Source organism: Oceanobacillus sojae (assembly GCF_900162665.1).
In the GTDB taxonomy this organism is placed as follows: domain Bacteria; phylum Bacillota; class Bacilli; order Bacillales; family Amphibacillaceae; genus Oceanobacillus; species Oceanobacillus sojae_A.
In genome coordinates, this window is the sequence record NZ_LT727812.1 from 961,472 (window position 1) to 1,192,157 (window position 230,686).

221 protein-coding genes, 3 pseudogenes, 2 riboswitches and 2 other annotated features (2 of these 228 cut by a window edge) are annotated in these 230,686 nt (G+C 38.4%); of the genes and pseudogenes, 55 read left to right on the top strand and 169 right to left on the bottom strand.

What is annotated here, in order from left to right; genetic code table 11:
• The 3 genes from BN1068_RS15590 to BN1068_RS15600 all read right to left on the bottom strand — a co-directional run.
• Positions 1 to 225: the start of a GNAT family N-acetyltransferase gene (locus BN1068_RS15590; RefSeq protein WP_077603745.1), read on the bottom strand. It extends 231 nt beyond the left edge of the window; the window shows 225 of its 456 coding nt (coding positions 1-225); its start codon is at positions 223 to 225; its stop codon lies off the left edge, out of view.
• A 111-nt stretch (positions 226 to 336) separates the two neighbouring features.
• Entirely contained in the window at positions 337 to 2,268 is a 1,932-nt protein-coding gene (gene thrS, locus BN1068_RS15595; protein WP_077603746.1) for a threonine--tRNA ligase, read from the bottom strand.
• A 332-nt stretch (positions 2,269 to 2,600) separates the two neighbouring features.
• Positions 2,601 to 2,818, bottom strand: a binding site (T-box leader).
• A 118-nt stretch (positions 2,819 to 2,936) separates the two neighbouring features.
• Entirely contained in the window at positions 2,937 to 3,722 is a 786-nt protein-coding gene (locus tag BN1068_RS15600; protein ID WP_077603747.1) for a lytic polysaccharide monooxygenase, read from the bottom strand.
• A gap of 430 nt (positions 3,723 to 4,152) precedes the next feature.
• On the opposite strand from BN1068_RS15600, the gene BN1068_RS15605 reads away from it, so the two are divergent.
• Entirely contained in the window at positions 4,153 to 4,398 is a 246-nt protein-coding gene (locus tag BN1068_RS15605; protein ID WP_077603748.1) for a phage holin, read from the top strand.
• Between the two features lie 71 nt (positions 4,399 to 4,469).
• Here the strand turns inward: BN1068_RS15605 and BN1068_RS15610 are convergent, their stop codons facing one another.
• The gene (locus tag BN1068_RS15610) at positions 4,470 to 5,189 is read right to left on the bottom strand and encodes an IclR family transcriptional regulator (RefSeq protein WP_077603749.1); all 720 of its coding nucleotides are present in this window, start codon (positions 5,187 to 5,189) and stop codon (positions 4,470 to 4,472) included.
• A gap of 105 nt (positions 5,190 to 5,294) precedes the next feature.
• Between BN1068_RS15610 and BN1068_RS15615 the strand changes: the two genes are divergently transcribed.
• The 3 genes from BN1068_RS15615 to BN1068_RS15625 are packed head-to-tail and all read left to right on the top strand — an operon-like array spanning position 5,295 to position 9,234.
• Positions 5,295 to 6,689, top strand: a complete 1,395-nt coding sequence (locus BN1068_RS15615) for a sodium:solute symporter family protein (protein WP_077603750.1) — start codon at positions 5,295 to 5,297, stop codon at positions 6,687 to 6,689.
• A gap of 1 nt (position 6,690) precedes the next feature.
• Positions 6,691 to 8,046, top strand: coding sequence for a hydantoin-5-propionate amidohydrolase (locus BN1068_RS15620; protein WP_077603751.1), 1,356 nt, complete (start codon positions 6,691 to 6,693; stop codon positions 8,044 to 8,046).
• 15 nt (positions 8,047 to 8,061) lie between these two features.
• Positions 8,062 to 9,234 (top strand): M20 family metallo-hydrolase, encoded by a 1,173-nt coding sequence (locus BN1068_RS15625; protein ID WP_077603752.1) that lies wholly within the window; start codon positions 8,062 to 8,064, stop codon positions 9,232 to 9,234.
• Between the two features lie 109 nt (positions 9,235 to 9,343).
• On the opposite strand, the gene BN1068_RS15630 is transcribed toward BN1068_RS15625, so the two are convergent.
• From BN1068_RS15630 to uvrA, 8 genes are all read right to left on the bottom strand, one after another.
• Complete coding sequence (locus tag BN1068_RS15630) at positions 9,344 to 10,240, bottom strand: diacylglycerol/lipid kinase family protein (RefSeq protein ID WP_077603753.1); 897 nt, start codon at positions 10,238 to 10,240, stop codon at positions 9,344 to 9,346.
• 290 nt (positions 10,241 to 10,530) lie between these two features.
• The gene (locus BN1068_RS15635; protein ID WP_175637167.1) at positions 10,531 to 11,574 is read right to left on the bottom strand and encodes a hypothetical protein; all 1,044 of its coding nucleotides are present in this window, start codon (positions 11,572 to 11,574) and stop codon (positions 10,531 to 10,533) included.
• 95 nt (positions 11,575 to 11,669) lie between these two features.
• Positions 11,670 to 12,455: an ABC transporter ATP-binding protein gene (locus BN1068_RS15640; RefSeq protein WP_077603755.1), complete on the bottom strand. Its 786-nt coding sequence runs from the start codon at positions 12,453 to 12,455 to the stop codon at positions 11,670 to 11,672.
• Between the two features lie 86 nt (positions 12,456 to 12,541).
• The gene (locus tag BN1068_RS15645) at positions 12,542 to 13,831 is read right to left on the bottom strand and encodes an MFS transporter (RefSeq protein WP_077603756.1); all 1,290 of its coding nucleotides are present in this window, start codon (positions 13,829 to 13,831) and stop codon (positions 12,542 to 12,544) included.
• A gap of 284 nt (positions 13,832 to 14,115) precedes the next feature.
• Complete coding sequence (locus BN1068_RS15650) at positions 14,116 to 14,844, bottom strand: DUF998 domain-containing protein (protein WP_254846790.1); 729 nt, start codon at positions 14,842 to 14,844, stop codon at positions 14,116 to 14,118.
• A gap of 979 nt (positions 14,845 to 15,823) precedes the next feature.
• Positions 15,824 to 16,351, bottom strand: coding sequence for an ATP-binding cassette domain-containing protein (locus tag BN1068_RS15655; RefSeq protein ID WP_254846791.1), 528 nt, complete (start codon positions 16,349 to 16,351; stop codon positions 15,824 to 15,826).
• Positions 16,352 to 16,972: 621 nt separating this feature from the next.
• A complete protein-coding gene (locus BN1068_RS15660; protein ID WP_139344871.1) occupies positions 16,973 to 18,100 on the bottom strand; it encodes an ATP-binding cassette domain-containing protein in 1,128 nt (375 codons plus the stop codon).
• 416 nt (positions 18,101 to 18,516) lie between these two features.
• The gene (gene uvrA, locus BN1068_RS15665; protein ID WP_077603758.1) at positions 18,517 to 20,973 is read right to left on the bottom strand and encodes an excinuclease ABC subunit UvrA; all 2,457 of its coding nucleotides are present in this window, start codon (positions 20,971 to 20,973) and stop codon (positions 18,517 to 18,519) included.
• A gap of 259 nt (positions 20,974 to 21,232) precedes the next feature.
• Here uvrA and BN1068_RS15670 point away from each other — a divergent pair, with 259 nt between their 5' ends.
• Entirely contained in the window at positions 21,233 to 21,940 is a 708-nt protein-coding gene (locus tag BN1068_RS15670; RefSeq protein WP_077603759.1) for a MerR family transcriptional regulator, read from the top strand.
• A gap of 174 nt (positions 21,941 to 22,114) precedes the next feature.
• Here BN1068_RS15670 and BN1068_RS15675 read toward each other — a convergent pair whose 3' ends face one another.
• Genes BN1068_RS15675 through BN1068_RS15685 form a run of 3 tightly spaced genes read right to left on the bottom strand, consistent with a single transcriptional unit; the run spans position 22,115 to position 23,681 of the window.
• Complete coding sequence (locus BN1068_RS15675) at positions 22,115 to 22,342, bottom strand: helix-turn-helix domain-containing protein (RefSeq protein ID WP_077603760.1); 228 nt, start codon at positions 22,340 to 22,342, stop codon at positions 22,115 to 22,117.
• A gap of 11 nt (positions 22,343 to 22,353) precedes the next feature.
• On the bottom strand, positions 22,354 to 22,836 hold the full coding sequence (locus BN1068_RS15680; RefSeq protein WP_077603761.1) for a DUF2975 domain-containing protein: 483 nt from the start codon (positions 22,834 to 22,836) through the stop codon (positions 22,354 to 22,356).
• A 35-nt stretch (positions 22,837 to 22,871) separates the two neighbouring features.
• Entirely contained in the window at positions 22,872 to 23,681 is an 810-nt protein-coding gene (locus tag BN1068_RS15685) for a DUF817 domain-containing protein (protein ID WP_077603762.1), read from the bottom strand.
• Between the two features lie 308 nt (positions 23,682 to 23,989).
• Between BN1068_RS15685 and BN1068_RS15690 the strand changes: the two genes are divergently transcribed.
• The gene (locus BN1068_RS15690; RefSeq protein ID WP_077603763.1) at positions 23,990 to 25,093 is read left to right on the top strand and encodes a 5-methyltetrahydropteroyltriglutamate--homocysteine S-methyltransferase; all 1,104 of its coding nucleotides are present in this window, start codon (positions 23,990 to 23,992) and stop codon (positions 25,091 to 25,093) included.
• Between the two features lie 117 nt (positions 25,094 to 25,210).
• Here BN1068_RS15690 and BN1068_RS15695 read toward each other — a convergent pair whose 3' ends face one another.
• The 4 genes from BN1068_RS15695 to BN1068_RS15710 form a co-directional block, all read right to left on the bottom strand.
• Entirely contained in the window at positions 25,211 to 25,726 is a 516-nt protein-coding gene (locus BN1068_RS15695; RefSeq protein WP_139344850.1) for a methylated-DNA--[protein]-cysteine S-methyltransferase, read from the bottom strand.
• Entirely contained in the window at positions 25,716 to 26,291 is a 576-nt protein-coding gene (locus BN1068_RS15700) for a bifunctional transcriptional activator/DNA repair enzyme AdaA (protein WP_077603765.1), read from the bottom strand. Before BN1068_RS15700 ends, BN1068_RS15695 begins: the two co-directional genes overlap by 11 nt.
• Positions 26,292 to 26,374: 83 nt before the next feature.
• Positions 26,375 to 26,791, bottom strand: a complete 417-nt coding sequence (locus BN1068_RS15705) for a DUF5367 family protein (RefSeq protein WP_077603766.1) — start codon at positions 26,789 to 26,791, stop codon at positions 26,375 to 26,377.
• On the bottom strand, positions 26,788 to 27,375 hold the full coding sequence (locus BN1068_RS15710) for a TetR/AcrR family transcriptional regulator (protein ID WP_077603767.1): 588 nt from the start codon (positions 27,373 to 27,375) through the stop codon (positions 26,788 to 26,790). Before BN1068_RS15710 ends, BN1068_RS15705 begins: the two co-directional genes overlap by 4 nt.
• A gap of 141 nt (positions 27,376 to 27,516) precedes the next feature.
• On the opposite strand from BN1068_RS15710, the gene BN1068_RS23725 reads away from it, so the two are divergent.
• A complete protein-coding gene (locus BN1068_RS23725) occupies positions 27,517 to 27,690 on the top strand; it encodes a hypothetical protein (RefSeq protein ID WP_175637168.1) in 174 nt (57 codons plus the stop codon).
• A 182-nt stretch (positions 27,691 to 27,872) separates the two neighbouring features.
• Here the strand turns inward: BN1068_RS23725 and BN1068_RS15715 are convergent, their stop codons facing one another.
• A complete protein-coding gene (locus BN1068_RS15715; RefSeq protein ID WP_077603768.1) occupies positions 27,873 to 28,835 on the bottom strand; it encodes an NAD(P)-dependent oxidoreductase in 963 nt (320 codons plus the stop codon).
• Between the two features lie 344 nt (positions 28,836 to 29,179).
• On the opposite strand from BN1068_RS15715, the gene BN1068_RS15720 reads away from it, so the two are divergent.
• Positions 29,180 to 29,371, top strand: coding sequence for a DUF7832 domain-containing protein (locus BN1068_RS15720; protein ID WP_077603769.1), 192 nt, complete (start codon positions 29,180 to 29,182; stop codon positions 29,369 to 29,371).
• Between the two features lie 122 nt (positions 29,372 to 29,493).
• Here the strand turns inward: BN1068_RS15720 and BN1068_RS15725 are convergent, their stop codons facing one another.
• The 5 genes from BN1068_RS15725 to BN1068_RS15745 all read right to left on the bottom strand — a co-directional run bounded on the left by BN1068_RS15725 (position 29,494) and on the right by BN1068_RS15745 (position 35,519).
• Positions 29,494 to 31,179, bottom strand: coding sequence for a 2-isopropylmalate synthase (locus BN1068_RS15725; RefSeq protein WP_077603770.1), 1,686 nt, complete (start codon positions 31,177 to 31,179; stop codon positions 29,494 to 29,496).
• 64 nt (positions 31,180 to 31,243) lie between these two features.
• Positions 31,244 to 31,507 (bottom strand) — a binding site (T-box leader).
• 99 nt (positions 31,508 to 31,606) lie between these two features.
• Positions 31,607 to 33,508 carry an endonuclease MutS2 gene (locus BN1068_RS15730; protein ID WP_077603771.1) on the bottom strand — a complete coding sequence of 634 codons (1,902 nt, stop codon included), beginning with the start codon at positions 33,506 to 33,508 and terminating at the stop codon, positions 31,607 to 31,609.
• Between the two features lie 562 nt (positions 33,509 to 34,070).
• On the bottom strand, positions 34,071 to 34,445 hold the full coding sequence (locus BN1068_RS15735; RefSeq protein WP_077603772.1) for a hypothetical protein: 375 nt from the start codon (positions 34,443 to 34,445) through the stop codon (positions 34,071 to 34,073).
• A complete protein-coding gene (locus BN1068_RS15740) occupies positions 34,442 to 34,825 on the bottom strand; it encodes a DUF2089 domain-containing protein (RefSeq protein WP_077603773.1) in 384 nt (127 codons plus the stop codon). Before BN1068_RS15740 ends, BN1068_RS15735 begins: the two co-directional genes overlap by 4 nt.
• 160 nt (positions 34,826 to 34,985) lie before the next feature.
• A complete protein-coding gene (locus BN1068_RS15745; protein ID WP_077603774.1) occupies positions 34,986 to 35,519 on the bottom strand; it encodes a GrpB family protein in 534 nt (177 codons plus the stop codon).
• A gap of 186 nt (positions 35,520 to 35,705) precedes the next feature.
• Between BN1068_RS15745 and BN1068_RS15750 the strand changes: the two genes are divergently transcribed.
• Entirely contained in the window at positions 35,706 to 37,718 is a 2,013-nt protein-coding gene (locus BN1068_RS15750) for a copper-translocating P-type ATPase (RefSeq protein WP_077603775.1), read from the top strand.
• Positions 37,719 to 37,843: 125 nt separating this feature from the next.
• Complete coding sequence (locus BN1068_RS15755; protein WP_077603776.1) at positions 37,844 to 38,431, top strand: YdhK family protein; 588 nt, start codon at positions 37,844 to 37,846, stop codon at positions 38,429 to 38,431.
• A gap of 69 nt (positions 38,432 to 38,500) precedes the next feature.
• On the opposite strand, the gene BN1068_RS15760 is transcribed toward BN1068_RS15755, so the two are convergent.
• Both BN1068_RS15760 and BN1068_RS15765 read right to left on the bottom strand, forming a co-directional pair.
• Entirely contained in the window at positions 38,501 to 39,835 is a 1,335-nt protein-coding gene (locus tag BN1068_RS15760; protein WP_077603777.1) for a D-serine ammonia-lyase, read from the bottom strand.
• 90 nt (positions 39,836 to 39,925) lie between these two features.
• Complete coding sequence (locus BN1068_RS15765; RefSeq protein WP_077603778.1) at positions 39,926 to 40,495, bottom strand: GNAT family N-acetyltransferase; 570 nt, start codon at positions 40,493 to 40,495, stop codon at positions 39,926 to 39,928.
• 29 nt (positions 40,496 to 40,524) lie between these two features.
• Here BN1068_RS15765 and BN1068_RS15770 point away from each other — a divergent pair, with 29 nt between their 5' ends.
• Positions 40,525 to 40,863: an SDR family oxidoreductase gene (locus BN1068_RS15770; RefSeq protein WP_260053203.1), complete on the top strand. Its 339-nt coding sequence runs from the start codon at positions 40,525 to 40,527 to the stop codon at positions 40,861 to 40,863.
• Positions 40,864 to 40,917: 54 nt separating this feature from the next.
• Here the strand turns inward: BN1068_RS15770 and BN1068_RS15775 are convergent, their stop codons facing one another.
• The 3 genes from BN1068_RS15775 to BN1068_RS15785 form a co-directional block, all read right to left on the bottom strand.
• Positions 40,918 to 41,304, bottom strand: a complete 387-nt coding sequence (locus BN1068_RS15775) for a hypothetical protein (RefSeq protein ID WP_077603780.1) — start codon at positions 41,302 to 41,304, stop codon at positions 40,918 to 40,920.
• Positions 41,305 to 41,480: 176 nt separating this feature from the next.
• Positions 41,481 to 43,001, bottom strand: a complete 1,521-nt coding sequence (locus tag BN1068_RS15780; RefSeq protein ID WP_077603781.1) for a hypothetical protein — start codon at positions 42,999 to 43,001, stop codon at positions 41,481 to 41,483.
• Positions 42,994 to 43,512, bottom strand: a complete 519-nt coding sequence (locus tag BN1068_RS15785) for a hypothetical protein (protein WP_077603782.1) — start codon at positions 43,510 to 43,512, stop codon at positions 42,994 to 42,996. Before BN1068_RS15785 ends, BN1068_RS15780 begins: the two co-directional genes overlap by 8 nt.
• A 447-nt stretch (positions 43,513 to 43,959) precedes the next feature.
• Between BN1068_RS15785 and dps the strand changes: the two genes are divergently transcribed.
• The 3 genes from dps to BN1068_RS15800 all read left to right on the top strand — a co-directional run bounded on the left by dps (position 43,960) and on the right by BN1068_RS15800 (position 45,730).
• Complete coding sequence (gene dps / locus BN1068_RS15790) at positions 43,960 to 44,445, top strand: DNA starvation/stationary phase protection protein Dps (RefSeq protein WP_077603783.1); 486 nt, start codon at positions 43,960 to 43,962, stop codon at positions 44,443 to 44,445.
• Between the two features lie 98 nt (positions 44,446 to 44,543).
• Positions 44,544 to 44,840, top strand: coding sequence for a helix-turn-helix domain-containing protein (locus tag BN1068_RS15795; RefSeq protein WP_077600812.1), 297 nt, complete (start codon positions 44,544 to 44,546; stop codon positions 44,838 to 44,840).
• Between the two features lie 8 nt (positions 44,841 to 44,848).
• A complete protein-coding gene (locus BN1068_RS15800; RefSeq protein WP_077600811.1) occupies positions 44,849 to 45,730 on the top strand; it encodes an IS3 family transposase in 882 nt (293 codons plus the stop codon).
• A 148-nt stretch (positions 45,731 to 45,878) separates the two neighbouring features.
• Here BN1068_RS15800 and BN1068_RS15805 read toward each other — a convergent pair whose 3' ends face one another.
• The 10 genes from BN1068_RS15805 to BN1068_RS15850 all read right to left on the bottom strand — a co-directional run bounded on the left by BN1068_RS15805 (position 45,879) and on the right by BN1068_RS15850 (position 52,873).
• Positions 45,879 to 46,259, bottom strand: a complete 381-nt coding sequence (locus BN1068_RS15805; RefSeq protein WP_139344851.1) for a hypothetical protein — start codon at positions 46,257 to 46,259, stop codon at positions 45,879 to 45,881.
• Positions 46,260 to 46,346: 87 nt separating this feature from the next.
• On the bottom strand, positions 46,347 to 46,544 hold the full coding sequence (locus BN1068_RS15810) for a hypothetical protein (RefSeq protein ID WP_077603785.1): 198 nt from the start codon (positions 46,542 to 46,544) through the stop codon (positions 46,347 to 46,349).
• 18 nt (positions 46,545 to 46,562) lie between these two features.
• Positions 46,563 to 46,742, bottom strand: a complete 180-nt coding sequence (locus BN1068_RS15815) for a hypothetical protein (RefSeq protein ID WP_077603786.1) — start codon at positions 46,740 to 46,742, stop codon at positions 46,563 to 46,565.
• Between the two features lie 3 nt (positions 46,743 to 46,745).
• Positions 46,746 to 47,246, bottom strand: a complete 501-nt coding sequence (locus BN1068_RS15820) for a hypothetical protein (protein WP_077603787.1) — start codon at positions 47,244 to 47,246, stop codon at positions 46,746 to 46,748.
• Between the two features lie 197 nt (positions 47,247 to 47,443).
• On the bottom strand, positions 47,444 to 48,592 hold the full coding sequence (locus tag BN1068_RS15825) for a GGDEF domain-containing protein (RefSeq protein WP_077603788.1): 1,149 nt from the start codon (positions 48,590 to 48,592) through the stop codon (positions 47,444 to 47,446).
• A 379-nt stretch (positions 48,593 to 48,971) separates the two neighbouring features.
• Positions 48,972 to 49,433 (bottom strand): VanZ family protein, encoded by a 462-nt coding sequence (locus tag BN1068_RS15830; RefSeq protein WP_077603789.1) that lies wholly within the window; start codon positions 49,431 to 49,433, stop codon positions 48,972 to 48,974.
• Positions 49,434 to 49,740: 307 nt separating this feature from the next.
• Positions 49,741 to 50,394, bottom strand: coding sequence for a vWA domain-containing protein (locus tag BN1068_RS15835; RefSeq protein WP_077603790.1), 654 nt, complete (start codon positions 50,392 to 50,394; stop codon positions 49,741 to 49,743).
• A 91-nt stretch (positions 50,395 to 50,485) separates the two neighbouring features.
• Entirely contained in the window at positions 50,486 to 51,478 is a 993-nt protein-coding gene (locus BN1068_RS15840) for an O-acetyl-ADP-ribose deacetylase (protein WP_077603791.1), read from the bottom strand.
• Between the two features lie 269 nt (positions 51,479 to 51,747).
• Complete coding sequence (locus BN1068_RS15845; protein WP_175637169.1) at positions 51,748 to 52,182, bottom strand: VOC family protein; 435 nt, start codon at positions 52,180 to 52,182, stop codon at positions 51,748 to 51,750.
• Positions 52,183 to 52,258: 76 nt separating this feature from the next.
• Positions 52,259 to 52,873 (bottom strand): PH domain-containing protein, encoded by a 615-nt coding sequence (locus BN1068_RS15850; RefSeq protein ID WP_077603792.1) that lies wholly within the window; start codon positions 52,871 to 52,873, stop codon positions 52,259 to 52,261.
• A gap of 280 nt (positions 52,874 to 53,153) precedes the next feature.
• Between BN1068_RS15850 and BN1068_RS15855 the strand changes: the two genes are divergently transcribed.
• Positions 53,154 to 53,852, top strand: coding sequence for a PD-(D/E)XK nuclease family protein (locus BN1068_RS15855; RefSeq protein ID WP_175637170.1), 699 nt, complete (start codon positions 53,154 to 53,156; stop codon positions 53,850 to 53,852).
• Between the two features lie 595 nt (positions 53,853 to 54,447).
• Here the strand turns inward: BN1068_RS15855 and rlmD are convergent.
• The 35 genes and pseudogenes from rlmD to BN1068_RS16040 all read right to left on the bottom strand — a co-directional run bounded on the left by rlmD (position 54,448) and on the right by BN1068_RS16040 (position 94,182).
• The gene (gene rlmD, locus BN1068_RS15865) at positions 54,448 to 55,836 is read right to left on the bottom strand and encodes a 23S rRNA (uracil(1939)-C(5))-methyltransferase RlmD (RefSeq protein WP_077603795.1); all 1,389 of its coding nucleotides are present in this window, start codon (positions 55,834 to 55,836) and stop codon (positions 54,448 to 54,450) included.
• 200 nt (positions 55,837 to 56,036) lie between these two features.
• The gene (locus BN1068_RS15870; RefSeq protein WP_077603796.1) at positions 56,037 to 56,951 is read right to left on the bottom strand and encodes a diacylglycerol kinase; all 915 of its coding nucleotides are present in this window, start codon (positions 56,949 to 56,951) and stop codon (positions 56,037 to 56,039) included.
• A gap of 480 nt (positions 56,952 to 57,431) precedes the next feature.
• Positions 57,432 to 58,862 carry an Asp-tRNA(Asn)/Glu-tRNA(Gln) amidotransferase subunit GatB gene (gene gatB, locus BN1068_RS15880; RefSeq protein ID WP_077603798.1) on the bottom strand — a complete coding sequence of 477 codons (1,431 nt, stop codon included), beginning with the start codon at positions 58,860 to 58,862 and terminating at the stop codon, positions 57,432 to 57,434.
• On the bottom strand, positions 58,862 to 60,328 hold the full coding sequence (gene gatA, locus BN1068_RS15885) for an Asp-tRNA(Asn)/Glu-tRNA(Gln) amidotransferase subunit GatA (RefSeq protein ID WP_077603799.1): 1,467 nt from the start codon (positions 60,326 to 60,328) through the stop codon (positions 58,862 to 58,864). The genes gatB and gatA overlap by 1 nt, the downstream gene beginning before the upstream one ends.
• 17 nt (positions 60,329 to 60,345) lie before the next feature.
• A complete protein-coding gene (gatC, locus tag BN1068_RS15890; RefSeq protein WP_077603800.1) occupies positions 60,346 to 60,636 on the bottom strand; it encodes an Asp-tRNA(Asn)/Glu-tRNA(Gln) amidotransferase subunit GatC in 291 nt (96 codons plus the stop codon).
• A gap of 358 nt (positions 60,637 to 60,994) precedes the next feature.
• Entirely contained in the window at positions 60,995 to 62,263 is a 1,269-nt protein-coding gene (locus BN1068_RS15895) for a transcriptional regulator (RefSeq protein WP_077603801.1), read from the bottom strand.
• 334 nt (positions 62,264 to 62,597) lie between these two features.
• Positions 62,598 to 63,710 (bottom strand): CamS family sex pheromone protein, encoded by a 1,113-nt coding sequence (locus BN1068_RS15900; RefSeq protein ID WP_077603802.1) that lies wholly within the window; start codon positions 63,708 to 63,710, stop codon positions 62,598 to 62,600.
• Between the two features lie 6 nt (positions 63,711 to 63,716).
• The gene (gene ligA / locus BN1068_RS15905; protein WP_077603803.1) at positions 63,717 to 65,726 is read right to left on the bottom strand and encodes an NAD-dependent DNA ligase LigA; all 2,010 of its coding nucleotides are present in this window, start codon (positions 65,724 to 65,726) and stop codon (positions 63,717 to 63,719) included.
• A gap of 6 nt (positions 65,727 to 65,732) precedes the next feature.
• A complete protein-coding gene (gene pcrA, locus BN1068_RS15910; protein ID WP_077603804.1) occupies positions 65,733 to 67,976 on the bottom strand; it encodes a DNA helicase PcrA in 2,244 nt (747 codons plus the stop codon).
• 21 nt (positions 67,977 to 67,997) lie between these two features.
• Positions 67,998 to 68,684 (bottom strand): heptaprenylglyceryl phosphate synthase, encoded by a 687-nt coding sequence (locus BN1068_RS15915; RefSeq protein ID WP_077603805.1) that lies wholly within the window; start codon positions 68,682 to 68,684, stop codon positions 67,998 to 68,000.
• A 95-nt stretch (positions 68,685 to 68,779) separates the two neighbouring features.
• A complete protein-coding gene (locus BN1068_RS15920) occupies positions 68,780 to 69,049 on the bottom strand; it encodes a hypothetical protein (protein WP_077603806.1) in 270 nt (89 codons plus the stop codon).
• A gap of 412 nt (positions 69,050 to 69,461) precedes the next feature.
• Positions 69,462 to 70,269, bottom strand: a pseudogene (locus tag BN1068_RS15925) (IS91 family transposase); the annotation flags it as partial.
• A gap of 116 nt (positions 70,270 to 70,385) precedes the next feature.
• The gene (locus tag BN1068_RS15930; protein WP_077603807.1) at positions 70,386 to 70,760 is read right to left on the bottom strand and encodes a RidA family protein; all 375 of its coding nucleotides are present in this window, start codon (positions 70,758 to 70,760) and stop codon (positions 70,386 to 70,388) included.
• 134 nt (positions 70,761 to 70,894) lie between these two features.
• Entirely contained in the window at positions 70,895 to 71,197 is a 303-nt protein-coding gene (locus tag BN1068_RS15935) for a YerC/YecD family TrpR-related protein (RefSeq protein WP_077603808.1), read from the bottom strand.
• Positions 71,198 to 71,322: 125 nt separating this feature from the next.
• Complete coding sequence (locus BN1068_RS15940) at positions 71,323 to 73,050, bottom strand: adenine deaminase C-terminal domain-containing protein (protein ID WP_077603809.1); 1,728 nt, start codon at positions 73,048 to 73,050, stop codon at positions 71,323 to 71,325.
• A 160-nt stretch (positions 73,051 to 73,210) separates the two neighbouring features.
• The gene (locus tag BN1068_RS15945; protein ID WP_077603810.1) at positions 73,211 to 74,485 is read right to left on the bottom strand and encodes a TRAP transporter large permease; all 1,275 of its coding nucleotides are present in this window, start codon (positions 74,483 to 74,485) and stop codon (positions 73,211 to 73,213) included.
• On the bottom strand, positions 74,482 to 74,979 hold the full coding sequence (locus tag BN1068_RS15950) for a TRAP transporter small permease (protein ID WP_077604099.1): 498 nt from the start codon (positions 74,977 to 74,979) through the stop codon (positions 74,482 to 74,484). Before BN1068_RS15950 ends, BN1068_RS15945 begins: the two co-directional genes overlap by 4 nt.
• 31 nt (positions 74,980 to 75,010) lie before the next feature.
• Complete coding sequence (locus BN1068_RS15955) at positions 75,011 to 76,042, bottom strand: TRAP transporter substrate-binding protein (protein ID WP_077603811.1); 1,032 nt, start codon at positions 76,040 to 76,042, stop codon at positions 75,011 to 75,013.
• Entirely contained in the window at positions 76,039 to 76,950 is a 912-nt protein-coding gene (locus BN1068_RS15960) for a hydroxymethylglutaryl-CoA lyase (protein WP_077603812.1), read from the bottom strand. The genes BN1068_RS15955 and BN1068_RS15960 overlap by 4 nt, the downstream gene beginning before the upstream one ends.
• The gene (locus BN1068_RS15965; RefSeq protein WP_077603813.1) at positions 76,950 to 78,152 is read right to left on the bottom strand and encodes a CaiB/BaiF CoA transferase family protein; all 1,203 of its coding nucleotides are present in this window, start codon (positions 78,150 to 78,152) and stop codon (positions 76,950 to 76,952) included. The genes BN1068_RS15960 and BN1068_RS15965 overlap by 1 nt, the downstream gene beginning before the upstream one ends.
• Before the next feature lies 1 nt (position 78,153).
• The gene (locus BN1068_RS15970) at positions 78,154 to 78,852 is read right to left on the bottom strand and encodes a GntR family transcriptional regulator (RefSeq protein ID WP_254846792.1); all 699 of its coding nucleotides are present in this window, start codon (positions 78,850 to 78,852) and stop codon (positions 78,154 to 78,156) included.
• A 128-nt stretch (positions 78,853 to 78,980) separates the two neighbouring features.
• A complete protein-coding gene (locus BN1068_RS15975) occupies positions 78,981 to 80,072 on the bottom strand; it encodes a glycerol dehydrogenase (protein ID WP_077603814.1) in 1,092 nt (363 codons plus the stop codon).
• Positions 80,073 to 80,403: 331 nt separating this feature from the next.
• Entirely contained in the window at positions 80,404 to 81,648 is a 1,245-nt protein-coding gene (gene purD, locus BN1068_RS15980) for a phosphoribosylamine--glycine ligase (RefSeq protein ID WP_077603815.1), read from the bottom strand.
• Between the two features lie 111 nt (positions 81,649 to 81,759).
• A complete protein-coding gene (gene purH / locus BN1068_RS15985) occupies positions 81,760 to 83,292 on the bottom strand; it encodes a bifunctional phosphoribosylaminoimidazolecarboxamide formyltransferase/IMP cyclohydrolase (protein ID WP_077603816.1) in 1,533 nt (510 codons plus the stop codon).
• Positions 83,292 to 83,867: a phosphoribosylglycinamide formyltransferase gene (gene purN / locus BN1068_RS15990; RefSeq protein WP_077603817.1), complete on the bottom strand. Its 576-nt coding sequence runs from the start codon at positions 83,865 to 83,867 to the stop codon at positions 83,292 to 83,294. Before purN ends, purH begins: the two co-directional genes overlap by 1 nt.
• A complete protein-coding gene (gene purM / locus BN1068_RS15995) occupies positions 83,864 to 84,883 on the bottom strand; it encodes a phosphoribosylformylglycinamidine cyclo-ligase (RefSeq protein ID WP_077603818.1) in 1,020 nt (339 codons plus the stop codon). The genes purN and purM overlap by 4 nt, the downstream gene beginning before the upstream one ends.
• Before the next feature lie 30 nt (positions 84,884 to 84,913).
• Entirely contained in the window at positions 84,914 to 86,320 is a 1,407-nt protein-coding gene (gene purF, locus BN1068_RS16000; protein ID WP_077603819.1) for an amidophosphoribosyltransferase, read from the bottom strand.
• Positions 86,296 to 88,524, bottom strand: a complete 2,229-nt coding sequence (gene purL, locus BN1068_RS16005; protein ID WP_077603820.1) for a phosphoribosylformylglycinamidine synthase subunit PurL — start codon at positions 88,522 to 88,524, stop codon at positions 86,296 to 86,298. Before purL ends, purF begins: the two co-directional genes overlap by 25 nt.
• Entirely contained in the window at positions 88,508 to 89,194 is a 687-nt protein-coding gene (gene purQ / locus BN1068_RS16010) for a phosphoribosylformylglycinamidine synthase subunit PurQ (RefSeq protein WP_077603821.1), read from the bottom strand. The genes purL and purQ overlap by 17 nt, the downstream gene beginning before the upstream one ends.
• 2 nt (positions 89,195 to 89,196) lie before the next feature.
• Positions 89,197 to 89,442, bottom strand: coding sequence for a phosphoribosylformylglycinamidine synthase subunit PurS (gene purS / locus BN1068_RS16015; protein WP_077603822.1), 246 nt, complete (start codon positions 89,440 to 89,442; stop codon positions 89,197 to 89,199).
• Positions 89,439 to 90,152 carry a phosphoribosylaminoimidazolesuccinocarboxamide synthase gene (purC, locus tag BN1068_RS16020; RefSeq protein ID WP_077603823.1) on the bottom strand — a complete coding sequence of 238 codons (714 nt, stop codon included), beginning with the start codon at positions 90,150 to 90,152 and terminating at the stop codon, positions 89,439 to 89,441. The genes purS and purC overlap by 4 nt, the downstream gene beginning before the upstream one ends.
• Positions 90,153 to 90,164: 12 nt before the next feature.
• On the bottom strand, positions 90,165 to 91,460 hold the full coding sequence (purB, locus tag BN1068_RS16025; protein WP_077603824.1) for an adenylosuccinate lyase: 1,296 nt from the start codon (positions 91,458 to 91,460) through the stop codon (positions 90,165 to 90,167).
• Complete coding sequence (gene purK / locus BN1068_RS16030) at positions 91,457 to 92,590, bottom strand: 5-(carboxyamino)imidazole ribonucleotide synthase (RefSeq protein WP_077603825.1); 1,134 nt, start codon at positions 92,588 to 92,590, stop codon at positions 91,457 to 91,459. The genes purB and purK overlap by 4 nt, the downstream gene beginning before the upstream one ends.
• Positions 92,577 to 93,068, bottom strand: a complete 492-nt coding sequence (gene purE, locus BN1068_RS16035) for a 5-(carboxyamino)imidazole ribonucleotide mutase (RefSeq protein ID WP_077603826.1) — start codon at positions 93,066 to 93,068, stop codon at positions 92,577 to 92,579. The genes purK and purE overlap by 14 nt, the downstream gene beginning before the upstream one ends.
• A 334-nt stretch (positions 93,069 to 93,402) precedes the next feature.
• Positions 93,403 to 93,503: riboswitch (purine riboswitch) on the bottom strand.
• Positions 93,504 to 93,567: 64 nt separating this feature from the next.
• Positions 93,568 to 94,182: a DUF2179 domain-containing protein gene (locus BN1068_RS16040; RefSeq protein WP_077603827.1), complete on the bottom strand. Its 615-nt coding sequence runs from the start codon at positions 94,180 to 94,182 to the stop codon at positions 93,568 to 93,570.
• Positions 94,183 to 94,526: 344 nt separating this feature from the next.
• On the opposite strand from BN1068_RS16040, the gene BN1068_RS16045 reads away from it, so the two are divergent.
• The gene (locus BN1068_RS16045) at positions 94,527 to 95,066 is read left to right on the top strand and encodes a DUF4269 domain-containing protein (protein ID WP_077603828.1); all 540 of its coding nucleotides are present in this window, start codon (positions 94,527 to 94,529) and stop codon (positions 95,064 to 95,066) included.
• Positions 95,067 to 95,202: 136 nt separating this feature from the next.
• On the opposite strand, the gene BN1068_RS16050 is transcribed toward BN1068_RS16045, so the two are convergent.
• The gene (locus BN1068_RS16050; protein WP_077603829.1) at positions 95,203 to 95,760 is read right to left on the bottom strand and encodes an MOSC domain-containing protein; all 558 of its coding nucleotides are present in this window, start codon (positions 95,758 to 95,760) and stop codon (positions 95,203 to 95,205) included.
• A gap of 95 nt (positions 95,761 to 95,855) precedes the next feature.
• Here BN1068_RS16050 and msrA point away from each other — a divergent pair, with 95 nt between their 5' ends.
• From msrA to BN1068_RS16065, 3 genes are all read left to right on the top strand, one after another.
• Positions 95,856 to 96,380 (top strand): peptide-methionine (S)-S-oxide reductase MsrA, encoded by a 525-nt coding sequence (gene msrA / locus BN1068_RS16055; RefSeq protein WP_077603830.1) that lies wholly within the window; start codon positions 95,856 to 95,858, stop codon positions 96,378 to 96,380.
• Positions 96,381 to 96,414: 34 nt separating this feature from the next.
• On the top strand, positions 96,415 to 96,858 hold the full coding sequence (locus BN1068_RS16060; RefSeq protein ID WP_077603831.1) for an SRPBCC domain-containing protein: 444 nt from the start codon (positions 96,415 to 96,417) through the stop codon (positions 96,856 to 96,858).
• A gap of 109 nt (positions 96,859 to 96,967) precedes the next feature.
• Positions 96,968 to 97,573: a GNAT family N-acetyltransferase gene (locus BN1068_RS16065; RefSeq protein WP_077603832.1), complete on the top strand. Its 606-nt coding sequence runs from the start codon at positions 96,968 to 96,970 to the stop codon at positions 97,571 to 97,573.
• A gap of 148 nt (positions 97,574 to 97,721) precedes the next feature.
• Here BN1068_RS16065 and BN1068_RS16070 read toward each other — a convergent pair whose 3' ends face one another.
• The 4 genes from BN1068_RS16070 to BN1068_RS16085 all read right to left on the bottom strand — a co-directional run bounded on the left by BN1068_RS16070 (position 97,722) and on the right by BN1068_RS16085 (position 102,286).
• Positions 97,722 to 98,435, bottom strand: a complete 714-nt coding sequence (locus BN1068_RS16070; protein ID WP_077603833.1) for a gamma-glutamyl-gamma-aminobutyrate hydrolase family protein — start codon at positions 98,433 to 98,435, stop codon at positions 97,722 to 97,724.
• Between the two features lie 300 nt (positions 98,436 to 98,735).
• Positions 98,736 to 99,419, bottom strand: coding sequence for a YehR family lipoprotein (locus tag BN1068_RS16075; protein ID WP_175637171.1), 684 nt, complete (start codon positions 99,417 to 99,419; stop codon positions 98,736 to 98,738).
• Between the two features lie 460 nt (positions 99,420 to 99,879).
• The gene (locus tag BN1068_RS16080; protein ID WP_077603835.1) at positions 99,880 to 101,184 is read right to left on the bottom strand and encodes an NCS2 family permease; all 1,305 of its coding nucleotides are present in this window, start codon (positions 101,182 to 101,184) and stop codon (positions 99,880 to 99,882) included.
• A gap of 158 nt (positions 101,185 to 101,342) precedes the next feature.
• Positions 101,343 to 101,443, bottom strand: a riboswitch (purine riboswitch).
• A gap of 264 nt (positions 101,444 to 101,707) precedes the next feature.
• Positions 101,708 to 102,286 carry an LOG family protein gene (locus BN1068_RS16085; RefSeq protein WP_077603836.1) on the bottom strand — a complete coding sequence of 193 codons (579 nt, stop codon included), beginning with the start codon at positions 102,284 to 102,286 and terminating at the stop codon, positions 101,708 to 101,710.
• Between the two features lie 158 nt (positions 102,287 to 102,444).
• Between BN1068_RS16085 and BN1068_RS16090 the strand changes: the two genes are divergently transcribed.
• Together BN1068_RS16090 and BN1068_RS16095 are read left to right on the top strand one after the other, a co-directional pair.
• Positions 102,445 to 103,287 carry an N-acetylmuramoyl-L-alanine amidase gene (locus tag BN1068_RS16090; protein WP_077603837.1) on the top strand — a complete coding sequence of 281 codons (843 nt, stop codon included), beginning with the start codon at positions 102,445 to 102,447 and terminating at the stop codon, positions 103,285 to 103,287.
• A 178-nt stretch (positions 103,288 to 103,465) separates the two neighbouring features.
• Positions 103,466 to 104,107 carry an alpha/beta fold hydrolase gene (locus tag BN1068_RS16095; protein WP_077603838.1) on the top strand — a complete coding sequence of 214 codons (642 nt, stop codon included), beginning with the start codon at positions 103,466 to 103,468 and terminating at the stop codon, positions 104,105 to 104,107.
• Between the two features lie 69 nt (positions 104,108 to 104,176).
• Here the strand turns inward: BN1068_RS16095 and BN1068_RS16100 are convergent, their stop codons facing one another.
• From BN1068_RS16100 to BN1068_RS16120, 5 genes are all read right to left on the bottom strand, one after another.
• Complete coding sequence (locus BN1068_RS16100) at positions 104,177 to 106,075, bottom strand: ABC transporter permease (protein ID WP_077603839.1); 1,899 nt, start codon at positions 106,073 to 106,075, stop codon at positions 104,177 to 104,179.
• A complete protein-coding gene (locus BN1068_RS16105) occupies positions 106,050 to 106,814 on the bottom strand; it encodes an ABC transporter ATP-binding protein (RefSeq protein ID WP_077603840.1) in 765 nt (254 codons plus the stop codon). Before BN1068_RS16105 ends, BN1068_RS16100 begins: the two co-directional genes overlap by 26 nt.
• An 87-nt stretch (positions 106,815 to 106,901) precedes the next feature.
• A complete protein-coding gene (locus BN1068_RS16110) occupies positions 106,902 to 107,903 on the bottom strand; it encodes a sensor histidine kinase (RefSeq protein WP_077603841.1) in 1,002 nt (333 codons plus the stop codon).
• Between the two features lie 75 nt (positions 107,904 to 107,978).
• Positions 107,979 to 108,416, bottom strand: coding sequence for a GNAT family N-acetyltransferase (locus BN1068_RS16115; RefSeq protein WP_077603842.1), 438 nt, complete (start codon positions 108,414 to 108,416; stop codon positions 107,979 to 107,981).
• Between the two features lie 24 nt (positions 108,417 to 108,440).
• Positions 108,441 to 109,139 (bottom strand): response regulator transcription factor, encoded by a 699-nt coding sequence (locus BN1068_RS16120; RefSeq protein ID WP_077603843.1) that lies wholly within the window; start codon positions 109,137 to 109,139, stop codon positions 108,441 to 108,443.
• A 188-nt stretch (positions 109,140 to 109,327) separates the two neighbouring features.
• Between BN1068_RS16120 and BN1068_RS16125 the strand changes: the two genes are divergently transcribed.
• Positions 109,328 to 109,690 carry a YxeA family protein gene (locus BN1068_RS16125; protein ID WP_077603844.1) on the top strand — a complete coding sequence of 121 codons (363 nt, stop codon included), beginning with the start codon at positions 109,328 to 109,330 and terminating at the stop codon, positions 109,688 to 109,690.
• Between the two features lie 167 nt (positions 109,691 to 109,857).
• On the opposite strand, the gene BN1068_RS16130 is transcribed toward BN1068_RS16125, so the two are convergent.
• From BN1068_RS16130 to BN1068_RS16160, 7 genes are all read right to left on the bottom strand, one after another.
• On the bottom strand, positions 109,858 to 111,426 hold the full coding sequence (locus BN1068_RS16130; RefSeq protein ID WP_077603845.1) for a PASTA domain-containing protein: 1,569 nt from the start codon (positions 111,424 to 111,426) through the stop codon (positions 109,858 to 109,860).
• Complete coding sequence (locus tag BN1068_RS16135) at positions 111,419 to 112,090, bottom strand: ABC transporter ATP-binding protein (protein WP_217697328.1); 672 nt, start codon at positions 112,088 to 112,090, stop codon at positions 111,419 to 111,421. The genes BN1068_RS16130 and BN1068_RS16135 overlap by 8 nt, the downstream gene beginning before the upstream one ends.
• Positions 112,091 to 112,105: 15 nt before the next feature.
• Positions 112,106 to 113,563 (bottom strand): ABC transporter permease, encoded by a 1,458-nt coding sequence (locus BN1068_RS16140; protein ID WP_077603847.1) that lies wholly within the window; start codon positions 113,561 to 113,563, stop codon positions 112,106 to 112,108.
• 1,150 nt (positions 113,564 to 114,713) lie between these two features.
• A complete protein-coding gene (locus tag BN1068_RS16145; protein WP_077603848.1) occupies positions 114,714 to 117,302 on the bottom strand; it encodes an ABC transporter permease in 2,589 nt (862 codons plus the stop codon).
• On the bottom strand, positions 117,299 to 117,982 hold the full coding sequence (locus BN1068_RS16150) for an ABC transporter ATP-binding protein (RefSeq protein ID WP_077603849.1): 684 nt from the start codon (positions 117,980 to 117,982) through the stop codon (positions 117,299 to 117,301). The genes BN1068_RS16145 and BN1068_RS16150 overlap by 4 nt, the downstream gene beginning before the upstream one ends.
• Positions 117,983 to 118,146: 164 nt before the next feature.
• The gene (locus BN1068_RS16155) at positions 118,147 to 119,148 is read right to left on the bottom strand and encodes a sensor histidine kinase (RefSeq protein ID WP_077603850.1); all 1,002 of its coding nucleotides are present in this window, start codon (positions 119,146 to 119,148) and stop codon (positions 118,147 to 118,149) included.
• Positions 119,135 to 119,836 carry a response regulator transcription factor gene (locus BN1068_RS16160; protein WP_077603851.1) on the bottom strand — a complete coding sequence of 234 codons (702 nt, stop codon included), beginning with the start codon at positions 119,834 to 119,836 and terminating at the stop codon, positions 119,135 to 119,137. Before BN1068_RS16160 ends, BN1068_RS16155 begins: the two co-directional genes overlap by 14 nt.
• A gap of 287 nt (positions 119,837 to 120,123) precedes the next feature.
• Here BN1068_RS16160 and BN1068_RS16165 point away from each other — a divergent pair, with 287 nt between their 5' ends.
• Positions 120,124 to 121,476 (top strand): MFS transporter, encoded by a 1,353-nt coding sequence (locus BN1068_RS16165; protein ID WP_077603852.1) that lies wholly within the window; start codon positions 120,124 to 120,126, stop codon positions 121,474 to 121,476.
• Positions 121,477 to 121,776: 300 nt separating this feature from the next.
• Positions 121,777 to 122,337 (top strand): biotin transporter BioY, encoded by a 561-nt coding sequence (locus BN1068_RS16170; protein ID WP_077603853.1) that lies wholly within the window; start codon positions 121,777 to 121,779, stop codon positions 122,335 to 122,337.
• 86 nt (positions 122,338 to 122,423) lie between these two features.
• Here BN1068_RS16170 and accC read toward each other — a convergent pair whose 3' ends face one another.
• The 11 genes from accC to BN1068_RS16225 form a co-directional block, all read right to left on the bottom strand.
• Positions 122,424 to 123,791 (bottom strand): acetyl-CoA carboxylase biotin carboxylase subunit, encoded by a 1,368-nt coding sequence (gene accC / locus BN1068_RS16175; RefSeq protein ID WP_077603854.1) that lies wholly within the window; start codon positions 123,789 to 123,791, stop codon positions 122,424 to 122,426.
• 13 nt (positions 123,792 to 123,804) lie between these two features.
• Positions 123,805 to 124,284: an acetyl-CoA carboxylase biotin carboxyl carrier protein gene (accB, locus tag BN1068_RS16180; protein WP_077603855.1), complete on the bottom strand. Its 480-nt coding sequence runs from the start codon at positions 124,282 to 124,284 to the stop codon at positions 123,805 to 123,807.
• 88 nt (positions 124,285 to 124,372) lie between these two features.
• Entirely contained in the window at positions 124,373 to 124,813 is a 441-nt protein-coding gene (locus BN1068_RS16185) for a RidA family protein (protein WP_077603856.1), read from the bottom strand.
• On the bottom strand, positions 124,810 to 126,024 hold the full coding sequence (locus BN1068_RS16190; protein ID WP_077603857.1) for a pyridoxal phosphate-dependent aminotransferase: 1,215 nt from the start codon (positions 126,022 to 126,024) through the stop codon (positions 124,810 to 124,812). Before BN1068_RS16190 ends, BN1068_RS16185 begins: the two co-directional genes overlap by 4 nt.
• A 153-nt stretch (positions 126,025 to 126,177) precedes the next feature.
• Positions 126,178 to 127,452 carry a TRAP transporter large permease gene (locus BN1068_RS16195; RefSeq protein WP_077603858.1) on the bottom strand — a complete coding sequence of 425 codons (1,275 nt, stop codon included), beginning with the start codon at positions 127,450 to 127,452 and terminating at the stop codon, positions 126,178 to 126,180.
• Between the two features lie 41 nt (positions 127,453 to 127,493).
• Entirely contained in the window at positions 127,494 to 127,970 is a 477-nt protein-coding gene (locus BN1068_RS16200; protein WP_077603859.1) for a TRAP transporter small permease, read from the bottom strand.
• An 85-nt stretch (positions 127,971 to 128,055) separates the two neighbouring features.
• Positions 128,056 to 129,132 carry a TRAP transporter substrate-binding protein gene (locus BN1068_RS16205; protein ID WP_077603860.1) on the bottom strand — a complete coding sequence of 359 codons (1,077 nt, stop codon included), beginning with the start codon at positions 129,130 to 129,132 and terminating at the stop codon, positions 128,056 to 128,058.
• Positions 129,133 to 130,098 carry a 5-oxoprolinase subunit C family protein gene (locus BN1068_RS16210; RefSeq protein ID WP_077603861.1) on the bottom strand — a complete coding sequence of 322 codons (966 nt, stop codon included), beginning with the start codon at positions 130,096 to 130,098 and terminating at the stop codon, positions 129,133 to 129,135.
• On the bottom strand, positions 130,095 to 130,820 hold the full coding sequence (locus BN1068_RS16215) for a 5-oxoprolinase subunit B family protein (RefSeq protein WP_077603862.1): 726 nt from the start codon (positions 130,818 to 130,820) through the stop codon (positions 130,095 to 130,097). The genes BN1068_RS16210 and BN1068_RS16215 overlap by 4 nt, the downstream gene beginning before the upstream one ends.
• A 30-nt stretch (positions 130,821 to 130,850) precedes the next feature.
• A complete protein-coding gene (locus BN1068_RS16220) occupies positions 130,851 to 131,609 on the bottom strand; it encodes a LamB/YcsF family protein (protein WP_077603863.1) in 759 nt (252 codons plus the stop codon).
• Between the two features lie 287 nt (positions 131,610 to 131,896).
• Positions 131,897 to 132,793, bottom strand: coding sequence for a LysR family transcriptional regulator (locus tag BN1068_RS16225; RefSeq protein WP_077603864.1), 897 nt, complete (start codon positions 132,791 to 132,793; stop codon positions 131,897 to 131,899).
• A 285-nt stretch (positions 132,794 to 133,078) separates the two neighbouring features.
• Between BN1068_RS16225 and BN1068_RS16230 the strand changes: the two genes are divergently transcribed.
• A complete protein-coding gene (locus BN1068_RS16230; protein WP_077603865.1) occupies positions 133,079 to 134,380 on the top strand; it encodes an aminotransferase class V-fold PLP-dependent enzyme in 1,302 nt (433 codons plus the stop codon).
• Positions 134,381 to 134,479: 99 nt separating this feature from the next.
• Here BN1068_RS16230 and BN1068_RS16235 read toward each other — a convergent pair whose 3' ends face one another.
• A complete protein-coding gene (locus BN1068_RS16235) occupies positions 134,480 to 135,037 on the bottom strand; it encodes a recombinase family protein (protein ID WP_077603866.1) in 558 nt (185 codons plus the stop codon).
• Between the two features lie 87 nt (positions 135,038 to 135,124).
• Between BN1068_RS16235 and BN1068_RS16240 the strand changes: the two genes are divergently transcribed.
• On the top strand, positions 135,125 to 136,561 hold the full coding sequence (locus BN1068_RS16240) for a SulP family inorganic anion transporter (RefSeq protein WP_077604101.1): 1,437 nt from the start codon (positions 135,125 to 135,127) through the stop codon (positions 136,559 to 136,561).
• Positions 136,562 to 136,575: 14 nt separating this feature from the next.
• Entirely contained in the window at positions 136,576 to 136,995 is a 420-nt protein-coding gene (locus BN1068_RS16245; protein WP_077603867.1) for a universal stress protein, read from the top strand.
• A 310-nt stretch (positions 136,996 to 137,305) separates the two neighbouring features.
• Here the strand turns inward: BN1068_RS16245 and BN1068_RS16250 are convergent, their stop codons facing one another.
• Positions 137,306 to 138,412, bottom strand: coding sequence for a transposase (locus BN1068_RS16250; protein WP_077603868.1), 1,107 nt, complete (start codon positions 138,410 to 138,412; stop codon positions 137,306 to 137,308).
• Positions 138,413 to 138,850: 438 nt separating this feature from the next.
• Between BN1068_RS16250 and BN1068_RS16255 the strand changes: the two genes are divergently transcribed.
• Positions 138,851 to 140,149: an arsenic transporter gene (locus tag BN1068_RS16255; RefSeq protein ID WP_077603869.1), complete on the top strand. Its 1,299-nt coding sequence runs from the start codon at positions 138,851 to 138,853 to the stop codon at positions 140,147 to 140,149.
• A 131-nt stretch (positions 140,150 to 140,280) separates the two neighbouring features.
• On the opposite strand, the gene cyoE is transcribed toward BN1068_RS16255, so the two are convergent.
• The 19 genes and pseudogenes from cyoE to BN1068_RS16350 all read right to left on the bottom strand — a co-directional run bounded on the left by cyoE (position 140,281) and on the right by BN1068_RS16350 (position 159,211).
• Positions 140,281 to 141,198: a heme o synthase gene (gene cyoE, locus BN1068_RS16260; RefSeq protein ID WP_077603870.1), complete on the bottom strand. Its 918-nt coding sequence runs from the start codon at positions 141,196 to 141,198 to the stop codon at positions 140,281 to 140,283.
• A gap of 280 nt (positions 141,199 to 141,478) precedes the next feature.
• Positions 141,479 to 142,921, bottom strand: a complete 1,443-nt coding sequence (locus BN1068_RS16265; RefSeq protein WP_175637172.1) for a sensor histidine kinase — start codon at positions 142,919 to 142,921, stop codon at positions 141,479 to 141,481.
• A gap of 4 nt (positions 142,922 to 142,925) precedes the next feature.
• Positions 142,926 to 143,615, bottom strand: coding sequence for a response regulator transcription factor (locus BN1068_RS16270; RefSeq protein WP_077604102.1), 690 nt, complete (start codon positions 143,613 to 143,615; stop codon positions 142,926 to 142,928).
• Positions 143,616 to 143,879: 264 nt separating this feature from the next.
• A complete protein-coding gene (locus BN1068_RS16275; protein ID WP_175637174.1) occupies positions 143,880 to 144,326 on the bottom strand; it encodes a DUF4064 domain-containing protein in 447 nt (148 codons plus the stop codon).
• 129 nt (positions 144,327 to 144,455) lie between these two features.
• Complete coding sequence (locus BN1068_RS16280; RefSeq protein WP_077603873.1) at positions 144,456 to 145,148, bottom strand: ABC transporter permease; 693 nt, start codon at positions 145,146 to 145,148, stop codon at positions 144,456 to 144,458.
• Positions 145,145 to 146,152 (bottom strand): LytTR family transcriptional regulator DNA-binding domain-containing protein, encoded by a 1,008-nt coding sequence (locus BN1068_RS16285; RefSeq protein WP_077603874.1) that lies wholly within the window; start codon positions 146,150 to 146,152, stop codon positions 145,145 to 145,147. The genes BN1068_RS16280 and BN1068_RS16285 overlap by 4 nt, the downstream gene beginning before the upstream one ends.
• A 66-nt stretch (positions 146,153 to 146,218) precedes the next feature.
• Positions 146,219 to 146,449: a hypothetical protein gene (locus BN1068_RS16290; protein ID WP_077603875.1), complete on the bottom strand. Its 231-nt coding sequence runs from the start codon at positions 146,447 to 146,449 to the stop codon at positions 146,219 to 146,221.
• Between the two features lie 206 nt (positions 146,450 to 146,655).
• Complete coding sequence (locus BN1068_RS16295) at positions 146,656 to 147,153, bottom strand: small multi-drug export protein (RefSeq protein WP_077603876.1); 498 nt, start codon at positions 147,151 to 147,153, stop codon at positions 146,656 to 146,658.
• A 361-nt stretch (positions 147,154 to 147,514) separates the two neighbouring features.
• A complete protein-coding gene (locus tag BN1068_RS16300; protein ID WP_254846815.1) occupies positions 147,515 to 148,270 on the bottom strand; it encodes an alpha/beta hydrolase in 756 nt (251 codons plus the stop codon).
• Between the two features lie 33 nt (positions 148,271 to 148,303).
• Positions 148,304 to 149,326 (bottom strand): FecCD family ABC transporter permease, encoded by a 1,023-nt coding sequence (locus BN1068_RS16305; RefSeq protein WP_254846793.1) that lies wholly within the window; start codon positions 149,324 to 149,326, stop codon positions 148,304 to 148,306.
• A pseudogene (locus BN1068_RS16310) lies at positions 149,323 to 150,326 on the bottom strand (FecCD family ABC transporter permease). The gene BN1068_RS16305 and the pseudogene BN1068_RS16310 overlap by 4 nt, the downstream one beginning before the upstream one ends.
• 22 nt (positions 150,327 to 150,348) lie before the next feature.
• Positions 150,349 to 151,335 (bottom strand): ABC transporter substrate-binding protein, encoded by a 987-nt coding sequence (locus BN1068_RS16315; RefSeq protein ID WP_077603878.1) that lies wholly within the window; start codon positions 151,333 to 151,335, stop codon positions 150,349 to 150,351.
• 58 nt (positions 151,336 to 151,393) lie between these two features.
• On the bottom strand, positions 151,394 to 152,305 hold the full coding sequence (locus tag BN1068_RS16320; protein WP_077603879.1) for an iron-hydroxamate ABC transporter substrate-binding protein: 912 nt from the start codon (positions 152,303 to 152,305) through the stop codon (positions 151,394 to 151,396).
• A gap of 39 nt (positions 152,306 to 152,344) precedes the next feature.
• Positions 152,345 to 153,379, bottom strand: a complete 1,035-nt coding sequence (locus BN1068_RS16325; RefSeq protein WP_077603880.1) for a FecCD family ABC transporter permease — start codon at positions 153,377 to 153,379, stop codon at positions 152,345 to 152,347.
• Entirely contained in the window at positions 153,376 to 154,410 is a 1,035-nt protein-coding gene (locus tag BN1068_RS16330) for a FecCD family ABC transporter permease (RefSeq protein ID WP_077603881.1), read from the bottom strand. Before BN1068_RS16330 ends, BN1068_RS16325 begins: the two co-directional genes overlap by 4 nt.
• Positions 154,411 to 154,456: 46 nt before the next feature.
• Positions 154,457 to 155,311 (bottom strand): ABC transporter ATP-binding protein, encoded by an 855-nt coding sequence (locus BN1068_RS16335; protein WP_077603882.1) that lies wholly within the window; start codon positions 155,309 to 155,311, stop codon positions 154,457 to 154,459.
• A 236-nt stretch (positions 155,312 to 155,547) separates the two neighbouring features.
• The gene (locus BN1068_RS16340) at positions 155,548 to 156,057 is read right to left on the bottom strand and encodes a PadR family transcriptional regulator (RefSeq protein WP_077603883.1); all 510 of its coding nucleotides are present in this window, start codon (positions 156,055 to 156,057) and stop codon (positions 155,548 to 155,550) included.
• Between the two features lie 6 nt (positions 156,058 to 156,063).
• Positions 156,064 to 158,523: an ABC transporter permease gene (locus tag BN1068_RS16345; RefSeq protein ID WP_077603884.1), complete on the bottom strand. Its 2,460-nt coding sequence runs from the start codon at positions 158,521 to 158,523 to the stop codon at positions 156,064 to 156,066.
• Entirely contained in the window at positions 158,492 to 159,211 is a 720-nt protein-coding gene (locus BN1068_RS16350; RefSeq protein WP_077603885.1) for an ABC transporter ATP-binding protein, read from the bottom strand. The genes BN1068_RS16345 and BN1068_RS16350 overlap by 32 nt, the downstream gene beginning before the upstream one ends.
• 204 nt (positions 159,212 to 159,415) lie before the next feature.
• Between BN1068_RS16350 and BN1068_RS16355 the strand changes: the two genes are divergently transcribed.
• From BN1068_RS16355 to BN1068_RS16370, 4 genes are all read left to right on the top strand, one after another.
• Positions 159,416 to 160,036, top strand: a complete 621-nt coding sequence (locus tag BN1068_RS16355; RefSeq protein ID WP_077603886.1) for a TetR/AcrR family transcriptional regulator — start codon at positions 159,416 to 159,418, stop codon at positions 160,034 to 160,036.
• Between the two features lie 68 nt (positions 160,037 to 160,104).
• The gene (locus tag BN1068_RS16360) at positions 160,105 to 160,842 is read left to right on the top strand and encodes an ABC transporter ATP-binding protein (RefSeq protein WP_077603887.1); all 738 of its coding nucleotides are present in this window, start codon (positions 160,105 to 160,107) and stop codon (positions 160,840 to 160,842) included.
• Positions 160,808 to 162,370, top strand: a complete 1,563-nt coding sequence (locus tag BN1068_RS16365) for a hypothetical protein (RefSeq protein ID WP_077603888.1) — start codon at positions 160,808 to 160,810, stop codon at positions 162,368 to 162,370. Before BN1068_RS16360 ends, BN1068_RS16365 begins: the two co-directional genes overlap by 35 nt.
• An 11-nt stretch (positions 162,371 to 162,381) precedes the next feature.
• On the top strand, positions 162,382 to 162,579 hold the full coding sequence (locus BN1068_RS16370; protein WP_186813584.1) for a DUF1648 domain-containing protein: 198 nt from the start codon (positions 162,382 to 162,384) through the stop codon (positions 162,577 to 162,579).
• Positions 162,580 to 162,637: 58 nt separating this feature from the next.
• Here BN1068_RS16370 and BN1068_RS16375 read toward each other — a convergent pair whose 3' ends face one another.
• From BN1068_RS16375 to BN1068_RS16395, 5 genes are all read right to left on the bottom strand, one after another.
• Positions 162,638 to 163,573 (bottom strand): YitT family protein, encoded by a 936-nt coding sequence (locus BN1068_RS16375; protein ID WP_077603890.1) that lies wholly within the window; start codon positions 163,571 to 163,573, stop codon positions 162,638 to 162,640.
• A gap of 391 nt (positions 163,574 to 163,964) precedes the next feature.
• Positions 163,965 to 165,383 carry a glycoside hydrolase family 1 protein gene (locus tag BN1068_RS16380; protein ID WP_077603891.1) on the bottom strand — a complete coding sequence of 473 codons (1,419 nt, stop codon included), beginning with the start codon at positions 165,381 to 165,383 and terminating at the stop codon, positions 163,965 to 163,967.
• A 23-nt stretch (positions 165,384 to 165,406) separates the two neighbouring features.
• Positions 165,407 to 165,757: a PTS lactose/cellobiose transporter subunit IIA gene (locus BN1068_RS16385; protein WP_246145088.1), complete on the bottom strand. Its 351-nt coding sequence runs from the start codon at positions 165,755 to 165,757 to the stop codon at positions 165,407 to 165,409.
• Positions 165,758 to 165,779: 22 nt separating this feature from the next.
• Positions 165,780 to 167,021 carry a PTS sugar transporter subunit IIC gene (locus tag BN1068_RS16390; protein ID WP_077603892.1) on the bottom strand — a complete coding sequence of 414 codons (1,242 nt, stop codon included), beginning with the start codon at positions 167,019 to 167,021 and terminating at the stop codon, positions 165,780 to 165,782.
• Positions 167,022 to 167,042: 21 nt separating this feature from the next.
• Complete coding sequence (locus BN1068_RS16395; RefSeq protein WP_077603893.1) at positions 167,043 to 167,357, bottom strand: PTS sugar transporter subunit IIB; 315 nt, start codon at positions 167,355 to 167,357, stop codon at positions 167,043 to 167,045.
• Between the two features lie 178 nt (positions 167,358 to 167,535).
• Between BN1068_RS16395 and BN1068_RS16400 the strand changes: the two genes are divergently transcribed.
• Positions 167,536 to 169,440, top strand: a complete 1,905-nt coding sequence (locus tag BN1068_RS16400) for a BglG family transcription antiterminator (RefSeq protein ID WP_175637176.1) — start codon at positions 167,536 to 167,538, stop codon at positions 169,438 to 169,440.
• Positions 169,441 to 169,500: 60 nt separating this feature from the next.
• Here BN1068_RS16400 and BN1068_RS16405 read toward each other — a convergent pair whose 3' ends face one another.
• From BN1068_RS16405 to BN1068_RS16425, 5 genes are all read right to left on the bottom strand, one after another.
• A complete protein-coding gene (locus BN1068_RS16405; RefSeq protein ID WP_077603895.1) occupies positions 169,501 to 170,499 on the bottom strand; it encodes an acrylyl-CoA reductase family protein in 999 nt (332 codons plus the stop codon).
• 22 nt (positions 170,500 to 170,521) lie between these two features.
• Entirely contained in the window at positions 170,522 to 170,680 is a 159-nt protein-coding gene (locus BN1068_RS23370) for a MerR family DNA-binding transcriptional regulator (protein WP_077603896.1), read from the bottom strand.
• Positions 170,655 to 171,581: a DUF2268 domain-containing putative Zn-dependent protease gene (locus BN1068_RS16415; RefSeq protein WP_077603897.1), complete on the bottom strand. Its 927-nt coding sequence runs from the start codon at positions 171,579 to 171,581 to the stop codon at positions 170,655 to 170,657. The genes BN1068_RS23370 and BN1068_RS16415 overlap by 26 nt, the downstream gene beginning before the upstream one ends.
• Positions 171,582 to 171,738: 157 nt before the next feature.
• A complete protein-coding gene (locus tag BN1068_RS16420; RefSeq protein ID WP_077603898.1) occupies positions 171,739 to 172,170 on the bottom strand; it encodes a DnaA N-terminal domain-containing protein in 432 nt (143 codons plus the stop codon).
• Between the two features lie 92 nt (positions 172,171 to 172,262).
• Positions 172,263 to 172,718, bottom strand: coding sequence for an 8-oxo-dGTP diphosphatase (locus BN1068_RS16425; protein ID WP_077603899.1), 456 nt, complete (start codon positions 172,716 to 172,718; stop codon positions 172,263 to 172,265).
• 144 nt (positions 172,719 to 172,862) lie between these two features.
• On the opposite strand from BN1068_RS16425, the pseudogene BN1068_RS16430 reads away from it, so the two are divergent.
• The 4 genes and pseudogenes from BN1068_RS16430 (at position 172,863) to BN1068_RS16445 (ending at position 176,062) form a co-directional block, all read left to right on the top strand.
• Positions 172,863 to 173,502 (top strand): annotated as a pseudogene (locus BN1068_RS16430) (pentapeptide repeat-containing protein).
• Positions 173,503 to 173,686: 184 nt separating this feature from the next.
• Positions 173,687 to 174,442, top strand: a complete 756-nt coding sequence (locus tag BN1068_RS16435; protein ID WP_077603900.1) for a hypothetical protein — start codon at positions 173,687 to 173,689, stop codon at positions 174,440 to 174,442.
• A gap of 72 nt (positions 174,443 to 174,514) precedes the next feature.
• Positions 174,515 to 175,447: an aldo/keto reductase gene (locus BN1068_RS16440; protein ID WP_077603901.1), complete on the top strand. Its 933-nt coding sequence runs from the start codon at positions 174,515 to 174,517 to the stop codon at positions 175,445 to 175,447.
• A 162-nt stretch (positions 175,448 to 175,609) separates the two neighbouring features.
• Entirely contained in the window at positions 175,610 to 176,062 is a 453-nt protein-coding gene (locus BN1068_RS16445; RefSeq protein WP_139344854.1) for a hypothetical protein, read from the top strand.
• Here the strand turns inward: BN1068_RS16445 and BN1068_RS16450 are convergent.
• The 6 genes from BN1068_RS16450 to BN1068_RS16475 all read right to left on the bottom strand — a co-directional run bounded on the left by BN1068_RS16450 (position 175,986) and on the right by BN1068_RS16475 (position 180,533).
• Entirely contained in the window at positions 175,986 to 176,894 is a 909-nt protein-coding gene (locus tag BN1068_RS16450; protein WP_254846794.1) for an IS3 family transposase, read from the bottom strand. The genes BN1068_RS16445 and BN1068_RS16450 overlap by 77 nt on opposite strands.
• A 20-nt stretch (positions 176,895 to 176,914) precedes the next feature.
• Positions 176,915 to 177,358 carry an HTH domain-containing protein gene (locus tag BN1068_RS16455; RefSeq protein WP_077603904.1) on the bottom strand — a complete coding sequence of 148 codons (444 nt, stop codon included), beginning with the start codon at positions 177,356 to 177,358 and terminating at the stop codon, positions 176,915 to 176,917.
• Between the two features lie 180 nt (positions 177,359 to 177,538).
• A complete protein-coding gene (locus tag BN1068_RS16460; protein ID WP_077603905.1) occupies positions 177,539 to 178,720 on the bottom strand; it encodes an aminotransferase in 1,182 nt (393 codons plus the stop codon).
• Positions 178,717 to 179,211 (bottom strand): Lrp/AsnC family transcriptional regulator, encoded by a 495-nt coding sequence (locus BN1068_RS16465; protein WP_077603906.1) that lies wholly within the window; start codon positions 179,209 to 179,211, stop codon positions 178,717 to 178,719. Before BN1068_RS16465 ends, BN1068_RS16460 begins: the two co-directional genes overlap by 4 nt.
• Before the next feature lie 229 nt (positions 179,212 to 179,440).
• Complete coding sequence (locus BN1068_RS16470) at positions 179,441 to 179,863, bottom strand: disulfide oxidoreductase (RefSeq protein ID WP_077603907.1); 423 nt, start codon at positions 179,861 to 179,863, stop codon at positions 179,441 to 179,443.
• A gap of 1 nt (position 179,864) precedes the next feature.
• A complete protein-coding gene (locus BN1068_RS16475) occupies positions 179,865 to 180,533 on the bottom strand; it encodes a thioredoxin domain-containing protein (RefSeq protein WP_077603908.1) in 669 nt (222 codons plus the stop codon).
• Positions 180,534 to 181,251: 718 nt separating this feature from the next.
• Between BN1068_RS16475 and BN1068_RS16480 the strand changes: the two genes are divergently transcribed.
• Positions 181,252 to 181,479: a helix-turn-helix transcriptional regulator gene (locus tag BN1068_RS16480; RefSeq protein WP_254846795.1), complete on the top strand. Its 228-nt coding sequence runs from the start codon at positions 181,252 to 181,254 to the stop codon at positions 181,477 to 181,479.
• Between the two features lie 7 nt (positions 181,480 to 181,486).
• The gene (locus tag BN1068_RS16485) at positions 181,487 to 181,954 is read left to right on the top strand and encodes a DUF2178 domain-containing protein (protein ID WP_084788515.1); all 468 of its coding nucleotides are present in this window, start codon (positions 181,487 to 181,489) and stop codon (positions 181,952 to 181,954) included.
• A 415-nt stretch (positions 181,955 to 182,369) separates the two neighbouring features.
• Here the strand turns inward: BN1068_RS16485 and BN1068_RS16490 are convergent, their stop codons facing one another.
• A complete protein-coding gene (locus BN1068_RS16490; RefSeq protein WP_077603910.1) occupies positions 182,370 to 183,002 on the bottom strand; it encodes a LysE family transporter in 633 nt (210 codons plus the stop codon).
• 181 nt (positions 183,003 to 183,183) lie between these two features.
• Here BN1068_RS16490 and BN1068_RS16495 point away from each other — a divergent pair, with 181 nt between their 5' ends.
• Positions 183,184 to 183,618: a YndM family protein gene (locus BN1068_RS16495; protein ID WP_077603911.1), complete on the top strand. Its 435-nt coding sequence runs from the start codon at positions 183,184 to 183,186 to the stop codon at positions 183,616 to 183,618.
• 112 nt (positions 183,619 to 183,730) lie between these two features.
• Entirely contained in the window at positions 183,731 to 184,297 is a 567-nt protein-coding gene (locus tag BN1068_RS16500; RefSeq protein WP_077604106.1) for a spore coat protein, read from the top strand.
• A 149-nt stretch (positions 184,298 to 184,446) separates the two neighbouring features.
• Here BN1068_RS16500 and BN1068_RS16505 read toward each other — a convergent pair whose 3' ends face one another.
• The 9 genes from BN1068_RS16505 to BN1068_RS16545 all read right to left on the bottom strand — a co-directional run bounded on the left by BN1068_RS16505 (position 184,447) and on the right by BN1068_RS16545 (position 194,119).
• Complete coding sequence (locus tag BN1068_RS16505) at positions 184,447 to 184,635, bottom strand: hypothetical protein (protein WP_077603912.1); 189 nt, start codon at positions 184,633 to 184,635, stop codon at positions 184,447 to 184,449.
• A 26-nt stretch (positions 184,636 to 184,661) separates the two neighbouring features.
• Positions 184,662 to 186,311 (bottom strand): gamma-glutamyltransferase family protein, encoded by a 1,650-nt coding sequence (locus BN1068_RS16510; protein ID WP_077603913.1) that lies wholly within the window; start codon positions 186,309 to 186,311, stop codon positions 184,662 to 184,664.
• Entirely contained in the window at positions 186,301 to 187,464 is a 1,164-nt protein-coding gene (locus BN1068_RS16515) for a CapA family protein (RefSeq protein WP_077603914.1), read from the bottom strand. Before BN1068_RS16515 ends, BN1068_RS16510 begins: the two co-directional genes overlap by 11 nt.
• Positions 187,465 to 187,475: 11 nt before the next feature.
• On the bottom strand, positions 187,476 to 187,925 hold the full coding sequence (gene pgsC, locus BN1068_RS16520; protein WP_077603915.1) for a poly-gamma-glutamate biosynthesis protein PgsC: 450 nt from the start codon (positions 187,923 to 187,925) through the stop codon (positions 187,476 to 187,478).
• Between the two features lies 1 nt (position 187,926).
• Positions 187,927 to 189,105, bottom strand: a complete 1,179-nt coding sequence (pgsB, locus tag BN1068_RS16525; RefSeq protein ID WP_077603916.1) for a poly-gamma-glutamate synthase PgsB — start codon at positions 189,103 to 189,105, stop codon at positions 187,927 to 187,929.
• Between the two features lie 616 nt (positions 189,106 to 189,721).
• Positions 189,722 to 190,270: a GNAT family N-acetyltransferase gene (locus BN1068_RS16530; protein WP_077603917.1), complete on the bottom strand. Its 549-nt coding sequence runs from the start codon at positions 190,268 to 190,270 to the stop codon at positions 189,722 to 189,724.
• A gap of 11 nt (positions 190,271 to 190,281) precedes the next feature.
• Positions 190,282 to 190,902, bottom strand: coding sequence for a TetR/AcrR family transcriptional regulator (locus tag BN1068_RS16535; RefSeq protein ID WP_077603918.1), 621 nt, complete (start codon positions 190,900 to 190,902; stop codon positions 190,282 to 190,284).
• A gap of 170 nt (positions 190,903 to 191,072) precedes the next feature.
• The gene (locus BN1068_RS16540) at positions 191,073 to 192,680 is read right to left on the bottom strand and encodes an amidohydrolase (protein ID WP_077603919.1); all 1,608 of its coding nucleotides are present in this window, start codon (positions 192,678 to 192,680) and stop codon (positions 191,073 to 191,075) included.
• Positions 192,680 to 194,119, bottom strand: coding sequence for a sodium:solute symporter family protein (locus BN1068_RS16545; protein WP_077603920.1), 1,440 nt, complete (start codon positions 194,117 to 194,119; stop codon positions 192,680 to 192,682). Before BN1068_RS16545 ends, BN1068_RS16540 begins: the two co-directional genes overlap by 1 nt.
• Positions 194,120 to 194,421: 302 nt before the next feature.
• Here BN1068_RS16545 and BN1068_RS16550 point away from each other — a divergent pair, with 302 nt between their 5' ends.
• Positions 194,422 to 195,159 carry a nucleoside phosphorylase gene (locus BN1068_RS16550; protein ID WP_077603921.1) on the top strand — a complete coding sequence of 246 codons (738 nt, stop codon included), beginning with the start codon at positions 194,422 to 194,424 and terminating at the stop codon, positions 195,157 to 195,159.
• Positions 195,160 to 195,197: 38 nt separating this feature from the next.
• Positions 195,198 to 196,445 carry an MFS transporter gene (locus tag BN1068_RS16555; RefSeq protein ID WP_077603922.1) on the top strand — a complete coding sequence of 416 codons (1,248 nt, stop codon included), beginning with the start codon at positions 195,198 to 195,200 and terminating at the stop codon, positions 196,443 to 196,445.
• Positions 196,446 to 196,548: 103 nt separating this feature from the next.
• On the opposite strand, the gene BN1068_RS16560 is transcribed toward BN1068_RS16555, so the two are convergent.
• Positions 196,549 to 197,214 carry a YoaK family protein gene (locus BN1068_RS16560; RefSeq protein WP_077603923.1) on the bottom strand — a complete coding sequence of 222 codons (666 nt, stop codon included), beginning with the start codon at positions 197,212 to 197,214 and terminating at the stop codon, positions 196,549 to 196,551.
• Positions 197,215 to 197,559: 345 nt separating this feature from the next.
• Entirely contained in the window at positions 197,560 to 197,817 is a 258-nt protein-coding gene (locus tag BN1068_RS16565) for a hypothetical protein (protein WP_077603924.1), read from the bottom strand.
• Positions 197,818 to 198,015: 198 nt separating this feature from the next.
• On the opposite strand from BN1068_RS16565, the gene BN1068_RS16570 reads away from it, so the two are divergent.
• On the top strand, positions 198,016 to 198,396 hold the full coding sequence (locus tag BN1068_RS16570) for a hypothetical protein (protein ID WP_077603925.1): 381 nt from the start codon (positions 198,016 to 198,018) through the stop codon (positions 198,394 to 198,396).
• Between the two features lie 144 nt (positions 198,397 to 198,540).
• Positions 198,541 to 199,605: an NAD(P)H-dependent flavin oxidoreductase gene (locus tag BN1068_RS16575; RefSeq protein ID WP_077603926.1), complete on the top strand. Its 1,065-nt coding sequence runs from the start codon at positions 198,541 to 198,543 to the stop codon at positions 199,603 to 199,605.
• A gap of 65 nt (positions 199,606 to 199,670) precedes the next feature.
• Here the strand turns inward: BN1068_RS16575 and BN1068_RS16580 are convergent, their stop codons facing one another.
• From BN1068_RS16580 to BN1068_RS16590, 3 genes are all read right to left on the bottom strand, one after another.
• Positions 199,671 to 201,167, bottom strand: a complete 1,497-nt coding sequence (locus tag BN1068_RS16580) for a DHA2 family efflux MFS transporter permease subunit (protein ID WP_077603927.1) — start codon at positions 201,165 to 201,167, stop codon at positions 199,671 to 199,673.
• 166 nt (positions 201,168 to 201,333) lie between these two features.
• Positions 201,334 to 202,221: a TetR/AcrR family transcriptional regulator gene (locus BN1068_RS16585; RefSeq protein WP_175637179.1), complete on the bottom strand. Its 888-nt coding sequence runs from the start codon at positions 202,219 to 202,221 to the stop codon at positions 201,334 to 201,336.
• Between the two features lie 337 nt (positions 202,222 to 202,558).
• Positions 202,559 to 203,452, bottom strand: coding sequence for a LysR family transcriptional regulator (locus BN1068_RS16590; protein ID WP_077603929.1), 894 nt, complete (start codon positions 203,450 to 203,452; stop codon positions 202,559 to 202,561).
• Between the two features lie 119 nt (positions 203,453 to 203,571).
• Here BN1068_RS16590 and BN1068_RS16595 point away from each other — a divergent pair, with 119 nt between their 5' ends.
• Both BN1068_RS16595 and BN1068_RS24320 read left to right on the top strand, forming a co-directional pair.
• Complete coding sequence (locus tag BN1068_RS16595) at positions 203,572 to 204,600, top strand: YeiH family protein (RefSeq protein ID WP_077603930.1); 1,029 nt, start codon at positions 203,572 to 203,574, stop codon at positions 204,598 to 204,600.
• 57 nt (positions 204,601 to 204,657) lie between these two features.
• The gene (locus BN1068_RS24320) at positions 204,658 to 205,071 is read left to right on the top strand and encodes a ribosomal protein L7/L12 (RefSeq protein ID WP_077603931.1); all 414 of its coding nucleotides are present in this window, start codon (positions 204,658 to 204,660) and stop codon (positions 205,069 to 205,071) included.
• Between the two features lie 57 nt (positions 205,072 to 205,128).
• Here the strand turns inward: BN1068_RS24320 and BN1068_RS16605 are convergent, their stop codons facing one another.
• Entirely contained in the window at positions 205,129 to 208,335 is a 3,207-nt protein-coding gene (locus tag BN1068_RS16605) for an efflux RND transporter permease subunit (protein ID WP_077603932.1), read from the bottom strand.
• Between the two features lie 122 nt (positions 208,336 to 208,457).
• On the bottom strand, positions 208,458 to 209,072 hold the full coding sequence (locus tag BN1068_RS16610; RefSeq protein ID WP_077603933.1) for a TetR/AcrR family transcriptional regulator: 615 nt from the start codon (positions 209,070 to 209,072) through the stop codon (positions 208,458 to 208,460).
• A gap of 216 nt (positions 209,073 to 209,288) precedes the next feature.
• On the opposite strand from BN1068_RS16610, the gene BN1068_RS16615 reads away from it, so the two are divergent.
• On the top strand, positions 209,289 to 209,708 hold the full coding sequence (locus tag BN1068_RS16615) for an NUDIX hydrolase (RefSeq protein WP_077603934.1): 420 nt from the start codon (positions 209,289 to 209,291) through the stop codon (positions 209,706 to 209,708).
• A 178-nt stretch (positions 209,709 to 209,886) separates the two neighbouring features.
• On the opposite strand, the gene BN1068_RS16620 is transcribed toward BN1068_RS16615, so the two are convergent.
• On the bottom strand, positions 209,887 to 210,900 hold the full coding sequence (locus BN1068_RS16620; RefSeq protein ID WP_077603935.1) for an NADP-dependent oxidoreductase: 1,014 nt from the start codon (positions 210,898 to 210,900) through the stop codon (positions 209,887 to 209,889).
• A 214-nt stretch (positions 210,901 to 211,114) separates the two neighbouring features.
• Here BN1068_RS16620 and BN1068_RS16625 point away from each other — a divergent pair, with 214 nt between their 5' ends.
• A complete protein-coding gene (locus tag BN1068_RS16625) occupies positions 211,115 to 211,825 on the top strand; it encodes a phosphatase PAP2 family protein (RefSeq protein ID WP_077603936.1) in 711 nt (236 codons plus the stop codon).
• A gap of 337 nt (positions 211,826 to 212,162) precedes the next feature.
• Here the strand turns inward: BN1068_RS16625 and BN1068_RS16630 are convergent, their stop codons facing one another.
• Entirely contained in the window at positions 212,163 to 213,485 is a 1,323-nt protein-coding gene (locus BN1068_RS16630) for a replication-associated recombination protein A (RefSeq protein WP_077603937.1), read from the bottom strand.
• A gap of 741 nt (positions 213,486 to 214,226) precedes the next feature.
• Between BN1068_RS16630 and BN1068_RS16635 the strand changes: the two genes are divergently transcribed.
• Positions 214,227 to 214,652 carry a hypothetical protein gene (locus BN1068_RS16635; RefSeq protein WP_077603938.1) on the top strand — a complete coding sequence of 142 codons (426 nt, stop codon included), beginning with the start codon at positions 214,227 to 214,229 and terminating at the stop codon, positions 214,650 to 214,652.
• Between the two features lie 277 nt (positions 214,653 to 214,929).
• On the opposite strand, the gene BN1068_RS16640 is transcribed toward BN1068_RS16635, so the two are convergent.
• Positions 214,930 to 215,889 carry a LacI family DNA-binding transcriptional regulator gene (locus BN1068_RS16640; protein WP_077603939.1) on the bottom strand — a complete coding sequence of 320 codons (960 nt, stop codon included), beginning with the start codon at positions 215,887 to 215,889 and terminating at the stop codon, positions 214,930 to 214,932.
• 23 nt (positions 215,890 to 215,912) lie between these two features.
• Positions 215,913 to 216,653, bottom strand: a complete 741-nt coding sequence (locus tag BN1068_RS16645; RefSeq protein WP_139344856.1) for a metallophosphoesterase family protein — start codon at positions 216,651 to 216,653, stop codon at positions 215,913 to 215,915.
• A gap of 376 nt (positions 216,654 to 217,029) precedes the next feature.
• Between BN1068_RS16645 and BN1068_RS16650 the strand changes: the two genes are divergently transcribed.
• Positions 217,030 to 217,365 (top strand): hypothetical protein, encoded by a 336-nt coding sequence (locus tag BN1068_RS16650; RefSeq protein ID WP_077603940.1) that lies wholly within the window; start codon positions 217,030 to 217,032, stop codon positions 217,363 to 217,365.
• 205 nt (positions 217,366 to 217,570) lie between these two features.
• Here the strand turns inward: BN1068_RS16650 and BN1068_RS16655 are convergent, their stop codons facing one another.
• Positions 217,571 to 218,533, bottom strand: coding sequence for a cation diffusion facilitator family transporter (locus tag BN1068_RS16655; RefSeq protein ID WP_077603941.1), 963 nt, complete (start codon positions 218,531 to 218,533; stop codon positions 217,571 to 217,573).
• A gap of 45 nt (positions 218,534 to 218,578) precedes the next feature.
• Positions 218,579 to 218,887 carry an ArsR/SmtB family transcription factor gene (locus tag BN1068_RS16660; RefSeq protein ID WP_371863287.1) on the bottom strand — a complete coding sequence of 103 codons (309 nt, stop codon included), beginning with the start codon at positions 218,885 to 218,887 and terminating at the stop codon, positions 218,579 to 218,581.
• Positions 218,888 to 219,145: 258 nt separating this feature from the next.
• Here BN1068_RS16660 and cax point away from each other — a divergent pair, with 258 nt between their 5' ends.
• The gene (cax, locus tag BN1068_RS16665; RefSeq protein ID WP_397334294.1) at positions 219,146 to 220,204 is read left to right on the top strand and encodes a calcium/proton exchanger; all 1,059 of its coding nucleotides are present in this window, start codon (positions 219,146 to 219,148) and stop codon (positions 220,202 to 220,204) included.
• A gap of 271 nt (positions 220,205 to 220,475) precedes the next feature.
• A complete protein-coding gene (locus BN1068_RS16670) occupies positions 220,476 to 221,681 on the top strand; it encodes a DUF418 domain-containing protein (RefSeq protein WP_077603944.1) in 1,206 nt (401 codons plus the stop codon).
• Positions 221,682 to 221,884: 203 nt separating this feature from the next.
• Here BN1068_RS16670 and BN1068_RS16675 read toward each other — a convergent pair whose 3' ends face one another.
• A complete protein-coding gene (locus BN1068_RS16675; RefSeq protein ID WP_077603945.1) occupies positions 221,885 to 222,718 on the bottom strand; it encodes an SDR family NAD(P)-dependent oxidoreductase in 834 nt (277 codons plus the stop codon).
• A gap of 111 nt (positions 222,719 to 222,829) precedes the next feature.
• Between BN1068_RS16675 and BN1068_RS16680 the strand changes: the two genes are divergently transcribed.
• Entirely contained in the window at positions 222,830 to 223,792 is a 963-nt protein-coding gene (locus tag BN1068_RS16680) for a helix-turn-helix transcriptional regulator (RefSeq protein ID WP_077603946.1), read from the top strand.
• A gap of 107 nt (positions 223,793 to 223,899) precedes the next feature.
• Positions 223,900 to 225,702, top strand: coding sequence for a cation:proton antiporter (locus BN1068_RS16685; protein ID WP_077603947.1), 1,803 nt, complete (start codon positions 223,900 to 223,902; stop codon positions 225,700 to 225,702).
• A gap of 191 nt (positions 225,703 to 225,893) precedes the next feature.
• On the opposite strand, the gene BN1068_RS16690 is transcribed toward BN1068_RS16685, so the two are convergent.
• The 5 genes in view from BN1068_RS16690 to BN1068_RS16710 are tightly spaced (at most 36 nt apart) and all read right to left on the bottom strand, a layout consistent with a single transcriptional unit that may run on beyond the window.
• Positions 225,894 to 226,910, bottom strand: a complete 1,017-nt coding sequence (locus BN1068_RS16690; protein ID WP_077603948.1) for a FecCD family ABC transporter permease — start codon at positions 226,908 to 226,910, stop codon at positions 225,894 to 225,896.
• The gene (locus BN1068_RS16695) at positions 226,907 to 227,908 is read right to left on the bottom strand and encodes a FecCD family ABC transporter permease (protein ID WP_077603949.1); all 1,002 of its coding nucleotides are present in this window, start codon (positions 227,906 to 227,908) and stop codon (positions 226,907 to 226,909) included. Before BN1068_RS16695 ends, BN1068_RS16690 begins: the two co-directional genes overlap by 4 nt.
• An 18-nt stretch (positions 227,909 to 227,926) precedes the next feature.
• Entirely contained in the window at positions 227,927 to 228,739 is an 813-nt protein-coding gene (locus BN1068_RS16700; protein WP_077603950.1) for an ABC transporter ATP-binding protein, read from the bottom strand.
• A 36-nt stretch (positions 228,740 to 228,775) separates the two neighbouring features.
• The gene (locus BN1068_RS16705; RefSeq protein WP_077603951.1) at positions 228,776 to 229,720 is read right to left on the bottom strand and encodes an ABC transporter substrate-binding protein; all 945 of its coding nucleotides are present in this window, start codon (positions 229,718 to 229,720) and stop codon (positions 228,776 to 228,778) included.
• A 31-nt stretch (positions 229,721 to 229,751) separates the two neighbouring features.
• Positions 229,752 to 230,686 carry the 3' portion of an NAD(P)/FAD-dependent oxidoreductase gene (locus BN1068_RS16710; protein ID WP_077604108.1) on the bottom strand. It continues 106 nt past the right edge of the window, so 935 of the gene's 1,041 nt are visible here — the last part of the coding sequence; the start codon falls outside the window, past its right edge — the gene reads right to left on this strand; it ends in the stop codon at positions 229,752 to 229,754.

Consider the following 230,686-nt stretch of genomic DNA (forward strand, 5'->3'; position numbering starts at 1 on the left):
ATCTTTATCATACTCTTCATCTGCCAGATAATAAGAATACATTAAAAATCCGACCATTTCCTCTTCATGATAAATAGCATATGGATGCTTCTCTTCCTCTTCATAAACGGCTTCCAAAACAGAATACCAATTTGGAGCTACAAAATCTTTTTGGTTATCATTTACCTTTAATAGCGAACATTTTTTATAGTTTGAGCTGTCAATTTTCTTAAATGTAATTGTCATCCTCACTCATCCCCTTCAGCTTTAGATGATAATTACATTTTATACTACTTAAACAAGAATGAATAGTAATTACGCAAATTCTTCCAGGCCTTTTTTCCTAACTCTTCATCATCATACATGCATTATTGCTTTTTCTGCAATCTCTTTTTGAAGGCTCTTTAACACTTCCATAATAGACAAGCTCTGACTCTGCTTCTCTCCATATTTCCGTACATTTATTGTTTGATTTTCTTCTTCCTCATCTCCAATAACAAAAATATAAGGGATTTTCTTCATTTGTGCTTCTCTTAATTTTAATCCCAGCTTCTCTTCCCGAGCGTCTGATTCTATACGGATACCTACATCTTTAAAAGTATCTTTTAGATGGTCAGCATAGGATTGATGCACAGATGAAACGGGCAAAATAACAGCCTGAACAGGAGCCAGCCATACAGGAAATGCACCTGCAAAATGTTCAATCAGAATTCCAAAAAAGCGGTCAATGGATCCGTAAATTGCTCTATGGATAACAACTGGACGCTGCTTTTCATTATCTGCATTAACATAAGTTAAATCAAATTTCTCCGGCATTTGAAAATCAAGCTGCAACGTTGCACATTGATGGCTCCGCCCTAAAGCATCTTTAATATGAAAATCAATTTTCGGTCCATAAAATGCTCCATCTCCTTCATTTACTTGATAAGGCAGGTCTATCCGCTCTAAAACATTTGCCAAAGCCTGCTCTGACATTTGCCAGGCTGCATCTTCCCCCATTGAATTTTCTGGACGGGTAGATAATTCAACAGTGTAAGAAAAACCAAACACACCATATATCTCATCAATTAAATGAATTGCTTTTTCCATTTCTGCTTCAATTTGATCTTCCCTTACAAAAATATGGGCATCATCCTGGCAGAAAGTGCGGACACGAAGCAATCCGTTTAAAGCTCCACTGTATTCGTGACGGTGCACCTGCCCAAACTCAGCCAGCCTGATCGGCAAATCACGGTAAGAGCGCAGCTTCTGTTTATAGATCAGCATATGTCCTGGACAATTCATCGGCTTTAATGCAAAATTTGTATGGTCAACTTCGGAAAAATACATGTTTTCATGATAATGATCCCAATGGCCGGATTCTTCCCAGAGCTGCTGATTCATCAGAAGCGGTGTACGTACTTCCTGATAACCCGCTTTCAACTGTGCTTCGCGGGAAAACTGCTCCAGCTCCTGACGGATAATCTGGCCATTTGGCAAATAAAATGGCATACCTGGTGCTTCTTCAGAAAACATAAACAGCTCCAGCTGCTTTCCTAATTTACGGTGATCTCTTTTCTCAGCCTCTTCTAAGAAATGCAAATGTGCATCTAAATCCTTTTTCTTCGCAAATGCAATTCCATAAACGCGCTGAAGCATCTCATTATTGCTGTCTCCACGCCAATATGCCCCTGCCAGTTTTGTAAGATGAAATGCCTTTACATAACCTGTTGACGGTAAATGAGGACCTCTGCATAAATCAGAGAAATCGCCCTGTTCATAGACAGTAATAGCTTCATTTGCAGGAATACTTTCTAACAGCTCTACCTTATAAGGCTGATTCTGCTTTTTAAAATAAGCCTGAGCATCCTCCAAAGAAAGCTCATATGAATGAATTGGAATATTATCCTGAATGATCTTCTGCATCTCTTTTTCAATTTTCACCAAATCAGATTGATTAATGGACACTTGACATTTCATATCATAATAGAAACCATATTCAATAACCGGTCCAATACCAAACTGAACATTTCCTTTTCCGTAGAGGCGTTCCACAGCCTGTGCCAAAATATGTGCAGCAGTATGCCGCATAACGTTTAATCCCTCCTCTGAATCGAGTGTCAAGAGTTCAATATGACTCTCTTCCGAAACAGAGTAACTTATATCCACCAGCTTCCCATTCACTTTTCCTGCAACAGCCTTCTTTGCTAAAACTATTGATATTTGTTCTGCAATTTCTCTTAAAGAAGTCCCTTTTTCTACATTTTTCTCTCTTCCATCTGGAAATATGATCTTTACTTCATTCTTCATTTTATCGCCACTCCTCCTATTAATTATCTTCAAACAATAAAAAAGCATATTCGTCCCTCTATAACAGAGGGACGAATATGCTTTTTCGCGGTTCCACCCAAATTCCCGCCAAATTAATTTGACAGCTTCATTTCTGCAGTAACGTTGCGTAATTACGTCGTCAGTTGTTACCCTGACGCAGCTCCTGAGGTGGTAAATTATCCTTCCGGTTAGAGAGCTCTCACCTGCTGCTCCCCTCTCTTTGAAACTTCCAAATAATTCATATCCTCTTCATCGCTTTTTCTATTCTAATAACTTTTATGATACTAAAAAAACACACCCTCCCCTTCCTAAGAAGGGGCGAATGTGTTATCTCCGCGGTTCCACCCAAATTTCCGTCAGGCATATTGACGGCTTCATTTTGCAGTAACGTTGCATGGTTACGGCGTCAGTTGTTACTCCAACGCAGCTCTGAGGTGGTAAATTACATTTCCTGGTTAGAAAGCTCTCACCTAATACTTTCCTCTCTTTAAACCTTCCAGATAATTCATGTCCTCTTCATTGCTTTTCAAAAATAAATTATAGATTATCATACTAGAATTTTTACATTTATGCAACATTCTTTTTTATTTTTAGTAAAATAATCTGTCCTGTTAATTTATTTAAACATTTCGATAATTTAAATCAAATTACTCTACAAGCTCCCATACTCCAGCACTTCCAGGTGTTTCTCCAGTAGTCCACCATTTTGCCTGATATACTTTTCCGTTATATGTGACCTTGTCTCCTCCAAGATAGACATGATTAGCATCCCACGCTGGATACCCTGGAACTTCTGGATTTGGTTCTCCCGGTCCGGGATCTGTTCCTTCACCGCCAAAATTAACATCAATTACATTATAGAAAGCATTCGCTGTATCATACACATCCCATACTCCTAAAATAACATGATAACCTGTCCGTTCCGGGATGGTTACTTGATGTGTCACCTTCTCACCCGGCCTTGCGCCTCCATCATAAACTTCATAGAATGGAACGAGTTCAAATTGATCCCTTGTCAGCGGCTTGTTCGGATTCCAATCTGGCTTGGTAATATAATAATGCCATTTTGTTGTAGCATGCTTCGCTGTTAAATGCCAGGTAAATGTGTTTACACCGGAATTCAAATTAACCTTTGCCCAGCGGTCAGCAGTTTGTGCGTCTAATTCTGGAAAAGTGCCTCCAGCGGAAGCAATTTCTCCATCCGGGATACTTGCCCCTGGAAATCCTTTTGGTGCTTCGAGACTTTGAGGCTCCCATTGAACGCCACCGCAATTCGTGTTCACCTGTTCTTTACATAATAATCCTCTCGATTGCGGCTGCTCGATATACCCATGTGCAGCAGCAGCCCCCAGTCCAACAAACATAAAAAAGACGAGTGAAACAATGGATGTTCCGAGATACTTCAACGACTTGTCCTGAAATAACTTTTGCATGAAACTCCTCCTTTATTTGTTTAGACAGTTATAGATCAAGAGCCAAAATTATCTAAGCTGCAAAGGTAAAATTGTCAATTTTGTATTTAATTTACAACCATCTTAACTTTATATTAGCATTAAAAATGAAAGCGTCAACAAAGATTATAACGTTTAACATTATTGTAATATTTTTAATATTTATGTAACATTTTCGTTTTTAATGTGTGTTCAAAAAGTCCGATGAATAGGACCAAGAAGTTCAAGGCGACGGGAGTTTTACAAACGGAGCGTATGCTTTTAAATACGTGAGTATTGCAAAACTCACGTCAACGCAGAAATTCGCCGTGTCATTTTTATTGGACTTTTTGAACATCCTCTTTTAATAGCAGCTGCTCCTTCTCATAATTATCCGCACTCTCCCATACCTTATAAAAAGGAGGCTTGGTCCATGAGTGAAAATTTAGCAAGAATAAATAATAAATGGGTGCGGCTGACTGTTTTAGTTATCGTGTTTATTAATACTGCTGCAATGCTGTTTGGTTATCGAATCATTCCTCTATCAAATGAAGATCTTGTTTCGGTGCTATCCCTTATCGCTTTACTCGTATCAGAAATCTGGAATCACTGGAAAAATAACAGCTATACGCCATCTGCAAAAGAAGCAGATAAACTGATGAAGAAGCTTAAACGCTAAAATAAAAAAGCTGATGGATAAGCTCTTGCTTCATCTCTAAATATGGTGAGCATGCTCTTATCCATCAGCTTTTAGAATATATTTTCATCATCTAGCAGCAATGAAATATCATATGCAGCCTCTTTAAGGCGTTCAATGTAATTATTAATTTTGTCTCCTTTGATCCTAAATGCAGGTCCCGCAATAGATAAGCCTCCTAGTATATATTTCCCTCTTCTAAGTATAGGTACTGATAAACCAATTGCATTTTCATCAACTTCTGAATTAGTAACTGCAAATTCGTCATTCCTGATCTTCTCTAATTCCTGATTTAATTTCACGCCACATTCAGGAGCAAAATTTGAATCTATAAGAAATTGACGATGATTTTCAGATAAATATGCCAACAATATTTTAGAAGAAGCTCCTTTAAAAATATCTAAGATTTGTCCTTCTTCATAAGAGTATTTTAAATTATGCTTGCTTTCTAAATGTGTTAAAACTCTAACCTTAGAACCTTTTACAGCTGTTAAGTTTACCGATTCACCGATATCCTCATTAATTTCCTGCATTAAAGGCAATGCTGTCTCAATCAATTTATTAACAGAATCCTCTTTAACTCTGGAAATTTCATCCGCTAACCATCCTGGCGCATATATTCCTTTTCCTACAGCTTCAATTAATCCAGCATTTATTAGTCCTTTGATTTGCCTGTAAAGAGAGCTTCTCGGAATATTTGTCTCTTCTAAAATCAGGTCGATATGCAGCGGGGAGCCATGTAAATGAAATAGAGGTAGTATTTTTAAATTCATGTAAACGCCTCCAAAAGTCTCATAATTTTAGACACTCAATTTGCCTTAATATTCTATATACTATAGGATTCTAAGTACATTATCAATATCTAAAGGAGTTTTGATATGAATACAAATTTAATTTTGTTCATCACAATTGCAATTGTGCTTTTAGGAATCATAACTTTTTCTTATTTATTAGGACGAAAGAAAAAGGGAATTGAAAACTGGTATATAGGAGGAAGATCATTACCGATTTATGTACAAATTGGAACACAATTCGCAACGGTAATGGGTGGTGCAGTAATTGTTGGACTTGTAGGAACTGCTTACTCAAGCGGGTGGTCAACTCTAACTTATGGTTTATTAACTATGATTGGTTTTATTCCATTTCTTTTCATGGCCAAATGGCTAAGAAATAGCGGATTTGAAACAATGCCAGATATTATACGGCATATATACGGACATCATCCGATATTATCTATGCTGGCAATCCTGTGTACTTTAATTGTTCCATTTGGTTGGATGATTACTCAACTCATCGGTTTTGGTAATATCTTTTCGACCATTACAGGAATTGACGCACCAATAATAGTTGCAATATTCGCACTTATAAGCTTGGCATTTGTTCTTCCTGCCGGAATGACATCTGTTGCATGGACAGATTTCATTTTCGGCTGTGCCATGGTAATCGGTGCAGTGATAGCATTCTTCATCGCTTTAAATTTAGGAGATGGCTGGCAGACTATTATGGCTAAAACTCCAAGCGAAATATCCGATTTTCCTGATGGCTTAGCGGCCGTAGGAACGGGAACAGTATTGTTTTGGATTTTTGGTGTTATGCCCGGTAACCTGACTAATCAGCAGCTATATCAAAGAATTTATTCTGCTGATAACTCTAAAAATGCAACCATTTCCATCGCTGTGACAGCAGCATTGTTTGCACTGGCAACCTTCTGGTCATCTACTATTGGTTTAACTGTACATTCACTTAACCCTTCATTAGATAATCCGGAAAGTGCTACAGGCTGGTTCCTGACTCAAACTCCTGATTGGTTCTTAATCATGTTTGCTGTATTTATTGTAGCAACAATCATGTCCACATTAAGCAGTGCAGTGCAATCTGTTGTAGTTACTATAACGAAAGATATCTACACAAATTATATTAATCCCGATATCGAAGAAAAGAAATTAGTTTCTGTGTCCAGATTAGTATCCATAGCTGTCCTTGTTTTGGCTGTTCTGATGGCAATATTATATCCACAAGCACTTGGATGGATTGTTGCATCCTTTGCTTATTCTGTCTCAGCTTTACTAGTACCTATATTAGGAGGGTTTGTCTTAAGGGATAAGAATTTATTGGATCAACGAGCTGGTATTGCCAGTATTTTATTAGGAATATTAGGATCTGCTTCTGCGCATGCATTAGGATCAGAGCTTTATGTAATGTACGGCTTAATAACATCACTAATTGGACTATTAGCCGTGGCAGGCTATAACAAAATTACAAAGGAGAATTGATATGAAATTCGAAACCGTATTAAAAGGTCATATTGTAAGCCCGGGAGAAGATTTTCCAGGTGAAGTAGGTATTTGCAATGGGAAAATAATAGAAATTTCAAAAACGAAAGGTAAATTAGATGCTGAAACAGTCCATGATTTTGGCGAGGACTATATTTTACCCGGCCTTATCGATACACATGTTCATTGCTACAGCAATCCAAATGAAGGAATAAAAAGAGCTTCTTCAGCAGCCGCTAAAGGAGGAATAACAACTTTTTTAGATATGCCTTATGACTTACCTGCTCCAATAACTAATGTAAAAGCATTGAAAAACAAAATTGATATAATTAATAATGAGTCTGTTGTTGATATAGCTTTATGGGGAACCGTACCTAAGGAAAATGGTGCCGAGGTGATTGATGAGCTGGCAGAACATGGTGTCGCCGGATTTAAACTATCTACATTTGAAACAGATCCATATCGATTCCCCCGCATAGCAGATGCTGATATATTAGAAGCTATGAAAAAAACTGCAAAGAAAGATTTAGTAATTGCATTTCACGCTGAAAATGATGAATTGTTAAATAGCTATATCCGTGATGCAATAGCTGAAAATAATCTTGACCCGATTTATCATAACTTAACAAGACCCCCGGTAACAGAAACATCTTCTGTGATCAAATTATTGGATATGGCTTCATGGACCGATGCAAAATTACACATTGTGCATGTCAGTCATGCACAAACGATTGATTATATCAATTGGTTTAAAGAACAAGGTGTCAATGTTACTGCTGAGACATGCTATAATTATTTACTATTATCAACCGAAGATTTGAAGAAATATGGGCCAAAAGCAAAAATTAATCCACCTTTGAGAAAACCGGAAGAGCTGAAAGCTTTAGAAGAACAATTATTCAATAGTGGAATCGATTTTATCACATCTGATCATGCACCTTGGCAAAAAGAAGATAAAGAAATTGGTAACGATAACATTTTCAAAGCAAAATCAGGAGCTCCCGGGTTGGAAATAATGGTCTCGTTACTATTTGATTATTTAATCAGTGATAAAAATATGCCCTTAAGCAGATTTGCTGCATTACTATCTTCAGCACCTGCAAAAAGATTTAATCTAAGTGATAAAGGTTCTATTGAAAAAGGAAAGGACGCAGATTTTACAATTATTAAAAACAACGCTCCATGGAAGATTGATGAAAATGATTTCCTTTCCATCTCTGATATTTCACCATTTCATGGACATACATTGAATAATCATATAGAGGCAACTTTTGTTAGAGGACATTCCGTTTATTCGCATAAAAACGGCATTGCAGATAAAGCAATTGGGCAATTTGTAAAGCCAGATAATGTATAAGGAGAGGGATTATTCGTGAAGATAAACAAACAACGGTTAATAAATATGTTAGATGAAGTCAATAATATCTCATCCGGCGGAGAGGGCATCACACGGCTGGCTTATACAGAATATGAGGAGGCAGCCCTTGAATGGTTCATAAAAAAATGTGAAGCATATTCTATAAAAACACACCGGGATAGTATCGGGAATGCTTTTGGCACAGTGGGTCCAACAAAAGGAGATGGGATTTTAATTGGTTCCCATTTAGATACTGTGAAAAATGGTGGAAGATATGACGGCGCATTAGGTGTAATTGCCGGACTGGAGGTTCTAATCACTTTGATAGAGAATGATATAAAATTAGAAAGGCCGGTAACCGTTGTCTCATTCCGTGGTGAGGAAGCTAACATACTAGGAGGAACTTTTGGCAGCCGTGCATTTTGTGAGCTCATTGATTATAATGAAAATTTCATCAGGAAATTAAAAAATACACCGTTTAATGAAAAACAGGTTAAAGACACAGCAGGATATCAATATTATAAAGATTATATAGAACTTCATATAGAACAGGGAAAAAAATTGGAGACAAACGAATTAAATATAGGTGTAGTAAATGCAATAGCCGGTATTAAACGTTTAGATATTACTGTTCATGGAGAGGCAGGTCATTCAGGCACGATCGGGATGAATGAACGAAATGATGCATTAACACACACAGCAAAAATTCTATTGGAATTTGATAGAATTGTTAAAGATTATGGAGAGCCAAACATCGGTACAGTAGGCGAATTATATGTTGAGCCTAATTTACCGAATGTTGTACCCGGCAAAGTGAACTTTATTCTTGAAGTTAGAGGAACCAAAATCGATACTATACGCGAAATCACAGAACAAATTTCGACATTTGCAGATAATAACTATCAAGTGACAATTAAGCCTGATGTCGAAAAGCATCCAGCCAGTTTATCAGAAAAAATAATAAATATAGCTGAAGAAGTCTGTAAGGAATCCAACATAAACTATCAGGTTATGATGAGCGGCGCGAACCATGATGCCAATTCGCTATCTAATGTAATGGATAGCGGACTCCTATTTATACCATGCTTAAATGGAATCAGTCATAATCCAAAGGAATTCGCAGAGCCTTCTGATATGGAAAATGGGGCAAATATCTTACTTGGAACTACTTTGAAGCTAATGTCTTGAGCACTGTAACAGTTTATTAGAAAAAGATATGTATGAGACAGAGTGAAAAACAAACAGCAAAAATAGATAAGAACTCCCCAGTTTACTAAAAAACTGAAGGAGTTCTTTCTTATTCCATATCTCCATAAATCATTTCCAGATGTTTCGGAAGCACCTCGACTATTGCTGGTGTTTTATCTAAAAATTCCCCATCACAATCAATATTCTGTTCCGGGGAAGCAGATACTTCTAATTTGCTGGTTCGGAAATAAATAATATCATCGTCTGTTTCGTTCTCCGGATAATCATTCTGTATTTTAGTCTCCAGCCATTTCTTTAGATATCTCAGCTTTGCTTCCTTGACAATCAATACATCGAATTTACCGTCTTGTACATCTGCATGAGGGAAAAAGGATTGAATTCCGCCGAGAAATGAGCCGTTTCCAATAACGAGCAGCTCTGCCTTTTCATCATAATCAAGCTCCTCACTATGTATTTTTAAGGAAAAGGCTTTATTTTGAAAAACAAGCTTTGATGTACTCAGATAATAAGAAATTCGCCCGAGCAGCTGCTTATTTGCCTCATCCATCTCCTCGGCAACCTTTGAAATAATGCCGATTCCCCAGAAATTTAAAAAGTAATGCTTATGATAGCTGCCTACATCAACGTAAATAGACTTCTGCATCATAATTTGCTCCAGTGCCTCCATCGGTTTTTGGCTGATACCGAGTGTCCGTGAAAAATCATTGCATGTACCACCCGGCAAAATAGCAAATGCGGGCCTATTTTCCAAAGGAACCAGGGCATTCATTATTTCAAAAATGGTGCCGTCTCCTCCTCCAGCTATCAACAGATCGACTTCTTCTGCATGCTGTTCTACCAATCGTTTCCCATCACCTTCCTGCTCGGTCTGATAAACGATAACTTCCCCAAACACTTCCGACAGTCTGGTTTCAATTTTATTTAATACCTTTTCTAATTTTTTCTTTCCTGCTTGTGGATTTATAATTAAAGCAACTTTTTTCACCTTTTCCGCTCCTTGTAAATAGCAATTTTTATTGCATCAAAATATTTGGGGACTGAAGTTGTAATTACTCATTCTGCTGAAAAGCGTGGCGTGCATTGTATACTTAAAAAGAATCTTTCTTTTACATTATACAATAATCTTTAAAACGAACGACTGTAAAGTAAAGGGAATATTTCCATCTGCTTATCATTACTAAATCATGTCTTTTACCGGATATAAAAAACTGGCGGGGGAATCTCTTTTTTTAAGATTCTCCCGCCAGCCTCTAACTTATTCACTATACTCTTTCGTTATTGCATCTGTTCCACTGCACCTGTTTCTTTATTCACGATAAACCAGCCAAAAGTGGAAGTATGGGAAGAATCCCCCTCCCCGACAACGGAATATACCTGAACCACATAATTCCCGTTCTCATCCTGATGATCAGTCACCACATTCAAATCATTGTCGTCAATACTTAAATACGCTTTAACAATGTTTTCAGCCTCTGACTCACTTATTGATCCTGATGCTTCTTCCGTATTCTCACCGTCATCCTCTGCCGAATCCGAATTCTGATCATCCTCTGAGGCATCCGTATCATTTGAGGTTCCTTTACTATCAGAATCGCCTTGACTGGAATTGGTTTCCTCACTATCAGAGCCTACTTGATTATCTTTCTCTTCTTCCACCGTGTTACCGGCGCTATCAATAGATTCATCTTCATCTGTTGCTTCATCTGTATCTCCGTTTGTTGCTTCATTATCTTCCTGCTCCGATTGATTAACATCTGTATCGGATCCCGATTCATCGTTGGAAGCATCACTTTCCTCAGATGGAATTTCTTCTGTCTCTACAGCTGAAACAATCCATTTCTCTTCATCCCAGAAAATAGAATAGGTAACGACCACCTGGTTTTCTTCCTGCTCCTGTTCCACCTCATACAAATTATCTTCCACTTTTTCAAATTCATATGCTTCTTCTTCATCAAACCAGACAGGAGCTTCTGATGTATCTATGTAGATGAGACCTTCTTCATTTTCTTCAAAATAAGTATCTATTACGTCATCAGCTAACTCCTCTGACATAATACTTAAAAATTCTTGCTGAACATCTTCCAGAGAATCAAAATCCGCTAATTCTCCATCTTCTTCCGCATTTTCAACTATATTCTGATAGGTTTCTTCATAGGTTTGTAATACTTCTTCCGCTTCTGCTTCCTCTAATTCAGGAATTTCTTCTGTCTGTTCTTCTGGTTCAGGAGCCGGCTCTTGCTCTTCTTCTTTGTCTTTGTTACAAGCTCCCAGCAATAATGCCATCGCAATGGCAATAACCATTAAAAATCTGCTTTTCACCTTATTTTCCCCCATTCGAGTTTCTTCTTCTTTATCATACACTTTTTCCTGGAAATTAGAAATATCTTTCAAAGGGGGAAGCTTCATCCATACCGTTATTTTCTTTTTTCAATTGTTAACCAGGGCCTGTCACTATCCCAATGCACTTGAACAGGAATTTTAAATGTTTCGCTTAACAAAGCATCGGTCAGGACATCATGTTTTTCTCCTGCAGCGACTAATTCACCGTCACGCACTAAGGCAACATGGGAAATGGCTTCTGTAATCTCTTCAATATGATGTGTGACATAAAGCAGATGGGTATTCTCTTTTAAATCATCCATTAATTCCAGCACTTCTTCACGCGATAAAATATCTAACCCGGAGCAAGGTTCGTCCAAAATCAAAATCTCCGGTCGGCTCATCAGCGCACGTCCAATAAGAACCCGCCTTCTTTCCCCCTGAGAAAGCACACTGTATTTTTTTCCTTTTAAATATTCTAATCGTAGGTCTGAAAGAATTTTAGAGGCCTGCTGCCAATCCTCTTCTGTCACCTCTTCATAAATACCAAAGGAAGCAAATTTTCCGCTGACAATCACATTTTCAACTGTTTCAAGCTGGATTGTCTCTTGAAAACGGTCCAGTGCACTGCTTACATAACCAATTGATTTTCGTAATTCAGATAAATCTGTCCTTCCGAAAAGCTGATCCAGCACTGTCATTTTCCCGGATGTTGGATAGTTATAGCCAGTGATAATGTTTAAAAGAGAGGTTTTTCCTGAACCGTTCAATCCTAAAATAGCCCACTGCTCTCCTTCTTTAATTTGCCAATCAATACCCTTTAAAATTTCCTGATTATTTCTTCGCCATGTTATCTGATTAAAATAAACAATATTCTCCATTTCTTATCCCCTCTATCTTATTGAAAAGTCTGTTAATTATTACGCTAGAATACTATATTCCAATCTTCTTTTCTAGTAAAATGCATTTAATGATTCCAGCGCCAGCCTCTTAAATAGCCCGCTGTTAGAATAACAACTGGAATAATGCTTACTGCCAGCAATGCTCCGGATAAAGTTAATGTCATATAGCTTGCCTTGGCGACAATCACTCCTGATAACCCACCGCCAATTGCTCCGGCAAGAGATATCCAGACATCCACTGACCCTTGTGATTTAGCACGCGTATTTGCAGGGGTTGCATCTACCAGCATCGCTGTTCCGCTAATCAGACCAAAATTCCAGCCAAGTCCAAGCAGTACTAATGCTGTCACGTGAGCCATCGTGGATTCTGCCGGTCCAAAAGCTGCTGATATCCCCGCCAGCATAAGTGTAATACCAGATGCAAAAGCCATGTTTACCCGTCCAATTTTATCCACCAGATAACCGGTAATTAGAGACGGCAGATACATCGCTCCGACGTGGAGACCAATGACAAATCCGACATCATTGAGTCCATGACCATAATGCCCCATATGTATTGGTGTCATGGTCATAATGGAGACCATCGTAAACTGACTGATAATCATAATAAAAGCACCAGCGAAAATTCCTCTTTTATCTTTTTCCAGAGATTCTGCTTCAGCCGCTGCAGACTGCGTATTGGCTAATGCCTCTGCCAGCCGGATTTCTTTCGCTACAATAAATGGATCCGGTCTTAATAAAATAAAGAAGATAAGTCCAGCAAAAAAATATGCAGCAGCAGCCAATATAAATGGACCTGCAAGAGCTGGTATTCCAATAGATTCTGCAATATTCCCCATCACACTAACTAAGTTAGGACCAGCTACAGCTCCCAATGTACTTGATACCATAGCCATACTTACTGCTTTTGCACGCTGGTTCAAATTAGCTAAATCCGTTCCCGCGTAACGTGCCTGTAAATTTGTTGCTGAACCAGCTCCATAGATCAGCAGCGTAAAGAATAACAGAATTATATTTTCAGAAACGGCAGCTATAATTATTCCAATAGCCCCGAGAGCCCCACCTAAAAATCCTGCAGTAAGACCAAACCGTCTCCCATAACGCTGGGATGCCCGTCCGACAAATAAGGCTGCCCCTGCTGCTCCCAGCGTAAATAACATAGAGGGTAAGCCCGTCGCACTGTCTGATCCTAATAAATCCTGCGCTAATAAAGCTCCCACCGTAACCCCGACGGCCAGCCCTGCACCTCCAAAAACTTGTGCAAGAATAACAACAATTAAAGTTCTTTTATACAGCTTTTGTTGTTTTTCAGGTGATTCTATGTATTCTTTTATTTGTTCTTTCTGTTTGTTCAAACTCTATTCTTCCTTCCTCCATCTATCTTTTAAAATTATCAGAATATGAAAATCATAGCACTAAGCATCTGCCAGTTCAATATAATTTAGTCATTCCAAAAGTTTTTGTTAATATGCAGATAGACGAGACCCTCCCGGAAATAATGATGATAAGCTGATTTGATTACTGTTGGCAGACTAAAAAATACTTCTAATTGGTATTTTTTAATTAAAAGACTCCTGTTCTTAAACGGAATTACTTCAGACAGGAGTCTTTTTGGTGCCTTAAGCTTCCTTTCTCCTTTCTAATGCACCTTATGAATTCGCCTGCTCCAAAGACCAATTGCAGTACCTGTCAGCCAGATATATACAGAAGCGCAGAGTATACGCTGAAGCAAACCGCCGGGAAGCCAAGTAAATACAGACTGTAAAAACAGACTTAAAAGAGCTGCTGCGTTAACGATTGTACAAATAATTGTCCACCAAAATATACGGGGCATCTTTTGATAAATAGCAATACTGATTAAAATCATGGCAGGAATCTGTACAACCATACCTGGAAGTGCAGTTATCGTGTGCCAGTAAAAATTAATATCAGCAGGGACAATTCCTGAGATGCCATAGCTTACTCCAAAAACACCAATGAAAATACTTGCTATTTTTATGGAACGAACCTTTGGCCAGAGTGGATAAAGCAACACAGCTCCAATCAAAATAAATAAGCCTGTTAAGAAAAAAGTCCAGTTCATCAGCCAGTGATATGGTGAACAAATCGTATAACTTGCAAGTACATAGGTATCTGTACCACAAGCAGTTACCCCTAAATCGCTCATTGGCTGGTTCAAGAAACTATAAGGTGCTGTAGTCGCCCGAATAACAATTGCTTCTATCATAAAATAGGCGCTTAGTGCAATCCAGCTAATCAGTCCAATTAGAATAGATTGCCTGCCGCTGGATTTACGCGATAAAAATATTGCCAATACAGCTGTAAGTCCAACAATAATCATCACTGCAGCATGAAACCCATAGCTCACTTTATTACACCTCCTCTTTACTACCTAGCCTTCATACAATCCTTTGACAAATATACTAATAAATATCCTTCTCTTCTATTTACGTTACTTCACCCCGCAAAGATTCATTCTACTTTATTGAAAATGTTCACTATTTTTATATAAAGTCCTCAACTTTCGCACCAGAGAATAAGCATCTATACCTTGCTATTCCAGGATGAACATGTTGTTAAATCATCCATCTATTGAAATGAAGATTGTGTATAGCTTCCGCTCCGGCCAACCACTCCGCTTTCCATGGGGACGGCTTCAGCTAACTTGAAAAGAAACCCGCTTTTCAAGTGGATCTTCAGCTCGCCCTGTTCCCATAGGAGTCTACGTGGTTGGCCTGCGCTCAGTTAGGCCTCTGCAGCGAATGAAAGAAGTCAAATCCTAATGGAGTTGGATGAAATCATCGCTTTTTGCTTAATGAAAAGATTATTTTAATGTTTCAAATGGTTGCTTTGGCAATTTAAATGATGACCCAGCATGGATAGTAAATATCGGGAATAGCTTTCATGGACAGAAAGACATCGTGACAGAATATTTTACCTTGAGTAAGGAAAAAATTTTATCTGATCTAACTTCTATTTAGTCAGCAATTTCAACCTGTATAGAACATCCTGCTAGCGGAGGCGGACCGTTTTGACTCCTGAGGGATTAGCACCATCTGAAGATCCACTTTTGCCAAGTGCTCTTCTTGGCAAAAGTTAGCTGAAGAGCGTGCCCCTAGGAAAGCAAAACGGTCCGCCGCAGCGGTGGCCATACACGTTAGCTAGCGTTTATGCTTTGTCAAGAGATAGATGGAAGGAACGGTCAACACATGTCTCAATGATAAGCAAGTTATTTTTTTAGGTGCGAAAGTTGAGTAAAGTCAATTTATTATGCAACGTCTTTGCAAGCTAAAAAGCCATCCTTTTTATAAGAATGACCTTTTAGTTTAAAAGATATAAAATTCAATTTATAAATACTGTCCCGTAAAAGAATCTTTATTTCCCCTAATCATTTCCGGCGTTCCTTCAGCTATTATCTGTCCCCCTTTTGCCCCGCCTTCAGGACCTAAATCAACTACCCAGTCTGCAGCTTCGATAACCTGGCTGTTATGCTCCACCATAATTACCGTATTTCCTGCATCTACTAATCTGTTTAGCAGCTTCAAAAGTTGGATTGTATCATTTGGATGTAAACCAGTGGTTGGTTCATCCAGTAAGTAAAGAGAAGTCTTTTTCCCCTGCTTCATTAACTCTTTCGCAAGCTTTAGCCTCTGTCCTTCTCCGCCTGACAGAGTAGTCAAGGATTGTCCCATTTTCAGATAACCTAAACCTATTTCTGTCAGAAGCCTTAAAATAGCTTGTATCTTTTTCTCACCTTCAAAGATAGAGAGGCACTCATGCACGGAGCATTCCAAAATATCGTTAATGGAATAGCCCTGATATTTTACTGCTAATACGTCCTGTTTAAATCTTCTTCCCTGACATTCCGGGCACACAACCTCTAAATCAGGANAGTTAGGCCTCTGCAGCGAATGAAAGAAGTCAAATCCTAATGGAGTTGGATGAAATCATCGCTTTTTGCTTAATGAAAAGATTATTTTAATGTTTCAAATGGTTGCTTTGGCAATTTAAATGATGACCCAGCATGGATAGTAAATATCGGGAATAGCTTTCATGGACAGAAAGACATCGTGACAGAATATTTTACCTTGAGTAAGGAAAAAATTTTATCTGATCTAACTTCTATTTAGTCAGCAATTTCAACCTGTATAGAACATCCTGCTAGCGGAGGCGGACCGTTTTGACTCCTGAGGGATTAGCACCATCTGAAGATCCACTTTTGCCAAGTGCTCTTCTTGGCAAAAGTTAGCTGAAGAGCGTGCCCCTAGGAAAGCAAAACGGTCCGCCGCAGCGGTGGCCATACACGTTAGCTAGCGTTTATGCTTTGTCAAGAGATAGATGGAAGGAACGGTCAACACATGTCTCAATGATAAGCAAGTTATTTTTTTAGGTGCGAAAGTTGAGTAAAGTCAATTTATTATGCAACGTCTTTGCAAGCTAAAAAGCCATCCTTTTTATAAGAATGACCTTTTAGTTTAAAAGATATAAAATTCAATTTATAAATACTGTCCCGTAAAAGAATCTTTATTTCCCCTAATCATTTCCGGCGTTCCTTCAGCTATTATCTGTCCCCCTTTTGCCCCGCCTTCAGGACCTAAATCAACTACCCAGTCTGCAGCTTCGATAACCTGGCTGTTATGCTCCACCATAATTACCGTATTTCCTGCATCTACTAATCTGTTTAGCAGCTTCAAAAGTTGGATTGTATCATTTGGATGTAAACCAGTGGTTGGTTCATCCAGTAAGTAAAGAGAAGTCTTTTTCCCCTGCTTCATTAACTCTTTCGCAAGCTTTAGCCTCTGTCCTTCTCCGCCTGACAGAGTAGTCAAGGATTGTCCCATTTTCAGATAACCTAAACCTATTTCTGTCAGAAGCCTTAAAATAGCTTGTATCTTTTTCTCACCTTCAAAGATAGAGAGGCACTCATGCACGGAGCATTCCAAAATATCGTTAATGGAATAGCCCTGATATTTTACTGCTAATACGTCCTGTTTAAATCTTCTTCCCTGACATTCCGGGCACACAACCTCTAAATCAGGAAAAAAGAGCATATTTGTGGTTACATAGCCAAGCCCCTGGCAATTTTCACAGCGGCCGCCTGCCGTATTAAAAGAGAAATGCTTGGCAGTCAGTTTCTTTTCCTTTGCTTCAGGTAATTTAGCAAAAAGCGTACGAATTGGTGTAAATAAATCAATATACGTCGCTGTATTTGACCGCTTCATTCTGCTGAGCGGTGACTGGCCGACAATAATCATCTGGTCAAAGGTATCCATGCCTGTTATCTTTTCAAAGCCTTCATGGATTGTCTCATTTGCTTTTGCCAGTACTTCAAATAACAGTGATGATTTACCCGATCCCGAAACACCTGTTACTGCTGTTAAACAGGCTCTAGGAAAGGTTACTGTCACATCCTGAAGATTATTTGCAACAGCATGATGTATCGTAATACCTCTCTCTTCCCCAGTCCGATAATTGGTCTTCCTTGGTTTTACTGTACGTAAATATTGTCCTGTAACTGACTTTTCTTCACCAATTAATTCTTGTAAGGTTCCTTGCCCGACCACAGTTCCTCCAAGCTTTCCTGCTCCCGGACCAATATCAACGATATAATCCGCTTCTTTCATCACATCCACATCATGCTCAATTAATAAAACAGTATTTCCTAAATCACGGAGATGCTTTANCAGCCAGTATAGAACATCCTGCTAGCGGAGGCGGACCGTTTTGACTCCTGAGGGATTAGCACCATCTGAAGATCCACTTTTGCCAAGTGCTCTTCTTGGCAAAAGTTAGCTGAAGAGCGTGCCCCTAGGAAAGCAAAACGGTCCGCCGCAGCGGTGGCCATACACGTTAGCTAGCGTTTATGCTTTGTCAAGAGATAGATGGAAGGAACGGTCAACACATGTCTCAATGATAAGCAAGTTATTTTTTTAGGTGCGAAAGTTGAGTAAAGTCAATTTATTATGCAACGTCTTTGCAAGCTAAAAAGCCATCCTTTTTATAAGAATGACCTTTTAGTTTAAAAGATATAAAATTCAATTTATAAATACTGTCCCGTAAAAGAATCTTTATTTCCCCTAATCATTTCCGGCGTTCCTTCAGCTATTATCTGTCCCCCTTTTGCCCCGCCTTCAGGACCTAAATCAACTACCCAGTCTGCAGCTTCGATAACCTGGCTGTTATGCTCCACCATAATTACCGTATTTCCTGCATCTACTAATCTGTTTAGCAGCTTCAAAAGTTGGATTGTATCATTTGGATGTAAACCAGTGGTTGGTTCATCCAGTAAGTAAAGAGAAGTCTTTTTCCCCTGCTTCATTAACTCTTTCGCAAGCTTTAGCCTCTGTCCTTCTCCGCCTGACAGAGTAGTCAAGGATTGTCCCATTTTCAGATAACCTAAACCTATTTCTGTCAGAAGCCTTAAAATAGCTTGTATCTTTTTCTCACCTTCAAAGATAGAGAGGCACTCATGCACGGAGCATTCCAAAATATCGTTAATGGAATAGCCCTGATATTTTACTGCTAATACGTCCTGTTTAAATCTTCTTCCCTGACATTCCGGGCACACAACCTCTAAATCAGGAAAAAAGAGCATATTTGTGGTTACATAGCCAAGCCCCTGGCAATTTTCACAGCGGCCGCCTGCCGTATTAAAAGAGAAATGCTTGGCAGTCAGTTTCTTTTCCTTTGCTTCAGGTAATTTAGCAAAAAGCGTACGAATTGGTGTAAATAAATCAATATACGTCGCTGTATTTGACCGCTTCATTCTGCTGAGCGGTGACTGGCCGACAATAATCATCTGGTCAAAGGTATCCATGCCTGTTATCTTTTCAAAGCCTTCATGGATTGTCTCATTTGCTTTTGCCAGTACTTCAAATAACAGTGATGATTTACCCGATCCCGAAACACCTGTTACTGCTGTTAAACAGGCTCTAGGAAAGGTTACTGTCACATCCTGAAGATTATTTGCAACAGCATGATGTATCGTAATACCTCTCTCTTCCCCAGTCCGATAATTGGTCTTCCTTGGTTTTACTGTACGTAAATATTGTCCTGTAACTGACTTTTCTTCACCAATTAATTCTTGTAAGGTTCCTTGCCCGACCACAGTTCCTCCAAGCTTTCCTGCTCCCGGACCAATATCAACGATATAATCCGCTTCTTTCATCACATCCACATCATGCTCAATTAATAAAACAGTATTTCCTAAATCACGGAGATGCTTTAAGACACTGATTAGCCCTGCAGTATCCTTAGGATGCAGACCTACTGTCGGCTCGTCCATAATATAAAGTACGCCTGTCAGCGCCGAATCCAGAAGAGCTGACAGCCTTATCCGCTGCGCCTCCCCACCGGATAAAGTAATTACTTGTCTGTCCAGCGTCAAATACCCTAATCCTATTTTAATAATTCGGGAGAGCTTTGTTTTTATATCTTGAATAAACGTTTCGACAAGCTGATAACTTGTTTGCTCCAATGACTCCTCCAGTTTGACTGCCCAGGCAGACATTTCTTCTAAGGAATCCACAACTAATTGCGGTATCGTCCAGCCATCAACAGTAACCGCTCTGCTTACCGCATTTAAACGATCACCATGACAGTCCGGGCAGGTTTGCGAATAAAAATAAGCTTCTGCTTCTGCCGAAGAACCGTCATGCTCTGCATAGCGGCGCCACATGGAGGTCAGAACACCTGGAAATTTTCCTTTCTCTACTGTTTTAGGAGGCTTCACATCTGGAAAAAGCTGCTTCACCTCATCACTTTCTACACCATAGTAAAGAATAGCCTTTTGCTCCTCATTAAAATCCTTGACTGGTACCTTATCTGCATCTGGCAATTTATAATAACGAAATGCTGCTTTTAAAACTGCAATTTGATATTCTCCGTAACGCCCGGCAAAAATATCTACAGCACCATCCTCCAAGGTAAGCTCCTCATGGAAAACAGATGGAAGATGAATATCCACTGTTTTCCCTAGTCCTTTACAGGTTGGACAGGCACCTTCTGTTGTATTATAAGAAAAATGGGTACGAGTCAGCTTTTCCATTTTTTCATTGCAGTTTGGGCAGAAGATATATTCTGTAAAGCTGTCTTCTTCTTTTTCCACCGCTCCTTCATATGTCATTGGATTGATTCTGTACTGACATTGAGGACACGCTCTTTCGCCCAGCTTTTCGAATACCATCCGCAAACTTGTGTACATATCCGTCATCGTTCCCACTGTCGAGCGTGGATTCCGGTTAGTAATATGCTGATTGATACTGATTGCTGGCGACAGACTACTGATCGAATCAACTTTCGGCTTGTTGATTCCCTGCATGCCCATCGATTCTAAATATTGACGCTGACATTCATTAAATAAGGTGTCCAGTGCCAGTGTCGATTTACCAGAGCCTGAGGGACCAGTAACAACAATCAGTTTATTTTTTGGGATAGACACAGAAAGATTCTTAAGGTTATTTTCCCGGGCTCCTTTTACTGTCATCATATTATGCATGTCGATATTCCTCCTCGATAACTTCTGTTTTGCTTATACTTTCTTTCTGCAAGTGCAATGTTCTTTTCATGGTGGCGTGATAAAATAGTGTTTTAATAACCAATTGCATCTTGGTATCCCTCCTTTTAAACATCTATTTCAATCATATAACATTTGTGCAAGTGCAAAGTTTTATGTAAAATGATAAGCTATAATAGCTCTCAAGAAAGAAAACCCGTCACGGGTCTATAAGGTTTTAATTTAATCTTTGGAGGTAATCATGGAGCTGAGGCCAATTGATATTGCAAAAAAACTGGATGTCGGAACAAGCGCACTTAGACATTATGAAGAATGGGGTATTGTACCAAAGGCAATCAGGAAAGCAAATGGCTATCGCGTATACACAGAGATTCACGAGGCCTATTTTCAATGCATCCGGGCCATGTATCCAGGCTTTGGGATGGGAACCGTTCGCAGAGTCATGCCTTTATTACAAGAATATAAGTTTATTGAAGCATTATGGATTGTGAATGAAGTGCAGGCTGAATTATTTGAGAGAAAACAGCAGGCACTGGACGCCGTTACCATCTTAAGCCCTGATAACATACAGGATTTCATGAAAAAACAGCAAAAGAAGTTTTATACAATTGGAGAGGTAGAAGAGGAATTGCATGTCGCTGCAACAACTCTCAGACATTGGGAAAAAGAAGGATTAATCATGCCTGAAAGAAACCCCGAAAATGGCTACCGGTTATACACGCGGGAAGATATGAGAAGAATATTAATTATCAAGACAGTACAGTCCTCTGTTTATTTATTGGATACCGTACGCGATATACTGGATAAAATACAGCATCACAGTTTAACTGATGCCAGAAAAATTGTTATTGATGCGCTGGATTATATGGATTATCAAATTGAACAGCAGTTAAGAGGAGCCTATTACCTTTATAAATTGATTGATTTGTTGAAGGCACAGGACAAATAATATAAAAAGTTACCCTATCTGTATAAAAAAATCTATTGACGATAAGGTAACTTCTTTATTTTTGTTAAACAAATGCCTTATAAGTTTATTTCGTAATTGAAGAGGTCATTAGCTGGCGGATAACCACATTCTCCAAGAAAATTCCCCGTATCGAAACATAAATAACGGGTTTATTTAAGTCACTTCTCCTTCTCCCTCATCCGGGACATACTCTAAAATATCCCCTGGCTGACATTCCAGCGCTTCACAAATCTTTTCCAGCGTTGAAAAACGAATTGCCTTTGCCTTCCCATTTTTTAAGATAGAAAGGTTCGCCATGGTAATACCAACTTTCTCTGTCAATTCTGTCACGCTCATTTTTCGTTTTGCCAGCATCACATCAATATGAATCACTATTGCCATATCATCACCTCTCACACAGTCAAATCATTTTCAGTTTTAATTTCATATGCGCTCTTAAACAGCTTCTGCAAAAGGGAAGCAAATACAGCAACAACAAATGATACAAACATTGGTACCATTCCAATTATAATTGCACCCGGAGCATCATCCTTTTCTGCAAACAGATAAATAAACGGCATGATCAAAATATAAATACCGGTAATGGTTAAAGCACATTGTTTGATCCTTTTCAGAGTAAAAACAGCTTCTTCTGAAAATGTCTGATTCTGATCAATCAGCCTTAATAGCTTTAAGGCCTGGTAAAGTGCCATATAAAATGGAATAGTTGTTAAGAAAACACCAATCATAACCGGATATATTATCCATTTAACCATAGAAGGTCCATCCGAGATATGGTTGACAATTTGTGGAATTAAAATAACTGATAAAGTAAGCATAATTATTCCCATTAAATAAATAACTGTTTTCAAAAATGCAGTCGAGCTTTTTGGCATAAACATCACCTCATTTATAAAATTCTTCTCTCTGATTAGTTTTTACTTCTGATAATTTCTTGATTATTCCCTTCCAGCAGTCCTTCAATTTTTGCCTGTGATTGCTTTAGCATTGCTACAATTAAGAAACTGACAATAACTAATAACAGCCAGGAGCTTACTTTTCCTAAGTGTACCATGCTCCATACTTCTGCCTGGTTTGGATATTCCCATGCCCGGAAATAAGTTGCTATATTCTCCGCAATCCAAATAAAGAAGCCTATCAGAAAAAAGGAAAGAACGATTGGCATACGATAACGTTTATTGCCGACCTTATAGTCCACCCATGCCCTTAAGAATACGATAAGCACTAATGCAGACAGCCACCATCTGATGTCCAGCCAATAGTGATGTGTAAAGAAATTCAAATAAATCGCAGCCGCCAGAGGACCTGCTAAAAAGATGGATGGCCATTTTACCAATCGAACATCTAATCTTCTCCAGGCCTGGCATAAATAGCTGGCTACACTTGCATACATAAATCCGCTATATAATGGTACTCCAAAAAACTTCGTATACGCTTCTTCCGGATAGACCCATGATCCCATATTCACCTTAAAAATTTCTAAAGTCAATCCAATTATATGAAATAATGTGATGACTACAAGTTCTTTTTTTGTTTCCAATCCGGAGGCTATCATAAAAACCTGTGCCATCAGACAAATGATTAATAACAAATCATACCTCGGCAGAAAAGGAATCTCAATAAACTTTGTAATCGCCAAGGATGCAAAAATAATGACTGGAAAGATACAGGATAATGCTTGTTCATAGCCGAATCGGATCAGCTGTTTCATTGCTCTCATTTTTTTCAATCTCCATCTAATAGTTTTATTATCACCATTGATTATAGATAATTATTTATCGAAAATCAATAAAAACATACTATAAAAGAATAAAAAATAAATATCTCCTCTGTAAAACCTGCCTTACTTTATATTTATCGAAATGCAAAATAAGCTGTCCTGAAAGACTTGTTCATTCAATCAGATAGTCTGCTATATTTTAAAACTATATCCAACAATATGTTTTAGCTATTTTACAAACTTTTCGATTTCAACATATAATTAACACTATTACTGTGTGTAAATATGTACTACAAGGAGATATAACTATGCTGGATATAAAATATGATATTGTAGGTTCTTTTTTAAGACCAGAAGAAATTAAAAATGCCCGTGCAAAATATTTCAATGGAGAAATTGAGTTAAAAGCACTGAGAGAAGTGGAGGATCAGGCCATTTCAGATCTAGTGGAAAAAGAAGTGGCACACGGTCTTAAGTTTGTCACAGACGGTGAGTTCAGACGCAGATGGTGGCATCTTGACTGGCTGAAAGAATTTGACGGCTTTACTACAAAGCATTTTGATAAGGTAATGAACGGTGTAACTAATAAAATTGAATTAGGCTATATTGAAGGAAAGATTTTTTATGATAAGAATAAAAGCCATCCGGAAATAGAGGCCTGGGATTATTTACAGAGTCTCGCTGAAAAATACGATGGCGTAGAAGCAAAAAAATCTATCTCCGGACCGAATATGATTCTGGTGGATCATTTTCTTCAGCTGGGCACCAAGGACACACCCTACTACGGCAACGATATTGATCTCGTTATTGAGGACATTGGAACAGCATATCAGGCAGCCATCCAGGATTTATATGATCATGGGTGCCGATATTTACAGATTGATGATACTTCATGGACCTATATGATTGATGATGCGTTCAACGAAAAAGTTACTGCTCTCGGCTACACAAAAGAAGAGGTCCTGGATTGGTTTAGAAGAGCTTCTGCAAAAGCTTTAGAGCAGAAACCGGAAGGAATGACAATTGCAACGCATTTCTGTAAAGGAAACTTTAAAGGAAATCCACTTTTTTCAGGGTTTTATGATTCTGTTGCAGAAGTCATCAGCACGATTCCTTATGACGGTTTCTTCGTTGAATATGATGACGCGCGTTCCGGTTCCTTCGCGCCTTGGAAAGTGCTGAAAGATACAAATGCTACATTTGTGGTCGGCCTTATTTCCACTAAAAACCCGGCACTGGAAGCACATGATGAACTTAAGAAAAGATACCTGGAAGCCAAATCTGTAGTTGGGGACAATATTGCGCTATCTCCACAGTGCGGTTTTGCTTCTGTGGAAGAAGGAAACTCAATTGATGAGGAAATACAGTGGAAAAAAATTGACCTGTTAGTTTCCTGCCAGGATTTCCTCTAAGATCCGGATAATCTTCATACGCAGTGAGATGGAAAAAGCATTAGAAAACTCAGCAATATGATATGCTGGGCTTCTAATGCTTTTTAGTCTCTGTGTTTACTAAAGTGCTCTAAGAACTTAGCTCCGTTCCAGCTCCAGTAACCTTTCCTTCATCGGAATACCTCCACGAAATCCTGTCAGCTTGCCATCTTTGGCAATCACACGATGACATGGAACCAGAATCATCACCGGATTTGCGCCAATTGCAGCACCAACAGCCCTTACTGCTTTCGGTTTCTCTATTTTCTCTGCTATATCCATATAAGAAACGGTTTGACCATAAGGAATATGCTGCAGCGCCTCCCAAACAGATTCCTGAAAAGCAGTCCCTTTTAAATCAATTGGCAAATCAAATTCTTTTCTTTCACCATTTAAATAGGAAATCAACTGCTTTTTGTAAACATTGATTTTCTCTTCATCGTAAACCAGTTGTGCATCTGCTCTTTTCTTATCTGCCCAGGCTTCTATTTCATCTAAATCTTTATCTTGAGACCCGACATAACATAATCCTTTATCTGTTGCTGCAAGATACATAGACCAGTTATTATGCTCTATTTTGCCATAATAAATCATTTCCTTCTGTTTATTTTTCACTGTATACACCCCTTCCATCGTATTCTTTTCTAAATTGACGTGGTGTCTGGTTATTTTTTTCCTTAAATAATGTTATAAAACGGGCTGGATTCGAAATTCCAACAAGCCCTGCTATCTCCTTCACAGCCATATCAGTTTCTATTAAATAGACTTTTGCTTTCTCCATCCGAATGTGCTGTTGATAAGCCAAGGGGGTTACCCCCTTTAACCTTTTAAACACGCGATGCAGGTGATAGGGGCTGCCATGACAAGCTTCTGCGAGATCACTTAATGTAAAAGACAAGGCATAATTTTCTTCAATATACGTTTCCACCTGCTTAACCCATTCTTCATCCGGCAAGCGGTCTCCTCCAGATTTACATCTCTTGCATGGTCTGTAGCCAGCTTGTAAAGCTTCTTCTGCCGTTCTAAAAATCGTTACATTATCGAAGTTAGGCACTCTTGATTTACAAGAAGGACGACAAAAAATTTTAGTAGTTTTCACAGCATAAAAGAATTGGCCGTCATACGTTTTATCATTTTCCATAATTGCCTTCCGCTGCTCTGCAGTTATTTTACTACTCATCGGCAATCACCTCTTCTCTTATTGTACACCTGAAGGATAAGAAAAAAAGATTTATCCAATTAAAAAGCAAGATATGAAAACTTCTATTTCCCTCTGACAGCTTCTTTTTGCCTGACTTTCTGTTGAAACAAAAAGGGAATCACTAAATATAAGGCATAAGCAAAAGACATCCAGGACGAAAAAGCAATAACCTGTGTCTCATTTAAGTTAGGGTATATTATTTGATAGTTTGAAAAAACAAAGCTATCCAATACTAACCCAATCATGGTTCCTACAATTCCAAATCTTATTGCTGCATAATCCTTTTTATCAAATAAAGTATAGAGATAAATAACCAGCGTTAATAAAATGGCTGTTCCAAGTAAAAGCATTGCGGTACTATACATAAATGCATCTGTACCAGGAGTGAAAAGAACATCCTCTCCAAAAATCCGGAAAAATAACGTAGCTGTTATCCAGACTATTACACCCCATACTGCTGTGAACAAATAGGTTTTCATTCTATTGTCTCCTTTTTGCCAAAACTAGTGAGTGCTCCTACAAGATGCTCCAATTCCTGATATACTTTTTCAACTGGAAAATCTTTTTGCAATAAGGCCTGCAGCGCTAATCCATCCACCATGGCATTAAACATAATCCCCCACGTATCCATAGAAACACCTTTGACAGGGGATTCCGGCCATATTTTTAATAAGTTCTCTGATAATGCCTGATTTTCTGCCTGTATTATTTCTGATAACTGATATCTTATTTTGTCATTTTTAAAACTTGCTGCTGTAACCAATATAAATAATTGATGAAAAAAAGAATCATAGGAGCAGCGGCTTTTTGCTGAAGAGATTGCCTGTTTTAATACATAGGTATTGCTTTTCGAAATTTCTTCCCAGCTTGTTTCACAAATATTCTCTACAATGCTTAACAGTAATTGCTCCTTTGTGCGGAAATGGTAATAAATCGTCCCTTGGGTTACTCCAGCAGTGTCTGCTACTGCTCTTAAAGTGAATTTCTCCATCCCCTTTTCGACCAGGCATTGCTTTGCATATTGAATTAATTCCTGTTTACTGACTCCATTTGGCTTAGCCATTTTCCCACCGTCCTTTTAGTTATTCAATTGACTAACTTCAAAATACCATAACTATAAAACGTTTACAAGATAAGAAATCATTTCCGATTTAAAATAACCCCATTTATCAAACTGGAAAATTTAGATGATATTCTAAAAGGAATGGCTTATTCACTAATTGACAGTACCAGTGTGCAAATTAAGAATCTAAGTGATATGAAGGAGCCGGCAGTGCATTCTGTGAAATTAGATGAAGATATAACCGTTGATTGGCTGGAGCATTTTTGCAGATTGAATCATGTGGAAGAGAAAACGGGCCTAAATACAGTTATTTAGCAGTTCTTTTAAATAATGAACCTGCGTTGAAGCTCTATTCCAAAATCGGCTACTCGGAAATTTATAAATATTGGTACAGGATAAAAGAATAAATAAGCTTTAAAAGGGATGACTACGCCTGCAACATGGCATAATCATCCCTTTTTAGAGTGAAGCATATCATTTATTTTTTATATACAGCTTTATTTTCGCTTCATCACATTCTGAGGCTTACCTTCTAAAAATGCCATCGTATTATCAAATGCAACTTGGGCACGAAGCTCCATTGCCTCATCTGTTAAAAATCCTACATGGGGTGTTAAAATAGCATTTTTTGCGTGTAATAGTCTGTAATCGCCTGGAATTGGCGGCTCCATATCGAATACATCGATACCCGCTCCAGCTATCTCTCCATTGTTCAGGGCATCCGCCAGTGCATCATTATCAACGATTGGTCCGCGTGCACAGTTGATTAGGACAGCAGATTCTTTCATTAACTTTATTTTCTCTTTAGAGATCAGACCTTCTGTACTCGGCAATAACGGTACATGTAATGTTACAATATCTGATTGAGATAAAACATCATCTAAATCCATATACTCTACACCCAGCTCCACTGCTTCCGGATTAATGCTGGCTTGATTGGAAGCAACTAATCTTGCTCTAAATGCTTTAAATAAACGGGCAACCTCGATCCCTATTTTTCCTGTACCGATGATACCGACAGTTTTTCCTTTAATTTCATTTCCCTGAAAAGCTCCTGGATAATCAGCGGCACGGACATCGCTATTTCCCTGTGTAATGCCGCGATATAAATCCATTACCAGACCGATGGTTAATTCTGTTACTGCCTGGTTTGCATATCCGGCTGCATTACATACCAGAATATCTTGATTTTTTGCATCTGCAATTCCTACATGATCGACACCTGTAAAGGCAACATTAATTAATTTTAAATTATCATTTTGATCAATTACTTCCGTTGGATACGGATTATTGGCAATCATCACAACATCTGCACCTTCACTGCGTTTTGCCAGCTCCGAGCTGTCTGTTGTTTTTTCATTGTAGTAAACAAATTCATGGCCATCCTGTTTAATTGGCTCTGCTAGTTTCTCAATGAGTGAATCTGGAACATTTAATGGTTCTAATAATTTAACTAACATCTTATCTATCCCTTTCTATTATGCATCTTACTACTATGCCGGCACTTTTTTTCTGTCTTAATCCATTGCTTATCCTAGCTCTTCTGCAGTACTTTATTCTGAATTATAATGAAACATTATAGTTCTACCAAAGAATAAAACTGCTGCTTAGAATAGTAATTATTTCATTATAATGGTAAACGATACTTTATCTCAAGAAATGAACATTTTTGTATCGATTTCATAAGCCCCTTATATCTTTAACAGCTTATACAACCGGGATCTGTATCCATAGATAGTTATTATATGATAAACTCATTAGACGGAAGCTTTGACGCGGAATTCAGACTCTAGGGGGATAGACAATGTATATTGACAGAATGGATTATCACCATGAACCTGCTTACGAACAGTATATGAACAAATTTAAAAAGGACGAGGAAGAGCTGACAGAAGAAGATTCAGATACGGTTGAATATTATGCCGGCAATCATATCGGCTTCTTTCTGAACTGGATTATTCAAAATCATTTTATGGGGAAATTTTCACGATTATAAGCCTTATTTAGATGACGCCTATCAGGACTACAAAGACCAAAAATTACATCCTGATTGAAAAAAGAGCTGTTTTGAGGCATATGCTTCAAAACAGCTCTTTCATTTATAGATTATTTATTATGTTACTTCACGACTTCCTTTTGGCTCGCCGCGAAATCCTTCAGTCTATTCACGGCCACAACTAAAGCATAAACCGATGCCGCTGTAATGTCCTCGTGAATTCCTGCTCCCCAATATATCTCTCCCTGATGGGAAATCCCGATTTGTGCACAGGCTTCAGCAGAGGAATCCTTACCTAAGGAATGCTGCTCATAAACCTCCAATGCATAATCAATATCAAAATAAGCTTTTAAGGCATTGCTGATGGCATCCAGGCTTCCGGCACCTTCTCCATACATTTCAATCTGCTCATTATCTTTTAAAACGGTTAAGGTGACTTCCTGCCCTGTTCCTTTATGGAAATGATAGTCTACCAATTCAAAGTATGGATGATATTCGATATAGTTCTCTCTAAAGACCTGATAGATTTCCGCAGATGAAAGCTCTCTGCTTGTTTCATCAGATACTTTTTTCGTTGCATAGCCCATTGCTTCATTCATTTTATACGGCAGCTTGATTCCAAAATTCGTTTCAAGCATATAACCGATGCCGCCTTTTCCAGACTGACTGTTAATCCGGATAACATCTGTTTGATAGTTTCTTCCAATATCCTGAGGATCAACCGGAATATATGGTACATCCCACTTTTCTGTACCCGTTTCCTGGCGATATTTCATCCCTTTGGAAATCGCATCCTGATGTGAGCCGGAGAAGGCTGTAAAAACAAGATCACCTGAATATGGATGCCTTTCATGAACTTCTGTCCTGGTTAACTGCTCATACTTTTCGCGAATTGCATTCATCTGACTGAAATCCAATTCAGGATCGAATCCTTGAGAATACATATTCATTGCCAAGGTAATCAAATCCACATTTCCTGTTCGCTCACCAATACCAAATAGAGTACCCTCTACTCGTTCTGCGCCGGCCAAGACACCGAATTCCGCATCACTTACGCCGCTTCCACGGTCATTATGTGGATGAATAGATAAAGTAACACCATCACGGTATGACAGGTTTTTATGAATGTACTCGATTTGACTGGCGAAAATATGCGGCATCGCAATTTCAACAGTTGTTGGAATATTAATGATTGCTTTATGATCAGGTGTCGGCTTCCAAATATCCAGCACACTGTTGCAAATATCCAGCGCATATTCTACCTCTGTTCCAGGAAAGCTTTCCGGGCTATATTGGAAATAAAAATTCCCTTCTGTCTGCTCAGCCAGCTCTTTTACTAAAATGGCTCCATTAACTGCAATTTGTTTAATTTCTTCCTGTGATTTTCTGAATACCTGTCTGCGCTGTGCTTCTGAAGTTGAATTATATAAATGGACAATAGCTCTCGGCGCTCCCTCAATTGCTTCAAAGGTCCGGCGGATAATATGCTCCCTCGCCTGTGTAATTACCATAATTGTTACATCATCCGGTATCATATTATCTTCAATCAATGTCCGAAGCAGCTTAAATTCCGTTTCTGAAGCCGCTGGAAAAGCAACTTCGATTTCTTTAAATCCAATATCTACTAACAGCTGAAACATCGCCAGCTTTTCTTCTAAATTCATTGGAATCGGCAATGCCTGATTTCCATCTCTTAAGTCCACGCTGCACCATGTCGGAGCTTTCTCTATCGTTTCCTTCTTCACCCAGTCATAAGATAATGTCGGTGGCATAAAATATTGCTTTCCATATTTTTGATGATTAAACATGATACATTCCTCCTCAGATTAAATTAAAAATAAAAAAGCCTTTCCTCTCCAGCAATTTTCTATGCTAGGAGACGAAAGACTTATTCTTACGCGGTACCACCCCGGTTTCATGATAAAACAATATTATCATGCACTTATCCAGATACAGACAAATCTGTCTTATATCCTTCCCGTGTAACGGAGGGGTTCCGTCCTTAATTACTGTAGCAAATTCATTTCACTAAGGCTGCTCTAAGGTGAGTTCCCTGCTTTCCTGCTGTTGCTTCTCATCAGCCAGCAACTTTCTGAAAACATTTCGGCAAGTACTATTCCTTATCTTCGCATTGCAATTTTTTATATTTTCACCATCTTATCAGATTTATCAGAGAATTGGAAGGGTAAATTTAAAAATATTTTTTGCTGCTTGTAATTTCGAGGTAAACTTTATTTATTTTTTACCCTTTCTAATTTCCTTCTCAATATTTCGCAATGCTTTTTTAGACCCCCGCTCCAAATCATGCTGCATTTTTCTGGAACTGTAATCCTCGAATAAAGAGTCTAAATCATAGCCTGCCGGATATAAATCCTTTCCTTTGACCTCCAGAGAAACCCGTTTTACATTTACCTCCATCAGCTCTTTATTGTAAAATACGGTCACATTTTTATTCGAATCCATTTCTTTATAGATAATCCCAAAATCATCATATTCCAATAACTTCACGCGGTCCCCTTTTTCATATCCGGTAAATATGTCTGATTTCTGCTTAACAGATTTTGGTTTCCTAATTTTACGATTATCGATCCGCTCTAAATCATATTCTTTATTGTTCATATACCCCTTCGCTCTTCGAAGGACCTGCTCTTTCATATTCATTTTTTGGGAGATCCATAAAGCATTACTTTCGCCAGACCTCCCCAATATCAATTTATACAGCGGCTCCAATGTTTCACTATTAAACTGCATCGCAGCATTCATGAAATCTGGATGCATTTCTGAAAAACGTTTAATTTCTCCATAATGCGTTGTTGCTACAGTAATGCAGCCCGTATGATAAAATTCTTCCAAAATAGAAATAGCAAGAGCCGCGCCCTCATTAGGCTCTGTTCCGCTCCCAAGCTCATCAAAGAGTAATAAAGAATGACTATTAACATGCTGCAAAATACTTGCAATATTTTGCATGTGAGAGGAAAAAGTACTTAACGCATTTTCGATACTCTGATTATCGCCAATGTCCACAAATATATTTTCAAATAAGCTGATTTCAGTTTCTTTATTGGCAGTAATATGAAATCCCGACATCACGGATAATGTTAAAAGCCCAATTGTTTTTAACACAACGGTCTTTCCACCTGCGTTAGGCCCGGTAATAATCAGGCTTCTGAAATCCTCTCCTATCTCAAAATTTAATGGGACCGCTTCACCTGGTAACAGTGGATGCTTACAATTAACCAGTTTAATAAAACCATGATCATTCAATTTTGGCTCTATTCCTTCCATCTGTTTACTGAATTTAGCTTTGGCAAACACCATATCATATTGACCAATTAATTCCATATTTATTTTTAATTCGCTGATATTTTCTAAAATCATACCGGATAAGGTTGCTAAAATCTGATATTCCTCCATCTGCTCCTCTGCTTTCAGTACTGCCAGTTCATTATTTAATTTGCTGACTGCAGCAGGTTCAATAAAAACGGTTGATCCTTTAGACGAAGTATCTACAATTACTCCATCAATATGGTGCTTATAAGCAGCTTTAATTGGAATTGTATATCGATCATCCTTTTTACTGATAAAAGCCTCTTGAATATATTTTTTATTTGCACTGCTTTTCAAAAATCGATTTAAACGCTCTTCCATCCTTGACTCCACAGCATGTAAATTATTTCGAATTCTTTTTAACTCTTTACTTGCCGCTGAATCAATTCGATTTCCTTTGATTGAAAAGTCAATCTCTTCTTCCACGCTTTGAAAGGTGGTCATTGAATTAGCATAAGAAGCTATAACAGGTGCAATAAATTCTTTATCGAGCATATAATTTTTTATTTTCCGGCAGCCCCGGAGAAAATCGGATACATTTACTAAATCATCCGGCTGTAAGATGATTCCTTTTTCAAGATTTTGCATGATGTTCTCAATGTTGGAAACACCCAGGAAGGGAACACGGCTATTTGTATTTAGTACTGCCACCGCTTCGGTCGTTTCATTTAAACGGCTTTTCACAATATTAATATTAGAGCTGGGTTTTAATTTATCCATTAACTGCTTTCCCAGCCCGCTGATACAATATGATCTGATAATTTGTTTTAATTCGTTATATTGTAATTTTTCATAGGTTATCTCATTCATTTTTTTGTTCTCCTTTATGATAGTCGTTGAAGTAACCACATTGCTCTCCCGCTCAAAAGGAAGATGATGAATGAAAATACCTGCTCATTAGATTTCAATGTGCATCTTCTAATCCATTTCGAATATGAATTTTCGCAAATAAAAAAAGCCGCAGGGATACCGCAGCTTTTTGATCATAATAATTCATCTGTCATGTACATCTACTAAAGAATAGCAGACAAAACAGCTGGACAAGATTATTATGATGAGGTGCTTATAAGTTCAGCAGGTATCTTCATAGGTAGAAATAAATACATCACAAATAAAAGGTCCATTAAACCTAATTATCTCCATATTTATTTCGTTTTAAATTATCCTATATAGAATCTGCGACAATACTCACACAGCACACTCCTTATTTAAATGTCATTGAAATCTAATCTATGTACAACAGTATACAACAGGATAGCCTGACCTGTAAACAGACTTCATCTTTAATTCTAAAAGCGTTCCCTAATAAATTGATATGTGGTAAGGAAACGCTCTAATTACATTTTTTTAAAGAATAATTCACTGAAGATAACTATTTAATGGAAATGGAGATAACATCCCCGTTATTTGATTCCACTTCAATAATGGAACCTTCTATTTCATTATCAATGGCATGAATAACTACATTCATATCAATTTCACTGCTATAGTTTACGGAAGCAGGAATTTTATCCATTAAATTACTCCCTAATTTAAGCATTGTCTTCACCATTTTAATAGGAATTTTCACATGGACGTCTTCTCTTGAAGCTGATTCAATATCAATCCGGAGGCTTTTTTTCAAATAATTGGCTGTGTTATTTGGCTTAGACTCTGTTTTTAGCGCTTCAATTAATTGACTTGCTTCATCCACATCTAAATTACCAAGCTGAACGGACTCGATAATTTTGCGAATATCTTCTTTCATTCTTCATCCCCTCTTTTCTTTTTTAATAATTCAATTGCTTCATCAATATTGATTTCTCCATTTTCAAACATCGTTACTACTTGAGATTTGTTTTGAGCCTCTGCTTTTTCCTGTTTCTTATGTCCGAGCTGCGCAATAATGTCATTTAATTTACCTCGGACAGTAGGATAGGAAATTCCCAGCTCCTTTTCAACCTCTTTGATGTTTCCTCTGCTTAGAAGAAACACTTCAATAAAATGCAGCTGTTCTTCATTCAACGTGGAAAAATTCGAGAATTCGAAGTGGTTTTCTATGGTAGTGTGGCAATTCGAGCATTCCAGCCGGGTTGCATGCAATGTGTGGTTACAGGTTGGGCAAGTTTGAATCATTGGATAAGGCATATGCTATTCTCCTTTCTATAGTTAAAAGAATAGCACATTATATTAATATAATCAATCATAAAAATTAAATATATTAACTTCCATTTTAAAATAATTAATTTATAACTTCTTTTTTATTCACATCATCAAAGTATTCTATACTTATTTTCACAATTCAATTTCACTCCCTAAATACCTTTTCCAGGACTCCCTCAATAAACGCTGTTTTCCCTGATGTATACTCCACCCTGCTTGAAGCTCTTTTAGCTAAGCTTCTTTTTATTTGTTCATATTCTTTAATTGCTTCAGGATGCTCTCTAAGATAATCACGAAAAGCTAAATGTCTGGCTAATTCTTTACTGTCTTTTGGACAAACATACAGATGATGCTCCATCCAGCTTCTTTTATCATTCTCCCAGGGTACAAAGCTGTCTTTCCTTCCAAAAGCTTCTCTTTTTTCAATTCCTTTATCACCTTCATGAAAATAGCCCAGCTCTTGCAGACGAGCTGTAACCTCAGATAAATCCTGATACTCATTAATAATCATATCAATATCTAAAATAGGCTTTGCAGAAAGTCCTTTTACAGACGTACTCCCCACATGTTCAATCGCTAATACAATATCTTCCGTTTGTTGATACAATATTCTTTTCAACTCTAAGAAACTTTCTTTCCATTCCGGACGGTAAACAACAATTTCTATCTTTTTTTCCAAAATAATCCCCCTGTTTTCATTAATTCTATTTATTCACTATATCACCTTCTGTACAAACAATAGTAATTTTTCTAATCACTGAAATTTTATAACCAGTCATTCGACAGCTAAATAAAAATAGTAATCTTATGTTTTGGAAATACCTTATAGGGGTATAATATTTATAAGAGAAAGGAGTAGATTAAAATGCACGAACATCAAAATCACCACGATGAGCATCATCAAGAGGATCATAGTTCTCATTCTCATCAGTACCATCATGAACATATGATTGCTGATTTTAAAAAGCGGTTCTACATTTCACTTATATTAGCTCTGCCGATTATTCTGCTTTCAGATATGATCCAGTCTTTCTTTAACTACTCACTATCTTTTGCAGGTGATCACTGGATAGAGCTCATACTGGCATCCATTATTTTCTTTTATGGCGGCTGGCCATTCCTGACAGGTGCCATTGATGAATTAAAACAAAAATCTCCCGGGATGATGACTTTAATTGGCTTTGCGATTACTGTAGCTTATGTTTACAGTGCGGCTACTGTCTTCGGGCTTGCAGGTCATGATTTATTTTGGGAATTGGCAACCCTGATTGCTATTATGCTGCTGGGCCATTGGGTGGAAATGAAATCTGTGAGCAAAGCTTCTGATTCCATGGAGTCTTTAGTGGAGCTGATGCCTCAGGAGGCAACAAAAATAGATCAAGAAGGCAACACGGAGGTTATTCAGGCTTCCGCGCTAAAAAAAGGTGACCATGTACTGATTAAACCCGGTGAAAAAATACCGGCTGACGGTATCATCATTGACGGGAAATCCTCGGTAGATGAATCCATGCTGACCGGAGAATCTGTCCCTGTTGAAAAACAGCTAAAAGATGAAGCAATCGGCGGTTCTATCAACACTTCCGGTTCACTAACTATTGAGGTTTCCAAAACAAATGATGAAGGCTATCTCTCCCAGGTTGTTCAGCTCGTCAAAGAGGCTCAGGAAAGTAAGTCAAAAACACAGAAACTTTCCGACCGTGCGGCTAAGCTGCTGTTCTATGTTGCTGTAGCTGCTGGAATCCTTACATTTATTATTTGGATTTCGCTTGGTTATGGCATAGAAGAAGCGATGACACGCATGGTCACCGTCTTAGTTATTTCTTGTCCGCACGCACTGGGATTGGCAATTCCATTAGTAGTTGCACGCTCCACTTATTTATCAGCACAAAACGGTTTATTTATCCGAAATCGGACCGGCTTTGAAGATGCAAGAAAAATAGATACGGTTGTGTTTGATAAAACTGGAACGTTAACCAAAGGAGCGTTTGCTGTAACGGACATTATTCCAAACGGTAGCACGACAGAAAATGAGCTCCTACAAAAAGCAGCTTCCATTGAATCTCAGTCTGAGCATCCTATTGCTGCAGGAATTGTTGCTTCTGCCAAGCAACAGAATATAAGCTTAACGGTTCCTGAAACCTTTGATTCGATTACAGGCGCCGGTGTAAAAGCTAAACTGGAAAATGCCTGGCTTTTAGCCGTAAGTCCCGGATATATGAATAAAAACAGCATTCCTTATGACAAGGATGCCTTTAACGAGTTATCTGAAGCGGGAAAAACGGTTATTTTTGTTCTCGAGGAAGATCAATTCATTGGCATGATAGCACTTGCTGATCAGGTCAAAGATTCTTCTAAAGAAGCCGTCCGCCGTTTACATGAGCTTGGCATTGAGGCACAAATGCTGACCGGTGATAACCAGACTGTTGCTAACGGCGTTGCCAAAGAAATTGGTATTGATCATGTTATTGCTGAGGTGCTTCCTGATCAAAAAGCGGATCAGATTAAACAGCTGCAGGCAAATAAGAAGCGAACAGCAATGACTGGTGATGGTATCAATGACTCTCCAGCTTTGGCTACCGCTGATTTAGGCGTTGCAGTCGGTGCCGGTACAGATGTTGCGATGGAAACAGCAGACATCGTATTGGTCAATAGTAATCCAGTAGACGTCGTTTCCATTATTGAGCTTTCCCGTTTAACCTACCGTAAAATGATTCAAAATCTCTGGTGGGCAGCAGGCTATAATATTATTGCTATTCCACTGGCGGCAGGAATTTTAGCCCCTTGGGGTATTGTTCTGGACCCGGCAGTTGGTGCAGTACTGATGTCACTCAGTACGGTTATCGTGGCATTTAATGCCAGATTGTTGAAAAGTAACTAATTCTAAATACGGTTTCTATCTTTTATCCCGCCTGAATACCGATTATAGTAAAAACTTCATTGAATCGCTTATAGATTTCCAAATATCGGGTAAATTAATCCGGACACAAACAACGGAGGGATAAAATGAAGCGAAATACGTTTTGTATCATTATTTTTGGAACCTGTCTGCTATTATTGTTAGCAGCATGTGGAAACAGTCCGGAAAATAAAAATGGCGAAGAAAATCCAGGTATAAAAACACAGGAAAAAACAGATGCTTCTGCACATGAAGGGCATCATAAGTCCGGTTCCGGAGAAGTTCCTGAAAACCTGAAGGAAGCTGAAAATCCAACCTATAAAATCGGGAGTCAGGCCATCATCGAAGCTGACCATATGGAGGGCATGAAAGGAGCTGAAGCAACGATTACAGGTGCTTATGATACAACATCCTATACGGTAACATATAAACCAACTACCGGTGGTGAAGAAGTAAAAAATCATAAATGGGTTATTCAGGAAGAAATTGAAAATGCCGGCGCTGCCCCTTTAGAGCCAGGCACAGAGGTTGTATTACTCGCTGATCATATGGAGGGTATGAAGGGAGCAACAGCAACGATTGATTCAGCGGAAAAGACTACTGTTTATATGGTTGACTTTGTCCCTACAACCGGCGGAGAAGAGGTAAAAAATCATAAATGGGTAACAGAAAGTGAGTTATCTCCTGTTGATTAATCATTCTGGTCATAAGAAAACGCAAATCAGGTGAAATGTCTGATTTGCGTTTTTATATAGTTATAGCTATTATGCATCAGGATTTATTTTATACTCCAACCCTTTCAGATACTCCGCTTCTTTAATTTCATCCGGCACCATACTTCCTCCGGTAGCCCAGATTAAGTGCGTATCTTCTTCTGTTACTTTTGGGTAATTTTGAACAACATATGAGGGCCCCATTAATCCCGTAACTGCAGATGGCTCAAGATGGATGTTTTCTGCATCCACCATTTCTGCAATTAAACGGAACATTTGCTCATCACTGACTGTATAGATTCCTTCTATCAGCGGTTCCATCACTTTTCCAACAAAACCGGATGGCCTTCCGACAGCCAGTCCATCAGCAGCAGTCCGATTATCTAAACCAAAATCACTTACGGAAATCTCATTATGCATTCCCGTCATCATTCCAATAAGCATACAAGGAGAATGTGTCGGTTCTGCAAAATAACATTTTACAGCATCACCAAAGATAGCTTTCAAACCAAAGGCAACACCGCCCGGACCTCCACCGACACCACATGGCAAGTAAACATGCAGCGGTTTCTCCGGACTTACTCGAATTTCCTGTTCTTCTAATTGCTTTTTCAAACGAATAGCTGCCACTGTATATCCCAGGAACAAGTCCTTTGAATTTTCATCATCAATAAAATAGCTTTTCGGATCATTTTCCGCTTCTTTTCTTCCCTCTTCCACAGCCTTGCTGTAATCTGATGGGTGCTCAACAACTTGAACGCCCCGTTCTCTTAATAAATCCTTTTTCCATTGCTTTGCATCTGCAGACATATGAACCACCACACGGAATCCAAGCTGAGCACTAATTACTCCAATACTTAGTCCCAAATTCCCTGTTGAACCCACAAGAATCGTATATTGCGAGAAAAATTCCCGATATTTATCTTCCGCAATTTTACTGTAACCATCCTTTTCCGATAATAGGTTATGCTCCAACAGCAATGTCTCCGCATATTTCAGTACTTCATAAATACCGCCTCTTGCTTTGATCGAACCGGAAATAGGTAAATGACTGTCCAGCTTGATGTATATAGCACCGGGAATCCTTTGTCCTGTAATCGTTTCCATTCTTTCTTTAATCTGATTCCCTTTTTTCAGTGGAGATTCAATAATTCCTCCTGTTTTTTCCGTCTCAGGATAAGCTTTGACAATAAATGGAGCAAAGCGTTTTAAACGTTCCTCCGCATCTTGTATATCTTTTAATTGAAGCGGCTGCCCCTGGAAAGCTGTTTTGTTATCCTTCACATACGGATTACTCCAATAAAACGGTGTATAATTTATGACAGGACCCAGGTCCGGAAACTCACTGATCCATTTCTCCATCGTTTTCCCCTTTACGGTTACCATTATTCTGTCACCTCTTCTTAAAAAATGTTCTGCTATCTACGATTATAACACTCTCCTACTGAAACAAATAACTTCATGATGGGTGTTCTATCATGTATTTTCTCTGCTTAGCCAGTTTTCTTTGGTTAATTTCATATTGATAGAGTCAATCCACCTTCCTTCAAATTTCAGCTCATTTTCATCGATACTATTCCTCACAAATCCGACTTTTTCATAAACATGCCGGGCTCTTGGATTGAAATCCAAAACACTTAGAGTCAATTGGTGAAGTGTTGTGTTTTTAAATACATAATCAATGATAAGCAGTGTTGCTTCTGTTCCTAAACCGCGATTCCTTCCCTTTGGCCCCATAAGAATCCGGAAATTCATACTATGATTTGTTTCATCGTATAAATTGATTACTGCTTCCCCTACTAAGATACCTTGTGATTGATCAACAACGGCAAGATCCAAGCGGTCAGTTTGTGTATGCCTTGTACGGTACCAATCAAGAATGATGTCCGCTTCCTCCTCAAAATCAAAATCCATATCACTTCCAGTCAGCTTTAACACTTCATAATCTGTTAAGCATTCTTTTATATAAGGAAAATCTTCTTCTTTAAAAGGTCTAAGTATAACTTTTTCACCTTCCAATACAGGTTTATGGCTTAAATCTATCATTCTGGTTCCCCTCTCCCTTTTTAATTAAGATACACGTATATGCTTCGAATTTTCAATTAATCGGATTTACAAAATCATTAGCGGTAGAATATGCAGCTAAAAATATTCGTGTGAATGCCATGCAATTAGGGTATGCCCGCACACCAATGGCTAAGAGTATTGCAAAAACTTCCAACCCTGATGATCCGGAATCCGTGCTTACAGAGATGGCAGCGGCTATTCCGATGCGCAGGCTTGGATTACCTAAGGAAGTTGGCGAGCTTGCAGCATTTTTAGGAAGTGATGAATCCAGCTATATGACTGGCGGCCAGTATGTTATTGATGGTGGAAGCACGCTGCCTGAATCTGTTTCGGTAGGAGTTGAATAAAGAATAATTTAAAAAAAGCACCTTGTTATCTGCTTGCTTAACAAGGTGCTTCACTTATTTCTTAAACGCTTTATAAATAAAGTAACCAATAATGCCGATCACTGCATAAACAGCAAAAAAGACAATAAATCCCCATAAACCCATAACCGCATCTGCAAATTCCATATTTCCCCGTTGTGTATAGGCCTGCTGAATCTCAACTGCAAACACAAGGACAATCATCACGGTAAATGTATAGAGAAAAGCTAAAATAGCAATACTCCACTTTATTTTTGATAGAATTTTAAATACAACATAGACAATAAAGAATGTTACAATACCCAAAATTCCAAAAATCCAGAAATGCAATTCTTTATCTGTCATACCAGCTCCGAATGTACCGGCAATTGCATCATGAATATCATTGATTAAATCTACTATTAACATAATTGCTTCTCTCATAGCAGGCTCCCCTCCGTCAAAAAGCTTGATAAGAATAGCCTACACGAAAATTAAAAATAATTCCTTTCTTATCTCTTCAGATTGATGGTAACTTACAATATTCAAATAATCCAAAGGGTCTTATTTTCCTTCAAACTCCAGGGTTTACATCACTATATTTTTTATACATATAATTCTTATTCTCCAGTCACCTTAAAGAACGTACGAATCGCAGGGATTCCAGTTCCCGGATGATCATCACGATACGTTAATTGCGGTTTTCTATAAATATCAGGTATCGGGTCCTGCCCCTGATAAATGGATGGATAGATGTCTATTATATGATAACCCGGTTCACCAGACGCAGTCAGTGGTAATTTAATCGTACCCTGACTGTTGAATCCGCAAATATACCCGATATAGGCATTATCATAGGTCACTCCGAGTGCATTATCAAATTCTGTCCAGCCGGCGCCTTTAATTTCAACGGTTATCGGTGTTCCAGCCGGTCCTTCTTCCGGTTCAATAGAGACAATAGATGGAAGTATCCGCAAGTATGCCTGTCCATATACTTCATCATCTGCTTTTACTTCAATGAGATGCGGTAAGCCTCCGAGATCATCCGGAATGGGAAATTCATGCGTGAACGATCCGTCTTCATCTGTCATAACTGTATCAAGCTCTATGGTTTCAGGCGCGAATCCCTCTGTAGAGACACGGTTTCCAACCATTGTATGCCAATCTAATGTCATTTCTTGATTTTCAGGCAGTCCTTCTCCGCTCAGCGTCACCATTTCATCTACTGTCCCCATATCCTTATCCAGAGAGAGGGTTACACCTTCTTTATTCTCTGGTTCAGGCATCTGAATACCCCCATCAGCAGGCTCAGGAGGGTCTTCCACATAAGCCATATCCGTATCTGTATCCGGTTCCTCATCCGTTACTGTAAAATCAAAGAAGTGTGTATCAATATAGTTAATCGCCGATGAATCTCTGCTTAAATATGGTGCACCGCTGGCTCCGCTTTCTATCGTAATGGTGTGTATACCAGGGGATCCCGCAGCTCGTACAACAGCTTCCGCCTTTCCATTTGTAGAAATAGCTGTAATCATACCCGAATAGGCATTATCATAATTCATATGCCATATACTGCCATACATTTTCGAGCTTAACCCTTCACCTTCTATCGTAATCTCTGTGCCGGGTGGTCCTGAATCAGGAGACATGGTAAATACCGTTTCCACAAAGAAATTTGCTTTTGCAATTGTATTGCCGTCCTGCTGAATTAAAATATCATGGTCATCCCCAAAGCCATCAGGGATGGTAATACTCCCGTCCCATTCTCCATTTTCATCAGCAGTACCTTCACCGGCTTCTATTTCAATCTCGTCATACATCGTACCGATGAAAGAATAATTATTTTCAATTTCATATCTGCCTTCCATATCAACATAAATCACTCGAAGGGCCTCATCTGGCTCAAGTCCCTCAGCCGTTAATTGGATTTCATCGCCGATTCTGCCTTCTGTCTTATCCAATGACAGTTTCCCAGTCAATGTACTTTCCTTTTCAGACTCCTCCTCAGAAGAATTTTCTTCTGAGGCTTCTTCACTTGAATCAGAGTCTGAATCAGCCTGACTTTCAGATGCAGAGCAGGCAGCTAATCCAAAGATGGTTAAAAACAGGATAAATATAAGACAGGATTTCCACTTATTCATCCGAATCCTGTCCTTCTGCAGACTCAATAATAGTCAGTTTAGAAGGTTCTACGTCAAACGGCTCATACGTATACTCTTCTCCATCTACTGTTGCTATAATCTCATAGTTCAATGTACCCGTAGTAAAATCTGCTGGAATCTCCCATGGAACCGTATAAAGCAGCGTTTCTTCCTGGCCATGCGGGCCTAACTCCATTTCAAATTCTTCCCCAGTTTCTAGTACAACTTTTACATCTGCATCTTCAATCAATTCTCCAGTATTTTCATCACTAACAGAAGCACGGAACAGCATTCTCCACCCCTGTTCAAATCTGCTGTTGACGATACAAACAGCATCTTCTACAGTATGTGAATTAATAGTATCCCCTTTTACAACAACATTTGCTGGTGTCTCCTGTTCCGTTGAATTTGCTTCACTCTCTTCCCCATTTCCTCTACAAGCAGCAAGAAGAATAAGTACCATAAATAAAAGCACAAATAACGTCAAACCTCTGTTTTTCCTAATAAACATTTCTTCACTCCCCCTTTAGTTAAATAGTAATAGTATGTCTGTCTCAATTATCATATAAATAGAAAGCGATTACAATAGTAAAAGTTAAAATAACTGAATTTTTTATTTTTTTACGCAAAATAAGAAAAGGAATTAATAATGCTCCTTTTATTACTAATATAATATGATGACCTTCGAATTAGAACTTCCATGGAGGGAGAATATTTATATAAAAGGAATCCCTTCATTTAACTAAAAAATAGAAATCCCTGCTTTTTACAGTATTTCATCGATTAATGCTATACAGCTTAATCCTTAACATATAATCATAACTTTTTACATCATCTTCTAATTTCAGACGTTTATTATTTGATGAGATAGGGTATTAGTAATATTAGTGATATTTTTGTTATTTCAATTTAAAACTGTTTGATAAACACAGTAAAAATCATTCTAGGAGGGAAACAAATGAGTACATTTAGAAAAGCGCATTCAGAGAAATCCAGAGAACATATGATAGAACTACTTAATCAGCAGGTAACCGACTTAACTGACCTTTTTATCCAGACAAAGCTGGCACATTGGAACGTTCGCGGTCCACACTTCATTGCCTATCATGAATTTTTCGATGATTTGGCCGGAGAAATTCCGGAATTAATTGACTCTCTTGCGGAGCAGGCTGCTAGCTTAGGCGGATCAGCTGGAAAACCGGTACAATTTATCGCATCCGAAACAAGACTTCCTGCCTGGGAGCTTCAAAATACAAAAGATATACTTGTACTTGAGAATCTGACAGAACGCTGGGCAATTGTAGCAAACAATATGCGTGATTCAGTTGAAGTTTCTGCTGATGAGGATCCAGACACATCTGATTTATTTACTGAGGTATCCCGGAAGCTGGACAAAAATCTGTGGTTCTTGGAATCTCATTTGACAGATGGCAGCTCTGAATAATCAGGAAAAAAACAAGGACCTGCCAAGTTGATATGATCCCCCTATAGTAGACAGTAAAAAGAAAGCACGTTAATCTGTCTACTATAGGGGGATTTTTTGTGGGGAAGAAACGAAAAACTTATAATATTGACTTTAAGAAGAAAGTTGTTAACCTTCATCTCAAAGATGGGATGGGTTATAACACAATAGCTAGAGAAATGAACATTGATAAAAATCAAGTAAGAAGATGGGTAAACCATTTTAATAATGAGGGAACAAAAGGACTTGAGGAAAAACGAGGTAGAGCAGGAGGAGTTGGTCAAGGCAGACCAAGAACTCGTCCTGAAAATCCCGATGAAAAGATCAAACGCTTAGAAGCAGAGAATGAAATGCTAAAAAAGTTTTTAAAGATGTGAAAGGAGGAATGGATGAAGTACCAACATCAAAAAAGTATGAAGTGATCAGAGAAATGTCTAAGGGAACCTATTCGATACAGTTGTTGTGCGAACTAGCTAAGGTATCGAAAAGTGGCTACTACAAATGGATAAAGCGGCAGGAAACACCTAGTGAAAAGCAACTGGAGGACGAAGAAATCAAGAAGAAAATTATGGAATGCCATAAGAAATATAAGGGAATTTACGGATATCGACGAATCCAGATATGGCTAAGGAAGATTTACGGTCTTCTTATCAACCACAAGCGTGTGCAGCGACTTATGAGGGAAATGACTATACAGGCAGTTATCCGAAAGAAAAAGCCGTACTATGGAAAGAAAGAAGCTTATGTCATCTCAGACAACCATTTAAACAGGGATTTTGTGGCCTCCAAGCCAAATGAAAAGTGGGTAACAGATATCACTTACTTGATTTTTAACGGACAAAAACTATACCTGTCTGCTATCAAAGACTTATATAACAGTGAAATTGTTGCCTACCATGTAAGCCGAAGGAATGATCTGAAACTGGTGATGGATACCTTGAAAAAGGCGAAGAAAAAAAGGAATGTAAAAGGAGTCCTTCTGCACAGTGATCAAGGATTCCAGTATACATCCCGTCAATATAACAACTTACTTAAAAAATATCAGATGAAAGCAAGTATGTCCAGGAAGGGAAATTGTTGGGACAATGCCTGTATGGAGAATTTCTTTAGCCACTTCAAAAGTGAGTGTTTCAACTTATATTCATTCAGAACAGGTGAAGAAGTACGGAATGCTGTAAATAAATATATTAGATTCTACAATCATCAACGATTCCAGAAGAAATTAAATAACCTGAGCCCCTATCATTTCAGGACTCAGGTTGCATAAATGTGCTTTTTATTCTTGTCTACTTGACAGGGGTCAGTTCAAGTCGCAGGTCCTTGTTTTTTTTAATGTTTTTGAACACGTACTAATAACGGATTATTTTACACAACACTACAATTTACTTAATTCATCCAGCATTGCCCGCCGATTTTTATAAAGAGATTGCCATTCCCTCACAATCTCCTCTACTTTTTGTTCTCCTTCTGGATATTTTTTTCATGGTTCTTAATATAGAAACAATCTCCCGGTACCGTTTCCGATCAGAAGTACGGCTTGCCATATCTCTTACAATTGCTTCATATTTACTAAGAAGCTCCTGAGGATACAGCTTTTTTAATTTATTTTCATAGGCTCGCAGTGTATAAAGATCTGGAGAATCTAACACAGCCTGCAGCAAGCGGTCATATAACCTTTCAGATTCATACAATCTGGCAGCTTGCTCATTGTTAGAAAGCTTGTTAAAAATGATTTCTCTTTGTTTCTTCCACTCTTCCTCCGGGTAAAGTATTTTAAGTTCATTAAAAATATCCAAATTACCCTTTTGATATTGCAGCATTAAAGACCATAATTCTTTTTCATAGGCCGATTTGTTTCCTGTCTGTTTATGGATATTTTTTAATTACAAACTGTAATCTCTTACAAGTCCACGTAAATCCTTATCAACCTGTTTCCCTTCCTCAAGCAGGTGTATCGCTTTATCATATGCTTTCCTGTTCATACAACGCTCAATATAGTATTTCCTAACTTGATCAAATTCCAGATGTTCTTCACAAAATGCATCGATTGCAGTTTCCGCTGCATTTTGTTCCTCCACCACTGTTATATGTCTAACAGCTCATTTTCCAACAGAATACCCTCTTGACGAGGAGTCTTCTTTTTGTTTAAATTTACGCACCTGTTTATCGGAAAATAGCAGTTTTTCAGCAAGAAACACATCTTCTTTAAAATTCCCGAATAGCATTTCTTCCAGATAATCCTCCATATAATCAATCACAGAGCCATTTAAATTCCCCATAAATCACCGGAACATCTTTTCCTCTAACTGCGCATCACTATGCTCCAATATTTCCTGCCAGATTTCCATACACAGCTGGCTAACCATTCCAATCTCACCGCTCGAATCGTCTATATCTGTACTCCCTATCTCGATAAATATATCATTCGTTAACTCAAACGCTTCCTGATACTTCTCATTTTCTATTATGCTTCGTATATCATTATCAAGAAAGTCTTCTAATTCTGACGCAAAAGGTCCTGCACTATAATAGTCAATAAATCCATGTACTCCTTCATATCTATCAAAAATCCCGTTTATCTGATTCTTATACCGCTTCATATCTTCTGGAGAAAACGTACAATTCAAAGCAGCTTTAAAACGGCTTAACAGCTTTTCATCATCTGCCAGAATATTTATTAAAAAATCCTGAACAACGCTCTCATCCGCTTCTTTCACCAAATTGACAAGGTTCTCTTTCTCCTTATTTACATGCTCCTTTTCGATAGGCTCCGAATGGTCCATACAGTATAAAAAATGCCTTCTTGAATAGATATATCCCGTACAAGCTCGTGATGATAATAATCTAATCCTCTTTCTAGGATTTGTCCCCTAAATAACTGTTGCCAATTCATGACCCTCACTTCCATGTAGTCTTTTTTGTTTATTCCCTACTGTTTCTCCATACCTTATTACAAAAAGCTTTAGCAATCTCCATATTCTCAATAGATTCTTATCGCATTCCGTACCTCTTTTGCCTGATATAGAGCAAGATCTGCACAGCCAAACCATTCTGACATTTCCATTTCGTCTATATATACCGCCATTCCAATACTTGTTGTCAGATTCAAATCAGGAAGCTTTTTGATATCTACTTTATTTAACTGTTCTTGTATCCTCCGGCAAATTTCTTCTGCCTCTGCTATCCCGATATCTTGAAAAATCAGACAGAATTCATCCCCGCCGTAACGATAAGTCGTATACTTTTCACTATTATCTTTTAACACTTTTGAAAACTGAATAATACATTCATCTCCGCTATAATGTCCCCATGTATCATTGATTTTTTTGAAATTATCAATATCCACGATAGCCAGAATATACTTTTCACCAGCAGCACCTTCTATTTTCTTTAAACTGCGAAGAAAAGCCGCCCGATTATTGACGCCTGTCATTTCATCTATTTCCAGCTTTTTCTCTAAACGGAATCTTTCTAATTCCAGCTGAATACTGGCCAGATTTTTCTTTCTCTGGTAGTGAATAAAAACCATACAGATAAAAGAAAAAGCCAGTAGAATAAATAAGCCAACTAAAAAATCTCCTAATCTTAATGCACTGTTAAAAATAATACTTTTCTCCGAATCCCAAACAATAAATATTTCTGATACAGCAAAACCAATAATACTGGCTGCTGTTGCCACTGCGGTCACCTTATAGCATGTATAAGCAGCAGTCAGCATAATAGCAATTGCAAAAATAAAATAACTTGATACAAATATCGTATGTACTGTAAACAAAACAAAAGCTACAGCAACTAAAAGAAGAGATATCGTATACATCTTCAACTGATGTGAAATACGCTGTGAGCGCATCACAACCGCAGCGATACCAATGCATAGTAAATTCATACCGCTGGGCACTGCAATATATCTCCAAATATAGACAGGAACTGTGGTACTTAATAAGTCTGTCTGGACAATCATGATACTGAGGAGACATTCTATCATAAAAGCAAAGACGACCAGCCATATAGATAATTTATAATGAAATCGGAGCCAGCCCTCATCTATCTTTGCATATTCCTTTACAATTTCATCAATATTAGTGGCTTTTCTTTCTTCCGGGTTTAATATCATTTTATTCCGTATCATATTTTCCCTCACACTCTATTTATCTTTTTCTGTTATGAAACAGACATCTCTTACCTACATATATTTCATTAGTATAAATTTATCCTGCTCTATTTCGCTTTTTGAAGTAATAAAAGCCTGTTAAATGCCTTTTTCCTTCAACAAGAAAAGTCAAACACAACCGTTCATTTATTTAACTGAATTTCTACCTTCCTAAGAAATATATTAGCATACAAAACGTACCTGAGTACTGCTTTATATCTTTCCTTTTTCACAGGAATAAAAACTGCCTCTTTGTTTGTTCCATTAACATGAAGAGGCAGTTTCACAAAAAAATTATTCACTTTGTTGCTTTCAATATAGATACTTCTATTCTACCCGAAATCCCGCAAACTATTAGTCAGACAGTACGCTTATCCTTTATCCGTCCTGCTAGCCTGGAAACAATTAAATAAATCATAATTCCTAAACTCGCACCAGCACTATCAATCAAGACATCTCTTACCTCTCCTGATCTTCCAGGGATATACAGCTGATGCACCTCATCTGTTACGGCATAGAGAATGCAAATCAACAGCGCAATTCCTGCACCCTGCTTGATATTTACGCCACTCCTCCTTAATCCATTCAGAACGAGAATACCCAGCATTAAATAGGCAAAAAAATGCGCATTTTTTCTAACGATATGGTGCAGCTCTCCAATGTTAAACTGGAATTGTGAAGCAAGTTTCTCCAAGGCGTCTACAATCAATTCTGTAATTCCTGAACTGAGTTCATTGGAAATCGCAGCAGGTTGATGTGATAAATAAAAAATAAGTGCCATCCAAAATATAACAGCAATCCAGGAGAGTAATTTGTACATGTAACTATCTCCTTTTGTATGTAATCTAATTTATTATTCTATCATGTATTAAGGTAAAATATTTATTATAGTAAAAAATACTGAAAATCTTCTAATGTCCAAATTATAATGGACTGTTTCTCCACTTTCTTCATGTATTTCCTCCATATCTATAACCATTGATAGTGCGTTTTTCCGGCAACTGCCTATATAAAAACCATTAATCAAGAGAACCCGCCTCCTGATTAACGGTCGTTACGAGGATTATATTCACATAGATATTTTAACTCCTTCCTTAAATACAACTGAAAAATTAATACTAAAGTTTTTATTTCTGAGCATCCCGCATCCCTAAATCATCTTCAAGCTGTTCCTTCCAGTTCTCAGATATACTATGATTGGAACGAAAACTACTTACCGTTTCACTGATAACATCATAATTAAGCGAGGTCCCCACACTATCTGCATGGTAATTTGCTGCTCTGTCTTTTCCGATGCCGAAGCGACCGGCTGCAGCAACTGCATCCATATTTGCACCAAGAAAAATAAATTCCCAGTTATACTTGCTCTTTTGATGTTCAATCATCTTATGGACTTGTTCGTAATCAAATTCCCGGCTTGCGTTTTCCATACCATCTGTAATAATGACAAACATCACATTTTCCGGTCGCTCTGCATCATCTGTATTTTCCAATGCGTTACCGATACTGTTTATAGTCTTTCCTGCTGCATCCAAGAGCGCCGTGAACCCTTTTACATTATATTCTTTATCTGTGATGGGTCCAATATCTTGAATATTCATCCGATCATGCAGCAATTCATACTCAGTATCAAATAAAACAGTCGTCACAATAGCATCACCAGGTTCTTTTTTCTGCTTCTCCAGGAGTGTATTATATCCATAGATTGTCTCTCCTTCAAGCCCTCTCATTGAACCGCTTCTGTCCAAAATAAATACCAATTCTGTTAAATCTTTTTTCATTTTATCGTCTCCTAACTAATTAGTATGACGATAGAATATCATTCCCTATGAGTAAAATGGTCGCATACCAAGCGACATATACATGCAGCGCTTAAACTCCCAGCAGTTTCTGATCAAACGCAAATAAAGCTTCATTAATCTCCAAAATATTATAATTTTCTTTTTCAATAAAGTACGCAACAATAAGATCAAATTTACTGCTCCGTGAAAGTGCAAATCCGGCACGAAGTAACAAATCCTTTGTTTCCTTAAGATTCAGCCTCAATGCGATAGCAAAGGAAATAACAGTAGACTTACTCGGCTGATAATGGACATCATTACGGATTTTTGAAAAGAGCTTCCGATCGATATTCGCTCTTTTATATGTTTCCGCATCTGTCATACCTTTTTTATCAATCCAATGCAGCAGCATCTGCGTAAAAGTTTCTTCTATGCCGTTAATAACCACATCTTCTAATCTTTCCCCGCTTATATATCTATCCTCTTGTTCTTCTATTGTAGCCTCTTTAAAGAGATTGGCTTCATCATAGCGATTTCTGCGGTCTGCCGGTTGTTCTTCTATATATTTATCATCAATATACTGCTTGATGGTAGAAAATAGCTTCTCCGATAAGGTAAATGAAGCATTGTCATAAACAACAAGATAAACCAGCATCTCATTCTGTAACAAAAAATCTCTAATTATGGAGACTGCCACTTTGAACGCTTTATCCTTGGGATATCCGTAAACGCCCGAAGAGATCAGTGGAAAAGCAATGCTCTCTAATTGATATTCCTTCGCTAATGCAAGGGAATGCTGATAGCAATCTGCCAGTAATTTCTTTTCATTTTTGTTTCCGCCATGCCAGACTGGTCCGACAGTGTGAATAACATATTTGGCAGGTAACTGGTAGCCCTTTGTTATTTTAGCCTGTCCTGTATTACATCCTCCAAGAGTGCGGCATTCCTCTAATAATTTAGGTCCTGCCGCTCTATGAATTGCTCCATCTGCTCCTCCGCCTCCAAGCAAAGTGGAATTAGCCGGGTTCACAATGGCATCTGTCTGGACTTTTGTTATATCGTTGCGAATAATTTGAAATGGCATAAGAACACCTCCAGATGACTTGCTTTACATTTTATCATGATTATAGAAAAGTTAGTATTTGGTTGCAAATGAAGATAAGAATATCTAAAGAATGATAACAGCTATATTGGCAATTCTCATATGAATTTTTTATTAAAAATAGTTTTCGAACTAAAAAGACGCTTCTATCTTCCATAAAGGAATTAGTAAGCGCCCTTCTTCAATAAATTAATGTATAATAGAAAGCTGTTTGTCCTAGGAAAATCCTGCGTTATTTAAGCACCGCACATTTATTCAAAGTCTTTACTCAAAATATCAACACGCTCTTCGAAGGATACCTCACGATGAATTTCATGTAACATCCAGACATACCCATAGCTGTCAGAAAACATGGCATTAGAAACACCCATTTCCTCCATTTTCGTGACAGGCTGAATTTCCGTTGCACCCGCAGCCATCGCTTTGTCATATGTTTCTTGAATGTTTGGAACGACGACATTAAACCAGAATGATTGTGTTTCTCCCTCTTTAGGAGCAAACAATTGATATTCTGGATTCTCATCAAGCATGTGAAAACGTGTACCAAAAATATTGAACACTGCTTCGTTGTTTCCTACTTTAAAATTTGTTACCTCTACTACTTCTACATTAAAAATAGATTTATACTGCTCAAGCGCAGCTTTGCTGTCTTTTACTACAAAATCAAATTCTACTCCATTAATCATTCGGCATGCTCCTGACTTTTAATTATCTCTCACATGTTTATTATATCTTCTACAGTGTGCTTATTTTTATTCTTCATTAGTTTTGAATATACTTTTTGAAGATATCGCCAAAATCTTTTCGTGTATTTTCTTTGTATGTTGTATTTAACCAATCAAAAGCAAACTTAGTAGCTTTTTCAAATTCATTGGCAATCGTTCCTTCCTGAAAACGATTATCAGCAAATAAGGTTTTAGATAAATCAAGACTATCTTTCGCATAGCCTTTAACACGCGCATCACTGTCCTGGATATGTGAAATAGTAACTAATGATTTATATAAATCAGCAATAGCCTCGCCTTCTTTTTTCTCAATATCTACAGAAATGGTTTGACCGCCGATCGTAAACTTTATTTCAAGGTCCAGGTCAATCGTACCAGCCGTTTCAACTGTAACATTTTGAATTGGATAGCGATAATAATCATAGCGATAAATATTCCGTTTACTGCTTGTTGCCTTCTCTCCATCTAAGTGGATAAGGGAACGATTTGTAAAGCAATATTCATCTGATTTTGATTTAATCAGAAAATGAATTTGTTCTCCTTCTTCATGCAGAACGTAATCATCTGATTCTGTTTTATCAAAGTCATCCGGGCGGATAATTTTACCAATATCACTTAATCCTAATGCATCACTAGCAATTTTTTTAAACATGTTGTATATCCTCCTCTGACAATCCCTTCATGCTTGAAAAAAAAACCGGCATCAAGGGCTGTTCTATATTAAATTGTCCTGACAATGTTATATTAACGTAATTATTAAATAATAGAAATTGTCTGGGCAAAAAATTATGGTTCACTGTGTAACACTTTGAATTTTCACCTGACAATGAAGTTATTTGTTTGAGCAGCTGGTAATGAATGTGATGGCTCACCTGTGCTAATATAAATAGTAGAAGAATAATTTGCGTATTTTAAGGAATGGAGAAATGCTAATGGATAACATATTTATGAATCTCTTAAACTTATATGCTAAAAATAAAAGTGGAGTAAAAACGCCTATCGAAGATTTTACCACAGAAATTTTAGCATCTCTATTAGCAAAGGATTCCGATTTATTAACGCATTTTATGAATGAAATTTTGCTTATTGAGGGCAATCATTTCAAAGTAGAAACGCAGAAAAAATATATTTTACAGGATGATACAGATTGTATTATCGATGTTGTTATCAGTAATCAAGAAACACTTTGCTTTTTAGAAAATAAAGTTAATTCACTTGAAGGATACAAACAGCTTGAACGATACAAAAAAGTTTTACATCAATTCACCAAACACAAAAATATTTATTTAAGATATTGCACGAAGTACTATGACTTAAAGAAAATTTCTAATATTAACTTCCATCAAATAAGATGGCGGGATATTTATCGATTTTTATTAAATTATGCCGATAATGAAACAATTACAGATTTTTTTAATTACTTGAGGAGGATGAACATGGCTGGTGCAGACGATTTTAATTTTAATTTTAATGATATGCAGGTAATGAATCAGTTTTTATCGACAATATCTAAATTAGATGAGTGCCTGGACGCAGTGACACCTGAATTCACGGATATTTTCGGAGCACCTTACTCATATGATTTTGAACCGTTAAAACAGGTTCCCAAATTTAATCGATACGCAATTTGAAAAGAAGATATTTTTAACGATGGAAGTAAATACGATTCTAAAATAATTTTAGGCTTTGATTTTACAACTGAAGAACCGCAGTCCTATCCAATAGTGTTCATTGGAATTGTTTGTAATCAAAAGCATAGAAATTTCGAAGATATCAAGCTGGTTATTGAAAATTTTAATTTTGATTATATAGAAGCGGATGAAGAAGTCTGGGGATGGTATGAAAAACCTTTATCAGATTTTATACCTCTAGAAAATCAATTTATGGAGATAAAAAAACGGTTTATAGAACACATATTCAAGTTGAACAGCTTTAAAGAAAATACAAAACACTTGAATTGGAATTAATATTATATAGATAAAAGATAATATAGAATTTATATGGCTTTCACATCTACCGCAGTGTGACTAGCTGTAAGTGCCCAACAAAAGGAAATTTTATTTTATATCAGTCGGTGTACGTCTTATCAGGGCTACTAGCTTCTACCGCTTTATACTTTACGGTTCTATGTGAAGCAAGAATACAAAAAGAAAGATTCCTCGACTTTGATGTACTTAAAGGTAGCTCACCAAAAGTCGGGGAATCCTTTTTCTAATATGATTCTAATTATATTTTTTCATTCATCCTCGACAGTAACGCGACTGCCTCCACATGCCCCGTATTCGGAAACATATCCACCGGCTGAACTTCCTTTGTCTCAAAACCGCCATCCTCCAAAATCCTTAAATCCCTAGCCAACGTCGAAGGATTACAGGAAACATAAACAATCCGCTTCGGTTCCATTGCAATCATCGCATCCAGAAACTCCGGACCGCAGCCTTTTCTTGGAGGGTCAACAACAATCACATCTGGATTCAGCCCTTCCTTCTTCCACTTCGGCATTACCTTCTCAGCCTGCCCTACTGTAAATTCAGCATTATTTATTCCGTTACGTTCTGCATTCTTCTTCGCATCTTCAATGGCTTCCGGAACAACTTCAATTCCGTAGACTTTTTTAGCTCTTTGGGCAAGGAAAAGAGATATGGTCCCTATTCCACAGTATGCATCAATTACAACATCATTTTCATCAATATTGGCATATTCCAGAGCTTTATCATAAAGCACTTTTGTTTGTACCGGATTGACCTGATAAAAGGACTTTGGAGAAATCGCAAAGGTGAGATCGCCTATCGTGTCGAGAATATAGGCTGCTCCCCATAATACTTTGGTCTTTTTTCCCAATATGACATTTGTGCGCTGATCGTTAATGTTCTGTACAATCGAGCTGATAAAAGGAAATTTCTCTGTCAGCTCCTCAATAATTTGCTCCTTCGCAGGCAGCTTTGCTGTACGTGTCACAAAAACAACCATCATTTCTCCTGTAAAATGGCCTGTCCGAATCATAATATGGCGTAATTCACCGCGATGCGTTTTCTCATCATAAGCTTTGACACCATATTTATTCATTAAATGACGAACAAATGGAAGTACCTCATTCATTGCATGACTATGAACATGACAAGTGTCCTGGTTTTGTAAAATCCGGTGGCTTCTCTTCTGATAGTAGCCTGTAATTAATTCACCATTTTTTTCATCCACAGGAATTTGAATCTTGTTTCGATAATGAGAAGGATCTTCCATACCGATAATTGGAGAAATAAGAACATGCTCCAGATGTGCTACTTTTTTCATCACGTTATGAACCTGATTCTGTTTCATCTGCAATTGAAGAGGGTAGCTCATATGCTGAAGCTGACATCCTCCGCAATACACGTGACAGGTCGGCTCTACACGTTCTGGACTTGTTTTCTTCAATTCTAACAGCTTCCCGAAGCCATAGTTTTTATTTACTTTGACTACTTTAATTACTGCTTCTTCTCCCGGCAGGGTCTTCGGAATAAATAAGGGGTATCCGTCTACTTTTCCTACACCGCTTCCTTCATGGGTTATATCTTCAATCGTAATAGTTAATTGTTCATTTTTTTGGACAGGAGTATTTCCTGGTGATTTCGCCATTTTTATCTTCCTCTATTTCCGTAATCGACTTTAATACCTTATTCTATCATATGCGTTTGAAGAACAACAACTGTCCTTGTTTATTAGTCTTTCTTGGCTGTAAGGAATGGCAGTTTTATCTTGTTCAGTGCTCTTCCTGAAAAACTACATACACATAATAAAAGCCTCCAAAACAATGTCATGTTCAGAGGCTTTCAAAATTATTTCAAGTCTTCCTGGTGCTCAATAAATTCAGCTGGAACTATAAATTCGATATGCTCCTGAAGATTAATAAATTCTCCCGGCAGCAGACCGCCATATTCTCCATCAATATTCAACTGCATTTTTTCCTCGTTGGTAACCTTGATACGCTTTGCTTGTGTATAAATAATATTCTTACTTTTTAAATGCTCTCCCCGAAGTGCAAGGGTAGCAATTTGAATGAACTCTGCCAAATTAGTTTTCTTTAAAATCAAAACATCAAAATACCCATCATTTAAACGCGCATCAGGAGCAAGCTTTTCAAAACCGCCGACAGAATTCGTATTAGAGATCAGGAAAAGCATAATATCCTCTTCCAGCACCTGATCATCATATTCAATCTTTACCCTGGCCGCTTTTAAGGAAGGGAGCATTTCAATACCTTTCATATAATATGCCAACTGGCCTATCATTGTTTTTAATTTACTGGGCACATCATATGTTAATTCTGTCAGCTTCCCGCCTCCAGCAATATTGATAAAATAATGCTCATTCACTTTTCCGATATCTAATTTCATCGAATTGCCTTCCAAAATAATGTCTGCCGCTTTACCGATATCCTTAGGAATACTGAGTGCTCTGGCGAAATCGTTTGTAGTTCCAGCAGGTAAGATTGCCAGTTTTGGGCGATGCTCCTGTTCTGCCATTCCGTGAATGATTTCATTAATTGTACCATCTCCACCGGCAGCAACAATTAAGTCATAGCCTCTTTCTACAGCCGTTTTTGCTGCAGCAGTAGCATCTCCCTCACAGGTCGTTGCATGTGCTGAGGTCTCATATCCAGCTCTTTCCAGCTTTTCTAAGATATTTGGTAATTCTTTTTTGACAGCTTCGCGTCCCGAAGTTGGGTTATAAATGATTCGGGCCTTTTTCATGTTCTTTCCTCCCCATACGGTCCAGTCGATATTGTAATTTGGATTTTGTCAGACACGTATAAATTAAAGTGAACCTCGATTATTGAGAGGTTTTTACTTTGTTACATACATTGCATAGAACGCAGCTAAAAAATATATCATGTATTGTAAAATGAAACCTCACATATTAAAAATTCCAGTGAGGTGATAATCTTTATAATGTTAGATAAAGTTATTTATATATTTAAGTCTCCAGAATATTTTTTTGAAAATCATACTATGAAACAAACTCGCCTAATCCATATCATAGCCCTTTTTTATATGTTTGAAAAGCATAATGAACAAAAAGTTACAAGCTTCGATAAAACGAAACTTTTTTCTCCAATGGCTGCTAACATGCTTTTCATTTTTTTCCATTGGATAGGCTGCCACATTTATTTTCTGCGACAGCCCATCTGTTATGTCTTACTTATTCTTTTGCTTTTTTCTTATTAAGAAAGCTTATCTCTTCTCAAGCTCGGCTGCTAGAATCTGATTTACTAGAGGCGGGTTCGCCTGTCCTTTTGTTGCTTTCATAATTTGCCCGACCAGGAAGCCTTTTGCTTTTTTCTTCCCGTCCTTAAAATCAATGATAGACTGTTCATTTTGATCAAGAATTTCATTTACAATCTGTTTTAATTGCTCTGGATCAGATATTTGGACCAGGCCTTTTTCTTCAACGATTTTTTCCGGATCACCGCCATTTTCAACCAATTCAGCGAACACCTTTTTCGCAATTTTAGATGAAATGGTGCCATCCTCAATCAGTTTAACCATTTTCGCCAGAGCATCCGGTGTAATGGCCAGCTCTTCAATTTCTTTGTAATGCTTATTCATATAAGCAGAAACCTCTCCCATTAACCAGTTGGACACTTGTTTCACATCTGCACCATGGCCTACTGCTTCTTCAAAGAAATCAGACATCTGCTTGGATGCTGTTAAAACATTGGCATCATATTCAGACAATCCTAATTCACTCACATAACGGGCTCTTCTTGCATCTGGAAGCTCAGGAATTTCACTGCGGATCCGTTCCTTCCATGCCTCATCAATATAAAGCGGTACAAGATCCGGTTCCGGGAAATAACGATAGTCATCAGAGCCTTCTTTGATACGCATAAGAATAGTTTCTTTTGTTTTTTCATCGTAACGGCGTGTTTCCTGCAGGATTTCTCCGCCGGATAATAATACTTTTTCCTGGCGTTTTTCTTCAAATTCTAATCCTTTTTGGACAAAGGAGAAGGAGTTTAAGTTTTTCAATTCTGCTTTTGTACCAAATTCTTCTTGTCCAATTGGACGAAGTGAAATATTGGCATCACAGCGCAGAGAGCCTTCCTGCATTTTTACATCAGATACACCTGTATATTGAATAATATTTTTCAGCTTCTCCAAGTATGCATAAGCTTCTTCCGGGGAACGCATATCCGGCTCAGATACAATTTCAATCAATGGCGTTCCTTGACGATTGTAGTCGACATAAGAGTAGCCATCTTCTCCATGTGTTAATTTCCCTGCGTCCTCTTCCAAGTGCAGACGGGTAATACCGATTTTTTTCTTCTTGCCGTTCACTTCAATTTCAATCGAGCCATGCTCACCGATTGGCTGATCAAATTGCGAGATTTGATAAGCTTTCGGATTATCCGGGTAGAAATAGTTTTTACGGTCAAATTTTGTATCAGTTGCTACCTCACAATTAAGCGCCATTGCAGCCTTCATTGCAAAGTTTACCGCTTCTTCATTTAATACCGGTAATGTTCCGGGATAACCCAAATCAATTGGATTCACATTTGTGTTTGGTGCGGAACCAAATTCATTCGTACTCGGGCTGAAGATTTTTGATGCTGTTTTTAATTCTACGTGTACCTCAAGTCCAATAATTGTTTCGAAATTCATTACTTGGCACCTCCCAGTTGAGGTCGTTTTTTATGATGTTCTGTTGCTTGTTCAAATGCGTGTGCAGCACGATAAACAGTGCTTTCATCAAAATAGTTTCCAATAATCTGCAGGCCGATTGGCAGTCCCTCTTCGGAAAAACCACATGGAATAGAGATTCCAGGCACACCTGCTAAGTTAACAGGAATGGTCAGGATATCATTGACATACATCGTTAAAGGATCGCTTGTTTTTTCTCCAACTTTAAACGCTGGTGTTGGAGTTGTCGGTCCAACAATCACATCATATTCCTCTAAAATTTTATCAAAGTCATTTTTAATTAATGTACGTACCTTTTGCGCTTTTTTATAGTAAGCATCGTAGTAGCCGGAGCTAAGTGCGAAAGTTCCGAGCATGATACGGCGTTTTACTTCATCACCAAAGCCTTCACTGCGGGATTTCACAAACATATCCAGCATATTTTCGGCATTCTCTGAACGGACACCATAACGGACGCCGTCAAAACGGGCTAAGTTCGCAGATGCCTCAGAGGATGATAATAGATAATACGTTGCCAATGCATATTTAGAATGCGGTAAAGAAACCTCTTCCCAGGTTGCACCAAGTGATTCATAAACCTTCAATGCTTCCATTACAGAATGCTTCACTTCTTCTGAAACACCTTCTGCCAGGTATTCCTTAGGTACTGCGATTTTTAACCCTTTCACGTCACCGGTTAATGCTTCTGTATAAGCTGGAACGTCTACATCCGCGCTGGTAGAGTCCATTTTGTCATGACCAGCAATAACTTCCAGTACTCGTGCATTGTCCTCTACTGTACGGGTTAACGGGCCAATCTGGTCTAATGAAGATGCAAACGCAACAAGGCCAAAACGGGATACCCGGCCATATGTCGGCTTCATTCCAACTACGCCGCAGAAAGCTGCCGGCTGACGGATAGATCCGCCTGTATCCGATCCAAGTGAAAACAGTACTTCACCCGCTGCTACTGCTGCAGCTGATCCACCGCTGGAACCACCGGGAACATGATCTGTATTCCATGGATTACGGGTCGGCTCATATCCGGAATTTTCATTAGAAGAACCCATTGCAAATTCATCCATATTTAATTTGCCGACAGCAACCGGGTTTTCAGCATCCAGCTTGTCAACAACCGTTGCATTGTACAATGGATCTGTAAAGTTATCTAAAAACTGACTTGCGCAGGTAGTACGAAGCCCTTTCGTTACGATATTATCCTTAATACCTGCCGGAATACCGAATAAGATACCGGATTTATCCTCGCGCTTGTCCAATTCCCGCGCTTTTTCCAATGCTTTTTCTTCATCAAGTGTTAAGAATGCATGCACATCTCCATCCACTTCTTTAATTTGCTCGTAAGACTCTTTTACTAAATCTTCTACAGTAATCTCATGATTATGTAATTTTGCTTCTAATTCTTTTATTGTATAGTCAAACAAAGACATGAATCCTATTCCCTCCTTTATTCTAAGATCGATGGCACACGGATTTGTCCATCTTTTTGATCTGGAGCATTCTTCAATGCTTCCTCTTGTGTAATCCATTTTTTAGGTTCGTCTTTACGCATCACATTTTTCAAATCCAATACGTGCGTTGTCGGCTTTACATTCTCTGTATCTAATTCGTTTAGCTGCTCAGCATATTCAATTATTGCACTCAGCTCGTTTGCCATTTGCTCAACGGCTTCATCATCAAATTCTAAGCGTGCCAGATTAGCTACATGCTTCACTTGCTCTTTTGAAATCTCTGCCATTCGTTTAACCTCCAAAATTATAGTAGTTATATTTTATAATATGCTACCGTAATAGCACTTATATTCCAGCGTGGATTCAGGGTTGTTTATATGGTTCAACAAATTAATATTATATCATAATTTCTTATGTATATTATAGTATGTGTTCAAAAAGTCCGCTAAACAGGACCAAGAAGTTCGCCGTATCATTTTTACTGGTCTTTTTTAACATCCTCTTATATTCATTTTATTTAACACTATTGATAATAGCAAAGTCAGTTGATGCAAAGCAAGTTTATCATTCCACACAAAAAACCAAATCATTCTATATTAACAATTAATAGTATAGAATAACTTGGTTTTAAACATTCAAATGAAATTAGATATGTGCAATATGTTTATAAATTTGACTTGCTTCTCTATAATACAGGGCAGCATCTTTGTAATTATTATTACTTTCATATTGCTTCGCTAAAAATTCGGAATAAAGAATGAAGTTACCATAGTCCTTCTGTTTCTTTAACATCGGCAGAAGGTCATTAACCAACAGCTGCTCGAACTGATCTAATTGCTCATCTAACAAATAACTGTAGCTCCGTAAAATATATTTATATACTACGTATGGCTGCTTATCCTTCAGGTCATAGAATGCACTTAACCCATAATCAATATATTCTTCAGCTTCATCATAATAATTTGAATGATAATATTCACGTACAAGTAACGATGCTACCTCTACTTTAATGCTGGCCCGCACATCTTGATCATCCAAAACCTTTTTATAGTATTCAATTGCTCTTGACGAATCACCCTTTGACGCATACAGATAACCAAAGTTCTGGTAAATCTTTTGGATAATATTTTTATCATTGATTGTTTGTGCAAGCTGTAAGCCGAGTGTGAAATTCTTAATTGCCTTTTCATAAAATTTAATATGACTATAACATATTCCTAAAATATTGTGCACTCGAGCACAACGTAAAAATTTATATTGTTTCATATACATTTCCAGAGCTTCATCGGCATATTCAATTGCTGCGAGAGAATTTCTTAACCTGGAATGCGTCATAGAAATACAATACTTCAAGTCTGCTTCCGCTTCTTCATTCAACCGGTAACTCTCTGTAATTTTTTCTGCCCGCTTATACTGATACATGGAGTGATAATAGTTCTTCAAAGCATAACTGTAGCGCCCATTAAACTTATACCAGTAGTATTGTTCTTCGATGCTGAATGTATTCACAGCCTCTTTTAACTGGGTAATTTTATTGGCAGCAAGATCTTTTCTATCAATTAATAAAAAATATTTGATCTTATGAATCTCAAACATAATAAGATGGTTTGAATAGTTTTTATCCATCAGATTTTGAATTTTTCTGTACGCTGCTTCCATATCATGCTCGCTGCAGCTCTCATCAAGCATTGTATACCAGTTCTCACACAGCTCTCCTATTTCCTCATCCTGACTATGATCTGTTGTAATACGCAGACGTTGACATAATTTCCTGATGATGTCCTCATTAGGCTCTGTCTTTTGATTTTCAATCTTAGATAAATAGGATAAGGAAACAATCCCCTCCGACAGCTCCCCTAAAGTCATTTTCTGCTTCGTGCGTTGAATTTTAATGTATGTCCCGATCGCTATCATATTTACTTTCACCCCACGATTTGTTTAAACTTTTATAGCTTATCCTATTTTTCCTTTTCGCAAATCAAGAAAATTAGTTCAAATGCTCTCAAATTAACTATAAGCTATTTTAATAATTTATCCCCTCTACCTTTATAAATTCTATACACTTATTGTACCATACTCTACTTCTCTTTAATTTGGGAAAATAAGCAGTAAAAACTCTATTTAACATTCTTTTTTTGAAAAATTTTCTCAAAAAAAGAAAATTCACTGTCACTAACTGATAAAACTGCAAGTAACAGTAAATTTCCTGAAGTTTTGTAGTATTTATCTAGCTTTTGGAACACACACTTTAATCATAAATATGCACTTGAATATCCTCTTCACCGGCATCCCGGTACAGGAGACTTTCGGTCTTCTGGCTGGAAGTAATATTAATCTCAATATCATAGTAGTTCGGGAATATATCGTCAATAAGCCCGTCTACATATTGCGTAAACCCGATAATTTCTCCCTTGCCGTAAAATTCAATCGGAACATTAATACGTAATTTCTGAAGCTCTCCTTCTATATAAAAGCCTTCACCTACCATGCCAACGTAGTTAGGAAAGAATTTACGAATTTCATTTCCGAAGTTTGTTACACGTTCCTGATCATCGTAATATTTTTCCTGTCCTTCATCAGAAGGAAAAAGAATATTCTCTTCTTCTACATTATCCCATCCGTCAACAGAATTGCTGCCGGCGGCAACATTTGTTTTGGCTACAAAATTTCCCGGTACAGGAGAAGATTGTTCTGCTTCTCTGTAAACAGCAATCATAATAGGAATATCACTTAATTCCTCGTCATTTTCACGTATGTCATTGACAATATTCTGTGCAATCTCTGTCGCCTTTTCCATCATCTCACTCTCAGAGATATCTTCATATTGAGTGGGCTCGCCGGTATCTGTCTGAAATTCATAAACAGACTTCATTGCAAGTCCAATGGAAATCCCCTCTAAATTAGCATTGCCGCCTTCCTCGGACTTTAAATAATTCTGCTCTAATATATGTGTCAGATAGCGCGGATTTTCCCGGAATGTTTTTTCGTCTGAGCCTTTTTCTACTTCCGGATTTAGCTGATCAATCCAATCGGTGACACGACTGGAGTCAAAATACTGCCCTTCCTGAAAGTAGTAATCTTCCGGGTTATAGGAGTCTTTGGAAAGACGGCGCAGCCCTTCTTCCATCTCATCAATATCTACACGGTTTGCTACCTGTCTAGTAATAACTCCTCTTGCTTCACTTGGTTTATACGGTAAAATCATCCGGTAATTATCACCAGAAAGTCTATTGCTTGGCACAATGGAGGTTTCTTCCTGTTCTGCGTCGTCCTGTACAATTTCTTCCTCATCTGATGATTGCTGTGTACACCCGCTTAAAATCAGTGCCAACACAGCAATGGATGCTATCCATTTTTTCAAAGCTCATCACTCCTCTCCCTGAGCCGCTTCTTTTAACTCTGTTTCGCTCCACACTTCTACACCCAGTTTTTCAGCCTTTTCCAGCTTTGAACCGGCGTCTGCTCCGGCAATAACTAAATCTGTTTTTTTACTTACGCTTCCTGTTACAGTTCCGCCCAGAGATTCAATCAGCTCTTTTGCTTCTTTTCTAGTATACTGTTCCATTTTACCAGTCAATACAACTGTTTTTCCAGAGAATAAGCTATCTGTCGCAATTTCCGATTTCCGCTGACCAGTGTAGGTCATATTTACTCCAAGCTCTTTTAATTCCTTTAATAGCTGTGCTACTTTTTCTTCTTCAAAATAACGGACAATGGAATCTGCCATTTTCTCCCCAATTTCTTCAATTGCTACAATATCTTCCAAGGAGGCCTCTTGAATCCGCTCCATTGTTTCAAATTCCATTGCTAATGTCTGTGCTGCTTTTGATCCGATAAAACGGATACCTAATCCAAATAATAATCTTTCCAAAGAATTTTCCTTGGAAGCCTCTATTGCATTCAGAAGATTCGTCACGGACTTCTCACCCATCCGTTCCAAATTTAAAAGATCGTCTTTTTGCAGCCGATATAAATCAGCAATAGTATGGACCAGATCTTCACGGAAGAGCTGGATAATGACTCTTTCTCCTAAGCCATCAATATTCATTGCATTTCTGGAGACAAAATGAATCAGACCCTCCATCAGCTGTGCCGGACAGTTCGGATTGATGCAGCGCAACGCTACTTCTCCCTCCAGGCGGACGAGTTCATTACCACATGCAGGACACTCCTCAGGCATATGAAATTCTTCTTCCTCCCCTGTCCGCTGTTCAATAAGTGAGCGGACAACCTTTGGAATGATGTCTCCGGCTTTTTTAATAACAACCCGGTCACCAATACGAATATCCTGTTCACGAATTAAATCTTCATTATGCAGGGATGCCCGCTGCACGGTGGAGCCTGCTATGCGGACAGGGTCAAGAATGGCGGTAGGTGTTACTACACCGGTCCTGCCGACGCTTAATTCAATATCTTTTAATGTAGTTACTACTTCTTCTGCCGGAAACTTATAAGCAATCGCCCAACGTGGACTTTTTGCAGTAAAACCCAGTTCATCCTGATGGTCCAGACTGTCTACTTTAACCACTATACCATCTATTTCATAATTTAAATCTTTGCGATGCTCGGTCCAGTATGCAACATACTCCAACACTTCCTCAATGGTCCCGCATCTTTTCCATTCTTTATTTGTTTTAAAACCGAGGTCGTGCAAGGCATCTAAACTTTCACTATGACTGGTTATATTACTATTTTCCCACTCACCGACTCCGTATAGAAAAATATCTAAATTACGTTTAGCCGCTATTTTCGGATCCAGCTGTCTCAATGATCCGGCAGCTGCATTTCTTGGATTTGCAAAGGGCTCTTCTCCCTTTTCTTCTCTTTCTTCATTCAGTGCCAAAAAGGATTTATGCGGCATAAAAGCTTCTCCGCGGACTTCCAAGGTTCCAGCTTCTTTGATGCTTAATGGAATACTGCGTATGGTTCGCAGGTTAGATGTAATATCCTCACCGACCCGTCCATCACCACGGGTGGAACCCAAAACAAACCTCCCGTCCCGGTACTTCAGAGAAATTGCTAAACCGTCTATTTTCAGTTCACATACAAAAGTAATATCTCCGGATACTCCCTCTGCAGCCCGTCTGGCAAAATCTCTTAAATCCTGTTCGTTAAAAGCATTACCAAGACTCATCATCGGCGTTTCATGCGTTACCTTTTGAAAAGCATCGAGCGGTTCGCCGCCAATGCGCTGGGTAGGCGAATCCTCTCTCGCGAATTCAGGATATTCTTTTTCTAATTTTTCAAGCTCCCGCGATTTCTTATCATACTCTGAATCAGGGACAGTCGGGTTGTCCAATACATAATAGGAATAGCCATATTGGTTAAGAACCTCAACCAGGGAGTCCATGCGCTCTTTTATTTCTTGTTTATTCATTTTTCTTTACTCCTTTGTTATTGGGGCAAATTTTGCAAGAAGACGCTTGATACCAACTGGTGCCGGAAATGCTACATCCAGTTCCATCTTATCCCCTTCACCTTGGACTCTCACAACCGTACCTGTTCCCCATTTTTTATGGACTGCTTTTTCACCGACTGCCCAGTCTTTCGATTCTGCACCGCTGGATTTAGGCCCTTGAATCTTCTCAGCACGTCTTTTGGGAGGAGCTTCCTGCTTCTGCTTCATACCAAAGCTGTTTCGCAAGCTGCTGCCTCCGCCAAATGGAGATTTTTGAGCCGCTTCTCTTCCTTCCAATAATTCCTCAGGGATTTCATCAATAAAACGGCTGATCGGGTTCATGTTGGTGCGTCCATATAATGTACGCATTTGTGCATGAGTCAGGTAGAGCTCCTGCTCCGCTCTGGTAATGCCGACATAAGCAAGACGGCGCTCTTCCTCCATCTCTTCCTCATCAAACATAGAACGGCTATGCGGAAAGACGTTCTCTTCCATTCCTATTAAGAAAACAACAGGGAATTCTAATCCTTTTGCTGCATGCAGTGTCATCATGGTAATTTTTTGAGAGTGATCAGGGTCTTCTTCATCGACACGATCAATATCCGCAATCAATGCCAAATCTGTTAAAAAGGCAATGAGTGTTTTATCTTCATTTGCTTTTTCAAATTCCTGGGTAACGGTTTTAAACTCTTCTAAGTTCTCTAATCTCGATTGTGCCTCAATAGAACGTTCATTGTTCAGCATTTCCTCGTAGCCTGTCCGCTCCAACACAGCTCCCACCATGTCCGTTGCAGTTAAAAATTCCTGCTGCTGTGTGAGAGAACGGATAAGGTCCTGAAATCCTGCTAATGCGTTGGCAGCCTTTTTCGAAACACCTGTGAAATCGACTTCCTTCACTGCTTCATAGAGGGAAATATCATGCTCTGCAGCATATGCCTGCAGACGTTCAATCGATGTTTTCCCAATTCCTCTTTTCGGTTCATTCACTACACGCTGAAAGCTGATATCATCATCTGGATTCGTGATTAATCTTAAATAAGCAATCATATCTTTAATTTCTTTACGGTCATAGAATTTCGTGCCGCCGATCATCTGATAGCTTATAGCCGATTTTACAAAGGTGTCCTCTATTGCACGGGATTGTGCATTGGTACGATACAAAATCGCAATATCACTTGGCTGATATTTTCCGCCTTGGGTTAATTGCTGAATCATATCTGCAATATATAAGGCTTCTTCCTGCTCAGTTGCTCCTTTATAATAGGATATCTTCTTTCCGTCATCATTATCCGTCCAAAGATTTTTCGGCTTACGGCCGGAATTATTTCCAATGACTTTGTTCGCAGCCTGTAAAATAGACTTGGTAGAACGGTAATTTTGTTCCAGCATCACTGTTTTTACAGAAGGATAGTCTTTTTCAAAGGACAGGATATTCGTAATATCAGCCCCGCGCCAACGATAAATAGACTGGTCCGAGTCACCGACAACACATAAATTTTGATACTTTTCGGCAAGCTGCTTTACCAGATAGTATTGTGCATGGTTCGTATCCTGATACTCATCCACATGAATATATTGGAACCGCCTCTGGTAATATTCCAAAACCTCCGGTACACGATCGAATAAATGGATTGTTTGCATAATCAGATCATCAAAATCCAAGGATTGATTTTTCCGCAGCATCTTTTGATAGCCTTCATAGACCTGCGACACCTGCCGGTCATAGAAATTACCGGCATTTTTCGCGAACGCTTCTTCCGTAATCAGTTCATTTTTTGCTGTACTGATTTGTCCAAGCATCGCCCGGGGATCAAATTTCTTTGGATCAATATTTAAATTTTTAAGAACTTGCTTTATCACAGATAATTGGTCTCCACTATCCAGAATAGAAAAATTAGAAGAATATCCAATCCGGTCAATATCCCGGCGTAAAATCCGCACACACATCGAGTGGAAGGTAGAAACCCACATGTATTGCCCTTGAGGACCGACCAGTTTTGCTACACGTTCTTTCATTTCTCTCGCTGCCTTATTGGTAAAGGTAATCGCGAGTATATTACGTGGAGCTACTTCCTTCTCTCCCATTAAATAAGCAATCCGGTGTGTTAACACGCGTGTTTTTCCACTGCCTGCCCCTGCCATAATTAAGAGCGGCCCTTCTGTATGCCGTACAGCCTTCTGCTGCTCCGGGTTTAATGTATTTATCATCGCTTCAAGCGTTTGCTCCATGTTACATCTTCCTTCCTGAGCTTATTCTCCTTTAACAGCGTCTACTGTCTTGAGCGCTTGTTTTAAATTTGTATAAATGCTGTTTCCAACAATAATTGCATCGGCATGTTTATTCATCTTTTTGGCCTGCTCGGAAGTCTCAATACCGCCGCCGTAGAAAAGCTTTGTCTTATCAAGCTCTGCTTTCACCTCAGAGACGAGCTCCGGATCACCATATGTGCCACTGTATTCCACATAAAAAATTGGCAGATGAAAAACATTCTCTGCCATATAAGCGTATGCTTTCACATCATCTGTTTCCGGCAGTTCACAATTCGTATGCTGGAAGGCTTTTGCTTCCGGGTTTAAAATGCAATAACCTTCAAAGTATACCTCACTATACTCCATCATGTCGATATATTCTTTGATCGCTTTCTGTTGAATATCCATCACATATTTTTTCTCTTTCGAATTCAGCACCATAGGTACAAAATAGTAATCAAATCCCGGTGTTAACGCTTCTTCATTAGAGATTTCCAAAACAACCGGAACCGTGTGGGCTCTGCGTATTCTTGACAATAAATCCAGAACACCATCCAATGTGACATTATCTGTTCCGCCGACAATAATTGCATCCGTCCCTGATTCACATACTTTATCTAAGTCATCATCAGATATTTCCTTTGCCGGATCTAATTTAAACATATGTTTCCATTCATTTATATTCATATTAGTTACTGATCCTCCATTATTACATTCGTTTCTTCATTATAACAAAAATCGGCAAATTGTTAGAACGGATAAGGTAAAGATTTATACTTCTTTTATATAGAACTATTTTGTTCGATAAATGTTCTCACTTTCGGAACGGGTAATTCTGTCTTGGTGTTCAAACAGTTTAGAATGGATACTTCTTTTTTTAACATAGAACTAAATAATTTTCCCTTAGTCCTTTTAAGCGCAAAAATTCCCTGGTCACTTTCAATTATCCCTAAATTAGATGTATAGCCTTGGCGTGGAAATCGTATAGATATTATCCTTTTTAAGTATTCTTTCATCTCGATTGGAATTTCATCCAATTGTATTGGCGGCAATGTTTTCTCCTCCCTCAATAAGGTTTTTTATATTTATGCTTTAAAGCAGGGCAATTTATAAATAATGTGATCTGCCAGTTTCAATAACATGTAGGATAATGGCTTTATCAGTTGTTTGAGTACAGGACTGTCGACAGTTTTTAAAACGATACGATATAATTGTTGTTCACCAATACGAACGTTTGATCTTGTATTGATTATATAAAGAAATAGGATAATTATCAAATATCAGCATCCCTGATAGCTAAGCCTTATTTAAAATAAAACTTAATCATATATAACATAATAACCCAAAAATTGCAGAGATCTTTGAACAATCTTTTAAAGCACGTGTTAAGAAAGAACCGGGCAAAACCCGCCCGGTTCTTTCTATCTAAACTAGAGCACATCTGATAATTTGTATTCTTCTCTATGTTTGATGGCGCAATGTTTTCTTGATTTTCACGATCCAGCGTCTTGTCTCTTTTTGCCATGCACTTAACAGCTTTCTACTTAACTTCTTACTTCTTCTCAAATACATCCCATAGCGGTGAATCATTTTGAATTGCTCATCCGGAATATGACGGATCAAACGGCTGATAAATTCTTCCGCCGTTACCGTTTCACGTTTCTCTTTCCCATCTACTTTATCTATGTAGTTAAAAGTCACATACTGACCATCATATTCCTCGATCCGATTGACTCCAATCACTGGTCGACGAATATAACGTCCAATATAGCTCAGTTGATCTTTTATCTTTCCTTTTTGTTTTGGCACAAACACATAGAAGCCTTCTCCATTATTGGAAAATGCCTTTTGTAATCTCGGTTGGATCCTTTTCTTCTCCTCTTTTGTTACGTGTTTCCGAATAAACTTTAATACGACTGTCTGCCATTGTTTTCGAAGCATTTCAAACGGGATATAGTCATACGCTTTCCACTCTCCTTTTTTCGTCACTCCTCCCATACTCACTAACATATGCACATGCGGCTTAAAATTCACTTTCTCTCCAAAGGTATGCAATCCCGCGATGCCGCAAAAATATCTCACGCAAATGTTCATCCATCATAAAAATCACATAACGATGGTTCACCTGCAAGACTCCTTCCGTTATCAGACGACTCCATTCTTCACTTTCTCCAACAAAACAGGTCGTACAACAACGACCTTTACATCGAAAGGGCACATGCCTAACATCCTGACATCCTTCACAAACAAAGAGTTTGAATCCTGTTATTGGGTTCCTATAGTCTCGAATACTGGGGTAGCGCTATTTTTATATACTTTCTTATCTTTTAAAAAAAACTGTTACACAACCATATATCTGATTGTGCAACAGCCTCTTTTACATTGATACTATTTTTTTGCAATCATTTCAATTTCTACTTCAGCACCGAGTGGTAACGCAAGCACTGCTATACAAGTTCTTGCAGGAAATGGTGCTGTAAATTGCTTTTCATATACTTCATTCATTACAGCAAAATCATCCATGTTTGTTAGATAAACATTTACTTTTATCACATCATCCGAGATAAGATTAGCTTCTTTCATTACTTCAAACAAATTATCAAAACACTGTTGCGTCTGAGCAGCAATATCACCAGTCATATCCCGGGCATCCGGTGCATTTTTGGCTGTTTGACCAGAAAAATAAATATAATCACCTGTATCGACAGCGTGTGAATAGGGACCTGAGACTTGAGCGAATTCCGCATTGTATGTTTTTCTCATTAGATGCAACTCTCCTTTTTTCCGATGTATTTAACACTATCCAAACTAGTTATGAAAAGAGAAATCCAGTCCAATTCACTTACTGAAATTGGTTCAGACTTCTCCTTGGAATATGGAATATCCATGCTCAGGTTTTAATCTTCGTCATTTACATCCAGTCTTCCCAAAACAAGATTATAACCATCGCTTCCATAGTTAATACAGCGTCTTACCCGGGAAATCGTTGCGGTCGATGCTTTTGTTTCCTGTTCTATCGCACTGTACGTTTTTCCTTCTGTCAGCATTTTTGCTACCTGTAGCCGCTGCGATAAGGATTGTATCTCTGACATCGTTGCAATATCATCAAAAAACTGATAGCACTCTTCACGCGTATCTAATGACAAAATGGCATCAAATAATTGATCAAGCTGCTCTCCTCGTAACCTGTCTATTTGCATTTCTTTTCCCCCTTATTTTCTCCTACCCTCTTTTAAGGTCGTTTCTAAAAGAAGGATAGGGATAGATTTTATCCATAACTAAAGTGATATCACTATAAATAATTTCATCAAAACAACTTACAATCTTATCGCATGGTGGCCGGAATAACAATCTCTCTCATTTTCACATCGAGTAATCCCTGCTGTGTAATACGAAAGAAAGGTAAATGAAATGCCGAAAGAAATAATAAGCTGTAAATCGGGTCTTGATAAGCATACCCATACTCTGTAAGTACTTTCTTTATTTTCTCATTCATTTCAATTAATTCTTCCATCTTATTATCCGGCATAACGCCTCCAAGTGGGAGCGGCATTTCCGCTAAAATTTCACCCTGGTCTGCCAGTACAATGCCTCCGCCTAATGCTTTCATCCGTTGTGTGGCTTTAGCAATATCTTTTTTAGAATTACCAATAAGGATAATATCTCCTGTTGCAGAATAGCTGCTGGCTAATGCACCGAGTTTTGGCGCAAAACCACGGATAATTGTATTTACACGCCACTCACCTTTTTTATCAATTAATGTAATAAACTGCTCCTGCTTTTCAGAAGAAATTTCTTCCGCACTGACATCGGAAACGATACTATAAGGCTTGATAATCACATCATTAACCATATCCATACCTATCGGGCTGGAAAACTGCAAATCCTCTTCTGTCAGCTCCCAGTCAAGTTCAAGTGGTGTAATATCATATTTTTCCCAATCAATAACCGATGGAAAAGAAATATCTTTCCCGTTCTTTTTTATCCATTTCCCCTTGCCGATAACACTCTCAGGATGCGGGTTTTGTTTATCCATTAAAATATTCAGGTGAGCTACCCGTCCCGGCGCGATGCTTCCGAACTCTTCTTCCATATTAAAATGTCTGGCAGGATGATAGCTTGCCATCCGATAAGCAGTCTCTGCAGGCAGGCCTTTTTCAATTGCTTTTTCAATACAAACGTTAATCATGCCATCCTTCATAAAGGCAGGCGTCGGTCCATCCATTGTAAAACTAATATTATCAAATTGCGTTAATCCTTTTTCCAGTAGTCCTTCGATAATATCAGGTAAATCTGGACGGATCGGTGAATAACGGAGGCTGACACGATAGCCAAGCTCCAGTCTTTTTAAAACATCCTCTGCAGTCATAGATTCATGATCACTGGTGATTCCCAAAAGCTTCATTTTAGTTAAAGTACGGGAGGATGCCCCGGGTAAATGGCCTTCTATCGGCTTCCCAAGCTTCTTCATCTCCTGAATCCAGTAAAGTAAACGGTCCCCTCCTGTTAATAAGCTTGGCCAGTCGGTTAGCTCTCCTCCCTGAATTACCAGCGGATTCTCCGCCCAATCCAACACATCTTTCGTATTAAAAATATGTTTATCCTTTAGTGTTGTCTGGCCGTCAAACCGATTCCACCAGAACATACTTACTGGTAAATTAGAGAAAGCATTTATCATAGAGAACGTTTTCTTTTTATTGAGAAGCAAATACCATGTCAGATTGTCATTCACTAGCGTTGTTGTCCCGGTTTTCGCAGCATACATTGCCGTTACTTCCGGATTCGCAGCTTGAAAAGGATGTGAATGCGGCTCAATGTATCCTGGTACAACAAATTTCCCACGGCAATCATAATACTCTGTTTCTGTGGTTTCTTCCGGTAATTTTTCACCAACATATATAATTCGATCCTCATAAATCCAAATGTTTGCCTCTACCCATTGATTTGTATATACATTTAAATAGGTTGTATTGGTTAAGACAATACTTGGCGCAACCGACCCGTCAATCACTCTTATATGCTGTCGTAATTCTCGATTTCTCCATAATGTCATTAAGCAACTCTCCACTATTTGTCATTTTCTTTATTTTATCACATTGCAGTACTTTAATATAGTAAAGTTGCTTTCCTATCCTTGAACTAAAAAAAGCCGCGCCTCTATACACCTATAGAAGCACGGCTGTCTGAATTCACTTTTAAAATACACTTTTCTGTTATTGCACATTCTCCACTAAATAGGTTGCTATTTGCGGGAAGAAGGATAAAAGCAGGATAAATAAAACCATGATCACAGCATAAGGGATGACCCCTTTAACAATTTCAGAAATGGTATTCCTTTTATCCAGTCCTTTTAAAACAAAGAGGTTTAACCCTACTGGCGGTGAAATTAATGCTAATTCCATATTGATTACCATAATAACCGCAAACCATATTGGATCGAAGCCAAGAGCAGTGATAATAGGGAATAAAATTGGTACGGTAATAACCAGAATAGAAATTGTCTCCAAGAACATTCCTAAAATAAGTAATACGATATTAATCAGAATAAAAATAACCCACGGCGATACATCTAAGGAAATAGCTGTCTCCGTAATTGCTTGCGGAATTTGTAAAATCGTCAGGATAAATCCGAGTAACATCGCACCAATGATAATAAACAGAATCATTGCATTTGTCTTCACAGTAGATAAGATAATCAGCTTTAAATTATCTACTGTCAGGTTGCGATACACCAGCAATGCAATCAGAAAGGCAAGAACTACCCCTATTGCCGCAGCTTCTGTCGGGGTAAATATCCCCGAATAAATTCCTCCGATAATTACAATCGGCAGCAGCAGCCCCCAAATTGCTTTTTTGGAAGCTTCCCATCTCTCTGTCCATGTAGCAGGTTCTTCTTTAATATGCCGCATTTGAATAGAAGAAAAAATCATAAAAATCAATGTCAATATAATTCCTGGTACAACTCCGGCAATAAATAATTTACCTACAGATACACCGGTAAGCGATCCATATAAAATCATTGGTACACTTGGCGGAATAAGAATGCCTAAAGTTCCTCCAGCTGCTAACAGCCCAAGCACATACCTTTTTTTATATCCACGGCGAACCATTTCCGGAAGCGCGACAGCTCCGACTGTTACCGCTGTCGCAACACTGGATCCGGAGATTGCTGAGAAAATCGTACAACAGAAGATCGTTGCTATCGCTAAGCCTCCGGGAAAATGTCTGAACCATCTGCTTGCCATCTCATATAAATCTCTGCCGACCCCGCTGACAACGAGTATTTGGCTCATCAGTACATACATTGGTAAAGCTGTCAGGGTAAAGTCATCCAATGATTTATAGGCGATAATCGGAATTTGTGCAAAAGCAAAACTGCCGCCATTAAAGAAATACATCCCAAGTACAGCCAGCAGCCCTAAAGAAAAAGCTACGGGAAGACCAATAAGCAACAGTGTCGCTAAACCTCCTGCAAAGAATATATTCATAGATGATCTCCCCCTTTATGTACGCCGCCATCTATCAGCTGTAATATAAATGCGATAACCAGCAAAACACCGCCTATCGGAATGAAGCTTTCCGGTAAATACATCGGTATCCGCAATAAGGAGGTAGAAGTTACTCCTAATTCAAATGTTTTAAAAACGTGTATGAATCCGTACCATGTAAGGATAATACTAAAAATCAAACCAAGTGCATTAGAGATATAAGCTAATACAATACGTGCCTTCTCATTCACTCGGTTAATGATTAAATCCACCGTGATATGCGAATACATTCTCACTGCATAAGCTGTTCCCAAAAAACAGCTCCCAATAATCGCATAGGTAGATAATTCTGTTGCCCATATGGTCGGCATACTGAAAAATGCTCTGGACATTACCTCATAGAATGTCATGATAGTCGTCATAAATATTAAAATACCGGACAAATAAGCAGCCCATTTAATCAGTAAATCAGAAAAATGATATAGTTTATTCATGATATAACTCCTTTCTAAATATTGAGCAGCTTTATTTGCCATCTACCATATCTAATAATTCTTCGCCAACAGCTCCAGCTTCGTTCCTGAAACTCTCCCAGACCGGCATTGCGGCTTCCTTCCAGACAGGAATATCTTCTTCTGGTACTTCGTATACTTCCATGCCTCTGTCCTTCAGCTCCTGTAACGTTCTCTCATCTTCCAGCTTTGTCTGATGACGAATCCATTCTTCTGTTTCGCTGGCAGTGTCCTCGATTAATTGTTGTGTTTTTTCCGGTAATCCATCCCAAAAATCTTTATTTACTCCAAGAATAAATTCAAAGTAAACATAATTATTCACTGTTAAATAATCGGTCACTTCATCATAATTACGCTGCACCATTGCAGTCGTTCCAGATGTTGCACCATCAACCGTTTTTCTTTGCAGCCCCATATAAACTTCTCCGCCTCCCATAAATACAGGAGATGCGCCATAAGCTTGAATAAATTCAGAAGGAAGTGCTCCCACGCTGCGAATCTTCAGACCTTTAAAATCCTCCGGTGATTCCAATGGGCGCTTATTATTCGCAAATTGGCCAAAGCCATAGTCAGCAAACATAAGCACCTTCACTCCAACATCCTCCATCTCTGAGCGAAGTATGTCCCCCAGTTCACCATTCAACGCTTCCCCAGCTTCTTCATATGTCTCAAATGCATAAGGAACATCAAATATCCCCATAGACGGTACAGTAGAAGCCCAAATCGTGGATGAATTCATTCCCATTTCTACACCGCCTGTTAAAAGTGACTGGTTCATATCCTTATCTGTCAACAGCTGTCCATTCGCAAAAACCTGCATATCTATCTGCCCATCTGATTTCTCTTCTATTTTCCTGACAAATTCTTCGACACCTTCTGAAATATGGTGACCTGCCGGTAAGTTATATGCTATTCGTATCGTTGCTGGTTCATACTCTGCCCCGCTCGCTTCTGTTTCTTTCGAAGCCTGATCGTTGTTGCTGCAGGCTGCTAAGAGGCTTCCCGCCATGAGCAGCAAAAAAGAAAGACGGAATAGTTTTTTCATTCACTCATCTCCTTTATTGTGCGCTCTCTATCTAATTGACGTATTCTTCCCAACGGTGTTTTAGTAGAAATATTTGCTGCAAAATCTGCAGCCTCAAACAGCTTATTTACATTAACTCCTGTTTCAACTCCCATTCGTTCAAACAGATACACCAGATCTTCTGTTGCTAAATTCCCTGCTGAGCCCGGAGCAAATGGGCACCCGCCAATACCGCTGACAGCTGTTTCGAAAATACGCACGCCTGCTAAATAAGCAGCATACGCATTCGCTATACCCAATCCTCTGGTATCATGAATATGAAAAGAAACCTTTGTGTCTCCGGCTGCATGTAATACTTTTTTGAATAAGCTGTCCACTTCATCCGGTGTTGCGATTCCAATTGTATCTGCAATTCCGATTCTGTCTGCTCCAGCCTGTACAGCTTTTTCCACTAATTCAAGAACTTTTTCTTCCTTAACCTTGCCTTCATAGGGGCATCCAAAGCTGACTGCAATGGAAAAGCAGATTTTCATCCCTTTTGCTTTTACTTCTTTGATCACATCATTGAATATTTTGAAATTTCCATCAATGGTCATCCCCAAATTTTTATCACTGAATGTTTCCGTAGCCGAAGCTGCCCAATTTAGTTCTAATCCCTGAAAAGCGCTTGCACGCATAAACCCTCTCTGATTTGGGATTAATGCGGCTGCCTGCAATTTTTTATTATGACTGAGCTGCTTTAATACATCCTCAGCATCTGCCATCTGCGGAACTCTTTTAGGATGAACAAAAGAAGTTACCTCAATTTTTTCTAATCCTGCTTCTGTTAATTTGTCAACAAGTTTTACTTTGTCTTCAGTTGCTATTAAATCTGGTTCAGTCTGTAATCCATCGCGGGGACTTACATCAATAATGGTCACTTGTGCCATCAGATAATTCCTCCCTCTTTTAACCTTTTAAAATCCTCATAGGAGAAGTCCAGAAACTCCTTATAGATTTCTTCGTTATGTTCACCTAATGCCGGTCCATTCGTTTCAATTTTTCCCGGTGTTTCGGAAAGCTTGGGAACGATTCCCGGTGTTTTTACTATCTTGCCATCTTCCAGCTCAATTTCCTGTATCATATCCCGTGCACTATAATGTGCATCATTAATAATATCCTTAATGCTGTAAATAGGACTGACCGGAACAGAGGCCTCGTCTAAGATTCGCTGTACTTCTTCAATCGGGTATTGCTTCGTCCAGGATTCAATGACGCTGTCAATATAATCAACATTATTTACTCTATCCTGATTCGTGGCATATTTTGAATCATTGGCCATATCTTCTTTTCCTATTGCTGTCATCAGCCGTTGGAAAATCCGGTCTCCATTTCCGCCAATAATGACATAAGAACCATCTGCACATAAGTATGAATTAGATGGTGCGACACCCGGCAGTGTACTTCCGGTTCTCTCACGGATCTCCCCTGTTAGATCAAACTCCGGAAGCATTCCTTCCAATAAACTAAATACAGATTCATAAAGGGCGACATCCACTTCCTGTCCTCTTTTTTCCTGATCGCGATCCCGTACCCGCAGCGCCATCAGTGTTCCAATCACTGCATATAAACCGGCTACCATGTCTCCAATAGCAATCCCGACACGAACTGGCGGCAGATCCGGATATCCCGTCAGGTATCTTAAACCTCCAACGGCCTCCGCAACACTGCCAAAACCGGCTTTTTCCCGGTAAGGACCTGTCTGCCCGTAACCGGATATTCTTGTTAATATCACCGATGGGTTTACTTTCTTTAAATCTTCATAACCCAATCCCCATCTTTCCAAAGTACCCGGCTTAAAATTTTCCAGAACAACATCTGCTTTTTTAGTCAGGTTTTTAATAATCTCCTGTCCTTCCGCCTCACGAAGGTTAACTGTGATTGATTTTTTATTACGTGACTGGACATGCCACCAGACGGAGGTATCTTTATACATCACTCTCCAATTTCTAAGGGGATCTCCATTTGTAGGCTCTTCTACTTTGATAACCTCTGCTCCAAATTCAGAGAAAAGTTTTCCTGCAAAAGGAGCTGCTACAATATTTCCTAATTCTAATACTCTTATTCCTTCAAGAGGCTTTTTCGTCTCCATCTTATCCCTCCGGCTCTTCTCTGTATAAATTCATAAAATGTGTGAAATCTCTTTCAATATGCTTTTTCATTAATTCTTTTGCGGCTTCCGCATTCTGTTCAGCAATAGCCTCCCATATTTGCTCATGGTCCACAAATGCCGTTTTCTTGTATTTCGGATCCTTATCTACAATAACCTCCCGATAAAAGCTGTTAACACCACGCAGTGTTCGAAGCATGGATATGAGAAAAGGATTCGCACTGGCTTCAATAATGATGTCATGAAAAGCTACAGTGACTCGTTTTTCATCTTGCTTTTCCTTATGAAGAACTGTATTCTCCACTTCCTTTTTCATTAACAGCAACTGTTCATCCGTCCGCCTCAAAGCAGCATAATAAGCAGCAAGGGACTCCATCTCTATCCGGCACTCATATAGATATTGATAATCTGTAAGTGAAGGCTCCACTACTGTCACGCCGCCTGTTTTTGATAAATTCAGAAATCCTTCTTTCTCCAGCATTCTTATCGATTCACGAATAGGGCTTCTGCTTACATTCAGCTCTTCTCCTATCTTTTCTTCAATCAATCTTTCTCCAGGTTTGAATTTTCCGATAATAATCTGCTCTCTTAAGTAATCATATACCTGACTCTTTAGTGTTTTTTTCACAATATTTACAATGACGATCACCTCTTGTATACAGTATACATTTGTATCGTTCATAGTATTACAACAAGGGCAAAAAGTCAAACTATTTTAAAGATAAGAATTTTAAAATCCAAAAGTCTTTTTTTACTATAATAAATAGCAAAAAGAGCCCCGATCTGAACGATACAGAGCTCTCCGTATATTTATTTTTTATTTAATTGATCAACTGCTAAAATAGCATTTGCAACGTCATCTGCTGTTATTTCCTTAGAAAGATTACTCATTGTTTCTGCTTCTTGTGTAGCTGCTTCTCCAACCTTTCGTAAATCCTCATAGGATACTTCATCTAAGTGCATTTCTTTTAATGTTGTTGGTAAGCCTAATGAACGGTAGAATTCAAGATATTTTTTGATTTCCTCCTCTGGATGCAGTTCAAGCACGAGCTGAGTCAAAGTGCCATATGCAACCTTTTCACCATGCGTCAAATGGTGAATATCCCCTTCGAGTACCGTAAAACCATTATGAATTGCATGCGCAGCAGCCAGCCCGCCACTTTCAAAACCAAGTCCTGACAACAGGGTATTTGCCTCCACCACTGCCTCTACGTGCCTGGTCACCAGCCCTTTCTCTACTGCTTTATAAGCTGGTTTCGCATATGCAAATAGAGTTTTCTCACATGCTTCTGCAATAGCACGGGCGGCAATACTTGTTTTTCCTCCAGCCATGGCTTCTCCATTACTTTTAATCGTTGCCCTCGCTTCTACCCAAGTAGCCATTGCATCAGCAATCCCTGAAGCAAATAATCGAGGCGGTGCACCAGCGATTACCTTTGTATCAACAAGCACTAATTCCGGATTTTTATTATAAAATTTATAGGATTCAAATACACCCTCATCATTATAGATAACAGATAAGGCACTTGTTGGTGCGTCAGTTGATGCTGTGGAAGGTACAATAACAACACTTACCTTCAGTTCATCAGCAACTGCTTTTCCGGTATCAAGTGTTTTTCCGCCACCGACACCAATTACAAAGTCCGCCTCTGCTTTCTTACCTTCCTCTGCTATACGGCTGATTTCATTTAAGGAAGCTTCTCCATTAAATGAGACAAAATGAAAATCGATATTTGCAGCTTTCAGACTGCTTTCAACGGTTTCTTTCGTAATTTCCCATACGACCTCGTCAGATATAATTAATGGTTTCTTTCCAACTGCTTCAACATATTTGCCAAGCTCTTTTAAAGCCCCTTTTCCCTGAACATATTTGCTCGGTGAAGTGTAAATAATATTTGGCATATAATCTCTCCATTCCTTAAATTTGTATTTATTATATTACACAGCTCATAACTTATTAAACATTCGTAAATTGCAGCTTGTATGTATTAAACCTAAAACCGGTTCTTCCGCTTCAGGCAAAAATAGCGGTTAAAAATAACATACATTACCACAAAAGTAAGGCTGTTAATCCAAATACATTCTCCTTCATAATATACCCCTTTTTAATGGTTTTACTGCAAATCTTTATATACTACTTACTCTAAACACCTTATACAAGGAAACCATTTAGCGCTATATCAAAAAATAAACATGCAAGGATTTTTGTTTCTATCCATTGCATGTTTATTTTTTATTTAGCAATATCACTCCGGTAAAAAAAGTTACCATTTAATTCTGTTTTATCCAGCTGCTGATACACTTTATCTGCTGCCTGTGACAATGTTTCTGCCCGGGCGCCGACCAGAAGTACTCTTCCCCCGTCAGATACGAGTGTTTCATCTGCTTTTTTTGTTCCTGCATGAATAATATAAGTGTCTTCTTTATCATCAAATTGCGGAATCACTCTCCCCTTGCTGTATGTACCAGGGTATCCTTTCGAAGCAAGCACGACACCGACACAAGCCTCTTCATGCCATTCTAAATGCGGATCCTTTTTCTCCAACACATCCTGTATCACCTGAACCAGATCATTTTTCAATAATGGAAGAACAACCTGTGTTTCCGGATCTCCAAAACGAGTATTGAACTCAATTACCTTTGGGCCATTCTTTGTAAGCATTAATCCTGCATAAAGAATTCCAGTGAAAGGTCTCCCCTCTTTCATCATACCTTCCGCTGTTTTCCCAAGAATTTGTTCTACAGAAAACTGATAGACTTCCTTCGTTAAATCCGGAATCGGTGCAAAAGCTCCCATGCCTCCAGTATTTGGACCCTCATCATTATCAAACGCCCGCTTATGATCTCTTGCTGCCATCATTGGATAGACTTTGTCCTCATGCACAAAAGCCATTAAAGAAAATTCAGCACCTTCCAGATATTCTTCAATAACCACTGTAGAGCCGGCCTGATCAAAAGCTTTATCAACAAGCATCTCATCAATTGCCTGATTTGCTTCTTCCTCCGTCATCGCCACGATAACACCTTTTCCGGCTGCTAAGCCGTCTGCTTTAATGACAATCGGAGCGCCAGTCTCGGCAATGCGTTTTTTAGCTGCCTCTGCATCCTGAAAAACACCATAGGACGCTGTAGGAATATCATATTTTTTCATAAAATCCTTAGCGTAGCTTTTGCTTCCCTCCAGCCAGGCTGCTTCCTTTGAAGGGGCAAAGATAGCAAGATTTTCTTTATGAAAGTGATCTGCGATGCCTGCATTTAATGGATTTTCCGGACCGACAATGGTTAAATCTACTGCTGCTTCTTTGGCAAAGGACACCAGCTCTTCTATGTTCATTTCATCAATCGGGACACACTCTGCATCTTCTTCCATCCCGGCATTTCCTGGAGCGGCATAAATTTTCTCCAGCTGTTGATTTTCCTTTAATTTTTTAACAATACTATGCTCCCTGCCACCGCGACCTACTACTAGTATTTTCATAGCTTATCCTCCATTTCCAGGATCTCAAACAAATTGATTTCTTTTTCTAACCCTATATTGATTAAAAAGCCCCTGCATAATAAAAAAAGAAATACAGGAGCTTCTATATAATTAATGTTTAAAATGACGGACAGATGTATTGACCATGGCAATACCATATTGATTACATACATCAATGGAGTCCTGGTCACGTTTGGAACCGCCCGGCTGAATAATTGCTGTGACACCAGCTTTAGCAGCTGCTTCTACAGTATCCGGCATTGGGAAAAATGCATCTGATGCAAGCACTGCTCCTTTTGCTTTATCTCCTGCCTGCTTGATTGCAATTTCCGCTGCACCAATCCGATTCATCTGACCGGCCCCTACACCAATAGTCTGTGCATCCTTGGCGAGTACAATAGCATTTGATTTCACATGCTTTACAGCTTTCCAGGCAAATAGTAAATCAGCAATCTCTGCTTCTGTCGGCTGTTTTTCCGTTACAACCTCTAATTCATCAGCAGTTATCTCTTTTACATCTAAATCCTGAATCAGAGCACCGCCATCAACCGTTGTCATACGTTTTTGATCGGCCTGCTGATTGGAAACATCTAATTCTAACAGGCGGATATTTTTCTTTTTCGTTAATAAAGCAAGAGCATCCTCATCAAAGGAAGGAGCAACGACAATTTCCAGGAAAATAGAAGAAAGCTGTTCTGCTGTTTTTATATCAACCGGACGATTGCAGGCTACAATACCGCCAAAAATAGAAACGGGATCTGCTTCATAGGTACGTCCAAAGGCTTCTGCCAAGGTTGCGCCAATACCGATACCGCATGGATTCATATGCTTCACAGCAACGGCAGCAGGCTCTTTATAATCGCGCAGAATTTCTAATGCTGCATTGGTATCTTGAATATTATTATAAGAAAGCTCCTTGCCATGCAATTGATTCGCAGTTGCCAGGGTTGCTGCGGTCTGAATAGGCGCTTTATAAAACGCTGCCCGTTGATGCGGATTTTCCCCATAGCGCAAGTTTTGTACCTTTTCATATGTCACTGTATATGTTTCCGGGAATACCTCTTCTGTCTGCGTTTGGAAATACGCAGCAATCATCGCATCATAATGTGCTGTATGACGGAATACCTTGGCTGCCAATTGCTGACGGAAAGCATAGGTGTCCTCTTCTTTTTCCAATGCTGTTAATACAGATGAATAATCAGAAGGGTCAGCGACAACAAGTACATCCGCAAAATTTTTTGCTGCCGAACGAAGCATGGAGGGTCCGCCGATATCAATGTTTTCAATAATTTCACCGTGGCTTACTCCCGGTTTTTGAACGGTTTCTTTAAACGGATAAAGGTTGACCGCAACAAGATCAATTGGAGCGATATGATGCTCTTCCATTTGCGTACGATGACTCTCATTATCACGTTTTCCTAAAAGTCCGCCATGAATCATCGGATGTAATGTCTTCACTCTGCCATCAAGCATTTCCGGGAAATTTGTCACTTCCTCTACTGGAATAGCCTGTACACCAGATTCTTTTAACAACCGGATGGTTCCGCCGGTTGATAGGATTTCAAACCCTTTTGCTTCTAATCCTTTCGCAAATGCTGCGACACCTGTTTTATCAGATACACTAATAAGCGCACGTTTTTTCATTATAATTCCTCCGTTACATTCTGCGTAAGTTGTTTTATCACATTTGGATATAAGCGATGCTCTACCGCCTGAATTCTTGTTTTCAGCTGTTCTTCCGTCTCATCCGGGATCATTTCTATTTGTTCCTGTGCAATGATTGGGCCTGTATCCATTCCTTCATCTACATAGTGAACCGTTACTCCAGTTTCCGAAACACCGGCCCGATAAGCTTGCCCAATTGCATCCTTTCCGGGAAAATCCGGCAAATTAGACGGATGAATATTGATAATTCGGCCTTCATAATGCGAAAGTAATGTTTCCCCGATAAGGCGCATATAACCTGCCAGAAAAATCCATTCGACTTCTAAAGCTTGCAGCTTCTCATAAATCACTTTTTCATATTCCTGCTTGGTGGGATAGCTTTTTGGATCCAGCACAAGCGTTGCGACTCCAAATTTCTCTGCTTTTGCTACAACAGCTGCTCCAGGTTTATCACAAACAAGCAGCACAATGGAATCTGCAATTTTTTCATCCTGCATCATGGCATCAAAATTACTTCCTGTCCCTGATGCAAACACACTGATCTGCTGATTCATGAAGAAATCTGCACCCCTTCACCCTGAATGACATGCCCAATTATTGCAGCTTCGATATCATTTTCCAATAATACATCACAAACTGCTTGCTCATCTTCTTTGGAGACAGCGACTACCATACCGATACCCATATTAAAAATGCGATACATTTCCCGGGTATCTATTTCGCCACGTTTTTGCAGGAATGGGAAAACTTCCGGAACATTCCATGCTCCTGTCTGCACAGCTGCCCCTAGTCCACTCGTGAGCATACGGGGGATATTTTCATCAAATCCGCCGCCGGTAATATGCGCAATCCCCTTAATATGTACTTTTTCTTTTATAGATTGAACCGCTTTTGCGTAAATCCTGGTGGGCTCCATCACAACCTCACCTAATGGCTTTGATAATCCTTCAGGTGTTTCTGCAAAGTCCAGCCCTTCAATCAGTTTACGGACAAGAGAATAACCATTGGAATGAATGCCGCTGGAAGCCAATCCAATCAGAGTATCTCCTTCTTTAATTGATTCCCCTGTAATAATTTCTTCTTTTTCAACAATACCGACCACAAAACCGGCCAAATCATATTCATTGGCGTCATACATCCCCGGCATCTCAGCTGTTTCCCCGCCGATCAATGCAGCATTTGCTTCCTGACAGCCTGCCGCAACACCGGATACGATCGCTTCAATTCGGGCAGGATCATTTTCTCCGCATGCAATATAATCTAAAAAGAAGAGCGGGTCTCCTCCCTGTGCAACAATATCATTGACGCACATCGCTACTAAGTCAATCCCTACTGTATCATGCTTATCCAGCTCAAAAGCAAGCTTTAATTTCGTGCCGACACCATCTGTTCCCGAAAGCAGAACAGGCTCTTTATAAGAAAAGGAGGATAAATCAAATGCGCCGGCAAAGGAACCTAAAGAGCCCAATACCTCTTTCCGATGTGTTTTTTTTATATGCTTTTTCATTCTTTCTACTGCTTCGTAGCCTTTTTCAACATCTACACCAGCTTTTTTATAAATATCTGACATAATTTTTGCCCTCCAGAGTGATTTTTGATCTTAGCAGTTTGGTGTATCCATTTCTTTCTTATCAGCTGGCTCAACAGGATACAAACCGGTCATACAGGCCATGCATACACCCTGATTGATGGTTTTATCCTTGACAATTGCATTTTCTAAACCCTCTTCAGACAAGTAAGCAATACTGTCTGCTCCAATAATTTCACCAATTTCCTCAACGGTGTTGTTTGCTCCGATCAGCTCTTCCTTCGTAGACATATCAATCCCGTAATAGCAGGGATTTGTTATCGCCGGAGAAGCAATTCGTACATGAACTTCCCTCGCACCTGCATCCTTCAGCATTTTTACAATCCGCCGGCTCGTTGTTCCGCGGACAATCGAATCATCAATCATAATGACACGTTTTCCTTCTACAATTCCACGGACTGGTGACAGCTTCATTTTTACTCCAAGCTCTCTCAGTTCTTGCGACGGCTGGATAAATGTTCTCCCTACATAACGATTTTTGATAATGCCCATTTCATACGGAAGCTTACTTTCTTCTGCATAACCGATGGCTGCTGAAATACTGGAATCCGGCACACCAATAACTAAATCTGCATCAACTGGTGCTTCCTTGGCTAATTCCTTCCCCATCTGTTTACGCGAGGCATGTACATTGACATAATTCACATCGCTGTCCGGACGGGAAAGATACACATACTCCATCGCACACATCTGTCTTTTACCACGAGGTGCGAACCGGAATGAAGTCATACCTTCTTCATTGATTTTAATCAACTCTCCCGGCAATACCTCCCGTTCAAAGGTGGCACCAATCTGGTCAAAAGCACAGGTTTCGGAAGCTACGACATAAGCTTCACCCAATCTGCCAATCGAAAGTGGTCTTATTCCGGCAGGATCCAGTGCGGCATATAAGGTATCATCCTCTAAAATCAAATAGGCATAGGCACCTTTGACACGGTTAAGCGCCTCAGAAATAGTGGCTTCGGTCACTTCTCCGCTCCGTTTGATCAAATGTGCCAGTACCTCAGTATCCGAGGTTGTTTGAAAAATACTTCCCTCTTTTTCAAGCTCTTCGCGTAATTTCGTTGCATTCATTAGGTTTCCATTATGTGCTAAAGCCATCCCGCCGGTCAGAGACTGAAAAACAAGCGGCTGCACATTTTCAATACCCTTCCCGCCCTGTGTTGCATAACGGACATGTCCTAAAGCAATTTCCCCATTAAAATCATCAAAATTCACATGCTTAAAAACATCATTAACAAGACCAAGCTGCCTATGACCTTTTAATTGCATATCTCTGCTGACAACAATCCCGGCGCCTTCCTGACCTCGATGCTGCATCGAATGCAGTCCGTAATAGGTTAACTCTGCTGCTTTTTTATGACCCCAAATACCGAACACACCACATTCTTCGTTTATGCCTTTGATTTCAGCAAGCATGGAATAGCTCCTTTCCAAAGTGCTTTTAGCTCTGCTGCTTCTTCCTGAAGAATCTTTTCATTATTCGCTGTTATATTTAGCTGCCTATCTGCTGTTACCTTACCAAGCTTTGCTGCCTCTGTGAATATTTCTTCCAAAGCACCCTGGTTTTCCGGCTTTACTGTAATAAGAAAACGTGATTGTGTTTCGCTGAACAGCTCCGCCGTGGCATCACCTGAAATTGTCACTTCTGCACCAAGTGCTTCATCAGAAAATAATGATTCTGCTAAGGCAACTCCTAATCCGCCCTCTGCAAGATCATGCGCAGATTGAACTTTACCCTGCTGAATCAAGGAAAGCAGTTTTTCCTGCCGTTCTGCCTCTATTTTCAAATCCAGGTGCGGCGCTTTTCCTTCATATTTTCCATCCTGAATAAATTGTAATTCACTGCCGCCAAATTCATTTCGTGTTTCACCAATAAGATAAATAATATCGCCAGGTTCCTGGAAAAAGCTTGGCGTAATATGTGCAGTTGATTCATGCAAACCAACCATGCCGACAACCGGCGTCGGATAAATCGACTTTCCTTTGGATTGATTATATAAGGAGACATTTCCACTGATAACCGGTGTTTGTAATGCTTCACATGCAGCGCTCATACCTTCTACACTTTTTTCCATTTGCCAGAAGATTTCCGGATTCGTCGGATTACCGAAATTCAACCCATCCGTAAGTCCTAAAGGCTTCGCTCCGGAGCAGATAATATTGCGGGCGGCTTCTGCGACGGCAATTTTTCCGCCTTCCTCTGGATCTAAATAAATATAACGGGAATTACAGTCTGTCGTAATTGCTAATGCCTTGTCTGTTCCTTTGATACGGACAACTGCTGCATCAGATCCCGGCGTAACAACTGTATTTGTCTGCACCATGGAATCATATTGATCATATACCCATTCTTTGCTGGCAATGGTTGGCTGCTGTAATAGTTGCTTTAACGTTTCTCCATGATTATCTACTGTTGGCGTCTTGACATCAATCTGCTGAAAAGCCTGGTAATAAGCAGCTTCCTTCGATGGCATGTGGTACACTGGTGCAGCATCCGCTAACGAATCCACTGGAATATCTGCTACAACCTCCTCATGATGCTTAATCCGGAACACTTTTTCCTCGATAACCTTACCAACCGGGACAGATTGTAAACCATATTTTTCAAAAATATCAATTATTTCCTGCTCACGCCCAGCCTTTACACAAAGCAGCATCCGTTCCTGTGATTCGGACAGCATCATTTCATAGGCAGTCATATTTTGCTCACGCTGCGGTACAAGATCTAAGTTCATTTCGAGCCCGGTACCTGCTTTACTTGCCATTTCACTTGCTGAAGAGGTTAAACCGGCAGCTCCCATATCCTGCATCCCTACAAGCGCATCAGAATGAATGACCTCCAGGCACGCTTCAATAATTAGCTTCTCCATAAACGGATCCCCAACTTGAACAGCCGGACGGTCCTTATTGGAATCCTCTGCTAAATCATCTGAGGCAAAAGTAGCTCCATGAATACCATCTCTTCCTGTCGGCGGCCCTGCATACAAAATTGTATTGCCAATACCGGCAGCGATTCCTTTTTGTACATCATCATGATTAATCAGACCTACACACATTGCATTGACAAGCGGATTATCTTCATAGCTGTCATCGAATTGTACTTCTCCGCCGACTGTCGGTACACCGACACAGTTTCCATAACCGGCAATACCGGCAACAACCTCAGAGAAAAGATACTTGGTACGGTTAGTGGTTAAAGGGCCAAAACGCAATGAGTTCATCAGCGCAATCGGACGGGCTCCCATGGAAAATACATCCCTGATTATTCCGCCGACACCTGTTGCTGCTCCCTGGTATGGCTCCACTGCAGATGGATGATTATGGCTCTCCACCTTGAAAACAACAGCCTGTCCATCTCCTATATCGATTACTCCGGCGCCTTCTCCCGGACCCTGCAGGACATTTGGACCTTCTGTCGGAAATTTTCTCAGGAGCGGTTTCGATGTTTTATAGCTGCAATGCTCTGACCACATAACTGAAAAGATGCCGGTCTCCGTGAAATTCGGAAGGCGGCCGAGGATCATTTTGATTTTTTCAAATTCCTCGTCACTTAAACCCATATCCTGATACAATCGGTCTTGTTCAATTTTCTCTGGATTAATATTATGCGTTAACTGCATTGCTGCTCCTCCAATTCGCGATCATAGATTGAAATATCCGTAAGCCGTCTTCGCTTCCTAATAATGCTTCCACTGCCCGTTCCGGATGCGGCATCATACCCAGTACATTACCGGCTTTATTACGGATACCGGCAATATCTGCCACAGAACCATTGGGATTATTTTTATAGGTGAATACGATTTGATTGTTGGCTTTTAGATCATTTAATGTTGCCTCATCACAGAAATAGTTGCCTTCTCCATGCGCAATTGGAAAACGGACTACTTCATTTTTATCGTATAATGCAGTAAAAACATTCTCATTATCCTCTACAATCAACTCTTCCTGATGACACATAAACGAAAGATTTTTATTACGCATCAATGCCCCTGGCAAAAGTCCCGCTTCTGTCAATATCTGAAATCCATTGCAAATACCTAATACCGGCTTTCCTTTTTCTGCGTGCTCACGAATTTTATTCATAATATCGGATGTTGAAGCCATGGAACCGGAGCGCAGGTAATCTCCATAAGAAAAACCGCCCGGGATAAGAATTCCGTCTGCATCATCCAGTAAATGTGTATCGGTATACCAGACAAGACTGGCTTCAGCGCCTGCAATTTCTCCTGCTGCATGATACATATCTCTGTCACAATTGGAGCCTGGAAAAACAATAACAGCAACCTTCATAATTAGATTGCCTCCTCTAACTCAATCCGGTAATCTTCAATAACCGGATTCGCCAATAATTGCTCACACATTTGTGTTACTCTTCTCTCTAAGTCAGGACCTTCCTCTACCTGAAGTTCGATATATTTTCCGACACGGACATCATCAACCTCTGGATAATCCAAGGAATGAAGAGAAGTTTGAATTGCTTTCCCCTGTGGATCTAAAACACCTTGTTTTAATGTAATATATACCTGCACCTTTTTCATAGCTGATCCTCCAAACGATTTAGTATTTCTTCATACACAGTAATTAAATCTCCTGTACCTTGACGAAAAACATCTTTATCTAATCTTTCATTCGTTTCCATATCCCATAACCTGCAAGTATCTGGTGAGACCTCGTCGGAAAGCAATATTTCACCTTCCTTATTTCTGCCAAATTCCAATTTAAAATCAACCAGTCTGACTCCGATAGCAGCAAATATTTCTGTTAATGCCAGGTTTACCTGTCTCGCCTTTTCCTTGATATTATCCAGTTCCTTCTCCGTAACATCCGTTAAATAAAGCGCATGTTCATCATTAATCAATGGGTCTCCTAAACTATCATCCTTGTAAAACAATTCTGCTAAAGCAGGTTCAAAAGGAGTTTTCTCTTCGATACCCAAACGCTTTGTAATACTTCCTGTCGCAATATTCCGAATTACCACTTCTAACGGAATAATATCTGTTTTCTGAACTATCTGGGTAGTTGCATCCAGCCGCTTAATAAAATGCGACGGAATCCCTTTGTTTTCTAGCGCCTTGAATAGGAGGGAAGAGATCTCATTATTGAGTCTCCCCTTCCCTGTAAACTGAGCTTTCTTCTCCCCGTTAAAAGCAGTTGCATCATTCTTATACGAGAGAATCAAGTGATTTTCATTCGTGTCCGATTGATAAACTTTTTTTGCCTTGCCTTCATATAAAAGCTCCAGTTCCATATTGGAATCCCCCTATGCCAATCCAATTTTTGTAAAGATCTGATCCACATTTTTTAAATGATAGGTATAGTCAAAGCAATCATCAATTTCTGCCTGGTTTAATTTACTTGTAATCCGGTCATCCTGTTCTACCAATTCTTTGAAGGAAGTTGCTGTTTCCCACGCTTCCATTGCCTTTGGCTGAACAATATCATAAGCTGCCTCCCGCGCCATTCCTTTGTCAATTAAAGATAACAGTACGCGCTGGGAGAAAATAACGCCGTGTGTGCGGTCAATATTGCGCTTCATGTTTTCTGGGAATACCGTTAAGTTCTCCACAATATTTCCAAAACGATGCAGCATATAATCCAGCGCAATCGTCGCATCCGGTAAAATAACACGCTCTGCAGAGGAATGCGAAATATCACGCTCATGCCATAAAGCTACATTCTCATAAGCTGTTACCATATAACCGCGGATAACACGCGCCATTCCCGTCATATTCTCCGAACCAATCGGGTTACGCTTATGCGGCATTGCAGAGGATCCTTTTTGTCCTTTTGCAAAACGTTCTTCTACTTCTCTAGTTTCTGTCTTTTGCAGTCCGCGGATCTCTGTTGCAAACTTTTCAATCGAGGTAGCGATCAAAGCCAATGTAGATAAATAAGCTGCATGGCGATCACGCTGTAACGTTTGTGTAGAAACTGGAGCCGGTGATGTACCAAGCTTCGCACAGACATATTGTTCTACATATGGATCGATATTGGCATAAGTTCCAACTGCTCCAGAAAGCTTTCCAAATTCCACATTCTTCGCAGCAAGTTCAAAACGCTCTAGATTACGCTTCATTTCCTCATACCACAAAGCCATTTTCAGACCGAATGTTGTCGGCTCTGCATGCACGCCATGTGTACGTCCCATCATAACGGTATGTTTATGTTCCTTTGCTTTGTTTTCTAAAATCCCGACAAATCGATGCAGACCTTCTCTTAAAATTTCATTAGCCTGCTTTAATAAATAAGAAAGAGCAGTATCAACCACATCTGTAGAAGTCAAACCATAGTGAACCCATTTTCTTTCTTCTCCAAGAGTTTCTGATACAGCACGGGTGAATGCTACCACATCATGACGGGTTTCCTGCTCAATTTCATAAATACGGTTGATATCAAAGGAAGCATTCTCACGCAGCTTTTTCACATCTTCTTTCGGAATAAATCCAAGCTCACTCCATGCTTCACAAGCCAGAATTTCCACCTCAAGCCAAGCTTTAAATTTATTTTCCTCTGTCCAGATATTGCCCATTTCTTCTCTAGTATAACGTTCGATCATTGTTGTGTTGCCTCCTCAAAATTATCCAATTGTTTCTGTAAAGCCTCTTTCGTTTCCGCTGTAAATGTAATATGTCCCATTTTACGTTTTTCTTTCGGTTCTTCCTTTCCATAAAGATGAAGAAAGCCAAAATCATGTGCAGCAGTAAACTGTATTGCTTTTGGAAGAGATTCTCCTAAAACATTAATCATCGCGGTTGGCTGATGCAAATTGACAGGAATGAGCGGCAGTCCGCAAATAGCCCGGATATGCTGCGAGAATTGAGAGACATTGCAGCCCTCAATTGTATAATGTCCTGAATTATGCGGTCTTGGTGCCATTTCATTCACGTAAATTGTATCCTCACCGACAAACATCTCAATAGCAAAAGTACCGACAATCTCCATTCTTTCAGCAATTTTCGCCGTCATGGCGTACGCCTTTTCTTCAAGCACAGCATCCATATCTGCTGGGACCATCGTTTTGTACAGAATATGGTCACGATGTTCATTCTCTGCAATTGGGAAAAAAGTGATATTCCCCTGCTGTGATCTTGTAAAAACAACCGAGATTTCTTTATCAAAAGGAATCCATCGCTCTATTATACAATAGCCGTGTGCTCTGAAAAATGCTAAAGCTTTATTTTTATCCTCTTCTGTTGCGAGCTTCAGCTGTCCTTTTCCATCATATCCTCCCCGGCAGGTTTTAATCACTGCCGGCAGCGGTATAATAGATAATGCTTCTTTACAGGCTTCCTCTGTTTTCACAATCCGGAAGGCAGGAACAGGGAGCTCTAATTCATCAATAAGCAGCTTTTCTTTTTCACGGTTCTGTGTAACCTCTAAAGCCAGTGCGCCCTGTGGCAGTTTTCCTGCATTCTGGATAAGCTCTGCAGCCTTTAAGTCCACATTTTCAAATTCGTATGTAATCACATCTGCTTTTTCAATTAATTCTTTTACAGCTGCCAAATCCGCATAGTCTGCAGTGATTTGCTCATCAGCTACCTGTGCTGTCGGGCAATTTGGCGCCGGGTCTAAAACAACGATGCGGTATCCCATATATCTCGCTGCAATTGCCATCATTCTTCCAAGCTGGCCGCCGCCAATAATTCCAATTGTCTGAGGAGGTAAAATAGTTTTAATAGGTTGCAAGCTGATCCCTCATTTCCTGAACAGCATCCTTCATTGCTGCGCGGTAATCATGCAGTGCCTTCTCTGCATTTTTATCAAATGTACTGATAATCTGTGTTGCTAAAATAGCAGCATTCTTTGCGCCAGCTTTCCCAATGGCAACTGTTGCGGTTGGTACACCGCCTGGCATTTGAACAATAGATAAGAGTGAATCGACTCCCTGGAGTGCTTTGCTTTCTACTGGAACTCCAATAACAGGCAGGGTCGTCTGTGACGCAACCATTCCGGGCAGATGAGCTGCTCCGCCAGCTCCGGCAATAATGACTTTTAGTCCTTTTTCCCTTGCTTCTTTAGCATAGGCAAACATATCATCTGGTGTCCGGTGAGCGGAAATGACTTCTTTTTCATAGCTGATATTTAATGTATCGAGCTCTTTACAGGTATACTGCATTGTTTCCCAATCTGAGATACTTCCCATAATGACACCAACTTGAGCCATCAAATCCCTCTTTCTGTTGTTTATTGTTTTTTTTACGGATTTTAAAAGGTCTTGGTTGAGTTAATGTTTGGTTTTTGGTCGAAACATTTAAAAATTGATTTGTATCTGTTTTTGCCAAAAAACATGGAACTTTTGAACATCCGCACCACAAACATTTTTTATCTCAAAGGTAATTCACAATTCACGAAAGTGTTAAAAAAATTAAAAAGTCCATTCATCTCCCTTAAGGGAAGATGAATAGACTTGGTTTAAAAGGGGTTCAAAATGTGATTAATCGGACTTTTGAACATCCTTTTTTTATAAGCATCATTCAACATCTGCTGTTCATTAAAAACAACAGCTCATCCTCCCTCATAGTCCGGTCATTTACGGTGCCGGGTAGAAACTTTTGAGCCATATTCTCAAGTATATATGAGGCATTTTCAATTGTTGGCTTTAGCATACCAAATAAAACAGAAAAAAGCAAGATAATGTCGAACATTTTAAGCTTTACATTTAATTAATGTTCGGTTTTTGATGATTGTTCTTTCTGTTGACTTTCGTTTTGTGTTTGTTCTTTTGTTTTATTCTCTTTTCGCATCAGCTTTCCTTTCCGGACTTGCTTCACCCAGAATCCGCCATGAATCCGTTTTGGCTCATAGGAAATAATAAATGCTTTCGGGTCTATTTCATGAATTACCTGATACAGGTTCAACTCATATTTTCTAGGTGTTAAAATCTGAACAGAAAGCCTGTCTCCATCCATTCCATAGGATGACCAGCTTGTTACACCATATCCCTTTTCGCGAAGACGCTGTGTAAATTTTAAATCAGGATTTGCAGAAACAACATTCACAGTGATATATCCAAGTGCAAGCTTTTCTTCAATTTTGGAACCAATAATTAAACCTGTTGCGAAACCAATAGCATAAGCAATCAGATTTTGAATCTGATCCAGGTTATCTAATACTAACCCCAGCCCTACAACATAAATAACAATCTCAAACATACTCACAAATGCAGCAATATACGTTCTGCCCTTTAATGTCAAAATCATACGAATCGTCATGAGTGATACGTATAAGACATTAACGATAAATATAATTGCCACCATCGTGAGCGCATTCTCTAACATATTGATTCCCCCTTTAACTTCATAAAATATCACTTCAAAAAGAAGAAAAGCACATCCAATAAGATATCATATCTTGTAAATAATTCCCTTTATTTCCTAAAATAAAACACATGATTCCTATATGGAGTAGCGTGACTTTAATTTATCACAATTCTAGTAAATGATGCTATAAAAAAATCTCAACTTTCGCACCTGAGAATAAGCATCTATAAAAGATTCTTCTTCATTCATATGATTTCCCATAAACAGCTAGACCATATTTACACTTTATTTAAAGAGTCTGATCCGGTATATTTTAGATACCGCAGCTCTTTATTAAAGCTTAATAAAAAAGGTGGGAAGACATGTTGAAAAATCTGAGATATCTAAAATCAGGAAATGAAAAACAAAGAAAAGCATTTAAAGCGATTGACCAGCTGAATATTATGGAGGATCTAAAAATATACTCTCCCATTTTATGCGGAACAATACCACTCCATGTAGATACATCATCCTCTGATTTAGATATTATTATGGAGGTTCATGATTTTAGCGGTTTCAGAGAGAAAATTAATTTTCTCTATAGGGCTTATCCTCAATTCAGGTTTAAACAGAAGATAATCAGAAATAAGCCCATAGTAAAAGCAAACTTCATTTATCATAATTTTGAATTTGAATTATTTGGACAAGCTCAGGCTGTAACACAGCAGTACGCTTATCTGCACATGGTTATTGAAAAATACCTTCTTGATAAGAATCCATCCTGGATAAGAGAAATTATTGCTTTAAAAGAACAGGGGTTTAAGACAGAGCAGGCATTTTGCCATATGCTTGGATTAACAGGGGACCCATACGAAGCTTTGATAGATTATGGACTAGGAAAACAAATAATTAAATTTTTTTGAAGCAGACTTCAAACGATGATGAATCATTTTATATATTTTAAATAAGCATAAAGAAGAAGGCAATTTCTCACCTTCTTCTTCACTATAATACAATTTATTTCACAGCAAACTCATGACACTTAACGTAACTATTAATCTAAAATCCTCTCAATCTCTTTCTCAATGTCTTCCTCCAGACAATTCCCAACTCGGTACAATAAAACAGTTCATCTGCCCCCCATAAATTATCACGGTCTATATACATTACTTCATTACAAGCTGCAATCGACCACTTTGGATTGGGGCGCTCTATCAGTTGTAAATCGCTTTCCGGCTGAATTTTCCCTTCCTCAAGCACCCGGAAATACCAGCCTGTTTTCAATCCATTTTCCATCTCTCTCTGCGATACTGTTCCAGGCTGAGAAACCTGGATGACAGCTTTCCCGAATTGATAAATATCACCAATAAATACGGAATACTCGTCCATTTCCAAAACAGAAAGGTTCTCCTTCTTTTCTCCTGCACGTTTTGTAAATAATTTATCTGTATCTGGTTCATTGTAATGCCTAATTGGAAAAGCAAAAATACATTTATCAAAGATAGCTATCTTTTTATCCGGATTTTCTTTTGCAAAACCAAGTCTCGATAAAAACATACTATTTTTTATTTCATTCTGTTTATTATTAAAAATTCTATGTACAAATGGTTCTTCCATGATATCACCTTATTTCTAAAAAATACTGAAATATGTTATATTAATTTCATTCTACAAACTATCGTGACATTTGAAAAGCCTAAAGGAGGATTAACATGACAATACAAAAAGCAACATTTGCCGGAGGCTGCTTCTGGTGTATGGTGAAACCATTTGATCAATGGGACGGAGTACATCAGGTTATATCAGGCTATACAGGCGGACATTTAGATAATCCTGCTTATGAACTAGTCAAGCAAGGGAATACAGGACACTATGAAGCGGTGGAGATTACCTATGATGATTCTCTTATCGATTACCAGACGATTCTCGACCTATACTGGCCACAAATCGATCCGACCGATCCAGATGGACAATTTCAGGATAGAGGCGAGCAATACAGAACCGCCATCTTTTATCATAACGAAAAACAGAAAGAGCTTGCTGAAAAGACAAAGCAGGCACTTGCTGACAGCGGAAGATTCGCTAAACCGATTGTGACGGAAATTAAAGCAGCATCTGTTTTCTACCCTGCTGAAGATTATCATCAGGACTTTTATAAGAAGAGCAAAGCTGAATACGAAGAAGACCGTGCTAAATCAGGACGGGATGAATTTATCGCAGAAAACTGGCAGGCATAATCTTATCTGCTAAAAATCATTTGGAGGTATTCCATTGCAAAAACAACTGATTGTCACAGAAGAAATAACCATCCATGCAGATCCAGAAAAAGTTTGGAATGTTTTAACACTGCCTAAATATGTAGCACAATGGGATGAACTGCCAGAGGGCTATCCACAAGAGAGAATGACTGCAGGCAGTAAGGTAGTTTGGGATTTACCAAATGGAGAGCAATCTATTACCACTATAATGAAAGCTGAAAAAGAAAAAAAGCTGATTATTGATTTACATGGAACAGGATGGAAAAACAAACCTGAGCAAGGAAAAGTCGCCTACCATTATTTATTAGAAAATATGGGAAACCGTACAAAGCTATTTATTGAAATCGGTGACTTCTCTCTTTTGGATCAGGGAGAAGATTATTACGAAGCGTCCGTTGACTTTGCAAAAGAGTCTTCCAAAGTAATTAAATCATTAGCTGAAAATGAAGCAGATTAATACAGATTAAAATTTTTACAGAGACCTGATAGTTGATATTTATGCTGAAGGTCTCTCTTTTTATACGATAATGGTCTGAAATCACTGAAGCTTAGAAAGTGGGGAAAAGATGAAAATCAGAGCATATACACCTGCTGACGAAAAAAGGTGGCTTCATTGCCGGGTACTCGCCTTTTTGGAAACAGCTTATTTTGATAATGTTCTTCAGGAAAAAGAGACATATGAGCATTCTTCCATTGAACTTGTTGCTGAAATAGATGGAAGAATTGCCGGGTTGATTGATATTGAATATGAAGCTGAAGAAGGAACAGTCTGCTCTCAGGGCATCGATCCAGGGGGAATGATCTGGCATGTTGCAGTGCATCCTGATTTTTCCCGGCAAGGAATTGGCCAAGCCTTGTTGAATGAGGCGGAGAAGATTGCAAGGACGCTAAAACTGAATTACCTTGAAGCGTGGACACGCGATGATAAGTGGGTTCAGAATTGGTATGAAAAAATGGGCTTTACGATGGTTGATTCTTATTATCATATTTATTTAGAAGGAGATGAAATCACAAGTCATTTACAGTCTGCAACAGAACGGCTTTTTCCTGTATCTGCTTTTTCACACTATACCGGGAAAGATCTTGAACAGTTTAGTGATATTCAACGGAAGCATCAATGTGTCTGCTATGTTAAAGCATTAAATGAAATCGGCAATATCAAAAAGAACTAACAGAAAAATATTTACACTGCCATACCTCAGCAGCAGATTCTACTTTGCTGAGGTAAGCAAGTGTTTTCTCACCCCATACGGATAAACTCAAAAAGAAATCTGAACAGCGTTATAGTTTATTCCACTTCCTGTAAAGCGCAGCAATAATCTAAATTCCCTTACAAGCTTGAATAAATCCCTGATAAATAGCCAGTGATGCGTCCTCTGAAAGATTAATCAATCCTTCCGGGTGCCACTGCACACCTAAAACAAAGCGATGTATTTTACTTTCGAAGGCTTCCATAACACCATCACCTGCTACAGCCGAAATCATAAAATCTTTCCCCAGAGTGCGGTTTGCCTGATGATGATAGCTGTTTACTCTGATTTCTCCTGCCTGCACTAATCTCCCTAATAAAGATGACGGAGCTATTGTCACACCATGCGAACGGTGATGAAAGGCTGCTTTTTGGGTATGTTGAATTAACTGCTTCGGATATTGCGAATCTAAATCCTGATACATGGTTCCTCCCGTAACAACATTTAAAATTTGGCATCCTCTGCAAACTCCCAATACCGGCTTATCTTTTTCTAAAAAATATGGGATAATTTCCTTTTCTAACCGGTCTCTTTCCGAAATAATTGTGCCGAGACCGGGGTTCGGCTCCTCCTGAAATAGAGAAGGATCGATATCATAGCCGCCCGGCAGATAAAGTCCATCCATTTTATCGAGTAATACAGTTATTTCCTGATAATCACTATAATACGGCAGGATGACTGGAATGCCCCCGGCTTGTTCAATGGCTCTTATATTCCGCAGGTTCATTTTATACTCCATTCCATCTGCTTCCTTCGATGCTGTCACTCCAATAATCGGCTTCATTTTATTGTCCCCCTTATCATTTTATGGCTATTGCAGCAGTGATAACGGTATTATAAATTGTTCTATAGCTCTACTTTTGGTGTATTTTATACACTGGCACTGGATGTTGTGACTATTCGTTACCACAGATGTTAAAAGAAAATTAACTCTTTTTCAAATAGTAATGCTCAGGAAAAAAAACAGCCTGACACCGTTTAAATAACAGCGCCAGACTGTAGCATATTTTTCACTTGTCTAATTAACCGGAAATAATCCTTTATTGAAAAAAGATCATCTTTTTCTTAATAATTGCTATGCAAATTATTCCTCAACGATTTCATAGCCTTGTGCCTGAAGCATCTGAACAGATTGTTGAAGACTTACACCACCGCTTAAGTCTCCCTCAAATTCAGATCCTGTCAATTGGCTTACTTCGTTCACATCAGCTTCATCGTAATTTACCGTTAATGTTTCCACTACTTTATCATCCAGATATTCAAAGTTATGAGTAACTCCTTCTATCCCTTCAAAATCTGCAGCATAGCCTGCCATTGCCTCTTCAGCTTCTTCCGGTGTAGATACACCTAAGGTTGAATAAGGCATTTCATTATTAGCTGTCTGTTCATAGACCATATCGCCATCTGCTTTATAAGTAAGTTTTACAATAACGCCAGCTTGTTCTAACTGAAGTGTTACCGCATTTTCTCCATTTGGATCAAAATCGAAATCTTGAGATTCTGCGGCTGCATCATTTTCTGAATCTGTACTTGCTTCCGCATCTGTACTTTCTTCTGAGTCTGTATCAGATTCTTCATCAGCAGCTGCACCTTCCTCAGCTTCCGCGTTTTCTTCTGAATCCTCATTGTTATCTGATGTTTCTTCTGATTTTTCCTCAGTGCTCTCATTATCTTTAGTATCCTTATCGTCGTCTGAATTATCAGAACCACAAGCAACCAAAGCAACACTAAGAAGTAGTGCCATACATAGCATTAGCCATTTTTTCATTTCTGTTCTTCCTCTCTCCTCTGAAGTTAACAATAGCATTGTTCATACTATTTCATAATCATATGAAAATCTTGGAAGGTTTTCAATAGGTCAAAGGCTTTAAACTTCATGCTAAAAAAAGTATATTAAATTTAGAATTATATCATTTTTCCTATTAATTAACCTGTCATGATCTCATTTCTTCTATAATTAGTATGTTTCATTGACTACTCTCCTAAAGGAGTTGTAAAACACTTCTTTTTTCCTATTTTCCAAAGCCATTCTTTATTTAGCAGGATTTTTTGTTCTCCACTATGCAATAAGGCTAAAAGGAAGAATAGCGTTGAATCAGCACCAGGGTCATGGGATTGATACTCGCTCCAATTGAAAACACCTTTGCGAGCTACATCCAGTTACCCTGCGATAAACTAAAAAGAGGAGAATGCACCACACTCTCCCCTTATCAGCTACTTATTGATTGTTAAGTCAAAAAGATAAAATACAGTGCAAAAACAACAAACAGGACATACATAATCGGGTGTACTTCCTTCGCCCTGCCTTTGACAAGCATTGTAATTGGATAGAAGATAAATCCGATGGCAATACCAGTTGCGATACTGGCAGTTACCGGCATCATCAGTACGGTAAAGAAAGCCGGTACAGCAATCTCAAATTTATCCCATGGAATATCCTTTAAGCTGCTGGCCATCAGTACGCCAACAATAATCAAGGCCGGTGCTGTTACTTCATTCGTTACAACACTTAATAGCGGAGAGAAAAACAAAGCTAACAGGAAGAGACAGCCTGTGACAACTGCTGTAAATCCTGAACGTCCGCCAACACTTACACCTGATGTAGATTCTACGAAGGAAGTTGTTGTAGATGTACCGACAGCAGCTCCTACAACACTGGCAGAAGCATCTGCAAAGAGCGCTTTACCGGCTCTTGGTAATTTATTGTCCTTCATCAATCCTGCCTTTGTCGCCACTGCAACCAGTGTTCCTGCTGTATCAAAGAAATTAACAAATAAAAATGTCAAAATAACAATAAGCATCTGCATTGTAAAAATCTGATCAAAGTGAATAAAAGCTTGTCCAAATGTCGGTGCCAGACTCGGGGCACTGCTTACAACCCCACTAATACCGGATGGCACTGGAATTAATCCAAAAATCATGCCTACAATAGAGCTGATAATCATTCCATAAAAAATACCCGCTTTCACACCTACAGTAATCAAAATAACAGAAACAACAATTCCAAAAATCGCCAATAAAACCGGCGGGGATGTTAAATCACCAAGGGCAATAATTGTGGACGGGTCCGCCTGGACAATTTGTGCATTCTTCAAACCGATAAATGCAATAAATAAACCAATACCTGCTCCCACTGCCATTTTTAAACTTGGCGGGATTGCATTAATAATCGTTTCGCGGATTCCTGTTAAGGTTAAACCAATAAATATAATTCCTGAAGCTAAAACACCTGCAAGTGCTGTTTCCCACGGAACACCGAAGCCAATGACTACCGTATAAGTAAAAAAGGCATTCAGCCCCATACCAGGAGCAAGTGCTACCGGATATTTAGCAAGAACTCCCATCACAATGGAACCAAAAGCAGCCGCAATTGCAGTAGCTGCAAACACCGCTTCCTGATCCATACCCGCTTCTCCCAGAATACTCGGATTAACAAATAAAATATAAGCCATAGCTAAAAAGGTTGTTAAACCAGCTATAAACTCTGTTCGAAAATTCGTTCCCAGTTTTTCAAATTCAAAATATTTACTCATGCATTTATTTCCTCCATTTTCACCGGACTTTTTGAACGTTCTCTTTTCTAGAAAAGCTCCATAAATTTTATACAATGCAAAAAAACTCTTAAATTACTTAAGAGTTTCTATTGGAGCAGCGGATAATAATCCTCATTTTCAAAACAGATATTGAAAATTTAAGATTAGTCCTGCTGCGTAGTCAGACTATTTACGGCAGTCTGGTAGAAACTCTGGGCCATATCCCCGAAATTATACGCATTTCTATTAAGTTCACATTATAATATTACTAATCACCATGAAATTTGTCAATAAAACACGAACAAAAACTATACTTTATACCCCTAACATCCGTTGTTAGACTCCGAAGTGCAAAAATTCTAATGATAATCTTATAAGAGTTTAAATTTTATGAATTTATTAGTGCAATTATTTTCTAAAAGGGATTAGACAGCGGGCTTGTACGATTTTGGCAGAGTTAAAGAGTACCTGTCTTCACTGGACAGATACTCTTTCGTTGTAATGCTGTGAATATCAGCCTGTGCTAACTGGATGGACTTATCGTGTATTTTCTTATTTCAGGCGGCGTATAACTAGAAATAAACAATTCTATCTCTTCCACTGAATCGGAAAACAAAATAAGCTCTCTATCCTGCTCAGATAAAAACCCATGCTCTACCATTTCATCATAAAACCTGGCAAGGCTGTCATAGTATCCATTTTGATTGAAAAGAATACATGGATTCTGGTTTTGACCAACTCTTGCCCAGGAGATGACCTCTGCAATTTCTTCAAGCGTTCCCGGTCCTCCAGGCAGTGCTATATAACAATCCCCTAATGCAATCATTCTATTTTTTCTTACGGACATGGAATCAACAACTTCTAAAGTTGTCAGATTGGGATGACTTAATTCTCTTTCAACCAGAAAATCAGGAATGATACCAATAACTTCACCGTTATTTGCCAAAACTTCATCGGCAACCACACCCATTAATCCTGCTTTTCCCCCGCCATATACCAGCGTATTATTCTTTTCTGCTATCCATTTTCCAACTTTCCGTGCTGCGTCCTGGTAAGCCTGATCACTTCCAAGACTTGCACCGCAATATACGGCAATATTCATATCATCTCTCCTCCCCCAATCTATTCTAGCATAAGGAAACAATCCAAAAATAACAACATAACAGCAAAATCAGCTTATTCCATAAGCAGCTGGTCCAAACGGGCAAGCTGTTTTTTTAATACAAAATATTATACCAACTTTTAAGGAGGATTTTTATTATGGTTAAAATTTATCTTGATCCAGGTCATGGCGGTACAGACCCGGGAGCAGCCGGAAATGGTTTGCAGGAGAAAAATGTCACCTTATCGATTGCTTTAAAGACAAGAGATATTCTCACACGCGATTATGAAGGTCATAGTATACGCATGAGCAGGACAAGCGACACGACCCGAAGTCTTACGCAGCGAACAAATGATGCAAACAGCTGGGGAGCAGATTATTTTGTCAGTATTCATATTAATGCCGGGGGCGGCACTGGATATGAGGACTATATCTATAACGGGAGTGTGTCTAACAATACAGTAACATACCGCGATAAACTACATGCAGAGATTATGAAGCAGATCGACTTTAGAAACCGCGGTAAAAAAAGAGCGAATTTCCATGTGCTGCGTGAATCCAGTATGCCGGCAGTTTTAACGGAAAATGGCTTTATTGACACAGTTGCAGATGCAAATAAATTAAAATCGGATGCTTATCTTAATCGAATTGCCACAGGGCATGCAAACGGAATTGCTCAGGCTCTAGGGTTAAAAAGAAAATCTGGCGGTGGCGGCAATACGTATACTGTTAAATCTGGAGATACACTTTGGAGTATTGCCCAAGCCCATAATCTGACTGTGCAGCAATTGAAAAATTTAAACGGATTAACTAATGATACGATTTTTCCCGGCCAGGTATTAATTGTCGGCAGTGGCGGAGCTGTTTATTATACAGTTAAGGCAGGCGATACACTTTGGGGAATAGCGCAGCAATATAATACGACGGTCAGTGCGATTAAGAGTATTAATGGATTAACCAGTGATACTATTCAGCCAGGTGCACGATTAAGAGTGAAGTAAAGGAAAATATACTCCCGCTTCATGGCGGGGGTATATACATAGTTATTATCATCTCTTTATCGAACATATTCAGCAAATTTATTATAAGATTTTTCTGACTTAGTTATACTCCTACGAATCATCTTTTATATGATATTATAAAGACAACCTACTGTACCAGAAAGGCAGTGATTTACTAATGACATATGTTTTTGTCCACGGGCTCGGTCAAAATGCTGCAAGCTGGCAAAAAACAATAGAGTATCTAGATATGGATACACAACAAATCGTTTCACCTGACTTATTTTCACTACTTAAAGGTAGCGAAGTGGACTATCATAATCTATATAAGCATTTTTTCGATTATTGCGAAAATATTAATGGTCCAGTTCAACTTTGCGGACTTTCCTTAGGCGCAATCCTTTCCCTAAATTACGCAATAGACCTTCCAGAAAAAGTAAACTCTCTTATCTTAATTGCCGCACAATACACAATGCCGCGATTTCTTCTCTCTGTGCAAAATGGTGTTTTCCAAATGCTGCCCAATTCGATGTTTCAAAAAATGGGCCTCCCTAAAAAGGATGTGATTCAATTGACCACATCCATGAAGAAATTAGATTTCAGCCAGCAATTATCCGATATATCCTGTCAAACCCTTATTCTGTGCGGGGAAAAAGATAAGCCAAACAGAAAAGCAGCTGAACAGTTAAGCGGCCGGATCAGCGGTGCAAAACTGGAAATTATTGAGCAGGCCGGACATGAAGCAAATGCAGATAATCCGGAAGTACTGGCGGAAATAATTAAAAGTTTTTGGAACCGGACAGCTTCATCTCCAATTTAAAAAGGCTTCATAAAGCGGACTCTATCAAGTTCACCACTTTTATGAAGCCTTCTCTTTATAGAAACACCATTATCGCAATGCCTGTTTAATCTGTCTAATATAATAAAAACGGACAATAAAGAAATACACAATCTGAATGATTAAAAACAGTCCCAGAACTATAGCCGATTCCTTTACCAGACTGTAGAAAAACATATGGGACAGCGCCGTTAATGCTACTGCTCCATGAACCAGTGCAACTGCTATTGGCGCAAAGAAAAGAAGTGCAGTCTGTCTGTTTAAGACTTTCTTCAGTTCTTTTTCTGTTAACCCCATTTTCGTTATGGCCTGGAATTTTTTCTTATCTTCATCTAAATCGGAGTAAAGTCGGAAATAAAGAAAGCTTCCAGCTGATACGAAAAAGACGATTCCGATAAATAAGCCGACAAACAGGATGGGCCCATAAGCTTTATTTACTACATATTCTTCATACTGACCAATATGAATTCCTTCTGTAGACAACTTATCATCTAATTTTTCTGCCAGGCTTAAAGGAATCTCTTTATCCTCAGCTTCCTGCCAAGCATAATAATTTTCCTCTGCCGCAGATTCAGGCAAGTTCTCAAAGTCCTGGTCAGATACAACATAATACTCTCTATTAGAAGGCAATACATTGGATAATATCAGATGTTCCGGTTCTATAGCAGTATCTTCATCTAATTCAAGGACTGCATCTTTTAGCATATCCTCTTCCTGTACATCGGAAATGCTGCCGCCAATACCAAGCAAAATCATTTCAGGACTCACCAAAGCTGGTGCTCCATCATCTACCTGAAGTGTTTCATTATCACTTAAGTCCGCAATCCGGTTATAATCGGATTCTCTGGTAATAAAAATCCTTGGCTTATCAGGCAATTCATAGTAATGAAGCGTTATCTGTTCCTTATCCATATCCATATTTTCTTCCTGCAACGTTTCATCAATATAGGAGACATTTACTTCCTCATTTCCGGTTTCATAGTCCTGATAGGAAATCGTAGTTTGATACACCTGTTTTATTCCTGCGGTAAGATAGGACTGAAACCCGTACAATGATCCAATCGCACTGAAAGCAACGGTAGAAATAATTGCCACTAGGAAAAAGGATCTTGCATTATCCTTCATTCTAAAAGAAAGATCAGAGAAGAGAATCATATTTGTTTTATGCCAGAAAATATTCTCATTCTTTTTTAACCGCCGGATGATAAATACACTTAATTGCGTAAACAGAAGATACGTACCGATAATGACGACAAGGATAACCGGGACCATTGCAACAATCACCTTTAATCCATCGACTGTTAAAGCAACAGCATATCCCGTCCCCAGCAGAAGAACCGCCAGAATGGTTAAAAATAGATTTGCTTTCGGCTCACCCTTTGACTTCTTATCTCCTTTGATTAAATCAATCAATTTACGGCTCCGCAAAACATAAGATACAAATAAAGAAATCAGGAAAAATAACACCATAAAACAGCCAAAAGTCAGCAGAATAGGCTGCGTTGGAAAATAAAAAGGCAGTTCATTATCAATAATGAGTACATTTTCTGCAATTAATAAAATACCTTTTGAAAAAATAAGTCCTAACCCAATACCGCCAATTGTGGCCAGCAGGCCGATAAACATATTCTCCAAAAATACCATTGAGCGGATCTGCTTCATACTCATCCCTTGCATCATCAATAACCCGAATTCTTTTTTTCGTGATTGTAAGAAAGAACTCATCGAATAAAGCACAAAGAAAAAAGAAAATACATAGATAATTCCTGCAGCTACATTCATCCCAAAGCTGATGTAGGAATCCATATTATCTCCCGTCAGCTGTGGATGAGATGCAAATATAGAAAAAGTAAAAAACACCATTACCGTAAAAAGGCTTGTCAAAAAATAGGCAGCATATAACCGCTTATTCCGGACAACATTATTAAACGCGAACTGACGAAAAGTCATTGGAATCCCCTCCCATTAATGAGAGTGTGTCGATAATCTTTTGGAAAAATGCCTGCCGGTTATCTCCCCGGTGAATTTCCGAATAAAACTTCCCGTCCCGGATAAACACAACACGATTACAATAACTCGCCGCCTGGGGATCATGTGTTACCAAAAGCATCGTTGTTTTTTCCTTTTCATTAATTGATTCCAGCATTTCCATCACATCTTTGGAGGATTTTGAATCCAGATTCCCTGTCGGCTCATCCGCTAAAAGCAGCTTCGGCGTATGAATCATTGCCCGGGCAACAGCCGCTCTCTGCGCTTGTCCACCGGAGATTTCATACGTTCTTTTATTCATTATTTCTGTTATACCCAGCTTTGCAGCAATTTCCTTTGCTTTTTTCTTCATTTCACTTACCTTTTTACCATCGAGCGTTAATGGCAGCACCATATTTTCTTCCACGGTCAAGGTATGAAGCAAATTAAAATCCTGAAAGACGAACCCTAACTCCCGTCTGCGGAATTGCGCCAGCTTTTCTTTTTTCAGGCGATGCGGATCCTTTCCATTTATTAAAATTTCACCTGTAGTCGGTTCATCAATCGTAGCAATCATATTCAATAATGTCGTTTTACCGCTCCCGGAAGGTCCCATAATCCCTACAAATTCATTGTCCTCTACATTCAAATTAATATCTGACAATGCTCGATAGGAAACCTTTCCTTCATATACTTTACTGACCTGTCTTACTTTCAGCATAAAAATACTTCCTTCCTTATCATTTAATGTAACCTTAGTATATCGCTGTTTTTAAGGAAGGAACTATCGAAATTCCTTTCAGTTACCTTACATTGTTGTAAGGTTTTGCGTCTCTGAAAAAACAACCCGGAATGTTGTACCCTCTCCCACCTGTGATTCAAATTCAATACGATGATGGAGGTGCTCCACTGCCTCTTTTATCAAATACAGCCCCATCCCGGTAGATTCTCTGAATTTCCTGCCATTTTCTCCAGTGTAAAATGCATCAAAAATACGTTTCTTATCTTCTTCCGGAATCCCTACTCCAAAATCCTGCACTTCCAAAACGGCTTCTTTTTCTCTTTCATAGATAGAGATAAGAATCGAATTGCTTTTTCCTGCTGAATACTTTACTGCATTTAAGACAAGCTGGGTTAAAATAAAGAAAAGCCACTTTTCATCTGTTTGTACAGTCAACCCTTCTGTTCTTTCTTCCACTTTCGGATAGACTTTATTACGTATGTAGAATCGTTTATTTTCTCCATTTACTTCATGTACTAATGACTCCAGGTGAATCGGTTTGATATGAAAATCCTGTTCAATTGTCCGCAGTCTGGCCATATAAAGAATCGTATTTAAACCTGTTTTCATCCGCTCGGTTTCTTCTCTGATACTGGACGAATCCGGCTCGTCCAGACTCTGTGCAGTAAGCTCAATTACAGAGATGGGTGTTTTCATCTGATGCACCCAATGATCCATCTGTTTAAGATGCTCCTCTCTTTCCTTTCCAATCGTATTTATCTGCTGCTGGTAATGCTTATATTGGCTCCGTAAAAGTTCGTTCAAAGCTTCCGAAACCGGATGCTGGCCGCTCTTCTGCAATGATTCATCCAGTGTTTCTAAAGGTCTGCTTAATCGCTGATAAAATGCGCGCCGGCTGAAATATTGATAAAAAAGATAGCAGGCAAGGAGAAAGAAGCCGATAAAAATTGCATATAAAGCCGGCAGCAGATTCCGGTAACCATCCAGCCAATAAATAATCAAAATGGAAGCAAATTGTAATATGTTGAGAGCAATCAGCAGAGCATGCTCCTTAAAAAATAACCTCATTGCAAATCTCCTTTGAATCCTGAGACATTTTTCTAACTTTTAAATCCTGTTTGAATGTAAAATAAATATCATATTTTAAACATCACGACTTAGAAATACAAGCCTCTCAATTTCTTTAAAACCATTTCTCTTATAAAATTCTTCTGCAGGTATTCCTCTGTCGGTTAAAAGAGAAATAGTCGCCACCCCATTTGAACCTATTATTTTCTTCAAATAACCCATGAGCGCTTTCCCAATTCCTTTATTCTGCTGATTTGTGTCCACACACATCTCATTAATAAAAAACTCATCGCCGCTCCACCATACCCGCCGCGCTCCGAAAATAAATCCGACTATCTCGTTATTTTCAACTGCGGAGACACCCAAAAATCCTGGAGTCCGGTAAAAATCTGATAAATATTGTTGTGCTTTTTCTAATGTCCATTCATCATTCCACGGTTCTTCATTAAAAACCGTTAAGAATAATTTACTGCATATAATCAAATCGCCTTCTTCGACAGTTCTAAATTGCATGTTAACACTCCCTTTTTAGTTACATCATTCTTCATTAAGCATACTTTTCAGCCGGTAACCAACACCCCTGACCGTTTCAACACCATCCTCTATTCCTATGGACTGCAGCTTTTTCCGTACTCTTGTTATATTGACATTTAACGTATTTTCATCCACATAGGTCTGATCATCCCACAGCTTTTCCAGCAGATCTTCCCTGCCGGCAACACGCGGATAACGGTTCATTATTGTTTCGATGATGTCTGCTTCTTTTTTAGATAGAAATGTATCTTTTCCGGCAAAGGTTAACTCCAGACGCTCAGGTAAAAGCTTTAGACCTTCTACCTCCAAAAAACGTTCCTTAACATCCTGTGCATATTCTCCATAAGCACGGCGCAACTGGCTCCGTATTTTAGCCATCACAATTTCAGCACTGAACGGCTTTGTTATAAAGTCATCGCCGCCGTTCTCGAGTGCCATTACCTGATCCATCTCTCCCGTCCGGGCAGAAATAAAAATGACCGGGCAGGTAGACTCCTTGCGAATTTGTCTGCACCAGTAATAACCATCATAGCTTGGCAAATTAATATCTAAAAGCACCAGGTCAGGTTTTGAATTTTGAAAAACATCCATAATCCGTTCAAAATCCGTAACAAAAGCTACCTGATAGCCATATTTTTCAATATAATCCTGTAAGTGCTTCGAAATCTTCGGATCGTCTTCTACTATCATAATGGTTTGCATTTATATTCCCCTTTTATGTATGCTTTGTTTTTAATAATTATTGCATAGTTTGAAATGAACCACAAAAAAAGAGGAAGCATTTTCACCTTACAATTATGTAAGGTAACTGTAAGAATAAACGATTTTTACAGTCTGTCTCCTTCTTTACAATAAAGCTGAGAATAAAGAGTAAAAAGGAGTGTCACCAAATGAAAAAAGCAGTAAAGATATTGATTGGAATCCTCATTATATTTACAATTGCAGCGGCAGTCATCCAAAAGACAACAGCAGGCATTATTCCATTAACAGACTGGTTATTACAGCACCCTGTAGAAACCTATTACGTAGAGACATCAGAAGATAATTATGAAAAGCTGTGGACCGGGAAATATAAGTATGTCTTTCTAGGGTATAACGAAGAAGGCGATGAACAGCAAATTACAAAAGTGATGAATAAAGAGCTGCGGCCAAATGCTTTTCTGCGTATGGATGCATCGGGCAGCTATGGAAAGGGCTGGATTGAAGTCATGGAGGAGGATATTCCGGAAAAACCTTTAATGCAGCTGTATTAAGATCTAGGATCAAAAAATAAGATTATGAGGAGAGGCTAACCAAGCTAATCCCTTTTGGCAAAATGGAATCTAAAAACAGGAGTACTTCCCTTTTAAGGAAATACTCCTGTTATATTATTCCTCCGCATATTCGATTTCGAGAACCTCGAACCCGTTAGCTGTCTCTCTTACTTCTCATCTACTTCAAGATTTTCTCCATCTTCCAATAAATCTTGAGATTCTTCTGCTCCAGGCTCTGGATCAAGCTCTCCTTGTCCCACATCTTCACCTGCACCAGACTCCGGATAGATATTTTCCGGCCCTTCACTAAAATCTGGCGGATTAGGCGGTGCAGAAGCATTATTACTAATTCTGACCTCTACTGTATAAGTCATCGGTACAAATTCATTAAACACACCCATATCAACAACTGTTCCCTTTAGTTCTGATGAATCAACATACTTCACAATATAGTTAATATCAGCACCCTTTGATTTATATTGTTCATAGAACAATTTTGGCAAATCGCCTTCTGATTGGCCACGGAAATCATGTAAATATGGTCTGCCCTGCGAATACGTAACGGTAACACTTTTATCATCTTTGTTCGTCAGCTTCGTATCCGGTTCAACAGATTGTGAAATAAGCGAGCCATAGGCAACATCAGCGTGAAAAGCATGCTTCACCGTCACATTTAAATCCGGATAATTCATGGCTGCCTCTTCTGCAGTTAATCCAGAAAAGCTTGGAACGATTACAGCTTTACCTGCAGATACAACAACTTCCATCTTATCTCTTTTCGCAATTTTTTCGTCTGCGGCTTCACTTTGACTGATAATATTTCCTTCTTCAACACTGTCAGAATCAGCCTCTTCATAGGTCATCTCGACTTCATTCTTTTCTGCCCATTTTTCCACTTCTTCTTTAGCAACTCCAGTAAAATCAGGGATGGTAATATTCTTCTCAAAAACCTCTTCCCCTTTTGAATAATAAACAGCTGCACTATCTTTGCGCTTATATTCTGATTCTGCAATATTGCTATCCTTGATGGAAAATTTGATAAAGTCTCCAGCTTCTATATCATCACTATATTCTGTCACCATCTGCAGATTTTCTGCCTTATTTTCATCAATCCAGGTCTGTGCTTCCTCCTGGGTCATTTCTGAAAAATCAGCAAGCGGAATAATCTCTTCCGGGTCTGCACCTAAACTGCTGGTTAATTTCAATGCTTTCCCTTTTCTAATTCTGTCACCTTCAGCTACGCTTTGAGAAATAACCTGATTCGCATCATATTCCATACTGTACTCCTGCTCTAATTCAACCTCGACATCATTCTCGCCGGCCCAGGCACGGACTTCCGAAACTGGCTGGTCCACAAAATTTTCAACCTTTACATGAACAAGCATATAATAAATGAAGAAAATCAATAGACAAGCTAAAACAGACCCTGCAATAATCAGCCACATCCGCAGCTTCTTCTTCCTGCGGTAATCCAGATCAATCTCTACTTCCTCTTCCGCATCCTGCCGGCGGCTGCTTCTGGAGGAGACAGGCGCAGAAACCAGGGTGGTCTCACGCTTATGTACGGCTTCTTCCTTTTCCACAGCAGAAGCCTGTTCCTCCTGCTTCTGCTGCGTTTCTTTTTCTTCCTGCTTCTCCGTTTTCTTCTCTTCTTTATTTTTTATTTCCTTGTCTTCTTTTTCGTTCACCAGATCGTCATATTTATCTTTATTAAATTTTGATAAAAAATCACTCATAAGCAGACAGTACACCCTTCCTCAAACGGAAAGCCTGATCGGACTGCAGGGCGATTTCATTGGAGTGCGTTACCACGATGACACATTTCCCATGTTCATGTGCTAATCTTTTAAAGATATCAATGATTTCCTGCTCCATCTCTTCATCAAGATTTCCTGTCGGCTCATCGGCGAGAATTAATTCTACATTGGTTGCCAGAGCGCGGGCAATAGCCACACGCTGCTGTTCTCCTCCGGAAAGTCTGTTCACAAGGCGATCAGCTTTGTTTTTCACAATACCGATGTAATCCAGTAAGTTATAAGCAACTGTTTTTGTATCTTCCGGAATTTCATTTTCTGTAATAGACATTGGAACCAGTACATTTTCAACAGCTGTGAAAGTTGGAACCAGATTATAGCTTTGGAAAATAATTCCGACATTATTGCGGCGATACTTTTCGTATCCGATTTTCTTGATGTCTTCTTCGTTAAACAATATTTCTCCACTATGCGGCGAATCCAAGGCACTGAGTAATGATAGCAAGGTGGTTTTTCCCGAGCCGGACTGCCCTAAAATCGTATAAAACTTTCCCTTTTCAAAAGAGATCGATGTATCCTTTAATATATAACGGCGCTGCTCGCCATCCTGATAATAATAATTTAAATCCTTCGCTTCTAATATCATCATTTCACCTCTCTATTACATCAGTATTTTCTTTGGATTCAGCCTTACAATATATATAAGCGGAATAATAGTTGAAATTAAGATTGTTACCAGACCAACACCATAGAAGCCCAGAATATAACTGGAATTAAGCGTTACTTCATAGGAATCCATCACGTCATCTGCTGTCAAATCCGTACTAATACCTTCATAGTAATATTCTTCATAGTACTCATCTTTGTTATCATCGGCTTTCATCATCGTATCAGATACCTGCTGCGCGAGAAGATTTCCGCTGAATAGCGATAAGGTAATACCAACGACGGCAACGACCATAACCTCAATTAAAATCTGTCCAACGACCCTGCTTCTCTTCTCTCCCAGAGATAAGTAAATCCCCAATTCGCGTTTGCGGTCCCGTAAGAACAGTAAAACTACTAAACCAGTAATCAATACAGTTGCAATTACCGCAACAATTAAAACATATTTCGCTAATTTCGACATCGATTCTATCGGCCCTGCAATATTTTCGTACTGGTCACTTGCACTAATCACTGTATATAGCTCAGGCAGTAATGGTTTTACTTCTTCTGTAAATGCTTCAATATCTTCCGGATTATTCAAATAATAGATAGGTTCATAGTATTCAAATGATTCCTCTTCTCCTTCCATCATCTCAGCAAATTCTTCATCAGCCTTCATGTACTCTTCCCAGTTAAATTGCGATTCATCAATGACAATTTCATTAGGAACATATACTGTATTGTGATATTCCATATCATCCGTAAGAATCATCATGCCACTATCTGCATTTTCATCCGTTTCTTTCTTCGCTTCCTGAGGTTCAAATAAGCCAATTATCTCCAATACAACATCACGGGAGGTAACGAAATCTTCCTCGCCAGTCTCTTCGTCATAAGTATAAACCTCATTCGCTAAAGTGAAGGTATCTCCCACATGCAAATTATTTTCGTTTGCGAGTTTGTGAGAAATAATTGTCACAGATGTACCTTTTTCAATTTCATCATCTGTAAATACACGGCCATCTGTCAGCTCAGCTTTTCCTTCTTCAAAATCAATAACCGGGGCGTAGTTAATCCCCTTTAGTCTGAAATCCATACTTGGACCGTCAACAAAATAATCGCCATCCATTTCTTCATCCTGATAGCGTTCTACACTCTCTGATCCCATCCAGGTAGACATACTGTAATCATAATATTTTACATAAGAAAGATTGCCAATTTCTTTTATTAAATCAACATTGATCTCTTCTACATCTGTATCAGGCTTTGCTTCCCATTCATCGTAATCAATATCAATTGTTGCTGCCGTTCCAAGTCTCTCTTTAATAGTGGACTCTACATTTCCCGTTGCCTGCTGGATAGAAATGGCACCGGATATTAAATTCCCTAAAATAAAAATAACTGCCAATAAAATTAAAGACTTTCCTTTTTTTCTTGTAATACCTAGAAACCCACGCTTGATAAAATTCATTACTGACCCCCTCAACATAATATTGACAACGGCTTCTTTTAAAGGATAAATATTACATCTTTTTCAATGCAACTATCCAAATTCTCTCTCTAACGGAGCCGCTCACCTCATTCTAATTATTCATTTTTGTCATACTGTATTAATACATTAAGACACTCATCTAAATGTATTATATTCGTAATATAATAGAAATACAATAGTAATCTAGAAAATTATCCAAATTTTTCTTATCTTTGATATAAAAATAAAAAACTGTATCTATCATCCTAATAAATTTCAGTTATTTAACAGATACAGTTTTCTTATTCCAGGATGAACATGTTCTACATTATCCTGGTTGCATGTTGTTAAATCATCTTGAAAAGCAGATTGAGTATAGCGCCGCTCCGACCAACCACTACGCTTTCCATGGAGACGGCACGGCTTCAGCTAACTTGAAAAGAAAACCGCTTTTCAAGGGGATCTTCAGCTCACTCTGTTCCCATAGGAGTCTACGTGGTTGGTCTGCGCTCAGTTAGGATTCTACAGCGAATGAAAGGAATTATATCCTGATGGAGTTGGATGAAATAATCGCTTTTTGTTTGATGAAAAGATCATTTTAGTGTTTCAAATGGTTAATGTGGTAATTGAAACGATGACACACCGCACAACATAAATAGTAAATATCGGGAATAGCTCTTATGAACAGAAAGTAATCGTGATGGGACATTTTTATATGCAACACGAAAATATGTTTTTTACTGATCTAATTTCTATTGGCTCCGTTGTATTAAACAATATAGAACCCCTTTCAAGCGGGTGCCTTACACGTTACCTTCTTTCTGGATAGAATTTATGCTTTGTCAAGAAATAGATGGAAGGAATGATCAACACCTGCCTCTATACCAAGCAAGTTATTTTTTAAGGTGTGAAAGTTGAGTTATATTTATATAATTTTTTATTAATTATCCTATCAGACCTAAATCATTTATTGCATTTACAACCAATAAAAAGCCGGCAATTCCAATAATTCATGCGGTAGTACTATGGGCATGCTTCGTTAACCATTTACCCAATCTCAAGAGTGGTTTTTCTAATACTTTATGTGCAAATAGCCGGCTTAACAGTGAGCTACCCCAGATAATCCCACCTGAGATAGCTCCTTATTCATTTAAATATTCTCCTGCCTCAATGTCTCAACAATATTATCCTTTTTCAATTTAGAGGTCGAATAAAGCATGGCAGCTCCGACAATGATGAAGACAGCTAAAATAACAATGCCGATATAAACCCAGGGTATTTGAAAACGATAATCAAAAGCACTCCTTGTTTGTATGTGAATCCCGTACATCACCACAAAACTGATTGGCAGTCCGTAGATTAACGACTTGATTCCATAAAAAACACTTTCAAACCGAATCATTTTACGAAAAGCTTTTGGTGTCATACCAATAGATTTCATCGTCGCAAACTCTCTTTTTCTCAGTGCTACACTAGTTGAAATGGTGTTAAAAATATTAGCAATGGAAATTAAAGTGATTAGCGTGATAAATCCATAAATAAAAACGGATAAGGCTAAAGCAAGTTGTTTATCCTGCTGCTGAAACGCATATATATTACTTATTGGCAAGGTTTCACCGTATTCAAGTCCTTCGATATCCTCCTGGACCTGATACGGATCATCTGAAGTTAAATATACTTCCCTGCTCTTATCATAACTATAAGGCAGATTTTCTATCAGTTCATTAAATGTTTGTTCATTAACAATGACTGACAGTGTATTGGGTGAAGTATAAAAGCTTCCCATTGGAAAATTATCCGTGAGGCCTATCAGTTCAAGCTCTTCGGAATCTGATAATTCCCAGTCGTCTTTTTCCTCAATATAGTATTCCTGACGAAAAGGCAGTTTATCACCTTCATGAACATTCAGCATCTCCGTTTCCACATATTTATTATTTTGATCCATATAAGTTACAGTGTTAACTAAAACAGCCGGCTGCTGCTTATCAGATGCTGAAATATTATTTTTACGAAGATAATCATCCCAGTCTTCTGATGAGAGACCTATTAGTTCCAATGAGTAGCCCGTTCCTTCTTCATACATCTCTGCAGAGTCATCATCCATGCCTTCTAACGTATCTCCTGTAATCTCTTCAGGTATAACAGCAGAGAATCTCATATTCTGGTACATGATACTTTCCTTTACATCCTCTATCGTTTCTATTGTGGGATACATATCAGCCAGTTTATTATCATCAGAGTAGTATTCTTGAATAGAAATATCATAATTCTGTTCATCAGACTGTAATTCATAGGACTTGGTCAGCGTATTTGTAAAAAAACCGACCGATAAAAATAAGATAATACTAATCATTAAAGAAAATACAGTAACATGGTAGCGTTTCTTATTTCTTTTTAAATTCTTTAAGGCAATCTCTGCTTCATAGCCAAACAGCTTCTGTACAAAGCGGTTTGTTTTAATTTTCTTTTTGGTCAGTTTAACATCCTTTGCCTGACGAATTGCATCTATCGCTGTAATTTTAGATGCCCTTACAGCTGGTATCCATGCAGAAATCATAATGGTCAGTAATGATACTATAGCTGCTATAATAAATATTGTTGGAGTTACAACGAGACGAATTTCAGAATTAAAACCAGCGCTTAGCAGTATTTCACTAATAAAATGCAATGTAACGCCGATTCCCAGCAATCCTGCCCCCATTCCGACTGGGATACTGATCAGACCAATAACAAGACCTTCAAATAACACGGAATTCCGCTTTTGTTTTTTCGTTGCCCCGACACTGGAAAGCATTCCTAAATAACGGGAGCGTTCTGATACAGATATGGCAAAGGCATTATAAATTAACACAATCGAGCCAACCATAATAATCACAATGATTACTGTAAGCAGTCCTGATAACGCTGCTACCATACCGCTATTTACGGAGATTAAATATGTATCTAATAACGGCGTATTTGTCCCCGTATTTTCAGCATTAATACCTACATCTTCCCGTAATTTCTCTAAATCATCAAATAATGAATAACGTAATTTCTTTACATTAACATAAGCAGCATCAATTTCTGACAAGGATAAACCATCTGTATACGACAGTACTGTATATCCTGCCGCCCAGGGGGTATCCCAGAGTGGTGCTTCTATTTCACCGACAATTTTAAAGCTGTGTTTTTCCTGGTTGCGTAATTCTTCCTCAATGCCGTCCTCTCCTTTATAGACGGATTCATCCTGAACTAAAGGACGATTTTCTTCATCATCTGCCATATACCTCTCACCGATATCCAGCCCAATAGTATCCCCGATTTGATAAGGAAAATCCTCTCCTTTTAATTCCTCAGAAATAGCAACTTCATTTTCATTTGTTGGAAGCTTCCCTTCTGTCAGCTTCACTTGCATTTGCTTCATTGCTGTCTCATCCATCGCCCGGACATAGAGGTATCTTTTCGTCAATTGGTCATTTAAAGGAGCAAAGCCCAATTCATCCACAATTCCGATAACGTCTGTATTATCGTCTGCTTGAATGGCTTTTATTTGTTCTCTGTCCACATCCTCCACAGCATAATGCCAATCACCGTTATTGGAGATTGCATCCCGCTGCTGCATATCAATAAAAGAAACTCCTAAAGACGCAACTGCCGTAATCATTGCAACAGAAATAATAACGCCAAAAATGGTAACGAGCGTCCTGCGTTTATTCTGCTTAAGATGTCTCAGTGTTACTTTGTTGACAATATTCATGGACGAATCACCTCGTCCTTGGCAATCGCTCCATCCTCTACCTGAATGACACGGTCCGCTTGTAAAGCAATCCGTTCATCGTGTGTAATAACTACCAATGTCTGATTGTATGTTTTATTAAACAGCTTTAACAGATCAATGATTTCCTTACTGTTTTTGCTGTCCAGATTTCCTGTCGGTTCATCAGCAAGAATAATAGATGGATTGCTGATCAATGCTCTGCCAATGGAAACCCGCTGCTGCTGTCCGCCAGATAATTGATTAGGTAAATAATCCAGACGCTTTTGCAGTCCCAATATTTCCACAATTTCCTTGAAATGCTTCTGGTCCACCTTATGTGCATCCAATAACATTGGCAGGGTAATATTCTCTTCCACTGTTAAAATTGGCAGGAGATTATAAAATTGATAGATCAAGCCGATCTGTCGTCTCCGAAAAATAGCCAGCTGTGTTTCATTTAACCCATAAATATCGGTCTTCTCGATAAACACCTTACCACCGGTCGGCTTATCAACTCCTCCCAGCAAATGAAGCAGGGTTGATTTCCCGGAACCAGAAGGTCCAATAATCGCTACAAACTCCCCCTGCTCCACAGAAAAAGATACATTATCCAATGCTTTTACTGCTGTGTCACCTTTCCCGTACACTTTAGACAAATTTTCAATCCGCATTAATTCCATTCCGTTTCCTCCTAGTTATTTTCTATTACTTACTACTTTACTTGTCTAAAATGACGGAACAGTGACAATGCTGGTGACAATATTGTCACTTTGCTTGAAAGTATGTGTTCAAAAAGCAGCTAAATCTCTTCCATTTATCATTTACAAGCTTTTTGAACCTTCTTTTAGACGACCTGCTTATAAAATTTCAAAATAAATACGGTTCCTTCCCCCGGTTTACTAAGGACTTCAATATCTCCCTGCTGGTTAGTAACAATTGAATAAGCCATAGCAAGTCCAATGCCGACACTTCCCTCTGCTGCATGACTTCCCTTATAGAAACGTTTGAAAATATGTGGAAGCTCATGTTTTTCAATCCCCGGCCCGTTATCCCTGATTCTTATTTCTGTAAAAATAGCATTTTCTTCATAAGAAACCGTAATTTTCCCGCCGTTTGGTGTATGCTCAACCGCATTCTTTAAAATATTAATACAAGCTTCTTTCGTCCAGTTTTTATCACCGATAAAGGTAGTTCCCGATACTCCTTCTATCTCCAGTTCTATCTCCTTCAGCTCAAGAGGTATTTCCATTGGTGCAGCAGCTTCTTTTACTAGCTGGGACACTTCCACTTTTTCCTTACTGAATAAAACCGTCCCGGCATCCATTTTGGAAAGCTTTAATAAGGAAGAAACAAGCCACTCCATCCGCTCCAATTGCTTACGGATATGGTATGTAAATTCCTGGCGTTTCCCCGCCTCCAGATTAGGCTCACTTAATAAATCAGCCATCACTGTCATTGAGGTGAGCGGTGTTTTTATTTGATGGGAAATATCTGAAATCGCATCTGTCAGCTTTTCTTTATCCTTCTGTAATCCTTCCTGCTGTTCAGATAACATCCTTGTCATTTTATAGATTTCATTTTTTAATATACTCAGGTCGCCCTCTCTATTATCACGTACGTCCAGTGTTGTTTCTCCTGCCATGATTTTTCGTAAATAACTGGACAGCTGAAGCATTTTCCGGTAACGCCAGGCCATCCATATGATATAGCAAATGGCCAGACTACTGCCGACAACAGCAATAAATAACGCAGTTACTGGTGAATGCATAAAACCTGCCAGAATACCGATTCCCAAAATCAATATAGTTGAAGTGAGAAAGACACTTATTTCGTTATTTCTTAACATCTTCTGCCGCCATCCTGTATCCCAGCCCTCTGACTGTTTCTATTAATACCGGTTTTTGCGGATTATCCTCTATTTTCTTCCGGAGCCGTTTAATATAGACTGTAAGCGTGTTATCGTTAACAAACTCACCGGCCGCATCCCATATCATTTCTAAAAGCTGCTCCCGTGAAAGAATCTGTCCGCGGTGGTTAAGAAAAATCATTAACAGCCGGTATTCCAGTGCTGTTAATGCAAGCTCAGCGTCCACCTTATATACTTTTCCTTCTAATGGCAAGACTACTAATGACCCGATTTTAATGGAATCTTTTTCCTGTGTCTCATTCTTTTGATAACGTCTGAGCACGGTTTTAATCCGCGAGCTTAACTCACGGATACGAAATGGCTTGGTAATATAATCATCTGCCCCCATATCCAATCCCATCACCACATTCACCTCATCATCCGCAACGGTGAGAAAAATAACCGGGACATCCGCATTTTCTTTCACACACCGGCATAAATCATAACCGCTTCCATCAGGCAGTGATAAATCAAATAAGCATAAGGAAATGCTGTTTATATCTGTTTTAATGATTCGTTCTGCTTCCTGCGCATGATGACTGACAATAACATCATAGCCTTCTTGATTCAAAGAATACTCTAAGCCGGAAGCAATCGTTTTATCGTCCTCTACAATGAGTAATTTCATAGCTGTCCCCCATTTCTCAGTTTACTGCTTGTTAACTGATATCTATCAGCCATTATACAAATGAATTAAAAAAAATTATAGGATAAAAATGTCTTTTTCACTTTTTCTTCTGAAATTTCCAGGAAATTATCACCGGCTTATTCTCCATTTAAAAGAATCTGCCCAATATTTAGCAAAGAGTTACTCCTGTTTTCTTTAATAAACAAATAACTTTTTATTTTTTATAAATTCGCCTATGATAAAGATATTATTTAAATTTAACTACATACTATATTCAGGTGATTAGAATGACTGAAAAATTACGTAAGCCCTGGCTATTTATTTTAACTATCGGGCTTGGAACATTGCTTAACCCATTGAATTCTTCGATGATTTCAGTGGCATTAACCAGAATGCAGCATGAATTCTCATTAACATTTGCTGATGCCAGCTGGCTTATTTCTATATTCTATCTGGCAAGTGCGGCCGGTCAGCCTGTAATGGGAAAATTAAGTGATATGTTTGGACCGAAAAAATTATTTATAGCAGGATTAATTCTCGTGGCAGCCGCTTCTCTGCTGGCACCGTTTTCGCCGAATTTCCTTTCACTTTTAGGCTGTCGTGCTCTGCAGGCAATTGGCAGTTCAACACTATTCCCCAGCGGGATGAGCATGGTCAGGACACATATTACCAAAGGACAGGGAAAGGCGTTAGCTGTATTATCTGTTTTTGCTTCAACCTCAGCTGCTTTCGGGCCATCCATTGGCGGTTTTCTGATTGCATCATGGGATTGGCACTCCATTTTTCTTATTAACTTCCCATTTATTATATTGTCCTTTGTGTTAGCTTTATTTATTTTACCAAATACAGGACAGGGAAAATTTGAGATAAAACGAATCGATTTTATTGGAATAGGCTTATTTATTACAGCAATTGTAGGCCTTATATTATTTTTACTGTCTCTGGATCAGAATATCCGCTGGTGGGCATTATTGATGTTTTTAGCTGCAGGAATAGTTTTTTACCTTTATGAAATAAAACAGGCGGAGCCTTTTATTGATATGAAAGGATTAACAAAAAACCATACCGTTTCATTGATATATGTGCAATTTATGAGTATTAACCTGATTTATTATTGCTTCTTTTTTGGATTTCCGACGTTTCTGCAGCAGGTTCGTAACTATAGTGAACAGCATACCGGCTTGATTATGTTAGCACTGGCAGGCTTCGGGGTGATTGTTTCTCCACTTGCGGGCCGTATCATTGATAAATATGGCTCCAAGCTTCCAATGGTTATCGGTGCAGCCCTGCTCTTAGTTGGTACAGGCCTCCTGCTAACATATCATGAAACATCGCCATTGTTATGGCTGCTCACCATAATGGCTGTGCTTGGAATGAGTAATGGCTTCAATAATATTTCTATGCAAACCGCACTTTATGAGCATGTGAAGCCGGAGGAAACAGGTTCAGCATCCGGTCTATTTCAGACAAGCAGGTATTTAGGATCGATTTTATCTTCCAGTTTACTTGGACTGACGTTTAATCGTCATTTAGATGATCAGCATTTGCACCTGGTTGCGATTATTTGTTTTGTTTTCTGTGTCATTGTACTAGCTCTGGCATTGAAGCTGCCTGGTAAAATGAAGGTGAAAAGCTACTGATTTCTTGCTTGAGTGACAAACATAGGTAATTCGTAAACGTTGGAGATAAAACAAAGCTTCATCCAGTGGGAATTTCAGCTATTTTCTCACTGAATGAAGCTATGATTGCGATTAATTTAAAATAAATGAGAGAAATTGTTTCATGAGTTCAAATCACATATGGTTTGAACTCTTTCTTTGGTTATTGTAACAATGCTTCAACACAATAAACCCACATTGTCACCCTTTACAATAATAGGTTGACAATATCAGTTTATTCTTTTATTCTATTAATATTACATAAAGAAAGAGGAAAGTACATTGAAACTAAGAGATATGATGTTTATGTCATTATTCGCAGCAATTATGGGAGTTTTAGCTATTTTCCCTCCTATTCCAGTTCCTTTTATCCCTGTACCAATCGTAGCACAGACAATTGGCATTATGCTTGCTGGCGGTATATTAGGAGCAAAGCGGGGCGGGCTCAGTATATTACTTTTCGTTTTTCTCGTTGCGGTGGGTGCACCATTATTAACTGGCGGACGCGGCGGCTTAGGTGTGCTTATTGGACCAACAGGAGGATATATTCTATCATATCCGATTGCAGCATGGCTTATTGGTTATTTAATAGAAAAAAGTATCCGCAGCCTGACCTATTGGAAGATCGTATTGATCACAACCTTTGGCGGAGTCATCGTCGTTAATATTATTGGCGTTACCTATTTATCTATTTTATCTAATCTTCCTTGGGGACCAACTGCCATTTCAGCTTTGGTGTTTTTGCCGGGAGACGTTTTAAAAGCTCTTATAGCAAGTGCTGTTATTATAAAATTAAATCGTGTTTATCCGTTGATTGACAGTAAAAAGCGAAATACATATTAGGTTGGTCAACTTGACAGATCAGCGTGTAAAAGAAGCAGCCTGAGTCCAACTCAAGCTGCTCACTGTGATTAACTATTCTGCCGGAATTATCTATCCACTGTTTCCTTTTCCAATATCGGATACTTCTCGAGAAAGTTCGTATTATAATCACCTGCTATAAAAACCTCATGCTCCATAATTAAACGATGAAATGGAATTGTATGATGGATGCCATCTATTAAAAATTCATCCAATGCCCGTCTCATACGGCGAATTGCTTCTTCACGGCTGGATCCATATGTAATTAATTTAGCAATCATCGAATCATAGTAAGGCGGTATCCGATAACTGGAATATGCGGCTGAATCAACTCTTACACCCAAACCGCCAGGAGCCAGGTACATTTCTATTTCCCCTGCTGAAGGCATAAAATTTTTAAATGGATGCTCTGCATTGATTCTGCACTCGATTGACCAGCCCTCAAATTTAATATCATCCTGCTTGAAGGAAATTTCTTCATTATTTGCGATTTTAATTTGTTCTTTAATTAAATCTACACCGGTTACCATTTCTGTAACTGGATGCTCTACCTGAATCCTTGTATTCATTTCCATGAAGTAAAATGCTTTACTTTTTCTATCAAAAATATATTCAATTGTTCCGGCACCTGTATAGTTTACTGCCTTTGCAGCCTGAACAGATACCTCTCCCATCTTCTTCCTTATATCTGGAGTTATTGCAGGTGAAGGGGATTCTTCAACCAGCTTTTGAAGTCTTCTTTGGATGGTGCAATCTCTTTCTCCTAAATGAACAGTGTTACCATAATTATCCGCTAATATCTGTATCTCTATATGCCGGAAATCCTCAATATATTTTTCAAGATACACACCAGGATTTCCAAATGCTGTTTCAGCCTCTTTTTGCGTTACGCGAATACCTTTAACCAGCTCATCTTCAGTCCTCACAACCCGAATGCCCTTCCCGCCGCCACCGGCAGTTGCTTTTATGATAACTGGGTAACCAATGTTTTCAGCTACTTCTTTTGCTTCTTCTTCACTTTCTATAATTCCATCTGAGCCTGGCACTATAGGAACACCGGCTTCCTTCATCGTCTCTCTGGCAACATCTTTTATTCCCATTTTCTGAATAGCCTCCGGCGAGGGGCCAATAAATGTAATATTACATTCTCTGCAAATCTCCGCAAAATCAGCATTCTCAGCCAAAAAACCGTAGCCCGGGTGGATTGCCTGAACCTTTGAAAGTGCTGCAGTACTCATGATGTTTGTGAAATTAAGATAACTGTCTTTACTCGGTGCAGGTCCGATGCAATATGCTTCATCCGCTAACTGAACATGCAATGCGTCTTCATCCGCTTCGGAATAAACTGCAACAGTCTCAATTCCCATCTCCTTGCACGCACGAATTATCCGTACAGCTATTTCTCCTCTGTTAGCAATTAACAGTTTTTGTATCACTTACGCCAGCTCCTTACTTTACCTTTACTCTAAATAATGGTTGACCGTACTCAACCATTCCGCCATCTTCAGCTAAAATTTCTGTAATTTCACCTGTCACTTCTGCTTCTACCTCATTAAACAGCTTCATCGCTTCAATAATACAGACAACTGTATCCTTTTTTACCTCGCTGCCTTCAGAAACATAAGCGTCACTGTCTGGTGATGGTGATGTATAAAGCGTTCCTACAATAGGAGACAAAATTTCGTAATCAGAATCAGCTATATTTTCAACTTTTTCTGTTTTTACGGATACACCTGGAACAGACTCCTCCTGTCCTTCTTTTACTGACGTCTGCTCATGCGCTGCTGTCTGATACTGCTGCTCTATATCAGCAGTATCACTATTTTTTTTCATTGCTATCGTCGTTCCATTTATTTGAAAGGTAAACTCACTAATGGAGGAACGATCTATTGATTTAATTATTTCATTTATTTCTTGTATTTTCAGCATTTTTTCTTCCCTTCCTTATCATCCAGACTGCAATAAAATAACTCTTTTTCAGCACATACTGATAGAGACATTGAAAAATGCAGGTCGGTCAATATTTAGTACAAACAGCTGTGATCTGGATTTCTATTGGTGCATTACCAGGTAATGATGCAACTCCAATTGCTGCTCTGCTTCCGATACCATTTTGCCCCAGCTGTTCATAAAGATATTCAGAAGCAAAATCAGCTATGCCAGAATGTGCTTGAAAGTTTTCCTGTGCATTAACATAGACGTTTAACGCTAATATTTGGTTTAATTTTTCGTCTTCATTAAGTATATTATTAATGGCATTCAGTGCATTTGAAACCGCAAGTCTGACTGCTTGCCTGTAAATATGTAGAGGCTCTTCTGTACTGACTTTTCCAGTTTGAATCAAACCCCCCTTGTGCCGCGGTGTCATACCAGATGTGAAAATCAAATCTCCGACACGTGAAGCAGGGATATATTTCCCCTGCGGAACAGGAGGAACGTTTTCTTCAGATTGAATCATTTTCGATATCCCTCCACTACTTTTCCAATACGTTCTATTGCATCCACAGCAGCAGAATGATCTTGTGAAAAATTCATACGGAAGCTGTCAGTAAACGCCGGGCCAAATTCAGTTCCCGGGGTCACAATAACACCTGCCTGAATACGTAGAATTTTTACGAATTCCTCTATTGTAACCGTTAATTCCGGCACTTTAGGAAATAAATAACTGCCTGCCTCTGTGGCCCTTACTTGAAAGCCTTGAATCAATCGCAGTTTTGTAACTAAATCATCACGGATAGCCTGATGCTGTGCAATTCTTTGAGCCATCCATCCCTCCGGTTCATGAAACCAGGATTTCAATACAGCCTGATTATAGCCTCCTGCTCTCAGCGATACGATAGCCTGCAGCTTTTCCATGCGGTTAATAATCTTCGATGAACCAAATGCAACACCCAGTCTATATCCGCTTAACGATTCTGTTTTTGACGGTCCCATAATAGTAATCAGATTTTCAGGATTTAAAATATTTTGTGCCGCTAAATGTGTGTAGCTGTGTCCGTCAAAAACCTGGCGCGAGTATAATTGATCAACGATAACTTGTACGTCATAATCCTGTGCAAGCCGGGCAATTTCTTTAATTTCATCAGGTGAATAAATTACTCCTGCCGGGTTATTCGGATTCGAAAATAAAAAGAGCTTCACGCCTGACTTAAAGGCTTCTTCGAGCTGCCTCAAATCCAGGCCTGCACCTGAAGTAAAATTTAAATAATCCATTGATATATATACGACTTCCCCTTCAAAGAATTCCACTAATTTTCTGTTGGCAAAATAATCAGGTGCTACAATAGCAACTTTATCATTTCTGCTAATAACAGACCCCATTGCTAAAAAAAGTGCTCCCTGTGTACCTGGAGTAATAATCAGATTTTTTTCAGGATCAATTTTTGAATCAGTAAATGCAGCAAGTTTTCCAGCTGTTATTTCACGAATTTCTTTACTGCCCCGATATTCCGTATATGCCTGCTTGCCGCCAATTTGAACTCCTTCTACAAAATTATCTAAAGCACCAGGAGCCGGCTGAAAAGCATCGACATCACCATGCGAAAAATCAACTGGTCTTCCCGGTATCTTATCACCAATCAGGCTTATTACATCATTATTCTGCTGCCCTTCCTGACCTGGTGCATTCTCAGCACCCAGCTTTAAAAATTTCTTTTCTACAGAATCCATGCAAGCACCCTCTTTTGTTTAAATTGGAAATGAAATCTTTTTGACTTTCTATTTAATTTCCCCTGTTCATTTTTTACAAATTCTCTTTTATCACGGACAGCACATTTTGCAATTGTTGAATGGATCATGTGCTGTCCGGTTATTATAACGTATTTAATCAATAAGGGATGGCAGCCAAGTAGTGAAAAATGGAAAGTATGCGATGATTATCAAGCCGACAACCATGGCCAGTACAAATGGCCAAATATGTTTTATCACGATGCTCACATTTAAATTCGTTATTGCACTGGCCACAAAAAGGTTAACCCCCATTGGTGGTGTAACCACTCCGATTGCTAATGCAGCAATCATTACTACCCCCAAATGAATTGGATCTACCCCCATTGAATTGGTAATAGGCAGCAGAACCGGTGTTAAAATAATAATTGCTGCACTCGCTTCCATGAATAATCCTACAAACAGCAATAACAATAAGATTAAGAACAAAATCAGATATGGATTTGTCGTAACAGAAGTGATTAACCCGGCTATTAATTGAGGCAGCTGTTGGGAAGTAACCAGCCAGCCGAATAAATCTGCAATTCCGATAATCAATACCACCATAGAAGAAATTAAAATAGTTTCATAAAAAATATTCGGCAGATCCTTTATATGTATCTTTTTATAAACAAACATACCCAGGATTAAACCATATAGAATTGCTACTACAGCAGATTCTGTTGCTGTAAAGATTCCCAGCAAGATACCTCCCAGCATTAGTATAGGCATGAATAACGCCAAAATCGCATCAATGAATGACCGTCCAAGATCTTTAATAGATTTTCTCTCTTCAGATGGATACTTCATAATTAGAGCAATAATATAACTGACCAGCATCAGCATAAGGCCTAAAATAATACCAGGAATAATCCCGCCAATTAGTAATTTTCCGATAGAAGCTCCACCGACAACCCCAAAAATAATGAGAGTGATACTTGGAGGTATAACGGAACCCAGTGATCCTGAAGCAGCTACTAATGCTGCAGAAAACCCTTTTGAATACCCTTTTTCGTTCATAGAAGGTACAACAATTTTACCGATAGCTGCAGTCGCAGCTGTAGATGATCCGGTCATAGAAGAAAATATCATCGAGGCAACAATCGTAATCATTGCTAAACCTCCTCTGATATGCCCTACTAATACATTTGCTAAATTAATAATTTTTGCAGATACACCGCCTTTATCCATAATGGCGCCTGCCAGAATGAAGAAAGGAATTGCCAGCAAAGGAAAGGAATCTAAGCCGTTAAAAACCCGCTGTGGAATAAGTGTTAATGGCAATACCGGATCAGTAAGCAACGCTAAAAGACATGCTATGGCTAACGCAAAGGCTATCGGAATATTTAAAAATATTAACACAATAAAAGTAATTAAAAGTATTGCTATCAATGTTTTTTACCTCCTTAAATCAGCTTTAAGAGACATTTATTCTATTTATCATGTTCTTCAAAATGTATGATTCCTTTTTTCACATTGACAATTTTTTCAAAAGAAAAAACTATAGATAGAACAGAAAATACTATTAAGGCTACGTACACAGTACCCATAGGCAATCCCATAATCGGGGATGTCTGCCCTGTCGCAGATAAACTGAATCTAATACTTTGGACCAGCAGGATAATCATAAATAAAATAATACTCGCTTCTATAAAATATTGGACAATCTTTTGAAAGCTGACCGGTAATTTACTTACTGCCACATCAATACTTACATGAGAAAGGTTTCTAATTCCAAGTGCCGCTCCAATTAAGCTCATCCAGATAAATGAATATTTTGCTACTTCCTGGGTCCAGCTTACCGGAAAATAAACTATCTCCCGTGCAATGATTTGCAGTGTGACTGTTATAATAATGACCCCCATCAAAAACACAGCAATATATTTGAATATACTTTCGATCCGTTCCATAACCTCACCCTGTTTCTTTGACTTTATTTGTACTCATTAAATATTACGCTCCTGTTATGATGCACCATTTATTAAAGCTGATAAATTATCTCAATGCCTCTATTTCTTTTATGAGCTTCTGTCCTGCTTTTTCATCACCATTTCCAACTACATCATAAAACTTGGGATACACGGTTTCTTTCATTTTCGTTCTGAATTCATCAACGAACTCATCAGATACTTCATTAATTTCCATACCTTCTTCTTCCAGAATTTCCAAGAGATGTTCCTCTTCTGCGAAAAGCTCTTCTTTATGAAGCTGCATTACTTCTTCTGTTGCTCTTACCAGAGCCTCCTGCTGTTTATCTGACAACAATTCAAATCTGTCTGCATTCATTAAATAATATCTTGTAGTAAAGAAATGGTTTGTTAATGATAAATAATCCTGTACTTCAAAAAACTTCATACTATAAATGGAATTCAAAGGATTCTCCTGAGCATTTACAACTCCCTGCTGCAACCCTGAATATAATTCTGAAAATGCCATATTGGAAGTTCTTGTTCCGGGTATGTTTTCAAAGGTTGAAATCATTACTTCACTTTCTAAAAGTCTAATATTAATTCCTTTAAAATCTTCCAGCGTTTCAATAGGTCTTACAGAGTTTGTTATCTGCCGGAATCCGCCATATTGTATTCCTAAATTTACAAGATTATTATTTTCAAAATCAGCCTGGAGAGCTCCCATAATAGACTCATCATCTTCAATTCTCTCCATATGCTCAATACTGTCTACAAGATATGGGAAATCCCAATATACAAGTGATGGTATAAAATTAGTAACAGGAGCATTGGCCGCCAGTCCGATATCAATCATCCCCATTTGTACTCCTTCAACCAATTCTCTTTCGCCTCCTAATTGACTATTTGAATACACATCTATTTGAAGCTCCCCATCACTATATTCCTTTGCAAGGTCAGCTATCATTACCGTGCTTTTATGTATTGGATCATCTTCAGCAAATACATGGCCCAGCCTGAGGGTGACCTCACTTTCTGCATTACTTTCATTTGAAGGCCCCCCTTCATCCGCTATTGTGGGTTCGGTTAATTCAATACAACCAGCCAGCATAGAAAAGGTACACAGAACTGCCAGAAAACCTATATTTCTCAATAAGCTTCTCACCTATATCACTCCTTTTGTTGATATATCATTTAATTCAAGACTCTTATCCAGTATTTGATGAATATATTTTTCTCTTTTTCTATAAATCTCTATGGCTTCGTCTGTGGAGATAAATGTAAACTGAATAGTATCATGGGGCCTCATCTGCCCCGCCAAGTCTAAATCAGTTGAGGAGATACAGGCTATTACCGGATATCCTATCGTTCCTCCCCTGCCTCTGTGCAGAATGATAGGCTGTCCATGTGGTGTGATTTCTATTGCGCCGGGAATAATACCTCTTGATAAAGTCTGACGTGGAGAAAATTGAGTCAGCCGGCATTTCTCCAGCCGGATACCAATATTATCACTCTCTAAAGAGACCCGGAATTTTGCTTCTTCAAAAAACTTTTTATGCTTTTTAAAAATAGCTGCATCAGGACCTTCGCAAACATTGATTTCCCAGGGTGATTCATACTTAGGGATGTCCTCTTCCGGAATACGCATTTTACTTCTTATACAGTTAGTCAGATTACTGTTTAAAGATAACGTATCTCCTTTACTTAGTTTGGTACCGATACCTGTCATGCCATCATAGGATGCGCTTCCATGTATAAGCGGGACATTTACTCCCCCGGCAAGACTGATGTAGACTCTCATACCAGAATGAATTTTGGAAATACGTAATTTCTTTTCTTTTTTTAATATAAAGGTTTCCCATTGAGGCATTACTTCATTATCTGCTTCAACCATTGCCTGTGCGCCGGTAACACAAATACTGATATCAACATGACTTTTTAATGCAAAATTAAAAGCTGTTACTTCAATAGCCGGTGTTTCAAGCGGATTCCCCAGTAAAGCATTACTTATCTTATAAGCGAACTGATCAAGGGCCCCATTTATACTAAAACCATAATTCTCTAACCCATACCTCCCTGTATCCTGAATAGATGCTATATTTGATTCTAAGATGAGAAGCTCGTCACTCATTTTTGTACCTCCAATAGATACGGCATGTCCTCTACTCGCTTGTTTTTATAGAAATCCCATTCTTTTTCATCTATTCTGAAAAATTGTATTAAATCTCCAATTTTAAAAGGAGACGGTGGTATTTGCTCCGGAGTCGTCACCTGTAATGGCGTACGCCCGATCAGCCGCCAGCCTCCCGGGGTTTCCTTTGTATAAATCGTTGTTTGGCTGCCTACTATTGCGATTGTACCTTTAGGAATTTTCACATAAGGCGTCTCCATCCGGGGGATGCTATCCGGGATTTCAGATTTCCCCATTAATGGCTGACCTGCCGGGCTTGTAAAGGACAAAAGCTGACTGGAACTATTTATATGTGTCTGGATAACCTCTTCTTCTGTCATATTTAATCTTTTTGCAATCATTGGTAAGTCAGGACCGAATTCTCCTCCATAAACCACAGGAAGAAAGTGTGTATCTCTTTTTTGAGTTACTGATTCAGGTTCAAGCTGATCAATAGCTTTTTTAATTATCTCTATTACTGTTTCTTTATCCATAACCATAATATTGTAATGAATTATCACTGTAGTATACGTAGGAATAATACTTAAAACCCACTCATAGTTACCTTCCTTCAGTTTTGCAGACAAAGCATGTGTCTTCATCCAGGCATTTTCCGTAAAGATTTCGGAAAAAGAAATACATATTGCTGCATCACCATAACTGGTAATCTTGTAATCGCTCATTAATATGCCCCCTATTCAGCTGATTCATGGTTAGGTTGAAGGGGAAATGATGATATCATTTTTCACCAATTCTGCCCTGAGTTTCTCCGCAAGAACATCTGAATTGGCGGTATCACTATGAATACAAAGAATCTCTCCCTCCATTTTTATTGTTTTTCCATCAATAGTTTTTACGGTATTTTCTTTAATCATCTGGATTGTTCTGGTAACCATTTCATCAAAATCTGTTATTACGGAACCTTCTCTGGACCTCTCTACTAATGTTCCATCATTATTATATGCCCTGTCAGAAAAAATCTGTTTAACAACTGTATACCCCTGTCTCCTTGCTTCTTCAGCCAATTCTCCTTCCAGTGCAACTATTTTAATAGTTTCATCAAAACTGTTAATCGCTTCCATAAATGCCTTGGCAAAATTCTTATCCTGCACACAATAATGTCCTAATTGACCATGTGGAGAAACATGGCGTAACCTGGTATGATGCGCCTTTGTAAATGCGTTCAAAGCTCCGAGCTGATAAAGCACATTTGTCGTTACCTCTTCCCTCGTTATATTTATTTTTCTTCTTCCAAATCCTATTAAATCTGCCAGGCCCGGATGCGCTCCGATAGAAACCTGCTTCTCAGCAGCTTTTTTAACTGTATTATTCATAATCACCGGGTCTCCTGCATGGAAACCGCAGGCAATATTCACAGAGCTTACGATATCAAGCAGCTTCTCATCATCCGCTACAGTATATCTGCCAAAGCCTTCTCCCATATCCGTATTTATATCAATAGTATATTTCATTATATTCAGCCTCCTGTATACGCTTACAATAAATTAATCATCAAAGGTTTATACTAAACTAGAATTGCTTGTTTAGTATCTTAACACTCCATTTGTTTTATTGTAAAATACAATATATAAATATTAAATATTTAAAAATCAAATATTTAATTATGTTTCAGAAAAGGTCTACAGCTACGAAATTTAGTCATCATAAAGCAAAAACCTCTCCTTTAACAGAAATAGTGCCCATACAAAGAATGCATGGACAATATGAAGTTTCTATTCCATTATGCTCGCATTCTTTCTTATTCATCCCAGGGTCTGACAATATTTTCGATTTCCTCCATAGAGTGAAACAGAATTTCATTAATTTTCTTTGAATAACGATTTCCACCTACCCGCTCTACAATATAACAAATTCTATCTGGCGGCGGATCTTCAAGCATATAAACATGAACAATTCCATCCTTATAAAGTCTTCGGGCTACGGAAACCGGAACTATTGCCCATAAATTAGAGTCAACGATAAACTCCTGTAGCATTTTTACTGTATCGATTTGGATATGTGAATTAGAAGACGATCCCCAATGCTTTTCCTGCCAAATTTGATAGTCAATCCCCCAATAAATATACAGCTGATTTTCAGGGAGAAGCGTTTCATTTGCAATTACTTTTCGCTGCTCTCCTCTTTTTCTACACTGAACCAGTACAAGCTGCTCAGCAAATAACTTTTTCAGATGAATATGACGTAATATGCGCTCCTGCAACGACAAGCCTATATCAATTTTCCGTTGCTCTATCAATGAATAGATTTCATTTGATTGATAGGTTCTGACTGCTAAACGAATATTAGGGATTTCTTCTGTGATTTTTTTATACAGATTTTGAAATATATAGTTATGAACACTATCTACAGCGCCAATAGTAATAGTCATATTGCCGCTCCTCATCTTCATATTTTTGGCTTCTGCATGAAGAAGTTCATATTCCAATGCAATCTGGTAAAATCTTTCTCCTTCGTCAGTTAACGAAATGCCTTTAACTCCCCTATCCCGATTAAGGAGCAGGATTCCATATTCTTTTTCGATTGAATGTAAACGCTGGCTTACAGTCGATTGAGATACATATAAATGATTTGCTGCTTTTGAAAGACTTCCCAATCGGATTGTTGTTAAAAACGCTTCTATTTGATTAAAATTCATGCTATTCCTCCCTTTATATCTATTTTATCGATAATTAATAACTATAAATTTAATTTTACTATATTTCAATCCTTTGTTACAATTTTTACTAACATGAAAGCCTGAGGTTCACGTTGATCTATAAGCATTTTAGAATTACTTGTAACAATTCTATTATCTTCAGCTGTTTCCAGAAATATTAAAGCGCTTTCATAAAACAAGAGGATAGAGCTGCTTATTCTTCAATACATATCAACATACAGATGCTTTCATAATTTTCCAGTTTAAAGAAGGAGGAGATTATCCATGTCAGATCAAATAATAGAAAAAAAACAGAATGAGGGGGAGCTTTTTTCTCCTCAGCTTCAGAAAGAGATAAAAGATAAATTTTATTACCTGGATGAAGACCCGAAATATGGAGAAAGATTATTTTTTGAGAACTCCGGCGGTTCACTCAGGTTAAAAAGTGCAGTAGAAATAAAAGCATTTATTGAAGGATTTCCTGATTGTCCAGACAGAGTTCACAACCGTTCCCTTGATTTGCAGGAAATCAAAAAACAAAGTATCGAGGATATGACAAAAGTTATTTTCGGTGCGGCTGATGGCTCCATTATTACACAGCTGTCTGCTTCTCAAGTAATGTTTCAAATTGCCGATACGATTGCAGAAAATGTCCCCGGCAAAAATATTGTTACTTCAGAGATGGAGCATCCTTCTGCTTATGATGCAGCCTCCTATGCTGCACAAAAAATGGGCATGGAGCTCCGGGTAGCAAAAGTAAATCCTGATACGGGCGGAATTGATCCGGAAGAAGCAGCAGCATTAGTTGACGAGAATACTTGTTTTGTGAGCATTATGTCAGCGTCCAATATTTCTGGATCAATTATGTACATCAAAGAAATTACAGCACAGTGCAGAAAAATAAAGCCTGATCTATACGTAATTACAGATGCTGTACAGCATGCTCCCCATGGGGTCATTGATGTAAAGGATACTGGAGTGGATGCTGTTACTATGGCTCCTTATAAGTTTTTTGGAACCCGGGGAATTGGGGTTGGCTGGGTTTCGCCACGATTGGCCAATCTCCGCCATCACAAGCTATTAGCTAAAAAAAGTGACGAATGGGAATTGGGGTCCCCTACTCCATCAAATTATGCATCTATTTCAGCAATTGTCGATTATGTCTGCTGGATTGGTGAACACTATGCTGATACAAAGAACCGGAGAGATTTATTTGTGAAAGGCATGGAAAAAATTCACTTACACGAAAGAGCACTTCTTTCAGCTTTATTAAATGGAACAAAAAATGTCAGAGGACTGAGAGACAATCCAAAGGTGACAGTTTATACAGATACAGAAAATCTTCTTCAAAAAGATTTAATTGTGGCAATCAGCTTTGATCATCTTGATTATTCTGCTGCTGCACGGGAATACGGGAAACGGGGATGTATTGTATTTGAAAGAATCATGGGCAGTCCTTATTCGGAAAGGATGCTGATTTCTTTAGGCATTCCCGGGGCTATCCGGGTATCACCGATGCATTGTCATGATGTATCTGATATCGAAAAGTTTTTGAGGATCACAGAATCTATTTCTGAAATTGAATAGAAAAATAAAGAGAAATCCAAATAAGTGATAATTCACCTGCATTCGGATTTCTCTTTATTTCAGTCAGTCTTTTCTAGAGGCTGATTCTTTTTAAGAAGCTTAAACCTCTTCTTCCCCATCAAACGATTCTAAATAACGATATAAGGTCGACTTACTTATTCCTGTTTCATTTTTAATATCGAATAATTTAAAACCATCCTGATACATAGCAATCGCCTTTTTAATATTTTCATCAGCTTTTTTTGGACGGCCAATGGATTTTCCCTGCTGTTTCGCTTTATACATGCCTTGGGTTGTGGATTGTTTGATACTGTCCGATTGGAATTGAAGCATATGCATCATCATGTCCTGCAAATAAATGTGCAGCAGTGTGTCGCTTTGAATATTCTCATTCAGAAAATGAATTTTTACATTATCTTTTTCACATACTTTTAATATTTCCATCAGGTGGTGAAATGTGTCAGCCAGAGCAATCATTTTCTCCACCAAAATACAATCCCCTGATTGTATCTCCATTAAAAGCGCCTCCAGCTGATCTCTTTTTTTAGGAGTTCCATGTTCTTCACGATAAATCCGGTCACATTTATTTCCGAGAGAATGCAGTTGATTTTTAGATTGTTTATCATTATATAACGGTCTTGTATAACCATATATCATATTATCCGCTCCTATTATATTCCCTAAAGGGTTCCTTTTTAGGAAAACTAGTGCTACAATGTGAAAAGAAATTTAGAAAAGGAGTTTATCATGCAAAATTTAAAACAACAATGGTTCAGTAATATCCGGGCTGACATCTTATCCGGTATTGTCGTTGCGCTCGCTCTTATTCCTGAAGCAATAGCTTTCTCTATTATAGCAGGTGTCGATCCGATGGTCGGCTTATACACCTCTTTTATTATTGCTGTCGTTATTTCTTTTGCCGGCGGCCGGCCGGGAATGATTTCTGCAGCCACCGGAGCGATGGCGTTACTCATGGTTCCTCTGGTCAGGGATTATGGACTTGATTATCTATTGGCAGCAACCATTTTAACAGGGATTATTCAAGTTATATTTGGTATATGTAAGGTCGCTAAAGTCATGAAATTTGTTCCAAATGCCGTTATGATTGGATTTGTCAATGCTTTAGCTATTTTGATTTTCACCGCACAGCTGGAACATTTCATCGGTATATCAACAATGACCTATGTATTTGTTGGTATAACATTAGTTCTATTATATACCTTACCACGTTTTATCAAGGTGATTCCAGCTCCATTGATTGCTATTGTAGCATTAACATCTATTGCCATATTCAGCGGAGTAAATCTTAAAACAGTAGGAGATCTTGGAGCCATTACCCAAGCCTTCCCGTCCTTTTTTATTCCGGATGTGCCATGGACGTTTGAAACGTTACAAATTATTCTTCCATACTCCTTATCAATGGCTATTGTAGGGCTGCTGGAAACATTGCTTACCTCACAGATTGTCGATGATATGACCGGAACAGAAAGTAATAAGAACGGAGAAGCCCGCGGTCAGGGAATTGCCAACTTTATTACCGGGTTCTTTGGCGGAATGGCAGGCTGTGCAATGATTGGCCAGTCAGTTATTAATGTAAAATCCGGAGGCCGGGGCCGTTTATCTACTTTTATTGCTGGTATCTTTTTAATGTTCCTTATTATTGTACTTGGTGATCTGGTTGTTCAAATTCCAATGCCTGTTTTAGTGGGCATTATGATTATGGTAAGTATTGGAACATTTGATTGGAGCTCCTTTAAATATTTAGTGAAGGCTCCCCGGACAGATGCACTGGTTATGCTGGCTACCGTCGTGATTGTTGTTTATACACATGATTTATCAAAGGGTGTTCTTGCCGGAGTACTATTAAGCGCCATTTTCTTTGTTATAAAAATATCCACAGTGAAAATTTCAAATAAAGGTAATCGCTACAGCATTCATGGACAGCTCTTTTTCGCCTCCATTGACGGGTTTGTTAATTACTTTAAAAAAACGGATATACAGTCTGAAAAAATCCAGATTGATTTCTCTGACAGCCGAATTTGGGATGATTCCGGTGTCGGTGCTGTTTTAAAAGTAGTGGAGCTGTTAAAAACAAAAGGGATTCAAGTTGAACTAATTGAGCTGGATACCTCAAGTAAAAAAATAATGGATAAATTGAATGGTGTTTTATCATCACATTAAAGGAGAGATATCTCATGTATAAACATATTTTACTGGCTTCCGACGGTTCAGAAAATGCAGTACGTGCAGCTAAAGAAGCGGTCAAGCTTGCTTCATATGATAAAGAATCTATTATTGATGTCACTTATGTTATCGATTTTGAAAAGTCAAAAACGGATGTATTACATTCAAATTCCAGTGAAGCAATCGACGTGGAACGACGCAAAAAGAATTCAAAAGTAATCCAATATCTTCAAGATGTAAATGCAAATTTTAAAACTACTATTCTGCGTGGAAAACCCGGTCCGGAAATCGTAAAATATGCTGATGATCAGAAGGTAGATATCATCGTCATCGGCAGCCGCGGGTTAAATACACTGCAGGAAATGGTACTGGGCAGCGTAAGCCACAAAGTAATGAAGCGTGCGCATTGTCCTGCGCTTATTGTGAAATAATGATACGCTAATCAGCTTCATTCATCAGAAGTTAAAAAAATGCTCATGCTTTTAACTTAAGTAAATGAAATCAGGCCGTATTAGGATCATTAAGGTATTTATATAATATCTGTCCTTCGCCTTTTCTAAAACAAGGACATCAAATCTGGAATGGTACCTACCCAAATTTGGTGTCCTTGTTTTTATTTATGTTTGCTATGTCGATAGATTGGGTTATATAATCGAATGAATTTCATAATTGCTCTTTTTAAAAATACAAAGACGAGCAGAATTTTCGAAAGTGTATTTTAAAAAACAAAAATTATGCAGCTTATTGTTGTTGAATAAGCTCCGCTTGGATGCGATCCGCAGCTAATTTGGAAGCATTATAAATCAAAGCGACCATGTCAAAATGAACTTTTGCACGCTTTCCAGTGCGATAACGAACATTGTTTAGCTGATAGAACTCTTTCAGATAAGCATTAACACGTTCTACTGCTGTCCGTTGTTTGAAAATATTTTTCCAAGCTTTTGATCCTCGTGCTGGTGCGGTATACCTTCTTAAATCGGTAGTTATCTTGATTTTATACACTTTTTGACAGATACCTTCATTCGCAAGGGGACAGTCGCTGCATTCCTTTGGTCTGGTATATTTCAATGTTTCGTATTTTGGATCAAAGCTGTCATATTTATAGGAATGTTCTCGCAAACAGGTTGGGGCACCAACTGCGAGGTGGGCTTTATAGCCAAACCAGTATTCATTTTTACCATCTGCATTCTTTTTCACACCCCATTTGGGGGCTATTGGCACTTCTGCACGCAAGATGTCTAACGGAACGTCTAACTGTGCTTCGATTTTCTTTTCATACAATGGCAGGTTTGCTTCCTTTTCCGCTTGGTCTTTAAGGTACTGTTCGCGTTCTTCTTTGGATTTGCGTCCGCGCTTTTTTGGCGTAGTTTCTGATTTTTCTTCTTTTTTGGCAGATGCCTTATCTCGTGCTTCAAAATGGGTTGCATCAATGGCAATGACTTCATCGACAATAAACCCTTCGGTGACGGCTGCCAGCGTTACGCTTTCGAAGGATTTTTCTAAAATATCTGATTCACTCAATTTCGTTACCAAGCGGGAATAAGCAGCTTCTGATGGTGTAGAATCGGAAACAAGAAATCCGCAGTTCATTTTAAAGATAAAGTCATCATTTAGACGCTTGATTAAGTCTTTGATCGTTGGGATGCGCTCGATGTAGCGAATAAAAAAAGAAATAATCATCCCTGCATAATTTAGCTCAACAGGCGCTCCAAGCCGGGATTTCTTATTAATCGCATGATAAATACGATCCAGATCAATCGCTGAAATAATCGCTTCATATTTTTGGGTAGGTTCCATGTCATATAATTCTTGGATGCCAAATAGACTCGGTTGTCGTATAATGGTCATAAGAAGTACTCCTCCAGTCTTTTTATGGTTTTGTGGTTATTACCATTATACAAGATTTGGGGAGGTACTTCTTTTTTTATGCCCTGAACTCATTGGGACGCAAGGGTTAAGAATTATGAAATTCACTCAATCATATAGTTATTAAAAAATCTGTCATTTCAACACCCTTCAGTATGGCTATTGTTTTAAATGCGTATTTATAAAGTCCAATAAAAATAGAATCAGGCAGTACTTGACTTCCTTGAAATGAAGTCAGACAAAAGAGGAGAATCACCATGACTTCAACGCTTATNTCATATAGTTATTAAAAAATCTGTCATTTCAACACCCTTCAGTATGGCTATTGTTTTAAATGCGTATTTATAAAGTCCAATAAAAATAGAATCAGGCAGTACTTGACTTCCTTGAAATGAAGTCAGACAAAAGAGGAGAATCACCATGACTTCAACGCTTATAATTGCACTTATTATTTTTTGCATAACACTTATTTTTGTTATATGGCAGCCTAAGGGGCTTAATATTGGCTGGACAGCAGCAGGAGGAGCTCTTCTGGCATTATTATCAGGAGTTGTCGGATTCAATGACGTTCTGGAAGTAATTAATATAACCTGGAATGCTACATTGGCCTTTGTCGCAATTATATTAATCTCCTTAGTTTTAGATGAGATTGGTTTATTTGAATGGTCTGCCCTGCATATGGCTAAGGCAGCCAATGGCAATGGGCTGAAGATGTTTATTTACGTCAGTATATTAGGAGCAGTCGTAGCGGCATTATTCGCAAATGATGGAGCAGCTCTAATCCTGACACCAATCATACTTGCAATGGTTCAAAACTTACATTTTAAAGCACATATGATTTTTCCATTTATAATCGCCGGGGGATTTATTGCTGATACTACTTCACTACCCTTTATCATTAGTAACCTGGTAAATATCGTGTCAGCAGACTTTTTTGGAATCGGCTTTGCAGAATATGCAGCAAGGATGATTATCCCGAATCTTTTCTCCTTTATAGCGACGATTTTAGTCCTGCTGCTTTATTTCCGCAGAACAATCCCGAAAAGATATGATTTATCCAAATTAAAAGAGCCTAAGGATGCAATCAAGGATATTAAAATATTTCGTTTAGCCTGGTATGTTTTGGCGCTATTAATTATCGGCTACTTTACAAGCGAGCTTATTCATGTACCTGTTTCTATTATCGCAGGGCTGATAGCAGTCATCTTTGTCTTTTTAGCAAGACGCAGTCCATATGTACGGGCTAAAAAAGTGGTTAAAGATGCTCCCTGGAATATCGTTATCTTTTCTATAGGTATGTATGTTGTTGTCTATGGTCTGGGAAATGCAGGTCTTAACTCCGCCCTCGCAGCGGTCATTCAAGCTGCAGCTGACCGGGGATTATTTATTGCAACCTTTGCCATCGGGTTTATTGCCGCAATCCTGTCCTCCATTATGAACAATTTACCTACAGTAATGATTGATGCACTTGCCATTGCAGAAACAAACACATCCGGTGTTCTCAGAGAATCTCTGATTTACGCCAATGTGATTGGATCTGATTTAGGACCGAAAATCACTCCAATCGGCTCTCTTGCCACACTGGTCTGGCTTTATGTGCTGTCGCAAAAGGGAATAAAAATTTCCTGGGGAGAGTATTTTAAAATTGGTATTATTTTAACTATTCCTATCCTCTTTATTACTTTATTTGGATTGTACCTGACTCTATTAATTTTTTGAACACACAGTAAAACTTATGCAGTAAGCGCAAGCAACCCAATTAATGGACTAAATTAATAGTATGAAAAAGAACCAACTCTAATATCAGAATTGGTTCTTTCCTATTCATTAATATAAATCCCTGTATCACATTACAGTTTAAAAATAATCCCCATCAGTGAATAAATAATCACCGTTGAAAAAACAATTGTCATATGAATAAGAGAATAAATAAACATAGATTTAGCCCATTTCTCCGGGTCCATCCGTTTATAGCCAAAAATACTTAAAACAAGCCAGCCCGTACCCATTATAAGAGATACAAGCATCAGACCGATACTTAATGAGCTTAATAAAAAGCTGATTCCTATCATAACCGCTAAATATATATTGGTCTGGATATATGTCCGCCTGACTCCCTTAACAACAGGGAGCATTGGAACGCCGGCAGCCTTATACTCTTCATGCCGCCGGATCGCAATGGAATAAAAATGCGGCATCTGCCAGATAACTGCAATCACAAATAATCCTAAAATCGCCGGATGGGTGATATCCGGATACATCGAAGCCCAGCCGATTAAAGGAGGCATCGCCCCGGATATACTGCCAATCTCTGTATTAAATACTGTTCTCCTCTTGCTCCACATGGTATATGGAACCACATAAAAAAACAGACCCAGAAAGCCCAGGAAGCCTGCCAGCAGAGTTGTGAAGGACAGCAGTGTAATTCCGGCTGCAGCCATCAGGATTCCCAGCCATAATACAGTCCGGGGCTTGATTTCCCCTGTAACAGTCGGTCTTCCCTGTGTTCTTTTCATTATCGCGTCAATATCGCGATCATATAAATTATTAAAAGCTCCCGCTGCCCCTATCACAAAAATTGAGCCTAAGATAGCAAGCAGGATTTCCGGCAGCTTCTCAAAAATACCAATCTGGTATGTGTATAAAGATAATGTTAACCCCGCAAACATCGGAATCAGGTTGGAACGGATAATTCCAGTTTTCACCGTTTGCGAAAGAATTTTTAATAAGGGCATTTTCTGATTTTGCCCACTCGCTGCTTCTGTCATTTCTAATCGATTCTCCCTTTTACCATCTATATCAAATTTATATTTTTAAATTTAAGCACTAAGAAAAATATATACCATACACTGCTTTAATTCCAGTTAATGTGCTTGTATAGAAGGTTTTATCAGATGAAATTGTGAACATTAGAAGAACGCGTTTTCGCAATTTTAAAATTTTGGAGCTTTATTTGCTGCTGTGCCGGAATTTTTATTTTCCTTCAATATAATAAAAGAAAACCATGCATCTCTTAAAGATACATGGATCAAAAATCAAATGTTAATATTACTTATATTTCATATTACAAATAATTACGGTAAAAACAGCCCCTCCATTCGGATGATTATCTGCACTGATTTTGCCGTGATGCTGCTCTGCAATGGTTTTGGCAATAAATAAGCCCAAACCGGAGTGACCATCTGCGCTATTCCGTGCCTTATCCTCCCGAAAGAACTTTTTAAACAGCTTTATCTGGTTTTCTCTTGAAAAGCCTGGGCCACTATCTGCAATAACAAGCTTAAGTTCTTTTTCAGATATATACGTATCCCAGGTGATAACCCCCTGCTTCGGTGTATAGCGCAAACTATTAATTAAAATATTATCCAGCATTTGATTCACGCGAAAAGGATCCAGGTAAAATAAATCCTGCTTATCTTCCGGATAATGAATCGAAGCCTGTAACCGGATATCCTGCGCATGGCATAATTGTCTGTACTCATTGATTTTATCCTGAATAAACACTTCAGGATTTACTGGCTCTGTTTCCAAATGTACTTCTGGATTCTCATAGCTGGATACATCATTTAATTCTTGAATTAAACGAATGGAACGCCGGCAGTTTAACAGAATGGTCTGCAAATACTGTGTTACCCGTTTGGGAAGCTCATCATGGGTTTCTAAAATCCCCTCTGCATGCCCTTGAATAATGGTTAACGGCGTTTTTAAATCGTGGGCAACAGCTGCAACCATTTCTCTTCTTTCTTCTTCCAGGCTCCATTGTTTTTCAAGGGCTTCTTTTAAAGCCGCCTTCATCTTATCAAATGCCGACACAAGCTGATGCAGTTCTTTGATATTACTTTGATTATGCATTGTAAAATTTAAATCCTGTTTTTCTATTTTTCCGGCGCCGGCAATAATTTCATTAAACGGTTCCTTCATTCGTTTCGCCCAGCGTCTGCCAATAAAATAAGTAAACAGAAAAATATATATAAATGGTGTGATAATAGCGAAAATAAATAAGCTCAAAAGAATCGCCCGGGATTCTGCATTTGCTGAAATAACGGATAATTGATAACGAAACCCGGCCGCCCCAATAAAATTCTGTCCGCTGTCAAAAATAGGATAGTATACAACAATCTGATTGTCATCATAAATATTTTTATTCAGCTGTGTATAGACATCCTCGCTTGAAGATAGATAGCGTTCGGTCGTACTCCCGTATTGAATCTGACCCTCCGTATTCACAATCTGATAGTCCAACCCTTCTAAAGGTATACTCTTTTCTAATAGTTCCTGGTTATCCGGATCCAATATATTATCCTGTTTATTCACCATCTCCACAAGCTCAGGAATCTGACTTTCGTAATAATTAGCAGGATTCAATGTTTTGTTTTGATTGATGATCGTAAATAAAAGAAACCCCAATATCCAGGTAAGCAGGGTTGCCAGAATACTGAACAGCATAATACGATAAAAATGACGGCTTAATTGTTTTCGCAGCGTTAACATAAGTTTAGCCTTCCCATTTGTATCCAACACCCCAGACAGTTGATATGTAGGTAGAAAGCGGATCATACTTTTGAATTTTTGCACGTATTTTCTTAATATGCTCTGTGATTGTTGTAGAATCTCCAAAAGAATCTATTCCCCAAACCTGTTCATAAATCTGCTCTTTAGAGAAGACCTGGTTAGGATGCATAACGAGGAATTTTATAATCTCAAATTCCCGATAAGTGAAAGCCAGCTTTTTATCCTGATAAAACACTTCATAGGCCAATGTATCAATAATAAGATTTTTAGCATGAATCCGATGATAAGCCTTGTTCGAATTTCTATGCTCCCGCCGCAAATGTGCAAAAATTCTTGTTTTCAGTTCCTTTAAACTGAATGGCTTTTCTATATAATCGTCTCCTCCCACCACCAAACCTTTGATCCGGTCATGCTCTGTATTTCTGGCACTGACAAATAGAATCGGGCAGGATACATGCTGCCGTATCTCTTCACAGAGCTGGTATCCATCCATTCCCGGCATCATAATATCAAGCACAATTAAATCCGGCTGCTGCGGAAGCTGTCGCAAGGCCTCTTCACTATTATAGGCAACCAAGATCTGGTATCCTTCATCCTCCAGGGAATCTTTCATAAAGGTTACGATATCCTGCTCATCATCTACAAGCATAATTTTACTTTTCACTTTTATCATCCTATCTTTCTTTTTCCGAATTCCTATATTCAATATCTAACTTCTAAAAATCAGAGACACATCTTCTGTCCGGCCGTCTCGGTCATTAACAGTACTACTGACAATGATTGGATTTAAACTTCTTTTTATTCCATAGTATAAATGATAAAAATAAAGATATTATAAAGAGGCATACAAATAACTGTAATATACGCATATCAAACTATAAAGTAAGAAGCACACATACCCATTTTCAGTATGTGTGCTTTTTTATAATATCTATGTTTACATTATTCCGTTTCCGGCTTTCCGATGTTTCACCACCGTGATCACACCGGCAATCAGATAACCAATACCGCCAATGACACCTAAACCCAGTGTTAAAATAGTACTTAAAACTCCTAAAATAATCAGCAAGATACCAATCAGCTTCACTCTTATCCGTTTACCTAAGAAGACAGCTGCCGCAATACCTAAAAGGATTGAAACAATTGCAACGATAATAACAAAAATCACACTGTTACTGAAGATTTCTATCTGTTCTTCCTGCGTTACACCGCCAAGCTCATCTCCTGTACTTTGTAATCTGTCCTCTACTTCTTCTCTGAACCCCTCATCAGAATCTAAATCGCCAAGCATACTGTAGGAATTCATTGCCAGAAGACCAAATGATAGAATAGCGATAATAATAAATATTATACTGATATTATATTTGACTTCTCCTGTCCGCAAAATCGCACCCCCCTGTTTATACCCAATTAAAATTATGTATGGTTCTTTTTTCACCCTCTCTCTATATTAAATCATAGGCAGGAGAATTGAAAAGAAATGTATCAGTTTGTAAGTCTTTTTCTTCCTTTTTTAATACTTCTGCTTTTTATACCAGCATATGAAAAGAAAGATGACTGCTGTCATCCAAATCGCAGGGACAGCCAGATAAGAAAGAAAAGGTTCATTCAAGTAAAGCTGGTCAATCCCGTAATGAAGATGATAATTTGGAAAAATAGCGAGCCAGGGCATACTATCCTTGCTGCTATTCATCAGGAGACCTTCAATAAAAAAATAGAATAAAATGACTGGCGTACCATAAAGACTGATTTCAATGGTATTCTTTGTTTTGATTCCTAAGATAGTCCCGACAACCAGCATGATAGCTACGATAGGCAGAACCAGTATAAATAGTTTTACGATAAAGAAAAAATGGTTTCCGTAAAGTACAGAGAAAATAACCAATACAAATATCGTTACTGTAAATGTAACCAGCATTTTGGAAAGAAAGATTTCTTTAAACGAAAAACCAGCTTGCTTTAAACGTCGAATTGTCCTCTGCTCCTGCTCCTCAACCATTAAGTGCCCTTGCATCAGCATTGTAAGCATTACGAAAATAAATCCAAGTAAAAACGATAATGAAAGGTTTTCTTCCGGAACAACAGCAAGTATAGAAATTAAAAAAATTGCCCCAATCAGATTAAATAATATCTGTCCATTCCAGCGTAAATCACATATATCCTTATACAGTAATGCTTTCCACCGTCCCAAACGTTTTTTCATCATAAATGTATCAACTCTTTCAGCTTACTATAGTTCCCTTTCGACAACGGGATAGTACTTCCAGGCGGATTATCCAGACGGAGACTATAGCTGTTTTTGCTCCAAATAATAATTTCCCGTACCCGCTGCAGATTAACCAGATAGGAACGGTGGCAACGGAAAAAGCCCAACGGCTCCAACCGTTCCTCTAATGTTTTTATCGTGTTGGAGGAAGCAAACTCCTCATCATTTACAAAAAGATAAGTCTGCCCATCACGGGCTTCAATATAATCAATTTCCAGCGGATTAAAGAGAATGATTTTATCCTCGATTTTTGCACTGATCTTATCCAGCTGCACCTGTATACTTGACATTTCTTCTCCAGGCTTCTCTTCCACAGTATCTTCCGTATCCTCTATATCCTGCTCCAGCTGCCTGATACCCCGGTTAGAATAACGGTAAACAGAATGACCAAGACGGATCGCTTCCTCCAGTGTCGGTGTAAATAATAGCACCGCTGCTCCTCTATCAGCTAAATGTATCAGCAAATTATGAAGCACATGCTTGGATTGCAGGTCAAGACTGAGAGACGGGTCCTCAAAAATATATACAGCAGCCTGCTGAATCAGTGCAGAGGCAAATAATAACCGGCACTGCTCAGACCGGGTCAACAGCTTTGCCTTCTTCGTTGCACAGGTCTGTAATTCACATAGATTCAGAATCAGCTCTAAATCTGCCTGTTTCTGGTATAATTTGCACCAGAACTTGAGCATTTGCATCACAGTCAACCGTTTATATAACCCATCTGTCTGCTGGAATAAATAGACACTTTGAAACCCGCCTTCCGGTAAGGTAATCGCTTCTTTTTTTATCTGATGCGGCTGATTTAATAACTCAAAAAAATGTCCGATATATTCATTTTCGCATTGAACAGCAATAATTTCTCCTGTTTGCACAGTTAAGCTTAACTCAGGCAGCAGCACTGTATTTTTTTCAATTTTTTTAAGTCTATTAAAAGAAATTGCCATCCAACTACTCCTTTATTCCATCTATTTCTTCATTTTAATCATATAGGAAGCATTGTTATTTAACCATTATTTTTGATATTCATCTGAATCTTTATTTGAGCCGATAGAAGCTAAAACAAAGGACAGAGCAACAATTAAGGCAATACAGATAAAACCGGCAGGCACAAACCATCCGGGAGCTTCAAAATCCGGAAATGCCGGAATCGCCTTTGATAAGGGATCATAAATAACCAGAAACGGAACCACTGCAAGCAATACGATTAGTACAGCTACAGCTTTTTGTAATATTTTTTTCATAACATATCTCTCCTTTTTCGAAAATGAAATAAAGGGTATGACAAGATTGGACGTATATAAACAAAAGGAAATATATGGTTTAAACATCTGAAAACCCCTTCCAATTTACATATACTGTTATTATTTTGTTTCTTTTGCATCCAAAGATTATTACCCAGGAAATAATCTTTGGCACCGAACTCTATTTCGTTATCATGTCTTTCCTATTATGAAAATGGATTTAGATTTGGAAGATATTCCAAAAGGTTGACACCATAATGAAAAGCAACTCCTAATGCAACAGACCATACCCCTATACCAATCGCCTGCCAGATACTCACATAAGATTTTTTAGCTCCTGATGCAATAGAAATAGCTGCACATACGTGATAACAAATAATCGGACCAGCAAAGGATAGACCTGCAACACCATATTTTTTGAATATATTCTGAGCACGATTTTTTCTTTTGCTGTTTGTATCTTTATGACCAGACACTTTCTTGCGCAAACCAGAAATCACCCAGATAAAAACCATCACAGACAGCCAGTTACCAATAGCACCAATTAAAACAACCTGAATACTAGGGAAACCAAAGACAATCCCAATCGGAATTGCTACATAGGACTCAAAGAAAGGTACAATAGAGATTAGAAATATACTTAAATACTGCACCCATATATCTGCCTCAATTAAGTTAATCAGTAAATTTTGAAACCATTCCATGAAACATTCACTCCTTATTTGTTTGTTGTCTTAAGCATATGGGAGAGAATATATTACTGCATTAGATTCCTGATGAAGAGAGGACAGAAACCATTGAACGGAATCTGGATGATGATGAATGGTACTCATTTTTTAAGAGGAACGGGTATCACAGAAGTTCCTTGAATATAAACAAAGTAACGGGGGGAAATATATGAAGGGTGTTAATCCAAAAGTTATTTTCTATAGAAAAACTCCTGATTAAATAATTTTCCATTTATATGGAATTTACTTTTTTACAAGAAGATGTATTTTACAATATAATGTTGATTACTTTTCCATAAAAAGAAGGAACCTCCTAAAATAGATTCCTTCCTTTATTTCACTTATGCAAAAAACGCATTCCCCTGCTGAAAGCAACAGGCACGATAGACATATGATTCTCTCCTTCCGGTGCAAAAAAAGCTGTTTGAAGCTCTTTATTGCGCTCAGAAAGATTTTCATACATGGCTAGTCCGTTTGCATACATTTGCTTATCTTCTATCGGTTCTGCAGCAATAAACAAACCTTTTACATGCTTATGATTTATACTAGTTTCATAGGATAAAATTATCTGTTTATTCCACCATATAGAGGGACTGCAGGCGAAATAATGACTGAAAAGCTGTGAACGCTGAAAAAGTGTATATAGAACAAATAAACCGCCAAGTGAATGGCCAAAGATGGTTTGCTTCTGCTTATTTGTATTATATTTCTCATTAATAAATGGAATTAAATCCTTCTCCAAAAAGTCCAAGAAAATCTCAGCTCCTCCATGTTCCGGCCAGAGTGACCCATCTGGCCTCGCCGGAAGTTCTGCATCTTCTGCAAATGGTGTAAAATCATATATCCGATTCGACTGAAATGGTTCATCACCTTCATAACCTACACTAACTAACATCGTCGGCTCTATCCCCGTTTTTTCTGAGCGTCTGCTTTGCAGCTTGATCATCTCACTAAAAAGCGTTCCATAAGCATTCCCGTCCAGAATATATAACACAGGAAACCCGTTATCTGGAACTGGTTGTTCAGGAATAAATACATTTATAACATATGGGTGATGCTTTCCAGAAAACTGAAATACTTCCTTGTGATACATCAAATAATTACCTCCTGCGTTCATTCTTTCTTATCATCTGGACCTTGCCAGCAGATAAACAAAATAAGGTACACCAATAATGGCAATAACAATTCCTGCTGGCAGTTCTGCAGGAGAGAAAATTGTTTTTCCGATAAAATCTCCTGTTAATACCATCAGCATGCCGATCATACCGCTGATTGGCAGACTATACTGATAATGAATACTTACTAAACGCCTCGCAATATGCGGAGCAATTAATCCGACAAAACCGATACTTCCTGATACCGCCACGCTGGCACTGACAAGCGCAACAGAACATATTAGTAAAATACGGCGTTCTCTTTCCAAATTCACACCAATGCCCATTGTCGAAATTTCATCTAGTTGCAGGACATTTAATATAGAAGAGCGCCAGATCAAGATTGGAACAAAGCAGATAATCCAGGGTAATATAGCTGTAATCTGTGCCCAAGATGCACTATAAATACTTCCTGACATCCAGACGGTTGCCATCTCAAAGTCCTGCGGATTCATCTTTAATGAAATATACAAGGTTAACGCACTAAATCCTGAATTTAGTGCTATACCGACAAGTATCAGCATACGGGGATTAACCCTCCCCTGCTGTCTGGAGAAAAGAATCAGAAAAGCTGTTGCGGCGACCCCGCCAATCCATCCAAAGAATGTCATATTTAAAACGGACAGCCAGCCAGCACTTTTAATGGCCTCTTTCACTACAAACATATAGATAACAATAGACAGCCCTGCCGCTGCATGGATGCCTAATATCCCCGGATCAGCTAATGGGTTTCTTGTCAACCCTTGTAAAACAGTCCCCGCAATGCCTAAAGCAAAGCCGACCATAGCACCGATCAAAATCCTCGGTAATCGAAATTCAAAAATAACTAAAGTATGGTCACTTGCACTATCAAGGCCCAGCAGTGTTCTTATCACTTCTAATGCCGTGATATCAAACGTCCCATTTGTTACACTCAAATACATAACGAATATAGCTAAACATGCACTTAGGAAAAAAGTGAGTATAAAACGACTGCGATAGTTACGCTTATTCAAAAGCTCCTTCCTCCCTTCGTTTTAATTAAATAAAGAAAGTAAGGAACACCAAATAGTGCGGTTACTACGCCAACTGGTGCTTCAAAAGGATGGTTGATAAAACGGCTGATAATATCCGACCAAGCTAAAAACAAAGCTCCAAATATCGCACAGAATGGAATGATTTTCTGATAATCCTCCCCTATCAAAAATCGGGTAATATGCGGAATAATTAAGCCGATAAAAGCAATTTTCCCTGCATTGCTACAGATATACCAGTTAAAATAACAACACTGAGTATCGTTAATGATTTCATTGCCGTAATTTTAATTCCTAACCCCTGTGCTACTTCATCACCAAAAGAAATGGCTGTAATCGCCTTGGAAACATAAATCGCAAGGAATAATCCTGCAATAGCAAATGGTACCGTCCATTTTATAAGGGTTGGATCCATTTGATGCAGACGCGCGTTGTACCAGAAACTCATATTCTGTGATATTTGAAAGTACGTGGCCATAGCCTGGGAAATTCCATTTAAAAAAGTCCCCAGAATTGTTCCTAAGATAGCCAGCGTTAATGGTGTCATTCCATCCGGTAATAACCGGGCAATGGAAAAAACAAGTAATGCTCCCAGCGCTGAACCAGCTAAAGAATAGAGAATCAACGTCATTGGTGCGGCATCAGGCAGAAAAATCATACATAATGTGATAACAAACACAGATCCGTCTGCCACCCCCATAATCGAGGGAGAAGCAAGATAGTTTCTGGTCATACCCTGCATCAGAGCTCCAGAAACTGCCATAAAAGCTCCTATAAGTAACGCTCCGAGGACTCTGGGCAATCTGGAGGTATGAATAATTAAATGATCCATATCCTCAGTATCATATCGGATAAAAGCCTCCCACACAGTAGAAAGAATGATTGACTTAGAGCCATAGACAATTGATACTGCCATTGTGATTACCAGAAGAATAAGTACTATTAGAATAATTATTGCATATTTTTTTATGATAGAGCGCATAAACCACACTGCCTCCATCCATTTATTCTTCTATTTTGTTACGCAATTGTTCTAAAAATAACACCCTGCTGTATATCGGACCGCCTTCCAGCAAAGGATCAACCACATTGACATAGACATGATCATTCTTAAAGGCTTCTACATTTTGAAGAATCGGGTTTGCCTGTATATCTTCATAGATTTGGCTACTTTCCCCATCTGCACCTTCAGGAATTTGTAAGAAAAGATAATCGGGATTCATATCAGCCAGCTGCTCTACAGAAATGGCTTCCTGCGCTTCCGCTTTCTGCACTTCTTCCGGAACCTCCAATCCGAGTTCGCCATATAACACGGTATTAAAGAAAACATCCTCAGGATAGACAAACATTTCTCCGCCTCTTATACGGACTGCGGCTGCTTTTTCATCTGCTAATTGCTCTGTTAATGTACTTTTAGCTGCTTCAACGTTTTCTTGATATTCTGTTAAAATCTGATCTGCCTGCTCTTCTTTTCCAGCTAATGCTGCCATTAACTGAAGATTTGCTTCTCCATCAGAAGAAATATGTGATACTAAAATAGTCGGTGCGATTTTCTCTAATTTTTCTATAACTTCTTCTGGAAACTTGGTTGTCCCCAAAATAACATCCGGCTGCAGCTCCAAAATTTTCTCAAAGTTAGGCTCTTGTTTTTCACCTATAGATTCTGCATTTCCCATTGCACTGGAATAAACCTCTGGAAACTCCCCGGCTACTGTTACTGCACCAACCGGATTCACTTCAAGAAGCACCGCGTCCTCCATTGCCTCCATCGCTCCTGTAATAATAATTCTTTCTACGTTGGCAGGGACTGTATATTCTTCTCCTAAGTATTCAATGGTTTGTGTAGCATTTTCCTCCGGCGCAGCAGTTTCTTCTTCACCCGCTTCGACTTTATTCTCGTCTTTTTCCGGTGAATCACTATTTTGACCGCACGCAGCCAGCATAATGAAAAATACGATTGAAATAAAGATTGATAGGAACTTTTTATTCATTTTCTTTTTTCTCCATTCATATATTTAGTTGTTTGATGGACGAAGTAAAACATTCTTCTTATTTAAGAAATCCTTCTTCAAAAATCTTGAGTAAATGCTCTAGTGTAACTGGATCGCTATATGTGGCTTCTTTTGTATCAAATTCAATCACCTGACCGTTTTCCACCGCTGGAATAGACTTCCATGTTTCACTCTTCGTAAATTCATTATTTGCTCCCATCTTGCTTAGAACAATAAAATCTCCTGCATATTCTGGCAGAGCCTCCAGCGATAAGCTGTAATAACCTTCAGCAAGTGCGTCTTCCTGCACTTTTTCTGGCATACCCAGCTCCATAGCCTGGTACAATATTTCTGTGCCGCGGGCCCAATTATCTCCAAAGACAGAGAAATTTTTTGAATCTGTTTCAAATACGGAAACAGAAACATCCCCCCCATGTTTTTCTTTAATCTTCTCACCAGCTGCTTTAGCCCGCTTACTGAAGTCATCAATCCACTCCCCGGCTTTTTCCTCTTTATTTAGTAATTTACCAATCTCCAATTGCTGTTCTAGATAATCTAGCTTTCCCCATGTATAAATAACAGTCGGAGCAATCTTTTCTAACTCATCCAGATTTTCCATATGTGACCCGGCAATAATTAAATCCGGCTCCAATGCTAAAATACTTTCCGGATCATTTTCTGAAACCACTTCTACATCTGCCATGCCTTCTTCAAAAAGTGGATTTGCTTTTGTCCATTCATCTACTCCTACTAAATTTCCGTCTAAGGCGAAGACATTTGGTCCATTTGTCAGCGCTACAATTCGCTGAGGATTGGCTGGTATTTCAACCGGCCCTTGCTCTGATTCATATGTTACAGTTTTATCTGATCCTTCTTTTCCTGCATTATTTTGTTTTCCATCTGACTGATTACTGCAGCCCATAACGATAAGACAAAGCAAACACCCAAAAAGAAATAGTAGCTTTTTCATTTGTTTTTCCTCTTTCTATTTTTATATTGTTTTAAAATATTAATCTTTCAGTCTGGCTAATAAATATAAAAAGTAAGGCGCTCCAATTACTGCTACAATAATTCCGGCCGGTACCTCCGGCTGTTTAATGAACCTTCCAATCATATCCGCCAGAAGAAGCAGCAGAGCTCCCACTAATCCTGATACAGGGATTACGTACTCATACTTATCGCCAACCAGCTGTCTGGTGAGGTGTGGGGCAATAAGGCCAATAAACCCGATTCCGCCACTGACAGAAACACTCGCTGCGGCAAGTCCGACTGCTGAAGCTAAAAGCACACGCCGTTCTTTTTCCAGATTTGCTCCTAATCCAATTGACGTTTCCTCACCTAAGTGAAGAATATTCAAAACCATCGCTTTAGAATAAACAAATGGAATCAGGATAACCAGCCAAGGAAGCAAGGCAAGAACAAACTGCCAATCAGATCCCCAAATACTTCCCGCAAGCCAAGTTGCCAGAAATTGATAGGTTTCCGGGTTCAATCGCAGTGTTAAAACAATCATTAATGCATTAATCCCAGCTGCAACTGCAATCCCTGTCAACACTAATCGCATTGGCGTAATTCCCTCAGAGCGTTTATAAGAAAGCACATAAATGATAAATGCAGCTCCTGCGGCTCCAAGAAAAGCTAAAAAAGGCATGAGAATAATAGATATCGTCGTCGTTACCGCAAAGAAAGATAGAAATAATATTACAGATAAGCCGGCTCCCGCATTAATACCGATAATCCCGGGATCTGCCAATGGATTTCGGACAATACCCTGCAGTACCGCTCCTGAGATAGCCAAACCCGTTCCTACAAGCAGGGCGATAACCATACGCGGCAGACGAAAATCAAATAAAATAAGATTCTGCTGCTCCGTACCCTGGGCAAATAAGGTTAAGATAATCTCTGCTGGTGTTAAATAAATACTCCCCGTATTTAAGCTGATAAAAAATATGATAATAATCAGAAAAACTAAGGTAACACTGACCAACACTGCTCTTTTCGCTTTACCTTTCTGACTATGCTGTTTGTATTTTTCTGTTCTCATACCATCCCTCCACCCTTTCTTGCCAAGTATAAAAAGAATGGTACGCCTAATAAGGCAATTAACGCACCAATTGGCATTTCATGAGGAGGACTGATGATGCGTGCTGCTAAATCAGCCAGCACCACAAGTAAAGCACCATAAATAATTGTTCCAGGGATAATCCATCGGTAGTCATATCCCATAAACCAGCGGACAATATGCGGTACGATCAATCCTACAAAGCTCACCGCACCAACTACAGAAACAGCAAGACCGGCTAAAATAACAATAATGATAGAAGCAGTTAATTTAACACGTCCAGTTTTCGTTCCTAATCCGACGGCAACCTCTTCGCCTAAGCTTAATAGCGTAATCGGATGAGATAATGTCATTGCAGCAGCCAACGCAAGAAGCAGCCATGGAGTAATGATTTGCAAATGGTTCCAGCTTGTACCAGAAATACCTCCTGCATACCAGAATGCTAAATCCTGTCCAATTTCATAATAAAGCGCAATTCCTTCACTTAAAGCGCCTAAAAGTGCACTTACTGCCGCCCCAGCCAGCACCAGACGTATCGGGGTCAGCCCATTTTTAGACAGAGATCCGACTCCATATACAATTCCCGCTCCAAGCGCGGCGCCTAGAAATGAAAATAAAATTATATATAAATAAGGCAAGTCCGGGAAAAATGCAAAACAGCAGGCTAACATAAAAACTGCTCCTGCATTTAAACCAAGTAATCCTGAATCAGCAAGCGGATTACGTGTCATCCCTTGCATCAATGCCCCTGATACTGCAAAGCAGCTGCCGACAATAGCTGCTCCAAGTATACGGGGAAAACGTATTTCCCTGATAATCTGATGCTGCTGTAGATCAGGATTAAATTGAAAAATTGCCTGCCACACTGTTTTCAGTTGAATATCTGCTGCTCCTAGCGAAACAGCCAGCATAAGAGATAATAGTAAAAGGAGACTTCCACCCGTTAAAATAATCACACCACGGATAGGACGCACTGTTTTTTTTACTTCTTTTAGTTCTTCTTGTTCATTCATGGGATGATACCTTTCGCTTTAGTACTTTTACTTATTTCTATATCTTTTAACCAGATGCCGTCTGATGATATGCTTTAGACGCAGAATTTATACTGCAGCACGCAGATGCTTTCTCTGCCTGGCATAACTGGTATGATAAACAAATCGGGTTTGCACTATGCGGACATCTTGCTAAGTGTGCATCAATCTGAAAAACCTGCTGCAAATTAGCACAGGTCATTACTTCCTCCGGTGTCCCATCTGTTACAACCTCTCCATCACGCATCGCAATCATATAATGAGAAAAACGGGAAGCATGGTTTAAATCATGTAAAACCATAATGATGGTACGCCCTTCTTCTTTATTAAGGCGCTCCAATAAAAGTAAAATATCTAATTGATGTGCCAGATCTAAATAAGTAGTCGGTTCATCCAGCACAAGCGTATCTGTCCCTTGTGCCAGTGCCATTGCAATCCACACCCGCTGTCTCTGTCCACCGGATAATGCACTGATTGCTCGATTCTGGACCTCTGTCAGCCCCGTAACATCAACTGCCCAATTAATATATTCGTAATCTTCCTTTCTTAAGGAACCCATTCCTTTTTTATAAGGAAAACGTCCATAAGAAATCAATTCATATACTGTCAGCCCACCAGGCGCTTCAGCAGTTTGAGGCAGAATTGCCATACGTTTTGCAATCTCTTTTGTATCAACCTTATGAATCTCTTCTCCTTCTAAAAAGACTGCACCGCCTTTCACATTTAAAATACGTGCAATTGTTTTGATTAAAGTTGACTTGCCGCATCCGTTTGGGCCGATAATGGTTGTGATTTTATTAGATGGAATCGAAATACTGAGATTTTTAATGATTAATTCATTTGCATAGCCGACATCGATTTTATTTACTTCAATTGTTTTCATTGATTCGCCTCTTTCCGTATATAGTCAATTCTACGATAATGATAATCATTATCATTGATAACGATTATCATTATCGATTAAAAAGGTTGACTTGTCAAGATTATTTTTTAGGAAATAGGACCTTATTAAAATTTCCAAATAAAAACCGTTATTTTGATAAACACTCAAAATAACGGTTTTCTTATGATAACATTAATAAACATATTGCTTTACAGCAAAAGGTGCAACGGAACATATTATGGTTTTGTCTGTCTGTTCTCCACTTGGGTGATCCAGTTTAAATCAGCTTCTAAGTGAAGCAGCCTCCCAGTAATTAAAAGATAGTTGTTCTCATCTCCCTTTATCAGCAAGTCTGTTTTTAATTTGGTCAGATCCATTACTTCTTTTAAAACCATCGATTTTTGCTGTTCAAGCATTTGCGACTCGTTAGCATAATCGATTTTTCTTGCACAGATCCATTTAAAGAAGAAATCTTCTTTGGTTGAATGATAAGGAACTGCTTCTAATAACCATTCCTCCAGTTCTGTTTTGCCTGATACATCCAAGGTAAACAATTTTCTCTCTTGTTCATCTATATCCAAAGGGATAACAAGTTCATCTCGAATTAAGCGGTCTAAGGTCGTGTATATTTGACCCGGATTAACTTTCCCTTTACTCCCCAGCAACTGATCCAATTCAATTTTTAATTCATAACCATGACATTTTTTATCATAGAGCAAAGTCATTATTCCATATTTCACGGACATTCATAATCAACCTTCTTTTAGAGATGATTGGATATCTATTTTGCTTGCTGCACTGCTCGATATCCAAGAAGCAATCAAGCTTAACAGAATTCCGGCGGTAACCGTTAATATTATTGATTCGACAGGTAAATACACCGTAACGAAATCGCCTATTAATGTAGAGTTGCTTGCAACAACTAATAAGCACAAGCCAGTAAGTAGTCCTCCTAAAACTCCGGCCAATCCTATCAGAAACCCTTCTACTAACACCATAGTTTTAACTTGTAATCTTGTAAAGCCTAATGCTCTCATCGTACCTATTTCTGAAGTTCGTTCAAACGTATTCATGATAAGTGTGTTCGCCGTTCCGACGCTGGCAAGCAGGATAACTAAGACTAGCATGAATTGAATCAATTCATTCATTCCTTCAAATGCGGAAGTTGTTGAAGCAATTTCCTCTTCTACAAAAATCATCTTAGACAAAAAACCGCCAAATTCACTCCATAATGCATTTCTAACCGATTCTTCCGTTGTGTTTTCATCCAGATGAATCAACAAATCAAAACTATTCTCCCAGCCAAATTGATGATTTAACTGTTCTTCATCCATAAATGCTACGTAGCCGGAATAATGTGAGGTCGCAGCTACATCGATTACTTCAAACGGTTTTGTTCCTGCCGGAGTATGGACAAAGATATCTTCCCCGATCTTTCCTCCCCATTCCCGAAAAGCTCTTTCACCTAGTATAATAGATAATGTATCATTATTTTCAAAGCTTGTATAATTGAAATCATCATAATATAAACTGTTCTGATCTACTCCCATAATGGAGAATTGCCTTAAATGCATATCTTTATTTATCCATGTAATTGGTGTTGCTTCTGTTAATAAAGTACTGGATTCAACAAATTCTTTATCATTTATTTTATCTAAATCGCTTGCAGACCATGGTTTCTCCGCAGTTAATCTGACATCTCCACCGTAGTTCGATTTTATCTGGTTTGCATAGTTTTCTGGTGCTGCATCTGAAAGTGCCCCCAATAAGAGGATCACCGCAATTCCGACGGAAAGCAGCGTCGCAGTATTTGCATTTCTATATAGTTGTTTTCTTAAGTTAGAGATTGCCATTCTGCCCGGATGCCCCATGCATAACAGAATAATCGGCTTAATCAGCATGCTGAATATTTTTAAAAACAATGGACTTAACATAACGACAGATAATATGAGGCTGATATATGACACAGGATTGTCTATAAAGAAAAATAATAATAATAACCCAAAACCAATGACGTATCTGATCCAGTGCACTTTTTCATTGGAGCTTGTTTTTGCACCCATTTTTAAATTTTCAAGTATAGATGTTTTTCCTGCACTATATATTGGAAACATAGAAAACAAAACGGGAAAAATAACACCTGCTGCTAAAGAAATGACAGTTGGCATAATCCAATTGAGAGAATAAACCATGTCATATTCAAATATGCCTAGAAGGGTCATCATAAACAAATCGCCTAACCAAATACCAATAGGTACACCAATAATTGTTCCAATCATAGCTATGAAAGAAACTTCCATCAAAATTAGTCTTGAAATAGAAATTTGCCCATATCCCAGGCTTTTCATAATAGCGAACTCTTTTTTTCGCTCAATAACGCCTGTATAAATCATATTAAAAACAATAAAACCACTTATAAACATGGTCAGGATGGCTATTAAATAAAAGAATGTATAGAGCCCTTCCACATCATTACTTTGACGGTCATCAGCAACGACCGGCTGAATAAAAGCTCTTGAGTCAGAAAGCTCTTCTTGGATGTCACGAAATAATTTCTCGTCATTTCCAAGTGTGCTCAACCTGATATATGAAATTTCTCCATTCAACTCAGCCCGCTCCTGCAATAAATCGAGGGGAGCCATCATGCGAAAACTGGAGGATGCTGCCCGTTCCCAACTCCCTGGACTTGATAACAACTGGGTATATTCTACAATTGCTGATATCTTCACTTCCCCCATTTCTCGAAAGGACAACGTATCACCTACATCAACATGCAACAAATCCGCAACTGTTTCGGGAATGACTAACCCTTCATTATCAAGTTCTCCTTCTACTACTGGCAGCTTTAATAAATTACTATTTTGATTATCCACCCCCGTAATTCGGACAGCCAGCTGGCTGTCCGAATATTCACCAGGTAAATCAAGAAAGGTTTGTTTATCTAACGCCATAAGCGTCTCATCTACATTTTGATGATTTTGAACAGTGTTAATTATCTCTTCTGGATAAGTGTGTTCATCGCTTAAAATCCAAAAATCTGCATTTCCTGTATACATTTCTTCATAGTAATCAAAAACATCCTTTGTCGTTCTATCTGCTATCAGCATAGCAGTAATAAAGGATGTCCCCATTATAATTGCTAATAAGGTTAATACAAATCTTTTTTTCTTTCTCGTAATATTACGCCATGAAATTCGCCAGATATTGAGCATAGTTCTCATCCTCTCTGGAGATGATTTGTTCAATCGTTCCATCTTTAAACAAGATTATTTTATCCGCAAAACCGGCAGCAAATATATCATGCGTGACCATAATAATCGTCTGGTTATTCTTTTTATGAAATTGTGTTAAAAGCAACAATATTTCTTCTGCTTTTGAGCGGTCTAAATTTCCGGTCGGTTCATCGGCTAATAAAACGTTGGGCTGATTCACCAAAGACCTTGCAATAGCTACCCTTTGCTGTTGCCCTCCGCTCAATAAATTGGCTTGCTTTTTATTTAATTCATTTAATCCAACCGCCTGGATAAGTTCTTTTACTTCCTTCATTTTTTCTTTGTCAAGTGTTCCATCTGCATATAATGGAAAAGCAATATTTTCTTCAACCGTTAAATTATTTAAAAGCTGGTAATTTTGAAAAATGATTCCAATGTTTTTACGGCGAAAAATAGTTCTTTGGTTTTCACTCATCTCACTTATCGCTTTTCCACCCACCTCAATTTTTCCATTTGTAGGGGAATCCAGTCCACCCAAAAGCTGTAAAAGTGTACTTTTTCCAGAACCACTAGGTCCCATAATAGCAACAAATTCCCCTTCTTCTATTTCCAAATTGACATCCTTCAGTACCTCTGTGATATTTTTTCCTTGTGTAAAAGATTTAACTAGCCCACTAACTTTAATCAAATTATTCCATCCCCTCAATATATACTTAGTATATAATTACAAAATTAATATTAACCTAATTTCGTTATTTATTCAATATGAATTATATACTAAGTAAGTATCTATAATGAAATGATAAATATACCACATATTTAATGCGTGTTCATAAATAAATTGACACTTTGTCAGTCATCTGTATATACTTAACCCAAGGAGGTATATTACATGAGAGATGTGAAATTGCCTGAAGTCAGAAAAGCAGAAATTTTAGATGCAGCAATGAAATTATTTACGGAAAAAGGCTATCTGCAGACGACGACCCAAAATATTATTAATGAAGTAGGAATCTCGCGCGGTCTGCTTTATTATCATTTTAAAAATAAAGAAGAAATTCTTTATATCCTGGTTGAAAAGTCTGTTAAGCCATTAATTGTGCAGATGGAGAAAATTGTAGAAGATACATCGTTAACTCCGCTGGAAAAGTTAAACCAGTTTTTACAGACAACCATTATTCAGGAAGACACCGTTACAGAAGAAACAGTCACGCTGCAGGAAACTGTCCAGCTGGAGGAAAATAGATATATGATGGATCGCTTTTATCATAAATTTATTGAAAAACTTCTCCCTTTATTTACACAAATTATTGAAGAAGGAAAAGAACAGAACATTTTTCAGGTAGATTACCCTTATGAAACTGCCCATTTTCTAGTAACTGGATATGTTTTTGTTTCCAATGATCTTAAGCTCAAGAAATCCAGTTTAGATGAAATGAAAGTTTATTTACAAGCTTTTAAAGAAGTCCTGGCAAAATCGCTGGATATTGAAGTATCTGCTTTAGAAGGATAACCAATGTATCTTACATCATTGGTTTCTTTTATCACTATAACTGACACTTTGTCAATCGGAGGGAAGCTATGTTAAAAGTTAATCATGTTTCTAAAATCTATGAAGATGGAACAAAAGCAATTACGGATATTAATCTCCACGTCCAAAGTGGTGATATCTATGGCTTTATCGGGGCAAACGGGGCTGGTAAATCTACGACTATCCAAGCAATTGTCGGTATCCATCCTTTTAATCAGGGTGAAATCTGGGTTGATGGCTATTCAATCAAAACTGACCCTGTTCACTGTAAAAAAAGAATCGCATTTATTCCGGATAATCCCGATTTATATGAGCATTTAACCGGGCTTCAGTACATCAGCTTTATCGCTGATATTTTCGAAGTCCCTCTTGCTGAGAGAAAACAATCCATTGAAAAATACAGTACCATTTTTGAAATGACAAGCAAACTCAATAACAGTATTGCTTCTTATTCTCACGGGATGAAACAGCGGATTGCGTTAATTGCTGCTTTAGTACATAAACCGGCATTATTTATATTAGATGAGCCCTTTGTCGGCTTAGACCCGACCGCTTCCTTTGAATTAAAAAGACTGATGCAGGTGCATGCAGAAAATGGCGGTGCTGTATTCTTTTCGACACATGTATTAGAGGTTGCCCAGAAGCTATGTAATAAAGTAGCTATTATTCATAAAGGAAGTCTTGTTAAAAATGGACTGATGAAAGATGTTGCCGGCTCAAAAAGCTTAGAAGAGATTTTTATGGAGGTTCGTAATGAATCAAAAAATATGGATATTATTCAAAAATGACCTTGTCAGCAGTATTCCATTCCATCAATTATTTCGTTCCGGGAAACAGGGAAACGGTATAAAAATTACTGTTGCTGTACTGTTTCTTATGGGAATATTTTTACTTGCTTATAATACATTAACAGCAAAAACCCTTGTCAGTCTGAATCAGGCAAATTTGATTCCCACATACATGCTTTCTGTTTCCAGTATCATGATGATTTTTTTATCACTTTTACGTGCAAACGGCACTATTTTTGGCAGCAGTGATTTTGAACAGCTGTCCACTTACCCAGTCAGTGAAAAAGAAATATTTATCAGCAAGGTGCTTCATTTATATTTCTTTCATTTACTGGTCAGTTTGCTTTTTACTATGCCAGTATTACTTGTTTGGGCGCCTGATGACGTGACATCTCCACTTTTAATTTTGCTGTTTTGTATTACAGCTCTGATTATACCTGTTATCCCTATTTGTATTGGTGTGATTTTTGGAAGTCTTGTTTATCGGCTGGCTGCTTATTTTCGACAGATGAATCTGATTGCCGTTTCTTTCTCTCTCATTCTTTTAGGTGTGTTCAGCTATTTTATTATGACACAATCTAACCAGACAAGTGAATTGCAGGATATAGGAGCATCTTTATACAGTCAAATGACAAATATTTATCTGCCATCTGTATTATTGCAGTTTGATAATATGGAGCATATTTTTCATATTCTTGCTTTTATTTTTATCAGTTGTTTACTGCTTGTTTTGCTGATTCTGACTGGCAGTAAATACTACCGGAAGCTAAACTTATGTCTTCTTGCTTTAAAAAGTAATAACAAGGTGAAGCAAAGAGCTATCAAACAGCGAAGCATTTTCTTTGCGCTTTGGAAGCAGGAAATAAATACTTTATTCAGTTCATACAACTACCTGCTCAATTCGATACTGGGTACCGTACTATTAATTTTTCTCAGTATGGCGCTGCTCTTGTTTGGGGTGGAAAAATCGTCAGCTGTTATTCCGATGTCTGTTTCTAGCGGGACAATAACAAATATATTCCCTATTTTTATTGCAGCTCTACTTCTGATAAGTAATCCAGCAACTGCAGCTCTATCGATGGAGGGAAATAAAATCTGGATCTTAAAAACACTACCTATTGAACAAAGAAGAGTAATTCATGCTAAATTAGCCTGTACCTTTTCCTTGCATTTTTCCGGTCTCTCGATAAGTGTCATTGCTTTTATTATCCGTCTTTCTCCAAATATGGAACAGCTGATATGGGTGATACTTATTCCTTTAAGCTATTCAGCTTTTATCACGACATTTGGATTAATGCTGAATTTTTCCTACCCTAATTTCAGCTGGAAAAATGATATGTATATCGTTAAACAAAGCCCGCCTGTTTTGATTTCAGCGTTGACCGGAATGGCAATGATAGTTGTACCGCTCGCGCTTATCCTGTTCCATGTGCTTCCGTTATATATTATTTACCTTGCCCTCTCCATTCTATTAATCTGTTTAGCTGTGATTTTCTATCGACGGACCTGCACAATAAAACTTATATAAGGAGAATGTTTATGAAAAAGGATATTATCGTATTTTTAATTATGTTTTTTGTTTTGTTTATCGTTATTTTATTTTTACCCGATTCGATTCCAATCCATTTTAATTGGCGGGGAGAAGCAGATATTGTAGTCCATAAATATTTTCTTTTGGCTGGAGTTATTATTCCTTATTCTGTTTATTGGCAGTTTTTTAGAGAAAAGAGAGATTGATATCTTTATACAAAAAAGGTCTTTTCCTTAAAATATAGAAAAGACCTTTTTCGTAGAACTATGCTTTCTCATTAACAGGCGTATGATCAGGAGATGTAAAACTCTCTTCATCTGCCTGTTTCTTATAATAACGGCGCTCCAATTTCTTACTTCTAAATGTTTTCTGTCCCGGGTGATGTGCCTCTGCAAAGCTGCCGCCGGTAACATCCTTCACAGTGTGTACAACTGTAAATGCATTTTCGTCAATACTGCTGACCAGCTTTTTCAGATAGAATAGCCGCTGTTTCGGAATAGCGACATAAATCAGGTTTTCCTCGACACCATCTGCATTTTTTTCTGCTTTTAATACAGTCGTATGTGTTCCCAGGCTCGTTTGCAGTGCATGCTCCACTTCTTCCGTTTTATTAGAAAATATATGCACCACTCTTTTAGCTTCAAAACCTTCTAACACATAGTCCGTTACCCTTTTTCCAATAAACAAAGCGAGCACCGTATACATTGTATAAAGCGGGCCAATTACAAAAATACCGGCAACGACAACAGAAGCATCTAACACAAAATTAGTTCCCGTTAATTCCCAGCCAAATTTATAGTTCAACATACGGGCAATGGTCGATGTTCCACCTGTGGTGCTTCCTGAACGGAAAATAAGTCCAAAGCCTGCACCAGTAAATACACCTGCAAAAATTGCTGCCAGAAGAGGGTCTGGTATTCCTGAAGTTAAATCTTCGAGGATATAAATAAAGAATGAAAATAGCGGTATAGTTATAAGTGATTTGATAATCATATCTTTCGGCAAATAACGAAAGCCGATTAAAAGAATCATTGCATTCAGAATAAGAGTAGTTAATGCAGGTGATATATCTGTTTCGTGGTAGATAAGCAGCGCCAGCCCGGGAACGCCTCCCTCCGCTAAGGAATTCGGCATCGCGAAAATGGCTACAGAAGCAGCAAAGAAAAAGGTGCCGGTAATTAGAAATAGATAGTTTTTCATACAAAACCCCTTTCTTAGTATGTTTTTTAATGCATTATTCCTTCCATAAATAGCATTATTCGTCCCTAAAAAACCTTTTCCATGTCAGACATGAAAAAGATTTTTTATGAAATAATATAAATGTTCTTATAACGCAACCAAAACCGCTTGCCGTTATCTGGAAAGTTTAGAACACACTCTTCTTACAAAGGCTACTTTACCCGAATTAAGAGCTAAATTCAATAGTTAGATAAAATTGCTTTGTTATCTAATAATATTTTAGAACAAACAGCCGATTATTATATAAAAAAGCTTCAGGCTTTATTTCTTCCCGAACTGTAGCAGACCATACATTTTATCAAATAAAAAGAATGCCCAGATATGTATTATACAATCTCGGCATTCTTTTTATTTAAAGCTGACAACCGTTGGAAGCAATCACTTTTTGATACCAGAAAAAGCTATCCTTTTTAATCCGCTCCAAGGTTTTAATATCCTTATCGTCACGGTCTATATATACAAACCCATATCTTTTTCTAAAACCGCTGGAGGTGCTTAACAAATCTATAAAGGACCATGGCATATATCCCCAAACTTCTACACCATCCTTGATTGCCAGTTGAAGCTGCCAGATATGGTCACGCAGAAAATCTATTCTTTCCTGATCATGGATTTGTTTATCCGCTGTTAGTTCATCCAATGTTCCAAGACCATTCTCAGTAATCATTAATGGAACCTGATAACGGTCATAAAGCTCATTTAATATATATCGAAACCCTATCGGATCAATTTCCCAATCCCACCTTGTTTTAGGTGTGAATGGATTAGTCATTCCTTCAAATAGCCCTGGGGTATTATCATATTGTGTATCATCATCTTGTCCATCATAATTCAATTTTAATTCTTTTTTATCCGCATCTTCCGGAATAAATTTTACAACACGAGACTGATAATAGTTAATTCCTATAAAGTCGGGTTTTGCAGATTGTATACATGTCATGTCTTCCGGCTCAACGGTTGGCTCTATTCCATTTTCCACAAGGTAATTCCATACAAAAGGTCTATATTCTCCTTTCATATATAAATCCATAAACAGATAAGTCCGCATTTCATCCGCATGTCTTGCTGCCAAAGTATCTTCTGGCTTGGGGCTGGCAGGATAATTAGGGATAATTCCTAAAGCCGGTCCAATTTTTGCATTTGGCAGCAGCGTACGACATAAATGAATTGCTTTAGCATGAGCCAATGTCATAATATGATTCATTTCATATTTCTGCTTCTCCAATGGTATATCAGGATTAAATTCCATCAGATATGGCAGCTGAAACATATTGCTTTGCTCATTAATGGTAAGCCAATAGTTTACATCATCAAAATATGTGAAAAGCACCTGACAGTATGCTTCAAAATCATCGATGACTTTTCTGGATGACCAGCCCCCGTATTCTTCTTGTAAACACTGAGGCAGATCAAAATGGTAAATGGTCACGATCGGTTCTATTTCATATTCTTTTAGTTTATTAATCAATTTACGGTAAAAATCTACGCCTTCTTGATTTATTTTCCCTCGGCCATCCGGCAATATTCGCGGCCAGGAAATAGAAAATCGGTATGCTTTCAATCCTAGCTCCTTCATCAGTGCAATATCTTTCTCCCAATATTGATAATGACCTGAAGCAATACTTGGATCAGCGTAATTTTTATTCATATTTTTTTCAACAACCGATAATGTTTTTCCATGCTTTAAATGAGCTCCCTCAATTTGGTAAGCAGCAGTTGCTGCCCCCCATAGAAAATCACTCGAAAATAAATGAGGTGCCTGAACAGACATCGGTATCACTTCCAATCAGCGTATTATTCACTTTCTAATTTCTTGATTCTTTGATCAAAGACCTTAGAAATCTTTAATAGATTTCTGGCTATATTCCATTCACTCATTACTGTCATCAGGTGATCCTGAGCATGTGTAAATAAAGTAGAATAAGGAACAGCTTCCCCTCTAGCCTCTTCTTGAATCGTTTCTGTTTGAGCTGAATGTGCTGCTGACATATGCTTTTTTGCTTTTGCTAATTTCGCTTCTGCCTCTTCGAATTTAAACGTTTCTACATCCTTCAAAGCAGCTTGAATATCAGCCCTTGCATCGCCGGCTCCTAATATAATTTTCATGGATACTTCTTGTAAACTTTCTGCATTATGTTGGCTCAAATCAAGCCCTCCTTAAATTAAATTAAACTTCCTCTGGCTGCTTTTCTTCATTTACTTTTTGATTGTCATATACTTTGACAAAAGGATACCAGATTATTAATGATACAACGAGATTAACCAGCAGAAGTAACAGTCCGCTAATATCTGTATTAACGAGATAGGTGGAAATTCCAATCGGCACATACCATAATTGCATTACCTCAGCAGGAAGCGTAATTACCCCCATTGAAAGAACGATATATGTGATTGCCGGAATGATAATACCATTCAGCCACATTGGAATCATAAGAATCGGATTAAAAGCTACAGGAGCACCAAATACAACCGGTTCATTAATATTAAAGATAGAAGGAACTATTGTTACCCTGCTGATTGCTTTCAAATGATTCGATTTGGCAATTAGCAGCATAATAATGACTAATGGCAATGTTGTTCCCATTCCACCAATCCATATCCATGCCATCATTGTTTCGAATGTATGAATAAAGGAAGGATCTGCTCCCTGACTTAATAGATTTGCATTTTGTTCAATTCCAGCCATCCATATTGGAAAAATAATCGGGTATAAAGCCCATGGACTAATGCCGAAAGAATATAGAAACACACTAATAAATGTGATAATAACAAAGCCTGCAAAGCTTTGACCGATATAGTTGAGCGGCTCGAACAGACTGAGGATGGCAGCATAAAGGTCAAAACTTCCGACAATTGTAAAAAGCCATGCAGCCAACAGTAATAACGTAATTGGTACAATCGTATCGAACCAGACAATAATAAAATCTGGCAATGAGCTTGATTCTTTAAAAAAGGACATTTTACTGAATAGATAGAACACAACACCAACAAGCAACCCGACAATAATTGCGACAAACATTCCATTTGCTCCAAATCTTTCAAAAGAAAAGATGATTTGTCCCTCATCATTAAATGTAGGAGAGAGCAAAAATAAAAACATTGCCGCACCCGTTAAACCTGCAACTAATTTCCGATCACTTTTCTTCAATTTTTCCATAATAAAATATGGTGTCAGAAAAGAAATGAACAGACTCATTAAACCAAATGAAAAATCACTGATAGGCTGCAGATTAGGCATATTAGGTATGAAATCATTTAAAATCATAATCAGTGTGATTAATGATCCAACGAGAATCAGCGGTAATACACCCATAATGGATTCTTGTATGGCAGATACCCAGGCATTTCTTGTGATCTTATTCATCTTAGGTGCAAATGACCGGTTCATATACTCAATCAATTTGTTCATGGTAATCCTCCTTATCCAGAATTATTCTAACCCAAGTTCTTTAACGATAATGTCAAGACCCTTATCTCCATTCAATGTTCCATAAGTCATTTGATCAATAACTTGATAAGGAATATTTGTATTTGAAAGCTGATCTGCTATATCGTCCTTTATATAGCTTAAATGTGGTGCAATTAATACCATGCTGATTCGATCCATATAATCAACCAGTTCTGATTCACCTCTTGCTATCACCTCTACCTCTAACCCTTTTTTCTTAGCAGACTTACGAATATTTTGAGCCAGGAAACCACTGGAAGCTCCACCACTGCAAATTAATAAAACTGTTTTTTTCATTTTGTTTTCCCCCTTGTTTTTGATGTACTTATATTATGCCAAGGATAAGGAATACTAACGAATATTCCTTTTGCCTACCTGCTGGCAATAGATTTATTTTCTTATCATGTAACGCCGGATTATAATGAAGTTAATTCTAAAAAGATTGTTTGAACAGAACGAAGGGAGGGGAATTCTAATGAAGGAAAAAAACATTGAAGCACTCATTCATTTATTAGAGGAACACAGCGACTGGATGAAATCAAAACAAATACTAACTTATTTAAATATTTCGCCCCGGACCTTGAGGAACTATATCCAGTATATTAATGAACAGTATAGTCACTTATTTATCATAGAATCTTCAAGTGCAGGTTATCGTCTGAAAAAAATAGAAAATAATGAAACTATACAACCAGAGAATAAACCCTTTGAAAATAGAATGTACTTCATTTTACAAAGACTCGTTTTAGCCAAGAACGGTGTGGATATATTTGATTTAAGTGATGAGTTATTTGTAAGCGTTCCAACTATTGAAAAGGATTTAATAGAATGCCGGAAATTTATTAAAAGCTACGATTTGGCTATTGAAAGAGCAAAAGATTTTTTGTTTTTAAGAGGTAAAGAAATAGATAAGCGTAAAATAATGCGTGTGATTTATACTAAAGAATATAATACAACCTTTTACAACATTATTGACTTAGAGAAGTCATTTGGTTATGAGCTGGGTGACTTCAAAAAAAAGCTGCTGCAAATTATTCAAAGTCACGATTATGATATTAATGAATATACCCTTGGCAATATTATCTATCATATTGTTGTTTCCATTGAACGAATGCAGGATAATCAATATGTGCATTATCATGTCTATCCTTTTAAAGAAAAATTCATTTCAATAAAGATTGTTCATGAAATACAACACTTAATTGAATCTTATTTTCAAGTCCAAATGGATGAAAATGAATTATATTATCTGCAGGCACTGATAAGCAGTAAAACAACGAATACTCTTGAAGAGACTGGAAATGATGCTCAAACCCGATATCTGGATTTAGTCAATCGAATTATCCAAAAGGTTAACGAGAGCTATTTAATCAGCTTGGATGATGAAGAGTTCAAAACCAAATTTGCTTTGCATGTTCAAAATATGGTGATTAGAGCTTCGAATAATTTTTCTTTTGAAAATCCGCTTACGCAGTCTATTAAAAGCTCTTCACCATTGATTTATGATTTATCTGTCTATATTGCCAATCTTCTCTCTGAAGAATTAAACATTCAATTGCCTGAAGATGAAATAACCTATATTGCTTTGCATGTGGGGAGTTGTTTGGAATTAAAACAAAAAAATAATGAGTCTATAAATGTCATTCTTATTTGTCCTGCCTATAACAATTTACACTTGGTAATAAAAGAGAAGCTGGAGCATTATTTTGCGAATCAACTGGTTATTTCAAAAATAATAACCAGGATTGATAAGGAGATAACTGAGATGCATGGAGATTTAATTATTTCTACTGTAAATCTTCCATTTGACCTTCATACAAAAGAGGTGCTTATTAATACCTTTATGGATGCGGATGATATTTTAAAAATACAAACACAGGTAAACAAGATAAAGCATGATAAAAAACAGCAGCAAATCAAGCGAAACCTTATCTCATTATTTGATAAAAGACTTTTTATCCTGAGTGATAAAGCCTTTAAAGATGAATTTGAAGTCATTCGTTTTATTACGGAAAAAATGGCTTCCTTGCAGCTGGTTGAACGACATTTTGCTCAGGACGTTATAAAAAGAGAAAATCTATCGTCTACCGCTTTTAATAATATTGTTGCTGTCCCCCATTCTATAAATATGGACGCATTGCAAACAGCCATTGCTGTATTGATAACGAAACAGCCTATCCCTTGGGGAGACGCTTCAAATATAAAAATTGTCTCTTTAATTGCTATGAACTATAATGAACGAAACCTTTACCGTGATATTTACGATGAATATATTAAAATTCTGTCTAACCCCAAAAATGTGAACAAATTGGCCAATTCAAGATCTTATGAAGGTTTTATTGATCAGTTGATCGATTTTATTGACAAGCAGACAGACTAATTAAAAAAATGAAGGAGAACGCTATTTTCTCCGTTCTCCTTCAAAATACATGATATATAATTAACCTTCTAAATTCACAAGCACTCTCCCTAAATGATTGCTTTCAAATACTGCTGGCAATAACTCCGGCAATTCTTCCAGCGCTGCTTCCCTATAAACTAAATCCTCAAGATTATCTAATTTTAAATCTCCAGCTAAACGCTCCCATATCTGCTTCCGTTCTTCCATCGGGCAATATACGGAATCAATTCCAAGCAGAGAAACTCCGCGTAAAATAAACGGGAAAACAGATGAAGGGAGCGCTACTCCTGCTGCCATTCCACTGACAGCAACACTGCCCCGGTATTTCATTTGTGCTAATAAGGAAGCTAACGGCTCTCCGCCAACCGCATCAATTGCAGCAGCCCACTTTTGTTTGTCGAGCTTTTTCAGCTTTCCGTTATAAATCTCTTTTCTATCAATAACTTCTGCTGCACCCAACTGCTGCAAATAATCCTTTTCAGAGTCTTTTCCAGTGCTGGCCGCTATGTGATACCCTTTCTTTTTCAAGAGAGAAATAGCAACACTTCCTACACCGCCTGTAGCTCCAGTGACAAGAACGGTACCATTTTCCGGTTTCAAGCCATTCTCCTCTAATCTTTGCACAGATAAAGCAGCTGTAAAACCGGCTGTTCCTAAGATCATGCTTTCTTTTAAGCTTAAGCCTTCCGGGAGAGGTACGATCCATTCGGCCGGAACACGTGCATACTCACTGTAGCCTCCAAAATGGGAAACACCTAATTCATAGCTGGTAACAATAACAGGATTCCCCGCCTTATAGCGGTCATCTTTGGAATCAGCCACTTCTCCTGCCAAATCAATGCCCGGAATAAAAGGATAGTCCTTTACAATATTGCCATTAGGATGAGCAGCAAGCCCATCTTTATAGTTAATTCCGCTATATTTTACTTTGACCAGAACCTCCCCCTCAGGTAAATCGGAAGGTTCGATTTCTTTTACATTTAGATTCAAGTTCTCATTTTCTTTTTCTATTACAAGTGCTTTAAATGTGTCTGCCATGATATAACCTCCTTCTAACTATCTATTCTAATTGATTATTCCCTGAATTTAGGTGCTTCAATCCTTTATCTGAATAACTATCCGGATTTAATAAATGGATTTCATCATAATAATGCAGTGTTCGTTTCGTTACGCCAGTTATGGCAATCATATCCTTAACGGTGTAGTATGGTTTCTTCATCCCAATATTCTTTCACCTCACTTAATATTTCATCAGCCGGGAGTGTTGTTGCTTCTACAATGGATTTTCCCGTTTTTTGCAGATAATACTTCATTAAATAATATCCACATACATATCCGGCGCTGTGTGGTACCCCTATTGCTGGTAAGCCTTGTAATTTAGTAACTTCATCCCCATAAAGATATGGCATGATTTGCGGTAATCCTGTTATTCCTAAATGTTCTCTTAAGATAGGTTTAATAACATGATTCAGTGTGTTGGCATCTGTTTTACTGACCCACGGCCCAATTAAATCTTCTCCATATAGATAAGTCGCAAAATTTTCAGCTAGTCCTTCACTGACAATTAATTCTCCAAGGTTAATTTTATCATTCCATTTAATAAACTGGTAACGGACATTATGATTACATTCATGTGCTAAAGCAGGTTTTAATCGTTTTAATGTGTACTCATTTGGAAGCAAACTAAGAAAAATATAACCGGGAATTCCGCCTTCTCCACTGTATCCTTCATTCAGCCGCAGGATTTCGCTGTCAGGATTCCCTAACAAAACCGTAAATAAATAATCAGACACAGGCAAATTAATACCACGCTTAGTAAATTGATTTAAGCTATGCTCCATCGCCTGCTTTAACTCCTCCCATAATTTATCAGAGGAAATCAGTTTAAGCTCTGGTTCTATTTCCGGTGTTATCATCTCTGGTGCCAGATGAGCCATATTATTTATCGTCATCACATCAAATCCATTTTCCTCCTCTGCCCGGAATGGGATCTGCTGTATTTCCCATTTTTTCATGTAGGGAGCTAGCATTTTTTGACGGTACAATTCTTTTTTTTCTTCTGGCGGGCAAGCGATAATCTCCCTATAAATCTTCTCTGATCGTAATATGTTGATATTCATTTATCTCACACCTTTTCATATTTTGTTTATAACTTAAAGCATTACGTAACGTGAAGGTCAAGTAAAAATTCAAAAAAGAACCCCAGCGGTATCTGAGATTCTTCTTTATATTCTTCAATGGATAATTTAAATCATTCAAATATCTACAATTTAAAAATTATTTCACTTGTTCCTCCAGCTTACTTATCCTTTCTTCCAGCTGTTCCGCTCTTTCATCCAGGCGTTTCACATCGATTAGCTGCTGAATTTTCTGCTCCAGCCGGTCTATCTTTCTTTCTAATCTGCTAATGCTGTCTGTATCATTTTGTGATGATTCAAAATAAGTGTTGGGGAAAATAGATGCAAGCTTTTCATTTTCTTCTGTTACTTCAAAACGGATACTGTAATCCTCCCCTGCTACTTCTTTTATGGCGTCAGTAATCAATGTACTATAATTTGTCTCCAGCCAATCTATTGTAAATGCATTGGACGAATAAATCGTGAAGACATCGTCTTCTAATTCTGCCGAAGTATTTTTAAACCATGTATTAAAACTGGGTTTGGATATTTGAGAGCTTATTTTTTCTAATACTTTTTTCCATATGTCCATTGAATTTTCCTCTTGTATGTTTTATTCAAAGTTATCAGCTGGTTTTCATTCACTGCCTGCATATTATTCTTCAAACAAAAACATCGAAATAATTATAATAAGATTGCATTTACTTCTTCACCATGCTGTTCATAATAAAATTCCGAAATTTTTTCATCGACAAACACCCTGTACATTTCCAGAAAATCATTAGCCAGCGTATAATCTGGCAGTTCATCCTTTTCAATCCAGAATACCTCTCCTTCATCAGAGCTTGTTAATTCTCCGGAAAAGGTTGCTGTTTTATAAAACAAAACTACATATCTCTCATCTTGATCAGTCTGAAATTGCTTCGTCCCGCACAAGACAGGATTTTTAATATGTAAGCCCGTCTCTTCCTCTACTTCCCGTACAACTGCGTCATGAAAGGACTCTCTTTTTTCAATATGTCCTCCCGGAAAAGTAATACCCGGCCAGTTTGGATTCTGTCTGTTCTGAACTAAAATTTGCCCTTTCTCATTTTCAATCATACACATGTTAGTAAAAATTGCTGTCTCAGATTTTCCCATTTGAATCCCCTTTCCCTTTTATCTATCATTTTCATTAATATCTAGTATACCATTGCGCAAAGATCGATAAAGCGATATTATGTTATGATTGAAACAAATCCTGTATCAAAATTATAATAGAATCTACAGAAAGAAGGCATAAAAATGAAGATAGATATTCCTAAAATTTCACCTGTATTAACAGAAAAAAGATTTACCGATATTTTTTATGATGAGGATCCTTTGCTGGAAACCTGCGAAATTACTGGAGCTGATTTCACCAATGAAGTTGTGGAACGTGTACGGATTTACGATGCAGTCTTAAAAAATTGTCAATTCAATCAGACCGATTTTGGCAATATAGAGCTGACAGATGTCCGTTTCGAAAATTGTGACCTCTCAAATGTGAACTTGACAAAATCCTCAATTCACCGCGTGGAGTTTATTCATTGCAAGCTGGTCGGCTGTGAATTTCCGGAGTCCTCCATCGGCAATGTCAGATTTGATGATTCCACACTGAATCTGGCCACTTTCGGAAACGCCAAACTGGAAAAGGTCATATTTAATGAAGCAGTATTAACGAATGTGGATTTTTATAATTGCAAATTCAAAAAAATAGAGTTTAACCGCTGTGATCTAAATGATGCTAACTTTGAAGAGACCTCTCTGAAGGGAATAGATATCAGCTCGCTCCTCCAGCTTTGAAGCATTGACTGTTTCTCTGGAAAGTTTAAAAGGCTGTAAAGTGTCTTCCTATCAAGCAATTCAGTTTGCTTCTTTGATTGGATTAGTGGTTAAGGAATAAGAAAAAATCTTTCCTGATAACATCGGGAAAGATTTTTTTCTGCTGATATTTACTGTAATTATAACCGTGCTATGATAAAATGGGAAACACATTGTGAAGTAGTGAACTTGCATTCAGAATAATAATGCAAACAGGATTATTATTTCAGCACTCAAAGCTATTTCCATCCAGAGGTGAAATCATCATGAAAAAAGCGTTAAAGTTCTTATTATTTTCTATTGGAGCACTCTTATTTTTAACTTCTTTACCATTAAGCACAAAAATGATCATGGAGCTTATACATAACCAAAAAATGAATGCAGCGTATGAGATTACAGATGTGAGTACAGGGAAGCCGCCTACTGAATCTACATTTCATTTTAATGATCACATAATAGAAACAGAGGAAACTGTAAAAATAGAGAATAGCCATAGAGACCCTTGGAGCAGAAAAATGAGCATCGCAGATTTATCATTGAAAATTGACGGTGAAGAGCTGGATAAATTGAAAGATTATCCTGTCAGAATGGAAGAAGCAGGATTAAACCGGTACTATGGAGAAATTGCCTATTTAACCCTGGAGGATAAAAGTAATGATAAAACGCAATTCATTATACTTTTAAAGAAAACAAGAGAAGTTGAAAAAGAAATGCCAGACGGAGATATAATTGGCAGAGTTCCAGATGAAAAATTAAAATACACCGCACATATGTTAGATGAAAACGGCAATATAAATAAGACTTCTTTCAGCTTCTCTAATCGTGATGCTTTACAAACAGAGCTGCTTTCTGCCGGCTCTTTGGCTCCTTATCCAATTGGATATTATACCGATGCGTGGGAGAGTATTCCTACAATATTTTTCCCTATCCTATTTCCATTCGTAACCTTAGCTGGGGGATTTATACTGTTGGTTCTCTTCTTTCTTATTAGACAAGGAGAGAAACTAAACAGGATAGCTTGATTTAAATGTTTATTTACCTTATTTTGTGGTATATTTTTAGTGTACTAACTTTATCGGAAAAGGGGTTTTAAAATGGTAAAGCACGTAAAATTAGGTAAATCTGATATTTCGGTAAATCCAATCGGCTTAGGCACCAACGCTGTAGGCGGGCATAATATCTATCCTGATATGCTTGATGAGGAACAGGGAAAAGATGTTGTCCGTACAGCACTGGATAATGGTATCAATATGCTGGATACTGCATTTATTTATGGGCCTGAGCGCTCTGAAGAATTAATTGGCGAGGTTCTTAAAGAATATAACCGGGAAGAAGCTGTTCTGGCAACGAAGGCAGCACAGAAATTTGTCGGCAGTGATGTAGTAATTGACAATTCACCTGCATTTTTAAAACAATCTGTGCATGATGCGTTGAAACGGCTGCAGACAGATTATATTGATTTGTTTTATATCCATAACCCGGATGAGAATACACCAAAAGCAGAAGCTGTTGGTGCTCTAAAAGAATTAAAAGATCAAGGAAAAATCCGCTCTATCGGTGTTTCTAACTTCTCACCCAAACAATTGAAGGAAGCAAATCAGGATGGCTATGTAGATGTATTTCAAGGAGAATATAATTTATTAAAACGAGATGCCGAGAAAGACTATTTCCCTTATACAGCGGAGAATCAAATTACTTTTATTCCTTACTTCCCACTGGAATCAGGATTATTAGCAGGTAAATATAATAAAAATGCTACTTTCTCAGACTTAAGAGCAAAAAATCCAAATTTCCAGGGTCAGCAGTTTGCAGATAATCTTGAAAAAGTAGATCAGATAAGAAAAGTTGCTGATAAATATGGTGAGGAGGTCGCTCATATTGTGTTGGCCTGGTATTTCTCTCAACCATCTGTTGATGTAATTATCCCTGGCGCAAAACGTCCGGAACAGGTACTAAGCAATCAAAGAGCAGCTGAAATTTCTTTATCTGAAGAGGATATTCAAAAAATCAGCGATATCTTTGCATAACCAATGAAACAAAAAACCCACTTAATGTTTTTAAAGTGGACCCCATGTCAAGGACATTTAGAAAAAAACCACTAACTTTTTTTACAGCTACCTCTTATGCTTGTTCCATAGGAGGAGCGGTGGCAAGTCAAAGCACACGCTCAAAACTTAGAGCGTGTGCTTTTGTCATCCATTAAAAATATGAAGAGACATTATTTATCAAGTTTGAAAGCATTAGAGTTTTCCGTTTTCCAAGAAGAGCACAAAAATGGTGTTTACCCTAATTGGATGAGAAGATATTTTGAATCTTTAACGGAGGGGGAACAATGGGATTACTTTCTTGCCTATCGAAACGTTGCCGATCAAATGGTATCGGAATCCTATCTTGTGGATCACTTAAAATGGATATTAAAGTATCCAACCATTGAGTTAGAGTATAATATATATGCTAAGGCAGTATTTGATCCTGATTTTTATGAGAGTGACGTATTTCGACCAGGAAAATGGGATAAATTACAGGAAAAATATGCAGCACGACTCCACCAGGAGGAGGAAGAAATTAATCTGGCAGAGGAACGACGACGGGCAACTCTGGCGTTTTCACCAAAGAAGCCAGAGGATACACTCCCGTTTTAATAAAAGCTGCATATTGATTAGGAGATAACTTTGCAAGATCCCATTGATACCGTTCGTTATTGTAGTAATCCATATAGTCATCGATTTTGATAGAAATCGCTACAAAAGTCAGTACATTGCTTAGATCACCCAGCTCGTCTTTCATGTGACCAAAGAAAGATTCTTGCGGTGCATTATCCCAACAATTCCCGCGACGTGACATGGACTGCCGTAATTCTTTATCATTGAGTAGCGATTGAAATTGCATACTGGTATAGTGGACGCCCTGATCGGAATGGATCAGGGTTTTCTGCTTTTTAGGGATGGCATGGTTTTCGATTAATTGTTCAATCATCTCTAAAACAAAATCCACTTCTAACGATTCACTCAGTATGTAAGAAAGAATTTGATTAGTAAACGCATCTTTAACAGTCGCTAAATAGGCTTTCTTCCCTTGTCCAAAATAGAGATAAGTAATATCCGTAAGCAGGACCGTTTTCGGACCATATGCTTTAAATTGGCGTTCTAAATGATTCGGTTTCGTCGCATGTTCTTTTCTGGCTTTGGCCATTCGTTTGTAAGGATTTGGTTTTCTAATTGGACAGACAAGGTTGTATTTATTCATCAAGCGTTGAATTTTTTTGCGGTTCATGACAATTCCTGTTTGAAGCAAACGCATATAGATGCCTCTGGAACCCTTGGCATATCCACGATATTGATAGGCTGCTAGAATCAATTCAAAATCCTTACGATCTTGCTTCTCTCTTTCTTCTCGCTCTTCTGCTCGTTCCAACCATGCATAATAGCCGGAACGGGATATTTGGGCAATGTCACAAAGCCACTTGATATTCAAGAGATTATTATCTCTTCCTGTCAATGCTTGGATGAGTTGATATTTTTCTTGGGCAAAGTTTTTGTGGCTTGACGGTTGATATAATTCATTTTTTTTAAAGCCTCAATTTGTTGTTTTTGTAAAGCGACTTGATGTTTTAGATAAGTGATTTCTTCTTCAGAAGTACGCTCTTTCGTTTGACGGCGTCCAGAATGTTGTGCACGCAAATCCGTAAAACCTTCTATTCTATCCGCCATTTTTCGAATACGTTTAGAAAAGCTGTTAATTCTTTCTTTTCCCACTACCTTCGTATCAAAGCCAGCTTCTCTAAATATTTGTGTAGGAAGCTTTCCACGATGCTGTTCATCCATAAAATGTTGCTTAAAGACTTCAGAGTACGTAATCGCTTTGTTGGAGACCTTATCCACATATGGATTCCTTCTCAGCTCTTCTACCTGTTCGTTCGAAAAATAATGCACTCCCATGTAATCAACTCCCCCTTATAGTCATTATAAAATAAACATACGACAAAGAACCCTATAAAACAGAAACGGATAGATGGTTTTTTTATCCGTGTCTATTTTATAGGGTCCAGTTTATTTTTTATTAAAACAATAAGCGGGTTTTTTAGTGATAAAGTGATTATCTTTGCAAATTACTTATATTTACAGATGTTTGCTGACAAAACGTTTCATGCGCTTTGTAGCTTCCTGCAGATTATCCATCGAAGTCGCATAGGAACAGCGAATATGTCCTTCTCCTCCTGCACCAAAAATATCTCCTGGCACGACAGCGACATGCTCTTCATATAATAATTTTTCCGCAAATTCCTCAGATGTTAATCCAGTGGCTTTAATAGATGGAAAGGCATAAAATGCGCCTCCTGGCATATGACATGCTAAGCCCATCTCTGCAAAAGATTCTACAAAAAATCCGCGTCTCTGCTTATAAGACTGCTTCATTCTCTCCACATCATCCATTCCGCTCTTCAAGGCTTCCAGTGCCCCGTACTGCGCCATTGTCGGTGCACACATTAAGCTGTACTGATGCAGCTTCAGCATTGCAGCCAATAAATCAGGAGGAGCCATTACAAAGCCTAAGCGCCACCCCGTCATCGCAAATGCTTTGGAGAACCCTGATATTAATATTGTCCTCTCCTTCATACCTTCAAGTGCTGCAAAACTGACGTGCTGGTTATCATAGCTTAATTCAGCGTAAATCTCATCAGAAAACACGATTAAATCATGCTCTTCAGCCAATACCGCTATTTCTTGCAAATCCTCTCTCAGCATAACAGCGCCGGTCGGGTTATTCGGAAAACTGATCATTAATGCCTTTGTATTTGCCGTAATCGCAGCCCTAATCTGCTCAGCCGATACTTTGAAATCATCCTCTATCCTTGTTCCTACAGAAACGGGCACACCGCCTGCCATTGATACCAGTGGAGAATAGGATACAAATCCAGGTTCTACTATTATCACTTCATCACCCGGGTCTAAAATAGCACGGCAGCCAATATCAATTGCTTCACTTGCTCCAACCGTTACCAGTACTTCTGTTTCTGCGTCATAATCCACATCAAAACGATTATACATATATTTTGTAATTTCCTGTCTCAATTCGAGTACACCGGCATTTGCTGAATAAGCAGTAAATCCTCTTTCCATAGAAGAAATACTGGCCTCACGGATATTCCATGGTGTAATAAAATCCGGCTCCCCGACACCTAAAGAAATAATGTTATCCATGGAGGAAGCCAAATCGAAAAATCTCCGGATACCCGATGGCTGAATGTCCTGTACACGTGACGATAAGCGGCTTTTGGTTTTTACATTTAATGGACTCATGGTGTCACCACAATTCTGCGATCTTCTTCGCCCTCTTCAAAGACAATTCCATCATGCTTATATTTTTTCAACTGAAAATGTGTTGTTGTTGAAATCACAGAATCTATCGATGAAAGTTTTTCAGAAACAAAACGGGCAATCTCCTGCATCGTTTTTCCTTCTATTACTACTTGAAGATCATAAGCTCCTGACATTAGATACAAAGCCTGCACCTCAGTAAAACGGTAAATTCGCTCTGCTACCTCATCAAATCCGACCCCGCGTTTTGGTGTTACCTTTACATCAATCATCGCTGTTACCTGCTCAGCCTGCGGTACCTTACTCCAGTCCACGACAGTCGAATAGTTTAAGATAACTTTCTTTTCTTCCAACTTTTTTAATATCGCTTTAATTTCTTCTTCATTTATACTTGTCATTTTCGCTAATGTATTTAAATCAATTCGTGCATCTTCTTCTATAATTCTCAATATTTCTAATTCTTTATCTGTCATTACCTTTGACTCCTTTACCATTTCTGCCCAGTATCTAATCCCGTATTTGGATTATATCTCATCATAACATATTCGATGCGATAAATTAATTTCTGTCCGCAAATATTTTTAATTTTTTGTTTTAAATGTATCAAATATTTCTATTTTTAGAAGATAACACGGAAAATACAGTGAAATTTGGAAGGGCTATTAAAGAGAACCGCCAATAAAAAATACCGGCGGCTCTTTCTTATTTTTTATTTGATTTCATCAATAACATAAAGATAATGATCAGCGTAAAAGCAGTGAAAGCTAAAAATGGGATTGTAATAAATCCTAACCAATTAATATACTCTGTATTACACGGTACACCGCCTACACATGGTTTTAACGGTGCAAATCCCGGTACTTTCTGCTCGAGATAATGATACAGTGAAATACACCAGCCAATAATAGCAATCGGAAGTACATACTTTTTAATAGTAAATTCCTGTTTAAATGTTGCTACTCCAAGAATGAGAGCCAATGGATACATTGCAATACGTTGATACCAGCATAATTCACATGGTATAAAGCCCTTTATTTCACTAAAATAAAGACTTCCTAATGTTGCAGCCAGAGAAACGACCCAGGCAAAATACATATAAAGCTGTCTCATATCCAGTTTATTCATTTTATTCACCTAACGCTTCATCGACAGCTTGTTTGATAACCTCGTAATCAAACGTATCATCATCGTTTATCATGACATTATTAACCATAATCGTTGGAGTGGATTCGACTTCAAAAGCTTTTCTGAGGTCATCATCTTTTAAAAGTTCATCCATAAGCGTATTATTTTCAATATCTTCCATTAATGCCTCTGTATCAATTTCCTCGATACCGCCTGCAAGTTCCTCTATCTTATCTGTTGTCATCCATACTGCCTGCTGATTTTCTGGTTGATCAGCAAAAAGTGCATGATGGAAATCCCAATATGCTTCAGGGTTCTGAGCATACACAGTTTCCGCAGTCAATGAAGCTAACCGCGATTCTTCTCCATGAAACAGTACATTAACAAATGCGATGTTAACTTTTCCTTCATCTATATAGTCCTGTTCTAATTGCGGAAAAATACTTTCATCCCATACTTTACAGCCAGGACATTTATAATCTCCAAACTCAACGATAGTTACAGGAGCATCTGGATCACCGTATACAGGTTGTCCTTCTGTTGATGGAGCTTCATCAAATTCCCTTCCAAAGGATTCTGAGTCCCGATTTACCAGAACCACCAGTAAAACCACAAGTGCAACAACAATTAAAGTAATAGCCACAATTATTTTTAATGGCGATTTTTTCATATAAACACCTCTCCTTATCTCTATGTAAAATATAACATAAAAATACATTTTTGCTCAGATTAAGTTTACTAAAAGTAACTTCATAACCTAAAATCAAATACAGTTCCAATATACATTATTTTTTCAATGAATACACGTATTTGATTGTCGCTTTTATGACAATATCAAAGTCTGTAAATTTTGTCTAACATATAAACCTTTCGACAAGACATCTGTATTATAGAATTTCTCCTAATAAAAACTGCAATCTATTGTTGGCTGCATCAAACAGTGAAATACAGTTCAAGAAAATATTGATTTTTTCCTTCTATATAAATTGAAATTAATAGCTACCGCTACAGAAAAACACTACGCTTTCCGTGGGCTTGAGCTCAGCCTCCTCAAAAAAAAGAAGTTCGTTTTTTTCTGCGGAGGCATACAGGACGTATGTCAGTTCGGTGTTGCGACAGGACGTCGCGAACTTAACCGAACTTCCTTCCGTTTTTGCGCTTTCCCACAGGAGTCTACGTGTTTTTCTTCCGCTAGTTACTGTTTTTAATCATTATTTCGTCATTTTTTATAAGAAAAATAAAGTGTAATTTCTTACTTCAATTTATATATATAAAAATCGTCAATAATTGCGGTCCTCTTAATTTGGATTACTTTAAAACATCTACATAAATGTGAAGTTGACTTCTCTTTTTCTTTTTGATATTCTCAAATGAGAAGTCAACTTCACATGAGCGAAGAAAAGAGAGATGTCATGATTGTTATCAATAAAGTACAGTCGTTTAGAAAAAAAAGAAAGATGACACAGGAAGTATTGGCGAATAAGGTCGGTGTATCCAGAAAAACGATTGTTTCTTTGGAAAAAGGCAATTACACGCCTTCTTTATTGTTGGCATTGCAGATAGCAAAAGTGCTGGAAATAGATATTAACGCTATTTTTTATTTAGATGAGGAGTGAACCTGCTATGAAGAAAATTATTTTCGAGCAAACAGGTAATATCATTATGATACTGCTATTGACCTTAGGAATGATTCAAACGGTTCTTACTGCTACGGTAAATAAGGGTCCCTTTTCTTTTTCCTTTGAATTCGGCATTTTTTGGTTTTTATTTTTAGGCTGGTTAATTATTTTTGGCATTGCTCGATTTTGGTATGGGAAGAAAAAGAATAATGAAGGCTATAGTACCAAAAAAGGAGAATTCAGCACGGAAGATGAACGAGAAGAGCTAATCTCAAAAAAAGCCAGTCTGATTACCTTTAAAATGCTGATATCCTTATGGATTGTTCTTCTTTTTCTATGCTTTGGACTGGGTTTGTTCGTTACAGATACCAAAACCTTTCAAAGTATGGTTATCGGCATGCTGGGAGGCAGTCTTATTATAGGCTTTCTTACATATCTGATAGTCTGGATAACACTTGATTCAAAGGATTGAACAGCCTTCTTACCAGATATAAAAGGAGAGAAAAAAGTACGTTACGATATTTCCCTAAAGATAGAGCGCCCTGTTCTCTATAGGCAAAGTAACAATACCTTTAGAAAGATGAACATATTCCATCATATATGCTAAATGCACATTTAAATTCTTTTTACTGCTTTTACTTATTACAATAGAAGCAATATATAATATTACTAGAGCTTCCTATACAACGTGCACTTCTACAATTGCAATTCTTTTAGAAAAGTAAGCTTGTTCCCTATATACAGGCTCTTAGAAAAATTGTGGATTCGCGAAAGGATGAGCGAATCCATAGTTCTTCTTATGCTTTCCTATCGTGAAAAAAAGATCAAGGCGCTGATTATTCTTGGGCCCTGATCTTTTTCCCTTAAAGCATTCGAAATGTGTAAGCTTACATGATATCTGCTATTACCGTATAAAATTCATAAATAAAATAGCCGGAAAAACCAATTAAAACAACTCCTGCAACAATAGAAAATCCCTTAATCATAGCCCGGTTCATTACTTTTCGTGTTGTAGCAACAATTGCTAGTAACCCGATATCATGCAATAAAATGCCAATTAAAATACCCGCAGCAATAAGTAAGAAATTAGATGGTTCAGCTGGATTATATGTATTACTTAACACCGCTCCAAAAACGCTCAGCCAAAACACAATATTCCCCGGTGAGACGGCGACAAGAAACCCATTACGATACGAGGTACGCAAGGATTTTGCGGACTTTTCTCCAGCTAAGGTAATATCACTATCCGCATTTTTTATCGATTCATAGCCAATCAGAAATAAGAACACTGCTCCGATCAGCCACATCGGGATTTGAATAAAAGGCAGCTGTAAAATAGATGCTAACCCTAAATAAAGTGCGGCAATTAAAATAAGATCGATTGTCATCCCGCCAAGCCCAACAGCCCAGCCATGCAGAAAGCCATTTTTCAGTCCCTGCTTTGTCATCTCTACCGTAATAGCTCCTACAGGCATTGCTATTGCAAGCCCGGCCATCACATATGTAAAAAATAGCACCATAACGTACACGCTCCCTTCGAAAATAAACATTTTAATCTTACTATAGGTTGGAATAAGTGTATACATATTCAAGTTATTTTTCACTGTTTAATGCAGCTATCAAATAAACGGTAACGAATAATTTCCAGGTTAAAAGAGCAAAATACCATTGTTAGTAAAAAAATACAAGGACGATGATTTAATGAGATACATTTTAGCATTCCTATTTAAATTAGTAATGACAACAGTAATATTAGGGGTAACATTAGGTATGATTTTTAATATTTCTTTCAGTAACTTAGTTATTACCAGCTTAGTTTTAACTATAGTGGCATTTGCAGGAGATATGCTGATACTTCCCAGAATAGGAAATATAGCAGCTGCAGTAGGCGACTTTGCGCTTGCTTATATTCTTATCTGGGGGATAGGCTCATTTTTATATGACAGCTTGCTTTCCGTCGATGCTGCTGCATTAATATCTGCCTTTCTGATTACAATAAGTGAGCTGTTTTATCACAGATATTTACGTAATTTTGTTTTTGATAATGTGGATAAAGACCAAACCCCTCTTCATCATGATAACCTGCAAACAGAAGCTGGAGAAGAATTTTACGATAAAAATGACAAGAACGAATAAAGATGGAAATATTGTTTCATTTTTCACGCATGATTTTCTTCAGATGGATAAGTTGTATAAATTCACTCTCTCTGCAAACCATAAGAAAAATACGATTAAAGGAGAATTTTATATGAAATTAGCTTCACATGAATTACATGAGTTAAGTGAGCTGATCGCAGGATGTTATAATACCATATCCTGTATGGCCAGCTTTATAAACCAGGCTCAGGATCCTGAATTGAAGGGATTATTACAAAAGCATTTCCCATTACATGTCCAAGATTATAATTTAAAAGTAGAGTTTGTTCAAAGTCAAACAACACCTGATATTACAAAATTTCAACCTGCTAAAATAAATCCTGTGCTGGAATCCTATACACAGGCACCGGTTTCTGAATTTCCATCTGCGACTCCCCGGACAGAAGTGCAACAGCATACTGACCGTGAAATTGCTACAGCTTATCTAATGAATCAAAAAAGTTCTGCCAAAAACTATGGTAACGCCTCCGTAGAGTGCGCTAACCCTGATTTAAGAACATTTTTGGAGCACGCTTTTTTGAATAGTAATCACCATGCCTATGATATTTGGCAGTATATGACTAAAAAAGGGTATTACCCATTAATGGCTGCACCGGATCAGGCAATACAGACTGTAGCATCTATCTATCAGCCAGTAGAGCAGCCGTCTCAAATTTAAAAAATAAGGAAAAAACAGGAGCAGAAAATAAATATTTTCTGCTCCTGTTCAGCTTGTAGAAAAAGTAAGGTAATTTTTTCTACAAGCTTTTTAATGTTTTTGAAAATAGGCTCAGCTCAGCATAAGCCTCTTTTTCTGCCATTTTCAGACTAGTCTTCTTCCTGGGCATTCGCAGATTCTGAATCTGCAGTTGCATCATTTTCAGCTGCTTCCACATAGCTTCGGATTTGATATCGTTCTGAATCCGATAAATCATCCAACTGTTTATAATTAGTCATGAATGTTAATGCAAGAACAAGCAGTAAAATTGGCGTAACGCCTGATAATAATTTCTTCATTTTACTTTCCTCCTATTCTTTTATGATTAATTATTTGTATCGGCTTGCCAAACACCGTTTCTCCGGGAATCTGCAGTGCCGTAAATAGTGTTGGACTCCTCGTCGATAACAAGTGATTGTATTCCTCCATAAAAGTCAATATCCGTTTGATTATAGATTTCATATCCACGCGCTCTCAATCCAGATTGAACATCCTTATCCAGCTCTGTTTCTGTGAAAATATCATTACCTTCAATATAAAATCTATCATTCTCTACTGCTTCATCAAATGGTTCATTAAACATCAAATATTTAACGAGCACTTGTGTCATTACCATTGGAATTCTCTTGCCACCCGGTGAACCTATCCCGATTGTTTTTTCACCATTTGTCAAAATAGTCGGGCTTGTGAAGCTTCTTGGTGTTTTACCCGGCTCAATGCTATTTAATGAATCATCGCTTGTACTGAAGTTCTCCATTTGGTTATTCATAAAAAACCCAGCTACATTATCTCCGGAACCAAAGAAATTTCCTAATGTATGTGTCGCTGACACCATTGTACCATCTTGATCGATAATGACAAAATGTGTCGTATTATCGTGATCTTCCTCATCTGATATCGAATCATTCACTTCATAATCCTCGGATAGCTCATCAAGTGAAATGGTATCTGCCATCTGTTGTGTGTAAGCTGCGGAAGTCAGTTCATCAGCAGACATTGCATCCGTGAAAAATCTGTCCCCTACATTTTCAACTCTGTCATCATAGGATCTTTTGGAGATCTCTCCGATCAGATGCATATAATCTCTTTGATTATCCTCTGTCGATGCGACATTTAATTGTTCAGCCATTTGCAGAGACTGAATTAATGTAACTCCTGCCAATGGCGGCGGTGCAGAATAAACATCATAGCCGGCAAAACTGCCGTGAGCCGCCTCAGTCGTTTGTGCTGTATAACTGCTTAAATCCTCCGCTTTCAGAGTATCCTCATGTTCTACTATTTGATCAGCAATAAGCCCCTCATAAAAAGCATCTGCTCCATCTTCTTGAATATGACGTAAAGTATCTGCTAACTCAGGCTGTACCAATGTGTCATTCACTTCCAATATTTCACCGTTCGGGAAAAATTCCTCTAATTCTGCAACATCCATCCGGTAAGATCCTTTACCAAGCCGATCTACCAAATGATTATCTACTTTAAATCCTTCCTCCGCGTAATCGATAGCCGGCTGGATTAGGTCTTTCATGTCCATCGAACCTAAATCATTATTAAGTTCTTCCATTCCTCTTACCAAACCGGGAATAGCAAAGGTTTCCGGTCTCGCCCCCGACTCTGGCGCAGTTTCACGATACTCATAGACAGTCGGTTCATCCGCATCATAGGGGTAAATCAACATCTCTCCCCCTCCGCCAATGCCTGAACCATAAGGCTCTACAGTGCCAAGTACGTAGGCAACCACTACAGCTGCATCTGCAGCGTTACCGCCTGCCTCCAGCACCTTCATCCCAGCTTCTACGGCCAATGGATGGGAAGCACTGACTCCATAGCCTTCCGCTGTATTCATCGTTTCGGATTGTTCGACACCATAATCGGTATTTGTCACTTCCTCCTCAAACATTCCCTGCTGAGCATAAACAAATACCAGACCCGCTGCGACAACAATCGTCAATATCGTAATAAGCTTTTTATTGCTCACTATCAGAACCCCTTTCCTCTAAAACGTCAGAATGATCTACTTCCAGGATCAACTTCCCATCTTCTTTTTTAAAATTCTCTTCCGGCTGGTTTCTCATTAATTGCAAATGAATTTTCTTTTGATTGTATTTGTTCTTTGTTACATAAGGCTGGGTTCCGTTTATACGTAACGGCGTAATTTCAAACCTGCCTGTCCCATCACTTAACAAATCATATTGGACAATGGCGCTGTCCTTGGTCCGGGACCATCCCTGGTCAAAAACAAAGTTGCCGAGCCCATAAAATATAACGCCATCCTTATACTTTTCTACTTCCTGCAGTACATGGGTGTGATGTCCAATGATAGCATCTGCCCCCACATCAATCATCGCCCTTGCTAACTCTGTTTGTCTCGGATGCGGCTGATTGTCATATTCAACACCCCAATGCATATTTACAAAAACAAGATCCGCATTTTGGTTTGCTTCCTCAATCATTGGAAAAATATTGTCCGGTAACGCACGGGCAACACCTGGTCGATAACCGAGCGCTGAGAAGCCTTCGACAAGAGCATCTGTATATCCAAGTGTTGCAATCGTTAAACCATTTACTTCCTGATAATCAATTGTAGTTGCTTCTTCCACATTTCCTCCTGCACCAACATAGTCCAAACCTGCATTATCCAATGCTGATATCGTGTCATTCAGTCCTTCTGGCCCGTAATCCATCATGTGGTTATTTGCTAAATTAAGCATTGTAAAATTCAGTTCTTTTAAAGCATTGGCTGCCTCCTCACCCGTATGTAGATGAATCTGCTTATCTATTTGTTCATAATTATCTTCATCTTGAAGTAAAATTGGATTTTCAAAATTACCTGACACATAATCGGCGTTGTCAAAGAAAGGTTTTACTTTCTCAAAGGGATATGTTAGTCCATATTTTTCTGTCACATCCTCCACATGGCGGCCAAACATAATGTCACCAACGAAAGTAGCGGTGAACTCTGAATCAGCCCTTTCTTCCACTTCTGCTGCATTTGGTGAAAAGAAGATTTGATGCCCGATGATGAAGATAACAATAACAGCTAAACAGATAGCCACATGTTTACCGGCAGATTTTTTTTGTTGTTTCCCCATTCGTAATATTTTTTCTTGGTATGTTAATTTTTTAGACATATTAACCCTTCCTATATGATGTAATAGACGCTTAAAATAACAAACGTGAGTGCACCTAATAGAAGCGAACTTCCGATTGTAATAATGGCCCCCTGCTTTTGAATCGTATTCGCAATCAGACCAGGTACAATAACCCCAATTCCTCTAAATTCCAATATCTCAAATGGAAGCATTGGATAAGCGTAATCCAGGAGGAGCTTCAACACAATTCCCACCGACAGCATTGCCGCAAATTTTCTTCGTCCGTAAAGCAGCACGATGCGTGAAAGTCCGTATGTCACAATAACATAGGTTAAAAGACTAATACCGAAAATGACAGCAATAAATATAGGCTGGTCAAAAACGAGTGCTAAATATCCCGGCACAACCAGTCCAGCCGGAACAATACCTGTTTTCTCTGAAAAAAGTAAGCTTATAATCACTCCTAGCACGAGTGCAATATATAAATCTGAACCAAACATTCTATGATCCTCCTATTTCTGTGCGGGCTTGCAGTTTTTCAACTAAAGGTTCGGCCGCACCATGAACATTCCCAATCCCAAAGATGATATTATTAGACGCTATTTCGAATAATGTTTCATAGATTTCATCCGTTGACTTTCCCTGGAGATCAATGATTTGATTGACTTTAAGCCTCCCCGATCTCACCGCGTTCTTAATTGGATCTGCCTTTTCCCCAATCAATACAAGCTTGTCTGTCGGGATATGCGGTAAAACATCATCTGAAAATTGAATGGTCCGGTCCACGCGGTCTGCCCGGCAGTTCATTACAACAATTGGAGATTTTGTTGGATAGCCTTGAGACACTACATTTTCCCAAATATTAATGGTGGAAGACGGATCGTTAGCCGCGAATCCATTGACAAAATATGCCGATCTGCTCCCCTGCCTCAAATACTTAATCCGCATTGCCCCCGGATCCGGCTGCGCCTTAAGCATTCCACGAAATGCCGTTTCTTCATCAATATCCAATGCTTCAGCAACTGCCAATGCCAGCGAAGCATTTTCCGGAAAGATCATATAATCAAATTTACGTATATATGCCTCGGGAATTTTACTATTATCAGCAACAATCACCTTCGTATTTCTTTTTGCTGCTTCTTGTTTAAAATAATCTACATAGGGACCTTTCGAAATAATTAAATGGCCATTATGCGGAATCGTGGATGTAAAGGCCTCGGCAACTTCATCCAGGGTAGGGCCCATCACATCCATATGGTCCTCCAGCACATTAACAATCACACCAATGTTCGCTTGGAGCAGTTTCTCTTGAAATACTATTTGATAATCTGGATTAACTGCCATACATTCACTGACTAAGGCATCCGCTCCCAGCTTTGCCGCTTTCCTTACAACCATTTTCTGTTCACCGATATTCGGTCCCTCGGGACGTCGCTTGATAGGCTCTTCCTCCGATGTATTCCAATAAATCATTCTTGCTGAAGTACCAGTTGTTTTACCGATGGTTTTATATCCTGCCTCTTTGATAATACCTGTAATTAAACGTGTTACGGTTGATTTCCCGCGGATTCCATTCACATTGACACGAATCGGCAGAGCATTCACGTGCTTTTTATGGGAATTCCACTCCACGATACCGATCACCAGCGCAATAACGAGCACAATTGGAATTAATAACATAACCATATCCTTCCTTTACCATTCATCAAAATCAATAAAAACATAGATTTTCACTCTTACAATCCATCCGTTGAAATGGAAGTATTTCGACACATATTGACAATACGTAAGACATTTTAACAAAAAATATATACTTTACTATAAAAATCCCTTTTTTTATTCTATTTGTAATATCTGAGACTAAACTGACTCTCTAGTGTAATAATGTTGCAGAATAAATACATTCACCGTATGCAGATTGTTTACGTTAAGGAATTCATATGAGTTGAATGCTTGCTTGAGGTTTTCATTCTTATTTGGCAAAATATTCCAATAATGAATTTAATTTTATTGAGGCAAATTTGTAAGATTTATTAGCCGATTTATGACTGTGAAATAAGTAACTATGAACTTTGAATTCTCCCAAAATCTTCATATTACTTTATTATTACTTCGTTAAATCCAGCATGCGCTCATAATACCCTACTTCCCAAAAATATCTACTCCCAAACTTCACTTTTAGGTTGAAAAATTTACTAACCGACAGAACGGCAGCCTGAAACATACATGCAATGAAAATAAGCAAAAAAAAGAAGCAGAAATAAAAATTTTCTGCCCCTGTTTTTTATCTAAGATTCTACTCTGTTTCTTTCTTCATAAAATATTCTTCCTGCAAAATCCCCATATGAATAATGTCATGCCACTTACCATCCCGAAATAGCATCTGTCTGCTTTTTCCCTCTAATTCAAAGCCCATCTTTTCATATAAATGAATCGCCCGCTCATTAAATGAAAAGACCCGTAAGGAAACTCTGTGCAGGTTCAACTCATAAAAAGCATAATCCAAAAGCAGTTTCATTCCTTCCGCTCCATACCCTTTTCCCCAGTATTCCTTCTCACCAATATCAATAATACATTCAGCATTCTGGTTTTTATAATCCAGATTGATTAAGGAAACAATGCCAATGGATGTTTCACTTTTCTTATCGACCATAATATACCCTTTTGAAGTATCCGATTTCAAAATAACATACTCCACAAAATCTTCTGTAGCTTTCAAGGGATAAACATCTAAAGAAGGGCTGGTTGAATGCATCACCTTTACATCATTTCTCCATCTGTGATAAAGTTCTGTATCATCTTTTGTCATCTTTCTTAATGTAACTCTTGCTGATTCAAATAACATACAATCACTCCTTATCTCCCCGATTGAGGGCAAATTGCATTTTCTAAAGAAAAGAGCAGGATGGCTAATTGTTCTTTTACTTTCGTTTGCTCATTCCCAAGCTGAAAAGTGTCCAGCATCAGCCCATTTATAAAAGAAATTATATATTTGGCAATACCATCAGCAGGCTGCTTCAGCTGAAATTCTTTTTTGTACTCTCCCCGGTTCAGCACCTCTTCTATCGATTTTGTCATTTCATTATAACGCTGTGAAATGTAAGGGAAATCTTCAGCATGCTTTACATAACGGGAGGACAAAAAGAACTCTGCTTTCGCCTGAAGTAACGACTGATGAATATTTTCAATAGCTTCCTGCTGCATTTCAACCCATTGTTTTAACTGCGGCCAGAGCAGCTCGTTATCCGATGCTTCAAAAAAATAGATATCCTTTTGGTCATCTTCTTTCAAAACTTCCATAAAAACATGATCAATATTATCAAAATAACTGTACATTGCTCCTCTTGATATAGCTGCTTCGTTCATAATATCCTGCATGGATGTTTGTACATAGCCCTTCTCGATAAACACCGTTTTCGCTGCCTGAATCAACTTCTTCTTTTTTTCTTTTCTATAGGCTTCACTTACCTTTGGCATGGAATCACCTCAACTATAATAAAAAACTATACATGGTTGTCTTTTTATTATAACGACAACCATGTATAGTTTTCAAGCTTTACTTTTATTTTATTATTATACAGGGACAGAAATAATTAGATGTGGCATGGCTTATCCAGACACACACCTTCTGCCGATCTGTATAGCCTCTATTTTTGATAGACCACTTCACCGCCAACGATGGTCATCTCCACCAGGTCATCTGATAAATGAACAGATGAATCAAGCGGATTTTGGTTTAATACGGTAAAATCTGCAAATTTACCTTCGTCAATGCTGCCTTCATCCTGATCTGTACCATTTAATTTAGCAGCATCCACTGTCATCTTCCGGTAGGCTTCGATTCGTGTCAACTTTTGATGCTCGCCAAGTATTTCTCCCTGCCTTGTTTTGCGTTCGACGGCAATCCGGATAGAATCAAGCGGCGAGATACCTGTGACAGGACAATCAGAATGGATCGTAAATGTCATCCCTGTATCCTCAGCCCAGCGGACAGGGTCCAGATTTTGTACTCTTTCCGGTCCTAAAAAGTATTTTTTATGAATATCTCCAAAGTAGTAAATATGATTGGTAAAGAATGATCCGCCAATACGATGCTTCATCATTTCTTCAATATCCTCTTTATTTACTGTTTGCAGATGCTCGATTCTATTCATTATACTGCTTGTTTTTGTACTGGCTATTGCTTTATAGGCTTCTATCACTGTCCTTGCAGCCTTGTCTCCATTTGCATGGGTAATCAATGGGTAGCCCAGCTGCTGGAAATGGTTAAACAGCTCTTCCAGCTCTTCTTTTTCAATTTGTAAATCATCCGATGGCTCACCGTCATAGTAACTGCCGCGGATGGCTGCTGTATGCAGCTGAATAGAGCCATCACTGAAAAATTTAGCACCAGCCAAGGTACTGTACCCCTTACTGAGTGATTCAAATTTCCCTTTCAACTCATCTGCATTCAGATTTTGAAGCTTCGGTTCATTGAGAAGCAGCTGATAGGTAATTGCCCATCTAGTCCGGATACTTTGAGGCGTCTCCAAAAATTTCAACACCGCTTCATAATCATCCATCCCGGAAAAAATACCGACTCCCATCTCTGTCGTATGAGTTATTCCCCTCGCCTGATAAGCTTTCACTCCTGCTTCAATATCTGCTGCCAGCACATCCGCTTCTGCCTTTGGAAGTACTGCTTTAACTTTATCCAGCGCCGGAAATTCAAACAACACGCCGTTAACCAGACCATTTTCATCACGTTCATATCGTCCGCCCTTAGGATCTGGATCATTTAAACCGACTCCCATTATTTCCAGTGCTTTTGTATTTACTGCCCCCATATGCGCTGAACTCTGTTGAATATAAATAGGAATTTCTTTTGAAATTTGGTCTAAGTCGAAACGATTTGGATGGCGTCCCTCCGCAAGTTCAAACTCATTATAGCCATATCCCCGCAACCATCCGTCGACGGTGACATTTTCCTGCTGTTCTTTAAATTTCTCAATAATATCGCGGATACTCTTCACGTTTTCAGGAGAGCAGTTCAGCTGCTTGCGAAAGCTGCTGTACATCACCAAGTGACTGTGCGTATCAATAAAACCGGGTGAAAGCCATTTACCTTTTAAATCCAGGGCATTTTTATCCTCTGCGGATTTGTCCTGCTCTATTATCTTTTTAATCCGTCCCTCTGAAAGCTCCACAGTAGCCAGATAGACTCTGTCCTTCAATAAGTCCAGGACATTCGCATTAATTATTTTATTTACAATCATTATTCCAGCTCCTTTGCAAGTGTTTTTTCATCTTCAAGCTTATGGCGCATGGCCGTCTTCACCACTTCAGATTTGTCGTGTGATGTGAGCAGGCTGGCTATTACCAGCAAAACAAAAGAGAATGTATAGCCGGCAAGTGCCTGATCAAATGGCATGCCCATATACGGATAAATCAATATAAAAATTAATGAACCGATCATACTGATGAACACGCCTTTTTTGGTCACACGCTTCCAGAACATAATTGCTAAGAATGGAAAGACAAGAATGACACCATTCACCATCAAGGCCCAGCGATAAGCATCGTTGATATTCGTTATAAATACTGCTGCACCTGTGCCTAAAAAGGTTACAATTGCCACGGATATACGAGATACGAATAACAGCTTCGCATTCGTTGCTTTTGGATTGATCAGCCTCTGATAGAAATCACGGGTTAAGTTGCTTGCTCCCTGCAGATTAAATGACGTCGCGCCAGTCATCAATGCTGCAAGCAGTGCAACAAAAATAATTCCGGCTACGGGGGCAGGAAGAAGTTCGTTGGTTACATAAGAAAACACCAGATCCTGCTCCATATTCAAATCTACAAATTGCCTCGCAGAAACACCGATTAAAAATGGAAAAAATGAAATTGCAGCAACAATTAAATGGCCTGTAATTCCAGCAGTCAATGCTGTTTTTTCATCTTTAGCTGCAAAAATACGCTGCCATGTCGACTGCCAGACAAGATAAAAAGGGCCGACTGACAATGCATACAGCAAAGTGTCTGATAATCCATCCGGACTGATCGGGCTTAAGTATTCAAAAGAAGTGTTGCTGAATAAATCCCCGAATCCGCCTACGTGCATAACAATGGTGATTGTCAACACAATCAGACCCAAAATAATTATCAGAGCCTGAACTGCATCTGTAATAATAGTGGCAGGCAGTCCACCCGGAATAGAAAATAGAAGAATTAAAATCGTACTTACGATTAAACCTGTGTTTAATTCCCAGCCAAGCGTGATATTAAAAACCGTTGACATTCCTACCAGTTGAAGCCCTAATGTAGGAACAGAATACACAATAGCGGAGATAATAGAAGGAACAATTCCAGAACGCCCGCCGAACCTGGCTGTAAATAAATCTGCCAGAGTAAACAGCTTTTGACGTCTTAATGGTTTTGCGAAAAGAATAACCAGCGATAAACTGAACGCATAAGCCACGAGTGCAAATTTAAAATACCCCGAAAAACCAACAGTAAATCCAAGTCCTACCCAACCTATAAATACAGCTGCTCCTGCATTGGTGCTAATAATGGTTCCGGTAATTTTCCAAAAGCCGGTACTCCATGACCCAATCATGTAATCTTCATATGTTTTAATTTTAAAGTAGTAATACCAAGCAACGGCAATCATAATTCCAAAATAAAGTGTGAAATACGTAATATACCAAGACATTATTTGCCTCCCCCCATTTTTAAAATAAGTTCATTATATCCTATCATGTTTTATTTTTGAATTATTATCTATTTTTTCTGAAAACATTAGTCTGATGGAAACCCCTATTACTGCTGTTCAATATCTCATCTAGTAATTTCAACGCTCTATTTTACATTAAAACCCATTTTTATTTCAGAGATAAAAATAAATCAGATAAACATTAGCAAAACTTCTTGTTTTTTTTATTCAGAGTAATATAATTTATTTCATATGTGAAAATTAATATAACATCATCCGCTTCTTAAGGAGAGAGAACAAACATGGACAATATTCATTTAAATGAAGTCGATGCAGCTGATTTAGGCGAGGTTACGCTTTTAGTAGGCGATCCGGCAAGAGTAGAATTAATCTCCAGTGACTGGGAGCATCCAAAATTAATTTCAAAAAATCGTGAATTTATTTTAGTCAGTGGTATTTGGAAAGGAAAAAAGGTCTCCATATGCTCTACAGGGATTGGAATTGGTTCAACAGAAATTGCAATTATGGAGTTAATCCGGAGCGGTGCCAAAAAGTTTGTACGCTTAGGTGGATGCGGCGCATGGAGCGATATGCTGTCCCCCGGAGATTTGCTCCTGAACCATGCAATGGTCAGAGATCCCGGCATGCTCCATCAATATGTCAGTGATGTCTATCCCGCTGCAGCAGATCCTGCTCTATTAGCGACGATTCAATCACAGGCAGAACAAAACGGATTGAATGTACATACTGGCATAGGAATGACAACCCAAAGCTATTATTTAGGCCAATCGCGTGAACACGGGATTAAAAATGGGCCACAGCCTGACCAAAGCTTTATGAATTATTGGAAAGAACGACATATTCTCAATTGTGAAATGGAATCAGCTGTACTATTCATCTTAGCATCACTTTATCAAATACCAGCCGCAAACTGCCTTGTTGTTCACGTTAGCCGTATGAACGACTCGTGGGTTCCTGATGAAGACTATAAAGAGCTGCATAAAGAAGCAGCAAAGATTGTTTTAGATGCTTGTATCTGATGAAGCAGACTTTACTAGAAAAGGCGTGATAAAACACCATGGGAAATACAACAGAAAGCAATAAATATAAAAAGAAAATTTTAGCATCATCCATGCTTGGATTAGGTCTGGAAAGTATGGATATTATGTTTCTCTCATTTGTTTTAAGTTCCATCATTGCAGAATTCGGTATTTCTTCTGCAGCAGGGGGCTCGATTGTTTCCATTACAAACTTCGGGATGCTGATCGGCGGTGTCGTGTTCGGCGTACTTGCCGATAAGTATGGAAGAATCAGAATATTTACTTATACGATTTTTCTTTTCTCTGCAGCCACAGCTTTGATGGCCTTCGCAGATAATATTTACTTCATTTATATTTTAAGATTCTTAGCCGGGGTCGGCGGCGGTGGAGAATTTGGAATAGGAATGGCATTAGTTGCAGAAGTATTCTCCAAGCAGAAGCGTGGCAGAATGACTTCATGGGTTACCATCGGTGGACAGCTTGGTGCGATAGCCGCCGCTCTTTTAGCTGCTCTTATAATTCCATTATTTGGCTGGAGAGCATTGTTTATTACAGGTATCGTTCCTGTACTGCTCATCTTTTATGTCAGAAGAAATTTAGGTGAAACCGAAGAATGGAAAAAAGCACAAACAGAAATCAAAAAAGGAAAAAAGAAAGACAGCTCCTTATCCAAGCTGTTTAATACCCCTAAGCGGGCGTATACCACGGCAGCATTGACCATTATGTCCACTGTACAGGTAGCCGGATATTTCGGATTGATGAACTGGCTGCCATCTATTTTACAGGAACAGCTGGGCTTAAGTGTTTCCGGTTCTTCCCTCTGGATGATAAGCACTATTATCGGTATGTGTATGGGAATGCTTTTGTTCGGCCAGATATTAGATCGATTCGGCGCAAAAACATCTTACGGTATTTTCCTTGTGGCATCTGCCGCTTCTGTCTTTTTATATGTCTTTGCTCAGAGTGCGGTTACCATATTGATCGGCGGAGTGATTGTAGGCTTTTTCGCAAATGGAATGAATGCAGGTTATGGTGCTCTGATCAGCAGCTTTTATCCGACAGAAATCCGAAGCACTGCAAATAATACTATTTTTAATACTGGACGGGCAATTGGCGGTTTATCCCCAATTGCAATTGGATTCTTCCTGGATAATTACAGTATAACAGCAGCAATGGCATTCTTATCCACTCTCTATATGATTTCACTAATCATTATTTTGACGCTTCGAAATAATCCTTTGAAGGGCATGAAGCATAGAGAAAAGAATGCTTCTATAAATTCGTAATAAGCAGCAGGATCCTGATTTCATTCCTTCCTATTTGGAAATGAAATCAGGATTTTCTTTTTTCCGCCCTTTTCTTCCTCGAAAATTATCATCTTCCTGTCATTTAATTTCGTTTAAACAGCAGCCAAAGATAAAAAAAGCCTGTAATAGCAAAAGCAAGCCACAAATTTATATGATTACCAAAAAGTAAAATAACTGTACCTGTTCCAACTCCCAGCATAAATACAGTAATTCCAATGAATAGCGTTAAAAAAGTATGTAATGCTTCTTTATTTTTATGAAATACAGCTAAATAAAGATTATTCATAAGGTTCTTTGTGTTACCAGTCATAATTCCGTTATTTATACTGGTTGATTTTATTTTACGGAATACGGTCAGTTCATATCCTGCCAGTAAGCCTAGTAAAAAGCCGATAACAGAAGGTCCGATGTTTTGTTGAATGACAGCGAGAATAAACAGAAAAACCATCTGAAGAAAAAGATATAACCGGTACTTTTTCCACCCATATGTTTTAAAACGTTCCATAACTCCCTGGGCCAGGAATGCTCCAAGGGCAAAGCCGATAAATGAAGAGATATGAACCAAAGCTTCTGGGAAGTTTCCTTCAAACACCTTCGCAGCTAAAACGACCATATTTCCCGTTTGTGCGCTGGCAAACAATCCATCCTGGGTCAGAAATGTATATGCGTCAATAAATCCCATTAAAAAGGTAGAAAAGATTGTTAAAACAGTTAAAATTTTATTTTGATTGATTTCATTCTGCACCATTTACCCTCCCTCTTAGATTGTGGAATGGATAGAATAATAGCTTTTCATTATTAAATTTCCTGCAACTCATGATGTTCAGATTTCACGCTGGATAATTTATACTATATTCTTTGAAGTAGGAAATATACTCAGTTTAAGACTTCTTATTTCAGTTGTCCAACAAAGAAATAAAGACTGTTGCTATTCTCTCACTTATTTTGACAATCTTTCATTTGTTTTCTGCGGTTATTTTCATTTGGGTTATTGTATTGTTCTCCGATCTGTCCAGGTTACTTTTCCTCAAAAGAAATTGCTTTTCCAAAGAAAGGGTCCATTCTTCTTTCCTGAAAAAGCAATTATCTACTGTTATTCTTTACGGTTCACATATCGTCCATAATCCGGCACAGCTGTCTGGTCGAAAGTATTCACTAATTCCGCCAATCCCGCAGACAGTTCTTCCTCATGCATCGGTTCTCCATGACCGGTTATTGCAACTGCAGGGTTTAAAGCTTTCAGTGTTTGAACAGATTTCTTTGCCGCTTCCCAATCTGTTGTAAAATATCTTTGTCCATTTCTTATCTCCTCCTGTATTCGGAAACATTTATTATATAAATACTTTTCCATTCCATTAGAATTTTTATTCTTTAGGATGGGGTGTTTCTAAAAAAGTCCGGATAAAAAGAAAGCTGTATGGATACTGCAGATTAAAACATTTTCGAATTCTTACATATTTTTTCCATTATTTAACTAAAAATTATATGAAATTGAAAATAGAATTTATAATAAAATATGTTATAGTAAAACAGAGAAAGGGATGTTATTATGTCTAAAAGATTTCTGATAATTTTTGTAACTTTACTGATTGCTATTGCTGCTATTTTATTTGCAGCCCGAAACCAGACTGGCCCCAATACTATTTCATATGCTGATCCAGCAGGCTTATTGATTGCAATAGGTATGGTAGTTGTGCTATTTCTGCCGCCATTACTTTTATCATTCTTTCATCATTTTATTGCCAGAACAATTTCTGCCGTCTACCAGGCATTCATTGCGATTGCTTTTATAGGGCTCATCCCGGCAGCCATCTTTGCATCAGCCGGAATCGCAGTTACGATTGCAGCAATTGCAGGAACACTTACAAGCATTGCAAGTATTTTTGTAACTTTATTTGCAGGGAAAAGTAAAAATACATACAGTTTCTAAAAATGGATTAGATATTTGTCTTATCCATTTTTTTCATATTAAAATGAATCTATAAGATAAACATTCCTTTACTAAGCACAAGCTGTCATGAAATGAACAAAATTATTTTCAACTTTTTCATCTCATCAAAAAGGAGGAATCATCATGTGGAATCAAAATACATTAACCGAAAAAATCGGCATCCGCTATCCGATTATTCAGGCAGGCATGGCCGGGGGAATAACAACTCCTGAGCTTGTTGCTGCAGTGTCTAATGCCGGCGGACTCGGTACACTCGGTGCAGGCTATATGAACCCGGAACAGACTCGGGATAGTATCCAAAAGATAAAACAGCTGACTGATAATCCTTTTGCAGTCAATTTATTTACGCCTGAAACGCCAGAGGTAAAAGATGCAGAAATAGCACAGGCTAACGAATGGCTTCTTCCATTCCGTGAAGAATTGCATATTTCTGAAACCCCCGAAGTAAAAGAAATGCAGACTGCTGCTTTCGAACAGCAAATCCAAATTATTATCGAAGAGCAGGTTCCTGTATGCAGCTTTACGTTCGGTATTCCCTCCAAAGCTGTTCTTCAGGATTTGAAAGAAAATCATATTATAGCAATAGGAACGGCTACAACTGTTGCTGAAGCAAAAGCTAATGAAGACAGTGGAATGGATATGGTGGTTATGCAGGGAAGCGAAGCCGGCGGACACCGCGGAACATTTTTAGGTTCTTTTGAAGATGCCATGATTGGAATAATGGCACTTATTCCACAGGCCGCAGATCAGGTAAGTATTCCGCTGATTGCTGCCGGTGGAATCTCTGATGGAAGAGGTATACTGGCATCCTTCGTCCTTGGGGCTCAGGGTGCTCAGATGGGAACCGCCTTTCTTTCCTGTTTGGAAAGCGGTGCAAACACGCAGCATAAGCAAGCCGTTCTGAACATTGAAGAGGACCAATTGGCCATAACCTCCGCTTTTAGCGGTAAGCCTGCCCGGGGCATTCGGAACGATTTCATCCAAAAGATGAAAAAACATGAAAAATATTTACCGCCGTATCCGATTCAAAACACCTTAACCAAGCAGATCCGAAGTGAAGCCGGAAAGCAAAATCGTACGGAATGGATGTCATTGTGGTGTGGTCAAAATCCACGATCCTGCAAATCACAGTCAGTGAATGAACTAATGACTTCCATTGTTTCACAAATTGAAAATATGCAGAAGTAAAAGAAATTCTTCTGCAACAAAAAACAGGATGCCGCTCATTTTCCAAGCGGCATCCTGTTTTTCAATTATGCTTTTTCTGTTGCAAGATTTTTTTGTTGTAATTCTGTTTTTTCCGCTTGAGTTGTTCTGCCCCGTTTAATAAAGAAAGCAAGAATCAACCCGATCACTGCGAATACTGTGGATACCATAAAGGCATCATTGATTCCTGTAACCTGCGCAAGGTGAGCAGCATGCACCATGTCCTGCTGATTCGCCGGGTCAAAATGATTATCTGCAATAATACCTTCGATACTGTTTTTTGCCTGATTAGTCATTACTGTAACCAGGAATGCTGTACCTATGGCACCAGCAACCGAACGAACTGTATTCACCATTGCCGTACCATGCGGATGAAGCCTTTGCGGAAGCTGATTCAATCCCGCTGTCATAATAGGCATCATAATCATAGACATACCAAACATACGAATTGTATAAATGGAAATGAGATACGCATAACTTGTTGTATCTGTCAGCTGCGTAAATAAATAAGTTGTAATAACTGTTATTGTTAATCCTGTTATCGCAAGTGGACGTGCTCCGATTCTATCAAATACTCTACCGGTAATCGGCGACATAATCCCCATAACAATCGCACCCGGCATCAGCATCAGACCTGAATTCATTGGACTGACACCTAAAACATTTTGTAAATACAACGGAATTAACAGCATTGGAGCAAACATAGCTACTGTAATTGCAATATTAATAACCGTTGTCAGTGAAAAAATACCATCCTTGAAAACCCGGAAATCGAGCATTGGGACCTCAGCTTTAAGCTCGCGTATTACAAATAGAGTTAAACCTACAAATCCTACTACCAATCCTGTAATTACTGTTGCATCTGTCCACCCATTTGTGCCGGCAGTACTAAATCCATACAAAATCCCGCCAAATCCGAGCGTAGATAGAATAATTGCTATCACATCAATTTTCGGGAAGGTCTGTTTTGTAACGTTCTTCAAGAAAATTGATCCAAGAATAATCGTTAAAACAGCGATTGGGAAAATAATATAGAATAATAATCTCCAAGAGTAATGCTCTACGACAAACCCTGATAACGTTGGACCGACAGCAGGTGCGAAGATAATAGCAATACCGATGACTCCCATTGCTCCTCCGCGTTTTTCAACCGGGAACAGTGCCAACACAACTGTTGTCAGCAATGGCATTATAATTCCTGCCCCGATTGCCTGAATTACCCGGCCAGTCATTAATATGGTGAAATCTGGTGCAATACCACATATTAAGGTACCAGCAGCAAATAGGCTTATCGCTGTTAAAAACAGCTGCCTTGTTGAAAATTTCTCCATTAAAAATGCTGTTACCGGGATAAGTACACCGTTAACCAGCATAAATCCGGTCGTAATCCATTGTGCTGTACTCTCCACAATATCTAAATCCTCCATAATGGAAGGCAAAGCCACATTCATTAACGTCTGATTCAAGAGCGATACAAACGCGCCCATAATAATAACAGCAAGAATAGGCCCCTTTTTTATATTCTTCATTGTTGATTCAGCCATAGTTCCTTTCATCTCCTATTTCTTCTATATATTTATTTCTCTGATAATCTCACCATTGATGGTGGTGTTACTCTTATTTAAATTCATCTTTATCATTCAAGAAAAAAAGAATGTTCAAAATCACATTCCCATCCGCCAGGCTTACATATTTCAGCTCTATAAGCTGTTACGTTGTCTGTAGAGTATTTAAAAATATCTCTATCCGATGAACCAGTGGTTGACACTCCTCTTCCTGAGCTAAAAACAGCAGCAGGGATTTAATCAGGAAAATTTTCGGTTTCTTCTCATAAATCTCTTTTTGCAAAGATTGCATCGCTGAAATATACTCTTCTTTCTCCTCTTCATACAATGCTAATTTTTTAACTTTTTTCTCGAGTTCTTCCAAAAGCTGATTTATTTGTTCTTCTGGAGTTTTCGTTTCTAAATCTGCTTTATAAGCCTCATATTCTTCCATTTTCCAAGGCGTCAAAACCGGCTCAGCGTCTGATGTATGATGAATCATCGTATCCAGTCGTTCTATAACAAAACGGGCTACACTTTCAAAATCAAGCTCCTTGTGATCACGGAAAATCAGTGAGATATATTCCTTTAATGTCCCCTGAAGCATCAGTGTAAGATCCCAAATATATGGCTTCACTTTATTTCCATAGGCTTCAATGAAGCAATCCTTATACCAGTTCATCATGCTGATTCTGATTCTTTTCATGAGCAAAGAAATTTTCGGATTATCATGAGGCGGTAATGCCGTGAGCAGCATGCTCATATAATCCTTATTTTCACGAATACCGTCAAACTGTACCACAAGCTTTTGAATCAGCTTTTCTTTCGGAGGCAGAGTTGAATCCAGGCTAATATTTTCAGCCTGCTGCAGCATTTTTCTTTGATTATGGCGGATAACCTGAATCAAGAGTTCTTCCTTGGAATCAAAGAAATTATATAACGTTCCTTTGGAAATTCTGCAATCATTAGCGATTTCCTGAACCGAGGTGGCGGAATATCCTTTTTTAGAAAAAAGGTGAATGGCTGCTTGCATAATTTCTTCTTTTTTGTCCATTATTTGTCCCCTCTTTAAAACCCATCCTCTTCCGTTTCGCATCTTCTGATATGAGCCAAGCAGCTGAATGAGTTTACCAATAATGCTTTTTCCTTTCGCATGACCGCTAAGTCAAACGAGAACTATTAAGTCACTGACATATTATAATTGACTATACGGTTCTTTGTCAACCACCTAGTTCTATTAATTAATAAATTCTCAATCTAATCTATTTAAAACCTTTTATCGCACATAGTAAGGCTTAACAGCATCACGTTTTTAAAGCACACTTAATTATGTAATAATCGATATAAAAAATGGAAGGTATACTGTTTGTCAGTACCCTTCCCCATAAATTTCAAAGTGTTTTCAGTTGTTTACTGTCACGGAGCAGCTCAATAAAAATCTCCAAAGCATTCGTTTTGAACGGTGATTTCGTAATTATAGAAAACTCACGCACAAAAGGAAGCCCTTTAATCGGAATAATCTTCAAATCACCATATTTTACTTCCTTTTGAACAGCCCACTTCGAAAGCAAGGTAATTCCTAATCCAGCAGCAACGGATTCTTTAATAGATTGCGTGCTGCTAAAATGCATCAAGCGGGAAGGCGTTATGTCGAATCTTTGAAAGAATTTTTCTGTTGCCTCTCTCGTACCCGAACCACGCTCGCGTACTACCCATGTTTCTTTTACTAAATCGCTCAGATCTATTTCTTCTTTCTTATATAAAAGCTTGTTTTCGGAAGAAGCAACGATGACCATTTCATCTTCTGCAAATTCCTCGATAATAATTTCTTTTCGGTTAAAATGCCCTTCTACTATTCCTACATCCAACTGATGTGTTGCAACTAGATCTGCAATTTTTGCTGTGTTACCAATAGTTACAGCTGGTTCGATATTCGGGTATCTCTCCAGCATGTCCGCAATAATTCTTGGAAGAACATATTCTCCAAAAGTGTAGCTTGCTCCAATTGCCAGTGGTCCGTTAGCTCTGTTCACCAGATCATCCACTAAGTTTTGCATGGTTGTATATAAGCCTAATATTTCCTTTCCATAGTGATAAACAATTTCTCCGGCTTTATTTAAACGGACGTATTTATTGCTGCGTTCCAATAAACGCATACCTACACTATCCTCCAATGCACGGATATATTGGCTTACTGCCGGCTGGGTCATATAATGCTCCTCTGCCGCTTTGGAAAAACTCTGGTTTTCTGCAACTGTGATAAATATTTGCAAATGATTGTCCATTCGTTCACCTTCTTCTATCTGCTTTTTTCTATTATAACAATTTACTTATGCTATTTATTATAATAAATTATTTTTCTTATACATTTATGTTAGCTATGCTATGAAAAGGAGGTGCTTTTATGACTGCACAAGCATCACAACAGAAAAAGCAAAGTAAGTTAAATACTTCGGGAAAATGGATTGGTGGTATTGTATTCACTTTTTTTATTGCCATGCTTGGATTCCTATTAGCAAAAGTTCCCGGCTTTAACCAGGTTGGCCAGCTCGCCTGTGCTATTATTATTGCTGTTATTTACAGACAAATTTTCGGTTATCCGGAAGCATTGCGCTCTGGAATTACGTTTTCTTCAAAAAAGCTGCTGCGCTTAGCTATCATTTTGTATGGATTGAAACTAAATATTGATACCGTTTTTCATGATGGGCTGGGGCTGCTTGTCCGTGATGCTTTTGTTATTCTATTTGCAATAGGCGTGATGGTCTGGCTTGGTAAACTATTTAAAGCAGATAAAAACATTACTCTGTTACTTGGAGTTGGTACAGGGGTCTGCGGAGCTGCTGCAATTGCAGCTGTTGCCCCAATTATAAAAACAAAGGATGAAGATACCGCAATCAGTGTCGGGATTATCGCAATGATGGGAACTGTTTTTGCAATCGGCTATTCTTTAATACAGCCTTTATTGCCATTAGTGCCCGTGGAATATGGAATTTGGTCGGGAATCAGCTTGCATGAGCTTGCCCATGTAGCTATCGCTGCAGAGCCGGCTGGAGAGGATGCGTTAGCTGTCGCGCTGCTTGCAAAATTAGGACGCGTATTCTTGCTTGTGCCACTCTGTTTTATTCTTATTTATATAATGAAAATCAAAAATAAAGGAGAGCAGGGACAAAATAAAGTGGAATTCCCATGGTTCCTGATTGGTTTTATCCTGATGAGTCTTATTGGAAGTTATGTGGTTGGAAATATAATTCCTGTCTCCGATAGTGTAATGGAAGGTATTTCTGCCGCAACGACGTGGATCCTGACAGCCGCTATGGTCGGATTAGGCTTGAATGTCAGCATTAAAGATTTGCGGTCTAAGGCTTTGAAACCGCTGCTGGCAATTACGGTTACATCTATTCTCCTTTCTGTTGCTGCTTATTTTATTATTTAAATACGTTATAAAATGTTATGATAAGTGGACAAAATAAAACTATCGGAGGTAACTGATATGTCCACGGAATTTATACTAATTATTGTTATTATTTTGGGTGGTATCTACCTGTTAACATTACGAAGCAGAAACAAGCACGTTGATGGACAGGATAAAGAGCGGAAAACTCCAGAAGAAATTCTCCCGGAAGTTCAGCAAAGACTTCAATCTGGTGAGGATAAAATTAAATTGATTAAGTTTGTACGTATAGAAACCGGACTCGGGTTAAAGGAAGCGAAGGATTTGGTGGAGGGAAACTTTAAAATGAATTCTCCCGCTACAGACACAGAGCTTCAGCAAAAAGTGGAAGTAATGCTTCAATCAGGAGACGGACCAATTAAAGCAACAAAATATGTACGTGAGCAAACAGGCCTCGGCTTAAAGGAAGCAAAAGACTTTGTAGATCATGTTAGAGAAGAAGCAAATATGTAATCAGGCAGAATAACAAAACAGGGCAGCCCATGTAGCAGGCTGCCCTGTTTTTGTTGATTATTTTAATTCTTTTTTACGGAATTTAGCAAGTACCTCATAAACAATTGGTACAATGACGAGCGTTAACAGTGTAGAACTTGTTAAACCGCCAATCACCGTGACACCAAGTCCTTTAGAAATCAAGCCGCCGCCTTCAGCTCCAATTGCCAGCGGGATAAGTGCCCCGACTGTCGCAAGAGCTGTCATCAGAATTGGACGAAGTCTTGTAGAACCAGCTTCCAGCAGTGCTTCTCTGGTAGAAAGCCCCTCCTTCTCCTGATGAATAACACGGTCAATTAATACGACGGCATTGGTTACCACAATACCAATCAGCATCAATGCACCTATCATTGCGGAAACACTGAGTGGTTCACCAGCAATCCATAAGGCAACCAGGCTTCCTATCACTGTGAATGGCAGGGAGAACAGGATTGCAAATGGAGCTAATGCACCGCCAAAGGTAACAACAAGTACAAAGTAAACAATTGCAATTGCTGCAAGCATGGCAAGCCCCAGCTGCGTAAAGGAATCATTGATTTCCTGTGTTACTCCGCCAAACTCTACTTTCACGCCGCTTGGCAGATCTAGTTTACTAACCTGTTCATCTACCTCACTTGACACCGCTCCAGCATCATTTGTCTTTATATCTGCTGTAAGAGATGCATACATTTTACCGTCTCTGCGATCAATCGCATCTGGAGATTTTTCTTCTTTTACATCCATTACTTCTCCCACTGAAACCGTCGTTCCTAATGGTGTCTGGATTTCAATATCTGTTAAATCATCTATTGAATTATATTCTTTCTCTTCCGTCTCAACATAGACATTAATATCATCGCCATCATGTTTTACCGTAGTAAGAACCGGCGCTTCTCCGGCATTGCTCAAACTCATACCAACTTGAGCTGCAGTGAGTCCATATTGACTTAATTTTTCCTGATCAGCTACAAGCGTATACTGATCATATGCTTCTGACATACTGGATTCTGCTTTCTCCAAATCACTGTTATCTTCCAAAATAGGTAAAACCTGATCCGAAGCGGTTTGGATATCCTCCAAATTATCACCATACACATACAGCTCTAAGCCGCTGCCCATGCTGGCAAAGTCCATGCTCTTCCATTCGCCATTTTCCGTATCTTCATTCAGTGCATTAATTACCTTGGCAGGCTCCTCACTGAAATTCTCGAAATCATCATCATACTCAATAAAGAATAACGCAGAATTATCTCCGCCCATTCCCATCATACTAGTCATTGGATTACCGCCGCCGAGAGAATATTGATAAGTAGTGACACCTTCACGGTCACTCAGGAAGCTTTCCGCATTACTTGCAGCTTCTTCTGCTTCTTGTTGTGTTTCTCCCGGTTCAGGACTATACGTAGCCATAATCATTTTTTGTTCTTCATCCGGCAGGAAGCTTACGCCAATAACCGGAAGCAGGAATAAACTGAGTACAAGTACGACAACAGCACCACCAAAAGTAACCAGCTTATGGTCTAATACCCAATTTAAAATACGCTTATAAAAACGTGCCAATTTATTCGGCTTCTCAGCATGAACACTTTTTTCTTCAAACGTTTTGCTGTTTAATTTCTTATTATATAAAGAATGGGCAAGCATTGGAACAACTGTCACTGCTACTAATAAGGAAGCAGCGAGCGCAAAAACAACTGCCAGCGCAAACGGCAGGAATAGTTCTCCAACTTGACCGCTTACTAAACCTAATGGTAAAAATACTGCTATGGTTACAACAGTAGATGAAAAGATTGGTACAAACATCTGTCTGGTTGCTTCACGTATTAAATCTTTTCCATGTAATTTTTCATCCGGCAGAGACATTCTCCGGTATATATTTTCCATAACAACAATGGAATCATCAATCACCCGTCCGATAGCCACGGTTAAAGCGCCTAACGTTAAGATATTCAGCGTAATATCCATTTGCTGTAACAGGAATAAGGCTATTAATAAGGATAGCGGGATAGAAATGATAGAAATCAGAGTCGTTTTAATGCTTCTTAAAAACAATAAAATAATAACGACTGCAAAAATAATCCCAAATAAAGCCTTGCTTAGCATTGTATTTACAGACTGTTCAATTGGTTCTCCCTGATCAAACGTGGATGTTACTGTAAGCCCTAAATCATCTTCAAAATTTTCCGATTCAGCTTTCACATCATTTACCACGTCAACCGTATTCGCATCCGCACTTTTCACAATTTGAATACCGATAGAATCTTCCCCATTTGTCCGGGAAATAGATTCTGCTTCACCAATAACTTCAATATCTGCCAGCTCATCCAGCTGTACTGTTGGCATCTCAACCGGGATCTGCTGCCCCGCTTCTGCTTGATCAGGCATGCCACCATCTGCTTCCGCACCTTGAGCAGGGTCCATCATAGCCTGATCCTGGTCACCCTGTTCCGGCATTCCTTCAGAAGGAGCCATATCCTGCCCGCCGCCTGCTGCATCACCAGATGGTACTGCAGGGATTTCCAGCTCCTTTAAATCATCTACTGATGTAATGTCTCCATCAATCACCACATTTTTTACTTCTTTATCAAAAGTGGTTAATCCAAGCGGGAAAGTAACATCAGAGCCTTGGATAAGTTGTTCAACTGTATCCTGATCTAATCCGTATTCATTTAATGCATCTTCATCAAAGACAATATTAACCTGTTTCATCTGCTGCCCGGTAACCTGAACATCTGAAACTCCATCAATACCCTCTAAAGCCGGAACAACGTCCTGCTCAACACTGTTTGTTAATTCTTCTAATCTGTGTTCATTATCACTAATGCTTAAAGCCATGACCGGTAAGGCATTGATACTTAACCTGGAAACCTCAGGGTCTTCTGCTGCTTCAGGCAAAGAAAGGTCAGACAGCGCTTCATTCACTTCATCTGTCGCTTTGTCCATGTCCTTATTGAAATCAAATTCTAATTGAACAGAGGATACATTTGCCATAGAAGAGGAAGTAACGTTTTCTATCCCTTCTAAATTCTGCACCCGCTGTTCAATCGGTTCTGTTACTTCGTTAACAATTTCATCCGGAGCAGCACCTGGATAAGTTGTTATAACAGAAACATTCGGAAGCGTAATATCAGGCATTGTTTCCTGTTTCATGTTTAAGCCTGCATACAATCCCGTAACAACTACCATAATGGTAAGAATCCATATGGCAAATTTATTATTAAGCGAAAAATTAATAATCTTCTTCAAATAGTACACCTTCTCGTATAATATGTTTAAAATCTAAACGTTCAAATGACGTCCTGCCAGGTTTTGCAGACATAAAAATTTGCAAATGCAATCCAGGCTTATGTTCTTTTAAATTTGTTTATTTACTCTCTATATAACCCCTTTTTAAGTAAATCTATTTCAAACAGGTATTTATTCAGAGCATCTTCAAATGTACTCTGTCTGGCAAACTGCTTCATTAAATTTTGAAATGTTACAGCCATCATAATTTCCATTACATGAACAACTTCCTCATCGTTTGAAATGTTCAGCTTTTCCTTATCAATGCCTGCTATGACCTCTAAAAAAGATTTGCTTATTCCAGTTTCACTAAAATCACTAAATATTTTATTTTCCATCTTGTAATCCATATTTAGAAATACATTTCTAAAAAAATCACGATTTTTTTGTACCTGGAATTCTTTTAGCATTCTTTGGAAGGTTTCCGTAAAGGTTTCAAACAGATCCCCGTTATTTTTCTTCAAAATAGAGATAAATTCCTCACTATTCACCTTCATCTGTTTTTCTAATAAATAATAAAAAGCATCCTCTTTACCGTCAAAATACTGATAAAAGCTTCCTCTTGGTATATCTGCATTTTTAATAATATTTGAAACAGATGCTTTATTTAAAGGCTTATTAGAGAACTCTTTTTTAGCTGCTGAAAGTAAATTATTCTGTTTTTCTTTTGGTAAATTAAAAAATGTTTGCCTGGGCACAAACTCCCTCCTATCTAAATATGACACTTTGTCGCATCTGGACTTGATTAATCTTATATGATAAAGATTTTATTGTCAATTTTAAAAGCGACACATTGTCACTTCCAAAAAAATACTAACCATCATGGCTCATATAGGAAATATGATATATTTAATGCAGAACTCCGAATCATAATTATTAAGATAGATCACATATTATATAGAGGAGGTGTCGTTATGAAACCAGTGGAAAAAGTTTACGGCTACATAACAAGACTAAAAGATAATAAAATACAAGTACTTGTTTTTCAGCATTCCAATCCTGAGGCCGGAATACAGATACCTAAAGGAACAGTAGAAACGGGAGAAGAAATTGATGCTGCCATCATTCGGGAGATGCAAGAAGAAACAGGACTACAAAAGTTTAAAGTTGAAAAATTAATTGCAGAGGACTGTTGGAAAAATGATGATGGAGCTATTCATAACAGGTTCTTTTACAGGATAAATGTAACTGACGTCCTGGATGAATGGAAGTATCAGCCAACAGGAGGCGATGAAGAATCAGGACTGACGTTCCGCTACTTTTGGATTTCTTCTCCAAATGAAGCAGAACTCGTTCGGGGGCATGGAGATTACTTAGATTATATTTTTCAATAAGCTTTATCAATCTATAATTACACACCTGTAGATTCTCTTTCTTTTTCCTATTATTCTTCTTTTCGGCGCAATAGGTCTAAGTATAATACCTTCTCCAAAATAATGTGATAACTGAAAATACATAAGGAAGCCGCTCATTCAAATTATAGGAATGGAGCAGCTTCCTTTTTCTATAAGCTTATTCCGCATCAGCAACCTTTACAAGCTGTTTCCCAATATTCTCACCGGAAAACAGCCCCAGAAAAGCATCTGGAATAGCATGAAATCCATCATGAATGGTTTCTTCAAATTTTAATTCCCCATTAGAAACGGCTTCTTCTAATGCCTGATATGCTTCATCATAATGTTCTGCAAAGTCACCAACAAGCAGCCCCTGCATTTTCACACGGGATTTAATAAGAAATTGCTGGACTCGAAGACCAATATCTTTCTCTCCTTCTTCTAAGTTATATGCAGAAATGGCACCACATACAGGCACACGGGCGAATACATTTAACAGCGGCCAGACAGCATCTGAAATATCCCCGCCGACATTTTCATAATAGACATCAATTCCATCCGGGCATGTCTCTTTCAACTGTTCACTGACATTCCCTTTTTTGTATTCCACTGCAGCATTATATCCCAGAGTTTCTGTAATATACTTGGCTTTTTCCTCCGACCCGACGATTCCGACAACTCGTGCCCCAGCTTTTTTAGCCAATTGTCCTGCCACTTGCCCGACTGCTCCTGCCGCTCCGGAGACAACCACTGTTTCTCCTTCCTTCGGTTCTCCAATATGCATCATTCCAAAGTATGCAGTAAGTGCAGGCATGCCCAATACACTAAGCGCATTGCTTGGGCTTAAACCATTTGTTCTAACCTTCCGAACCTTATCTGCTTTGACAACATTATATTCCTGAAAATCAAGATTTCCAGTCACTAAATCACCTGAAGTGAATTGATCGCTGTTTGATTTCATTACCTGGCTGACATTCCCTCCCACTAAAGGAGCCCCCACTTCAAAAGGCGCTGCATACGAAGGTGCATCAGACATTCTTCCCCGCATATATGGATCAACAGAAACATATAACGTTTTTAGTAAAACTTCATTTTCCGCCGGTTCAGCAACTTCAACTTTTTTAAATTGAAATGTATCCTTATTCGGCAATCCATTTGGCCGTTCTTGTAATACCAACTGTTCTTGTTTCATTTCTATTTTCCTCCTTGATTTGCGATTGATAGAATAGTAATTAGTAATTACCATATTTCTCTTTTCCTTTCTATATACAAGTGTAAACATATTACATTCTCACTATCTAAATTTTTTTCTACTCTAGGCATGCAAAAAAAACTATTATTAGGTACAATAAGAGTCCTAAACCAACTAATGATAAGAAAACATTTACAGAAAGAAGGTTATTACATTGAGAACACAAAAAGTATCTCCGATGCCTTTTTTTATAGTAGGGATACTATTTTTAATTTTATTTGGCATTATTTCCTGGGGTGTGTATTTTGACAGCAGCTGGATCAGATCTTTTGATTTAACATGGATTGACTGGATCCAAGGTTCTATCTCGGAAGGTAAGACATCCTTTATTATGAAAATTACAGAGCTCGGCAATATGAAGCTGGTTATTGTATTAACGATTATTATTGCTATTGTACTATTCATTAAACGTAAGTTTGCAGAAGGATTATGGTTCGGCGGAACAATTCTTTTTTGTGCAGCAATCGGCGGAAAAGTACTAAAGAAAATATTTGACCGTGACCGTCCTACTTTTTTGCAGCTTATTGAAAAAACTAATGAAAGCTTCCCAAGCGGACATGCCACAGCAACAACGATTTTCTATGGATTTATTGGATTAGTACTTATACTTACTGCCATTCAAATTTGGAAAAAAGTAATTATCGGCTTCATCACAGTTATATGGATTGGCTATATATTGTTTACAAGAATTTATTTAGGCGTCCACTTCCCTACTGATGTACTTGCAGGGTTTTTATATGGAACAGCTGCCGTATTCATTTCTATAGGCGTCTATTTGCTTGTTCAACAACCCCTTCGTCATCTGCTTCGAAAACTGAACCTAGTTGATAAGAGTGAGACTTTTGAAAGAGCGGAAAATTACTAAATGAAGAGGTCAGAGGCACATCGAAATTACCAGACTGAAAAGCAATTAATTACATGAAATATCAATATATAAAAAGAAAAATCCGAACTTATTTGAATTCAAAAGAATTCATCATAATAGTTCGGATTTTTTATTGGCTGAAATATTTATATTACAGCCCTTTCGAAATTTGCGGCGAAAGAACATGCAGTTCACATCTGCATATAATACGTTGTCTCTCGACTTACGCAAATCAGCTCATCGCAATATAAAGTATAGCATTGTTTTAGTTAAAACACCATGCTGTTTTTTCTGCTTCTTATCGGACAGCTTCTCCATTACCTCATCTGTCAGACGCTTAATGGTTTCGCTCATGCCACTCTTTAACATAGTTTAATCTATCTTTAAATTTTTTCTCATTTCCCTGATCCGTTGGATAATAATACTGCTGTCCCTCCAATGAAGGCGGCATCGTTTTCATGGTTGTTAATTTATCCTGTTCATTATGTGAGTACTGATAACCTTTTCCATAATCCAGGTCTTTCATCAATTTTGTCGGTGCATTTCTTATTTGCAATGGCACAGGTTCATTGATAGATTCCTTTACATCTTTCTTTGCCTTCTGCCGTGCTTTATATACAGCATTTGATTTTGGCGCCAATGATAAATAAATAACTGCTTCTGTGAGGTGAACATCACATTCTGGCATTCCGATATACCGGCATGCCTGGAATACATCAGTTGTTATTGTCAGGGCACGTGTATCAGCCAGTCCAATATCTTCACTTGCAAAGCGGATTAATCTTCTGGCAATATATATCGGATCCTCACCTGATTCCATCATTCTTGAAAGCCAATAAATTGCAGCATCCACATCACTATTCCGCATCGATTTATGCAGCGCAGAAATAATATTATAGTGCTCTTCTCCACTTTTATCATATAGAAAAGAGGTTCGGGTAATCAGCTGTTCCAGATTAGACTCATTAATATAGAAGCCTTCAGTGCTTGTATCACTATTTAAAACAGCCATTTCCAGCGTATTTAGTGCGCTTCTTGCATCTCCATTGGAAAATTTCGCAATTGCTTCCAGACTTTGATCTGTTATTTGTATATTCTTATCACCAAACCCGTACGGATGATTTATCGCATTCTTTAACAGGTTTACAATATCAGGCAGTTCCAGCTGGTTTAAAACAAATACCTTGCTTCTTGATAAGAGTGCGGCATTTACTTCAAAAGACGGGTTCTCTGTTGTCGCTCCGATTAAAATAATACTGCCATTTTCTACATAAGGGAGAAAGGCATCCTGCTGTGCTTTGTTGAAACGGTGTATTTCATCAATAAAAATAATCGTTTTTTCGCCTAAATCAAGTCTTGCTTCAGCTTCTTTCATAATTACTTTAATATCCTTGATACTGCTGTTTACAGCAGAAAGATTAATAAATTTTGATTCCGTTTTATTGGCAATAATTTCAGCTAATGTTGTTTTCCCGACTCCCGGAGGTCCCCAAAAAATGATAGAGGTAACCTGATCATTTTCAATAATCTCGCGCAAAACCTTCCCGCGGGCTAATAGATGCTGCTGACCGGAAAATTCATCCAGTGTTTTTGGCCGGACCCGGCTCGCAAGTGGAGAATTTCTTTTATTATCCTCTGCAAAAAGTGATTCCTGCTTCATTAGGCTCACCCCTCTTTTGAATAATCTGTATGTTAAAGTTTAAACATTGTATTCTGAGACTAAAATCCGTAGCTGTTTTAACTTGGCTTCCTTACTGAAACCAAACTATAAAAGAACGTTTGTTCCATTATAACAAAGCCTTATTCAAATGCAAAGTTATTTAAATTAAAAAAAGAATTTATAAACACCTCCACTTTCGCACCTGAAAATAAGCATCTATACCTTCCTATTCCAGGATGAACATGTTCTTCATTACCCTGCTTGCATTTTGTTAAATCATCTTTCTATATGAAATGGAGATTATGTATAGCCCCGCTCCGACCAACCACTACGCTTTCCATGGGGACGGCTTCAGCTAACTTGAAAAGAAAACCGCTTTTCAAGTGGATCTTCAGCTCGCAACGTCCTGGGGTTGCGATTACTCGCTCCATCGGAAACATTTGTACGTCGAAAGCAAAGCGGTCCGCCGTAGCGGTAGCCTTACACGTTATCTTCTTTATAAATAGCGTTTATGCTTTGTCAAGAAATAGATGAAAGGAACGATTAACACCTGTCCCCAGGATAAGCAAGTTATTTTTTTAGGTGTGCAAGTTGAGTAAACACAAAAAGAACTGGTACAATCACAGCTCTTTTATTTTATCTTATCTTTCATCCTTAATAACTTGATAGGCTTATATATTATTAAATGCTAATTACCTTTATGTTATAATTAAATCAAACCATTTCCAAGGAGAGTGAAATATGCTGTTTATACAAATCCTTTTAGTTGTTATTATACTTGCCGGAATTGTATATTTAATATTTTTACGTAAAAGAAATAAATTTGACCCGTCACAATCACGCAGAGATCCTTTCGAAGTTATTTTAGAGGCTTCGGAAATGTTTGAAAACAAAGAAAATAATGCATCGCCCATTAAATTTATGCGCGTAATGAAATATGTAAAGCAAGAAACTGGAATGGGCTTCTTCGAGTTAAAAAGATATATACAAAATTCTACATCTCCTTATCAAAAATTAGAAGATCCTGAAATCGTACAACATTTAAAAGACATGCTTCAAAAGCCTGAAAATGAACATAATGCGGTTAAATATGTACAGGATTATAGCGGGTTAAGCTTCGAAAAGTCAAAGAATTACATTGACAAATTCAAAAAGGAACTGCTGTAAAAACCTTTACTTTTTTACAGCCTGTTTCAGGTCTATTTAATTTAATTTTACAAAAACACTTGACCTGAAATCGTTATCAGAAAGTACACTCAATTTAAGAAGTCAGCCTGGGACATATTTAGTATAGAATCTAAATATTATAATGAGTGTAACTGAAAAGGGCATGATCATATAATATTCCAGTATTCTTGCTAATCCCGGGCTATTCTTATTCTGTTATTGACTTTTTCGTAAAACAGCAGGCATCTTGAAAACCTGCTGTATTTTTTATAAGCCTTTATACTGTCGACCTTTCAATCAATTCAGCCGAAACTTCTTTATGGGAGATTTTTTCGGATATAACCTGTTCAAACAGAAGCTGTCCGATAGAATATAAAGGTATATCAACTGTAGTAATCCCCATTGCACGGGCTATCGGCTGATCATCAAATCCAATAACCGCCAAGTCCTCTGGTATTTTGAGTTGATATTTAGAGCTCGATGTAATTATTCCGGCCGCTACTTGATCTCCTGTAGCAAGTATAGCTGTCGGACGCTTTCGAAATGCTTCCATCTCTTTTAAAATGCGTTCCCCGTCATCTATGCTGAGACAATTTTTAAAAATATATTTTTCGTTATAGGGCAATCCTTTCAATTTTAGAAAATCACGGTAAGCACGTTCACGCTGCCTGCTGTTCGTCCCATCCAGCCTATTTATAGAAAAACCAATTTCCCTGTGCCCATGTTCATAAAGATATTCTAAGGCTTTTATAAAGCATGCATAATGATCAATAAATGTATAACTTAATGCTGTATCTTCCCCATCTTCAAAAAGAATGATATTACCATATTGCTGATAACTTTCCACTATATCCAGGGATATTTTTCTGGAACAAATGATCAGACTGTCAATCTGCTTTAATTTTAACATCTCCAAAGCTTCTCTTTCCTGATGCTCATGATACCCGGTCTGATAAAGCACCAATTTATATTGATGAATAGAAGCTGCCTGTGATATCCCTTGAACCAGATTTGAAAAATACGGCTGGTCAAGAAATGGCAAAACAACACCAATTAAGTTTGTTTTGCCTTTCTTCAAATTAACCGCATTAATATTTGGAATATAACCAGTTTCTATAATTGCTTTTTTGACAGCTGCTTCCTTTTCTTCCTTTACATAAGGTTGATTATTCAGCACACGTGAAACTGTAGTAACAGATACACCGGCAGCTTTAGCAACATCGTGAATATTCGCCATCTTCCTCACCCCAAGATTTATGTTTAACCTTTTTCATTACTTATATAGGTTGTCTGATATGAATCCCCTGTAATAATTAAACAGTTTAACCTGCCGCCATAAGCACATGCCCCATCAATGTCAATCTTCTTATTACCAAAAAAAATACTATTGTCTTTGCTTCCACGAATTGATTGCGTCGGCGTATGCCCGTGAACAACAGTAAAATCGTACGGATGATCAAACCCTAGAAATTCATGACGAATCCAGATTTTATCGTAATCAGGAGTATCCCGCCAATCATCCAATGACGGATCAATGCCTGCATGAATAAAAAGATGTTTTTCTGTTTCATAGTAATAAGGCAGGTTAGACAGGAATTCTAAGTGCTCCCTATCCTTTTCTTTGATCAGCTGCTTTGCAGAATGTAAATGTTCATCTGCAGCATCATCTGGAAAATAGTCCTCACCAACATAAGATTCCAGCGTTGTCATTCCCCCGTTAATTAAATAACGCCGTTGTTTGTCTGGATTATTACTAAATATAAACTCCAAAAACATTTGATCGTGGTTGCCTCTTAACGCAATGGCCCCCTCTTTTACAAGCTTCATTATGTAAGTAACCGTCTGCTTCGATTCAGGACCTCTGTCAATATAATCTCCGAGCAGAATAAGCTGGTCTTCATCCGGATTATACTCATTTAATTGCAACAGCTCTGTAAGCTCTCTATAGCACCCATGAATGTCACTGATAGCCAGGATTCTTTTGTTTGAAATGGTAATCACTCCTCTTTTCTGGTAATATTGTTTTTCGCTGTTTTTCGACTATCCATTACAACGATTGTAACATTAATAAAAATCCTATTGCTTTGGGGAATCTCCTACACTGTTAATAATACATTTTTTTAAAATAAGTTAACAAGGCGTCAAACTCCTGTATTTGTTTGTAGAATAACAATTTGTAATTTTTCTTTATTGCGCATTGCCCACATCTTCTAATTAATGGTGTTTTTATCATTTTTGTAAAAAAGTGCGTTAATTGAATTCTATTCTTTTTAACTATTCTATACTTTTTTTGCTGCAGCTTCTAGAATAACTGTCATCAAACACTTTTCAATCTAGAAAAATTCGTTTATACTGCTTACAAAGGGAGGTGAAAACCATGGAAAAAGAACCAATGTTAAAAGAAATACTGCATGCCTTAGAACTTCATTCACAACACATTGATAAAAGGTTTGAACAAATGGACTCTAAAATGGACAACATGCGTACTGACTTAGAAACAAAGATGGACAACATGCGCACTGACTTAGAAACGAAGATGGATAACATGTACACTGATTTAGAAGCCAGAATGGACAGAGGCTTTGATCACTTAGGAAAAAAGATAGATGGGGTACGAACTGATTTAACAGAAACGCAAGATACTACCGATTTTCTTTTAAGTAAAACTGCACAGCATGAGAAAAAACTCCGCCATTATTCTGAACAGCAATAACACCTTCCATATTATTTAATCCCAAAATGTTAAAAATCCCCTGCTGTATCATCGTTGTAATAGAGCGGGGGATGTAATTATTTACGATATATTTTTTGTCTGCTTTATCCTATAATACACTATTTTAGAAATTTATAAGAATATTGCTGTATACATAGAAAAAGAGCTATGCCGCAATAACATAACTCTTTATTTTCTATTTTTTCTAATGGCTATGGCCATGGTGATGCTCTGCGCCAATGTCATAATCTGTATGACACAGAATAGAATTTTCATGTGGATGTGTATTCGTTTCCACTTGAATGGTTACGTGTCCGATCCCTTTATGCCCTAACTCGTCCTCAACTGTACGAAGCAATAATTGGCTTTCTTCCACCATCATATTCCCGTCGACAATAATATGGCAGGAAAGTGCATTTTGCCCGCTTGTAATACTCCATACATGCAAATCATGAATCCCCTTGATGCCTTCTACATTCTCGATAGTCCTCACAATTTCTTTCAGATCTACATGAAGCGGTGCGCCTTCCATTAAAATGTGAACGGAATCCTTTGTGACACGCCAGCCGCTGATTAAAATCAGTGCGGCAACCAGTACACTCGCTACGGTATCTGCCCACGTCCATTGAAAGAAAATCATCAGCAGTGCTGCCACAATAGCTCCGACCGAACCAAGCAGATCACCGAGAACATGCAGGAAGGCTGCCCGCATATTCAAATTATCCTTTGTATCTCCTCCACGAAGCATGGTAAAGGCAACAAGAATATTTACTATTAAACCAATTACAGCTATAACCAGCATACCGGAAGACGCTACTTCAGGAGGATCAAATAATCTCTGAAATGCTTCATAAAAAATAAATAATGAAACAGCAAGTAATGTGACACCATTCAAAATAGCTGCTAAAATTTCAAAGCGTTTATATCCATAGGTCTTGGCATGATTTGCAGCTCTTTCTCCCAATATAAAAGCAACGAGAGCAATCAATAAGGATATAGAATCACTCAGCATATGGCCGGCATCTGCCAGCAGGGCCAGACTATTTGTTAAAATCCCTCCGATTACTTCGATAATCATAAACACAGTAATAATGATAAAACTGATCACCAGTGTTTTTTTGTTAGCACCATGCGTATGATCATGCCCATGGTGATGTCCCGCTCCCATACGAAAACCTCCTTTTATAAAATTAAATGAACGAATAAGTACCTGTTAACTATGACTTGCATGATCTATCATTTGTTTTAAAATAAGCATCACATGCTCATCATCCGGTGAATAATAAAGTGTTGTTCCCTCACGGCGATATTTGACAAGCCGTAAATTCTTCAGGAAACGCAATTGATGTGATACCGTCGATTGCCTGATATCTAAAGCCTCTGCGATTGCATTAACCGAGCATTCTTTCTTAAAAAGCAGATGTAGAATGCGGATTCTTGTTGGGTCGCCTAATGCTTTAAATGTTTGTGATACGATAAATAATGTTTCGCTGTCCAGATCTTCAGAAGAACTATTTTCCACTCTGTACTCCTCCAATGTATGAATTACCTCCTCTTATAAGTTTGGATAATAATATGATGATTTAATATGATATTCATTATATGCACATATTATCATATAAGCATATATATAGCAATTATAATAATACAACAAACGTACTGATCCTTCATTTCCGCTATAATTTGCTCACCAATAACTTGGAAGTCCTCCCTTTAAAAATAATATCCAACAAATATGGGTAACCTATTGCTATCTAAAATATAAAAACGGGGGATGACAATGAATAAATTATTTATGATTTTCGTTTTCATTGGATTGCCGCTCTCCATCATTGGTTCTATCTTTCATTGGTCAGCCACTATTATGTTCATCATCTATTGTTTGACGATTATCGCTTTAGCTGGCTTTATTGGCAGGGCCACTGAAAGTTTAGCAATCGTTTTGGGTCCAAGAGTTGGCGGTTTACTAAATGCAACTTTTGGAAATGCAGTTGAACTTATTATTTCTATCTTTGCACTGAAGGCTGGACTTATCGGGATTGTACTGGCCTCATTAACAGGTTCTGTATTAGGTAACTTACTGCTTGTCGGTGGACTTTCCTTTTTTGTAGGCGGCCTAAAATATAAAAGGCAATCTTTCAGCATTTATGATGCACGGCATAATGCAGGGATGCTAATTTTTGCTGTTATTGTTGCCTTTGTTATTCCTGAAGTGTTTACTCATACAATGAATGAACAGGAAACAATGATTTTAAGTGTCGGGATAGCTGTTATTTTAATCATATTATATTTGGCGGCATTGTTATTTAAGTTCGTCACTCACCGCGGGGTTTATCAAACAGACAATACACAAAACGAGGCTGATCACGAGGAGAAACCTGAGTGGGGAAAGGGAAAAGCAATTGCAATCCTGGCACTTGCAACGGTTGCTGTCGCCTATGTTTCAGAGCATTTGGTTTCGACCTTTGATACTGTCGGGGCTGCCTTTGGATGGTCCGAATTATTTATCGGGATAATTATTGTCGCCATTGTCGGGAACGCGGCAGAGCACGCTTCCGCAATCATCATGGCATTTAAAAATAAAATGGACGTTGCTGTTGAGATCGCTGTCGGATCTACATTGCAGGTAACCATGTTTGTCCTGCCGATTCTTGTTTTGTTATCTCTCTTCTTTTCCACTTCGATGCCGCTTGTTTTTACATGGCCGGAATTAATCAGTATGGTAACAGCTGTATTATTAATGATTACTATATCGAATGATGGTGATTCCAACTGGTTTGAAGGACTGGCTTTATTAGCAGCTTATGTGATTATGGGAATCGGATTTTACTTTATTTAAGAATTGAACAAGAGATACGTTTTACATCATTTTTATATCAACAGTGTTTATACAGCCATTGCCTCTTGCATGTAAGGGGTAATGGCTGTTTTATGCGTGGACTTTTCATTTATAATAAAAAATTCTGTTTTATATCCAATCCCTTGATACATTAATTCCTTCCTTTTACCTCCTAATTAGTTCACTTTATAAATTCTTTAGAATTGTATTTTACAATCACATTATTCGTTACAATACATTATTATTTTGTTTCAGAAAGGAAGATGGAATAATGAATTTTAAACCAGCCAATAAGCGGATAATACTTTTGGATATCGTCCGGGGTTTGGCTATTTTGGGGATTCTTTTAATTAATATGCTTTTTTTCACTACCTCTTTGCAGGCTATTCAATTTCAATTGGAATTATGGCCTGACTGGTGGGATCAGACAGTTCAATCCTTTCTTGATTTCTTTGTCTCCGGTAAATTTATTGCTATTTTTTCTTTTTTATTCGGGTATGGCATGATTTTAATGAAAGACAGTGCCTCGAAAAGTGGGCGACAATTTACTCCTATATACACCCGACGCCTGCTTGCATTACTTTTGTTCGGACTGATACACGGATGGTTTATCTGGTATGGAGATATTCTTTTTTATTATGCTTTACTTGGTTTTCTCCTGTTGCTCTTCCACAAACGTACTGCAAAAACACTGCTCGTATGGGCATGTATTCTGCTTCTTCTTATTCCCGGGCTCATGCTGTTCAGCGGTACAGATGGAAGCTATGAGCCTAATCCGGAATGGATGGATCAGGTTCATCAATTGGCAGCTGCTGATGAAGCAACATACAGCAGCGGTTCCTGGGCAGAAATTCAAGAGCTCCGGATGAGAGATTGGAACTCCTCCGTAGTGAATCAAATTATCTTTTATCCGCAAATTCTCGGGATGTTTCTGCTCGGTGCTTATTTCGCAAAGAAAAAATGGTTCTCAAATATAACTGAAAACCACTCTCAACTATTGCATATCTGTCTATGGACTGGCGGTATCGGCTTTTTGTTCCAGATCGTCCCCTTATTGTTAAGCTTGACCGGGACTGGGACCACAGCATTAACCGACCGGTTGGAGGTCATTCAGCATTTGCTTGGAAGCCCGCTAATCGGTGTGTTTTATATCCTGTTCATTGCTCTTTTAATTCAGAGAAAAACATGGATGCAGATATTAAATCCATTAGCTGCCGTTGGACGTATGGCTTTTACGAATTATATCATGCAATCTGTTATCTGCACCTTTATTTTTTACAGTTATGGCCTTGGCTGGTTTGGTCAGGCAGGGCCGGCAGCAACCACACTGCTCGCTTTGTTAATATTTGTACTGCAAATAATCTGCAGTACACTTTGGCTTCGTTATTTCCGGATGGGGCCTTTAGAATGGGTGTGGAGAGGAATTACTTATTTATCCATACCGCCATTGAAAGCTAAGAAATCTGTCAAAGATTAATTTATCAATAGTTCCTTGGGACGAAGAAAGAATGATAGCAGGCAGAAGTCTTTATCTTCTTATTAAAAGCTACTGCCAGTATTTTTTTAAGTACTGGCGGTAACTTTTTATTATAATCCTATTTATTTTAGTATCAAAAATCTAAGACGCTAATTTTTAAATAGTGGAAAGTGATTTTCTTAGCTGTCATGTAAACTGGAAAATTATATTGTAAATGGCGGAATATAACGCCCATCAACGTCTGTAAGTCCATATTCCTCTGCTAATTCTCCAGCTCTGAACACTTGACCGCTTTTCTCCATCACATTGGGATCATTTGCTAACGCAGCTATCCCCCGTCCGACATAATATGGTGTTTCCGATTGCTTTAAATCATCCGCTTCCTGCCAATGCGATTCATCTGCACCATGATATTTCAACACAAGCTCGGTTCGCATAAACCCTGGAGAAACAGCAAGAACAGCAATATTATCTTGTTTTAATTCAACAGAAAGACCATATGCCATCCGTACCAGTGTATTTTTAGCTAAATCATAATAAAATTGTCCAGTATACTTGCCATGATCCCAGAACGTTGTATGAATAATAAGTGCTTGTTTATTTTTACGGAGCAAAGGAACTGCAAAATGATTTGTTGCCAGTTGAGCACGAACACCTGCTGTAAACATCGTATCCCAATTTTTCAGTGACAGGTCCCAAAAGGGGTTTCCGTCTACACCCAGGTCATGTGCACCCCACACATTATTTATCAAAATATCCAGTTTTCCCTGCTCTTTACGAATTTGGGAAATAACAGCCTCTGTTTCTTCGTCCTTCGTATGGTCGCACCGTACCGCGATTGCTTTTCCACCGGCAGCTTCTATTTCTGAAACAGTATCATCAATAGTTCCCGGCCAATTATTTGTAGATGCTCCCTGGATACTTCGACCCGTGACATATACCGTTGCGCCAGCCTTCCCCAGCTCTGCAGCTATGCCGCGTCCTGCTCCTCTGCTTCCGCCTGTGACAAGAGCTACTTTTCCATTCAATGTTTTCATACTCTTCAACCCTTTCTTCATTAGATATTTTCATTATAGAGATTAATTCTTGACATCTATTGTCATATTTCATTTAATATATATAATTCATTAGAAAAAAAGGTGATTTTAATGCGAGGTGACCGTTTAATATCGATTCTTTTAATGTTGCAGTCTCATGGCCGAATGACGGCTAAAGAATTATCGGAAAAGCTGGAGGTCTCTGAACGGACAATTTATCGAGACATGGAGGTCTTGAGCGGATCTGGTATTCCTGTTTTTGCCGATCGCGGAAAAAATGGCGGCTGGTCTCTGATCGACGGATATCAGACAGATTTAACCGGCTTAAAAGAATCAGAAATACGTGCTTTATTTGTACCAAGTTCACCACAATTACTTGAAGATTTAGGGCTGACCCGTATTTCTGAAGATGCCAGAAATAAACTGATTGCTTCCCTTCCCGCTACCTTTCGTGACAACGCAAAAGATGTATGGAGCCGTATTCATATTGATACCAGCTCCTGGCGGGGGACAAAAGAAAAAATAGCATCCTTTGAAGTTCTGAAAAATGCGATATGGGAAAATAATAAATTGGGTATCCTCTATCAGCGAGCAGATGGAGAGACCAATAATTATATCGTGCAGCCGTTGGGACTAGTTGCAAAAGGGAACAGCTGGTACCTGATTGCCGCTAAGGAAGATGGAGATATAAGAAATTATCGTGCTTCACGAATTCAATCTGCAATGCCAAGAAAGGAAGCCTTTGAAAGACCAGTTGATTTTGATATTGCAGCATATTGGAAAAAATCTAAACAAGCATTTATCAAGGCCTTACCGACTTATGTGGTATGGGTTAAGGCTTCTGGGGAAGTTCTGTCGAGGCTTTCCTTTTCAAATTATTTTGTGCGGGTAATAGAGACTAAATCTATTGACGAAAAAGGATGGGCACTTATGAAATTAGCTTTTGATACAAAAGAAGAAGCTAAGAGATTTATTCTTGGATTTGCTGATCAAATGATTGTTACAGAACCAGAAAATCTCCGTGCAGAAATTCTTCGGATGGCAGAAGCTGCTGTTGCACAATATAAGAAGTAAACTATATTTAGTAAGATGATTTATTCACCTTCTGACAAAATATAAGACAAACTCTTCCAGAATTGATAAACTACTTAACATGAATCTAAAAGAACGGAGAAAATGCTATGGAAAATATTGCTCTAGTCAGTATTGTCGTTATTATTGTTGTCGGTATCTTTTCTCAATGGCTGGCTTGGCGGATTCAATGGCCTTCCATTGTTATCATGTCCATTGCCGGGCTATTGCTGGGACCTGTTCTCGGTTTGTTCAATCCGCAAGAAGCACTGGGCAGCCTCTACAGTCCGTTAATTTCGCTTGCAGTTGCCATTATTTTATTTGAAGGCAGCTCCAGTCTTGATGTACGTGAAATCAGAGGTGTATCTAAATCCGTATTCCGAATTGTTACTTTCGGTGCTTTCATTGCCTGGATTGGCGGGTCTCTTGCTGCTCATTTTATCGCAGGCTTGAGCCTTGAAATTTCCTTCATTATCGGCGGCCTGTTTATTGTAACAGGGCCAACTGTTATTCTGCCCCTGCTGCGGAACGCAAAATTAAAACCGCGTACGGCAGCTGTACTTAAATGGGAAGGTATTATTGTTGATCCATTCGGTCCACTGCTTGCATTATTTGCTTATGAAATTATTAAGGTGCTTACAACAGACAGTCTGCATGCAAATTACATATTTAATTTCTTTCTCAGTGCTATTATCGCCATTGTTCTCGGCTATGTGATCGGTATGCTGGTCAGCTTAATGATCAGCAAAGGCGTATTTCCCGAATATTTAAAAACACCGATTATCATTTCCTTTCTACTGCTTTGTTTCACAGTGGCGGAGGTTATCATGCATGAAACGGGTATGCTCGCTGTTACGGTAATGGGGTTAACAATCGGCCGTACAAAACACTATGTTTCCTCAATTGGTCATGATGTCAGTCATTTTGTCGAAAATATTTCTGTCCTGTTAACATCTACCATTTTTATTTTGCTGACGGCTTCCTTAACACGTGAGACCATTGCAGAAATGTTCACGTGGCCAATAATCGGTTTTGTTCTTGTCATGTTATTTATTGTACGGCCATTATCGATTTGGCTCTCTACTATAGGCACTGAGCTTGCTAATTCTGAAAAGCTGCTGATTGGCTGGATCGCACCACGGGGTATTGTCGCCCTGTCTGTTTCCGGATACTTTGCAGCAATTCTCCTGAATGACGGTCATGAAGGAGCGGCAATGCTGACAGCTTTAACCTTTGCGCTTGTATTTATTACTGTTTGCGCACATGGTTTTTCACTGCGGCCAATCGCCAAAGCGCTCAAGCTGGCCAATGATACAGCACCCGGCGTTCTATTAGTGGGAGCAAACAGCTTTTCCATTGCATTAGCAGACTATTTACAGAAGATGGATTTGCCAGTCTTAATCAGTGATTCTTCCGCCACACAGCTCCAGCCTGCAGTAAATAAGAAAATTCCTGTTTACCATGGGCTGATTCTTGCAGAGCATAGTGAATATGAAGTAGACCTGACACCTTATGAGACAATTCTTTCCTTAACTGGAGATGCTGCATTTAACGTCCTTGTCAGCCAATCGTATGCGCCAAAATTTGGTCATAATCATACATTTACGCTCACCAGCAGGAGTTACAAGCAAGAGGGCTCGAATAAGATTCCGTTTGCAGGAAAAGGACATCTTCTGTTTCAGGAAGATGCCGTATTTACTGAGTTAAATAAGAAAATCAATACTGGCTATACGATACAAGAATTTCCGTTGAAGCAAAAAGGGAAAATTGAAAAGGATCAGCTGCCGGAGGATACTGTGCCGCTGTTTATCAAAAAGAAGAATGATACTATTCAGCTGATTACATTGAGAAATAAAATAACATTAGATGAAGGAGATCAGCTTGTTGTTTTGCAGAAGAGCAAATTAGTATAGCAGAAAGATAAAGAAACTGGATTAAAAACTCATCTATATATGAAAAAGCATCTTCGAAGTGATATTTTCTCATTTCGGAGATGCTTATGTAAATAACAGTACTTTGACATTACTTTTGGATAACTCAATGAATTTCCTGGTCTTCTCTGATTTGTTCACCTGTAAAAACGAAAAGCAGTACGTGCTGCTTTTTAAATCGAATTTGTTTTATACATCAAATATAAGAAATAGGGTGCACCGATTATTGCCACAACAATCCCCGCCGGAATTGTACCAATTGATAAAACAGTCTGACCGATCGTATCGGCAATCACCAGCAGAAATGCACCTGTCAATAATGCGATTGGCATGAAAAGCTGGTGCCTCGGTCCGACGAAAGACTTTGCAATATGCGGCCCCATTAAACCAATAAAACCGATGGAGCCAACCACTGCTACAGCAACAGAAGACAAAATAACAGAAATAATAAGTAAAATAAGCCTTTCTTTATCCAAGTTCATTCCTAAACTCTTTGCTGTTTGATCATTTGTATTGATAATATTTAGACTGCTTGATTTAAAGAATAAAAATGGAATAATGATTAATATCCACGGTAAAAATGCAAGAACAAAGGACCATTCATCTCCCCAGATATTCCCTGCCATCCAGGCAGCAATAAATTCAGCCTGATCTTCATTAAATTTCCGCATCATTGTTATAGAGCCTCCGGATAGCGCTGCAGATAGTCCGACACCTATCAAAACCATATTGGCCGGACTAATTCCTTTGCCTTTATTATAACTGAACAGAAAAATCAGCAGTGCAGTCAATATCCCTCCTGCTGCGCTTATCAGCGGCAGAACATAAATAAAGGTATTGGGGTTTACTTGTCCGATAACAATAAAAACAGTAATAGCAAAACCTCCACCTGCATTTATGCCAAGAATCCCAGACTCTGCCAATGGATTTTTAGTGATACTCTGGATGATGGCACCGCTCATGCTCAGAGCCATTCCGGCAAGCAGGGTAATCAGCATCCTAGGCATTCTGAATTCCATTAAAATTAAGTTATCCTTGAATTCTCCTTGTCCAATCAATGTTTTCAAATAAGCGGATAAATCCATTTTATATTCACCGGAGGTAATGCTCCAAGTGACTGCCAAAAAAAGCAGTACTAATAAAACAGAGCATACTATTATCTGTTTTCTTTTCAGCTTGGAATCAATCATATCGTACGCCCCCCTTTTTTAATCAAATATAAAAAATAGGGAACACCTATAAAGGATATAATTGCGCTGACAGGGGCTTCTCCCATTAATCTGGCAACAGTATCTGCACTGACCACCAGGCAGCCTCCTAAAACAGCGGTCAATGGGATAACTTTTTTATAATCTGTACCAACTAAAAACCTGGAAATATGCGGAACCATTAAACCAACAAATGCGATTTGCCCGACTATTGCTACAGAAATTCCGGCAAGAAGCATACTCAAAAGCATTGTTCCTGCCCGTATGAGCTTCACATTCTGTCCCAGCCCTTTTGCAATAGATTCACCTAAATTCAGGATAGACAATTGCCCGCTTATAAGAATAAAAATAACTACGATAATAGCCACAACAGGAATACCGGTATATAACTGCTGCCAGGTAGTTCCAGAAACACCTCCAGAACTCCAGAATATTAAAGATTGATTTAATCTAAAATATAATGCAATAGCCTGGCTTGCCGCACTTAGCAGAGCGCTGACTGCAGCCCCCGCCAAAATAAGCCGGACAGGATTAAATCCGTCTTTTCTGGAACGCCCGATCATCAGCACCATAGTTCCGCCAAGCATTGCACCAATAAATCCAGTTAAAATTAAAAGCGGGAACGTTATAACAGGTGAAACTGCGTAAGTCAATGCCAGCATCAAAGCAGCTCCCGAATTCAAACCAATTAAACTGGGATCAGCAAGGCTGTTTCTCGTGACACTCTGAATTCCTGCTCCAGAAACTGCAAGAGCAACACCAACTAATAAAGCTCCGATATCTCTGGGAATACGGACATCTATAATAATATTATGATTCACGTCCTCTGGATCATAGTTAAAAACGGCATTTAGAATTGTTGAGGTATTTATATCAGCACTGCCATACACAATTGATATCCAAAACGTTATAACGAGAATGATACAAGCAATGGTAAAAATAATACTAAAATGAAAAGGGATTTTGTTCTTCAATTCCATAACTATTAACTCATTTCTTCACTTGATTTCAACTTTTGAATACTTTCTGTTAACTAATTGGTAATTTGCTATCATTGGTTTGCCAGTCAGCTTATCCTGCATCAGTTCAGCATCAATCTGGAAAACTTCAGCAAGCAGCTGACTTGATAAAACCTCTGGTATATTACCTTGTGTTATCACTTCTCCATCCTTCATGGTAATCATGTAATCCGAAAAACGAATAGCCTGATTAATATCATGAAGTACCATTACAATTGTTGTTTGCTGTTTTTGATTCAGCTCTTTTATCAATTCCAGGATTTCAAGCTGATGTGCTATATCAAGGAAAGTCGTTGGTTCATCCAGAAAAATAATATCTGTTTTTTGAGCAAGTGCCATGGCAATCCATACTCTTTGCTTTTGACCGCCGCTCAGATCATTGATTATTCTATGCTTAAACTCGGTTATGCCTGTAACTTGCAAAGCCCAATCTATTACCTCTACATCCTCTGGAACTAAACGTCCGAACCCTTTTTGATAGGGGTATCTTCCATAAGACACTAGTTCCCCAACGGTTAAACCATCAGCTACCTCTGGAGATTGAGGTAAAATAGCAATTTTTTTAGCAATCTCCTTAGAAGCCGATTTATTGATATCTGTTCCATCTAAAGCGATTTTTCCTTTTTTTATCGGAAGAAGTCTGCATAATGCTTTCAATAAAGTCGACTTTCCACAGCCATTAGGACCGATAATCGAGGTTATTTTTTTATCGGGAATCCCAATATCCAAATTCTCAATAATAATCTTATTCCCGTAGGCAATGGTTAAATTTCTTCCCGTAAGACGATTCATAGAGCTCCCTCTTTTTTATTAAATTAATCTATTATTTTATTTCATTGCATCCAGCTGCTCTTTAATGATATCTCTCTGCGCTTCTAATGAAATAGGATCATTATATCTCGTCACAGCTAAATCTAATTCAATCACCCTGTTTTCCTGAACAGCTTCTGCGTTTTTCCATACTGCTGATTCCGTTATTGGAGCTTCCTCTCCTTCTGTAGCTAACACAATAAAATCACCAGCGTACTCTGGAAGCTCTTCTGTAGACAGCTCCACATTAAATTGATCTTTTGTGACTTCTGCCAGTGCTTCCGGCTGTACAAATCCGTAGCCATCGTATAATATTTCTCCACCGCGCCCATAATCTGTATTAAATGAAACCAGCCCTTTTGGAGTTGATTGGAAAATCGAAAGTGTACTGTCTCCTATTAAATCTTTATATTCTTCTGTATCCTGAGCCATTTTTTCTTTCCATTCATCCAGCCAGGCCTGTGCCTGATCTTCCTCTCCTACAAGCTCTCCTAATAATCTTGTGTTATCTTTATACGTGCTGATCATCGAGTCAAACGTTACAGTAGGAGCAATTTGCTGCAGTTTATTTAAATTGGGATCCGTCGCTGTTGCAACAATTAAATCAGGCTCTAAATTGATAATACTCTCTACGTCCTCTGGATCTATGCGTTCAATCCCTTCTGTTGCCTCATTCAGAACCTCGTCCTGGTCGACATAAAAGCTTACTCCAACAGGCTCATGTCCAAACTTAAGTAATGCACCTATGTATGTAGGGTGAAGTACAACGATTCGTTCAGGATCAGCAGGTACTTCCACTTCATCTCCGCTGTCAGTCGTAAATATTTTTGTTTCAGTCTCACTTGATTCATTACTTTCTTCATCATTTGCCTCAGCATTATTTTCTTCCTGGCTATTATCATTACAGGCTGCTAAAAATATTAAAAATAGTGCACTGATTAAAAAGAACAAGCTTTTTTTCATGGTGTTTCTCTCCTCTTTTTTGTGTAAGTTTTTATCCGTACAAATATACTTTATTTTTTTCATCTAAAATATCATTATGGGAGGAAACGATAGCAGTTTTATGTGCGTCTGGTTCCATATACTGTTTGGCGCTGTTTACTGCATTTGCTGCATCCTGGTAAGCACCGGCAATCAATTTCAACTTCCCTTCATAAGAGACGCAGTCACCAGCTCCATAAATTCCAGGAAGATTGGTATTTCCATTAGCATCACTTTTCACCTGGAAATAGTCTCCCAACTCTAACCCTGTCTTATTTTCCTCATTATTAAAAAGATAATTATCCTTGTTGTATCCATGATTCACGAGCAGCGCATCTACCGGCATCGTATATCTTTCATTTGTTTTGTTGTTATACAGGACAACCTCTGAAACTTCGTCTTCCCCTGCAAGCTCATGTATTTCTGTATTAAACACGATATTCACTCCGTTATTTATGAGCTTCGTTTTAGTTGATTCCAGCCCTTTTAAATCATCTCCCCGGTATATTAATGTAATACCTTTAGCTATTGGCGATAAATCATTGCCCCAGTCAATCGAGGATGGACCGCCGCCTGATATAAGCAAAGTCTTTCCCCGGAATTCGTTCACATCGAGAACTTTATAATAAAGGTTCTTACTTTCAAATTCATTCGCCCGTGGTACCTCCAATTTTAACGGACTGATAACACCGCCCATTCCAGTAGCAATAACAATTGTTTTAGAATAATGTCTCTCCTCTGTACTGGTTGTCAGCATAAAGATACCGTCTTCATTTTTCTCTATATCCGTTACAATCTGTCCCAATACAACAGCTGGATCAAATGTCAGCCCCTGTTTAATTGATTGGTCAATTAATTCTCTTCCTGTTAAAGGAGTGAGGCCTCCTACATCCCATACCATTTTTTGCGGATAAACATGTACCTTCCCGCCAAGCTTATTATCGGCTT

Excerpts from the sequence above, each read along its gene's own strand:
- BN1068_RS16320 (WP_077603879.1), bottom strand. The coding sequence starts at position 152,305 with ATGAAAAAGCTACTATTTCTTTTTGGGTGTTTGCTTTGTCTTATCGTT.
- BN1068_RS16085 (WP_077603836.1), bottom strand. The coding sequence starts at position 102,286 with ATGAATATTGCCGTATATTGCGGTGCAAGTCTTGGAAGTGATCAGGCT.
- BN1068_RS15850 (WP_077603792.1), bottom strand. The coding sequence starts at position 52,873 with ATGTTTAAAAAAATTGCTAGTGATGCATTAGGATTAAGTGATATTGGT.
- BN1068_RS16480 (WP_254846795.1), top strand. The coding sequence starts at position 181,252 with ATGAGCGAAGAAAAGAGAGATGTCATGATTGTTATCAATAAAGTACAG.
- purS (WP_077603822.1), bottom strand. The coding sequence starts at position 89,442 with ATGAAAAAGGTGCAGGTATATATTACATTAAAACAAGGTGTTTTAGAT.
- BN1068_RS16485 (WP_084788515.1), top strand. The coding sequence starts at position 181,487 with ATGAAGAAAATTATTTTCGAGCAAACAGGTAATATCATTATGATACTG.
- BN1068_RS16135 (WP_217697328.1), bottom strand. The coding sequence starts at position 112,090 with ATGATATTAGAAGCGAAGGATTTAAATTATTATTATCAGGATGGCGAG.
- BN1068_RS16595 (WP_077603930.1), top strand. The coding sequence starts at position 203,572 with ATGACTGCACAAGCATCACAACAGAAAAAGCAAAGTAAGTTAAATACT.
- BN1068_RS16705 (WP_077603951.1), bottom strand. The coding sequence starts at position 229,720 with ATGAAAAAAAGCTTGTTCTTTTTAATCAGTGCACTATTTTTAATATTT.
- BN1068_RS16425 (WP_077603899.1), bottom strand. The coding sequence starts at position 172,718 with ATGGGAAAATCTGAGACAGCAATTTTTACTAACATGTGTATGATTGAA.
- BN1068_RS15735 (WP_077603772.1), bottom strand. The coding sequence starts at position 34,445 with ATGAAAGAAGATATTCGCAAAATTATCGAGTCCGTTCAGCTTGGTAAT.
- BN1068_RS16330 (WP_077603881.1), bottom strand. The coding sequence starts at position 154,410 with ATGAATGAACAAGAAGAACTAAAAGAAGTAAAAAAAACAGTGCGTCCT.
- BN1068_RS16375 (WP_077603890.1), bottom strand. The coding sequence starts at position 163,573 with ATGAAAAACTATCTATTTCTAATTACCGGCACCTTTTTCTTTGCTGCT.
- BN1068_RS16130 (WP_077603845.1), bottom strand. The coding sequence starts at position 111,426 with ATGAGTGATTTTTTATCAAAATTTAATAAAGATAAATATGACGATCTG.
- BN1068_RS23725 (WP_175637168.1), top strand. The coding sequence starts at position 27,517 with ATGGCTTATTCACTAATTGACAGTACCAGTGTGCAAATTAAGAATCTA.
- BN1068_RS15765 (WP_077603778.1), bottom strand. The coding sequence starts at position 40,495 with ATGATAGATTTAAGCCATAAACCTGTATTGGAAGGTGAAAAAGTTATA.
- BN1068_RS15660 (WP_139344871.1), bottom strand. The coding sequence starts at position 18,100 with ATGAAAGAAGCGGATTATATCGTTGATATTGGTCCGGGAGCAGGAAAG.
- BN1068_RS16040 (WP_077603827.1), bottom strand. The coding sequence starts at position 94,182 with ATGTTAGAGAATGCGCTCACGATGGTGGCAATTATATTTATCGTTAAT.
- BN1068_RS16265 (WP_175637172.1), bottom strand. The coding sequence starts at position 142,921 with ATGTTAACGCTGCGAAAACAATTAAGCCGTCATTTTTATCGTATTATG.
- BN1068_RS16415 (WP_077603897.1), bottom strand. The coding sequence starts at position 171,581 with ATGAATATCAACATATTACGATCAGAGAAGATTTATAGGGAGATTATC.
- BN1068_RS15820 (WP_077603787.1), bottom strand. The coding sequence starts at position 47,246 with ATGGACCATTCGGAGCCTATCGAAAAGGAGCATGTAAATAAGGAGAAA.
- BN1068_RS15855 (WP_175637170.1), top strand. The coding sequence starts at position 53,154 with ATGGATAACATATTTATGAATCTCTTAAACTTATATGCTAAAAATAAA.
- BN1068_RS15760 (WP_077603777.1), bottom strand. The coding sequence starts at position 39,835 with ATGGTAACCGTAAAGGGGAAAACGATGGAGAAATGGATCAGTGAGTTT.
- BN1068_RS15705 (WP_077603766.1), bottom strand. The coding sequence starts at position 26,791 with ATGAAAACCTATTTGTTCACAGCAGTATGGGGTGTAATAGTCTGGATA.
- BN1068_RS16495 (WP_077603911.1), top strand. The coding sequence starts at position 183,184 with ATGAGATACATTTTAGCATTCCTATTTAAATTAGTAATGACAACAGTA.
- BN1068_RS16140 (WP_077603847.1), bottom strand. The coding sequence starts at position 113,563 with ATGAATTTTATCAAGCGTGGGTTTCTAGGTATTACAAGAAAAAAAGGA.
- purF (WP_077603819.1), bottom strand. The coding sequence starts at position 86,320 with ATGCTTGCTGAAATCAAAGGCATAAACGAAGAATGTGGTGTGTTCGGT.
- BN1068_RS15715 (WP_077603768.1), bottom strand. The coding sequence starts at position 28,835 with ATGTTAGTTAAATTATTAGAACCATTAAATGTTCCAGATTCACTCATT.
- BN1068_RS16255 (WP_077603869.1), top strand. The coding sequence starts at position 138,851 with ATGACTTCAACGCTTATAATTGCACTTATTATTTTTTGCATAACACTT.
- BN1068_RS15740 (WP_077603773.1), bottom strand. The coding sequence starts at position 34,825 with ATGCCTTATCCAATGATTCAAACTTGCCCAACCTGTAACCACACATTG.
- BN1068_RS16565 (WP_077603924.1), bottom strand. The coding sequence starts at position 197,817 with ATGGAAAAGTATTTATATAATAAATGTTTCCGAATACAGGAGGAGATA.
- BN1068_RS16190 (WP_077603857.1), bottom strand. The coding sequence starts at position 126,024 with ATGGATTCTGTAGAAAAGAAATTTTTAAAGCTGGGTGCTGAGAATGCA.
- BN1068_RS16575 (WP_077603926.1), top strand. The coding sequence starts at position 198,541 with ATGTGGAATCAAAATACATTAACCGAAAAAATCGGCATCCGCTATCCG.
- BN1068_RS16680 (WP_077603946.1), top strand. The coding sequence starts at position 222,830 with ATGCGAGGTGACCGTTTAATATCGATTCTTTTAATGTTGCAGTCTCAT.
- BN1068_RS16045 (WP_077603828.1), top strand. The coding sequence starts at position 94,527 with ATGTTGAAAAATCTGAGATATCTAAAATCAGGAAATGAAAAACAAAGA.
- BN1068_RS15935 (WP_077603808.1), bottom strand. The coding sequence starts at position 71,197 with ATGCAAATAGACAGGTTACGAGGAGAGCAGCTTGATCAATTATTTGAT.
- purC (WP_077603823.1), bottom strand. The coding sequence starts at position 90,152 with ATGGAACTGGAGCTTTTATATGAAGGCAAGGCAAAAAAAGTTTATCAA.
- BN1068_RS16670 (WP_077603944.1), top strand. The coding sequence starts at position 220,476 with ATGAATTTTAAACCAGCCAATAAGCGGATAATACTTTTGGATATCGTC.
- BN1068_RS16245 (WP_077603867.1), top strand. The coding sequence starts at position 136,576 with ATGTATAAACATATTTTACTGGCTTCCGACGGTTCAGAAAATGCAGTA.
- BN1068_RS16250 (WP_077603868.1), bottom strand. The coding sequence starts at position 138,412 with ATGACCATTATACGACAACCGAGTCTATTTGGCATCCAAGAATTATAT.
- BN1068_RS15780 (WP_077603781.1), bottom strand. The coding sequence starts at position 43,001 with ATGAATAAGTGGAAATCCTGTCTTATATTTATCCTGTTTTTAACCATC.
- BN1068_RS16355 (WP_077603886.1), top strand. The coding sequence starts at position 159,416 with ATGAGAGATGTGAAATTGCCTGAAGTCAGAAAAGCAGAAATTTTAGAT.
- BN1068_RS16395 (WP_077603893.1), bottom strand. The coding sequence starts at position 167,357 with ATGAAAAAAACAGTTTTATTAATTTGCAGTGGTGGAGCTTCCAGTGGT.
- BN1068_RS15750 (WP_077603775.1), top strand. The coding sequence starts at position 35,706 with ATGCACGAACATCAAAATCACCACGATGAGCATCATCAAGAGGATCAT.
- BN1068_RS16440 (WP_077603901.1), top strand. The coding sequence starts at position 174,515 with ATGGTAAAGCACGTAAAATTAGGTAAATCTGATATTTCGGTAAATCCA.
- BN1068_RS16460 (WP_077603905.1), bottom strand. The coding sequence starts at position 178,720 with ATGAGTCCATTAAATGTAAAAACCAAAAGCCGCTTATCGTCACGTGTA.
- BN1068_RS16650 (WP_077603940.1), top strand. The coding sequence starts at position 217,030 with ATGGAAAAAGAACCAATGTTAAAAGAAATACTGCATGCCTTAGAACTT.
- purM (WP_077603818.1), bottom strand. The coding sequence starts at position 84,883 with ATGTCAGATATTTATAAAAAAGCTGGTGTAGATGTTGAAAAAGGCTAC.
- BN1068_RS15615 (WP_077603750.1), top strand. The coding sequence starts at position 5,295 with ATGAATACAAATTTAATTTTGTTCATCACAATTGCAATTGTGCTTTTA.
- BN1068_RS16230 (WP_077603865.1), top strand. The coding sequence starts at position 133,079 with ATGTCAGATCAAATAATAGAAAAAAAACAGAATGAGGGGGAGCTTTTT.
- BN1068_RS15945 (WP_077603810.1), bottom strand. The coding sequence starts at position 74,485 with ATGAATATATTCTTTGCAGGAGGTTTAGCGACACTGTTGCTTATTGGT.
- BN1068_RS16550 (WP_077603921.1), top strand. The coding sequence starts at position 194,422 with ATGGACAATATTCATTTAAATGAAGTCGATGCAGCTGATTTAGGCGAG.
- BN1068_RS16075 (WP_175637171.1), bottom strand. The coding sequence starts at position 99,419 with ATGAAAAAATGGCTAATGCTATGTATGGCACTACTTCTTAGTGTTGCT.
- BN1068_RS16160 (WP_077603851.1), bottom strand. The coding sequence starts at position 119,836 with ATGAAATTACTCATTGTAGAGGACGATAAAACGATTGCTTCCGGCTTA.
- BN1068_RS16295 (WP_077603876.1), bottom strand. The coding sequence starts at position 147,153 with ATGGAATGGTTTCAAAATTTACTGATTAACTTAATTGAGGCAGATATA.
- pgsB (WP_077603916.1), bottom strand. The coding sequence starts at position 189,105 with ATGTTATTAATTCCAATTGTGCTCGTTATTGCGCTGGTGATCGGTATC.
- BN1068_RS16315 (WP_077603878.1), bottom strand. The coding sequence starts at position 151,335 with ATGAATAAAAAGTTCCTATCAATCTTTATTTCAATCGTATTTTTCATT.
- BN1068_RS16115 (WP_077603842.1), bottom strand. The coding sequence starts at position 108,416 with ATGCAATTTAGAACTGTCGAAGAAGGCGATTTGATTATATGCAGTAAA.
- BN1068_RS16615 (WP_077603934.1), top strand. The coding sequence starts at position 209,289 with ATGAAACCAGTGGAAAAAGTTTACGGCTACATAACAAGACTAAAAGAT.
- BN1068_RS15730 (WP_077603771.1), bottom strand. The coding sequence starts at position 33,508 with ATGAATGAGATAACCTATGAAAAATTACAATATAACGAATTAAAACAA.
- BN1068_RS15845 (WP_175637169.1), bottom strand. The coding sequence starts at position 52,182 with ATGATTAATGGAGTAGAATTTGATTTTGTAGTAAAAGACAGCAAAGCT.
- BN1068_RS15940 (WP_077603809.1), bottom strand. The coding sequence starts at position 73,050 with ATGACATTATGGAGAAATCGAGAATTACGACAGCATATAAGAGTGATT.
- BN1068_RS16325 (WP_077603880.1), bottom strand. The coding sequence starts at position 153,379 with ATGAGAACAGAAAAATACAAACAGCATAGTCAGAAAGGTAAAGCGAAA.
- BN1068_RS16580 (WP_077603927.1), bottom strand. The coding sequence starts at position 201,167 with ATGGCTGAATCAACAATGAAGAATATAAAAAAGGGGCCTATTCTTGCT.
- BN1068_RS16560 (WP_077603923.1), bottom strand. The coding sequence starts at position 197,214 with ATGGTGCAGAATGAAATCAATCAAAATAAAATTTTAACTGTTTTAACA.
- BN1068_RS16080 (WP_077603835.1), bottom strand. The coding sequence starts at position 101,184 with ATGAGTAAATATTTTGAATTTGAAAAACTGGGAACGAATTTTCGAACA.
- BN1068_RS16225 (WP_077603864.1), bottom strand. The coding sequence starts at position 132,793 with ATGAATTTTAATCAAATAGAAGCGTTTTTAACAACAATCCGATTGGGA.
- thrS (WP_077603746.1), bottom strand. The coding sequence starts at position 2,268 with ATGAAGAATGAAGTAAAGATCATATTTCCAGATGGAAGAGAGAAAAAT.
- BN1068_RS16345 (WP_077603884.1), bottom strand. The coding sequence starts at position 158,523 with ATGCTCAATATCTGGCGAATTTCATGGCGTAATATTACGAGAAAGAAA.
- BN1068_RS15675 (WP_077603760.1), bottom strand. The coding sequence starts at position 22,342 with ATGGCAATAGTGATTCATATTGATGTGATGCTGGCAAAACGAAAAATG.
- BN1068_RS16280 (WP_077603873.1), bottom strand. The coding sequence starts at position 145,148 with ATGATGAAAAAACGTTTGGGACGGTGGAAAGCATTACTGTATAAGGAT.
- BN1068_RS15870 (WP_077603796.1), bottom strand. The coding sequence starts at position 56,951 with ATGAAAAAGGCCCGAATCATTTATAACCCAACTTCGGGACGCGAAGCT.
- BN1068_RS16340 (WP_077603883.1), bottom strand. The coding sequence starts at position 156,057 with ATGTCCGTGAAATATGGAATAATGACTTTGCTCTATGATAAAAAATGT.
- BN1068_RS16070 (WP_077603833.1), bottom strand. The coding sequence starts at position 98,435 with ATGAAGCCGATTATTGGAGTGACAGCATCGAAGGAAGCAGATGGAATG.
- BN1068_RS15610 (WP_077603749.1), bottom strand. The coding sequence starts at position 5,189 with ATGAATTTAAAAATACTACCTCTATTTCATTTACATGGCTCCCCGCTG.
- BN1068_RS23370 (WP_077603896.1), bottom strand. The coding sequence starts at position 170,680 with ATGAAGAAACCATACTACACCGTTAAGGATATGATTGCCATAACTGGC.
- gatC (WP_077603800.1), bottom strand. The coding sequence starts at position 60,636 with ATGGCAGAGATTTCAAAAGAGCAAGTGAAGCATGTAGCTAATCTGGCA.
- pgsC (WP_077603915.1), bottom strand. The coding sequence starts at position 187,925 with ATGTTTGGTTCAGATTTATATATTGCACTCGTGCTAGGAGTGATTATA.
- BN1068_RS15640 (WP_077603755.1), bottom strand. The coding sequence starts at position 12,455 with ATGGAGAATATTGTTTATTTTAATCAGATAACATGGCGAAGAAATAAT.
- BN1068_RS16095 (WP_077603838.1), top strand. The coding sequence starts at position 103,466 with ATGACATATGTTTTTGTCCACGGGCTCGGTCAAAATGCTGCAAGCTGG.
- BN1068_RS16290 (WP_077603875.1), bottom strand. The coding sequence starts at position 146,449 with ATGAAAAAAATATTACAAAAAGCTGTAGCTGTACTAATCGTATTGCTT.
- BN1068_RS16555 (WP_077603922.1), top strand. The coding sequence starts at position 195,198 with ATGGGAAATACAACAGAAAGCAATAAATATAAAAAGAAAATTTTAGCA.
- BN1068_RS16700 (WP_077603950.1), bottom strand. The coding sequence starts at position 228,739 with ATGAATCGTCTTACGGGAAGAAATTTAACCATTGCCTACGGGAATAAG.
- BN1068_RS16535 (WP_077603918.1), bottom strand. The coding sequence starts at position 190,902 with ATGCCAAAGGTAAGTGAAGCCTATAGAAAAGAAAAAAAGAAGAAGTTG.
- BN1068_RS15785 (WP_077603782.1), bottom strand. The coding sequence starts at position 43,512 with ATGTTTATTAGGAAAAACAGAGGTTTGACGTTATTTGTGCTTTTATTT.
- BN1068_RS16145 (WP_077603848.1), bottom strand. The coding sequence starts at position 117,302 with ATGAATATTGTCAACAAAGTAACACTGAGACATCTTAAGCAGAATAAA.
- BN1068_RS16300 (WP_254846815.1), bottom strand. The coding sequence starts at position 148,270 with ATGTATCACAAGGAAGTATTTCAGTTTTCTGGAAAGCATCACCCATAT.
- BN1068_RS16530 (WP_077603917.1), bottom strand. The coding sequence starts at position 190,270 with ATGTTATTTGAATCAGCAAGAGTTACATTAAGAAAGATGACAAAAGAT.
- BN1068_RS15960 (WP_077603812.1), bottom strand. The coding sequence starts at position 76,950 with ATGGCACAAGTGACCATTATTGATGTAAGTCCCCGCGATGGATTACAG.
- ligA (WP_077603803.1), bottom strand. The coding sequence starts at position 65,726 with ATGAATAAACAAGAAATAAAAGAGCGCATGGACTCCCTGGTTGAGGTT.
- BN1068_RS16655 (WP_077603941.1), bottom strand. The coding sequence starts at position 218,533 with ATGGGAGCGGGACATCACCATGGGCATGATCATACGCATGGTGCTAAC.
- BN1068_RS15915 (WP_077603805.1), bottom strand. The coding sequence starts at position 68,684 with ATGAATATAAATGAATGGAAACATATGTTTAAATTAGATCCGGCAAAG.
- BN1068_RS16120 (WP_077603843.1), bottom strand. The coding sequence starts at position 109,139 with ATGCAAACCATTATGATAGTAGAAGACGATCCGAAGATTTCGAAGCAC.
- BN1068_RS15670 (WP_077603759.1), top strand. The coding sequence starts at position 21,233 with ATGGAGCTGAGGCCAATTGATATTGCAAAAAAACTGGATGTCGGAACA.
- BN1068_RS15775 (WP_077603780.1), bottom strand. The coding sequence starts at position 41,304 with ATGAGAGAAGCAATTATGTTAATAGTAGATTTAATCAATGATATTCAT.
- BN1068_RS16405 (WP_077603895.1), bottom strand. The coding sequence starts at position 170,499 with ATGGCAGACACATTTAAAGCACTTGTAATAGAAAAAGAAAATGAGAAC.
- BN1068_RS16500 (WP_077604106.1), top strand. The coding sequence starts at position 183,731 with ATGAAATTAGCTTCACATGAATTACATGAGTTAAGTGAGCTGATCGCA.
- BN1068_RS16105 (WP_077603840.1), bottom strand. The coding sequence starts at position 106,814 with ATGCTGAAAGTAAGACAGGTCAGTAAAGTATATGAAGGAAAGGTTTCC.
- BN1068_RS15815 (WP_077603786.1), bottom strand. The coding sequence starts at position 46,742 with ATGGGGAATTTAAATGGCTCTGTGATTGATTATATGGAGGATTATCTG.
- BN1068_RS16235 (WP_077603866.1), bottom strand. The coding sequence starts at position 135,037 with ATGATATATGGTTATACAAGACCGTTATATAATGATAAACAATCTAAA.
- BN1068_RS16635 (WP_077603938.1), top strand. The coding sequence starts at position 214,227 with ATGCTGTTTATACAAATCCTTTTAGTTGTTATTATACTTGCCGGAATT.
- purH (WP_077603816.1), bottom strand. The coding sequence starts at position 83,292 with ATGAAAAAACGTGCGCTTATTAGTGTATCTGATAAAACAGGTGTCGCA.
- BN1068_RS16475 (WP_077603908.1), bottom strand. The coding sequence starts at position 180,533 with ATGAAAAAATCGCCATTAAAAATAATTGTGGCTATTACTTTAATTGTT.
- BN1068_RS15680 (WP_077603761.1), bottom strand. The coding sequence starts at position 22,836 with ATGCCAAAAAGCTCGACTGCATTTTTGAAAACAGTTATTTATTTAATG.
- cax (WP_397334294.1), top strand. The coding sequence starts at position 219,146 with ATGAATAAATTATTTATGATTTTCGTTTTCATTGGATTGCCGCTCTCC.
- BN1068_RS15970 (WP_254846792.1), bottom strand. The coding sequence starts at position 78,852 with ATGAACGATACAAATGTATACTGTATACAAGAGGTGATCGTCATTGTA.
- BN1068_RS16370 (WP_186813584.1), top strand. The coding sequence starts at position 162,382 with ATGAAAAAGGATATTATCGTATTTTTAATTATGTTTTTTGTTTTGTTT.
- BN1068_RS15620 (WP_077603751.1), top strand. The coding sequence starts at position 6,691 with ATGAAATTCGAAACCGTATTAAAAGGTCATATTGTAAGCCCGGGAGAA.
- BN1068_RS16420 (WP_077603898.1), bottom strand. The coding sequence starts at position 172,170 with ATGGACATATGGAAAAAAGTATTAGAAAAAATAAGCTCTCAAATATCC.
- BN1068_RS15710 (WP_077603767.1), bottom strand. The coding sequence starts at position 27,375 with ATGGCTAAGCCAAATGGAGTCAGTAAACAGGAATTAATTCAATATGCA.
- BN1068_RS16590 (WP_077603929.1), bottom strand. The coding sequence starts at position 203,452 with ATGGACAATCATTTGCAAATATTTATCACAGTTGCAGAAAACCAGAGT.
- BN1068_RS16365 (WP_077603888.1), top strand. The coding sequence starts at position 160,808 with ATGAATCAAAAAATATGGATATTATTCAAAAATGACCTTGTCAGCAGT.
- BN1068_RS16380 (WP_077603891.1), bottom strand. The coding sequence starts at position 165,383 with ATGTCTGTTCAGGCACCTCATTTATTTTCGAGTGATTTTCTATGGGGG.
- BN1068_RS16200 (WP_077603859.1), bottom strand. The coding sequence starts at position 127,970 with ATGGAACGGATCGAAAGTATATTCAAATATATTGCTGTGTTTTTGATG.
- BN1068_RS15605 (WP_077603748.1), top strand. The coding sequence starts at position 4,153 with ATGAGTGAAAATTTAGCAAGAATAAATAATAAATGGGTGCGGCTGACT.
- BN1068_RS16630 (WP_077603937.1), bottom strand. The coding sequence starts at position 213,485 with ATGAAGCAGGAATCACTTTTTGCAGAGGATAATAAAAGAAATTCTCCA.
- BN1068_RS15600 (WP_077603747.1), bottom strand. The coding sequence starts at position 3,722 with ATGCAAAAGTTATTTCAGGACAAGTCGTTGAAGTATCTCGGAACATCC.
- accB (WP_077603855.1), bottom strand. The coding sequence starts at position 124,284 with ATGCTGAAAATACAAGAAATAAATGAAATAATTAAATCAATAGATCGT.
- BN1068_RS16390 (WP_077603892.1), bottom strand. The coding sequence starts at position 167,021 with ATGAACAAATTGATTGAGTATATGAACCGGTCATTTGCACCTAAGATG.
- BN1068_RS16640 (WP_077603939.1), bottom strand. The coding sequence starts at position 215,889 with ATGGCGAATATTCACGATGTTGCTAAAGCTGCCGGTGTATCTGTTACT.
- BN1068_RS15975 (WP_077603814.1), bottom strand. The coding sequence starts at position 80,072 with ATGCCAAATATTATTTACACTTCACCGAGCAAATATGTTCAGGGAAAA.
- purE (WP_077603826.1), bottom strand. The coding sequence starts at position 93,068 with ATGGCTCAAGTTGGTGTCATTATGGGAAGTATCTCAGATTGGGAAACA.
- BN1068_RS16150 (WP_077603849.1), bottom strand. The coding sequence starts at position 117,982 with ATGGAATTAATGCGGATTGAAAATTTGTCTAAAGTGTACGGGAAAGGT.
- BN1068_RS15685 (WP_077603762.1), bottom strand. The coding sequence starts at position 23,681 with ATGAGAGCAATGAAACAGCTGATCCGATTCGGCTATGAACAAGCATTA.
- pcrA (WP_077603804.1), bottom strand. The coding sequence starts at position 67,976 with ATGGAGCAAACGCTTGAAGCGATGATAAATACATTAAACCCGGAGCAG.
- BN1068_RS16545 (WP_077603920.1), bottom strand. The coding sequence starts at position 194,119 with ATGTCTTGGTATATTACGTATTTCACACTTTATTTTGGAATTATGATT.
- BN1068_RS16360 (WP_077603887.1), top strand. The coding sequence starts at position 160,105 with ATGTTAAAAGTTAATCATGTTTCTAAAATCTATGAAGATGGAACAAAA.
- gatB (WP_077603798.1), bottom strand. The coding sequence starts at position 58,862 with ATGAATTTCGAAACAATTATTGGACTTGAGGTACACGTAGAATTAAAA.
- BN1068_RS16505 (WP_077603912.1), bottom strand. The coding sequence starts at position 184,635 with ATGAAGAAATTATTATCAGGCGTTACGCCAATTTTACTGCTTGTTCTT.
- BN1068_RS15725 (WP_077603770.1), bottom strand. The coding sequence starts at position 31,179 with ATGTTTAATCATCAAAAATATGGAAAGCAATATTTTATGCCACCGACA.
- BN1068_RS15700 (WP_077603765.1), bottom strand. The coding sequence starts at position 26,291 with ATGAGTAGTAAAATAACTGCAGAGCAGCGGAAGGCAATTATGGAAAAT.
- BN1068_RS16620 (WP_077603935.1), bottom strand. The coding sequence starts at position 210,900 with ATGAAACAAGAACAGTTGGTATTACAAGAACGGCCAAATGGATTGCCG.
- BN1068_RS16155 (WP_077603850.1), bottom strand. The coding sequence starts at position 119,148 with ATGTTAAGAAATAACGAAATAAGTGTCTTTCTCACTTCAACTATATTG.
- BN1068_RS15720 (WP_077603769.1), top strand. The coding sequence starts at position 29,180 with ATGTATATTGACAGAATGGATTATCACCATGAACCTGCTTACGAACAG.
- BN1068_RS15755 (WP_077603776.1), top strand. The coding sequence starts at position 37,844 with ATGAAGCGAAATACGTTTTGTATCATTATTTTTGGAACCTGTCTGCTA.
- BN1068_RS15830 (WP_077603789.1), bottom strand. The coding sequence starts at position 49,433 with ATGTACAAATTACTCTCCTGGATTGCTGTTATATTTTGGATGGCACTT.
- gatA (WP_077603799.1), bottom strand. The coding sequence starts at position 60,328 with ATGTCTTTGTTTGACTATACAATAAAAGAATTAGAAGCAAAATTACAT.
- BN1068_RS16690 (WP_077603948.1), bottom strand. The coding sequence starts at position 226,910 with ATGATTGATTCCAAGCTGAAAAGAAAACAGATAATAGTATGCTCTGTT.
- rlmD (WP_077603795.1), bottom strand. The coding sequence starts at position 55,836 with ATGGCGAAATCACCAGGAAATACTCCTGTCCAAAAAAATGAACAATTA.
- BN1068_RS16685 (WP_077603947.1), top strand. The coding sequence starts at position 223,900 with ATGGAAAATATTGCTCTAGTCAGTATTGTCGTTATTATTGTTGTCGGT.
- BN1068_RS16220 (WP_077603863.1), bottom strand. The coding sequence starts at position 131,609 with ATGAAATATACTATTGATATAAATACGGATATGGGAGAAGGCTTTGGC.
- purQ (WP_077603821.1), bottom strand. The coding sequence starts at position 89,194 with ATGAAGGTTGCTGTTATTGTTTTTCCAGGCTCCAATTGTGACAGAGAT.
- BN1068_RS15895 (WP_077603801.1), bottom strand. The coding sequence starts at position 62,263 with ATGATAGCGATCGGGACATACATTAAAATTCAACGCACGAAGCAGAAA.
- BN1068_RS16100 (WP_077603839.1), bottom strand. The coding sequence starts at position 106,075 with ATGACTTTTCGTCAGTTCGCGTTTAATAATGTTGTCCGGAATAAGCGG.
- BN1068_RS16470 (WP_077603907.1), bottom strand. The coding sequence starts at position 179,863 with ATGAATAAACTGGATATGAGACAGCTTTATATGTATTTTGCCTGGGTC.
- BN1068_RS15955 (WP_077603811.1), bottom strand. The coding sequence starts at position 76,042 with ATGAAAAAACTATTCCGTCTTTCTTTTTTGCTGCTCATGGCGGGAAGC.
- BN1068_RS16050 (WP_077603829.1), bottom strand. The coding sequence starts at position 95,760 with ATGGAAGAACCATTTGTACATAGAATTTTTAATAATAAACAGAATGAA.
- BN1068_RS16165 (WP_077603852.1), top strand. The coding sequence starts at position 120,124 with ATGACTGAAAAATTACGTAAGCCCTGGCTATTTATTTTAACTATCGGG.
- msrA (WP_077603830.1), top strand. The coding sequence starts at position 95,856 with ATGACAATACAAAAAGCAACATTTGCCGGAGGCTGCTTCTGGTGTATG.
- BN1068_RS16465 (WP_077603906.1), bottom strand. The coding sequence starts at position 179,211 with ATGACAGATAAAGAATTAGAAATATTGAGAATTATAGAAGAAGATGCA.
- BN1068_RS16675 (WP_077603945.1), bottom strand. The coding sequence starts at position 222,718 with ATGAAAACATTGAATGGAAAAGTAGCTCTTGTCACAGGCGGAAGCAGA.
- BN1068_RS15690 (WP_077603763.1), top strand. The coding sequence starts at position 23,990 with ATGCTGGATATAAAATATGATATTGTAGGTTCTTTTTTAAGACCAGAA.
- BN1068_RS16400 (WP_175637176.1), top strand. The coding sequence starts at position 167,536 with ATGAAGGAAAAAAACATTGAAGCACTCATTCATTTATTAGAGGAACAC.
- BN1068_RS15965 (WP_077603813.1), bottom strand. The coding sequence starts at position 78,152 with ATGGAGACGAAAAAGCCTCTTGAAGGAATAAGAGTATTAGAATTAGGA.
- BN1068_RS16210 (WP_077603861.1), bottom strand. The coding sequence starts at position 130,098 with ATGAGTGACGAGCTTCTCATCTTAGAATCAAATATAGCATCTATTCAG.
- purB (WP_077603824.1), bottom strand. The coding sequence starts at position 91,460 with ATGATCGAACGTTATACTAGAGAAGAAATGGGCAATATCTGGACAGAG.
- BN1068_RS16185 (WP_077603856.1), bottom strand. The coding sequence starts at position 124,813 with ATGATTCAATCTGAAGAAAACGTTCCTCCTGTTCCGCAGGGGAAATAT.
- BN1068_RS16540 (WP_077603919.1), bottom strand. The coding sequence starts at position 192,680 with ATGATTGTAAATAAAATAATTAATGCGAATGTCCTGGACTTATTGAAG.
- BN1068_RS16490 (WP_077603910.1), bottom strand. The coding sequence starts at position 183,002 with ATGGTGCTATTTTTTACATATGTGATGGCCGGGCTTGCAATAGCAATG.
- purN (WP_077603817.1), bottom strand. The coding sequence starts at position 83,867 with ATGAATCAGCAGATCAGTGTGTTTGCATCAGGGACAGGAAGTAATTTT.
- BN1068_RS15825 (WP_077603788.1), bottom strand. The coding sequence starts at position 48,592 with ATGATACGGAATAAAATGATATTAAACCCGGAAGAAAGAAAAGCCACT.
- purL (WP_077603820.1), bottom strand. The coding sequence starts at position 88,524 with ATGCAGTTAACGCATAATATTAATCCAGAGAAAATTGAACAAGACCGA.
- BN1068_RS16110 (WP_077603841.1), bottom strand. The coding sequence starts at position 107,903 with ATGAGGTTATTTTTTAAGGAGCATGCTCTGCTGATTGCTCTCAACATA.
- BN1068_RS16215 (WP_077603862.1), bottom strand. The coding sequence starts at position 130,820 with ATGAGCGATTACAAGATTACCAGTTATGGTGATGCAGCAATATGTATT.
- BN1068_RS16065 (WP_077603832.1), top strand. The coding sequence starts at position 96,968 with ATGAAAATCAGAGCATATACACCTGCTGACGAAAAAAGGTGGCTTCAT.
- BN1068_RS16570 (WP_077603925.1), top strand. The coding sequence starts at position 198,016 with ATGTCTAAAAGATTTCTGATAATTTTTGTAACTTTACTGATTGCTATT.
- BN1068_RS15840 (WP_077603791.1), bottom strand. The coding sequence starts at position 51,478 with ATGCCATTTCAAATTATTCGCAACGATATAACAAAAGTCCAGACAGAT.
- BN1068_RS16125 (WP_077603844.1), top strand. The coding sequence starts at position 109,328 with ATGAAAAAAGCAGTAAAGATATTGATTGGAATCCTCATTATATTTACA.
- BN1068_RS15835 (WP_077603790.1), bottom strand. The coding sequence starts at position 50,394 with ATGAAAAAAGATTTAACAGAATTGGTATTTATTTTGGACAGAAGCGGT.
- BN1068_RS16335 (WP_077603882.1), bottom strand. The coding sequence starts at position 155,311 with ATGAAAACAATTGAAGTAAATAAAATCGATGTCGGCTATGCAAATGAA.
- BN1068_RS16435 (WP_077603900.1), top strand. The coding sequence starts at position 173,687 with ATGAAAAAAGCGTTAAAGTTCTTATTATTTTCTATTGGAGCACTCTTA.
- BN1068_RS16090 (WP_077603837.1), top strand. The coding sequence starts at position 102,445 with ATGGTTAAAATTTATCTTGATCCAGGTCATGGCGGTACAGACCCGGGA.
- BN1068_RS16270 (WP_077604102.1), bottom strand. The coding sequence starts at position 143,615 with ATGATAAAAGTGAAAAGTAAAATTATGCTTGTAGATGATGAGCAGGAT.
- BN1068_RS15950 (WP_077604099.1), bottom strand. The coding sequence starts at position 74,979 with ATGAATAAACTATATCATTTTTCTGATTTACTGATTAAATGGGCTGCT.
- BN1068_RS16455 (WP_077603904.1), bottom strand. The coding sequence starts at position 177,358 with ATGGGAGTGCATTATTTTTCGAACGAACAGGTAGAAGAGCTGAGAAGG.
- BN1068_RS16285 (WP_077603874.1), bottom strand. The coding sequence starts at position 146,152 with ATGGCAATTTCTTTTAATAGACTTAAAAAAATTGAAAAAAATACAGTG.
- dps (WP_077603783.1), top strand. The coding sequence starts at position 43,960 with ATGAGTACATTTAGAAAAGCGCATTCAGAGAAATCCAGAGAACATATG.
- BN1068_RS24320 (WP_077603931.1), top strand. The coding sequence starts at position 204,658 with ATGTCCACGGAATTTATACTAATTATTGTTATTATTTTGGGTGGTATC.
- BN1068_RS16515 (WP_077603914.1), bottom strand. The coding sequence starts at position 187,464 with ATGTCTAAAAAATTAACATACCAAGAAAAAATATTACGAATGGGGAAA.
- BN1068_RS15800 (WP_077600811.1), top strand. The coding sequence starts at position 44,849 with ATGGATGAAGTACCAACATCAAAAAAGTATGAAGTGATCAGAGAAATG.
- BN1068_RS15930 (WP_077603807.1), bottom strand. The coding sequence starts at position 70,760 with ATGAGAAAAACATACAATGCGGAATTCGCTCAAGTCTCAGGTCCCTAT.
- uvrA (WP_077603758.1), bottom strand. The coding sequence starts at position 20,973 with ATGCATAATATGATGACAGTAAAAGGAGCCCGGGAAAATAACCTTAAG.
- purD (WP_077603815.1), bottom strand. The coding sequence starts at position 81,648 with ATGAAAATACTAGTAGTAGGTCGCGGTGGCAGGGAGCATAGTATTGTT.
- cyoE (WP_077603870.1), bottom strand. The coding sequence starts at position 141,198 with ATGACAGAAGCAGCGAGTGGGCAAAATCAGAAAATGCCCTTATTAAAA.
- BN1068_RS16585 (WP_175637179.1), bottom strand. The coding sequence starts at position 202,221 with ATGGACAAAAAAGAAGAAATTATGCAAGCAGCCATTCACCTTTTTTCT.
- BN1068_RS16695 (WP_077603949.1), bottom strand. The coding sequence starts at position 227,908 with ATGGAATTGAAGAACAAAATCCCTTTTCATTTTAGTATTATTTTTACC.